This window comes from Cohnella terricola, from assembly GCF_007786475.1.
Lineage (GTDB): Bacteria > Bacillota > Bacilli > Paenibacillales > Paenibacillaceae > Cohnella > Cohnella terricola.
In genome coordinates this window covers 166,055-396,740 of sequence record NZ_VNJJ01000003.1, presented here as the reverse complement: position 1 = coordinate 396,740, position 230,686 = coordinate 166,055, and the positions used below count along the sequence as shown (strand labels likewise).

The window sequence follows — 230,686 nt, the reverse complement described above, 5'->3', positions numbered from 1 at the left end:
GTTGACAAGGAACAGTTGCTCGATCCGATTATGCAGTGGGCGAACGCCCGGACGCCCGGACGTTGGAGTCCGGAACAGCTCGCATCAAGGCTGGAGAGAAGGCACGCGAACGCATCGGCGGCTATCGTCCAGATCGTACCCGCGGAAGAGGATCTGCAGATCGATCGTACCCCGACATCGCCAGAATGGTTGTTAACTGCTCGCGGCAAGCTGCGGAGATTGGCTTCTCCCGTCACGGCCATTGCGCTGGCGGCGGTGTTCGCAATCGGTGTCGGGGGGACGATATTCTCGATGTCGTTGAATCGATCGGCCGCTCAAGATGAAGCCGCAGTTGTCGAACCGCCTGTTGTCGTCAGCATTCCGGAGCCTTCGCCTGATATCGGAATGCCTGATTTTCTCAAATATGCCGACATTGACGCGGCCTCCTTAATCGCTTATTTGAATAGCCGAGATTCCTTATTGGCGGACGAGCCTTATTTCGGGGCGATTATGGACAACGCCCGCAAATACGATATTCATCCGCTGCTTTTATTCGCGATTACCGGACAGGAACAAGGGTTCGTCCCCCGGACGGGCAAAGACGCCAAATTAATTGCCAACAATCCTTTTAACGTTGGACATAGCTGGATGGAGTACAACACCGATATCGACAATTCCACCGGTATTGCTTCCAGGCTGATCATCAAGCTTGCCCAGAGCCGCCCGGAAGGCCATGATCCGTTCGTATGGTTCAACAAAACGTATGCGGAAGATCCTTTGTGGTCGGAAGGGGTTCGCAAGATTTTCAATAAATTAAGCGGTTTGACCGCAAACGAGATAAAACGCTAAGCCCCCTGCACGGGTGGTCTTAGCGTTTTTTTTGCCGAGAGATAGCTTCTACCAAAAGTTGTTGAGCGCGATCAACACCAGAATAATGCCGCTGAACAGCGTACCGAATTGCCCTAACGTAAAAGGTCCCACGCGAACGTTGGCCGCTTTGCCGCCTATCCACACTCCGAACCATACAGTCAGGAAACTTCCGAGCGCGGCGGTCAAGGATATCGAAAACGGCGACAATCCGAGAAGCCCTGCGCTTAACCCGTTGGTCAACGCATTCGCGGACAAGGCCGCTCCCAGAATTATGGCTTCGACAATGCCGATGTCTTGCGATCCGTCCAGATCGACGCTCTCCGGGTTTCGCAAAACCCCGGCCAGGCCTTTGGAAGCTTGGGGAGCAGCAGCTACAGATCGTTGTCTTGGAGCCGCGAGCAAAATGATTCGAACTCCGATGACCAGTAATATGATCGTGCTGAGAAAGACGGGAAGCAAGCCCGGAAGCACGGAAGACAGCCACTTCCCAAAGACGATGCCCCCGTAACTGAATAGAAGACAAACAGCCGCGATGATCAAATTTGCCGAGGTCCCTATTTTGATCCCCCGGATACCGTAGGAGATACCTACGCCAAGATTATCGAGACTGGACGATATCGCGAATCCCAAGATCAACAACCATAACATCTATCGACACCTCATCGTGATGGTTTTGCTTATAACGTATGAAGTGTTGAGAAAACCGTGTCAGTCCCATAAAAATACTCAACAGATATCATCCGGGCAACTGCGCGGACAAAATAAATTTATCAACGTGATCGCATATTCTGTATTATGAGAAATGCAGAGGAGGGGAGTCGGGTGGAAACGTTCGAGTCGTCGCGGAAAAGGTCAATCGGAGAGTTAATTAAAGATCATATACAGAAGAATTCGCTATCGATGCGAAAGCTCGCCAATCTCTGCGGCATCGACGTCGCGACCGTCTCCCGCATCGTCAATGGCAAGCAGCAACCTAAGCTTTATCATTTGCAGTTGTTTTCGCGGCATTTGAACATTCCATTGGATAAGCTGATCGAAACTTCGGGGGAAGAGGCTGAGGTTGGGCGGTCGGAAGGCGATGATAGGATGTTCGATGCATTGGATAAAATGCTGGAAACTTTCGGCGATGACCGCTGGGCCGATTCCCGATCGACGAGAGCGCGTATCGAACAGGAGCTGGCCAAGTGCGAACAATATGCGAAAACCGAAGAAGGGCATCGATTGATTCGTCAGGAATTCGATGCCAAGATCGCCCAATTAAACGGAGCAGGGCCTTTTATCGAGCGATTGAAAAGAATGTACGGCCGATACTGCGACAATAGTGCCACGGAAGACGAACGGGCGTTGCTTGGAAGCGCACTGCTCTATTTTATCTTATCGGTCGATATCATTCCCGATTATATATTTCCGATCGGTTACGTGGATGACGCGATCGCCGTGAATATCGTCACGAGCCGATTGAATGCGCAGGGACATTCGGCCTGACGTGGATATGAAAAGCCGGGCAGCTGCACGCAGCTAGCCCGGCTTATTGTCGGTTATCGGAAAAAGGTTCATTTTAACCGGATTCTTTCATCAGGTTCTCGTCGAGATAACGATGAATGGCCGGCGGTACTTGAGGAAGCTCGCTTAACGTTAGCAATGCTCCGCTCGGCTTGGCGTCGATAGGAATGACGTTATACGTCCATTCGGTTTCTTTCTTCAGGTAGACGGCGTTAATGCCGCAATTCAGGGCGGGAACAACGTCGGTCCGTATTGAATTGCCGATCATCCACGTATTCGCGCGGTCGAATCGTCCGCTCTCGAGAATTTGCTCCAGAGCATCGGTATTTTTATGCTGTCTGATGTAGATCCGATCCTCAAAATATCGCTGCAGCTGCATGCTTTCGATTTTCCGCGATTGGATCGCGGCATCTCCGCCGGTATATAGATGAAGCTCGTGGCCTTGCTCGGCTAGAAACTCCAACGTCTCGTCCATCAGCGGATAAGGTTCCACTTCCATCTCGTACACGCTGTTGCCAAGTTTCCATAAGGCATCCTCTTCCAATGGGGAGCCGGGGCGTCCGGTTGAGTGTTGATAGAAGCGGTACGTGTCGATGAGCGATTGCGGGAAATGCTCGCTTTGGAAACCGACCACGTGAACGCCGGCGATATCGATCTCGATTTGTTTGGCCGCGACTTCGTCTCGGGAGACGCCGCGTGGGCCGAACCAAGAAACCATGAGATCGGCGAAGCGATCTAGCACATGGTGGAAATACTTATGGCAATAGACTAACGTGTCGTCCAGATCGAAAAGTATCGATTGGTTCATCTTGTTCTCTGCTCCTAACTTCCATGCGAATCCGACAACGATCCGATAAAGAAGGACAATCAATCACGCATGTCGGCTTGCTGCACTTTTTATGTCTTTTTTTCATTATGGCGCGTGAAAACGGGTTTGTAAATGCGCGGAAATAGGAAAAATATAAAGAAACCCTTCGTTGCCGAAGGGTAAGAGAGTTGGAGGTGAGAGCATATGGCGAAAACGAATAGCCAAAGAACGGGCGAACAAGGCGCCCACTCCCGATCCAAAGAGCAAGAAGAGAACGTCCAAATCAACAAAATGAAACGGTATCCCCCGAGCTTAAACGGAATTAACAAAAACCTGCCATGAAGAGCAATAAGCCCAGGGATGGTTCTATGCGTACTTTGTGATCTTCTCGGCTAAATCCCGCTTAATGAGCCGTATGCGTTGCCGGACATAGAAGTCGTAACTGCCCCCGCTCAGCTCGCGGGGGCTTAATGTATTGCCCGTGTCATTATCCGTGATGACGAGTTTCCCGTCGCCGTAAAATTTGAAAGTTAAGTCTCGAGACGGTCTGGAGCCTCTGGGAGGTTCCAAGTAACGGAGATGTTCGCAATTCACCATCCATTATCCCACCTATAGAAACATAATTTAGAACACATGTTCTTGTTTTGATTATAGCAAACATTTGTTCGTATGGCAAGGGATGGCATAATGCCTTACACTAAGGTTTATATTGGACTGAAGGGGCAGGGCAGCGATGATCGTAATTTCTGGATTAACACGTAAAATACCTGATGGAAAAACGATATTGGATAACGTAAACGCTCGCTTGGAACCCGGCACGTTCATTGCGGTCGTCGGTTCGAGCGGGAGCGGCAAGTCGGCTCTGCTTAAAGCGCTCGCGCTGAAGGAAGCATGGACTTCCGGCGAATATAAAGTGGACGGCAAAGATTTGATGCAAGCCGGATTTATGGACAAGATGCGTTTCCGGAGACAGGTTGCTTATTTGGAGCAGAAACCGATTCTGTACGAGAAGAAGTCGGCACTTAAGAACGTTCTGATCGGTGCCGCGGAGCAAACTCCGATCTGGCGAAGGTTAACCGGTATGGTACGCAGCGACGATCATATGGGTGCGATGGATATGCTGGAGCATGTCGGATTGATGGAGAGGGCGCAGCAGCCTGTCGAGAAGATGAGCGGAGGCGAACGTCAACGGATCGCGATCGCGCGGTCGTTGGTGCATGGCGCAAGGCTCGTGCTCGCGGACGAGCCGGTATCCGGACTAGATCCGCATACTTCGGAAGAGATGATGGGAACGCTGAAGAAGCTGTGCCATGAGAAAGGAACGACAATCGTTGCCGCGCTGCACCGCACGGAATTGGCGGAGAAATTCGCCGATGAGATCTGGGGGATGCAGGACGGCCGACTGATTATCGATATCAAGGGAAGAAGGTTAACCGCTTCCGAGAAGCTTAGGCTGACTTAGGCGAAGAAGCCGCCTCTTGCGAAGCGGCGTCTACGGCATGCATGAACGGCGATCGATCGGCGCGCGAAGCGCCAAGCGGATCAAGTGGAAGGATCGGTATTGTTGCCGGGATTCGAGTCGTTTGCCAATTCATGCAGGGAAGAGATTTTACCGTGCGGCTGCCGGTTTTGTTTTCGGCTTTTCCACGCGCTTTCTCTCCGGCGTTTGGACGTAGTCATCCCTTTTCCACCTTTCGTCAGTTGATGCTTGCCTTATTATCGTGGCGATCGCCGAGCAACCTTATTCACTTGCGAGGCGGGGACCGAAAGAATCGAACAACTCGCCCCGCGCCGTGACTAATCATGGGAATAGCTCGAAAGAATCGAACAACTCGCGTCGTACCTGGACTAATCATGGGAATAGCTCGAAAGAATCGAACAACTCGCGTCGTACCTGGACTAATCATGGAAATAGCTCGAAAGAATCGAACAACTCGCGTCGTACCTGGACTAATCATGGAAATAGCTCGAAAGAATCGAACAACTCGCGCCGTACCTGGACTAATTATGGGAATAGCTCGAAAGAATCGAACAACTCGCGTCGTGCCGTGACTAATCACGGGAATAGCTCGAAAGAATCGAACAACTCGCGTCGTGCCGTGACTAATCACGGGAATAGCTCGAAAGAATCGAACAACTCGCGTCGTGCCTGGACTAATCATGGGAATAGCTCGAAAGAATCGAACAACTCGCGATGTGACGAATCTAACCATTAATCTCTTGCGTCGTTAAATTAAGGAAAGTCCATTTCGAAAAGGAAAGCGGAGTGCCCATTTGGGGCGCTCCGTTTTTTAGTGTCGGCGGAAAGCTGAACTTTCGGACGGGGAGTAAGCACCTTTCAAGGAACAAAACGCGGCAAATAGACAACTAAAAGCAATGCGCTCGCATCGCTTTCATATACTGGAATTGGGGAGGGGATAGAAGATGAACACGGCTCAGCGTTTGGGTTACGGTAAAGACGAGAAACTGCTGATTGTCAACGCGGACGACTTCGGGCTATGCGACAGCGCGAACGAGACCATCGTCGGATTGCTCTCGGAGCAAGTCATCAGCTCCACGACGATCATGATGAATTGCTCTTGGTCCGCGGACGCAGCCAAGCGGATTCGGCTCACCGTCCCGAGCGCGGACGTCGGCGTTCACTGGACGTTAACGAGCGAATGGCCCGGTTATAAATGGGGACCGCTATGCCGATCCCGGCCGATAAGCACGTTAACCGTCGCAGGCGGTTGGTTTCCGGCGACCGTCGGCGAGTTGGAGCGGCGGGCCGATCCCGAAGAGGTGCGGCACGAGCTGATCGCTCAGACGGAAGCCGCGATCGCTTCCGGCTTGACGCTCACCCATGCGGACAATCATATGGGAAGCTTATATGGCTTTCATACCGGTCAAGACTTGCTATCGATCGTATTCGACATTTGCGCACGTTACGGGTTGCCATTCAGACTGCCCCGCAAGCTGGTTCCCGTCGGAGGGAGGACGATTCCGTCGGAATTGGACGAACGCGCGCGAAAGCGGGTACGCCAAGCCGACGATCGCGGTATCGTACTTCCGGATTACGTCTCAGGTCCGGAATACGGCCTGAACGAAGGGGGGACTTACGAGTCGGTCAAAGAGGAAGGGATTCGGCTGATCCGCAATCTGCTCCCGGGCGTGACGGAATGGATCTCCCATCCGGCGCGGGCGACGGCTGAGCTTCGCGCATTTCACGGCCAACCGGACAAAAGGCAGATGGAGGCCGCGTTCTGGAGGGATAAAGAGATCAGATCGATCTTGGCTGCCGAACGGGTACGATTGATCGGGTGGAAGGATCTTCAACGCTTGCAGGCGAGTTTATCCGCGTGAAAAGGCAACATTTGCCGGATTTTCACAATCGAGGCAGGATTTCTTGATTAAATCACGAAATAATTAATGTTTGTATATTGTAAATTTTCTGAATGTTCCTTCACATGACGCGAAAGGGGATTGCAGAAAAACATGGTAATGTTGCCCAAGGTTAACGAGCTCGGTTTTTTTGAAATTCGGCTAGAATCGATAGGCGGATTAGGCGCGAATCTGGCTGGCAAGATGCTTGCGGAAGCTGGAGTGATGGGTGCCGGATTAAACGGCGTAAGCTTCAGCTCTTACGGGTCGGAGAAAAAGGGCTCCGCGGTTAAAGCCCATATCCGGTTCTGCGACATCGACACGCGGATTCGGGATACGTCGCCGGTGGAACGGCCGCACGTGATCGGCGTGTTCCATGAGAACCTGTCGAAGACGATCAACGTCATCTCCGGTATGCACGAGGACAGCATCGTGCTGGTCAACTCGCGCAAGACGCCGGAGCAGCTCAAGAGCCAATTGAAGTTGAAAGCCGGCATTATTGCCGTCGTCGACGCGACGGGCATCGCGCTGCAGGAGAACAATCGGGTCAACATGGCCATGATCGGCGGCCTGTTCCGGCTCTGCGATTTCCTGGATGCGGAATTCATGAAGGGCGTCATTCGCAAGTCTTTGGAGAAAAAATACCCTGCAGCCGTCCAACCGGCGCTCGACACGTTCCAGCGCGGATACGACGAAGTAAAATTCCAGACGTTCCTGCTGGATGAGGGGGACGCGATGCCGAGTTTTGTCCGGATGGACACGCCGGTACTTGGATACGAGACGCAGCCGCTCGGCGGGCTCATCACGAATCCGGGCAACAGCATCCTGAAGGATCTAAGCATCTCGCGAGCAGGCAAAATGCCTCACTTCGCCGACGACAAGTGCATACACTGCGCAGCGTGCGACAACGTCTGTCCCGATTTCTGCTTCGTCTGGGAGGAACAGCCGGATAAGAAGGGACGACCGCAAATGTTCCTGCAAGGTATCGATTACCAGTATTGCAAAGGCTGTCTGAAATGCGTGCAAGCATGCCCGACGGAAGCGCTCTCTTCCGAATTGGAGGAAGACGGCTACGCGGACGAACACCGCGTGGCTCACAAGTTCCATTTGGCCATTTAAAAGAGATAGCGACGCGAGCATATTCATCGAGAACCCGATAGGAAGGTGGAGTCTGACATGTCGATCGACATTCGCAAAGAAACGGTTAAGCAAGGCACCGTGGAGCAAAGAATCGTCTACGAATCAGGCAACGAGATGGCCGCATACGCCGCACACCAGATCAACTATCACATCATGGGTTACTTTCCGATATCGCCTTCTACGGAAGTCGCGCAATTTCTAGATTTAATGAAAGCGAACGGACAGCACGACATCGTGCTCATCCCGGCGGACGGCGAACATGGCTCCGCAGGGGTATGTTACGGGGCATCGGCGGCCGGAGGGCGCGTGTTTAACGCGACGTCCGCGAACGGATACCTGTATATGCTCGAGCAAATGCCCGTCCAGTCGGGCACTCGTTTCCCGATGGTCCTGAATCTCGTGTGCCGTTCCGTGTCCGGACCGCTCGACATTCACGGGGACCATTCGGATCTCTACTTCGCGCTGAATACGGGTTGGCCGATCGTGCTTTGCCGCGATCCGCAAGCCGTGTACGATATGAACATCATCGCGCTGAAGCTGGCCGAGGATCCGGAAGTCCGGCTGCCGGTCATCGTCGCCTCCGACGGTTATTTTACAAGCCATCAAAAACGCCGGGTCATGACGTTCACGCATCGGGAGGACGTGCAGAAATTCGTCGGCGAGCATCCGCCGGAAGGATTCCAGCATGTGCTGGACCGCGAGAATCCGATTACGGTCGGTCCGTATATGAACGAACCGGATTATATCAATAACTGCTATCAGCAAAGCATGGCGATGTACCGCGCCGAAGACGTCTTCGATCGCATCCAGCAAGAATACGCCGAGTTAACCGGCAGGGAATATCCGATTCTGGAGCTTTATCGGATGGATGACGCGGAAGTCGCCGTGTTCCTGCTCAACTCTTCGGCGGAGATTATCAAGGATGTCGTCGATCAGTTGCGCGCGCAAGGGATCAAAGCGGGAGCGATCTCGCCCAATATCATTCGGCCGTTCCCGGCCAAACGGATCGCCGACGCGTTGAAGAACGTCAAGGCGCTCACGGTTGGCGACCGCGCCGATTCATACGGTGGTCACGGCGGGAATATGGTGATGGAAGTGCGCGCCGCGCTTCAGCAATACGGCAACTCCACGACGATGGTCATCAGCCGGATTTACGGTCTCGGAGGCAAAGATTTCTACGCTGAGGACGGCTTGAAAATGTTCGAATTCGCGATTGATGCGATGAACAAAGGAATCGTGGAGAAACCGTTCGATTACCACGGCGTCACGGCGGGAGATCCTTCCAAAGCGCCTAAGCGAGTTCTTGAACCGATGAAATATGAGGATTTGAAGACGGGGCTAATTACGGTTACGCCTGACGAAGTGACGGGCAAAGTTAACGTGCGCATACCGCCGCTTCGTTCACTGACGAAGAAACCGAAGCGGATCGCTCCCGGCCACGGGGCTTGCCCGGGCTGCGGCATTTTCTCGGGACTTGAGCTGTTCTTCAAAGGCATCGAAGGGGACATCGTCGCGCTCTTCCATACCGGCTGCGCGATGGTCGTCACGACGGGGTATCCATATTCCGCCCACAAAGCGACGTACATTCACAATTTGTTCCAGAACGGAGCGGCGACGCTGTCGGGCGTCGTTGAAATGTTCCACGAGCGCAAGCGCAGGGGAGAGCTTGATCAATACGGACTGAAGGACGACTTCACGTTCGTCATGATTACGGGAGACGGCGGCATGGACATCGGCATGGGGCCAGCTATCGGCGCTGCGCTTCGCAATCATAAGATGATCATTCTTGAATACGACAACGAAGGTTATATGAACACGGGCGCTCAGCTTTCCTATTCGACGCCGATGGGTCACCGGACTTCGACATCCAACGTCGGCAAGTTCCAAGGAGGCAAGGTGTTCCATCATAAGGACACCGCGCAGATTATGGCCGCCACGAACATTCCTTACGTATTTACGGGCAGCGAAGCGAACCCGCAAGACCTTGTTCGCAAAGGCGCCAAAGCGCAATGGTATGCGCAGAATGTCGGCATGGTATACGGCAAAATTCTTATTACATGTCCACTGAACTGGCTGTCCGAGGACAAAGACGGTTCCGACATTATCGATCAAGCTGTGAATAGCTGCTTCTTCCCGCTGTACGAAGTCGAGCGCGGCGTCACGACGATTACGTACAATCCGGAGGAGAAGGGAAAAAGGGTTCCCGTCGGCGATTGGCTGAAGATGATGGGCAAGACGAAACATTTGAACAAGCCGGAGTATGCGGAGACGCTGCGGGAATTCGAAGGCGAGATCGAACGGCGTTGGAACATGCTGAAGGCCAAACACGAGAATCCGTATCTGTAAGTAAGTCGGAGGTGAGGTGCGATGCCGTTCACATTAAAGCATTCGGCCACCGGGACGCTGCTCTCCTGCGTACAGAGAAACGGTTATAAGCTGGATTACTACGGAGTAGTGCTATGGGACAATGAGCCGGAGCAGCACGAAGTCGCGGAAGCGTTGGCGGAAGCCGGCATCTCACCCGCGGACGAAGCCGGTAGGCTTGAGGCTTGGGAGGCATTAAAGCTGTCGGAACACGAAGCGAAGATGGCCAACGTCAAGCTGCGCAACGACCCGCGCAGAGTCGTCCGAGTCCAGGACGGAGTGCTCGAAGCGAAATCGGTGAGTCCATAAACGATAAATCCAGCAAGCGCCCTCGGAGCGAGTTCCGGGGGCGCTTGCTTTAGGTTTCGTCATCGATATGGAGCAATCTTTTGAACATCCGATAAGGTTGGAATTTTTTCTTGTACAGCGTACTTGCGAAGACGACGATCAGCTCGAGTTCGGGCACAACGAAAATATACTGCCCGCCGTAGCCGATCGCAAAGTAGATCGCGGGAAAAATCGGCTTGTCGTCTCGCGCCATAACCCACCAATGAAAACCGTAAGAGCCGATATGGTCATACGTGTGTCGATAGGCGGTCGTGCTTGCATCGATCCAAGCTTCGGAGACGACCCGGGCGCCGTTACATGTTCCTCGATCCAGCATCAGGCGTCCGATCCGCGTAAGATCAGGCGCGCGAAGTTCGAGCCCAAAACCGCCGATGACGATGCCGTTCGGATCCGAGCGCCAGCTATACTTCTCGATTCCGAGCGGTTGGAACAGATGACGCTCCGCGTATTCCGCGGCCGTCAGCCCGGTCGATCGCTGCAGGATCGCGCTGAGCATATGGGAGCTGCCGGAATCGTAAATCATTCGCTGACCGGGTGCATACTTCATGGGCCGGGAGAGGACGTACGCGATCCAATCCGGACTGTCGATCATTGGAGTCGGAAGCCCGTGCCAATCCCCCATCTCCTGCCAATCCCATCCGGGCGTCATCGCGAGCAGGTGCTCGATTGTGACATCTTCTTTATCCGAATAGCGAGCTTCGGGGAAAAAGTCGGAAATCGGCGTGTTCAAACTCGGATACTCACCCCGATCAAGCGCAATGCCGACAAGAATTGAGAGGACGCTTTTCGTAATTGAATTGATCCTGTGTAGACTATCTGTAGAATAGTCGTTTCGAACATGCGTCAACACGGTGCGGCCTTGGTGCACGATCTCGCAGTAGTCGATTCTCGTTGCGGCAGCTTCGCGAGCCAGCCGATCGAGGTCCTCCTCCCGTAGCATGAGGGGAACATCAGTCATTTTGCACACTCCTATGGATGACAGAACATTTTATTGCGAATCGTTTCGTATATTATCTCAAAGTCGATCTCTAATAAGTCACAATGTCCGCTCAGCTGCAATTAAGCCTCCGGCAATAGAGATAAATCTTTGCGTCCATTCACGGAAATCAGCTCGGCGATTTTCTGCAAACGAAGCACCTCGTTGGGCTTTAGCTCGCGCTGAAAGTAGCCGTATAGATAGGCAGCTTCGAGAAACGATAAACCCGGATAACAGACGACCTGTTGATGGGAATAGGGATTATCGAGTAAAATCTGCCACTCGCCTTCGCGCTTATCCTCCGGTATGGCGGCGAGCACCTCGTTCTTACAGGCGAAGATCAGCTCGAATTCATCCCAGATGCCGCTCCAAGACGGGCTTAAGCGCTGAGGTTCGGGAAACAACTCCCGCGCTCTCGCCAGCTTGCGTTGATAGTGGGGGATTCGGTCTTCGGAGTAAATCTTCAACCCGTCGCGAAAATCCTCGATCCATTCGTAGAAGGCGGAATATCCCCCGCTGTTGATCTTCGCGATTAGCGATTGCTCCAATTCCTCAGACTCGGCTCGCATAAACTGATGGAAAACAGACTCCGACATTTCCGTCAACCCCTTAGCGACAATATATGGAAAACGACATCAATAATTATACCTTAAGCAAGCCTTCATTCAAAGAACGGCGACAGCAGTTTAGGCTTGTGTTATAATGTAAAACAATGCGCTAAGCGTGGGAAGCTTTATGGGAGGGAAATGCAGAGATGAGTCGGCGTTTTGTCATCGAGGCCGTCATGATCGCCATTTACGGACAACTGCTTCAGCCGAAACGTCCTGTCGAATACAGGATTCCGTATACTTCGGTCATGGAGCTCTACGATATGAAAGACAGCCCCGAACCGGTAATGCCGGAAGCGGAGGACGACGCGTACGTAAAAGCGAAAATCGGAGAAATGATCGCTTATTTCGAAGATTCGTTTAATAAAAAGAAAATCGAGCGGGCGCTGATGGCCCCGTGGAGAGAAAGTCCGCCACTGCCGATCAACGAGAACGTTTCGTTGATTATCGTGAACGCGGCGGAGAACATGCAGTACGGCGAAGCATTCGATCCGATCGAAACGGAAATCATCCTGATGTCGCTTCGTTTGCAATGCCCGGTACTGACCGATCAGATTGAGTTTCAGGATAAAGTCGTGCAAAACTCCGTTCCGGTGCAACTGTTCGATATCGACGATTTCGAGTACGCTGTCGAAGATGGCACAGTGCCTAAGGAAGAGTTCACGGAATAAAAAAGCTGCCGAGTGTCTCGGCAGCTTTTGCGTCAGTTGGAGGGGGACTCATGCCAATTTTTCATTCATTCGCCCGCTGGATGGCCGTAAGGCTGCACAGAGAGGGGAAGGCGCAGCAATCGATCCGATGGTACGAACGATGGGGCGTTAAAAGGATGTCCTGGGATGAACGGGTCGATTACGCCGGATATTTGCACGAAAACGGAAATACGGGGCGAGCGGTGGATGTGCTGACAGAGTTGCTTAGGCAGCATCGGTATCCGAATGCCTACGAAAGACGAGCTCATATCTATAATGAACTAGGCCAGGAAGAGGCTGCGATCGCGGATTTGAACGCGGCAATCGAGCTAGACCCGGAGCCTTACCTTTTCTGGTATACAAGAGCGATCTCCCACAATAACCGAGGGGAGCTTGAGGAAGCGGCGAGGGATTTCAAAGAAGCGCTCAAGAGGCGGGAAGACGCCAAATCTTCTACGTATTACGAGTTAGGCAACGTCTATATGAAAATGGAGAGGTTCGAAGAAGCGGAGTCGTGTTACCAAAACGCAGCCGCGGATCCGTCTAAGGCGATTCCCCATTATTATTATCGGCAAGCCCAAGCTTTGGAACAGCTAGAGCGAATGGAAGAAGCGCTTATCGTATTGGAGAAGGCGATCCGATTGCATGAGGAATGGCGAATCCTCAAGGATCGCGGGGCAGGGAAGATCAAAGAAAGAACGAGATATTCCCTCGCGGCGATCGCCACTTTCATTCAAGGGGCGGAGGAAGAATACGGCTTTCAATTCCATGAATCCAAACTATGTGAAACGATGGGCAACCTCAGCAAAGCGCTCGAGGCGATCGACCGCGCGTTGCTGACTTACCCGAATGCCGCTGATCTTGAGCTTCGCAAAGGTTACTTGCTGCGGCAAATGAATCGTTACGAGGAAGCGGCGGAGATGTTGAATCGGATCATAGCGACGAATCCGTCTTGGCTTCCACCGTATATGGAGCTCGTCGCCGTGTATCGTGCGCAGGGAAAATCCGAGGAAACGGTTCACGTGTTGCTTGAAGCCAAAAGCCGTTATCCCGATCACCCGGTCGTCCGGTTCTGGCTCGCCGATGCATACCGCGAAGCAGATCAGCCGGATAAGGCTCGGCAAGAGAGCGAGGAGCTTACCAGGCTCGAGCCTGACGATCCTCTGAATTGGAAGCAGCGCGCGGAAATTCTGATCGACGCGGAGCGTTATCGGGAAGCCGACGAGGCGTATACGAGAGCGCTGCAACTAGAAGAAACGGCCGATTTCTACATGCGACGGAGCTTCTCGCGCTTCATGGAAGATCGTTATGAGGAAGCCATGATGGATATTCAAGCCGCAGTAAATCTGGATGAGAGTTTGCTAAAAGACGGGAAGACCGCTTATGCGCTAGGTGAACTGTATATGGGGATGCAAAACTGGCAGCTCGCGGATGCCGAATATTCCCGGGCGCTCGCGCTGGAGCCGGATAATCCCCAGATTTACGACCGCCGTTCGCGATGCCGAATGGCGGCGGAGCGTCTGACGGACGCACTCGAAGACTGTAACAGAGGTCTTCAGTTGACCGGAATGAATCCGCGTCTGATCTGGCTAAGAGGACTCATTCACTATCGCCTCGAAGAACTGGAGGGCGCATTGTTGGATTTGACGACTTATACGGAAATCGTACCCGACGATTCGCAAGGTTATTACAATCTAGGGTTGGTCTACAAACAACTAGACCGCTGCGACGACGCTGTTACGGCGTTCACGAAAGTGCTTGAGATCAATCCTTTCGATGCGCAAGCCTACCTGGAAAGAGCGTCTCTGTGGTACCATCATTTCTTCGACCGGATTCGCGCGACGGACGATCTCGCCCAGTGGCTGCTGTATGCCGAAGGCGCATCCGGTCAAGGAGACCGTTTCGAATTGCTTAACGACGTAAGGGGATTCGATGACGAAATGAGGGAGCGGGCAAAAGAGCAGTTCCTCCGGGTATACGGCAGCAGCCGGTATTTGTCGTAAGGTGTACTAGTTGGTGCGAACGCCTCCCTATGGTAAAATCAGGATGGCAATAGCACGGGACCGATGGTGAAGGAGAGACTCTCATGAAATATAGGACATTAGGCAAAACAGGGTTAAAAATATCGGTTGTTGGCGTAGGTACTTGGCAGTTCGGCGGCGAATGGGGCCGGACGTACGAGCAGCGGGAAGCGAACGAAATTATCGGGCGCGCGAAGGAACTCGGCATCAATCTGATCGACACGGCGGAATGTTACGGCGACCACGTGTCGGAGTCGCTGGTTGGAGAAGCCATTCGCGGCGAACGGGACAAATGGATCGTAGCGACGAAGTTCGGCCACCATTTCCATCGCAACTTCGAAAGAACGGTCAATTACGATCCGGAAGACGTCGTACGCCAGTTGGAAAGCTCGCTGCGCGCGCTCAAGACGGACTATATCGATCTGTACCAATTCCATTCCGGTCCAGACGACTCCTTCGATCGCGAGGAACTATGGGAGACGCTGAACAAGCAGGTTCAGGCCGGTAAAATCCGTCATTTGGGCATTTCGATCGGCTCCAACGAGAATATCTACCAAACTTCCCGCGCGACGGACGTGAACGCCGAAACGATTCAAGTCGTATATAACCGGTTGGATCGTAATCCGGAGAAGGAAGTGTTCCCTTCCTGCATGGAACAAAATCTCGGCGTGCTTGCTCGCGTGCCGCTTGCCAGCGGTTTGCTCAGCGGCAAGTATAAGCCGGGAACGACGTTCGCTTCCGACGATGTGCGCTCGCGGAGAGAGGCGGAGCAGCTATGGCGTCAGATGGAGGAAGTCGAGGCGATTCGCCGGGAAGAAGTACCGCAAGGGACGGACATGGCGGCTTGGGCGCTTGCTTGGTGCTTGAACAATCCCGTAGTGACCTGTGTCATTCCGGGATGCAAAGACGCGAAGCAGGTAGAGTCGAACGCCGCCGCCGTCGAGCTCGTAAAGGCCGGACATCCGCAGGACGTATAAACCGAGCCGAAGCTTGATTTTTTCGCGAAACCTCTCCGCGATCGCCGGGGAGGTTTTTGTACTTTCGGGTTTACCCGCAACAGCAAGAGAAGGAGCAACGAAAATGGACAAAACGATACCCGTATACGTGTTGACCGGTTTTCTCGGAAGCGGCAAGACGACTTTGCTGAACCGGATTTTGGACGAAGCCAAGACAAGCAAGCGCAAAGTGGCCGTTCTCCTGAACGAGGTCGGGGATGCGAACGTCGAAGGGCAGCTATTCGGGAAGGACGTGCCGATGGCAGAGATGCTCGGGGGCTGCATTTGCTGTTCGATCCGGGCCGATCTGGGCATGGAACTCATGAAGCTTGCGCAAGAGCATCGGCCGGATGCGATCTGGATCGAGTCGACCGGAATCGCCCGGCCTTTGGAGATTATTGACGCCGTTACGGAAGCGTCGTTGTACGAGAGGCTCGAGCTGAAGGGCGTCGTTGCCTTAGCCGACGGACGACATTTGCTTGACCGGGTACGGATCGGGGCGGGCAAAACGTATAAGCTGATGAAAGAGCAGCTTGCCGCGGCGGATATCGTCGTATTGAACAAGACCGATCTGATCGGCGAGGCCGATCGCGAGGAGCTGGAACAACTGCTGCGCGATTGGAATCCGAATGCCCGGTTGGTCTCCGCGGTTCAAGCGCAAATCGAACTGAACGCTATCTACGGATTGGAAGATTCGATCGCCGTCAAAGAGCATGTCCATGGAGAGCATTGTTCCCCCGATTGCAAGCATTCTCATGACCACGGTGATCATGTCCATGCCGATCATGACCACGTTCATGCTTTGACGTATTATTTGCCTGGCCCAATAGACAGCGAGGAATTCGAAAGCTTCGTAAGCCGTCTCCCCGAAGACGTCTATCGGGCGAAAGGAATTGTGACGTTCCGGGATACGGCCAGCCGTTTCCTGTTTCAGTACGCCTATCGGGAGAGCGACTATATGCGGATAACGCCGCAGAAAACCGTCCACGACGTTGTCGTGTTCATCGGAGAGGGCTTCTCGCGACATGATTTGATTCGGCAATTGGAGCATTTGACCCATCAAAAAAAGGGAGGTACTTATTCGTGAAGTATGTGCGCGTGGAAACCGATGAACAACTGAAAATGGCTTTTGACGTTCGCGTGGAAGTATTCGTCAAGGAGCAGGGAGTGCCCCGGGACATGGAGCTGGACGAGTATGACGAATCTCCTACGGCCTGTAACCATTATATCGTGGAAGAGGGGGGCAAACCGATTGCCGCCGGAAGATTCAAGACATTCGAGCCTGGCGTCGCTAAGATGCAGCGCATCGCGGTTCTGAGGTCCTATCGCGGATCAGGCATCGGGAAGTTCCTCTTGCAAGCTATGGAGGAGGAAGCCAGACGTCTGGGATACCGGGAGTCGGTGCTCGATGCGCAATGCTCCGCCGAAGCCTTTTACCTCAAATTGGGATACGTAACTGAATCGGAGGAGCCTTTCCTGGACGCCGGAATTGAGCATGTTCGCATGAGAAAGGTCCTTTAAGTGCTTCAAAATCGCATTCAATGGGTTTATTTGCGTTTTATTCTAAGAAACTAGCAACCTTTCTCCGATTTAGGCGTAATATATATGGTCTATTAAACGGGATCTATACATCACGAAAGAGATTAGAAGGAGCAGAATATGAAGAAGAAGTTGCTGTTGTTGGTTCTTACCGCCACGCTGATGTTGCCGGCTCAGCTTCCGGCGTCGGCAGAAGGCGCGAACGGTGTTGAAAAACTGGTACTTATCCCAAATTCGCCGCAAATGATTCATAACGATAAAACGGTAACCGCCCCACAGCCCTTAACCGCGGTAAAAGGCGTTACCTACGTAGCCGCAAGATCGTTCATGAACGAAATTTACGGTAAGATCGAGTACAACTCCAAGAGCAAACAGTACACGCTGAAGAGCGGGAAAGACGTGCTCGTTCTGCAAGAAGGCAAAACGAACTATAGCCTTAACGGAAAAGCGAAAAATTACGCATCCGGCGCGCCTTTCGCGGTAAAAGGGACTTTAATGATTCCCGTACGTGTAGTGGCCGACAGCTTCGGCATTTCGGTTAGATCGGTAGAGAATGAGAATACGGTCGAACTGACCTGGTCTACGTCTCCGATCGCCAAGTTCTCCGTATCGGATTTGAATCCTTACGCGGAACAAACGGAAGTTAAGTATAAGGACGAGTCCTTCCATCCACGTGGATTAAAGATTATCGAGGAGCGCTGGGAGAATAACAACGCGATCTTCGACGAGTCCGGAACGTATACGGTCACCCATTGGGTCAAGGATGAGAACGGAACATGGAGCGAACCGTACTCGGTCGTCGTAACGGTCAAACCGCCTAACCAGCCGCCAGTCGCCTACTTCAACACGGAAAAAGAAACGTACAAGATGGGCGAATTCATCAAGTACGAGGATCTCAGCACAGACGACGAGGACCAGATCGCCAGCCGGGTATGGACTGGCAATGAACGGGGCTTTTTCGAACCGGGCGAGAAGACTGTAACGCTGAAAGTGACCGACTCGCACGGGTTGGTCGGGGAGTATACGAAGACGATCACGATTCTGGACGAAACGTTGTATACGAAGGAAGAGTTTAACCTTCTATACACGAACGTAGGAGAGAAATTCGACATTAACGGGCCGGCCGTCCTGCAGCTTCAGAAGATCAATTATAACATCAACGACCGTCCGCAAACGCTGATTCGCGCGAACAGCCCGGAGACGATTCTCGAAGAGGGTATCTATTACGAGGATAATGTTACTGGCAACGTCCGCTTCCTGCTGCACAATCTGAACGGGCGCTCGACTCCGGTCAAGAGCTATGTGATTGTGACGAATCAAAATGCCGAACCGGTTACCGTGAGAATGGGCGCGAAGGGAATCGGCGGACCCAATATTTACGTGTCGACGGTAGGCCGCGCAGTGACGGGTAGATTCTTGGAATCTTTGCTGAATCCTAAGTACTCCTACCTCCAAGTTCCGGCGGGTGAAAGCCGGTTGCTATTCCCGGAATATAGCGACAAAGCCATGAAACCAGGGGATGTCTACTCCATGTTCGCGGACGTACAGATTTCCGGAGGCGATCTCGATTTCAAAGTCGTCGTCGCGGACGCCAATCGGGATGTGATGAGCTACTTGCCGTACGCAAAAGTTCTGCCGAGTCACGACATACATATTCGCGGAACGTTCGAGAACGCCAACCGGATCATGTACGTGAACCAGACGATCGGCGACGTGAAAAGCCGGATGGTTCTGGCCGACAATATTGAGGATACGCGCTTGTCCGGTATCGACAAAACGACGGGAACTCCTGTGCTGAATGCGGGCAATTACGGAGTCGTGTATACGATCCAGCTCGGTTATGTGCTGCCGAATACCGCGATCGTCGTAAACCCGCGGGGCGGACATTACGCAGGTGCCTTCACGGTGAACGGCAAAGTTGTCTATACGACCAACGACAGCATTCTGCGGAATCCGAACGAGGTCGGTGTGCTTTACAAGACAGGGGACAGCGCAGAGGCGGTTACGATCACCTTTACGCCTGCGAATGGCAGTATGCTGCCTATCAATCTACTGTTCTTGCCAATGCCTACTCACTAGAATCATAGAAATAAAGCCGTTTCCGCTCGCGAGAGCGTGCAAGCGGCTTTTTTACATCTCTATTATTGACATTGATAATCATTATCAATTAAACTGATGGTAATTGGCGAAAGGAGTTGGATAGACGGATGCGGTTATCGACAAATCCAGGCGGACTCGCCTTTCATTTTTCTTCGGTCAAGAGACTATCGGATGACGAATTAGTCGCGGCTCCGCTAGGTCAGGGGATCGTCTATAAAAAGCAAATGGCGGAGGAATGGGTCGAGATCAACGAAGGGTTGGCCGACAAAACCCATATCAATCGGCTGCAAGTCTACGACGATCAATTATACGCATGTTCCAACAAAGGGTTATTCATGTGCGACGAAGGAAAATGGAGTCCTGCGGGCATATCGATCGGATGTTATCAATATCGGGAGTACGGCGAGATCGGTATCGCAGCTACGGTGTGCGGCCTATGGTATGCGGAAGACGAGGAATGGCGCCTGATGATGCGTTCCGACGTGACCGTTTACGATTTCATGTACTTGCCGCAATATGTCGTGCTCGGAACGAATGAAGGTATGGCGATTTTGGACAGGCTCACGATGAGCTGGATGAACGAGAGGACGGAGTCGGCCGTAACGAGCTTAACCGTCCACCACGGCACGATCATCGGCGCCACGGAGAACGGTTTGCTGTTAGCGGGCAATCGAAGAGGCGGATTCGACCGTTATCGGATGGGCAATGCGTTTATCTTTTCGATCGTATCTCGTAATCGGCAAGTATTCGCTTGTACCGATCGGGGCTTGTACCGGATCGACGTCATCGGTGGGAGAATTGCATTAACGGCATTAAAAATCGGTTGCCAGGTAACGGACGTCGATATGGATGAAGATTTCTATTACATAGCGACGTTATTCGACGGCGTTCAGCGCATGGCGCGGTAAACGGCAGTTATGCGGTGTAGGGGAACGTAACGCGAAACGTACTGCCCTCCCCTAAGCGGCTTTCTGCGCTGATCTTTCCTCCAAGCCATTCGACAAGCGCAAGCGTAATCGACAGGCCTAGTCCGGCCCCGCCGTATTTTCGCGTGCGGGAAAGGTCTATGCGATAGAATCGTTCGAATAGCTTCGGCAAATGCTCCTCCGCGATTCCTTCTCCGTTGTCGGCGACCGCAATTTCGACGCCTTGGTCGTCCTTCGCGACGGAAATGCGTATCCGGCCTTCGCGCGCATCGGTATGCTGTACCGCGTTCTGGAACAGATTGAGGACGATCTGCTTGATTTTGTCGGGGTCGAGCTGCAATTCGGGAACTTGTCGCAGATCCAACGACACTTCGCGACTCTGGGCCAATAGTTTCAATTGCGGCTCCATCTCCTGCACGATGCGCGAGAGATCACAAGTCGCAAGCCGAGCTTCTGGAGCGCGATCAAGCTTGGCGAGTTGGAGCAGATCATTCACAAGTTTGTTGATTCGCTCGGATTCTCCGCGCATGCTTCGCAACGCTCTGTCAAGTTGAACGGGATCGGAAGCTGCACCCCGAAGCAGCACCTCGAGGAAACCATAGATAGAAGTAAGCGGCGTTCGTAATTCGTGCGAAGCGTCCGAGACGAAACGCCGCATCCGCTCTTTGCCTTCTTGCTCCGCCCGGAACGAAGTTTCGAGACGCTCAAGCATGCGGTTAAACGAATGGGACAAGCGATCGATCTCCATTGGCTGCGTCGGCTCCGGCAGTCTTTCGTTTAATTTCCCGGAATCGATACGTTCGACGGTGGCGACCATTCGGGAGAGCGGTGTTAACGTTCGGCGGATCGCGGGAAGGAAGACGAGCAGTCCGGCGATCAGCGCCGCTAGCGCGAGCGCGAGATACAGCATGAATTGCCGAATCAATTCGGCGCGAAGCGGTTTAGTATTCATGCTGACCTGTACGACGCCGACCGTTCCTTGGAAGGACCGAACGGATTGAAGCACGACAAGCTGTTCGCCTCCGGCGCCCGTACGCACAACTTTGTATATACCCCTGTCTTTGCGCTGCCGCGCAAAAGCCTCGGCGTACTCTTGCTCGTTCAGGCGCGGCACAGACTCAGCGGTTTCGGCGTTCATCGTCGACAGGACGGTAAACGCTCCTTGTTTATCGTAGAAAGCGACGGAGGAAGACGGGAAGAAAATAAACGCGTCCCCGGATACCCTGCGCAGAGGCGAATGCAATCGGCCCCATAGTTCTCCGGGAACCGATTGAATTTGCCTTTGAATGCTCGCGGCCCGATTCTGGTAAATAAAACGTTCCATGAAGTAGTACTGAAAGAGTCCGATAACGACGAGCAGCACCGCGAGAATCAGTAATATACGAGATAACAGCTGATAGCGAAGCGAACGGGGAAAAAGCACGCGGCGAACGCTACCGAACAAGGCATGCGCTTTGCTCATGATAAATCCACCCGATAACCCGCGCCTCTGATCGTTCGGATGACCCGATGCTCCCGGTCTTGAAGCTTGTCGCGAAGAGAGCGAATGTACACCTCGACGATATTTTCCTCCCCTCCAAAATCGTACCCCCACACCGTATCGAGTATCGCGCTTTTGCTCAGCACGTGATCATGATGAAGGACAAGATGTTTCAGCAGCTCGAACTCGGTCGGCGACAGATCCAAAACGCGCTGGGCGTAACGAAACTCTTTGCGCGCCGAATCGATGGCGAACGGTCCGATCGATACTTCCTCCAGCAGATGGGGGAACTGGTTGCGAACTCTCGCCTGGATTCTTGCGAGAAGCTCGTCGAAGCTGAACGGCTTGGGCATATAATCATCCGCGCCGATCGTTAATCCCCTGACGCGGTCCTCAACATCTTCCTTGGCGGTCAGCATGATGACTGCAACGTGCCTGGCGTCTTTCAGCGTTCGGCATACCTCGAACCCGTCCATACCCGGCATCATGACGTCCAAGATGACGACATGCGGAACGAAGATCCCGGCCAGAGAGATCGCCTCCGGGCCGTCTTGGGCGGTCGCGACCTGGTAACCTTCGTTCGAAAGGCCGAGTTCAAGAAACTGCAATATATTTGGTTCGTCGTCCACGAGCATGACTTTAATTCCTTTTCCCTGTAGAGCCAAGACCATTCCTCCAACTTCATCGCGCATGTTATTTCCATTATGAGCGATGTTGCTTAACTTTGGCTGAGAGAAAGCTGAAAGAACGCTGAAAACGGTGTTCAGAAAACATTCAGCGGGGACTCATCTACGACTAAGGTTCGCCTTGCATAATAGGCGCAAGATCTTATAAAGCGAAGGTGAACATGTCGGATGAAGAAAAGAATCATAGGGTCCGCGATCGCAGTGATCGTGATCGCGGCTGGAGCGTGGGCGGCGTTCCATTTTTTCAATAAGAAGGACACTCAGCTCACCCCAAGCTTGAACACGACTCCGGTTCGCAAGGGCACGATCGAAGTCAAAGTAAGCGGAACGGGGAGTATACAGCCATCCGACCGGGAGAAGATCAAAGCAAGCAAGGCGGGAACAGTGCTTAAAGCGCCGTTTAAAGAAGGAGATACGGTCAAGAAGGGCGATATTCTCGTCTCCTACGAAGAAGACGATGTTTCCTCACAGATTCGCAGCAAGGAAATCGATTTGAAAAAAAAGCAGCTCGATCTGAACGACCTGCAGACGAGGTTCAAACAAGCGCCGGACGATGAAACCCGCGAATCGCTGGCTCTGAACATTCAAAAACAGCAGTTGGATATCGAGAGCACGAAAGAGGATATCGCTAATCTCAAGACGAGCAAGAGCATTGACCCGATCGTGGCGCCGATTAGCGGTTTGCTGACGACGTTTACAGTCAAACCGGGCGATACGCTGAATCCGAACGCGGAGCTCGGGGAGATCGTGGACTATTCGCAAATGAAGATGGTCGTCGGCATCGACGAGCTCGATATCTCGAAGGTGCAGAAGGATCTGGAAGCAGAAATTCTAGTCGAAGCGTTGCCGAACGAGAAATTCACCGGCAAGGTCGTCTCTATCGCGGATGAAGGCACGACGAGCAACGGCGTCGCATCATTCGACGTGACGATCGCGCTTGCGGAGGCGAAGAATCTTAAGGTCGGCATGTCGGCCGAAGCCAGCATCATGACGGCGAAGAAAGAGGACGTTTTGTACGTGCCGGTCGAAGCGGTTCAGTCTGCGCAAGGGAAGTATTTCGTGCTCGTTCCTTCCACGACGGGGCAAAGCGGACAAGCCGCGCAAGACGGACAGACAGGTCGGAGTGGGCAATCCGGGCAAGGCCAGCAAGGTCAATGGGGGCAAAGAGGTCAAGGCGGACCCGGCGGCATGCCGGAGAACTTCCAGAACATGACCGAAGAAGAGCGGGCGGCCATGCGCGAGCAATTCATGTCCGGCCGCGGAGGTCCGGGAACCGGAAATACGGCAAATTCCGGGACGACGAACGCCACGACGACGACAAGGGTCGAGGTGGAAGTCGGCATTAACAACGAAAACAGCATTGAGATCGTATCCGGACTTAAAGCAGGCGATATGGTCGTCCTTCCGACCGTCAAGAGCAGCAGTTCGAGCATGAACATGCCGGGCGGATTAGGGATCGGCGGTGCAGGAGGTTTTCCCAGCGGTGGAGGCGGGGCGTTCCAAGGCGGCGGGACCGTACGCCAATTCACCAACAGCGGCGGCGCGAGGATGGGCGGTGGGCGTTAATGGCAAGCAAACCGACAACCGACGAGCTGATCCGGATCAAGCAATTAAGCAAAAACTACCGTATGGGCGGAGAAACGCTTAAAGCGCTCGACGACGTAACGCTGACCGTACGGCAAGGGGACTTCCTGGCGATTATCGGCCCGTCCGGTTCGGGGAAATCGACGCTGATGAACGTAATCGGATGCCTGGATACGCCAAGTTCGGGCGAATATTGGCTCGACGGAGAAGAGATCAGCAAGCTTAGAGACAACAAACTCGCGGAAATTCGCAACCGTAAAATCGGCTTCATTTTTCAAGGTTTTAATCTGCTGTCGAAATTGACTGCCATCGAGAACGTGGAGCTGCCTTTGATCTACCGGGGCGTCCCGTCTAAGCTGCGAAAGCAGCAAGCGATCGAGGCGTTGCGGAAGGTCGGGTTGGAGGATCGGATCCATCACCGCCCGGTCGAGCTGTCCGGGGGCCAGCAGCAGCGCGTCGCGATTGCCCGCGCGCTGGCCGGGAATCCGCCTATCCTTCTGGCGGATGAGCCGACGGGGGCGCTGGATACAAAGACGGGCAAGGAGGTCATGGGTTTCATTAAAGAGCTGAACGCGTTGGGACATACGATCGTATTGATCACGCATGACCTTGCCGTCTCCGAGCAAGCGAAACGAGTCGTCCGGATCAAGGACGGCAGGTTAGACGAAGAGGAGGGACGGGCGGGATGAATTTCTTGCAAGCGTTCAAAATGGCGATCAAGAGCATTTTGTCCAACAAGCTCAGATCCCTTCTCACCATGCTAGGTATCATTATCGGGGTTACGGCGGTCATCGCGCTCGTCGCTCTCGGACAAGGTGCGACGAAGTCGGTAACCGAGCAGGTGCAAAGCCTCGGCACGAACCTGCTCACCGTCAATATTACGGGGCGCGGCACGACAAGCACGATGAAAGCAAACGAAGCGGTTGCGCTAGGCGAGACAGTTAATGGCATTAAGTATATTGCGCCGGTCACGACATCGAACTCTAACGTCAAATACGGCACGACGAGCAAAACCGTCAGCGTGGTCGGGACGAACGCCGACTACGCGATGATCAAGGATTACAAAGTCGCATCGGGACGTTTTCTCGCGCAGATCGACCTGGACGTGTACCAGAAGATCGCCGTTCTCGGCTCGACGACGGCGACCGATCTGTTCGGATTCGCGGATCCGCTTGGGGAGTACGTCCTCATCCAGGGGACGAGATATAAAGTTGTCGGGGTGTTGGAGGAAAAGGGAAGTTCGGCTATGGGATCTAATGACGAAGTCGTCTTGATTCCCGAAACTTCCGCGGAACGATTGTTCAAATCCAAAGGCGTGCGGACGATCTACGTGCAATCAGAGACGGCCGAGCAGACGGATTCCGTCGTTACGGGTTTGGAAAAACAGTTAAGCGATCACTTCAGAGGAAACACGGATAGTTATCGCGTGTTTAATCAAAGCGACGCGCTCTCCGCGTTGTCATCCGTGTCGGCTACGCTAACGCTGGCTCTTGCCGGCATCGCCGGAATATCCCTGCTGGTCGGCGGCATCGGCATCATGAACATCATGCTCGTCTCCGTCACGGAAAGAACGCGGGAGATTGGCATTCGGAAAGCGATTGGCGCCAAGAAGCGAGACATCCTCACCCAGTTCCTGATCGAGTCGATGATGCTCAGCGGACTGGGCGGGGTGCTCGGTATAGGGATCGGCATCGGTGCGGCGAAAGGGGCGTCGACTGCCTTTGGGATGGACATCGAGTTTTCCGCGAACATCATTCTGATCTCGTTTTTCTTCTCGGTGGCGATCGGCGTACTGTTCGGAATGTTCCCGGCTAACAAGGCGGCGAAACTAAAGCCGATCGATGCGCTTCGTTCCGAATAAATCAAGAGATGAATCACTATGTTTAAGACCAGGAAAGGAGGGGAACCGAATGGGAGTCATTCCGGCCTACGAGGCATTGGTCGCTCCGCATCTCGAAGATCTGAGGAAGTATTGCATGTTTTTAACGAGGTCGAAATGGGACTCGGAAGATCTGTTTCAGGAGACACTGCTCAAATCCTTGATCTTTTTCATGCATACTGAGCCTTACGTCGAGGTTAAGGCGTTCTTGGTTCGGGTCGCAAGAAATCTATGGATCGACGATTGCCGGAAAAAACAGCGTAGAAGATTGGCGGTCTTCGAGCAACCGAGGACATATTACGCCGACAGCGATTACGTAGAGGTCAGGGGAGCGATCGAATGGCTGGCCGAAAGGTTCCCTAGACGCAATATCGAGATGTGGCTGTTGTTCAACTATTTCGGCTATTCGATGCAAGAAATCGCCCAAGCGACGAACTGCACGGTATCGGCAGTCAAATCGATTCTGTTCCGGACGCGCGAGATGCTTCGTCACCGCCATGAATTGCCGGAGCGGCGCAAAATTGCCCATCTGGACGTGGAAAGATGGTCCAGAGCAATTATTCAGGACCGACCGCAGGGCATTTTGTCCAAGGGATAAACATAACGGGAACCCGATGCCAATTCTCTCCGTATTAAGAAGTGGATATTGCAACGGAGGGGTACCGATATGGCAGCAAACGTCTTGATTGTCGACGACGATCCGGATATCGTCGAATTGATTCGTTTTTATTTATCCCGGGAAGGATTCGACGTCGCGACTGCCAGCCATGGCCGCGAAGCGATGGGGCTTGCCGAGAATGGCAGAACAGATCTGGCCATAATCGATATCATGATGCCGAACATGGATGGTTGGGAACTATGCCGGAGTTTGAAGAACGAATATCCGGATTTGCCAATTTTATTCGTGACGGCCAAGGGAGAAACCAACCATAAGCTGAAAGGTTTCCAACTCGGAGGAGACGATTACCTGGTGAAGCCGTTCGACCCGCTCGAGCTCGTCGCGCGGGTCAAATCGCTGTTAAGGCGTTACCGGATTCAGTCGCTGATGAAAGTACAGATCGGCAACGTGATGCTCGACAAGCACCGTTACGAAGCGGTAATGCCATCTTCCGCCATTCCGATGCCGCTAAGGGAGTTCGATTTATTGTTCAAGCTGGCGAGTTTTCCCGGACAGATTTTTACGCGCAACGATCTGATCGTGCAAGTATGGGGAGCGGATTTCGAAGGGGACGATCGTACGGTCGACGTCCATATCAAGCGGCTCAGGGACCGCTTCCCGGAATCGGAATGCGGATTCGCCATCGAGACAAAACGGGGACTCGGCTACAAGCTTGAGGTGCTGGGATGATCAAGTCTCTATACGTCAGAGTCGTGTTGTTCTACATGGCTGCCGTCCTAGTCGGAATAATAAGTACATATTTTTTGACCCTGCTAATGATTTCGTCACTGGGTGACCGGTACGTCGCGCGATTGCAGAACGAATTATTGGAAGACGGCCGGAGCATCCAGGAGCTCTATCGGAAATTCGGAATCGAACGAGCGGATGACGAATTGAAGGAAGGCCGGCTTTCAGGGAAATACGAGATTAAGCTGTACGATGGCGATGGAAAAATGATCGGTAAGGAGGAGGACAAGCGGGCAGGACTTTTTACCCTTTCGGGGGAAGTCGTACACTCCGTTCTGAATGGGGAAACGTTCAAGAACTTTGAGTTGTCCCCGACCGAATTCGTCGTAGGTTTGCCCTACGAAGAAGCCGGAAAGCGTTACGCGCTCTTCATAGAATTGTCGGAGCAGAGGGTTGAATCGTTCGGGAGCTTGCTGCTCATCCTCGCGTTCGCGATTAATCTAATCGTCGGCGCGCTGATGATTCTGATCGCCGCGCGGTATCTCGTCAAGCCGTTGCTTGGCATGAAGTCCGCCGCGGAAAGAATGGCTAAAGGCGAGTTCGACATCGAGCTGAAGTGGGCCAAGCGTAAGGACGAGCTTGGACGGCTCGCCCATAGCTTTAACGAAATGGCGAGCCAGATGAGCGAGCTCGAAACGATGCGGCAGAATTTCGTGTCCAACGTATCCCACGAGATTCAATCGCCGCTGACGTCGATCTCCGGTTTTTCCAAAGCGCTTCAGCAGAGCGGAGTGGCGGAAGAGGATCGGATTCGTTACTTAAGCATTATTCAAAACGAAAGCGAGCGGTTATCGCGCTTGAGCGACAATCTGCTTAAGCTGGCTTCCCTGGATACGAGCAACCATCCTTTCGAACCGCGCGATTACGAATTGGACGAGCAGTTACGCAAGGCGGTCGTCGCCTGCGAGCCGCAATGGACGGCCAAATCGTTAGAATGGGATCTTCGGCTTCCGAAGACGATGATACGTGGAGACGAGGATCAGTTAAATCAAGTATGGGTCAATCTGATCGGCAACAGCATTAAGTTTACGCCCGACGGCGGCAGAATTTCCCTGAGCATCATGAAGTATACCGAGCATGTGGAGGTCGTTTTGTCGGATACCGGGATCGGCATTCCAATAGGGGAACGGGTGAAAGTGTTCGAGAGATTTTATAAAGCCGACCATTCTCGCAATAAAATGAAATCCGGCAGCGGACTCGGACTCGCGATCGTCAAAAAAATCGTTATAAAGCATCGAGGGGATGTCGTGCTGAAAGGAAATTCGAATGGAGGAACGACCGTTATCGTCTCGCTGCCTTTTCAAACCAAATTCCAAGAACCTTGACCCGTTGCGGTCCGGGGTTCTTTCTATGTTATAATGTGCTAATAATCTGCTAGAGAAAGTAGGGAATATTCCGCTCAGATGAAAGCTCAACCACGAATGGTCGCGTATATTGCTATGTTGCTCACCGTCTACACCGGTATTAATTTTTATCTCGGATGGCATGCCTTGGAATGGTTCGATGCTGTCGGCTTCCCGTATCGCCCTTGGGTATTCTGGCTCATTCTGGGTTTGTTGGCTTATGGCTATCTTCTAGGACGAGTTAAGTTGCCGCAGGCACTTAAGCCTATCGGCCGATTGCTGAAGGTCATCGGATCGTACTACATTTTCGTGATGGAAGCGGGTTTTATACTATTCGTTCTCGCCGATCTGGTACGATTATTCGTGTGGTTGTTCGGCGGCGATACAGTAAATTATGCGTCGTATTCGGGAGGAATCGTTCTGGGGCTGCTTGCGATTCTGCTCGCGGTCGGTTCGCGAAATGCGTGGAGTCCAGTCATTCGGGAATATGATTTGAACATCGACAAGCCTTCCGTCGGGGTGAAAAAAGAGTGGAAAGTCGCGGTCGCTTCCGATATCCATCTAGGCAACGTGGTCGGACGCAAGCATTTACGCCGTCTGGTCGGGCGGATGAATGCGATGAACCCCGACTTGATCCTGCTGCCTGGGGACGTCATCGACGATTCGATCGAGCCGTTCATACGCAATCGAATGGGAGAATTGCTCGGCCAGCTCAGAGCCGCGCACGGCGTGTATGCGGTGCTCGGCAACCACGAATACTACGGCGGTCATATCGAGCGATACGTCGCGGAGATGAACAAGCTTGGCATCCGCGTACTGCAGGACGAAGTCGCGGAGATCGACGGCGCGCTTTACGTGGCCGGACGGAAAGACAAGACTGCGGAAGCCGCGGGCTCGAACGGGAGAATTGCCGTAGGCGAGCTGATACGAGAATTGGATCATAGCAAACCTATACTTTTGATGGATCATCAGCCGACGAAATTCGCGGAAGCCGCCGAGGCAGGCGCGGACGTCATGCTCAGCGGACATACGCATCGGGGGCAGTTCGCGCCGAACCATCTGTTCACGAGAAGACTGTTCGAACTCGATTGGGGTTATATGCGCAAAGGGGCGATGCACGTCGTCGTCTCCTCGGGCTTCGGTACTTGGGGACCGCCAATCCGGATCGGGAGCCGCAGCGAGATCATTTTCATTCGAATCAAATTGAACTAGAAGATAGAACTGATGGCATAATTAAAGAAAACTTCGTGCAAAAGCCTTGCCACATCATCCTAATGCAGATGATGTAGCAGGGTTTTTGTTTATTATGATGCATATATAGCATATGTGTTGCTATATGAGAAAATATTATCATTATATTGTGTCATATATATTTATATGATATACAATATATGAGTGGTTATGATCAATGGAGGGTACGATATGGAGAGAGAATTGGCACTGGAAATCGTTCGCGTCACGGAATTGGCGGCGCTCGCATCCGCTCCGTGGATGGGGCGCGGAGACAAGATTAACGCCGACGGGGCGGCGACGTCTGCGATGAGAGCGATGTTCGACTCGATCTCGGTCAAAGGGACGGTCGTGATCGGCGAAGGCGAGATGGACGAGGCACCGATGCTTTACATCGGCGAGCAGGTCGGCAGCATGAACGGTCCGGAAGTCGACGTTGCCGTCGATCCGCTCGAGGGAACGGAGATCGTCGCCAGAGGCCTGAACAATGCGATGTCCGTCATCGCTATCGCGGGTAAAGGCAACTTGCTGCACGCGCCGGATATGTACATGGAGAAGCTGGCCGTCGGGCCGCAGCTTGTCGGCAGGCTGAGTTTGACCGATCCGTTGGAAATCACTTTGAGGAAAGCCGCGGACATCTTGAACAAAAACGTATCCGAACTGACCGTTATGATTCTCGATCGCGTTCGGCACGAGACGACGATTAAGACGCTGCGCAAGGTCGGTGTGCGGATCAAATTTCTGACGGACGGGGATGTGGCGGGTGCGATGGCTCCGGCGTTTCCAGAAGCGGGCATCGACCTGTACGTCGGTTCGGGAGGAGCGCCGGAAGGCGTGCTGGCCGCGGCCGCGTTGAAATGCCTGGGAGGCGAGATACAGGGCCGCTTGATGCCGTCGGACGCCAACGAATACGCGCGCTGCGTGCAGATGGGCATCGAGGATCCGTATCAAGTGCTCACGATGGAAGATATGATCGGGTCGGAAGACGTCATTTTCGCGGCGACGGGCGTCACTCCGGGCGAGTTTCTTGGAGGCGTGCGATATTTGCCGGACGAACGCGCAGAGACGCATTCGATCGTCATGCGCGCCAAGACGAGAACGATCCGTTTTATTAAAGCTTTGCATTATTTGCCGAACAAAAAATTTATCACGTCCTAATCCGATGTAAGAAGGTCATTTATTGGCCTTCTTTTTTGTTTGTGTTTGATTTTAAAGTATTCAAAAACAAACGGGTGTGTTAAGATGGAAACAAATCGAAACAAACAAACACAACCGGAGGTTATCCCATGGTACAAAGTTTATGGCAATCATCGAAAGCATCTGAACAACAATCCGGCCTTGATCAACTTGTCTACCGTTCCAACATCATCGGCACGGATCGTCGGGTTTGCAATTATGGCGGCGGCAACACGTCCTCGAAGACGATCGTGCAGGATTTTCGCGGCCGCGACGTTGAAGTTATGTACGTAAAAGGCAGCGGCTCCGACTTAGCAACGATGAAAGCGGGCAATTTCACAGGCCTTCGCATGGACGACATTCGTCCGCTTTTCGAGAAATCCGATATGTCCGACGAAGATATGGTCGCTTACCTGGTGAATTGCATGATCGATTCCAAACATCCGCGCGCTTCGATCGAAACGCTGCTTCACGCATTCCTTCCATTCAAACATGTCGACCACACGCACCCGGATTCGATCATCAGCTTGTGTTGCGCGGACAATGGCAAGGAACTCGCCAAAGAAATTTTCGGCGACCGTTTTGTATGGGTTCCTTACATCCGTCCGGGCTTTAAGCTGTCCAAGATGATCGCCGAAGGCGTGCTGAACAATCCGAAAGCCGAGCTCGTGTTGATGGAGAAACACGGCCTCGTCACTTGGGGTGAAACGTCCGAAGCCTGTTATGCGCAAACGATCAAAATCATCACGGAAGCGGAAGACTTCATCGAAGCCCGCATCAACGATGCGAAATTGTTCGGCGGCGTGAAACATCCAACGCTGGAGCCCGAAGTTCGCAAGAGCATCGCGGCGCAAGTCATGCCGACGATTCGCGGCGCAGTGAGCGACGCCAAGAAAATGATCCTGTCGTTCGACGACGCGGACGACGTGCTGCAATTCGTCGCTGGTCACGATTCCGCGAAGCTGTCCCAAGTTGGCGCGGCTTGCCCGGATCACCTCGTACACACGAAAGTCGTTCCGCTGTTCATCGATTGGACGCCGAACGTGGATGACGTCGAAGGCCTGATCGCGAAGCTGAAAGAAGGCGTCGCTGCCTACAAAGAAATGTATACGGCTTACTTCGAGCGCAACAAGAACGAAGGCGACGTTATGTTTGAAGCGGCTCCTCGCGTTATCTTGATCCCAGGCGTCGGTATGATCAACACCGGTAAGAGCTGGGCAATGTCGCAGGTAAGCGGCGCGTTGTATCACCGCGCGATCGCTGTCATGAGAGGCGCGACGGCGCTGGGCAACTTCGTATCGCTGTCGGAGAACGAATCCTACAACGTTGAATATTGGCCGCTCGAGCTTTATAAGCTGTCCCTTGCTCCGCCGGAAGCCGAATTCTCCCGCCAAATCGCGTTCATTACGGGCGGCGCGGGCGGTATCGGCAGCGAAACGGCGCGCAGGTTCGTCTCGGAAGGCGCTCACGTTGTGCTAGCCGATCTTAACCAGGAAGGCGCGCAGAAGGTTGCCGACGAGATCAATGCGAAGTGGGGCGAACATCGCGCTCTTGCGGTGAAGATGGACGTGACGATCGAAGAGATGGTGCAAGCGGCATACGCCGAGACGGCCCTGAACTACGGCGGCGTCGACATCATCGTCAATAACGCCGGCTTGGCGACTTCCAGCCCGTTCGACGAAACGTCCCTGAAAGAATGGAACTTGAACATGAACGTGCTCGGAACGGGATATTTCCTCGTCGCCCGCGAAGCGTTCAAACTCATGAAAGTGCAAGCGATCGGCGGCAACATGGTGTTCATCGGCTCCAAGAACTCCGTGTACGCCGGGAAGAACGCGACGGCATATAGCTCGGTCAAAGCGCTCGAAGCGCATCTGGCGCGCTGCATCGCGGCGGAAGGCGGAGAGTTCGGCATTCGTGTCAACACGATTCTGCCTGACGCGATTCTTCAAGGCTCTGCGATTTGGAACGGCAGCTGGCGGAACGAACGCGCGGCGGCTTACGGAATCGAGCCGGATCAATTGGAAGAGTATTACCGCAAGCGCACGACGCTGCTCGTCAACATTTTCCCGAGAGACATCGCCGAAGGCATCGCGTTCTTCGCGTCTTCCAAATCTGCTAAGACGACAGGCTGCATGTTGACAATCGACGGCGGCGTGCCAGCGGCATTCACACGATAATCGCTACGGAGGGATCGTTCATGCATAGACCGCGAGGGGAGAAGATCTGGTTCATTCCAGACGGCTACATTCCCGAGACAAGCTCCGGACAACTGATAAGCCATGAGTCGATTTGCGTATTAAATACCGCTTCCGAGGACGCGTTGCTGAAAATCACGATCTTCTTCGAAGAGCGCGATCCGCTGGAAGAGATGATGGTCGTTGTCGGAGCAAGACGGACGAAGCATATTCGAACGAGCTCATTGCATAAGGAAGGGACGCCGATTCCGGTCGGCGTTCCTTATGCGATCGAGCTTGAAAGCGATATCCCGGTCGTCGTACAATACAGCAGGCTCGATTCGACCCAGGCCGAGAATACGTTAATGTCGGTAATCGCTTACCCGATAAAATAAGTACCAACAAGAGGAGGCACGCACATGCAACAGCAAATCGCAAGCAACTACGAAGCGGCGAAACAACTATACGCCAACCACGGAATCGACGTTGATCAAGTATTGGAGCGTTTGGCGCAGATCAAGATTTCGATGCACTGCTGGCAAGGAGATGACGTTCGCGGATTTCTGAATAAAGATCAGGATTTGACCGGAGGCATCTCGGTAACGGGTAATTATCCGGGGGCGGCGAAAACACCAGACGAGCTGCGTGCGGACCTGGAAAAAGCGTTTTCGCTCATTCCCGGCAAACATAAAGTGAATCTACATGCGATTTACGCCGATACGGATGATAAGGTGGAACTTGACCGGCTCGAGCCGAAGCATTTTCAGAAGTGGGTCGATTGGGCTAAAGAGCAAGGACTCGGAGTGGATTTTAACCCGACCTGCTTCTCTCACGAGAAATCCAAAGACGGCTTTACACTGAGCCATCCGGACCCGGAGATCCGCCGTTTCTGGATCGACCACTGCAAAGCGTCGCGGAAGATCGGAGCTTACTTCGGCGAACAGCTCGGCCAGACTTGCGTCACGAACGTATGGGTTCCCGATGGATTCAAAGACGTTCCCGTCGACCGTCTGTCGCCGCGTCAACGACTCAAAGACTCGCTTGACGAAGTATTCGCTGAAGAACTGAACCCGGCGTTTAACCTGGACGCCGTCGAGAGCAAGCTGTTCGGACTGGGCTCCGAAGCGTACGTCGTCGGTTCTCATGAGTTTTACATGGGATACGGTATACAGAACGACAAACTGATCTGTCTGGATGCGGGACATTTCCATCCGACGGAAGTGATTTCGAACAAGTTGAGCTCTTTGTCCTTGTTTACGAACGGTATTCTGCTGCACGTCAGCCGTCCGATGCGCTGGGACAGCGACCACGTCGTGACGCTCGACGACGAGCTGATCGACATCGGCCGCGAGCTTGTCCGCGGTGATTTGCTCGGCAAGACACATATCGGCCTCGATTTCTTCGACGCGAGTATCAACCGCGTAGCTGCATGGGTCATCGGCACACGCAACACGATCAAAGCGCTGCTGCGTGCCATGCTCGATCCGATCGAAACGCTCAAGAATGCTGAACTTGAAGGCGACTATACGACCCGTCTCGCCTTGACGGAGGAGTTCAAGTCGTATCCGTTTGGTGCCGTATGGGACTACTACTGCGAGAAAATGGGCGTTCCCGTGCGCGAAGAATGGCTGTCCGAAGTAAAAGCATACGAGAAAGAAGTGCTGCTGAAACGCGGCGTTTAACCTCATATAAGGGTGATATGATAATGTCAAACGTTCTCGCGTTTGATCTGGGAGCGAGCAGCGGTCGAGCGTTGCTCGGCCGGCTTGTGGGCGGCAAGATTGAGGTGGAGGAGCTTCACCGTTTCCCCAACGACCCGGTTCAGGTGGGGGACCGCCTGCATTGGGATATTTTGCGTCTGTACCACGAGATCAAGCAAGGTTTGCTGAAAGCCAAACATCATGGGATCGAGTTGCAGAGCATGGCGATCGATTCCTGGGCGGTCGATTTCGGCTTTATTGGGAAAAACGGCGAGCTTGTCGGCAACCCGTACCATTACCGGGATCGTCATACGGATGGGGCAATGGAAAGCTTGTTCGCGGAAATTCCGCCTTCGGTTATTTTTGCCCGAACCGGCATTCAATTTTTGCCGTTTAATACGATCTATCAGCTGTATGCGCTAAAGCAAGCGAAGTCGCCGCTACTGAATGAAGGCAATCGTTTTCTGATGATTCCGGATTTGCTCCGTTATTTCCTGACCGGTCAAATCCATAACGAATTTACCAACGCGACGACGACGCAGCTATACAATCCGATCGAGAAATCGTGGGATGCGGAACTGCTTCGGATGCTCGAGTTGCCGAAGTCGTGGTTCGGGGACGTGCTACAGCCCGGGGCGAAAGCGGGAAATCTGCAAGCTTCTGTCTGCGAGGAGCTCGGCATCGGATCGATTCCGGTTTACGCCGTAGCGGAGCACGATACAGGCTCGGCCGTCGCTGCCGTTCCCGCAACGGAGGGATCGTTCGCGTATCTCAGCTGCGGCACTTGGTCGCTGATGGGTACGGAAGTCGACAAACCCGTCTTGCACGATCTAGCGCAGAAGCTGAACTTCACGAACGAAGGCGGAGTCGCGGATACTTACCGGCTGCTCAAAAATATTATGGGCCTCTGGGTTCTCCAAGAATGCAGGCGAGAGTGGGATCGAGAAGGAAAATCGTATTCCTTTCCCGAATTGGTACAGATGGCGGGAGCGGCCAAGCCGTTCGCTTCGTTCATCGATCCGGACGACTCCGAGTTTCTACCTCCCGGAGATATGCCGTCCCGAATCGCGGATTACTGCCGCAAGACGGGACAAGAGCCGCCGAAGACGGTCGGTGAGTTCGTTCGTTGCATTCTCGAAAGCCTGGCGTTAAAATACCGTTACGTGTTCGAATTGACGGAACGGCTATCTGTCCAACGCTTTAACGGCCTCCACATGGTCGGCGGCGGCATTCAGAACGAACTGCTGTGCCAATGGACAGCTAACGCTATCGGTAAGCCGGTTTTGGCCGGGCCTTCCGAAGGCAGCGCGATCGGTAACCTAGCCGTGCAATGGATCGCGCAAGGCGAGTTCGCCGATATATGGGAAGCTCGCCGGGTGATTCGAGAGTCTTTCCCGATCAAGATTTACGAGCCGGAAGAACGGGACGATTGGGGAAGGGCATACGATCGTTTCCGGATACTGACGGGCCTTGCGGAATAAATTCGGTTTTTGAAAAGAGGGTACACATGCTAGTTGCGGAGCGTTATGAGAAAATCGTAAGCCTGGTCAACGAGAGAGGGAGCATTCGGGTATCCGAGCTGAGCGAGCTGTGCCAGGTCACGGAGGAGACGATCCGCCGCGATCTGGACCGGCTTGAGCGAGCGGGACGCTTGCGCCGTTCCCATGGCGGGGCGGTTAATGTCAAAGATTCGGCGCTGCAGCCGGAGATTCCTTACGCCGTGCGCGAGATAACGAACGCGGACGAGAAGAAGCGAATCGCGCTCGAAGCAATTAAGCGGATCGAACCGAAGGATCGCATCCTCTTGGATGCCAGCTCGACTGCTTGGTATATGGCCTCCGACGTTCCGGATATCACTCTGACCGTGCTTACCAATTCGATTAAGGTCGCTACGGAGCTTAGCATTAAAGAGAAAATCGAAGTGATCTCTACCGGCGGCATTCTTGCGCAGCGCTCGCTCTCCTTCGTCGGTCCGCTGGCAGAACGCTCCTTGGACGCATATCATGTCGACAAAGTGTTTCTGTCGTGCAAAGGCGTCCATCTGGAACGCGGCATCAGCGAGTCCAACGAGTTGCAGGCGCGCATCAAGCAGCGGATGATCGGCATGGCGGACGAGGTCATCCTTCTTGCGGATTCAAGCAAGATCGGCGTGCAAGCGTTCACCCACGTGGCGGATTTGTCTGAAGTCGATACGTTGATTACCGACAAGCGCATGCCGCAAGAAACGATCGAGCGGCTGGAGGACAAAGGGATAACCGTCATTACGGTATAAAGATTACGTTTCTTAGGAAAATGTCTTCGCATCCATTGCGTGATCGAAGGCATTTTCCATTGGCAACTTGTCTGATAACCTGATATGATTGGAATATATTTCGAGAGGGGTGCGGTATGAAAGTCTCCTTATTCATTACTTGTTTAAGCGATGCCATCTATCCAAGAGTCGGGGAAGCGATGGTCCGATTGCTCGCGAGATACGGCGTGACGCTTGAGTTTCCGACCGTTCAGACATGTTGCGGACAACCGGCGTTCAATAGCGGATACTGGAAAGAAGCGAGGGCGACCGCGAAGACGATTATCGACGCTTTCGAGGATAGCGATTTCGTGATCTCTCCGTCCGGGTCGTGTACGGGAATGATCCATCACTACCCCAAGCTGTTCGAAGATGATCCGGCAATGCTGGAGAGAGCGCTTGCACTGCAAAGCAAATCTTTCGAATTCACGCAGTTTCTTGTAAACGTGCTAGGCGTTACGGATGTCGGCGCGTCATTCCCGCATAAGGTGACTTATCATCCGTCTTGCCACGGTAGCCGATTGCTAGGCGTGAAAGAAGAACCGATGGCGCTGATGAGCAAAGTAAAAGGGCTCGAATTCGTTCCGCTGCCGCATGCGGAAGATTGCTGCGGGTTCGGCGGTACGTTCGCCGTTAAGATGTCCGACATTTCTGGCGCGATGGTTACTGAAAAGAGCGACCATGTCAAAGAAACGGAAGCGGAAGTATTGGTCGGACTCGATATGGCCTGCCTGATGAATATCGGGGGCAATTTGCGTTATCGCAACGAACCAGTCCGAGTGATGCACTTGGCGGAGCTTCTATACGAGGGAGTGAAGTAGGATGAGCCATGGACCTGGTACAGCCGGAGGAGCGACGGTGAAGGAACGCGCGGACCTGGCGCTTAACAACGAATTTCTGCGTAAAGCCGTCAAGTTCACGACGGAAAGGCTAAAGAACGGCAAGCTGAAGGCAATGGAAGAACACGGCAACTGGGAAGAGTGGCGCGAGCGGGGCAGGCAAATCCGGCTTCACACGATCGCTCATCTCGATTATTATTTGAACATGTTCGTCGAGAACGCCCGCGCGAACGGTGTTCATGTTCACTTCGCGGAAACCGCGCAGGAAGCGGTGGATATTTCTCTTTCGATCGCGGAGAGGAAAAGCGCCAAATCCGTCGTCAAATCAAAATCGATGGTTTCGGAAGAACTTCATCTAAATCACGCACTCGAATCAATCGGCGTTGAAGCGATCGAGACGGATTTGGGCGAATACATTATTCAATTGGCTGGGGAAGTCCCGTCGCATATTATCATTCCTGCGATCCATAAGAATCGTTTTCAGATCGCGGATCTCCTCTCCGAGGATGCGGGAGAGAAACTTGAAGCGGATACGAAGATTTTGGCCGGATACGTCCGTAGAAGACTACGCGCCAAGTTTCTCGAAGCCGACATCGGCATGACCGGTTGCAACTTCGCGATTGCCGAGACCGGCTCGATGGTGCTGTTCGAGAACGAAGGCAATGCGCGTATGGTAACGACGTTGCCGAAGACCCAAATTACGCTTATGGGCATGGAACGGATCATTCCTTCTTGGGCGGACCTTGAAGTGATGGCGACGCTGCTTCCGCGGTCGGCAACTGGCCAGAAGCTGACGATGTATATGTCGGGTATTACAGGTCCGCGCCGGGCAGAGGATGCCGACGGCCCGGATGAAATGCATATTATCATCGTCGATAACGGACGCTCGCTTCAACTCGGCGATCCGGAATTCCAAGAGCTGCTCAACTGTATCCGTTGCGGCGCTTGCCTCAATGCGTGCCCGGTCTATCGTCACATTGGGGGCCACGCTTATGGCGGAACTTACAGCGGTCCGATCGGCGCCGTCTTGACGCCATCCCTGCAGAAGAACATCGCCGAATGGGACGATATCGCCAACGCGTCCAGTCTATGCGGAGCTTGTTATGAAGCCTGCCCGGTCAAAATACCGTTGCACGATATGCTCGTCTATCTAAGAAGACGCAAAGTCGAGGCGGGCTACGGCAACAAGATTGAAAACGCCGGAATGAAAGGGTTCGCGACGCTGTTGTCGAAGTCTGGACGGTTTAATACAGTGATCAAACTCGGCAAGATCGGTCAGAAATTCATCTCGCGGGGCGGCGAAATCCGTTTGAAAGTCGGACCTTTGGCGGGCTGGAATACGTACAGGGTCACACCGACGCTGCCGAAAAAGTCGTTCCGTCAGCAATGGGGAACGCTGGACGCCGAAATCCGAAACGGCTTACAAGAGATGTCTCCAGACATCAAGAAGCGGATGGAGCATGCGATCAAAGATCGCGCGAAAGGCGGAGGGCATGGACATGGACACAACTAAAACGCATGAAGAATGGTTGCGCGAGATGGAAGAAAAATCTCGCGCGAAGCAGAAAACTTTTATCGGCGGCATCTCCTCCAAGCTAAGACGACCGATGGTCGACGATGCTCCTCCACATCCGTTTCGTGGTTCCCCCGATTTCTGGAACGCATACGAGTGGAACGAACAGGAACGCATCAACCGGTTTACGGATAACTTCGTCAGCGTTGGAGGACATGTCCAACGGCTCGAGACGATGGAAGAAGTTCGCGGCTTCATAACGGACAAAGCCAACGAACTAAGCGCGAAATACATCGTTCGCCAGAACGAACCGGAACTTGCGGGTTTGAATTTAGAGGATGAACTTCCCGACGCGCGAATTTCGGTGTGGAACACCGATCCCGAGCAGCATTGGAAGGCGCGTTCCGCGGAAGCCGATATCGGCGTCGTCATGGTCGATTACGCGGCGGCCTATACGAGTTCGATGGTCGTGCTTTCGTCCAAGGACAAAGGACGTTCTGTCAGCCTGCTGCCGACCGTCCTGATAGCCATTATCCCGGTCGAGCGTATCAAGACAAGACTCGGAGAGGTGATGGTACAATTCGATGAGAGCGGTCGCGCTAACTTGCCGGCAGGTATCCATTTCATTTCCGGACCTAGCCGATCATCAGACATTGAGAACGACTTGACGATCGGTGTACATGGCCCCGGTGTCGTGTACGCCCTAATCGTCGGTTAATTTGGAGGATTCATCGTTTATGGAAATGACTCGGTTAACGAAACGAAACCACTATGAGGAAATCAAAGACCAACTGATGCGGATGATTCTGGACGGCAAGCTGAAAGTCGGCGACAAACTTCCGTCCACGAAGGAAATGTCCGAATCGTTCGGAGTAGGGCGGTCTACGACCCGAGAAGCGCTTAGCGCTCTGAAGGCGATGGGCCTCATCGAGATTCGTCAAGGCGGCGGTTGCCGGGTCATCCATAATGTGCCGACGGAGATCGTAGTGCCCGAATTGGACTCCATCCGTATGAATCGGAGCGTGCTACTGGAACTGCTCGAAGCGAGGCAGTCGCTTGAAGTGTCCAATGCCGCCGTTGCCGCCGCGAAACGGACGGAAGCAGATCTTGCAGAGATTCGGACGTTGATCGAAGCGATGGAGAATTCCATTGGCCACGACTTGGAAGGGGAGCGCACGGACCTCCTTTTCCATCTCACATTGGCGAAGGCTACTCATAACTCCATCATGGTCCGCCTGTTCGAATCGATTGCTAATCAGCTAGAGACGGCGATCCGGGAAGTACGCAGAGTCGAGATATACGCCAACCGGCAAGTCGCCGAACGTCTCTATCTCGAGCACTCAGCCATCTTCGACGCCGTGCTCCGCCAAGATTCCGATCTCGCCGCCCAAACCATGAAACAGCACCTCCAACACGTCGAGAATATCCTGACCAAATACATCTGAACTAGCGGCTCCAAGCGGCAAGTGAGCCTACCCGATTAACTCATTGGCTCTGGGCTCGCTATCCCCGTCACTCAGATGTGAACCATTCCGTCGCGCCACAATAGCAACTCCACTTTATTCCTCTGACGCTATCCCCGCCGCTCAGAAATGAGTAGATCAGCAGCACAACTACACTCTCACGCACTACCAGCCCAATTTCACTCTGTCGGCAACGCCTTCGCTCAGGAGAATGAAACACGTTCATCGTGAACGGTTCCTCAAATCTCTAACCCTCTGTAGGTATCCCCTTAGCTCAGGCGAAAGAGTACGATCATTGTGTGCTATGCACCATTTTCTATCCCTTTGCCGGCATCCCCTTCGTTCAGGCGAACTATACGTATTGCGCTATGCACTGCTTCCTTCTCTCTGCCGGTATCCCATTCACTCAGAAAAAGTAGCTGCCAGAATGTATCTCTTTCCTTCGTAGTCACTTCTGCCTTTAGTTCGATTTTACTTCACCTTAACCTCGTCTCTATTTCGCTTCCAGGTATCCCGATTACTCAGGTAAAAAGAATGCATGGAATGCCCTCATGAAAAGACCAAATCATGCAAAGAAACTCTGTGAGACTTCAACGTTAAGATCGGGTAAATCTTATGGCAAGAAATAACCATGTCAAATAAAGTAGATCGTAGTCAGTAAATTAATAATACAAAAGCTTAACTAACCACTGGAACGGCTGTGCGTGCAACGCGAGTTGGTCGGATGGATCGTGCAGAAGATTGGGTCAGAGCCGAATAAGTAATACGCTTGGATATGGTGCAATCCGAAATCAGTTGTTCGAATAGAGTGCTCGAAATTCGATTGTACACATAACAAAACTGGTCTAGGTAGCGTTGTAGATGCTTCGGCCCAATACCGCGGTACACTCTGGCGATCCACCAGGTGACTTTGTGGCCCATGCTAGCTAGCGCATTGTTTCTATTTTTACCATACCTTCTAGTAATAATGGTTTGAGGCGCGGATTGCGGGTCTACATGATCGCGAATAAATGGAAACGGATCGGGAAAGTCGTAGTTGTTCTTCAGCGGCGTTTTGGATTGGAGTTTAACGATGATGGGCTTCAGTTGCTCGTTCTCGTTGCCGGAGGCGCCGATTAGAAGCGGTTGTTCTTGCCTATGCCATTCAAAAGACCCAGTATAGCGACGGCTGTAAACCGTATCGGAGATGCGTACGATGCCCGTGAGGAGTCTTTTCGACTCGGCTTGAACCATTGCGTGCCGAATTTTATGTCCGATCAGCCAAGCGGTCTTGTAGGTAACGCCGATGGCCTCGGCAAGCTGAACCGCATTCACGCCAAAAGGCTGCGTATGGAGGTAAATCGCTTGAAACCAAAGATGCAATGGCGTGCGGCTGCCCTCCATAATCGTACCTACGATAAGAGAAGTTTGAGAGCGGCAAGAACGGCATTCGTAGAGAGGCAATCTGCGTGTGGAAATGAGATAAAAATGGGTGTGCCGGCAGTGCGGGCAACGAAAACCTTCCGGCCATTTTAGATTGAACAAGATGCCAAAGCAGTCTTCTTCCCGAGTAAATTGTGCGCAAAACGAATTATATTTTTCATCGGAACCGAGCAAATTCATGGAGAAAACTCCTTTCGGCGTAAAAAAAAGGAACATTTGTTCTTATTTCATTATACCAAACATACGTTCCTATCAAAAGATAAAAATGGACAATTTGATAAAAAAACCTGAAAAGTCGACGTTCTGAACGAAGGGGATACCGACAGAGGAAATTAAGAGGAGGATGGGTCTGTGGAAGAAACAGGGGCAGAACTGAGCGGAGGGGATAATGACGTAGGGGATTGAAAAAGTGGATGGAGTTAATGGCAGAAACAGAGTAGCGGTACTGAGTGTTGGGGATACCGACGGAGGGGATTGAAGGGCGGACGCCGTCAATGGCAGATACAGAGGAGCGCTACTGAGCGGAGGGGATACTGACGAAGAGGATCGAAAGGAGGAGCTCATTCATAGATGATACTATTCGGGAGGATTAGGCTGGTGAATTCGGTAACATTTTGGAAATAAATCCGTTTATACATTTAGAAGTCAGACGAGGGAAGTGGTTCCGGAGGTGTTGGGGGTGGGAAATTCGGTGTGGATACAAGCGCGGGTGCTATTGCTGTTGCCGGTACTAGTACTGGCGGCTTGCACGTTGATTGTCTCTTGCGATATAAAGGGGAGCAGCGGCGAACAGACGATAGCGGAGGGGGCGAAACTCGAGAAGGCGGCTGACGGGACGGCGACCAGGCAGGTGAAATGGATCTACATGTCCCCGCCGATACCTTCGCAAACCGTGAATACGGCGTATGCGGATCAGAATCCAGAATTGGCGTCGCGGTTGCTCGAATGGATTGACCAAGCAAAGAACATCGACGGACAAGGATTGACGCCGCCGCTTCATGAGCGGAGCATGGCGATCGAGATCGTGTATGAGAACCGCACGATTCAGGAGGTTCGCCCAGCTTGGAATTGCACGTACGTAAATACGGGTGCGGAATGCAGAGCCGTCGAGGGGAAAGTATGGATTAGCGATTCAGATGGAAATGAAACGTTCGCCGATTCCGAACCGTTGTTCGAGTTCGTACAGAACGACTATAAGTCGTGGATGCCGGGGGTAACACCTTTTCGGTTTCCGGAGTTGATCCGTCTGAACGAGACGTTTCAAATTCAGGGACACGGTTCTTTAATGGAGAAAATGGTTGCGACGCTTTCCCTTAAGGATGAAGTTGTATGGAAAAGCGCCGCAGTAGCAGTCGATCATGGCGACTATGAAATAATGGGAATTTTAGATTCTAAGAAATATCCGGCGGGGGAGTATGAGATCAATATTACAGGCGTACCGTTTGAAGGTTTCGAAGACGTCATCGGCAGCGGAAGCATAGGAACATACGTAATAGTTACGGAGTAATTGATTGAGATGGCATGCAGCAATTGTTGTTTCAGCTTATCTTTTAACTAAGCATTCGCCGAACATCACTGCTAGATGGCGGCCGATTCCGGCTTTCGCGCTTTTCTTTCGTATACTCTCGTTTCCGTGCCGTATCCTGTATCAGCCGTTCCCATTCCACTTGGCGCGATTTCGATAAATTCCTCATGTCATGATAATGATTCAGCATTTGTTATCCACTCCTTGCTAACTCTTCTGGTATTTATTATGCTGAATGAAAAAGAGGAAAAAAAGTGAACGGTTTTTATATTCCATTTCCCCTTTTGAACGTAACAGCCGATTATGCGAAGGAGTGAAAGCATTGTCGACGTCGGTTGAAAGATATTTAATGTTATTAAACACTATAGGCAATCAAACCGAAATCGGCGTACAGATCGAAACGACGACGGAAGAAATCTCGAAGCTATTATTTTGCACCGCTCGCAACGCCAAAATGATTATCAAGCGGCTGACGGAAGAAAAATGGATCGAGTGGCATTCCGGGAGAGGTCGGGGCAATGTTTCGCGGATCGTTTTCTTGGTGGAAAAGGAACCTTTTTTGATAGAGAAGGCACGAGAGACAGCCGATAAAGGAGAGTATAAACAAGCGTTCGAAATGCTTCGCACGTTCGGCGCGGGAGCTGCGACGGTCGACCGATTCATGTTATGGCTGAACGATCATTTCGGTTACCAGTCAGAGGGTGCGAGCGGAAGCGAAACGTTGGATACGCTGCGGTTTCCGGTCTATTATCGCATATGGACATTGGATCCTTCGAAGGTGTACTACGCATTCGATGCGCACATGATTAAACAGCTTTACGATCGATTGGTGGAATACGACGCGTCTACCGGTATGCTAAAACCGGGATTGGCCCACTTTTGGGAATCGAATGAGGACGGATCGGAATGGACGTTTTACTTAAGAAAAGGGATCCGATTCCACCATGGCAGAGAACTGCAGGCAGAAGACGTACGGTATACAATTGAGCGAATGAGAGGTGCTAAGCCCTCCAGTTGGCTGGTCCGTTCGGTCCGGGAAGTCGTTTGCCTGGGAGACCGCTGCGTACGAATTATGTTAGAGCGGCCAAATACCATTTTTCCGCGGTTCGCTAGTTCAGCGGGCATGTCGATATTGCCAAGGGATTTGCTGCAGGAAGATGATGAGCAATTCTGGAAAAAGCCGATCGGTACGGGACCATTCCGCATCGTTGGCTTGTCGGGAGACAGCTGCGAAATGGTCGCGAACACGGAATATTATCAAGGAAGAGCGCATCTCGATCGAGTCGTGATCGCGTTTATGCCTGAAGAAACCGCCGTTATGTCTGAGAACGCCACATGGAAGCAACTGCTCTATATCCAGAAGCCCGCGGATCCAAGCGAAAGCTCGTCATGGCACAAGATGGAGTCGCTGTGCCGCGGAAGCATGCTGCTGACTTGGAATTCGAGAAAACAAGGCCCTCAGAGCTCGATAGATTTTCGAAGAGCATTCGGGCTATTCCTTAATCGCAAGAAAATGATCCGCGAATTGGGGGAGGATCGGGTCTATCCCGCAAGAGGGTTTCGCCCCACGGAACAAACGCCTTATTTGAACGAGGACTTGGATGAGGAAGAGGCCAGGCGGCTGTTGCGAAAATCGGGGTATAACGGAGAAGAATTGCTCCTATGCACGTACGGAGCGCATGAATCGGACGCTAGGTGGATCGAAAAGCGCTGCGCCGAATTCGGCGTGAACGCTAAAGTTCTCATCGAGACGCATGGTTCGGTCCGCAAACGAGACATTTTTCCCGAAGTTGATTGTATACTGTTTTGTCTTGTATTTGCAGTCGAAGACGTATGCGAAATCGAGAATTATGAGCAGACCGGAAATTTATTGAAAGAGATGCTTCGGCCGGATGTCCACGAATGGGTCACGCAACAAATCAATCACGCGTTGGCTTGCCAAGATCCCGGAAAACGGCGCGAGCTATTGGACGGAATCGAAAATCGATTGCGCGACGAGGCGCATGTCACTTTTATCCTGCACAAAAAAATGAACACTTACGTCCACCCGGCGGTAAAAGGTGTCGGCTTTAACTCTCTCGGATGGATCGATTTCAAGGATATATGGCTGGAAAACCGCACTATGATTTATTCCGCGCAATCCCTATAATAAGATCAACATCGACTTTTAGGAGAGAGGATTGTTTCGATGAATTTTGCCAGCAGGCTCGTACAAAAAGTGAAAGACCGTTTCGTTCAACATAAGCTTAAACATTTCTCGGACAAGCTGAAGTCGATCAGCCAAATTAATATGCAAGATTTGAACGATGAGCGGCTGAAGGCCGAAGCGTTGAAGCTGAAGATGAGGGTGCAGGAAGGCGAATCCCTGGACGAGGTTCTCGTCGAGGCGTTTGCGATCGCCGGCGAAGCGGCGAGCCGCGTGCTCGGCATGCGGCCGTTTGATGTTCAGATGATGGCCGCCGCCGCGCTGCATGAAGGCAACATGGTCGAGATGCATACGGGAGAAGGCAAGACGCTCGCGGCGGTCATGCCCGCCTACTTGAACGCGCTGCAAGGCAAAGGCGTGCACGTGCTGACGTTTAACGATTATTTGGCCGGACGGGATGCCGAGTGGATGGGTCCCGTCTATCGGTTCCTAGGGCTAACCGTTGCCTCGGTTAAGGAAGGAATGACGATCGAAGAACGGCAAAACGCTTATGCGGCCGACATTACTTACGTCACGGCGAAGCAAGCCGGCTTCGACTATTTGCGCGATACGATCGCGATGAAAACTAGCGATATCGTGCATCGACCGTTTCATTACGCAATCGTGGATGAAGCCGATTCTTTGTTAATTGACGAGGCGCGTGTTCCGCTCGTCATCGCCGGCGAGGTCGCGTCTTCGGGGAATGACGGAAGCCGGATGGCACAGATCGCCAAGGAACTTGCGCTCGGCGAAGATTACGATTTCGACGAGAATAAGCGTAACGTATTTCTGACCGAAGCCGGCTCGGAAAAGGCGGAGCGCTTATTGCGAACGGGCAATCTCTATGAAGCCCGAAACAGCCATCTATTAACGGCATTAAATTGTGCGATTCATGCGGAATCGCTGCTCAAAAGAGACGTCGATTACGTCATTCGCGACGGCAAACTGGAGATTATCGATCCATACACGGGGCGGGTCGCGCAGAACCGGCACTGGCCAGACGGCCTTCAAGCTGCCGTTGAGGCGAAGGAAGGCATCGAGACGAAGTCTTCGGGCAAAATTCTGGGCACGATAACGCTGCAGCATTTGCTTAGCCTATATCCGAAAATTAGCGGCATGACCGCGACGGCCCAGGATTCCGCGGACGAGTTCGAGGAAACGTACAACTTGAACGTCGTCGAAATTCCGCCGAATCGTCCGAATATCCGGATCGATCACGATAGCCGGATTTATACACACAAGGAAGCGAAACTAAATGCGCTCGTGAAAGAAATCGCGGAAGTTCACGCGACGAGGCGCCCGATTCTCATCGGGACGAGCAGCGTGGAAGAGTCCGACCAACTTGCCGAAGAGCTGAAAAAGGCGAAAGTACCGTGCCATGTGCTAAACGCGAAAAACGACGAGAAAGAAGCGGAGATCATCGCGAAAGCGGGCGAACTCGGCGCGGTTACGGTTTCGACGAATATGGCGGGGCGCGGTGTCGATATCCGTCTGGGAGGCGGCGATCCGAGACAAGCCGACCAGGTTGCCGAGCTTGGCGGACTGTACGTCATCGGAACGCATATGAACGAAAGCGCGCGGATCGATAATCAGCTTAGGGGACGTTCCGGAAGGCAAGGAGACCCGGGCTCATCCCGATTCTACGTCTGCCTGGAAGACGAACTGATCAACCGGTTCGGCATCGAGAAGGCGATTCCGGCTGCGTATCGGACAAACAAACAGGACGAAGAACTGTCCGCGTCGGTGTTTCATAAGAAAATGGAGCACATTCAGCGGATCGTCATGGGCCAAAATTTCGAAATGCGCAAGACGCTGAACAAATATTCGGACATGGTCGAAGAGCAGCGCAGAATTCATCATGAGCAGCGTGAAGCGGTGCTGTGGAACGACGATACGATGAGCGCCGCGGAAAAGCATGTGAGGCTTTACTATATGGATCGCAGTTGGTCCGATCATCTGGCGTATGTGTCCTATATCCGCGAAGGCATCCATCTGGAAAGCCTTGCAAACCGGAATCCGGCGGATGAATTCCATCATCGGATCATCCACGCTTTCGAACAATTGCCCGACAAAATAGAGCAGGATACGGCGAAGGCGCTGAGCAAGCTGAATACAGCGGGTACGGCGGATGAGATCGATTGGGAGAAGGAAGGGCTCAAAGCACCGTCCAGAACGTGGACCTATCTCATACAAGATCAATTCGTGGAAAAGAAAGCGAACATCTTCAACTTTTAATAAGAATCTCCGGGAAAGAGGTCGTCGCATGAACGTCAGGAAAATGAGATTATACGATACAGAGAACGTCCATTCCGGAGAGGATCGCGACGAATACGAGAAGGATTACGCGAGATTGATTCAATCTCCCGCTTTTCGCAGATTGCAAGGGAAGTCGCAAGTGTTTGGCGCGGGTTCCGGCGATTATTACCGGACAAGGCTGACGCATTCCCTGGAAGTGTCGCAAATCGCCAGGGAAGTCGCCAGACGCTTGGGAAAGCAGTATGCTTTCCTTGAGCGCAAAGAGCATCCCGGCCTCATGATCGATCCCGAAGTCGTGGAATGCGCTTCGCTCGCGCATGATCTCGGACACCCTCCATTCGGGCACAAAGGGGAAGAAGTGCTCAATCGGCTGTTGCAAGAAGAGCACGGATTGAAATACGAAGGCAACGCGCAAAATTTCCGGCTTCTGATGTTTCTGGAGAAACGTGCGGGCAGCGACAGCGGACTTGACTTGACGGCATCCGTGTTGCTGGCGATTAACAAGTATCCTTTTTGCATCGACGATCCCGGCAGGCAGAAAGGCGTATACCGCAAAGAATGGGAAGGCATCGATTTCCTCCGCCGGACTTGGGAAATGCCGGAAGGCTGCGCGACGCTAGAAGCTCAGCTCATGGATCTAAGTGACGACATCGCCTATTCGACGCACGATCTGGAGGACGGCATTCGCGCAGGCAAAATCCCGATGGACAGAGGATTCTTCGAAGACGATCGCGTCGTCGCGCACGTGCTGCAAGAGATCACGGAGGATCCCAGCTATTCCGCCGAAGATTGGAAAGGCATCGATCAAGCCGCAATGGTGAAGCAAGTCCTGATCCGGTTTTACGAGCAATGGGAGACGATCTACGCGGAATGCGATCGCGAGCCTTCGCGCACCCGTAGGGAGATGAAAGCGCGCTGGGTGCGTACGTTCGCGAGCGAGGTCGGCATCCTTGACGATCCGGGAAGTGGATGGAAAAAAGTTACGCTCGTACGGGATGGCCAGCAAGATTGGGAGCTTCTACGCACGATTGAAATATTAAAGAAACTGGCCTGGGTGACGCTGATCAAGGATTTCCGGGTTCAGCGTTTGCACAAGCGCAGTGAAGTCATGATCGAGCGCTTGTGGGGGAGTTTCAAGCATTACGAATCCGGGCGTTTGATCATTCCGCCGGATTGGCTGGAAAGCTATGAAGCCCAGAAAGACAAGTGGTCTTGGGAGAGGTTGGCCGCCGACTACATCTCCGGCATGACGGACGCCTACGCTGAGAAGGTGTATGCCGAATTTTACGCTAGCCGCTCTGGCTCCATCTACGAAAGGGATTAATCATAAATCCGGATACCTGGTAAAATGGTACTTGACCCTGACATTGATGTCAGGGTTTATACTAGGTTCGTATCCGACCTGCAAGGGGGAAACGAAATGAAAATCGGCGAATTATCCGCGCGAACCGGCGTCAGTATCCGTTCGCTTCGGTATTACGAGAAGATGCAACTGCTGACGCCGGTACGAGGAGATAACGGTTACAGAGAGTTCTCCCCCTTGGCGGAAGAGCAAGTACGAACGATCCGGCTTTACTTGGCGCTTGGCCTCTCGACGGAGCAGATCGCCAGTTTCCTGCACTGCGTACTTAAGAACAAGGAAGCGTTCTGCGAAGAGGTTCTGCCCGTCTACGAGCGAAAGCTTGCCGAGATCGACGGTCAAATCCGAGAGCTTAGCCAGATCCGATCGAATTTGCTGGACCGCATCCGGTCGATACGGGAAGAAACTAACCTGGTATCGGGAGGAAATAACGATGATGGTCACGTTTAACGATGACACTTTCCAGGAAAGCATCCGGGAAAAGGGATTGACGCTGGTCGATTTCGGCGCCGTATGGTGCCCGCCATGCAAAACGCTGAAGCCGATTCTCGAAGAGCTCGGAGAAGAGCAGGGCGAGAAGCTTGCGGTGATCGAAGTCGATTGCGACGAATCGCCGGAGACGGCATCGCGATTCGGCGTGATGTCGATGCCGACGGTGCTGCTGTTCCATAACGGCGAGCCCGTGGAGAAGCTGATCGGGCTGCGCCCGAAATCGGCGTACGAAAATCTGCTGGCGAAATACGTTTAACGATGTTAATTAAATCTGGAGCTGCCCGAAAGTCGTTGAGGGGCGGCTCTTTTTTTTGACGAAACGGAAGGAATAGGTAATAATGGTTGCAACGAGAAGACGGAAGGGGCGGGAGAGAGATGGCGATCCAATCGAGATTTGCGAAGAATGGGGAAGTCGCAGTGCATTATTTGATCTCGCACGAAGAATCATCTTCAGTCCCTCTGCTGATCTGCCCCGGCTTGTCCGAGACGGCGGAAGAGTATGCGGATCTCATGGCTTATTTATCCCCCCGAAAGTGTATCGCGCTCTCCTTCCGGGGACGAGGACAAAGCGGAACGCCGGAGAGCGGATACGATCTCGAGCATCATGTCGCAGACATTCGCGCCGTCGTAGATCATGCTGATCTGAACCGGTTCCACCTCTACGCGAATTCCCGAGGCGTGTCGTACGCTATAGGCTACTCCGAGAAATACCCGTCAGGCATCATGTCGATGATCATGCAAGATTATCCGGCAGAGCACAAGGCGATGGCGACCGAATGGCCGGAAGAGTATATTTTGCAATACTTGGTGCCTTTCTCCAGACAACGAAACATCAGGCCGGAGGCCGTCAGAGGAATTGGCAAAGAATCCACGCCGATCCGTTTTGGCAAGAAGACGAACAAAAGGCTCCTTGTACTGCGGGGTAGACTCGAGGATAGCCTATTGAACGACGAAGAGCTAAAGTGCTATAGCCAATTGAGCGACGATTTGCGGGCGGTTACTTTCGAACGCTCCGGCCACGATATCCGCAATACGGAGAAATCGCTGTTGTATCGTACGATCGGAGATTTTATTCAACTCACCTGACCGGGGCGGATCGCGAACGTATTAATCAACACGGCTACGACCAAACTCCCAGCCGAGACATAGAACAGTGCGGACATCGATCCCTTCATGAGTAAGGCGCTGACTGGGGGACCGGCGGCCACTCCGATAAACCGCATGCTGCTATACAGCGAGGTGACCGTGCCTCGCTGTTTTTTGTCTATGCCTTCCGTGATCAACGCGTCAAGACTCGGCAATGCCGCTCCGATCCCCGAGGAACCGACGGCAAGCATTAATACAACCCACCAGGTTTGATCCCGCCTGACGATTGCGAGAAGGAGCAACGCGGCAAACGCAAGCCCCAAACCGACAAGGCTGGTCCATTTCATCGTGCGTTTGTTACGTCCGATCCATTTGCCGCTTAAAAAGGAAACCAAACATAAGCCGGCCAAAGGAATAGCCAGCACCAACCCCTTTATCAGCGGCTTAACGCCACGCGTCTCCAAAGACTCCGACAGAAAAAACAAACTCCCGAACACAACGAACATGCTGATGCCGCCGATCGCGAAGATGCCGGACAACCATTTGCCTTTCGCCCGGAATATTGTTCCGATTGACTTGATGAATTCGCCGAGACCAGTCTTGTCTGCATCTTCTTCGTTTTGAGAAGAGGGGGATTTCACGAAAAACAGGACGAGTAAGAATGAGATCAGGCTAAACACAGGAATGGCATAAAATGGCGCATACCAAGTCCAGATCGCGAACGCCGCACCCAGTATCGGGCTGACGACTTTGCCGAACGTATTCGCGGTTTCAACGAGTCCCAAGCCCGCACTGACGTCTTCTTCCTTTTTGAATAAGTCGCCGACCAGAGGCAGCACGACGGGAAAACATCCGGCCGAGCCGAGTCCCTGAACGAGTCTCGCCGCCATGATGTATCCGTATGCGTGCTCAGAGCCGATCGTGGCGACGATGCCCGCTCCCGCGCCGGCCGCGGATACGATCAGGAGCGAAGGAAGAATAACCGCTTTACGGCTGAACCTATCCGACAAGTATCCGGCAATCGGAATGAATAAGATCGCTACGGCCGCGTAAGCCGTAATGATCAGACTGGCCTGCAGGGGAGTAATTCTAAGCGCTTTTTGCATCGCGGGCAGAACGGGTATAAGCATCGAATTGGCTAACGTCATCGATAACGGAATCGACGAGATGGAGAGAATATCCCATTTTTTTCGAGCTTCCATAGCGGTCCTCCCGGATAGATCTTACGGATTGCTAAATAGTATTTTCAACAAACCGGGGAGTTAAACTCCACTTCTCCGCTCGGAAAACAAAATTTTATGGCGAAATGACCGGGTAGAGGTAACCTTTGTTGGCGAAGGAAGCTCTGCCCGTTTCCTCGGATACGACAAGAACGATGGCGTCGCTCATCTCGGATAATCCGACGGCGGCCCGATGTCGCGTGCCCGTGATGCCGTTTCCCTGAGCAGAAGTCAAAGGCAGAATGTTCTTCGCGGAGACGATCTGATTGGCTCTGATCAGGACGGCTCCGTCATGCAGCGGGCTCCCGGGATAGAAAATCGATTCGAGCAGCGAATGGGTCACTGGAGCGCCGATCGGAATACCGGTCTGCAGCAACGAATCGAGAGGATCGCTTCTCTCCACGGCGATCAACGCCCCGTGCCTTCTGTCGGACAAGCTTTGGATCGTTAGCGATAAGTCCGAATAACGTTCGATGAATGGGGAGAGATAACAGTTCAAATAAAAGGTTGCGGCGCTGGTTTCGATACGGAGGAAGTCTTTTTTAATGTTCTCGAACTCTCCGAGGAGACATTGATCTTCGTTGTCCAATATGTTGCAAATCTTGTCCAGCTTAGAGATCATTTGCTGAATATCATCCTTGATGATTTTTTTCATGGGCGAGAAATCGCAATTCGTGGAAGACGTTGGCATCTCGGATCACCGCTCCTTGATCAACATACTCCGAATTAGCATGCAGTGGAAGGCGCGAATGTATGCAACCTCCTAGGAAAAGCCGTATAATTGGGGGAAACGAAGAAATACGTACGCCTTGGAGGAACGGCACATGCAGATGACTTATGAGATCGTTCATGCGACAAGAGATGATCTGGAAACGATTGTCGATATTTACAACTCCACGATCCCCAGCCGGATGGTCACTGCGGATTTGGAACCCGTGACGGTCGAAAGCAGGGAGAACTGGTTTTATGAACATTCCGAGCAGTCTCGTCCGTTGTGGGTAATGAAAGCGGAAGGCCGAATAATTGCTTGGCTAAGCTTCTCCAGCTTTCATAGCAGGGCAGCTTACGATGCGACGGCCGAGATCAGCATTTATATCTCTCCGGTAAACCGCTCCCAAGGAATCGGGTCTATTTTTCTGCGGAAGGCGATCGAAGAATGCCCGCGTTTGAACATCCGCAATATCGTCGCTCTTGTGTTCGGCCATAACGAACCGAGTATAGCGCTGCTGCGCAAATTCGGCTTCGAGCAATGGGGCTTGCTTCCAGGGGTGGCTACGCTCGACGGCGTCGATCGGGACTTGGTATTGATGGGTCTGAAGGTGCAGGTTTAAAATAAACGGACCGCTTCGCAAGCCCATGCTTGTTCAGCGGTCCGTATATCTTTTTAGAACACTTTGGTCGTCCACGATTCGCAATTCCATACGTCCGTCGCGACGTCGCGGTAAAACTCCGGTTCGTGGCTAATCAGCAAAATGCTGCCTTTGTACGCTTTGAGCGCGCGTTTCAATTCGTCCTTCGCATCGACGTCCAGATGGTTCGTCGGCTCGTCGAGCACAAGTACGTTCGTATCCTTGTTTATGAGGATGCACAAGCGAACTTTTGCTTTCTCGCCGCCGCTGAGGACGGCAACTTTGCTTTCGATGTGTTTCGTCGTTAATCCGCACTTCGCCAGCGCGGCGCGTACTTCGAATTGAGTCATGGAAGGGAAATGCTTCCACACCGCTTCGATGCACGTCTCATCTTCGATCGATTTGATCTCCTGTTCGAAGTAGCCGACAAACAGGTTTTCGCCTTGCTTTGCTGTTCCTGATAACGAAGGGAGTTCGCCGATCAGGCTTCGCAACAGCGTCGTTTTCCCGATGCCGTTGGCGCCGACGATGGCGATCTTCTGGCCGCGTTCCATCAGAAGGTCGATGGGGCGGCAGAGAGGCTCTTCGTAGCCGATCACCAGATTTTTCGCTTCAAAGATAAGTCTTCCGGACGTTCGTGCTTCCTTGAAATGAAATTCCGGTTTCGGCTTTTCTCTGGCAAGCTCGATGACCTCCATGTTGTCGAGCTTCTTCTGACGAGACATCGCCATGTTGCGAGTCGATACGCGAGCTTTGTTGCGGGCTACGAAATCTTTGAGATCCTCGATCTCCTGCTGCTGGCGCTTATACGCGGATTCGAGCTGCTGTTTCTTCGCCTCATGCAGTTGGACGAAGTTATCGTAATCTCCAACGTAGCGGTTGAGCTCCTGGTTGCCCATATGATAAATGAGGTTGATCACGCTATTCAAGAAAGGAATGTCGTGAGAGACGAGGATAAAGGCGTTCTCGTACTCCTGCAAGTATCTCTTCAACCACTCGATATGCTGCTCATCCAAGTAGTTGGTCGGTTCGTCCAAGAGCAGGATGTCCGGTTTCTCCAGCAATAGCTTCGCAAGCAGCACCTTTGTCCGTTGCCCGCCGCTCAGATCGTGAACGTCCCGATCCAGGCCGATATCGCCCAAACCGAGCCCGCGGGCGATCTCCTCGACTTTGGCGTCGATCAAATAGAAATCGTTGTTCGTTAGAATGTCTTGGATCGTCCCGACTTCTTCAAGCAATTGCTCCAGCTCTTCGGGCGACACTGAACCCATCTTCTCGTACATCCCGTTCATCTCCGTCTCGAGATCAACGAGATAACGGAACGCCCCGCGCAGCACGTCGCGAATCGTCATCCCCTTCTGCAAGACGGAATGTTGATCCAAATATCCGACGCGAACCTTCTTCGCCCATTCAACCTTGCCCGCGTCCGGTTCCAGACTGCCCGTAATAATGTTCATGAACGTCGATTTGCCTTCGCCGTTCGCGCCAACAAGTCCGACATGCTCGCCTTTGAGCAGGCGGAAGGATACATCGTTGAATATAGCACGGTCGCCGAATCCGTGAGATAAATTTTTAACCGTTAGAATGCTCATAATCAGACACCTTTTTCTATATATCGATAAACACACTAAAATTTATTATAATCGTATAAGGACGTAAAACTCAACGATTTCAATAGATGCGCATTCAAATGTTATAATAGGATGAGAATCGATTAAGGAGACCTAACCTGGAATGAAAATATATACGTACGGACTTCGACAAGGAGGCTACAGCTTGAAACCCAAGATGCTGCTGTTTATTCTCGCGATATCAGTCATGCTCACGGGATGCAGAGGGAAATCCGCGACCGGAACCGAAACCGCGAATTCTTCGCCCGCGATCGCCTCGAAGTCGGAACAGTCGCCGCCCTCAGCAACTTCCATGCCTCATGATCCTTCAGCGCAGCTTGATATGAGTAAGTTGTCCGACTTGTTTGCCTTTGCGGACGGGGAAGGGAAGAAATTAATTACGCTCGCGCGGCAGCCGGAGGAAGCTCACGCCGCCGAGAAAGAGATGCAGCTCTATAATCTGGCGATCGGCGATAACGGCAACGTGCTGAACATACGTTACGCGAAGCACCAATCCCGGACGGAACTGGATAACGGCAGACAATCCGCGCATAACTTCAGCAACCTTGAGGGTGATATTTACGACGTCGTCGACGGTGTGGCCAAGCCCGACGCAAGTTATTATTTGGTCAGCGACGAGCAGTTCGACGTCCGCTCTTTAATTCCATTAGAGGAAATGGAAGTTCAGGATATTCCGGCCGATGTCGCCCAAGCGATCGTCAAAGTGAAGGGACGGGCAATCGAACGCGGCTGGCTTCTCGCGAAAACCGATGAAGGCCAGCAGGTCTCCGTCGTTCAATTCAAAAGGTGGGGAGACCAAATGCTGGCTAGTCTCGTTCTCTCGGACGGCGACGAGTTGACGTTCATGGACTATCCCGCCCAGTACGACGCCAATTCCACTTGGCGGGTGGACGATCAATCGGAGCTTAATTCACGCATGTTCTCGATCTTGTTCGCCGCCAGAACCTCGGACGGGATCGCGCTCGGATTCAAGTGGACGGGAGCAGAAGGAGAAAATATTTCAATCCTGAAGCAGTCAGGGAATCGTTTCGAGGAATCGGGTATCGTCTCAGGCCGTTATCAATCGCCTATTTGAGGTGCGGAAGGTATAATCAGATAAGATGAGATAAGACATGCGACCATTGCCCGACGGGCGAAAGGCCATGTTTAGGAGGTTTGGATTTGAGCCGGTATTGGAGCGAATTAACAGCTTCCCTGGTTCCGTATGTACCCGGGGAGCAACCGAAGGATCAAAAGTATATTAAACTAAACACGAACGAGAATCCTTATCCGCCATCCCCGAAAGCGATCGAGGCGATTCGCTCCGCGGCAGGTGCCGATCTGCGTCTGTATCCAGATCCGTCATGCGATGCATTGAGAGAGACGATCGCCGCATATTTCGAGTTGACGAGCGAGCATATCTTCGTTGGAAACGGATCGGATGAAATATTGGCATTCGCGTTTCCTGCTTTTTTCAGCGCATCCAGACCGATTCTATTTCCCGATATTACCTATACGTTCTACCCGGTGTATGCCCAATTATACGGTCTAGCGTTCGAGACGGTTCCGACCGACGAACAGTTTCGGATTCAGGCCCGCGATTACAACGTTCCGAACGGGGGAATCGTTCTTCCGAATCCCAATGCGCCGACGGCCAGATATTTACTCATTGATGAAATTCAAGAAATTCTGGAGACGAACAAAGATCAGGTTGTCATCGTCGACGAGGCATATATCGATTTCGGAGGAGAATCGGCCGTACGGTTCGTGAAGGAGTATCCGAACTTGCTCGTCGTTCAGACGCTATCGAAGTCGCGGTCGCTAGCCGGTCTTCGCGTAGGCATGGCGATGGGCCATCCGGATCTGATCGAAGGGTTGAACCGGGTTAAAAATTCTTTCAATTCTTATACGTTGGACCGTCTGGCGATGGCGGGAGCGATCGCCGCGATAGAAGACAGGGCGTATTTCGAAGAAACGACGCGCAAGGTAACGGCGACGAGGGACCGGACGGTAGAAGCAATCAAGCCGCTTGGTTTCGAAACGATCGAATCGAAAGCGAATTTTATTTTCATCAAACATTTGCATAGATCCGCTAAAGAACTATTCGCTGCATTGAGAGATAAGGGCATTCTAGTACGTTATTTCAACAAGCCGAGGATCGACCAATATTTGCGTGTGAGCATCGGCACGGACGAAGAGATGGACACGTTCATCGAAGCGTTGCGTGAGATCATCGACGGCGATTAAGTAAGGAAGACAACGGAAAGAAGGTGTCCCAGAAGTCATTGGCTGAGGGACACCCTCATCATACTACTTGTCGATTAATATTTTGTGGGGATGTGTCTCTTTACGGTTGCTGTTGTGGTCGTGAAAATCTGAATTGGTAAACTCGTTGCAAGGAGTTTTCACGCCCACAAGAGGCAAACGCTTCGCTCCTTCAAGAGACACATGCCCCTTTTTATCATCGTCAATTCGTCAAAATCCGCATCATAACACAAAAAGAAACCGTTCTTTAGTAAAATGGAAGTGCGACCCGCCATTTTCGAAAGGAACGGTTTCTTTGTACATTCAATATACCATGGACCAACTTTACCTGCCCATAGACTTGGAGGAAGACATTCCTCAAAATCACCTCGTGCGTATTGTTAACACCGCTGTAAACCAACTTAGCGACAGCATCTTTGCTGCCGCTTATCCCGGTGGCGGACGAGACAGCTATCACCCTAAGATGCTTACCAAGATCATCATTTATGCCTAAGAACCAAGCTAGTCAAAGACTCAGAAGTGAAGAAGGCTATGCTCTGTCCGTAAGGCGCATGATTGAGCCGGAGCCCGTGTTTGGCGCTTTGAAGAACAACCGTGGGTTTAAAAGATTTCTGCTTCGAGGCTTTCCCAAAGTAAGCCTCGAGGTCGGGTGGCTTTCCCTAGCCCACAATCTACACAAGAAAGCCAGTATAGACGCAAAAAACCGAGGAGCTAAGCGAAAACAAACCGCTTTGCTCCTCAATTTCTAATAAATATCATCCTATTTACTGCTGAGAGTGTTCTATAGGTTGCTTTTTGGGACACCCACTTTCCGTTGCGAAGAGGCAAGGGGGAGCGTCATCCTTTCAGAAACTTATACCCAACGCCCCATACAGTTTTGATAAATTGCGGTTCTTTCGGATTTTTCTCCAGTTTACGCCGTAGGTTGGTCACGTGAACATCGATGGCTCTGTCGTTAACGAATGAATCGATGCCGCGCACCGCGTTAATCAATTCTTCCCGAGTGAATACGCGATTCGGATGCTGGTAGAAAAGCTTCATAATCTCGTATTCGGAAAAAGTCGTTTCGATATGTACGCCATCGAGCACGATCGTTCTGCGTTCAAGATCGAGTGCAAGTCCGTGTTGATCGTCCATGGAGGATGGAGCGGAGCCGGATAGTTGCGAAACGGCGATCGGCTGTGCGACGGGAGACAGGCTGCTCGTTCTTCTAAGCACGGCTTCCATCCGAACTTTGAGCTCCTGCATGCTGAACGGCTTAACCAGGTAGTCGTCGGCGCCATAGCTGATCGCTTGAATCCGCGCGGTCACGGACGGCTTCATGGAGATGACGATGATCGGCACTGCAGTGAGCTGCCGGAATTCGGCGCACAGCTCCGTGCCGCTCGCATCCGGCAGCATCAGATCTAGCAACATAATATCGGGAAGAAAGTCGCACAGCGCAGATTTGCCTTCACGCGCGGTTTCAACTCTGCGTACTTCAAAATTTTCTTCGGCAAGGTATAGGGTGAGCATTTCACCAATGATAGGATCGTCTTCGATAACAAGCACTCTAGTCAACGTCATATCACACCCTTTTGAATTGTTAGGAATGCTCATATTTAGCTAACATTTTACTTGTAAATCTATTATATAATGTCGATCCTCGTTCGTCTAACCCCTTTTTTGCCGAAGGAGATTCGCGATCGCCTCCAATCCCGATTCCAGCGCCTGAAAAAGGTTTTCCTCCGCTTCCTTCGATTCTTGAACGTTTTTTAGGTCTATCTCCAGCGCCGCTGCGGCTTCCTGAATCGCAATTGCGCCAAGGTGACCGGCTGCTCCGCCAAGAGAGTGGACAAGGCGGGTCGCGGCTTCGCGATTGCCCTCGTCCAGGAACCGTACTAGACGACTCCGCGTTTGGGAGTGCTGCTGCAGGAACTTGTCCAACAGTTGCAGATACACCTTGCTCTTGCCGCCCAGCCGTTGAAGAGCGAGCGGGATGTCCAGCCCTGCGAATTCAGGCCATTGTTCGTGCATATGACCGGAGATATCAATCGCGCGGGCGGGCGGAAGACTAGGGAGATGTTTGCGAAGAACGGCAAACAACACTTCCGGGTCGATCGGTTTCGTGATGATATCGTTCATGCCCGCCTCTTTGCACCGGGTATGCATGTCTTCCGTCACATCGGCTGTCAGAGCGATAATCGGCAATTGATCCGCGGTATACCGTTCGCGAATGAAGGCTGTCGCTTCGATGCCGTCCATATCCGGCATATGCAAGTCCATCAGAATTAAATCCGGCGCTACCGGCTCCGACATGGCGCGAGCGACCGCTTCCGATCCGCTTTCCATCATTTCCGCTTCGAAGCCGTATGCGCTCAGCAATTGGTTGACGACCAAGCGGTTTACAATTTGGTCATCGACGACCCATATTCGCGAATGGAGTTCTGTTAATACGGGGATTGACCGATACGTATCCGATATCCGAGACCTTGTCGAATTCGCCCCGATTCCCGACTTGGACGAGCTCGATTCGCTGACGACTTGCAACGCCTGTTGAATCTGGAGCGAAGATGAAGGCTTGACGAGTACGGCGTCCGGCTTGATCGCGTCCGGAAGCATCTGCAAGGCGTCACGGCCTAATAAAGTCGTTGAAGAGATCGATTTGATTCCATACGCATCGAGCGCTGTCTTCCATTCCGTCCACGTTTCCTCCCCGTGCATGTCTCCCGTTTCCATATCGATGATGACGACATCCCACTCGGACTCACCTAGAAGAACTTTCGTTTGCTCCCAGGAGGTTAAAGCGACCGTCTCGCAGCCGAACGAGGAGAGTAGAATACGCCAGTGTTCGGCAACCCGATTCTGATCTTCAAGAACGATGACCTTCAGTCCGGGAAATTGCGGCTTTACTGAAGCCGAAACCCGATGAGCGATCGGCAAAACCAGATCGAAGCTGAAGGCGCTGCCGACATGGTATTCGCTTTCCACGGCAATCGTTCCGCCCATTCGATTCACAAGCGTGTGCGAGATAACAAGTCCGAGACCGGTACCTCCATATTTGCGGCTTGTTTTCTCATCGGCTTGCACGAACGGCTTAAACAGCTTGTCGCGCTGCTCTTCTGTCATTCCGATGCCGGTGTCCCTGACGCGGAATTGCAGATGCGCACGATCGTCTTTCACCGCAAGTAAGATGATCTCAAGTTCAATCAGTCCTATATTCGTGAACTTGATTGCATTGCTGCCCAAATTCAGCAATATCTGTTCGAGACGGGTCGGATCGCCGATCAGCCATTCCGGGATTTGCGGATCCGCGTGAATCGTAAAATCGACCGGTTTAGGACCGAGCAGCACGGAGAACATACCGGCCAGCCTTTGTAAAAGTTCTTCCAGACGGAATGGCGCCTCTTCAAGCTCCAGCTTGTCGGCTTCGAGCTTGGAGAAATCCAGGATGTCGTTCAATATTCTCAGCAAATTGTGAGAGGAATCCGCGATCTGGCGCAAATAATCCGCCTGAATCTCGGTCAATTCCGAACGGCGAAGAAGATGGGTAAGGCCAATAATTCCATTCAGCGGCGTTCGGATTTCATGACTCATCCTGGCCAGGAACGAACTCTTCGCTTCGTTTGCTCGGACTGCCGCTTCTTTGGCTTGAAGCAGAAGCTTCTGGGTTTCCTTCTGCTCGGATATATCTCTGACGATGGTGGAATAGAAGATTTCCCGATCGTCTTTGCTTCGATGGGCGACGACGGTTATGGAAGCTGCCTGAACGATGCCGGCCGCATTGATCAAATCGATCTCGCTTTGCCAATAGCCGTGCTGCCGCGCTTCGGATAATCCTTCGGCGAACTCTGCCGTCAGTGGAAGTCCCATATACTGATTCAATTGATTGTTCAGCTCGTTCAGCGTCGATATTCCTAGAAAGGCATGCCCGGCCCGGTTAAGATAAAAAATATTTCCGTGCATATCGAAGGAAGCGATCATGTCGTGCGCGCTTTCCGTGATTTCGAGAAGCCGCGTATTCATCGCCGTCGCTTGTTTGATTTCGCTGATATCTCTTGCGATCAGAACGTATCCTTTGATCGTGCCGTCGGGATGGCGAATGATACTCGTGTTCAAGGAGACGAGCATCCGTACGCCGTGACGATCGATCCAGGTCCACTCCCAGTTCGGCAGAAAGTCTTTGCGCGCCAGTAGGAACAGCACGGATTCGTCCGAATCTATCGGAATCTCCAGCTTTTTCGAATAGAACGCGGCGCGTTCGCGAATCTGCTCCCGATCATGCCAGAGGAGCAGCGTTTTTCTTCCGATGATTTCTTGCTCGTCGTAACCGAGCATTTGCTCTGCCCGCTGATTGAAGGAAGTGATGGAAAACTCGGCATCCGTCACGATCATCGCGTATTGATTGTGGCGGATAAATGCTTGGAAAGGCTCGAAAAGCTCTTGCAAATTGTCGATCATGCCGTTTACGGAATCGGCTAACGCCCCCAACTCGTCACTGCTGCGAATTTGCAGCGGTTGCGGATAGAAGTTGCCCGCGGCGACCTTCTGGGTCACCTCGACGACTTGTTTTAAACGGTTAATAATCGAGCGATGGGTCATGAAATAGAAGACGGCGCCAAGAACGATCTCCGTAAGCGCGATCAGAACCATATTCAGCCAAACGGAATGCCTCAGAGGCGCCTCGAATTCGTTCTTTGCAACCGAGTAAACGGCAAACCAATTCAAACCCGGCAATTTGGCGTAAAATAATTTCTGCGTCTGGCCGAACAGGCGATATTCTCCGTAGCCTTTCTCGCGGGTGTGTAATTGTTCGATTAATTCGCGCGCATGCGGTTCGTCTTCGGCGTAATTCCTTTTCAGAATGAGCGAGACGTCCGCATCGTACAGGACGTTCGTATCCCGATCGACCAGCGTAATCGAGCTCGTCTTGAAATGATCGTAACGGAGCCGCAATTGCTCCCTGAAAATCCGAGGGGAATCGAGCGCTACTCCGATGACGCCGAGAGGGCGGTTCTCTGAGTCATAATAAGGGACCATAACCCAAAATACGGGATAGTCCTGGGAATCCAGCATCATATCCGAGAAGGCTCCGATACCGAAAATTGCTTTCTGAAAAGCTTGCATCCCGCCTACGGTCAGAATCGTTCCGTCGGTTAACGTCATGCGACCATCGGATCCGGCGATGCCGATTTGCTTTACCGGCAAATTCGTCTTGGGTGCTTCGCGCTTGAGGAATGCCAATTGTTCGTTCAACGTTCCGATCCGATCCGGGAACGATCGGCTGAGAAGTTCGACCTCTTTGATCCGCATCGATAGCATCGCATTCAGATTGCTGACCGTGCTTTCCAGATTCGTCATACTGATCTGAATGAGCTGATCGTTCAATTGACGATTCGAAGTTTTGTAATTAATGAAGTTCATTGCTGCAAACGTAAGCATGTTGAAGAGGATTATCGCGATTACGATTTTCAAGCGCAGCGACCGGAACATGGGCCTGGACACCCCCGATTAAGTTAAAGCATTATTAGGCAAATTCATACAAAACAAATACGACTTGCCTAAATCTGCTAATACTTTGTTTCTATCATAGCGAAAGAAAGCAAAATTCGACAGGCCTAATATCGGAAGGAGAGTCTGGCCGGTGCTGCTTAAAGAATCGGAATGGCAAGTCGTTAGCACGGACAATGCCAAAGAAGTGAAGTTTTGCGAGGCGTTCGGGGATCGATACCATTTTACGGCAAGCGAAAAAGAGGTCATGCGCTTAGGCATGCTGATCGGATTAAATGACGAAGAGATCATCTCCGTCATGCGGATTTCAACTCGGACATTGAACAATCTCATAGCATGCATGATCGGGAAAACAAGAACGCATTCGCTGCGAGAAATTCAAGCTTTATTTCTTCGTTATATTCTGCAGAAGCTTCCGAATTAAGATTCGGAAGCTTCTTTTGGCTTGGAATCGGAATGAATCGGCATCACGACCGTAAACGCCGCTCCCGAAGACGAGCGGTTAGCCGCGAACACTTCGCCGCCGTGCATCTCGACGATCTTTTTGACGATCGACAAGCCTAGACCGCTACCGCCGTTCGCGCGGTTCCGGGCTTTGTCTTCCTTATAGAACCGCTCGAAGAGATGGGGAAGGGCTTCGGCGGAAATCCCTTTTCCCGTGTCCGCCACGACGATGCGCAGCCGATCGTCTTTCTTCGCCAAAGTTACTGTGATCGTTCCGCCCTCGGGCGTGAACTTAATGCTGTTATGCAGAAGATTAACCCACACTTGGCTCATCAGATCTTCGTCCGCGACGATCGCGAATTCAGGGAGATCGACGTCCATCTCGATGTTTTTGTCGAGCCAAAGCGGTTCGCACGATAGAATTATCCGGCGAATCTGCCTGTCGAGCCTGTAGGATTTCGGTTCGAACGGATGATGGTTGGATTCGAGGGACGTCAGCTTGAGCAGATTGTCGCTTAACCGGGAAAGCCGTTTGCTCTCCGTCTCGATAATGTCCAAATAATGGTTGCGGGTGTCGAGATCGAGATCGTCGTTTTTCATCGCGCGAGCGAAACCGGTAATCGACGTCAGAGGCGACTGGAATTCGTGCGAAACATTGGATATGAACTCCTGCCGCATTTGTTCCATCTGCCGCAGCTCGGAAGCCATTTCGTTAAAGCTTGTGACAAGCGGGGTGAACTGACCCGTAAAGCGCGGGTTCGGCTGCAGATTAATATTGAAATCCCCTTTGGCCAGCTGCTTCATCGCGTTGATCAACTGCATGAACCACTCCATCTGACGGCGAACGGGCGCGAAGAAGATCCTGAACAGGTTAACCCCGACAAAAAGGACCACAATCGTCAATTCGACGGTCAAATAGTCGCGCAGCAGCGTATTCGCGTATTGCGGAAACCAAGTTCCATAAATCAAATGCGTAATCCAGTAGGAGAGCATCCATCCGGCCGCAAGGGATACGTGAATAATCAAGATGAAAAGGTAGATCCATTTGCGCGGCGGTTTGAAAGGTTCGTGAAGTTCATCCATTCGCCGCCTGTGTTCCCTATTCTCGCGGTAGACTTTCAGCCAGTCGCTTCGTTGCTGTTCCGTAAATCCCGGCCGGCGTTGCGGACGACGTCCGCCGCCCCTCATTCCGTTACCTCCAGACGGTAGCCGAGACCGCGAATCGTCGCGATCTTGAAGCCGTACCGTCCATCGGGGAATTTCTCCCGAAGCCGCTTGATATGCACGTCTACGGTTCGTTCGTCCCCTTCGTAATCGTATCCCCAGATTTGCTCGATCAACTGCTCACGGGAGAACGTCTTGCCGGGATAACTGGCCATCTTGAACAGCAGCTCGAATTCTTTCATAGGAAGGGTGAGAGAGCCGTCCTCGACCTGCAGCGAGTAAGTTTGCCGGTTGAGCTGGATGCTCCCGATGGTTACGATCTGCGAGACGGAGATGCGATAGCGCTTCAATAGTGCCTTCACCCTGGCGACGAGTTCCACGGGTTCGAACGGCTTGACCATGTAATCGTCGGTGCCAAGCTGGAACCCCTTGAGTTTTTGGGCCGTTTCGCCTTTGGCGGTCAACATGAGCAGCGGCATATCGTAATGCTCGCGCAATTCACTGCACAACTCCCAGCCGTCCATATGCGGCATCATGATATCCAATATGACGAGATCCACGGACACGGATTCGAGCACTTCCAGCGCATGGGCGCCGTGATCCGCCGTTACAACTTCGAAACCTTCTTGTTTGAGGAACACTTGAACGAGCTCGCGAATATTGGGATCGTCGTCGACGACGAGTATTTTGGTCACGGGGTTCGACTCCTTTCATCCATTTATCTCGATGGTACGGAACCTAGCTTCATTATGCGGATAACGCTCGGTAATTTCCACTATACCGAATGATCCTATTTTGACTTGGAAGTATGAACTGAATATGAACGGCGAACATGATCCGCTTCTTTCGGCATGATACAATAGAAGCATAGAGCGGAGGGGGCTATCATGGCAAAGCAATGGATGAATAACGAACGCCTTACGGGGCAGATCGCGTTTCTCGTAGAGATCGACAAGCTGAAAACCGTACTGCGCCAGACGTTCCTCATAGACGGAAGCAGACGCGAGAATTCGGCCGAGCATAGTTGGCATGTATCGCTTATGGCGGTACTCATGGCCGAGCATGCCGACAATCCGGCATTAGACCTAAGCCGCGTCGTTCGAATGCTTCTGCTGCACGATCTCGTGGAGATCGACGCGGGCGACACGTTCGCCTACGATACGCTTGGCTACAAGGATAAGGAAGAGCGAGAAAAAGCCGCTGCCCGCAGGTTGTTCGGCATGCTGCCGCCGGATCAGCGCGAGGAGTGGACGGCGCTATGGCGCGAGTTCGAAGATGGGGAGACGCCCGAGGCGAAATACGCAGCCGCGCTCGATCGGCTTCAGCCCGTCATCCATAATCATTACACGGGCGGCGTGAGTTGGAGGAAGAACGGTATCGTGAAGTCTCAGGTGCTAAGAAGGCTCCAGCCCGTCCGGGAAGTTTCGGAGACGCTGTGGCAATTCGCGTCGGACTTGTTGGACCAATCGGTCGAGCAAGGCATTCTGTTGAACGATCCGAACACGGAGGGGGAATAAGCGATGCCGCGCCAAATAGGCCAATCGGTTATGTTAAGAGAATATAGGCGGGACGATCTTCCGTGGATTCGCCAATGGGTGAACGATCCGAACATCGTCGGCCACCTATCCGATATTTTCTTGTATCCCCATGCGCTTGAATCTACGGAAGCTTTCTTGGAGGCGATGCTCGAGGGCAATCCGGACAGCAGAGGTTTCGTCATCGCGGACACGGCGACGGAGACATATATCGGTCAAGTCAACCTGGACTCCATTGATTGGAAGAACAGGGTCGGACGGATCGGCATCGTCATCGGATCGACCGAGCATATGGGCCGCGGGTACGGTACGGAGGCGATGAAGCTGCTCATCGATTTCGCGTTCAGTGAAATGAATTTGAATCGGCTCGAGCTTGAAGTGTACGATTTTAACGAGCGGGCGATCCGCAGTTATTTGAAATGCGGCTTCAAAGAAGAGGGCAGATTGCGCGAACGGATCTACAAAAACGGGCGTTATCGGGACGTCCTGCAGATGGGACTGCTGAAGTCCGATTGGAAAACCGAACGCGCCGAGAAGTTGGTTTAGTCCCTTGGACGGTTACGCCAGTCGAACCGTTCTGTTATAATTCTCCTAATCTATGAAAATAAACTAGGAGATTTCGAGATGAACAAATGGGGAAAAACGGTTGTCGCATTGCTGATCGGGATGTCGGTCGCAGGGGGAGCGTCGGCGAATGCCGCGAATGCAGCGCCGTCCGCTGAAGATATTAAAGTCGTACTGGACGATGTGCCGATTACGTTAGGCGCAGCTCCGGTCGTTCAGAATAACGTGACGATGGTTCCGTTTCGATCGCTTGCAGGTGCGCTGGGCATTCAAGTTAGGTGGGACGCCAAAACGAAGTCGGTATTCGCGCAAGGGATAGTCGACGGTGCGGAGAGAAAGGTCGTGCTGCGGCTAGGGCAGAAGGCCGCGGAGGTAGACGGGCAATCCGTCGAGATGCTCGCCGCCCCTCTGATCGTCAACGAGCAGGTACTTATCCCGCTGAATTTCTTCGGTACGCAATTCGGTTCGAAGGTCGGCTGGAACAGTGCGACGAAGACGGTATCGATCGTCTCAGCGAAGAAAAAAATGCATTTAAGGGCATTCTACGCGCTAGGGTCGTTCGCTCAGCGAGCTAGAATCGCTTCGATGGATTCTGTCGCTTTCGGGTGGGCAAGGATCAACCAGAACGGCGAGCTTACGTTGCAAGGCGACGACTATTATTGGCCGGCCGCCGCGGGAGAGACGACGCCTGAATCGCTCGTCAGGGACACCGTAGCCCAGGGAGCGGACTCTTACTTGATGGTGTACGCGGTGGACGGCAAAGGCGAACTGACGAAAATGCTCGGAGACGAACAACTGCGGAGCGCTTCTATCGACGGGATCGTGGAATTGGCGACAGATAAAGGGTTTTCCGGCGTTCTGCTCGACTTCGAAGGTTTGGGGCTCAAGCTCGATCCGGTCGCCCAGCAGAAACTGTTGAACGATTACGTCGCAATGTTGGATCGCAAGCTGAAAGCGCTCGGCATTAAGTTATCCTTGGCCGTGCCTCCTCCGAACGGCTATTACAAAGGTTACGATTACAAGACATTAGCATCCTATGCAGATGATCTTGTTCTAATGGCGTACGATTACAATCCGAAAGGAACGCCGGATCATACACCGGAGCCGAATGCCAAGGTAGACGAAGCGATTGCGGCACTGATCAAGATCGGCGTTCCTGCGGACAAGCTGATTCTGGGAATCAGTCTTTGGAACGAAACGACTGCTACCGTGGACGACAAGCTGGGGCTCGCCAAGCGTTACGGGCTGAAAGGCGCGTCGTTCTGGCGTTTGACTTTCTACGGAGACGATTTCGCGAAGGCCATTGATAGAGTTGTAGAGAAAGCGGGAGAATAACACTTGCCTTTCGATCACACATTGCTTCATTACTTTCCGGACGGCCGGTGGGACATCGAGGAAGGGTTATCGGGATGGAACAACACAACCCGATTCGTGAGAGCGGGCGGCCGAAAATGGGTTCTCCGGATATACGAAACGCATCGGGATATCGATAAGATCCGTTACGAGCACGAGATTCTGGAAGCTCTCGGAGCGGCCGAACCGAGCTATCGTGTTCCTCGCCCGGCGAAATTCGGCGGAGGGAACACGATAGCTCGGTTAACGGACGGTACCGATCGGCTGGCTTGCGTCTTCTCCTACATCGAAGGCAGAAGGCCTGAGGAAGGAGAAGAGCGGACCGCTGTAGCGCTAGGAGCAGCCGTAAGTGAACTGATGAGAGACTTGTCGGCGCTCAAAATATCATCTTCGCCGGTCTATCGACCTTATTACGAGTTGGAATCCGCTTATCCGCATTGTTCGTCGGAACGAGTCGGCGAATTTTGTTCATCTCCCCCACCGGAATTCGCGGGCGAAGCTGTAGCTTTGCAAGCAATTGGAGAAGCGTATCGCGAGTTCCGTGGACATTTGCCCAATTTCCGCTCCTTGCCGCACCAATTGATCCATGGCGACTTGAACGATTCGAATATTTTGGTCGAAGGAGAAGGCGACACATATCGTGTCGGCGCGATCCTCGACTTCGAGTTCTGCACGTGGGATCTAAGAGCGATGGAACTCGCCGTCATCGTCTCTGGATACTTGGACCGAGACAACGCGATAGACCTGATCGAACGTTTTCTGTGCGGAATGGGCGGGCATATCCAACTGGAAGCAAGCGAGATCGAAGCGGTTCCGCTGCTCGTGAGGCTGAGATTGCTCGACGTATTCCTTCACTTTCTGAATCGTTATTTCGACGGAGTGGACCAAGAGCCCACACTGAAAGAGCAAATTCGTTCGGTTTATCGCGGGTTGCAGAGTCTGGAGAACGTAAGCGACCAGTTAGAGCGCGTTATCCGGCGGCACTTAGGGGGAGAATGACAGCGCAGTTCAGATGAGACACCTTCGGGGTTTCTTCTTCGCGTTACTTTGCATTGTGATGCCGAGAGTGTTAGAGTGTAAAGTAAACCCTACTGTATAAGTGGGAATTATATGCGGAGGGATTGTCTTGTCCAAAATTGCGAAAAACTTAACCGAATTGATCGGAAATACGCCTTTGCTGGAGATTGCGAATTTCGCGAGTCTGAATGGGGCAGGAGCGCGGCTGATCGCCAAGCTCGAGTACTTTAACCCTGCCGGGAGCGTCAAAGATCGAATCGGCTTCGCCATGATCAAAGACGCGGAGGAAAAAGGGCTGTTAAATAAGGATTCCGTGATCGTCGAACCGACAAGCGGGAACACGGGCGTCGGTTTGGCGTTCGCTGCCGCTGCGCTCGGATATAAGCTTATCATTACGCTGCCGGAGAGCTTCAGCATCGAACGGCGCAAGCTGCTCATCGCGCTTGGCGCCGAACTGGTTCTTACGCCCGCGAACGAAGGCATGGCTGGAGCGATCCGGAAAGCGGACGAGATCGCCGCGGACAATCCGAACGCCTATGTTCCGCAGCAGTTCAACAATCCGGCCAATCCGGCGATTCACCGGAAGACGACAGCGGAAGAAATCTGGCGGGACACGGACGGGAAGGTTGATATTTTCGTCGCCGGCGTTGGCAGCGGCGGTACGATCGCCGGCGTCGGCAGAGCGTTGAAGGAGAAAAACGAGTCGGTCAGAGTGATCGCGGTCGAACCGAGCGATTCTCCTGTTCTGTCCGGCGGCAGCAAAGGGCTCCATAAGATTCAAGGGATCGGAGCGGGATTCGTGCCAGGTAACTACGATCCTTCGGTCGTCGACGAAGTTTATCCGGTGAGTAATGAAGACGCGTTCGAGACGACTCGGCAATTGGCCCGTAGCGAAGGTTTGCTGGTCGGCATCTCCTCCGGCGCGGCCGCGTACGCGGCATTGCAATTGTCGAGAAAACCGGAAAACAAAGGCAAGAACATCGTCGTCATTCTGCCGGACACGGGCGAAAGATATTTGACGTCAGGGCTGTTCCCGGAAAGCTAACATGCGCTTCATAATACAAACAACGCCGTCCCCGATATCGGGGACGGCGTTTTGTTATGCGACTTAGTTCGAAGTCGAGAGCACGGGTTTACCCCATTTCGTCGCCCAGTTGTCCATCTCATTGAGAACGGTTTTGAATTCGATCCCGCTTTCCGTTAAAGAGTATTCCACGGTTACGGGAACGGTAGGAAACACTTCCCTGTTCACGACGCCGGCCTTCTCCAGCATGCGCAGCGTATCGGTCAGCGACTGGGTGGTGATGACTTTGGTGCTCCTCTGCAATTGTTTGAACCTCATCGGCCCGTTAGACAATTCAGCCATGACTGGAAAAGCCCACTTGGAGCTAAGAATGATCAATGCGTTGCAGATATTAGGGAACGCCTGCGTATTCTGGATCGGTTCCATCTCGATCACCTACTATCAAAATTATAGTTGGTCAATTCATTTGGATAACATCAAAAACATTTGCCTCCTTACATTATGATAGTGTCGCCAATATAATGTCAATTAACGGATCCGTTAGACGAATATAGGCAGTTCGAAAGGATGATCTAGATGAAAAAAATCGGTGTGCTTCTGCTCGCGGTCGGCGCGTTCGTAATGGGTTCGGCGGAATTGATCGTGGGAGGAATCCTGAACGTGATTTCGGACGATCTAAATATTTCGGTATCACTCGCGGGACAACTGATTACCGCATTTTCTTTAGCTTTCGCCATTGGTACTCCGATTATCGTTTCACTTACTTCCCGGGTGAAACGCAAATCGTTGGTTCTCTATTCGCTAGCGGTTTTCTTACTCGGCAATCTAACGACTTACTTAAGCACGGACTTTAGATTGCTCCTTTTGTCGCGGGTTCTCGTCGGCCTGGGAGCAGGCGTCTATACGGTCGTCGCTTTCGGCTCCGCCGCGAAGCTGGTGTCCCGGGATCAGGTCGGGAGGGCGATTAGCGCCATCGTACTGGCGATCAGTTTGTCCATGGTTATCGGCAATCCATTGGGGATCGCCGTCGCCCAATTATGGGACTGGAGGGCGATATTCGCCGGACTTAGCGGTTTGGCACTTATCATTTTAATATTGATTATGAAGAAGATGCCCGAGGTAGAAGGCGATTCTCCCGTCCCGTTTTTCCGCCAATTCGCCGTTCTTAAAAACCTTGTTATTGCCTTAGGATTTATCTTTTCATTTTTTTTCACCACGAGCGCTTCGATCATAAACAGTTATATCGCGCCCTATATACAGAACACGCTTCGTTTAGATACGGCCGAGCTCGGGTGTATGATGCTGGCGTTGGGGCTGTTCAGCGTTATCGGTTCACGAGCCGGGGGGGCATGGACGGACCGATGGGGAGCGCCGCGCTCGATTTATGCAGGATTGTCGCTGTTTCTCGCAACTTCGGCTCTCCTGCCATTCATGAGCGGGTCTACAATGGCAGGTTTACTCTTCCTGCTCGTTTGGATGTTCGCGATGGCGACGAGTATTCCCGCGATTCAAACTTATTTTATCGGTCTGGCCCCGGACAACTCGAACCTCGTACTTGGAATGAACATGTCTATTTTACACTTAGGAGTGGCGATCGGAGCGGGAATCGGGGGAGTAGCGGTTGATGCGCTTTCTACGGTCGAATATCATCCATGGCTGTCGAGTGTGTCGGCTGCGATCAGCTTGGTAGTGGCCGCGTTTTCCATCAGAAAAAGCCGGGAAGAGGGCCGACAAACACCCACCTCTCCGGCTTCCCTTTAAGCTGCGCTCATATGTCCGCGCCTTAATCGCAAGTACGTGTATCCGCACACGATTGAGAGAATAACGATAATCGACATGCCCCAATAAATGTTGCTGTAAGCATGAGTCAGCGTATAATGCTTCTGCCAGCCCAAGGCGCTCGCCGTCATCGCCACGCCGAATGCTCCGCTGAAAAACTGCAATAGCTGAAACAGCCCCAACCCAGACCCGATTTGTTTCGGTTCCAGTATTCTGGACATTTCATTGGAGATGCTGCTCGTCAAAAAAGTAAAACCGATGCTAAGCAGTATATAGATAAACAAAATGGCGGTATAGCCCGAGCCGACGAACAGCGCGAACAAGATAACGGAGGTTAACAAGAGTAGGGGGACATACCGGATAATGGTGTCGTTGCCCCTCAAATCGATAACGCTCCCCACTTTCCGAGACACGATCATCGCAAGCAGCGAACCGGGGAAAATGATCAGACCGGCTTCGATCGCGCTCAAACCGTAATAGCGTACAAGAACTTGTGGAAGCAAGAACAGCGTGGAGAAGCTGCACAAATAGGCAGCAATGCCGACCGCGCCTAACATCAGATAGGTACGGTTGCCAAATAAGGCGGGCAGGACGAAAGGTTCGGCCGCCTTCCGTATTCTTACTGCGAACAGCAGCAACGAAACGATTCCGGCTACGAGCGCGATCCAAGATTGACTCGTCAGAAAAAGTAGTAAACCCGTCGTACCGATTCCCGCGAACAGAGCACCTGGAATGTCGAAAGAGCCTTTAGTAGGCGTTTCTTTCGGAATAAGAGCAGCGAACAACGGCACGAGCAGCAAAGTGATGGCCGTTACGATAAACAAGTAATGCCAGCCCCAATACTCCACGATCGCTCCTCCGGCGACGGGGCCAAGGCCCAGTCCGAGTGATACCGCCGACATAACGGCGGCCATCGCTTTGCCCCGGCGTTCGACCGGCACGTAGCGGGAGATCAGCACGAGCGATAGAGCAGGAATAGAGCCTGCGCCCGAAGCCTGAATCAGGCGAACGAGTAGAACGGCAAGGAAGCTGTTGCTGAAATACCCGGCGATCGCCGCCAAGCTTAACGAAAAGATGCCGATCAGGAAAAGCCTTCTCAATGGGATGAAATCCGAAAGGCGGCTATACGTAATGGATGAAATCGCGAAGACGATGGAATATCCGGTTACGATCCAAGAAGCGGAGGAAGCGGAAAGTCCGAACGCTTCGGAGACTTCGGGCAAAGCGAGATTAAACATCATCGTGTTCATGATGACGAGAACGACGGACACGCCCAAAATCAAGGAGACCAAACCTTCCTTCATGACAGGTCGTTCCTCCTGAACCTCGGGTAAATCGTGTAACGAAGTGGACATTATGGTTTCCCTCACTTTTCTATTTCTAAAGTTCGAATATAATCGAACAATAGAAATATAGCATGGCATATGCTAAAATGCAATTAGAAGTTCACGTAAGGAGGATAAGACGAACGATGAAGATGCTGCATCATCCCGACAAAGTTGATATCCAATTATCCTCGGTTCTTTATGCTTTGAGCGACCCCGTACGTTTGTATATCGTCTCCGAGCTCCGCAGGGAAGGAGAACAGTCTTGCGGAATGATCGACGTACCCGTCGTCAAATCCACGTTATCGCATCACTCCCGGACACTCCGAGAAGCCGGCGTTATTCATGTTCGGGTGCAAGGGACTCAGCGAATGTTGTCTCTGCGTACAGCGGATCTGGAAGACAGGTTTCCCGGATTGTTGAATTCCGTGTTGGACGCGTACGAACGATCCGGAGAGCGAATTGCAATGATTCCGGCTGAAGAATAGGAAGTACCCGCACAGAAAATCGCAAAAATCGCGGTTTTATTTATTAATGACATTAAGTTATATCCCGTTTTGAAACCATTTACAAAACAGAATTCATATATTACTATATTTATGTGGGAAATAAATCCAAATAATTAACCGCCTTTATCATCAGGAGGCGGTTTTCTTTTGGTCAAGTGAATTGCATGAATGGACAGGGGGAAGCCGTCTTGTTTCAATATCGCGATGCCGTCTACGAAGACTTCCCGTTGATCGCCTCATTCCCGCTCAACGAAGATGAAGCCTATTACATGTTTCCAAGCGGGTCGTATCCGCTGGATGTGGAACAACTCCGTCTTAAAGCGGAGGAACGCAAAAGCTTAACGGTCGTCACGGATGCAGGGGAAGTCGTCGGTTACGGCAATCTCTACGATGTGAATCCTGGGGAAGACTGCTGGATCGGAAACGTCATTCTTCGACCTTCCAGCAGAGGAACGGGAGCGGCGAGTTATTTGATCCAGACGCTGATCAATCGGGCGGCCGAGGAACATCGGGTCAAGACGGTTCGTCTGGTTTGCCATAATACGAATACCCGAGCGTTGATCTTTTATTCGAATCTCGGATTCAAGCCGTACGATGTCAGGCTGCCCGAAGGAGCCGCGGCGCGTAAAATCGTCGGAATACGCATGAGTATCCCCGTAGAAGGGCAGGTGACTCTGTGATGCGTACATTAATGATTAGCGATATCCATGGCTGTCAGGAGCCATTTGATCGGCTGCTCCAAGAAATCGGTTACGATTCGGCACGCGATCAACTTGTACTATTGGGAGATTACATAGATCGGGGGCCACGGAGCAAAGAAGTCGTCGAACGGGTGATGGAGCTAGTCGATCGTCACGGCGCAGTCGCGCTGCGAGGTAATCATGATCAGCGGTTGGTCGATCTCATTCGCAAGGATGAAGCTCATATTCGTAAAAAATTCATGGAACACGGCGGCAGACAAACAATCAACAGTTACTTCGATGTCTTAAGCGCGGAGATGAATGAAGAAGCGTTGCTGAAGGCTGTAGATTTCATAAAAGCGAATTACGGACATCATATCGAATTTCTTGAGAGCTTGCCTTATTACTACGAAGACGACAGCCATATTTGTGTCCATGCGGGACTGAACCCGTTATACTCCGAGTGGAAGAAGCAGCCTGCACACGACTTCATGTATATAAAGAACGATTTTATTCGAAATAAGACTAACGTGAACAAGAAAGTGGTATTCGGACATACGAGAGCTGTTGAAATTCACGGAAAATCAGACATTTGGTTTCAAGACGATAAAATCGGCATCGACGGAGGCTGCGCTTACGGCATGCAACTGAACTGTCTGATCTTCGAAGACGGCGCTTATACGACGCGGGCGATTCTCAATCACGGTAGTACAGTGGGTACCTGAAACGTAAGTTAGGAGACGCCTTGGGTTTGAAACTGGATCGCGGGCAAAGAAGAGCAGAAAATAACCAAGCGGCTTAATCGCCTTAGGCGATTAAGCCGCTTGGTTATTTATTCGGGTGGATCATCAACTCGGGACGCACGATCGAGTCGAATTGTTCTTCCGTAAGCAAACCGCTTTCCAAGGCGGCCTCTTTCAACGTCAAACCTTTGCGATGGGCGGTCTTGGCAATTACAGCCGCGTTCTCATAGCCGATATGAGGATTAAGCGCGGTAACTAGCATCAGCGAGCGGTCAAGATGTCCGCGGATAACGGCGATGTTCGCTTCGATCCCGATGGCGCAATGGTCGTTCCAGGAATGGATCGCATCGGACAATAATCGCGCCGATTGCAGGAAATTGAAGATAATGACCGGCTTAAACACGTTCAACTCGAAGTTTCCCTGGCTCGCGGCGATTCCGATTGTCGCGTCGTTGCCCATCACTTGGGCGACGACCATCGTCAACGCTTCCGATTGCGTCGGATTCACCTTGCCCGGCATAATCGAGCTTCCGGGCTCGTTGGCGGGAATCGTAATCTCGCCGATCCCGCTGCGCGGACCGCTGGCAAGCCATCTGACGTCATTGGCAATCTTCATGAGATCGGCGGCCAGAGCCTTTAACGCACCGTGAACATGGACAAGCTCGTCGTGGCTCGTCAGCGCATGGAATTTGTTCGCGGCGGACCGAAACGTCTTGCCGCTTAGCTCGGAAAGACTCACCGCCACTTTAGAACCGAAGAGCGGGTGGGCGTTAATTCCCGTACCGACAGCGGTTCCTCCTATGGCAAGCTCCTGTAAATATACCAAGCTGTCCTTAATCATTGCTTCTGATTTGTCCAGCATCCGCACCCAACCGCTCATCTCTTGCCCGAGTGTAAGCGGGGTAGCGTCCTGCAAATGCGTCCGCCCGATTTTGATGACGTCCTCGAAAACCCGACTCTTGTCCTCTAATGTCTTCTTCAGTTTACGAATCGCGGGAAGGACCCGATCTTCGACGGCGATCAAAGCAGCGATATGCATGGCGGTCGGAAAGGTGTCGTTGGAGCTTTGCGACATATTCACGTCGTCGTTCGGATGAACCTTTCGATCGCTTCCACTTGTGGCGAGCAGTTGGTTGGCGCGGCGGGCGATCACCTCGTTTACGTTCATATTCGACTGCGTGCCGCTGCCGGTCTGCCAGACAGCCAGAGGGAAGTGATCGTCCCACTTGCCCTGCAGCACCTCGTTCGCGGCTTCCACGATCGCACCGGCTTTATCCGCGTCCAATTTACCCAGCTCCTCGTTCACAAGCGCGGCGCTTTTCTTCAGCAGCGCAAATACGCGGATGAGCTCAAGCGGCATTATTTCCGTTCCGATCCGGAAGTTGTCCAAGCTTCGCTGCGTCTGCGCGCCCCACAGCTTATCCGAGGGGACTTGAACTTCTCCCAGCGAGTCTTTCTCGATTCGATATTCCATAACGCGCCTCCAATCATATTGGGGAAGAGAGCATTTGGAAATAGCTTTATTCTAATGCTTTAAAATTAAACACAATTCGTTCAACAAAATCGATTAATCACATTAACTAAATCTTGATTTCAATTGCGATACATAATAAAAATTATGTAAACTTAAATGACCCAAAGAAGGCAATCCCGCCGCTGTAACGGTCTGTGAGACTGTTATATCACCCAAAGTGTGTAATCTCGCTGTTGTAACGGTCTGTGAGACCGTTATATCACTCAAAGTGGGCAAACACACCGTTGTAACGGTCTGTGAGACTGTTATATCACCCAAAGTGTGTAATCCCGCTGTTGTAACGGTCTGTGAGACCGTTATATCACCCAAAGTAGGCAATCCCGCCGCTGTAACGGTCTGTGAGACCGTTGTATTACCCAAAGTAGGCAACCCCGCCACTGTAACGGTCTGGGAGACCGTTACAGTCGACGGCAATCGTGCTATTGCTCTTCTTGACGTCGGTCGATCGCTTCGGCCATCGTCTTATCGGTCAGATGGGCGTAAATCTGCGTCGTCTCGGGCGACGCGTGCCCGAGTTGCTCCTGCGTTTTGTAGAGGTCGTTGCTTAAGTAATAATCGGTAGCGAAAGAGTGTCTCAGTTTATGTACGGAGAGGTAGGGCTTGCCGAAACGTTTGGCGTACTTGATGACCATTTCCTGAATGGCCCGCTTTGTCATTCGGGATCCTTCTTTTTTGCCATTGGCAATGGCCAGGAACATCGCTTTCTCCCTCTTGGGAGTTTTGTACCTCGTATCCCGCTGTCCCAAATAGTCCTCGAGATCGGGAATGGCATCTTGGCGGAAGTAGACGGGCGTCTTAAACGTGTCATCGTTTTTACCTTTGCGGAAGACGTACAGAAGTCGCTTCTTGATATCGATGTCGTCCAGGTTCAGGTTCACGACCTCCGACACCCGCAATCCGGAATTCAGGATCAGGCTGACGATGCAGCAATCACGGATCCGGTTCAGATCATGGGCGTACAGCGCTTGCTTGTTCGTCGCCACGTCGTGGGCGTAGTCTTGTTTAATATAGTTAATAAATTCGATAATTTCCTGTTCCTGCAGCAGTTTCCCTTCCAGTTTCGCCGCGGTGTCTTTCGGCTTATGCGTACGTTTAACCGACACTTTGGCCATTACGTTACGTTTCAGCAGCGGGTAAAATTCATCGTCCTCGGCGATCTGGCTGAGGTAGTGGAACAATGAGCGAAGAGAGCTCAGCTTGCGGGAGATTGTCGTTCTCGTATTCGCGCTGTCTTTTTTCGTAGCAAGAAACATTCGAAAATGATCCACGCTGTCCATGTGCAGACGTTCAAGATCCTGGAGCGGAACATCGCCCATCTTGCCAGCGGAGGTTAACCCTTCGGCCATCAGCCACGACAAAAAAATCTCGTAATCCCTGACGTACTCCAGCAGAGAGGAGGGAGAGAGATCGGGCAGCTTGTAGTTGATGAATTTATCTACGTACCACGGCATCGCCGGAATGCGGCGTTCGAGTTCTTCGCGGTCTTTGCGCTTTTGCAAGTTCATGTCATCACCTCATTCTGGTTAATTTTACTGTATAATCGCTTCGTTTGACAGACGGAGTTTGATACAATAAGGTCATTAGGCTCAAGGGCCAATTACACAAAAGATAACATAACAAATATTATGTAAACTAATTGGGGATTACAGAATGATTAATGTCATTAACTACGAGCATCATATCGAACAAGAAGCTTTGTCTTTTATTCGCCAATTCTATGAAGAAACCGGTCGTGCTACCCAAGAATGCGAGGAAAGAACGACAGAGGTCGTTGCGGCATTGCGTGAAACGGGTACATACATCCATACGCCGGAGGAGTTGGCGTACGGGGCAAAAGTCGCATGGCGCAATAACGCCAAATGCATCGGTCGCCTGTTCTGGGAGTCTCTGGAAGTGATCGACGAACGGTGCGCGGACACTGAGGAAGCGATCGCGGACGCGTTAATCCGGCATATCGACTATGCGACGAACGAAGGCCGCATTCGGCCTACGATTACGGTGTTCGCACCGCAGAATCCGGACGGAAGCAGCATCCGGATCTGGAATCACCAATTGATCCGTTATGCGGGATACCGGAAGCAAGACGGAATAGTCGGCGATCCCGCTTCCGTTGATTTTACGGAAGAAGCTATGAAACTAGGTTGGAGAGGGCAAGGAACGAAATACGACGTATTGCCTCTGGTCATTCAGATGTTCGAACGCGCGCCGAAATGGTTTACCGTCCCCGAAAACTGCATCAAAGAAGTTCCGTTAGTGCACCCCGAAATCGCGGGCTTTGCCGATTTGAACTTAAAGTGGTACGCGGTGCCGATCTTGTCGGATATGGCTCTCGAAATCGGAGGGATCAGGTATTCGGCGGCGCCGTTTAACGGTTGGTACATGGGAACGGAGATCGGAGCGCGCAACTTGGCGGATTCGGACCGATACGACGAACTTCCGGCGATCGCAGATCTGCTCGGCTTAGACCGCTCGACGAATACGACGTTATGGAAAGATCGGGTGCTGCTGGAGTTGAATACGTCCGTTATTCATTCCTATAAGACTTCGGGAGTCAGCATCGTCGATCATCATACCGCGGCCGATCAATTCATGCGCTTCATGAAGCGCGAGCAAGAGCAAGGACGCGACGTGAACGCGAGATGGTCGTGGCTGATACCGCCGATGTCGCCTGCAGCGACGCCGGTCTGGCATCATAGCGAATTAAAGGAAAATCGCGTCCGGCCCGATTACGTGACTCAGGAACGACCCTATTAAATGAATACGAAGGAGAGAACTCCAATGGCTATCGTACAAGTGACTATCGTGCCTCTTGGCACGGGATCGACGAGCGTCGGCGAGTACGTCGCTGACGTATTGCGGGTACTGGAAGCATATGGCGAACGAGTTAAGTACGAACTGACGCCGATGAGCACGATTATCGAAGGAGAGCTTGACGACTTGCTCGATGTCGTGCGGAGGATGCATGAAGTGCCATTCGCCAAAGGCGCGATGCGGGTATCGACGTCGCTTACGATCGATGACCGAAGGGATGTTAAAGGTACGATGGAACAGAAGCTACGCTCGGTCGAGGAGAAGCTGAAGTTGTAGGCCGCCCCGTATTCCGGGAACTTACTTAAATGAAAGGTTGATGCAGTTGCATCGCATCATGATTTGTGAGGATGATCCGAAGCTCTCGTCGATTCTAAAGTCGAATCTTGAGAAGTATGGCTTCGATACAGGTGTCGTCGAGAACTTCGATCGCGTGCTTGATTATTTCCAAAGCTATGATCCCCATCTCGTCCTGATGGACGTCAATCTGCCTAAATTCGACGGCTTCTATTGGTGCAGACAGATCCGCTCGGTCTCCACATGCCAGATCTTGTTTATCTCTGCCCGCTCCGGGGAAATGGATCAAGTGATGGCTCTGGAGTACGGAGGGGACGATTACATCACGAAGCCTTTTCATATGGAAGTCGTCATGGCAAAAATCCGCAGCCAGCTCAGGCGAGCATTCGGCGAATACGCCCCGCAAACGGAAGAAAGAATCGTGAAGCTGTCCGGCTTGCAGCTATTTCCGGAAAGGCTTGAATTGGAGCTGCGAGGCACCTCCAGTCCGCTGACGAAGAAGGAAGCCGTGCTGCTAGAAATGCTGATGCATCAATCTCCACGTGTCGTTAGTCGCGAAGCTATGCTGGAGAAGTTATGGGACGATCAAGCTTTCGTTGACGAAAATACGCTTAACGTGAATATTGCCCGATTGCGCAAGAAATTACAGGAGTTCGGCATCGACGAAGGGCTTGAAACCGTTCGAGGCGCGGGTTACCGAATGATACCCGTATGGGAGGAGTAACGCCCGGATGAGACTTTTCCTGCGAGAACATCTGCCGCTTATGATCCTGCAAACCGTCTTGTTGCTCATGGTGCTGCTCGTCTACTGGTTGGACGGGTATCGCAATCTGCGAACCGGACTTTATTCCGTTTTTCTGGGTATCGTATGTGTTATCGGCTATTTGATCTTTCGATATGTTACGCATCAGTCATTATATCGCCGGTTGACGGAGCCGTTAAATACGTTGGACGATTCCATACACGGGATCGGGGCCGCACCGCTGTCCGAAGCGGTCGATACAATGCTGAAAGCGCAATACAGTCATTACCAGAACGAGCTTAAGCAAGCTGAGAAATCCCGCAACGACCATCTGGTCTTCATGAACCAATGGGTTCATCAGATGAAGACGCCGCTGTCTGTCATTCGACTGACGATGGAGGAAGAGAACGACTCGCGCGCTGCGAGCGTACTGGAGGAGACGGATCGGATGGAAAGGGGGCTGGAGACCGTTCTATATGCGGCTCGGCTCGAAACCTTCGATCGCGATTTCCAAGTCGGGTCGATCTCTCTGAAGGTGGTCGCGGAGCAGGCGATTCACGATCATAAAAGATATTTTATCGGCAGCAAAGTGTATCCCGAGCTTATCGCAGACGCTTCGCTCTATGTCGAGAGCGACGAGAAATGGCTCGGTTTCATGGTTGGCCAGCTTGTCACCAATGCGATCAAATATTCCGCGGATTCCCATCAGAAGGTAACGTTTAAGGCTTACGCCAGAGGAAGTGAAGCCGTTCTGGAAATCCGTGACCGCGGAATCGGAATTCCCCAGGCCGACCTCAAACGCGTGTTCCAGCCTTTCTTCACCGGAGACAACGGTCGCAAATTCCGAGAGTCGACCGGGATGGGGCTATATTTCGTACGGGAAATCGCCGCTAGGCTCGGCCATCGAATCGAGTTGGAGTCCGAAGTCGGTTTCGGCACGATCGTCAGAATCGTTTTTTCGTCATACCTTACAAAGATGTAATGGAGATGAAAGGGAAATCGATAGGGCCAGCTCCGCTCCCCCGCTACAATGAAATCAGAAGTTCGATTGCATGGAGGAGAGGGAGAATCATGACTGAAATGTTAAGCGTGCGCCAATTAAACAAAATATACGGAGGTAAAGTGCCTTCGCGGGCGCTGACGGACATCAATCTGTCGATCGGGGACGGAGAATTCGTCGGGATCATGGGTCCGTCCGGTAGCGGTAAAACGACTCTGCTAAATCTGGTTGCGGCGATCGACGCGCCCACGACGGGCGAGGTGCTCATTAATGGGAAGAACCCGCACAAGCTGAAGAAAAGCGAACTAGCGCGCTTCCGGCGGCGGGAGCTTGGATTCGTATTCCAGGATTTTAACTTGCTCAACACGCTGACGGTAGAGGAGAACATCGTTCTGCCGCTTACGCTCGAAGGCGAACGCGTAAGAACGATGGAAGAGAAAGTTACCGAGATCGCGAAGAAGCTGGGCATCGAATCGATTCTGAAGAAGCGCACGTACGAGATCTCGGGGGGACAGGCGCAGAGGACAGCGATCGCCCGCGCGATGATCCATTCGCCGAAGTTTCTGTTCGCGGACGAGCCTACGGGCAATCTCGACTCGAAATCGGCCAAAGATGTCATGGAAATTCTGACGGCAATCAACCGGTCCGAACGGACGGCGATGATGCTCGTCACTCACGACGCCGTGGCCGCGAGTTACTGCCACCGGGTCATTTTCATCAAGGACGGCCAATTGTTCAACGAGATCCATTGCGGGGATAGCCGGCAGGCGTTCTTCCAGAAAATCATCGACGTGCTGTCGTTGCTGGGAGGGAACGCGCATGACCTTTCGACAATTCGCGTTTAACAACGTTCTGCGCAATAAGCGCACGTATGCGGCTTATTTTCTGAGCAGCGCGTTCTCCGTCATGGTCTTCTTCGTATACGCCATATTCGCATTTCATCCCGATATCGCAGGCGGCAAGTTCAACCCGAATATCGCGACGGGCTTGCACTTCGCGGAAGGCTTGATCTACGTCTTCTCGTTTTTCTTCGTCCTTTATTCCATGAGTGCGTTCCTGAAAACAAGAAAAAAGGAATTCGGGCTGATGGTCATGCTCGGAATGACGAATACGCAGCTCAGATTGATGGTGTTCCTCGAGAATGTATTGATCGGCTTTGGCGCGACGATCTCGGGCATCGGTCTGGGACTAATTCTAGCGAAGGTCATGCTCCTCTCGGCTGAGAATCTGCTGGACTTGGAAGAAACGCTGCCGTTTTATTTGCCAGGCAAAGCTCTTGCACTGACGTTCGCGGCGTTCTTGGTGCTATTCGTCGTCATTTCGATGTTTACGGTCGTCATTCTAAGGGGCCACAAACTCATCGATCTGATTAAAGGCAGCGCCATGCCGAAAAAGGAGCCGAAGTCTTCGCTCCTGCTGTCCATTTTCTCAGCATTGCTGCTTGGCGCCGGATACGCGATCGCGCTTAGCGTCAAGGGGACAATGGTGGTCGTCGCCATGATTCCGGTTACCATGATGGTCATCGTCGGTACTTATTTCTTGTTCACGCAGCTTAGCGTTTACGCGATCAACAAAAGCCGCAACAAGCGCTCGTTCTTTTGGCGCAAGACGAACATGTTGTTCCTGTCCGACTTGGCCTATCGGATGAAGGATAATGCGAGGACGTTCTTTATGGTGTCGATTCTATCGACGGTGGCGTTCGCGGCGATCGGTTCGCTGGTCGGGTTCAAAACAATGAGCACGAATTTGCTGCTGAAAGAGAATCTGTTCGCGCTAGAGTACACTTCCTACAGCGGGCCTGACGCGCAAGCGAAGCGGGACGTTGAAACGATCCAGAACGCTCTTCAAGCTGATAACTTCGACTATCGGATGCTCCAATCGGTCATGATCGAGCAGAAAGCGGATAATTCCGACAAGTCGATATTTATCGTTAAAGCTTCTGAATTCAACGAAATCGCTGCAGCCGCAGGAGAACAGCCCGTCCAGTTGAAGGACGGCGAATCGATGCTGATCTATTACATGAACGAGTTAATGGGCAAAAATGCGACCAATGCGTACCCGGTAAGCCTTGCAGGGAATGGAATCGAGCTGAAGCCCGTCGGCAGCCAATCTTCGCATGCGTATCCGATGTACACGGATTATTATGTCGTTGCAGACGAGTTATACGGAAAGCTGGCGCAAGCGGATATGAAAACGCGAGCGTTCTATTTGTTCGACGTGCCGAACCTGAAAGCAACGAAAAACGTCGGGAAAACGCTCGACGAGAAATTCGCGAAAGGTGACAATCGTTTCATGTCGGTCGCTTACAACTTGTCGATTATGAATCAAGCGTACGGTGTCGTCTTCTTCATCGGCCTGTTCATTGGAGCGGTATTTTTCGTTGCTTCCGGAAGCTTCCTCTATTTCCGCCTCTACGCGGATATGCCGGACGACAAACGCAAGTTCTCGGCGATCACGAAGCTGGGTCTGACCGACCGAGAGTTGTCCGGAATTCTAACGAAACAACTGTTAATTCTGTTCTTCGTACCGATTGCGGTAGCCTTCGTGCACGGTGCGGTCGCATTAACTTCCATGCAGAATATGTTCGGCTATTCGCTGATGAAAACTTCTCTGACGGTTCTTGGAACGTTCGTGCTAATCCAGTTGATCTATTTCTTATCGATCCGCGTCCGTTATATTAAACAAGTTCGGGCGTGATCTTAAAAGGTCCATATGACAAATCGAGCACTCGCGATCATGAAGACGACGCGAGTGCTCTTTTTTCATCTTGGAAGCCTATTGTTGTCCATTGCCCGTCATCTCCGCATAGCTCTTTTGGCAAACCATGTTCGAGATACGGGGCACGTTAACGATGTCGCCCGCCTGTAATTGATTCGGATTGGTCAGGTGCGTATTGGCTTCTTCCAAAATGGAGGAAGGCATGTTGTACTGATGTCCGATAGATGGCTCAATTGGTTACGAATTCGTCAAAAGAGATGCTAAAAGCAATTCAAATAATACGGACAAATCGTCATGTATATAAATAGGTTATGGCGTATACGAAGGAGGGGGACAAGATCGATCATTCAATCGGAAAAAGTGTTCCCAGAAAGGAAACAGGGGAGAAGGTCGCCGGTTTAGCCCGATATGTTCAAGACTCCTCGAGATCGGGACTTTTGCATGCCCGATTAGCCGTAAGCCCTCATGCTCACGCCCGAATTAAATCGATGGATACTTCGGAAGCTTTGAAAGTACAAGGGGTACTAGCAGTCTTAACCAGTCAGCATTATCCAGTATTGTCCGGATCGCCATTAGCGGACCGGCCAATGCTCGCGATCGACAAAGTGAGATATTTCGGCGAACCGATCGCCCTTGTCGTCGCGGAGAAGGAATACATAGCGGAAATGGCGGCTCTTCGCATTAAAGCGGATTATGAGCCTTTACCGGTCGTCCATTCCCCCAGCGAAGCCTTACGCAAAGATTCTCCCCTCATTCATGAACATCTTGCCAAGTATAAGAAGCATGAACAAGTTTACCCGGAGCCGGGGACGAACATTGCGAACCGTACCCGAATACGAAAAGGGAATATGGAGGAAGGATGGAATAAGAGCGAGATTACCGTTGAAGTCCAAGTAACAATGCCACAATCGGACCACGCCGCGATAGAAACGCGTTGCAGTACTGCCGAAATTATGCCCAGCGGAAAAACGATCATACATTCCACCTCTCAGTCTCCATATATAATCCGGATGGCGATCAGTCAATCGTTTCATATTCCGCTTCATCAGGTCATCGTTCATACCCCATTAGTCGGAGGGAGCTTCGGCGGCAAGTCCGCCATTTATACGGAGTTGCTTGCCTTTATCGCTTCTAGCGCCGTTGGCGGAAGAGCCGTAAGATTGGTCCTTCCCAGAGAGCAGGATATGGTCTCCGCGCCGGTTCATATTGGATTGGATGCCCGAATCAAGCTGGGCTGTACTCGCGAAGGAAAAATTGCGGCCACGGAAATCTTACATCTATTCGACGGCGGGGCTTATTCGGATCGCGGGGCGGTTATGAGCCGAGCTGGGGCTACCGATTGCACGGGGCCATATCGGATCGATAACGTTCAATGTGACTCCTTATGCGTGTATACAAACCATCCCTATTCGACTTCATTTCGAGGATTCGGCCATCCGGAACTGACATTTGCGATGGAGAGAGCGATCGATTTAATGGCGGCTCGAGTGGGCATGGATCCTTTGGAATTTCGCTTTCATAATGCCATAGGCCCGGGAGATACGTCTCCGACGCAAACAGATCTGAATAAAAGCAATTTAGGGGATCTGCCTATGTGCATTGCAAAACTTAAAGAAATCATCTATTGGGATTCGCGACCCCAAGTACAAACAAGCGGTCATCTCGTCAAAGCGACAGGGGTCAGCTGTTTTTGGAAAAATTCGAACACGCCGTTAAATGCCGGAGCGGGAGCCGTCGTTATTTTTAATTCGGACGGGAGCGTTAATCTGCTATGCGGCGCGGTGGAGATCGGTCAAGGCACAAGAACGGCGCTGACTCAAATCTTGGCCGAACGGCTTGGCATGGAAGAGCGGAGGATTCATATCTCTACGGACGTCGATACCGAAACCGATCCATGGCTTTGGAAAACAGTGGCGAGCCGAAGCACTTTGCTGTCCGGCAACGCCGTTCTAAAGGCCGCTGATGATGCGATTGAGCAGCTCAAAAACATGGCTTCGATCATTTTGGAACGCACACCGGACGAGCTGGCCGTCGGAGGGGGAAGAGTCTTCGTAATCGAGCACCCCGGTATCGGAATCGAGATTGCCCAAATCGTCGACGGATACAAGGACTCGACAGGAAATATGATCGGTGGGCAAGTAATCGGCCGCGGAAGCTATACGATGCCCGATCTAACCTTATTGGACCCCGAAACCGGTAAGGGGAAAACCGGACCGGAGTGGACGGTGGGGGCTCAGGCGGTCGAAGTGGAAGTGAATAAGAGAGACTACTCCTATCGAATCGTGAAAGCGGCAACGGTTATGGATGCGGGCAAAGTGATCAATCCCGAAATGGCCCGAAGCCAAATTACTGGCGCCATGAGTATGGGCCTCGGACTCGCGAGCAGGGAAGCCTTTCTGTTTGATCCTAACGGAGCCGTATTAGACTTGCAATTTCGAACCTATAAACTGATGCGCTACGGAGAACAGCCCGAGTATTCGGTCGAGTTTGTCGAGACGCCTCATTTGGAAGCGCCTTACGGCTTGCGCGGAATAGGCGAGCATGGCCTGATCGGCATGCCGGCCGCACTGGCGAACGGCCTATCGGCCGCGACCGGTGCGAGCCTTAATCGATTGCCGTTGACGCCGGAATCGATCTGGAGAACGGTTCATGATTCCGTTTGACTTCGAATATTACAAACCGTCATCCGTGCGGGAAGCCGTGTTATGGTTTCAGCAGTTGCAAGTGCAACGAAAAAATCCAATGTATTTCTCCGGCGGGACGGAGATCATCACATGGGCTCGAAGGAACTCCATCCAGCCGGGTGCCGTCATCGACTTGAAAGCGATCCCGGAGTGCGGTGTCATTGGTTTTCATCAAGACCGGTTGATTCTCGGTTCCTGCGTTTCGTTGTCCGTTCTATCCTCCGCGAACCCGTTCCCGCTGCTTAGTGTAACGGCTCTAGGAGTCGCCGACCAAACGGCGCGAAATCAAATTACGCTCGGAGGGAATATTTGCGGCAAAATCCATTTCAGGGAAACCGTTCTTCCGTTGCTCATGTCCGACAGTCGTGTGATTTTGGCGGGGGAAAAAGGCGCGAGAGAGGTTTCTATTCATGAGGTTTTCTTGCATCAAATCAAGTTGGAAAAAGGCGAATTTATCGTTCAGATCCTGATCGAACGCGAATATCTATCTTTGCCGTTCTTTCATGTGAAAAAAAGGCAAATCGGCAACGTCGGCTATCCTCTTGTTACGATGGCCGCTCTTAAGAAAGACGAGCGGACTCGTACGGCATACAGCGGTGTTTGCGTATTCCCATTTCGATCCATCGAGATCGACCAGGCACTGAATGACGCGACGATCCCCTTGACGAACAGGATCGAACAAGCGATCGGCAAGTTGCCTGCCCCGGTTGTGACCAACGAAGAAGGATCCGCCGCCTATCGGGAATACGTGCTTAAACAAACGATGGCAGAAGCCGTGATTACTTTGGAGGGTAGGTGAACGATGCCGACTACCGAACCGGTTTATTATTCGTTGACATGTTACGTGAACGGCGAGCGGCAAACCCTTCGCGTAAGAGCGGCGAATACGCTATTGCACGTACTTCGGGAAGATCTCGGATTAACGGGTTGCAAACCCGGATGCGAAAATGGCGATTGCGGCGCATGCACGATATTGGTGAACGGGCTGCCTATCAAATCTTGCCTTATGCTTGCGGTGGAAGCCGAGGGTCTACAGATGACGACGATCGAAGGTTTGAGGAATTCGCCAGTCTTGTCCGTTTTCGCACGCAAGCAAGCCTTCCAATGCGGATACTGCACGCCGGGTTTTATCGTGAATTGTCATGGTTTGTTGTCCGCTCATCCAGACGCGAATGTAGAGACGATTCGGTTCTGGCTCGAATCCAACATTTGTAGATGTACGTCCTACGAAGAAATCCACGAAGCGGTACAGGCTGTATTTTGTGCCGAAGAAAGATGCAAAGCCGTCATCCTTCGGGAGTTAAGGAGGGGCAGATATGGAAGAAATCCATCTTATTCTGAAAACCATACAACAGACCGATGAGCGAAGCGTGCTTGCGACAATCATACATGTGGAAGGAAGCGCCTACCGCAAAGAAGGGACATCCATGTTGTTTCTTGAAAACGGAACTCAGATCGGGGTTCTCAGCGCGGGGTGTCTGGAATCGGATCTCGCTGCCCGCGTACCGGAATTATTGGCTTCAGGCGATTCACGCGTGTTTGCATACGATATGGATTCTCCGGACCCGCTGTCCTGGGGGGAGTCTCCTGGATGCGGCGGGGTAATCCATGTGGCAATGGAACCCGTTGACGCTAAGCTACTGAAACATTTAACCACGTTAAAAAACGAGTTGGATCGTGGATCCCGGGTTGTCCACTTCAAAAAGATCAGCCCGGATCGTACTGTTAGCGACTACGGATTTGCGCACGATCTGCTTGAAATGACGGCACCTTTCAAGGATGTACGGAGGAGCGGGATACACGATGTGCCTTCGATCCGGTCGGAAGTATTTTTTCATACTTACATTCCCGTTCCTCGCTTAATGGTTTTCGGCGCAACACCCGATGCCAGACCGCTGGTGTCGTTTGCGGCGGCGACCGGTTTTCACGTTACCGTCTTCGATTGGAGACCTGAATTGTGCCGACAGGAGTATTTTCCGGACGCGATTGCTTTGATTCTGGGTCAGCCGGAAAAATGGACGGACATGACTTCATTTACTCCAGACGATTATGCCGTCGTGATGACCCATCATTTCGAAAAGGACCGGCAACTGATTCGCTTGCTTCGCGAGCGGCCGTTTCGTTACCTCGGCATACTGGGATCGAAAAAACGTACGGAACGTTTGCTAAACGGCGAGCCCGTTCCCGGGCATATTCGTTATCCCGTAGGAATTGCGATCGGCGCGGAAGGGCCGACGGAAATCGCGGTGAGCATTGTTGCGGATTTAATCTACACTTATCGAAAAAACAATACGCGTAAAACTGTTGACCATGCATCGAACTAATTCCGTAGGCGGCATCTACTTGGCGGCGGGCCAAAGCACGCGTATGGGAACGAATAAGCTCCGGCTCCCTCTCGGTTCTAAGCGTTTGGGCAATTATGCGTTAGCCGCTGCCTTAAACTCGCAACTGGAACATGTATGGGTCATAACTGGCGAGGAAGAAGCGGATTGGATAGACAGCGCATTTTACCGGGAACCGGTCAAACGGAAATGGTCCGTCGTTTCCTGCCCTGAAGCCCGTTCAGGACAATCACGATCGCTGAAGTGCGGCGTAGAGGCCGCAATGTCAACGGATTTGAGTGCCGTCATGATTTTGTTAGCGGACCAACCCTGCGTTTCTTCGATGATGATAGACGAATTGCTGGGGCATTATTATGCCGGTCAAGATGAGCGCAATATCGATTACGCAGCCGCGAGCTTTAATGGCTTGGCAAGACCGCCTGTCATTTTCGATCGCCGAATGTTTCCCGAGCTTCTGCGTTTGCAAGGCGATCAGGGCGCTAGATATCTGATCCGAGAAGGGGGATCGGGTGCTCACGTCGACTTCGCGAACCCGGACTATTTTAGGGATGTTGATACGATGGAAGACTATAGTTCGCTGTTAAGGACCTCATTATGGAAATCTTGAACGATTTGTTCAGCATTCGTATACAGGGCAAGCCGGAATTGATTGTTCGCTAAATGAGAAGGCGCTTTAATGCCCAGGGCGGACACACGGGCTCCAAGATCGCTAGCCGCAGGACTCCTCCATTCCTTCACAAGCTCCGCTATCATATTCAGATGACCGCTCCAGTTCCGTTGATCTTCTATCGTAAAAGAGCCGCTTGCCGACCATTTCGTAAATACCCGGATCATATCCGTTAGATTCGCATAGCCTAGCCGAAGCTTGTCCAATTGTTTTTTTAATTGGTTCAAAGTATTGCGTTTTTTGCGGGCGAAGGGATGGTGAATTAAGCTTTGATCGGCTTTTTCAGTTTCAATGGTCGCTTGATGAAGCTTTTGAAATAACGTTTGCAATTCCGCTTGCATGCCTCGGTCTCCGTCAGGGGAACAACCGTTCTCCACCCAGGATGCGGCGAGATTAAATAGTTGGATTAAACGGTCGGCAAAATGCATGATCTTGTCTTTGGCTGTGGCGACGGAATCGGGAGGGAGCAAGATCATCTGGATCACAACGGCGACGACGGCCCCGATAACGGTATCGCGTATCCGATCGAACGAATAGGTCGGCATCTTGTTTTGAAAGTACATCACGAATAAAATGCTAAGCGCGACTTGGATCAGGATCGCGTGATCCAATTTCAGCAGTTTCGCGACAAGTCCCGCGGCGAATAGAAGGAGAGCGATACTCCATGCGTTCAATCCAACGTAAGGTGCTATCCAAGCCGTAAAAAGAACGCCTGCAATCGTACCGAGGACGCGCTGCCAAGCAAATTGCAAGGACTCGTTAACCGTGGCATGAATCGACAAGATGACTGTCAGTGGAGCTAAATAAGGATGCTTGGAACCGGCCCATTCCGCGATTTGCCAGGACAGAGCCGCAGCTAGAGGGATTTTCCATACGACGGCGCTTTGATAGATGAACGCTATCATTTTATTTTTCACTTCGATTGTCCTTTCAAGATTTTCATGATCCGGTGCGAAATATTATTCCATGATCGGAGTTCTTTTATAACGGGAACCCTTTACCCCCTTGAGGAATGCGATTCTAGATTCTCTCATATAGTGAAATAACATCGACTTGTCCTCGACTGCGTTCGTTTGCCCAAATTCGAATTTCCGATAGGGGGCTCCGATTTCTTGGAACATGTAGCCATTGTAGGCATAGGTACGGCCGTTCCGGCTTATGGCCTTGATCAAGAAGACGCGTCCCGCCGTTTGTCCGATGCATTGGCGAGCAGTCCGGATAACGCCAGGTGGGCACAGCGAATATTCGGCCATAGCGGGGTGGATCGAAGGTATACTTGCGATCCTCGGTTATTGGAACCTGCGGCAAGCTGCTGTTATTTACCCTCTGGTGCAGATACAGGCGTTCCAACGACGGAAGAACGCATGGCGATCTACCAACGTGAGGCCGTCGTATTGGCGGCGGAAGCGGCCCGTAAGGCACTTGCGGATAGCAAGAGCCGGCCGGGAGACATCACGCATTTGATCGCGGTAAGCTGCACGGGGATGTTCCTTCCGGGACTTGACGCGGAATTGATCGATCCGCTGGATCTTCGTCCCGACGTTCGGCGAATTCCGCTGACGTTCATGGGGTGCGCCGCTGGTCTGACCGCGATACGGCAAGCGGAAGAGATCGTTCGAAACAGCCCGTCGTCCAAAGTGCTCGTCGTTGCTGTTGAATTGTGCACCTTACATATTCAGCCTTCATTCGAACGGGAACAACTCTTCGCCGCCGCTTTTTTCGGCGACGGCGCATCGGCTTGCGTCATCGGGAAGCCGGACCCCGCAGACGAGGGCAACTTCGGCTTGCGCAAGACGCAGGCGCTGCTGCTGCCAAATACATCGGACAAAATGAGATGGACGATCGGGAATTACGGCTTCCGCCTGTTTCTTTCTCCGGAAATCCCGCGGTTGATCGCAAGAGAAGTCCCCGAAGCTTTACAGTTGTTCTGGGGCTGCGAAGAAATGCCGGAATTATGGGCGATCCATCCCGGAGGCCGGGGGATCATCGATGCGCTATCCGCGGCATTTGGACTCGAAGATTCGCAAACGGAAGCCAGCAGATCCGTTCTACGCCGTTATGGCAACATGTCCTCGGCAACGATATTGTTCGTGTTAGCGGAAATCAGAGAAAGACAGCTTGAGAAAAACGAAGGGATGAAAGAAGGAATCGCCGTGGCCTTCGGACCCGGCATGACAGCCGAAATGATTCGTTTTACCTTTCATCCATGAACCCGGTCCGAGGTCTTCGGCAACGTTCGACCGAGCCGGAATATATGGACGACTTCTCAGTAGGCGGTGAATCGCTCCTGGAAGCGTTCCGGCATTTAAGCAGGCTGAATCGAATATTCGGAGCCCAGAATCCAATACTTTATGGCATTAAATATTTATGGAAACATGCGGGCAAACCGAAGGACTTCACCATCTTGGACATCGGCTCCGGTTCGGGTGACATCAATCTCTCGGTGTTAAAATGGGCGGACAAAAGAGGCGTGAAGCTGAAAATCGTTCTAACCGACGTGACGGAGGAAGCGCGCACGGAAGCGGAACGTCTGTTCCGCACTGATTCGCGAGTTGATTTCGTGCGTCAGGATTTGTTCCGTCCGACCGAGCTTCGGGCGGATATCGTGACCGCTTCGCAATTCGTTCATCACTTTCCTTCGGGCCAACTGCCGTCAATCGTTAACCGAATGCTGTCTCTCTCGAGAATCGGGGTCGTTATCAACGATATTCATCGGCATTGGATTCCGTGGACGGCGGTCTGGATCGCCACGCGAATCGTATCGCGGAATCCGTATATCCGGCACGACGGACCGCTTTCCGTAGCACGCGGGTTTCGAGGAGAAGATTTCCGCCGTCTCTCGCGGCAGCTTGGAAACACGGACATGACATACCGTTGGAGGCCTCTATTTCGTTACGCCGTGATCGTTCCAAAGAGACGGGAGGCCGAGTTTGATGAAAACGGAATATGATGCGGTCGTCATTGGAGCGGGTGTGGCCGGAAGCAGCATGGCGTATGCGCTTGCCCGAAAAGGGTGGGATGTCGCCCTGATCGAGAAAAGCAAATTTCCTCGTCATAAAGCTTGCGGGGAATTTCTGTCCCCGGAATCCATCGGGACGTTGCAAGAGCTTGGATTGGCCGAAGCCGTGAATTCCCTTCGGCCATCTCAGATTATCAAAGCTCGTCTTCATACGGAACGCGGCATATCTCTAGAAATTCCGTTATCCGGCATCGCCCGAGGGGTCAGTCGGCACGCATTGGACGCCCGCTTGCTGTGGTCTGCACAGGAGAAAGGCGTTCGCGCATATACCGGAACCGTAACGGCAGTGAATGAGGTTTCGAACGGACATGCGATCGAGTTTTCTTCGAAAGAAGGGAGAACGAGACTGCATTCGCGGGCCGTGATCGCGGCATGGGGAAGAAACTCCTTGCGTGGCTATCGCGAGGTGAAAAGTAGGCCCACGCGGCGGGTGTATATGGGGATCAAATCTCACTATGTCGGATCGGACTCGGACCCTGTAGTCGATCTTTATTTTTTTCAAGGGGGCTATGTCGGTATCGCCCCGATCGAGGGAGAACGTTTGAACGTGGCGGCGCTGCTCACTCCGGACTTGTTCCCGCGCGACGGTTCGGATGTGCTTCGTCGAATCATGGAAAGCGCCGCAGCCAGAATTCCGGTTCTTCGAAGCAGATTGGAACAGGCGATCGAAGTACCCGGAACCCGCGCGACCGTATATCCGGTCGAGATTCGTCCCGAGCCGAGAGGATGGAACGGGATTCCGTGCATCGGCGACGCGGCTGCAGTCATTCCTCCGTTCTGCGGGGACGGCATGTCCATGGCGCTGCGTTCCGTGCGGCTATGCGCTCCGCTGGCCGATTCCTACTTACGCGGCAAATGCACATACGAGGAATGGAAAAAAGCCTATTCCGAACTGCTCAAACAGCAGTTCTCCGGCGCGCTCAAATGGGGAAGTCTGCTGGAAAGCTTGCTCGCGAATCCGTCTATGACGTCCTGGTTGTTCCGAATGGGGGCGATTTTGCCCGGCGCGGCGAAGAGGCTGGTTCAAGCGACCCGATTGCGATAGTGAATGCGGAAGGGGAGGCTGCCAATGAAGAGACGGGTGGCGGTTACGGGAATGGGGTGTATAACCCCGATCGGGCTGAATAAGGAGATCACTTGGCGCAACGCGATAAACGGCGTATCCGGCATCCGGAGGATAGCGGACGCGCGGACGGAGGATTTGCCGGTCAAGCTCGCCGCGGAAGTCGCCGATTTCGAGCCGCGAGACTGGATGGAAGCGAAGGAAGCGAGAAGATCGGACCGCTTCATCCAATTCGCGCTTGCCGCAGCAGATGAAGCGGTTCGCGACAGCGGCTTGACTCTCGGCGTCAACGCGGACCCGCTCCGCACAGGCGTATGGATCGGCAGCGGAGTCGGCGGTATCCACACGTTCGAATCCGGAATGCGCGAGGCGATTCAGGATGGTTACGAGCGGGTCTCGCCGTTTGCTCTAACCATGTACCTCCCTAACATGGCGGCAAGTCGTGTCGCTATCCGGTTCGGAGCCAGAGGAATTACGGGGTGCACGACCGCGGCGTGCGCATCCGGATCTCAGTCGATCGGAGAAGCGTTCAAAGCCATCCAGAGAGGCGACGCCGAGATCATGATCGCCGGAGGAGCGGAAGCTCCGATATGCAAGATCGGATTGGCTTCCTTCTCGGCGATGAGAGCTTTATCACAGCAGACCGACCCCGCGAACGGTTGCCGCCCGTTCGATCGGCGGCGCGACGGATTCATCATGGGAGAAGGTGCCGGTATACTCGTCCTGGAAGCGTGGGATCACGCCAAGGCCCGGGGAGCGGACATCTACGCCGAATTGCTTGGGTACGGCTCCTGCGGAGAAGGTTACCACATCGCGGCACCTCGCCCGGACGGAAGCGATTGGGCGAGGGCGATGACACTCGCGTTAGAGGATGCTTCTCTCACTCCGGGAAACATTCAATATATCAACGCGCATGGGACAAGCACGGTCTTGAACGACTTGACGGAAACAAGAGCCATAAAGTCGGCATTCGGTTCCCGTGCTTACGATCTCGGTATCAGCTCGACGAAGTCGATGACGGGGCACCTTCTGGGCGCGTCAGGCGCTGCGGAGGCGGTATTATCCGTTCTTGCGCTGAGGGACGGAATCATCCCGCCCACGATCCATTGCGAAGAGACGGACTGTGAACTGGATCTGGATTATACGCCGAATGAGGCCAAGCGAGGGGCACTTCAAGCTGTTATGTCCAATACTTTTGCATTTGGCGGCCATAATGCCGTTTTGATATTCGGGCAAGCCGAGCGGTTCAGAGCATGATCTTCCGCAGATTGACGTCCTTATCGATTAGGCATTCCTCATGGGTCATCGCTTTATGGCTGCTCGTTACGGCGATTTCCGTCCCGTTCGCCGTGCGTTTACCAAGCGTGCTCGGCGATCACGGGCTTACGACCGACGGGCAGTACGCTCAAGTTCAGAAGATGTTGGACAGGGAGTTTCAAATGCCGGACGAGCCGATTGTTCTCGTGTTCGAGAACGTGAAGAGCTTGCCGCACATCGATTTTCAATCGTCCGTCTCCGACGTCTTGGTGCGAATAGGGAGAATCGGCGGCGTGACGATCTCTTCACCGCCGGTAGGCTCGCCGAGGAAGGTGCGCGCAGAATATGTGCCTGCCGTCGTCTCCGTTCTTCCCGGTTCTTCCGGCGATAAGAAAAAGGCGTTAGATCGAATACGAGAAGAGATTTCGGATGCGAGCGGCATCGAGGTCCGAATGACCGGAAAGCCGGTTGTCCAAGAGGACGTAAACCGGTTGAGCGGGAAAGATCTGGCCGCAGCGGAAAGGATCGGCCTGCCGGTCGCTTTCGTATTATTGACTTATGCGCTAGGTGGGGTTGTGCCTGCCATGATTCCCCTTGCGGCCGGCGGTATATCAGTGCTCATGGCGATGGGCGTCATGTACGGGATCGGCTATTATGGCGGACTGTCCTTGTCTGTCTTCGTATACAATGTCATTCCGATGGTGGGCATGGCCGTATGCATCGACTTTGCCCTGCTGATGGTAAGCCGGTATCGCGAAGAAAGCCAACGATTGAGCGTATCCCAAGCCATCATGGCAACGATGGCGACCTCCGGAAGAACGGTCGCGGTATCTGCGGCATGCGTCATTCTGGCGCTGATCGGAACGTTCTATATCCGCATGCCCATTTTCAATTCGGTCGCTCTGGGTACGCTGGCGGTGATCGCGATCTCGCTGCTTGTTAATCTGACCTTCGTTCCGGCTCTTCTATTTGTTTGGAGACAACGTTTCGTTTCTCACCGTACTCGTCGCAGCATTCCTGGTGGAGGAACGAAGTTCTGGCGCGGTTTCGTTGCCACGATGATGAAACGGCCTCTGACAGCGGCCTTTCTTGCGATACTATTACTCACAATCTGCATCTATCCGATTCATTCGATGCAAGTCGGCGTGCCTGGCCCCGAATCGCTGCCGAAAGAGCGGGAAGCGCGACAGGCAGCCGAAGCCGTATCGGACAAGCTTCAAACGAATCGCTTTTCGCAAGCGTTTGTCATCGTAGAAAGCAATCGGGCGACGCGCATCCGGAGCGATCTCGAGCAAGATCCCGCGGTTCTTCGAATTGAATCGGCAAAATCGAATATGGACAATGGGCATTTGCTTCTGACGGTATGGTTGCGGGGGAAAGAGAGCTCGAAGGAAGCCATGAATTGGGTACGTGAGCATACCCTTCGCTATGCCGCCTTCGGAGCGTTAATCGGAGGGGAACCGAAATATCATCAGGAAGTGCATGAAGAAATTCAGTCCCGCATGAAATACGTCCTCTTATTCGTTATCGTCTCCAACTTTATTGTCTTGGCCGCCGCTTTCCGTTCGCTCCTGATCCCGCTAAAAGCGATAGCGATGATTTTGATCGGGATCGGCGCCAGTTACGGCATCTTGTCGTGGCTCTTCCAAGAGGGGAGATTCGGGCTGGAGCCTACCGATATCGCGATCATGATTCCCGTCTTTATTTTTGGATTGGCGTTTGGAATCAGCATGGATTACGGCATTTTCCTGCTGTCGAGAATATATGAGAGATATCGGGAGACGGGGGATCATGAACAGGCTATCCGGGAAGGAATGGCGAGTTCGGGCAAGATCATCGTATCCGCGGCGACGATCATGATCGCCGTGACGGCACCGTTCGCTCTTGCCGGCGTCTCGGGGGTCAAGCAGCTCGGCATCGGTATCGCGACGGCTTTGTTCCTGGACGCGACGATCATCCGGATGGTACTCGTGCCGTCTCTGATGAAATATTTCGGGAAATGGAATTGGTGGCTGCCATTCATGGGAAACTAACCTAATGATCGGTAACCAAATGGCACGATAAAGGAGCAACACGATGAAACAGCTTCCCCAATTTCCCCAGTCCTATTGGACGGCGTCGGTTGAGCTTCCGGAATTTCCTCGATTGCAATCGGATATCGAAGCCGATGTCGTGATCGTCGGCGCGGGGATCACCGGCATTACCGCGGGATATTTGCTTTCCAAAGCGGGAGTTAAGACGGCCATTCTAGAGGCTGGACGCATCCTGAACGGAACCACGGGGCATACGACCGCGAAAATAACGGCCCAGCACGATGTGATCTACGACGAGTTGATTCAACACTTCGGCGAAGATCAAGCGCGTTTGTACTACGAAGCGAACCGGGATGCTCTGAATTTTATCCGCAATACGGTCGCTTCGGAGAATATCTCTTGCGGTCTCGAGAACGAGCATGCCTACATTTACGCCCAATCGGATCACGGAATTACGCAATTGACCAACGAACGCCGAGCGTACGAGAAGCTGGGAATTCCCGGAGACTTAACCGATCGAATCGATCTGCCGATCTCGATCAAAAGTGCATTGGTCATGCGCGACCAAGCGCAATTCCATCCGTTAAAGTATTTAATGGCATTAATTGACCGCGTCGTTCGCACCGAGTCGCAAATTTTCGAGAACACGACCGTCATGAAAGTAGAAGAAGGCGACAGGCCCGTCGTTGTTACGGAAGATGGTCATCGCGTTCGGTGCAGGCATGTGATAAGCGCTTCCCATTTTCCTTTTCTTGACTGGAAAGGATTTTATTTCGCCCGTATGCATGCCGAGCGTTCCTATGTGCTCGGGGTTCGGATCGAAGGGGAATATGGCGGTGGGATGTACATTAGCGCCGACGATCCGAAACGTTCGATCCGAGTCGCTCGCGAAGGGGACTCGCCATTGATTCTGATCGGCGGCCAAGGGCACAAAGCGGGACAAAGCGCATGCACGTTCGATCATTACTTGGCGCTCGAGGCATTCGCCGATTACATGTACCGAGTTAAGGATATCCCTTATCGCTGGTCGACCCAGGATCTGGTGACCCTGGATAAACTCCCTTACGTTGGACGGATCAATGCACGTACGGATAACATTTTCGTCGCTACGGGATACAGAAAATGGGGGATGACGAACGGTACAGCCGCCGCGCATCTGCTTACGAATCTGGTATTGGGCGCGGAGGACCGTTACCGCGAGTTATTCGACCCCTCGAGATTGCATGCGGACCCGGATATCAAAAGCTTTATTACGAGTAACGCGGATGTTGCCAAACAACTGGTTGTCGGTAAACTGGAGATGGTCTATCGAAGTCCGGATAGCTTAAACGAGAACGAAGGAGCTCTTGTGCGCGTGAACGGCAAGCGGGCCGGCGCGTATCGGGATCCCGAAGGCGTTCTCCATCTCGTCGACACGACTTGCACCCATTTGGGATGTGAGACGAACTGGAACGATGGCGACCGGACATGGGATTGTCCCTGCCACGGATCACGGTTCTCCTATACTGGGGAAGTCATAGAAGGACCGGCCAAAGAGCCGCTTGCCCGGCTTGAACCAGCAGGTAAAGCATAAGAGAAATGAAGAGAGACGCCCCTGTGGGCGCCTTTTTTCGATTATGCAATCGACGGCGGCATGTTATCATAATAATCATCAGCAACCTGCCGGATCAATCGTCAAGTCGATGGATAAGGCGGCAAATACGGAGACCCGTTTGGATGGTATCATCGAATGAGATCGAAAGGCATTTTTCGAGAAACGATTCGATGAGCCGACCGAGGGGGGACTGGACATGAACAATTGGATGAACGATACGTATCGCAAGCTGCATCTGGACAACCATCAACCGGAATGGATGGGCGGCGTGGCCGCGGCGATAACGGAAGAGGAAGCGAAGCGACAGGCAACGATGCTAAAGGAAGCGGGAGTTCAGGCGGTAGAAGTGTTTGCATACGATCACTACGGACATACGTTTTATCCGTCGGACATCGCCGTGACGCATCCGCACCTGGAGAACGACTATACCGGGCGTATGGTGCGAGCGCTGAAGGAAGCAGGTATCCGAACGATACTCTATATGAACGTATTTTCCAGTGTCCATATGCGCCGTCTGCACCCGGAATGGCTGCGCGTGGCAGAGGACGGTACGTTTCCGCGCGGAGCTTGGCTGTCGCAGGATGCTTCGCATATTTGCATCTCCTCAGATTTTCTGGAACGCTTCTATATCCCGCTCGTACAGGAGGCGGTGAGCAAACATCAGCCCGACGCCGTATGGTTTGACGGGGGGAGTTGGCTGGTCGAACAACCCTGCTATTGCGAGAACTGCCGGAAGCTGTACCGGGAGCAGCTCGGTGCAGACCTGCCGAAAGGGCCGATGCCAGAGCCGGACCGCGAATTGGATTCGCCCGAGTGGGTGCAGTGGCGGTTATGGCGCAGAGGCATGATCGCGCCGTACATCGCACAAGTGACTTCGGCTGTAAAAGCGCTATCTCCGGACACGCTTGTGGCGGATAACAATTCGGGCAAATACTTTATGGGCTTCCCGCTTACAGAGAAGGGAAGGTTCGTCCGCTGGCTGACGCCGCGCGAATTGGGCGTGGATTGGCTTTCGTGCGATCCGGTTCATTTCGGAGCAAACCACGAGGTGATCTTCAGTCGCGAAGGGCGCTACCAGTCAACGACAGGCCTGCCGTTCGACTATATGAACGAGCGATTCCACGGTTGGGGAGAGTGGCAGATGCGCTCGCCGACAGATTGGAAGCTGGAGATGGCGACGAAGCTCGCGGTCGGGGCTAAGTGCTTCTTCGCGGATAATCCTTACGTTGACGGAAGCTTGGAACCGGCTGTCTATAAGGATCTAAAGGATGTTTACGCGTTCGTGCAAGAGCGGGAGACCTATTCGCGAGGAACGCAAGCGGTTCCGGAGGTCGCAATCCTGGCCAGCCTGCCTTCGCAATTGTTAGGACCGACGGCCGGGGCTGAGTGGGGCCGCGACAGCGGATGGGGCGAGGTGTCGAGAGCGCGCCCCGATCGCGTCGACGGCGCTTCCATGCTATTGACGGAGGCGGGCATCCAACATCTCATCTATGACGAGGCGACGCTGAGAGAACAGCTCCACAGGCAAGCGCTTGTGATCGTAGCCGATCAGTGTCTGATGGAGGCGGAGACGATCTCGGCGTTGGAGCGTTATGTCGCGGACGGAGGACGGGTAATCGTGACGGGACGCTCCGGTTTGTGGAGCGAAAGCGGGGAAAGGCGCGCGGACGACTTGTTCGCGGCGCTGCTCGGCGTCAAACGAACGGGCGTCCAGCCCGCGCCGATCCACTATTGGGAAGCGGAAGGAAGATTGCGTTCGAGCATGCCTTACGGGGAAGTGAAGCTGCAGGTGTGGGGAGAGGCGATGCAGCTTGAGACTGGAGATGACGTCGAAACGCTGGCGGAGCTAATCGCGCCGAACGAGCATGTCTGGCGTCCCGGAGGCGGACGAGCCCGCGCCGATTGGCAGAATTACACGACGGTCGGCGCTGCACCCGCAGGAGACCGGGCGGTCGCTCCGTCGATCACGGCGCGAAATTATGGACTAGGCCGGGTAATTTACATGAACGGCGAGCCGTTCGCGCTGTACTACTTGGAAGGACATCGGTTAACGCGGGAATGGCTGTTCGCTTGCCTGGAGGATCTATATCCATCGAGTAAACGCATGCTCTCGGCGCGCAAGCCGTATCACGTAGAGCTTGCCGTGCACGAGCGCCGAAACGGACGAACGCACGAGCTCTTCGTGCACGTGCTGAACTACTTCGCGCAGAAACGATCCGGTTATCTGATCCACAACGAGCAGATTCCGCCGATCGACGACATCGAATTGACGATTCGCCCACCTTGCAAGCCGTCCGCTATCTTTTTGCAGCCGGAAGGCGCCGATCTTGAATGGACGTGGGACGGAGAGCGGGCAACGATCTCGCTGCCACGGTTACAATTGCACTCGATTGTGCAGATCGTCGTAGAAGACGATAACGCGAGTTCGGAAGCCAAATAATTGAACATCAAATAACCAAAATAATGAATTGTCCGATCAGCAACCGAGTTATAAAATGCATTACTACGCAAATCGCGACGATTTCAGAGCGATTTCAGAGAATAAAGCGGGGGATGACATGACCTACTGGACGAAGACCGATAGGGAAGGCTACGAAGCATGGATAAGCGAGACGTCCAAACTGTCCGTTACGATCATTCCCACGCTCGGCTCCAAGATGGTCTCCTTGTTGAACAAGGAGACCGGTCGTGAATGGCTGTGGCGCAGCGACAAGCCTCTAGGCAATCAAGGTTACGGATCGGCGTTCGGCGACGGCGACGAGTCCGGTTGGGACGAGATGTTCCCAGGCATTAACGTCTGCGCATATCCGGACGAGCCTTGGCGGGGACGGATCGTGCCGGACCATGGCGAAGTATGGTCGCTGCCTTGGCAGGCTCAAGCGGACAACGGCACGCTTCGCTGCAACGTACAGGGACGGGAGTTTCCTTATACGCTGGACAAAGCCGTCTCTTTCATAGCGGACGACACGCTGCGAATCGAGTACACGGTGACGAATCTTTCCGATTATCCGTTCTCGTTCCTATGGGCTGCACATCCGCTGCTGCGAGCCGAGGCAGGAATGAAGCTGCGCGTTCCGGACGGACTGAAGACGATCGCCATGTCTTATTCGGCGCAGACGAGGCTCGGCAACTTTGGCGCGAAGCACCGTTGGCCGATTCCAGACTTGAGTCTCTTTCGGACCGAGAGCACGCGGGATCATGGCGCGCCTATCGACCTGAGTGTCTTGGAACCGAATGAGGGCCGGTACGCGGAAAAATATTATTTTGCGGACGAGCTCGCTGAAGGCTGGGCGGAACTGTGCGATCCGGTCACTGACGAAGCGATTACATTCCGATTTCCTACGGAGCAAGTGCCGTATCTGGCCGTCTGGGCGAATTACGGGGGCTATGCCGGCCATTATCACTTCGCGATCGAGCCGGCGACAGGGACGATGGATGATCTTGCCTTCGCAATGAGCGAGAATCGGACGTCGGTCATTGCGCCCGGCGGGATGTATCGCTGGTATCTGGAAACTTGTGTACGTTGAGAAAGGACCGCAGCGATGAAACTCATCAAATGGCTATTCATTAACCGAAGCATCCGAACGAAGATTCTCTGGAGCAGCGTGCTCATCTCCCTCGTCCCGATGCTCGTGCTGTCAATCCTATTCTATGAGTCGAGCACGAAATCGCTGGAACGGACGATGTATCGAAGCGCCGATCAGAACGCTCAGTACGTAGCGGGCTATTTGAATCAATATTTCCGCGACCTGTCGTCCTCAGCGCTGCAAGTATATGGATTCTCGCACGTGATGAACTTGATGGAGCACGGCCGGAGCGTGACAGACGAAGACTTTTTCAATACGAAGGAATCTCTGAAAAATTACTATACGCTCGTATCGAACAAAAACAAGGATAGCGTCATCAAGATTATGATCTTCGGCAAGAACAACCAACTTAGGGACTACTGGTCGCGAGCCGCCAGCTACGACTCGATCCCCTTCGATGAGAGCATTCCCCATTATGGGGACATGCTCGATTTGCCGTTCCGGGAATCTCTTGCTTTCACTTATGCGGATGCGATGCTTCACCGGGATTTTTTTGTTTTTGCGATTACGATCTACGATCCTTTCTACCGCAGCAAGATCGGAACGCTCGTATTCTATATTCAGAAGAAAGAGCTTGGCAAGATCATCGAGGCGAACAATAAGGCTCCGAACGTCATCGTGCTGCGCAATTCCCGCGGAGAGACGTTCTACAATACGAACGACACATACGCCGACATCATTCCAACTCTTGACGAACCCGATTCGCACTTGAAAAACAAGCCGAAGGCGATCCAGTTCGTCCAACGCAAAAATTTGCTCGTAGGCACTTCCTATCTCGACAACGGCAACTTGTCGCTGACGATCGTCTATCCGAACGAAGAGCTTGCGCGGCACGGCATCAATACGTTGCTGATCGCCATCGGCGCACTGGTCTTCGCGTTAGTGTCCATCTCCTTGCTTTCGCTGCTAGCGCAGCAATACATTACGCGTCCGATCAAGCAACTAGGCAACGCAATGAAGACCGTGCGACACGGCAACTTCCATGTTACTTTGAATCAACCGAACCGGTACCGCGACGATATATCGGAGCTGACCCGAAGCTTTAACTATATGACGGAGACAATCCGCGAGTTGATCGAGCAGCGTTACCAAATGCAGCTCCGGAACAAGGAAGCGCAATTGCTCGCGCTGCAGATGCAGATCAACCCACACTTTCTGTACAATACGTTGCAGACGATCGGCGGCAAAGCGGTGCTGATCGGAGATTACGACATTCCCGAGATGTGCAGATCACTTGGAGAACTGTTCCGCTACAGCTTCTACGAAGGCAATACAGAATCGACGATTGGCCAGGAGCTTGCGCACGTCAGCAACTATTTGTACATCCAACAGTTCCGATTCGAAGATTCGCTGCAGATCGAGTTCGACGTTCCGGAGGAGTTAATGGACACGCCGATCGTTCGCTTCGTCATGCAGCCGATTATCGAAAATGCCGTCGTTCACGCGCTTGGCGGTCCAGACGATCTCCAATTGCTCATTCGCGTTCGTGCAGAGACGGATGACGGGGCGGTCGTGCTTTCCATTCGAGATAACGGTCCGGGCATCGCTTACGTGAAGCTTGAAGCACTGCGCAGCGGCTTGGAGTTAAAGTCGTTAGAAGTATTCTCGGGCGTCTCGATCGGTTTGAAGAACGTTCATGAGCGCATTCGTCTCGCCTATGGCGATCCGTACGGGCTGGAAATCGACAGCTGTCCGGGAGAAGGCACGGACATACGCATCCGGATTCCATACAGAAAGCGGGGAGAGTTGCTTGCTTAAAGTGATGGTCGTCGATGATGAATCTTGGGGTCGCAAGTCGGTTAGCAAAATGATCGCCGAACTGCGGCTTGACGTCGAAGTCGTCTCGGAAGCCCGCAACGGGGCGGAAGCGATGGCGCTTATACCGGTCAGCCAACCGCATATTATCGTGACGGATATGAACATGCCGGTCATGAACGGTCAACAGTTCCTTGAACAGCTGTACCATCGGTACAATCACATTAAAGTGATCGTGATCAGCGGCCATACACAATTCGAATTCATGAAGGCCGCCGTCACGTACCAAGCGTGCGAATACGTACTGAAGCCGGTGTCGCTCGCGGATTTGAAAAGCGCGATGATCAAGGCAATGGAGGCGAGCCGAAGCCATCTGAGCATCGAACAGAGGCAGCAATTCGCGAGCGAGATGCGTAAGCTGCAAACCGAAGCCTTTCTTCAAAATGTGACGGGGCGACGGATCGCGAACGCTGCGGACATTGTATACCGTTCCGCGGAGCTGCTCTCGGATCTCCTGCCGGGCCGCTACCGTCTCGTCGTGTGCATGCTGCGCAGGTTCCGGGAGCTGGCGGAAACGAAGTTCCACGGCAATGCCGATCTGCTTATGTTCAGCGTTGAAAATATGATGAACGAAGTGACGCGAGAAGCACCGTTATACGTGTACAAGTCGGACGACAGGATGCGGCTTTGTTTGCTTCTTCCCGAATCGTTCGCCAGCGGTGAAGCAATCCGGCAGTTGCTGCAGCCGTTCCACGCCGCGGTCAACGGAATGTTAGACCTTCACGTCGTCGCCGGGCTGAGTTCTCTACGCGATAGTCTAGAGCAGTTGCCCGAAGCCTTCGCCGAGGCGAACGAACTGCTTCGCGGCAATCTGCTGCAAGGAACGGACCTCGCGATCTACGCGGCGGATTCAGGAAAGCCGTTGAATTGCGCGGAAGTGTTCAGCGGATTTGATGCGAAGCTGTTGCATCAGGCGATCGCTGCGGGCCAAGCGTCCGCCGCGCGCAGGCTACTCGATGAGTTCGCGCGCAAGGCCGAAGCTGCTCGGTCTCTAACGATCCAGGGAGCTCAGAAGGAGCTCCGCAAGCTCGTCTCCGCCGCCGGCAGCCATTGGGAATCGATCGCTGCGGCCAGTACGCTCTTATCCGATCAACGGGCGATTGACGGCATTATGAGCGTGGAGGCGCTGCTTAACTACACCTCGCAGCTCTCGACGGCTATCGAGAGACATATCGTTGAAACAACGGCTCCGGGTGCCGCGAATCCGATATCCGAGATTGCCGCCTATTTGGACGAGCATTATTTCGAGGATATAGGCTTAATAGATATCGCGACCCGCTACCATATGGACCCCAGCTATTTGAGCAAACAATTCAAGTCTGTGACAGGGGAGAATTTCATCGAATACGTTACGCGGAAACGAATGGAGAAGGCATGCGATCTGCTGCGCGAATCGAACCGTAAAATCAATGATATATCCGAGCTCGTCGGGTACGAGAACCAGCGCTATTTCAGCCAAGTGTTCAAGAAGTTCACCGGGCAGACGCCCTCAGAATACCGAGAGTTGCAGCCCATCGTGTTCCCCAATGCAAAAAATTGAACATCGCATCCCCAATTTATTTAATTCCTGAAGCATCCGGAGATCGGTAATATGAACTTCAGGACGAGAACGCTCGATCCGGCAAATCAAACAAAGGGGAAATGGATATGAACAAGAAGCTTGGCTTCGGGATGAGTATCGCGTTGTTGACCTTGCTCCTGTCCGCGTGCGGCGGCAACGATAAGAACGCGGCTAGTTCGACGACATCGGCACCTGAATCTGAAAACCCAGCGACGGAGTCGGCAAGCGCTCCGACGTCGGAAGATTCGAAACCGGTTACAATCTCGTTCATGCACTTCAAGAGCGACGTGACGGACGGAGTCGCCAAAATCATTGAGCAGTTCGAATTGGAAAACCCGAATATCAAAGTTGACGTGCAGCCGGTCAAGTACGACGATTACGACACGCTGCTGAAGACGAAGCTGGCGAGCGGGGACATCGTCGACGTGTTCACCCTCAACGCAGGCAGCACAACGAAGCTTTACCATAACGGTGGTTATCTGGAAGACCTGACGGATCAGGAGTTCATGAAGAATTTCGATCCGGGCGTGCTCGCCGAACAGGCGACCGACGGCAGGAACTACATTATGCCGCTGAACGCCGGCCCGATCGCGGTGTTCTATAACAAGAAGATTTTCGCCGATCTCGGACTCGATATACCGACCACGTACGACGCTCTGATGGAGAGCGCGCAAAAGATCAAAGATGCTGGCAAGACTCCGTTCGCGCTTGGATGGAAGGATGGTTGGACACTCGGCATGTGGCTGAGCCGAGACTTTCCGAGCAATACCGTGCTTGTTGAGAAGCAGGTGGATTTCTTCGATAAACTGGAGAAGGGGGAGGCGAAGTTTGCCGACAACCCGGCGGCGAAGACGTCCATCTCGCACGCGCTCGACCTGTTCAGATACGGCAACAAAGACCAACTCGGCGTCGACTACAACGGCGCGGTAGACCTGTTCGCCCGCGAAGAAGCCGCCATGATGTATGTGGGAACTTGGCCTCTCGCCGATATTCAGAAGAAAAATCCGGAGCTGTTCGATAGCGGAATGGGCTATTTCCCGTATCCGTTCAGCAACGATCCGATTCTGAACAAGCTGGAATTCAATCCGGACGCATCCTTGGCAGTCAACAGCAAATCCGAGAATAAGGCAGCCGCGTTCAAGTTTCTCGCCTTCATGTCCAGCAAAGCCGGAGGCGATGCATGGGTCGAAAACGCGAAGACGCTCAGCTACGTCAAGGGCGCATCGTCGGACATCGCACCTGCGATAACCGAGCTTCAGCCGTATTTTAACGACGGTCGACTGTACAATTCGCAAGTGTTCATCACGACCACAATCGATTGGAACACGCAGTTCACCCAATATGTACAGAAGGTGCTCTTCAACAAGTCGTCTGCGGACGACATCATCATGGACCTGGACGCTTGGGTCGCCAAAAACCACAAATAACTCGAGGCTTGACGACCGAACGGCATAGGCGAAGCCTATGCCGTTCCTGCTGAGAAGGGAGAGGAACCGATGAAAAGTTTGGGATCGATGATCCGGCGCGAGATGTGGTATATCTTGTTCCTCGTTCCGGGCGTACTGTTGTTTGCATTCACCGTCATCACGCCGTTTCTCCAAGGGGTTCGCTACTCCTTCACGAATTGGGACGGCATATCCCGCAAGCTGACTTATATCGGATGGGACAACTACGTAAATGCGTTCCAAGATCCCGTTGTGTTGACGGTTCTTGGCAATACGTTTAAATATGCGATTATTCTTACGATTGTTGTTAATGTCATTTCGGTATTGCTGGCGTTGCTGCTGGACAGTTATTTGCCGCTTCGTAACCTGTTCCGCACCATCTTCTTCTTACCGGGAATCATCTCGGTCGTGCTCGCGGGCTTTATCTGGAGCTACAATTACAGCCAAGGCGTTCCAAAGCTGCTGTCGTATTTCGGTCTTGATGTGACCAGTCCGCTCGGCAATCCCGACCAAGCATTGATCGGCTTGATCATCGTCGCGGTCTGGCAGGGTGTCGGCACTCCGATGATCATCTATCTCGCCGGCTTGCAGAACATTCCGGCTGAATTGATGGAGAGCGCCCGCATCGACGGAGCGGGTCCGGTCCGCATCTTCCGCAGCGTGACGCTGCCGCTGCTGGCGCCTTCAGTGACAATTAACATGCTGCTTGTTCTGACCGGTGCGCTCAAGGTGTTTGATCTGGTGTTCGTGACGACGAACGGAGGGCCAGCCTTTGCGACGGAAGTCATCGCGACGTTCATTTACAAGAACGCTTTCTCGTCGTATAAAGCCGGATATGGCATGGCTTTGTCGATGATTTTCTTCGTTATTCTCGTAATCGTGACCATCGTGCAAGTGTCGTTCTTCAGAAAGCGGGAGGTGGAAGTGTGATGAAAATGACGCGTTGGCTCGTGTTCGCTGCGGTGTCGATCGCCGCCGTTGTCTTCCTTTTCCCTCTATATGTCGCACTGCTAATGGCGCTGAAGTCGACCAAACAAACGTTCGAGTCCTTCTATGCGCTGCCTTCAAGCCTGAATTTGACCAATTTTGTTCAGGCTTGGCAAACTTCGAATTACCCTTCCGCGTTTCTGAACAGCGTCATCGTGACGGTTATTTCGGTCGTGCTCATTGTTATCGTATCGGGGCTGAGTGGATATGCGATCGCGCGCGGCAACAAGCCGTTGTATACTTTCTTTTATATCCTGTTTTTAACCGGTATGATGGTACCGTTCCAAGTTATGATGCTCCCGCTGTACCAACTCGGCAAATCGTTTGATCTGTTGAACAATTATTGGGGGATCGCGCTCATCTACGGCGGCTTCGGCATACAGACGGGCGTGCTGTTCTATACCGGTTTCGTTCGCAGCATCTCGCGCGAGATCGAAGAGGCAGCTCGAATCGACGGCTGTTCCACGCCGGGCATTTTCGTACGGATCATTATGCCGCTGCTCAAGCCGGTAACTGCGACAGTACTCGTGCTCAACGTGCTCTACATTTGGAATGACTTTTTGCTACCGCTTCTATTCTTGCAGAATAAGGGTTACCGGACAATTCCGCTTCAGCAGTATTTCTTCTTCGGACAATACAGCAGCGATTTGAATCTCGCTTTTGCGTATGCGATCATGGGACTGATTCCGATCGTCGCGTTCTTCTTGTTCATGCAACGCTTCATCGTGAAAGGAATTGCCGCGGGAGCGGTTAAAGGTTGACAAAACGGACTACAGGGGGGCCGGCTATGGCTATCAGGCATTGGGAAAAGGATCGTCTCTTCGAGCTGCGAACGCGAGGAACGTCGTACGTATTCGGCGTGAACGAGAAAGGAACGCTGCAGCATCTGTATTGGGGCGAGCCTATTGAAGCTCCGGAATGCGCCTTCCTGCTCAAGGGGAGGCATCACAGCTCGTTTGACGCCGACATCGACAGGGAGACTGAGGAATTCGGCGGTTGGGGCGGCAGCCACTATGCGGAACCTGGTCTGAAGGCCACATTCGCAGACGGCGTCCGCGATCTGAAGCTGGTCTATATCGGATATGCGCAATCGGACGGCGACCTGTTGACGGTCTCGCTCGCGGATACGCATTACTCCTTACGAATCGACGTTCATTATAAGGTTTCGGAGGATCATGACATCATAGAGCGGTCGATCACGATCAACAACGGCGAGCCGCAACCCGTCAGAATAGAGCAGGCGATGGCCGCCGTATGGTCGGTGTCAGGTCTGGCGGAATACAGAATGACGCACGTGTCGGGGCGATGGGCGGGCGAGTATCAGTTGCGCTCGACGTTGCTCACCGAGGGCAAAAAAACGATCGAATCGCGCAGGGGGTTTACCGGACCGCATGCCAACCCATGGTTCGCGATCGACGACGGCCGCGCGGACGAGACGAATGGCCGCGTATGGTTCGGTGCGCTTGGCTGGAGCGGTAACTGGAAGATTGTCGCTGAGAAGTCGACGTTCGGTCATGTCCGCATCGTTGGCGGGATCAATGACTTTGATGGTGCATTCGAGCTTGCTCCGGGCGAATCGTATACTTCACCTGTTTTCGTCGGCGGATTTACGGTGCAAGGCTACGGTGAGATGAGTCGTATGCTGCATCGATATGAACGGGACGCCGTGCTGCCGACGCGCGCCTTGCGTAAAGTGCTCTACAACTCGTGGGAAGCGACAGAGTTCGACGTGCGCGCCGATGAGCAGATCAAGCTGGCTCGCCGTGCGGCCACGCTTGGCGTGGAACGGTTTGTCATCGATGACGGCTGGTTTGGCGCTCGCAACAGCGATCGCGCGGGTTTAGGCGATTGGAGAGTCAACCCGGACAAGTTCCCGGACGGACTGGAGGCGCTCATAGACGAAGTTCGATCGCTCGGCATGGAGTTCGGATTATGGGTCGAGCCCGAATCGGTCAACCCCGACAGCGATCTGTACCGGAAACATCCGGAATGGATTTACCGGTTCCCGACGCGTGAAGGGACGCAATTGCGCAATCAGTACTTGCTCAACCTCGGACTGCCCGAGGTGAAGGCGTTCGTGCTTGGCTTTATGACGGAGCTGTTATCGGCTTACGATATCAAATTCATCAAATGGGATATGAACCGTACGGTTACGGAGCCAGGCGCGGACGACCCCGGATTTCCGATCTGGCAGCGACATGTTAATCATCTATACGAGATTTGGGAAGAACTACGGCGCCGATTCCCGGACGTCGAGTTCGAGACGTGCGCGGGCGGCGGAGGCAGAATCGATCTCGGTATTCTTCGTTACGCGGATCAGGCGTGGATCAGTGACAATACCGATGCGCGCGATCGCCTAGCCATCCAAGAGGGCTTCTCTTACGTATATAGCCCTTCAGTCATGATGTGCTGGGTAACGGCGTCCCCGAACGGTTTCAACGGTCGCCGATTGCCCCTGTCGTACCGATTCCATAGCGCGATGATGGGTGGTCTCGGTATAGGGGCCGACATTGGTGTATGGACGGACGAAGAGATGGAGGAAGCGCGCGGTTACGTGGCGCTGTACAAGGAGATTCGCCATATCGTACTGCAAGGCGATCTATTCCGGCTTGAGCCGCTTGGACGCTCGAATCTGGCTGCCTACCAGTACACTAGCGCGGATACGCACGAAGCGGTTGTATTCGCGTTCCAAGATTCGCAGCATTTCGGCGGGGAAGAAAGATTGATTCGCTTGAGAGGCCTCGATCCCGATGCCGCATACGAGGTGAGCCTTGACGGCGGTGAGCCGATCGTCCGCCATGGCTCGACACTGATGCGTCTGGGTTATCCGCTTACTCTACGCGGGGATTACGGAAGCTGGTTGCTACGGTTGAAACGCGCGTAAGCGGCGTTACCCTTTTGGCGTGCTGCGATAGTCCGACGGAGAGACGCCCATGCGTTTCTTGAAAAGGCGAGAGAAATAATAGGGGTCGGCGATGCCGACCGCGGCAGCGATTTCTTTGACGGAGAGGCCGGTCAGGCTAAGTAGCTGACCGGCTTTTTGCATTTTCATGCGCAAATAATATTCGATCGGCGAGAAACCCGTCTCCTGGTTGAACAAATGGATGAGATGCTGCTTGGACAAGCCGGTATACGCGGCCACTTCCGGTAACGTCGCGTTGCCGTCAAGCCGGTCGTTCAAATACCGGATCGCGCGTTCGAGATCGGCTTCCCGCTTTTTGTCGCGCGCCGTGCCTCCCGCGCCTAATCCGATCCGGCCAAGCAACTGTCCGATCGTCTGCGAAATATGCGTCTGCACGGGCATCGAATACGGCTTGTCCGTCAGCAGAGCGTAACATCGCTCGAAGCTGTCGGTCCATTCCTGCCATATGCTCGGCGGCAGCCGAACGTGACTTGCGTCGAGCCCATACAATCGCACAAAATCCGCGACATGCTCGCCTTGCAAATGAAACCAGTAGATGCTCCAAGGATCTTCCGCAGCAGCACCGTAACGGTGAGCCGTTGCCGCCGGAATGACGACGAGATCGCCCGGACGAACGGGGGTGATGCGCCCTTCTTGTTCGATCCAGCCTTCGCCGGCCAGGCAGTTGATGAAAATATGGCTGTCGCTGCCTTCCGGACGTTCGCGGTAATGGTTTGCCGCATGCGGAAAAAAGCCGATGTCGCTGACGAACAGTCCGCGCGTTAACGGGTGGCGGCTAAGCTCCTCGCATAGGTAAGCGGGAAGCACGATTAGCTTTTCTTCGGGAAATCCCTCGGGAATTCGGATGGGATCTGACGCCATAAGGTACACCTCATATTTTCAGAAAATCGTTCATTCAATTCCTGTTTTATCCGATATTTGTGTAAAGATGAAAAACATAATATCCGAATATAATCCATTATAAACCGAATTCCGTCGATTGGCCCTAACTATTTTTCAGCGTACATTAGAGATGTACAACAATCGATAAGGAGTGATATCGCATGTCCGTAAAGATCAAGGAACAGCTGGTGGACATTCCGACATACGGCATCGGGGAACCGGATCGAAATCCGATGTTTTTGGAGAAGAGGGTATATCAGGGAAGCACAGGCAAAGTATATCCGCATCCGGTCGTCGACAAGATTATGGATGACAAGCAAAATCAAACTTACCGAGTCGTCGTGCTTGAGAACGAATATTTGCGCGTTGAGATCATGCCGGAGCTTGGCGGTCGCATTTACAGGGCGTTGGACAAGACGAACGACTATGACTTCGTCTATTACAATAAAGTCATCAAACCCGCACTAGTTGGACTTGCCGGTCCTTGGATATCCGGGGGCATCGAGTTTAACTGGCCACAGCACCATCGGCCCAACACGTATGGTCCGGTTGAATACCGATCGACCAACAACGACGATGGCAGCACGACAGTATGGGTAAGCGAAATCGATCGCATGTATGGCACGAAGGTAACGACGGGATTCACGCTCTACCCGGACAAGGCGTATTTGGAAATTTCGGCGCAGATGTACAACCGCACGGCGGTGCCGCAGACGTTCCTCTGGTGGGCGAATCCAGCCGTCGCCGTCAACGATCATACGCAATCGGTATTTCCGCCGGACGTCACTGCCGTATTCGACCATGGGAAACGCGACGTATCTCGATTTCCGATCGCGACTGGCACCTATTACAAGCACGACTATTCGGCTGGCGTCGATATTTCGCGCTATCGCAACATTCCGGTGCCAACCTCGTACATGGCATACAAGTCGGATTTCAATTTTGTCGGCGGCTACGATCACGGGGTGCAGGCCGGTCTGCTGCACGTTGCGAATCACCACGTCTCTCCTGGCAAGAAGCAGTGGACGTGGGGCAACGGCGAGTTTGGCCAAGCATGGGACCGCAATCTGACTGACGAGGACGGTCCGTACATTGAACTAATGACCGGCGTCTACACGGATAATCAGCCGGATTTCACCTGGCTTGCGCCATACGAGGAAAAATCGTTTAAGCAATACTTCATGCCATACAAGGACATCGGAGTCGTCAAAAACGCATCGATCGATGCCGCGGTTAACCTGGAAGTGGACGAAGGGGCGCGGCAAGCGACAGTTATGGCATATGCGACAAGCAAATTTGCGGACGCGGTAGTAGAACTGCGCGGACGGAAACGGGTTTACTTGCAGACGGTCGTTGAGTTATCGCCGACGTCAACGTTCAAGTCGATCGTACCTCTGGACGAGGAAGACCGCGCGCACGATTTGACGGTGATTGTACGCGATCGAGAAGGACGCACGCTAATTGCTTATCGTCCAGCGAAGCCGTCCATCGAGCAAGTGCCGGAAGCCGCGAAGCCGTTGCCGGAGCCTGCGGAACTGCGGACGAACGAGCAGTTGTACTTGGCGGGATTGCATTTGGAGCAGTACCGGCATGCGACATTCGAGCCCGAAGCGTATTATTTGGAAGGTTTGAAACGCGATCCGTCGGACATCCGACTTAACGTTGCGTACGGCACGTTGCTGCTGCGCAGAGGATTGTTCGCCGATGCGGAACTTTGCTTCCGCGCCGCAGTGAAGTCGCTGACTTGGCGCAACCCGAATCCATACGACAGCGAAGCGCTGTATCAGCTTGGTGTCTCACTTAAGCTGCAGGACCGGATGGAGGAAGCATTCACCGCGTTTTACAAGGCAACTTGGTCGGCATCGTGGCAGGACGCGGGTTACTTCTCGCTGGCGCGTATCGCTAGCGGACGCGGGGACAATGAGGAAGCGCTCGAGTTGGTCGAACTCGCTCTTATTCGCAATACGCGCAACTACAAGGCACGTCATCTGCGCGCCGCGCTGCTGCGCAAGCTTGGTCGGTTAACGGAAACGCTCGCTTACATCGAAGAAACGATCGGGCTCGATGCCATGGATTTCGGCTCGGCTTGGGAACGGAGACTGGTCCTGGCAGCTCTTGGCGAACGGTCGCGTGAGGAAGAAGCCGAACTGGAACTGTCGCGGTTGATGAGGAACGATGAGCATAACTATATGAATCTGGCCGCGGACTACGCGGAAGCGGGCTTATATAATGAAGCGATCGGTGTGTTAACGCATCTGGTGCAGCAAGGGGCGGATCTTCCGATGGTGCATTATGCGCTCGGCTACTTGCACGAGCGGGCCGGCGATCCGGAGCGGGCTGTGTATTTCCGGGCCAAAGGAAGCGCGGCGAAACCGGACTATTGCTTCCCGAATACGCTGTTCGATCTGCTCGCGTTGGAAAGCGCGATTCGCGCGGACGAAAACGACGGGTACGCGCATTACTATCTGGGCAACTTGCTGTATGACAAACGGCGCCACCCGGAGGCGATCGCCCACTGGGAGAAGGCGCGCACGGTTTGCGACGGCTTCGCTACTGTGCATCGGAATTTGGCGCTGGCTTATTATAACAAGCTGGGAGACGCCGAAGCGGCACTAAACTCGCTTGAGACTGCATTTTCCTGTGAACAAAAAGACGCCCGCGTCTTGTATGAACTGGATCAACTCTATAAGAAGCTTGGCTATTCGGCCGTGCGTAGATTAGCGAAGCTAGAGGATCATCTCGAACTGGTCGGAATTCGTGACGATCTGTACCTTGAACGCGTAACGTTGCTGAATGCGCTCGGAAGACATGAGGAAGCAGCCGCCGCGCTTTCCTCCCGGAAGTTCCATCCGTGGGAAGGCGGAGAAGGGAAGACGACGGGGCAATACGTATTGTCTCGCGTCGAATGGGCGAAACGCGTGATGGAGGAAGGGCGATTCGAGAAGGCGGCTGCCCTGCTGCGCGAGGCGCTCGTATATCCGGAGAACCTGAGCGAGGGTAAGCTGGCTGGCGCGCAGGAGAATAATATCTATTATTACTTGGGATGCGCGTATTTAGGAATGAATGAACCTGAGGAAGCACAGAGGCACTTCGCTATTGCGTCGCAAGGGTTGGAGGAGCCGACAAGCGCGATGTATTACAATGATCAGCCGCCGGATATGATTTTCTATCAAGGCATGGCATGGCAGAAGCTTGGCAACGACATTGAAGCGCGCCGCCGTTTCAATAAACTGATCGAATACGGGGAGAAACATCTGCGCGACAACATCAAGTTCGATTACTTTGCCGTGTCTCTTCCGGACTTCCTCGTATTCGAGGATGATATGAACAAGCGCAACGAGATCCATTGCCGGTACATGATGGGACTGGGCTGGATCGGGCGTGGCCGCTACGAACAGGCGAAGGAGCAATTGGACGCCGCATTGGCGCTGGAAGCGAACCATCAAGGTGCTGCGACGCATCGCCGGATGTGCGAATAGGCGTGAGCCGGGGAGAAGAAATCGTATCCCCGGCTTCTTTCTTATTGTCGAAGCTTTAGCGGCTTCATGCGGAATTCCCTTGGGCTTACTCCATAATAGGAGCTGAAATGACGGGTGAACGGATGTATGGAAGGATAGCCAAGCTTCTCGGCGATCACGGTAACGCTGGCATCGCTCTCCTGCAGCAGTTGAGCTGCTCGACGCATGAGCTGCTTATGCTGGTACGCCTTGGGCGTGAGTCCGGTCTCGCGCAGGAACAGCTCGTGAAAATAGGTTCGCTTAAGGCCGCAGCTTTGCCACCAATCGGCGACAGGCTCCCGCAATTCCGGGTTGGAGTCGAGCTTGGCGAGCAGCCGGACGATACGATAATCGCTCGGCTGTGGCGTATGAATGGCGTTGTACCATCCGAGCATCCAGGAAAAGAATAGAGAGTTCACTGCTTCCGTTCGGTAAAGGCTTATTTCTTCAAACTGCTTTACGATCGTCTGGAACAAGTCGAAAAGCAGAGGGTACGTCTGCAACGAAGAGACGCTAGGCAATGCATCGAGCTCGGAGCAAGGCATAACAGGCGTGCCGGTATGCGATTCATACCGTTCTGGATAGCGGTAAAATATTCGGTTCAGCGAACGCGGTCGCTCTTGTTCCCACAGGTCGAAATACAGATTAAACGACGTCAGAGGCTGACGGGGAGAGATGTGGAACGCGTGGGGCTGCCCTGGTCGCAAGAAGACGATCGTTCTTCTGTTGATCGGATAGCGTTTGCCGTCGACCTCCATCTCGCCAGGACCATCCGGAAATAGATGAATCGCATAGACATTGCAAGTGCGTAGTTTTTCGTTCGAGCTTCCGTCGTAAAGATACGTCATACAATCTCCGACATAGGGGGTCATGTTCGTTAGCTTGTCCATATGATACCTCCTGCGCAGTCTATCAGATACGAATGAAGACCGGATGAATTAATAAATAAGTGGATAGATCGTTAAATACGAAATCTGATTAGAATGATACTATGAAAGCGATTTTATGGGAAGCGTTACTCGTTTAGATTTGCGGATTTTTTATATCATTGCGAAAGAAGGCGACGAACCACATGAAGCTCTTCTACGACAGTCCGGCAAAAGGATGGACGCAAGGATTACCAATCGGAAACGGCAGTCTCGGTGCCATGGTGCAGTCGGACACGAAATCGGAGATTTGGACGATAACGGAGTCGACGTATTGGTCGGGCAACCGTGAACGCACGCCGAGCCGGTCCGATGGCAAGCGAATTCTGGATCAGATTAGGGAGAGGTTCTTCGAGGGCGATTATCAAGAAGGGGAGCGACTCGTATCAGAGCTGCTGCAGCCGAACAAGGGGAATTTCGGCACGAATATGCAGATGTGCGACGTGCGCATCGTATTCGATCACCTCGGGGAGCAAATAAATCGGGAGCTGGATCTGGAGAACGCGGTCGTGCGCGTTACGTATTTTGCGAACGGATGCCACTATGAGCGGGAGACGTTCGCATCGCATCCGGACGGTGTTATCGTATCCCGTATTCGGGTGAAAGATAGCCGACGGTTGTCGTTCGAGTTAGATGTCGCCGCGAGTACGGAGGCGTTTGTCGTCACCGCGTCGGATAGCGGTGATAGCTTGAATTTCACGAGCAAGGCGATCGAAACGATTCACAGCAACGGCGAATGCGGCGTTGAGATGAGCGGATTGGCGCGTATCGAAGTTCGTGGGGGCACAATTCGAGCCGAGATGGGAAAATTGATCGTTCGCGATGCGGATGAGGCTTATATCATACTGTCCGTATCGACGGACTATGGACGTGGAGGAAACGAGTGGAAGGACGAGCCGGCTCAGCGAGTCGCGAAGGCGGCTGCGCTCGGATTCGAAAGCTTGCGAGAGGCGCATATCGAGGATTACCGCCGTCTGTTCGCAAGGGTGGCGTTAGACCTCGGCGCGTCGGCAGACGACAGGGAGAACCTCCCTTTGGATCGCCGCCTGGCGATGATGCGAGACGAAGGTGGCGCCGCCTACCTCAAGGATACTCAACTATTCGCGCTTTTCTATCAATTCGGGCGATACTTGACGATCGCTGGATCGCGCGAGGATTCACGGCTTCCGATGCATCTGCAGGGAATATGGAACGACGGAGAAGCGAACCGGATGGCGTGGAGCTGCGATTACCATCTGGACGTTAACACGGAAATGAACTATTACCTTACGGAGACCTCCAATCTGGCAGAGTCTCATGAGCCGCTGTTAACTTTCTTGGAGCGGTTAGCCGAGGATGGGCGTACGGCGGCAAAAGATTTTTATGGCTGCGATGGTTGGGTTGCGCATGTATTCACGAACGCTTGGGGTTTCACGGCGCCGGGCTGGCACTATTCGTGGGGGCTTAACGTGACTGGCGGGCTCTGGTTGGCCATGCAGCTCATCGATCGTTACGAATTTGGTTGCGAAGATGCATACTTAAGATATCGGGCCTATCCGGTGCTGAGAGCCGCAGCCGTATTTTACCTCGATTACATGACTCTTCATCCGAAGAACGGATATTTAGTGACCGGACCATCGAACTCTCCGGAAAACAGCTTTATCCCAGTTAATGAACCGAATATGTCCCGCACGATGTCGATGGGTCCGACGATGGATACGATGCTTGTCAGGCGGCTCTTCATTTTCTCCATTGAGGCGTCCGAGAAGTTGGGCGTGGACACGGAGCTTAGGGAACGCATGATCGATGCGCTCGCTAAGCTACCGCCACTTGCGATCGGGCGACAAGGTCAGTTGCAGGAATGGCTAGAAGACCATGAAGAGGCACAGCCGGATCATCGGCATCTGTCGCATCTGTATGGACTATATCCAGGCAACGAAATCACGCCCGATCTCACGCCTGAACTTGCCGCTGCTGTATGTAAGACGTTGGATAATCGCCAGAACGCTTCGGAACTAGAGGATGTTGAATTTACGCTGGCATTGTTCGCTGCCGGCCGCGCCCGCTTACGGGACGGAGACGAAGCGCGCAAGCAACTCGCCTACTTAATCGGGGAACTGTGCTTCGACAATTTGATGACGTTCTCCAAGCCCGGAATCGCTGGAGCGGAGACGTATATCTTCGTAGCCGACGGCAATTTCGGCGGGTCGGCGGCAATCGGCGAAATGCTGCTCCAAAGCCATGCGGGAGAAATTCATTTGTTGCCGGCAATGCCAGCTAGTTGGCATACGGGCCGTTATTCCGGTCTGCGGGCAAGAGGCAATGTCGAAGTTTCCGTAGAATGGAAAGACGGACGCCTAATAGAGACATCGGTGTATGCGATGTCTCCGATTAGGACTCATCTTCGTTATGCGGACAAAACAATTCCATTGGTGATGGCTGCAGGCGATCGATTGACGTTTGATGGAGAATTAGAGGTAAAGCATATTCATTAACCCGTAAACTCCTGAACCCATTCTCCGTTATAATAAGCGATGCCAATGTGAGTATAACTGTTATTCATGATATTGGCTTTATGCCCAGGGCTGTTCATCCAATCGTGCATGACCTGGGTGGGGGAGGGTTGTCCATTTGCAATATTTTCTCCAGCCGAATTATACGTAATTCCGTATTCCTTCATCATATCGAAGGGGGAACCATGCGTCGGGGAGTTATGATCGAAATATTTGTTGTTAAACATATCCTGAGCCTTGGCCATCGCCATTTTCGACAACTTGTCATCCATGCTCAGAGCGCTTAGACCGGCTTTGGATCTTTCCTGATTGACTAAATCCAGCACCTGGCTCGCGAATTGCGATGAATCACCTGTCGGAGTTTGTCCAGCTGTGCCAGCAGGGGGTTGTCCAATGTCGTTCGGGATTGAAGGTTTAGGCGTAGTTTGGCCTGCTGGGTTTGCCGGATTGGCAGGGTTTGCTGGTTGAACTGGAGGCGCTATTGCCGGATTCCTGTTTTGACCTGGAGCCGCGGGATTTCCGATAATATTCAATAAATCTCCAACAACATCGTTCGGGGTTCCATTCGTCGAGTAAGTTTTGTAGGAATTCCCATTCCTTGTCGTCGAGGTGGACGATGCCTGGGTAATCACTCGTTTAGGTGCAACGGTATGGGGTGGAGTAAGCACTTTTGTTTGGTGATAGGGTACTTGTTGGGGCGTTATTCCATTAGGAGCAGCATTGTTATTGGACATACAACCTGTCAACGCCAACAATAAAGCTGAAACCACGTACTTTTTCACTAGGAAACCTCCTGGGAGCATTCAATTGTATGTTCTCTATAGATTTCCTTCAGCATTCATATTTATTCGAGGGATCAGCAGGACTTTCCGAACTCAATGACCGCATCGCGTCCTCCCCAAAATGGTAAAATGAACTTATCATGACACTAACGATAGGTGAGGAGGCAGCTAATATGGACTTGGGATTGAAGGATAAGATTGCGCTTATTACCGGCGGAAGCAAAGGCATTGGGCTGGAGACGGCGATTACACTGGCGTCGGAAGGTGCCAAGGTGGCGATCGTCGCCCGGAATCTGGAGTCGCTCCAGACTGCAGCGAAGCGTATACGAGAGGAGACCGGGGCTGAAGCGTTGATCCTCTCTGCAGATGTCTCAGTTGAGCAAGAGGCGCGCGGCGCGGTGGAAAAAGCGGTGCGGCATTTCGGCGGACTAGACATTCTGGTCAACAATGCCGGGACGTCGGCGGCGAAGCCGTTCGAAGAGGTCACGAGCGAGAGTTGGCATAGTGACCTCGATCTGAAGCTGCTGGGGCCGGTGAATACCTCCAAGGCCGCAGTGCTTCATCTACGCCAACGCGGAGGCGGTGCGATTCTGAATGTGACGGCGATTAAAGGCAAGGCGCCTTCCGCTTCGTCTCTGCCTACATCGGTCAGCCGGGCGGCGGGACTGGCGCTTACGAAGGCAATGAGCAAGGATCTGGCCGCTGACAATATCCGAGTCAATGCAGTGTGCATCGGCCTGATCCGCAGCGACCAGATCGAGCGCAATTGGAAGGCGGTTGCACCGGAGCAGAGCTGGGAGGAGTTTGCTAGAAATCCTCGTCACGGGATTCCGATGGGTCGGATTGGCCAGACGGAGGAAGCTGCCAAAGTCATCACCTTCCTAGTCTCGGAGGCGGCGTCGTATGTAACGGGAACGGCCGTAAATATTGACGGTGGTTCATCTCCAGTGTTGTAAAGAATCAGAAGTACCACAAAAAGGTTGGGTCAGAATCGACTTCTGCTCAACCTTTTTTCTATATTCCTTGACAGGAATATTCCTATTCATTTATATTTGAGTCGCAGGATGAAAGATATCCTGGTTAAAGGAGATGATTAAAATAAGATTTGCTTGAATTTGCAGATCTAAAAAAAGCCATAACGTGATTGAATAAATTTTTGCGCTAGACCCGAAAATGATTCCAATAAGGAGTGTTTAAGATAATGATTAACAAAATTGGCCAAGTGATGTTGTATGTAAATAACCAAGAAGCGTCCAGAGATTTCTGGACAGAGAAACTCGGGTTCGAGGTCATCGCGGATGAAACCAACGGACCGATGAGATGGATCGAAGTCGCTCCTAAGGGTGCAGCTACGAGTATTGTTCTTCATAGCAAAGAACTCGTTGCCAAGATGAACCCTGGTATGAATCTCGGTACACCATCAATTATGTATTTCACGGATAATTTCGATGCATTGTACAGTGATCTGAAGAATAAAAATGTCAAGCTTGGTGACATTGTGGAAATTCCTTCTGGACGAGTCTTTAACTTCGCAGATGAAGAAGATAATTATTTTGCCGTAGCGGAAAAGAAATAAGGGAGGGTCGTCGATAAAAGCCGAAGAAGCCGCGGCAAGCGCGGCTTCTTCAACCTTTCATCACTATTGCACTCGGATCAGATTCCACTTCTGGGCGTCGGTGCCATTGTCCGTCCAGATTTGCACGTTCGTGCCGTTGTCCGTGCCCGCAGAGGCGACGTCCAGCGCTTTGCCGCTGTTCGGGTTGATAAGCTTGTAAGTGCCGTCCGCGTTCCGGGTGATATTCCATGTCTGCGCGGCATTGCCCGAGTCCGTCCAGACCTGCACGTTTGTCCCGTTAGCCGTTCCGATTCCCTCAACGTCGAGCGCGAGGGTGCTATTCACGTTAATCAATTTGTAGGTACCGTTCGCGTTGCGGTAGATCGTCCATTTCTGAGCGCCGGTGCCATTGTCTGTCCAGATTTGAACGTTCGTGCCGTTCGCCGTTCCGGCGCCCGAGACGTCCAAGGCTTTACCGCTTTTCGGATTGATCAATTTGTACGTGCCGCCGGATACGATATCGCCAGGCGGATTCGCGACATCTTGATAAACTCTGACGTAATCGACGTACATTTTGGACGGGAACGGGGTCGAGGCGTTCGGAGAGCCCGGCCAATTGCCGCCCACCGCCATGTTGAGCAGTAAAAAATGCTCCTTATGGAACTCTTCTGTCGAATTGATATTGTTCGCGATATTGGCTTCCCGGAACTGGACGCCGTCTACGAACCATTTGATCGCGCTTGGCGTCCATTCGATGGAATAGACGTGGTATTGGGTCACGTCGAACGATTGGCTGGGTCCGCCGTACGAGACGTGACCGTTGGCATCCCAATGGATAAATCCGTACGTGTTGTTTTCATTATTGACGTGTTCCATAATGTCGATCTCGCCGCTTCTGGGCCAATTTACCGTTGCGATGTCCGCGCCGAGCGTCCAGAACGCAGGCCAGAGTCCCTGTCCATTCGGCAGCTTGATTCTCGCTTCGATCCTTCCGTATTTGAAGCTCTTTTTTCCTTGGGTTTTCAAGCGGGCCGAAGTGTAATTCATTCCCCCGTAGGATTCCCGCTTCGCCTCGATCACGAGATTGCCGTTCTCGATCCGGGCGTTATCCGAGCGGTTCGTGTAATATTGCAGTTCATTGTTGCCCCAGCCTCCGCTGCCTGTACCGATTTCAAATGCCCAGTTGTTGGTGTTGATAGTAGGCCCGTCGAATTCGTCGCTCCATACGAGCGTATAAGCCGCGTTAGCCTTGGGAGCAGGGAACAATGCCACCACGAGCGCTGCGAATAGAAGAATGAAGTACGTCTGCTTGCTTTTGATCAATCGAATCATCATAAATCCCTCCTAGGTAATTTGGTTTTCAAACGATCTACCCGATTGCACGCCATTCTTATCCGGATTCGCCTCCTTCAGAAGAGAATAATAAAGCGCTTACATTAATAGTTTATCATGAACTAGAGCATTCTAAAAATAGTGATTAATTCCTATTTTAAACAGTTTATACAGGATGTTATACGCTGTGGATTATCGAAAGGGCACCAGGAGCCGTGAAACGATTGAATAACGAAACGGGAAAAGGCTTCCCGGATCGTCATCGATCGGTTGGAACAGAGAACTCGACACGGCAATTTACATGGAAAGCTTGAATATGATCTTTGGATTCTTTCGATAAATCTGATAAGCACTGATCGACATGTGGGTGAATAAACAACTACGGAAGAATTTATTAGTCTTGATTTAATCCAATCAAATTGATGCCTATAGTAAAGAGATAAATACAAAGGTTCTTGAAAAGTAAATTCCATAAAGTTATGGGCGCAAAAGCAACAATTGTGCAGCGACACAAATTTAGTCTATATTGCTTTGCTTTAAAATAGCTATTTTTAGAATTAAATGGACTATATTTACGTCATAAATTTTACGACATAAATATAGTCCGATTATATAATTGCGACAGAAATATGGTCACTTTCTCTTCTATGATAGGTTGTAATTCCCTCAGTATAACTTTCTAACTTCTTGGTGCCCATAACATGATGGACACACCGACTTTGCAAATAAAAGCACCTATGCAATCATGCATATCCAGTTCTTCTTACCAATATGTACTTTAGACCAGTCATGTCCGCCATTATTTGGTCACAAATGAATGAAATCAGTCAGATATGTAAACAATAATAAAGTCCGCTAAAGGAGAGATAACCAAAATGAAAAAAATAACACTAATTTTATTTCTATTGATGGGAACTAGTATATTCGATTCATCTAGTAATTTAGTCGCTGCAAAACCGATTAAAAGTGATTACCAACAGGATCTTATATTTACTTTAATAAATCCATCTATTTTTAATGCACTAGTTGGGTTTTATGGAACTCCGAAAACTTATGATTTAACTGAATCGAAAATACTTGAAATTGAACGTATTGGCAGTGGATTTAACTTTAGAGTAAAAGTATTAATAGAAACCTATACCGGACCACATAATCCGCCATATGGGCATGAAAAAATAACAATGCAAGTAAATTTGACCTCAGTGTTAATTGAAAAATTTGAGCATACTCAAAGTGATTGAATAAACAATTTGAAAAAAATTAGGAGTTGTCCTAAAAGTCTTCGCATGGTAAGAACGTCCCACCTTTCATGCAAAGGACCTCAATTTCCACTACAAAGTGGGTTATTAATAAATTTATGAGCATTTGTTTGTTGAATCACTTCTATAACTGGGTCAAGATAGCATCCAGAAGAGTATCGACTGGAGAGATTAGGTATTTACCATTTCAATACCAAAACATTCCGTTTGCAATATTAAAAGTGCCACACACAATAAATTCGAAGAGATGGAATTTCATGTATGGATGAAGAAAGGTCAATTATCTATTAGCGATTTGAAGTTGCCATGCCCATACGATAGTGTCAAGAAACGAAGAAATTATTAAGGCTATGATAACAATGATGATGAGGAAAATTCGTGCCAGCTTCGTCAAACGTTTGTTGTGATCAGTAATGAATTAGACTATATTTGTGTTGCAAATACGAAATGGGAATATATTTGTGTCGTGAAATAGACCAAGTTTATGTCGCTCGACACTAAGCGCGTAGTTTAACCAGATTATTAATAGTGACATCTTCACAAAACCCGTATTTTATACATATGTCTATAAAGCGACTGAGATGCCTTGTGTGAATTCTTCTGCTACATAATTGTCGGGTGTCAAGAATTTGTACCGATAAATGTCAAGAATCTGTACCGATTATCTTAGTCCCCCTGTGCCGTTTAAACTGTGTTGTGTTCGCCACATGCTTTTTCTGTACTTAAAATAAAACAAGACGCTCTATTTTGGCGTCTTGTTTTATTTAGATGTACCCCGAGAAAATATTAGCATCACTATTGGTATGTCTGTGACGGCGTTTCTTGACTGTATCAAACGGACATGAGTATTTTAGTTTGCTTAGATCGTTTTCAATCCACCAATGCATCTCAACTGAATTTTGGGATTTACTTTTGTCCGGGACTCGAATTAAGTAGTATGGTAAATCCTTATATTTGTATTGCGGGGGCAGCATATGATAGAAATATACATGTCCCTTATTAATATGCCGCTCTTCCCCTGCAAACTTCAACCAATTATAAAAATGGTTCACGATCAAAAGGTATAACACATGATTTACTACCCATTTTGTTGCTGAGAGACATCTAAACTTAACAGGCACCTCCTCTCGCTCATTTTTGTAATCATTTAGTCTCTCCCACTCAAGCAAAACATGATTCATCTCGTCATAGTCGATTTTAGAAATCGTGTTAAGGTAATTGTATTCGAGCTTAGTATTCACGATTCGATAACTATCAACATCTTGAAAACGATATAATCCTTCAATATGTTTTCTCCAGTGAACATATGCATAAGCATATGGACATATTGGTTCTACATCAACATCAAAATTAAAAAACCTCTTGATGCAGGACTTATGCTTTCTCAAAACCGTTTTCAATAGATGCGAGCTGACCGCATTATAAGTTAACTTTGTACTATCATATATTTCGGTAAATACCTTCTTTTCAAGTTTATCTTTAATTCTATATCGGTCATCGTAGTGCTTAATGGACATTACTTCAGCGTACTCATTTGATAAATTTTCTTGCGACATCACTTTAGGGTTAGCTGTTGCTGTATGTGCGTTTAAGTTGTGCTTTGTGTTATTATTTGGATCAATTATGCTCAACAAATATTTCATTAGATTTGGTTTTGTTTCTGGATCGATCCGTTTGGGAAGAATAAAGGAATTTAATACCTCCCTTTCAACCGACACGAGGGAAAGCCATTTTATTATTGTCTGATCAACTGGTACCGGCTTATATTTGTTCCATAATAAGCAATAATTTTCTTTCGTGTTCATAAAAGTATGGCCGCAGCTGCATTCAAATCCTTTTGTTTTATCACTTAGATTGTACTTAATAGCCATATTGCAACCAGGACAGTAGTTAAGTAACTTTTCATTTGGATGAAACGGACAATAATGCACAAGTTTAAATTGATGAAACAAGCTGTGGTACCCATATTTCAAGCACTTCTTACAATAATAAAGATTGTCTCTTAGCGTCGGCTGACTTAGGATGTGAATGGTTTTTTTCTGTGTAGCAATTATTAGTTTGAAGTCCACTCCAAATACATCCGATAACTTTTCATCGGATAGTTGATTCATATTGCTCAGCTCAGTTACCCATTCGGAAGGATAAATGGGTTTCGAAAGCTTTGCTGAAATAGCTTCACCACCAAACGTTGTGAGGATATCTTTCATGTTAGCTGTGTTTGCGTATTTAAACTTCTCAAATATGCTCCATTCAGATTCATATGGTTTTAACCACGATGAATCCCAGGAATACTGAAGTGCCGGTTTATTGCTTTCCATATGTATCACTCAGTCCTTTGTTCTTTGAATACTCATCAAACCCAGACTGCAGTATTGATTTAATAATTAACTCTTCGATGTGTTGAATGCTTAATGGCTGCCTATATTGACTGAAAAAATAGGTGAGTGAGATCATCAAATAGTTCATTGGTAGTTCTAAATCCCGTTGATGTTGTTTCCATATTGCTAAAAACATTGTATAAATCACTTGCATAGTTTCAGCTGGAAATGAATTAACATCTTCCCCTTGTAATATTGCTAACCGTTTGAAAAGAAGTGTAAATTCACTCACATCCTTTAGTCCGATAAAGCGGTGAGTGTTATCTTTTATATATCCAATATTCTCTAATTGGTTAGGACGGATGAAATGGATAATTTTTGTTACTTCCATTCCACCAATCATAATCAGCGAAACAGTAATTCTAGATTTTTGAATCTCTCCAATTGCTTCGTTAAGCCAGAGCAGTGAAGTACGTTCCAGTTTGTGAGTACCGTCAATAAAAAGAACGATTTGTTTACGTACTGTCATTGTTCCCTTATAAATTAAAAACCTTATGAAACGTTCTCGACCACGATTGTCTCTAGAGTAGGCTGTTAAAGCATGTCCGACATCTAAAAGAAATTCACCCCAAAAAGCTCCTTCATTATTTGTAGCTGATGTACGAGTCAATAATGTGAAGATGGGCAAATTACCTTGGTATTCTTGATTTAGATTTTGAACCACATAATTTAACGCACAGGTTTTACCCGCGAAATTATTCCCGTATACCCGTCCGCCTTCCATAGCTGCTATCCATTCTTTACACTGCTCTAATAGATCTTCAATAGACTGTGTTGGCAAGATGAGACTGGATGAAGTAAAGGTATCCTCTTTCTTAAAAATCACTTCCTTCCCCATAACAAGTCCTCTTCCTTCCTCACGCTAAGGCCATATAGATTTCTGATTCTATATATCCAGAAGATTTAATGGCTTCTCTCCAGTGGTTAACTGTAAGCCAATTAGCAGCTTCACCATTTGCTCCATATGTTTTGAAGGCGTTCTCAACGGTGTAGGCCAAGTACTCCATTGGAATTTCTATGCTATTAGAAAGCCCATGTTCTTTGCGAATTTCCTTGAATAGTTCAAAAACCTCGGTGGCACTATTCTCAAGACGGTCTCCTTGTTCAAAGGCTTCTTGAAAGTAGTACCGAGTGTAGCTCCAGCCGCTATTCTCCGGATATTCTGATACTTGGTCATAACACTTAAACAGAAACCGGATATCATCTTTAGATCTGATTCCAAAGAATTCGTGTTCATGGGTCATAAACCGGCCGATAATTTGTGCCTTTTTCTGTTCTAGAAAGTAGGTTCGACGCGAAAGTAATTCTGGTTGGCCAATACAAATTACAGTCATACTTATTTTCATGCGGTCGAGTTCATTATAAATGTCCATCAACCAGTTATAGTGATATTCGGTTAGCCGGTGAGCCTCATCAATAATCAGAATGACTCGTCTAAGTCTAGACTTCTCTCCGTGTTCCATTAAAAGATTCACAATTTGTCTACGTAACTCAGTCGGCTTACGTTTAATCGGGTCCGGTAGATGGAAATCATTCAAGATGTCCTTGAAGAATTTTTCTTCGCTTGGAACACGATACAAATTGCTGTTTGTAATAAAAATTGGGATCGGTGCCCCCAGTTTATTGGGCAAATAGTTAAGCGCGTATTCAACTGCCTTACTCTTTCCGATTCGAGGACGACCGTAAACAATCATTCCAGGCATTCGGTTAGCAACGATTTTTATCATGCTTTCCATTAGTCGAAGGACCTCCCTGGTAGGAACAATATAGTGTCCTTGTTCGATCGGATGTGTCCCCGGGGTAACATTGGGTCTATTCATGTCAATACTCCTTGCTAATACGTAATGGTTTTAAGATCCTTTAAGATCTCATCATAGTCATCAGACTTAATATCTTTCGCAACTTTCACTTGAGTTCTGGCCCGTTCAAGAGCTTCGTTTCTAACCATCAATTCCGGATCTGTGTCTTGTTCTTTTTTGTTAGTTTTCTTCCGAGCGACTTCTTGAACATTCTTGACCTTATTGACGTCTCGTTTCTTACCGATTTTCGCTTGACTCAATAGAAACTCTGTGTAAATAAAGATCGGGTCGTCCCAGTATGTAAAATGCAACAATCTTCGTGTCACCAATTTATTGATTGCCTGCCTTATCTGAAGGGTATGTGAAGTTAATGACCATTTACCTGCAGCTGAAAGATATCCTAGCTCACTGCCATCTGGAAGAAAGGCTTTAATTACACGAATATCGTCTACATTTACGTGTAAAGTTACCTCTGTACCAATGAGGTGAGCCGAGTTCGCTAATCGTTCATTGCGGTACTCCACTCCTTCATATTGAATATAGGGGCGTTTTCCGGAGGCGATTGACCCTCTGATGGTTCGTTTCATTGCCGTTTGCATAAATAGCATCTCCGATTGTTTAATCTTATCTAGTTTTCGTGGGGTCATTCCCTTTTCCATACGCTTTTGTAATAACTCAAGCGGGCGCTGATTATAGATGCCGCCATGTGGTGTGCCGTTATAGTTCGAAATCAAAACATCAACCAATTCGAGTAAATGTTCATAAGTGATCTGATAGTTAATCGCTCTTTGTTCAGGTTCATTTCTACGTGGATCTTTTGGCCCGCTACCGGTGGTGTTCGGTAGTCGATGGAACCCGCTCTCTTCCAGGCTTTGAAAAAACCTTTCGATTAAACTTCTTCTCATTGGCATGTCCACTGGTCCAAAATTTAATGAGCAGTGAAGCAGATTACTCAATCGATCTTTCACCATATTCGCTGTATGAGACATCGCATTATCGAAACAAATAACATCCCACACTGCCCACTCAAGCTCCGGAAACTTCTCTGATGGATAGCCCCCAGGACTCTGATAATGTAACCCATCGATAGTCAGCACTTTTTTTGATGTGGGATCACACAATTTCGAATACAAATCATGACATCACTAGCGTTGTATTCCTTATTTAGGCTTACCGAATATCCAAGAACATTTCGTGTGGCGACGTCAATAACCGTTAATATCCAGAATCGCTCTAGTATCCTAAGTACTTCATCACCTTCTGGCGTCAACAATTTGACGCCGAAAATGGCATCGATACGATGAGCATCGAATTGGACCTTTTGGAGTGGTGTAATCGTTGCGGGGCGATTTTGCTGCCCTATCCCACTATTCCAAGCTTTTTGTTCCGCATCGTGTCCATAACGCGTTGCAGATCTCCCAAAGTGTTGCTTTGATAATTTCTCCAAATAACGGTAGAGCGCTCTAATTCCTAGTCTTTCAGTGTTAAACGGATATTCATTTAGTGGAATGTTTTTTGCCCGGCATGCTTCAATAAACTTTTTATGTATGTGTAAAGGCCTCATAATCGGTTCTAATGAACGACGATTTCTGCCAAAGTAAAGATCCGATATCATGTTTTTAATCTCCGGATATTTCTCCAGCAACTGATTGAATTCTCCGGATTTTCGATCAGTGTTCTTCTTGTTATTAAGAACATTAAGCTGGTACGTTTTAATGGTTTTATTGGGGATCAATGCTCGAAATCCATATGGGATACCGTGCTCGTCTAATGTTAAACAACGTTGAATTAGTCGGTATTAATTACGACTGGTAATACCGGTTTGGTCTTGGATATCCTTCTGAGTCATTCGCCCTAGAGAATACATTAAGACGGCTTCTTTTCGTTTTATGTAGGTTTCTCTCTGGGCTTCTGAGAGAGACATTTCATCTACCGAAGGCCAGATCTCAAGGTTTACTTGATCAGGCAACAATGAAGAATTTGCAATCACTTTTAATCGGCTCAAATCCGATTCACCTCCGATTGGGTACTCCAGATCACATTATTGATATTGGATTCTATTTTCCCTTCATAAAACAGCCAGAAACAAGCTCTTAATACATCAGATACTGACATGTCGTGAAAATGGTTTACAAATAGAGTTTCGATGGTTTGTTTCTTTTTCGTAATTTGCTTAAGTACTTTGTCAAGGAAGAAAGGCCTCTCCCTCCCCCTTATTTCCGATAAGACTTTTAAGCGATTTTCTAAGTTAATGAAACTGTTGCGTATCGTTTTATCCGTAATAACGGAATATCCAAATCCATTTTCTTGACACCATTGAGATTGTGCGTTTATTTGCCTCGTTGTTCTTTGAATATTTCTGTGATGAGGTTGAAGTTCAGATTCATATTTCACTTCGATGAAATACTGGGAGTTGTCTTCATAGCAGATCCACATATCGAAGATACTGCTGTGCAGTTTCTCTTCCCACACAAAACTAATTTCGAGCGGTTGCTCACAATAGATTTTGACGTGTGGATTTGTTTCAACTAGGAGCCAATGATCGAATTCTAAATCGCTGTAAAGGACGACTTCCCGCATTCCGACTTTGGGCCCTTTTGCTGACCAATAATTGTTCCCATACTTTTTACTTCGAGGCATGACGATTGGTTCGTATCTTATATCCATCGAAATAATCACCCTAATTGAAACTTATTTCCATATTCTAAGTTTATAAACATTATCAAATGAAAAATATGTATCTCTTAACTTCTTAGCGATTGCTTATAGATTGATAGAGAGTTGGAAATAATGGTAAGGATATCTCTTGGGAGGGGATAAAAATGAATAACGAGGATCTATATGTTCAAATCGGGATAAGTATCAGATCAGCCAGAAAAGCAAACAAGATCACACAAGAACAGCTTGGAGACTTACTCAGTATTTCAAGAGCTTCCTTATCAAATATTGAACGTGGTCGTCATCGAATACAGATTCACGTTTTGTACGAAATTGCAGAAAATATGGATATGAGCATAACAGATTTTCTGGCTGCACAATCCCAGGGACAAGGAGCAAAAAAGATAATCAATTAAGCAAAAATCATTTTTTCTTTGGTTTTTTACGTCGCTTAGTCATCTTAAACAACTGATCCTTTAAATTCTGAAGAGCTTTATAATATGCCTGCTGAATTTCGACTTGAAATTCAACAGGTTTTGTTATGGATAAGGCAACTTCAAGAATAATGACAATAACTTCGTCAGTTCTTTCCAGGTTGATTAGAACCGGAACCAACCACTCTCCTTCTTTTCTGGCTTTAGAAAACCATGCTTCTTTCATCATTAAAGGACTTGAATATACTTTCCCATTAATAAGTAAACCATTTCCAGATACTCGAGCCATTGAAAGTACAATACGTTCTTCCATAATCTCTCCCTCCTACTAATATTATTGTCAGATTTATAGAAAATGATACATATAATAATCAATACATATTTTGATCATTATCTATGTATGTATCATAAAAACTCCATTGATTACACTACAAAAGAGGTGTAGGATCAATGGACAAAAACGTACTACGTGCTGTTGGCCAGAGATTAAGGGATATTAGAAAACAAACAGGCCTTTCACAAGAAGAACTTGGTGAGAAAGCGGGCTTTCATTTTTCATACATTGGTGGTGTTGAACGTGGGGAAAAAAACATTTCTCTTCTTAACCTCCAAAAGATTGCCGATGCGCTTGAAGTCCATATTTATGATTTCTTCCAGTACACTTCATATAAAAAAAGTGGGAATAGTGAAAAGTCTGTTCTGATTGATGAGCTAACAAATAAGCTTATTTCTCTAAAGACAAGTGATTTAAAGAAAGTTAACTTATTACTAGATGAATTGTTTAACTAGAAGCAGCCTCCGTTGAAGGCTGCTTCTAGTTTTTTCATGAAACAATAAACGGACTTTTCGATCCATTCTATTTCGAAAGGATGGCTTTTCAATCAATATGATCATAGTTTGCCTTACCCAGCTCAGCATTACTGCATGTTTCAATATAAATAATAAAGAATAAAGACACAGGCAACCTAGGAAATAGGCGACCTGTGTCTTATTTTAGCTTTTGTGCTTGATAAATTCCTTCATCTGGCCTAATTGAATGAGGTGGTAATTACAATCGTTTACCGTAAAGACAAATGTCATCTATTGATCTCATTGCTCTTCAAAACCAATAAGCCTGGTGATTTAAGTTCATTGCTCTTAAGACAAGTGATTTAAAGAAAATAAAGTTATAATTAAATGAATTATTTATCTGAAACAACCTCCATTAAAGGTTGCTTCGAAACAACAAACGGACTACAACCAGATAGTTCATAGTCCGTTCTCCATCGATCGTTCCCCATTTCATATCAGAACGATTTTGGCGATTTTTTTCGTATGTAAGCAGTTCGGAAACGGTAACGCAACGGTACCCTTTTTCCATAAGTCCAGGCAAAATCTCTTTTAGAGCTTGTACAGTCTGAAAAGTTCCTCTAGACTGGTCGTGAAACAAAATGATATCTCCGGGATGTACATTCTTGAGTACTTTGTTAACAATGTTTTGCACTCCAGGCTTACTCCAATCTCGAGTTTCCTGATCCCATGACCAATTGACAATACGGAGATGTTCCTTCATCGCCGCTGCTTTAACCGAGGTACTGAGATAACCTCCGGGTGGCCTAAAAAATATCGGCCGCTTTCCGGTCACGCGAAAAATAGCCTCTTGCGTTTTATTAATTTCCTCAATCAACTGTTCTGTAGACATTTTTCGATAATTGAAGTGGGTAAACGTATGATTACCCAATTCGTGACCGTCCGAGTCTTCACGGAGAATTAAGTCAGGGTAATTTTCTACGCGCCATCCCACAACAAAAAAGGTTGCTTTTGCTTGATATTGACTTAATAAATCCAAAATTCGTGGCGTATATTTCGTACCGGGGCCGTCGTCAAATGTTAATGCAACGACTTTTTCATCCGTGCTTACCCTTCCTATAATGGCTTCACTGTTATCATGAAAGGTTGTAGTCCCGGCTGAAGCCGCGCACCATGCGGCTAAATGCAACGTACCGAATGCAAGGAACAAACATCGTAAAACAAGTTTGAAGATCCCCTCTCCGATCTCCTTCTTCATCAGTTGTCTCTTACTGCAGGAAGTTTAATGCATGTGGTTTTAGGACAATATTGCTTTGATCCGTTCCAAATTCCCCAAATACAATTCATGCATTTTTTCGGCTGCTTCGGCCTAACATCCATAAACAAACCATTCATCCGCCTTTCGTGAAGATTACCAGTTAGATTATGTCCAAATTGGACGTATCTATGTGCCAACGGTTGTGTTCGGTAAAACAGTCCTAAAGGATGAAAAAAAAACAGGCTACCGCTACTTGTAACTGGCAGCCTGTTCTACGAATAACGCATAAAAGGGTGACTTGACTGTGGTATCCTCTTTCAAAAACCATTAAAACGAATCTGGGATTTTATAATTAGAAGGAAGAGCCGCTTTGATTCGTTTCCATATGTGATCGTCAACGATCAAATCCGGGCGTGCGGAGGATATCAAGAAAAGGCTGCGGTAGAAATCCGCCGTCATCGGCAACAACATACGCATAGATTCCGGATTCGGAAGTACATAATCGTCGGGCAATGATTCGGTCACTTTCCTCCATACTCTTAGATCATAGAATGAGATACCCGGCATATCGGAGTATGTTTTGAGTATTAACCTGCTATCATGCAACGGAGCGTTCTTCTCGTTATTCTCTTTCCATTTTCCAGGAATGTTCACGCCGGCGGCCGATTCGCTCGCCATCATGGAATGATCTGTCTCGGGAGGTGTTTGGATAACAAGTTTCAGGGCGACTAGCCTCCTCCGGATGTACCGAAACAGACGAGTCGCCGATGCGCCAAGTTTAATTCTCCATTTGAGCGGGTTAGGCATTTGCGTTGCTTCTCCTCTCTTCAATGGCGCTTTTATACGTACCGATGATGTTGTTCGTCAGCTTGTCGAGAGACCAATGGGACATCGCCCAATGCTTGGCATTATCCCCCAGTTTATTTCGAAGTAATCGATCCGACAACAGCCTCTCCAAGCCCCTGTACAGCTTATCCGCGTTTCCTACGGGCACCAGCAAGCCGGTTACTCCATCTTTGATCATTTCTGGCAATCCCCCGGCATCGCTCGCAATAATCGCCTTTGCCGCGAGCTGGGCTTCGATAACGGCTAAAGACTGGTTTTCTATCAGGCTAGGCTGCACGAATATATCAACTTGTGTCAATAGGCTCGGGATATCATCCCTTTTGTCCATGAACACGACATCGTCTTGCAATCCCAGCAATTTTGCTTGAATACGCAGATCCGTTTTTCGATTCCCTTCCCCGATAATCCAGCAAACCCATTTATCGCGCTTTTTCTTCAATTTCCCCAGCGCTTCTATCAGAACATCCAAGCCTTTTAGCTGTACGATACGACCCGCATACAGGATGACTTTTTTGCCTTCAGGACGCTTCATCGTGGGCTTCTCCGCCATCCTTTGCAAGAACGTATGAATATCGTATCCGTAATGATATTTTTTGATTTTATTCTCGTCGACATGAAAATCATCCGTTAAGTTCTTCCTCATCCAATCGTTAGCCACGATCGTGACTTCCGCCGAAGAAGCGCCGGTATGTTCCAATCGGTCGAAATATTCCCGTGCTAACTGCGATGTCGGAGACTTATGGATCGTTTTGAGTTGAAGCCGGATATCGTGAGCGACGCATCCGTGAAGGGTGGCGACGAGAGCGGTTCGCGCAGGCCTGATTCGGTTGATGCAAGCGGTGGATATGACGTCTTGCGTATGAATCACGTCGTATGATTCCAACCCGAGATACGCGACTGCCAGCTCATAGGCATAACGACGAAATTCCGTATATTTGACGAGGGCGTTTTTATGGATGGCGGGGTAAAGCGATTCGTTAAGCATCGTTTGTAGCATCGGAAGAAGCTTATTCGTCTGAATTCGTTGATTTTTATTGACGATGTAGACGAAACTACCAGCCTCGTCGCCGTATCCAAGATAATCCACCTCATGCCCGAGAGATCGAAGTTTTTCTCCGAGCTGCAGCATAACCGACCATACGCCTCCCAAATGAGGGACGTACCAATAGGTTGCAAGCAATATTTTCATATTTTCAACTCCTTGTTATTCCCTCGGGTATTCGTTCAGAAAACCGCCTTCTGTCAACATCTGTTTAATCTCGGATTTGGTCATTAGCTGCTCGTCGGCAAATAAGGCTTCCGGTTGCGCTCGGGCAACAGAAGCGTAATGCCGACTTAACTCCGGTATCTCTTTCGTCGGGAGCACAACCAAGTAACGCTCGTTTAAGAGTACTGCATGACGTGCTTCGTACGGCGACAGAAGCGCTTCGCGGAGTTTTTCTCCGGGTCTGCTGCCGATGACGTTAATCTCGGCGTCCTTCCCGCCTTTCGCTTCGATCAGGACTTCGGCCATATCCATGATTCGGCAAGATGGCATCAGTAAAACGAATATTTCTCCGCCTTTACCTTCATTGGCTGCCGTCAACAACAGTTCAGTCGCCATTCGAGGAGTCATGAAATACCGAATCATACCCTTATCGGTAATGCTGATTTGACGCTTGTTGTTTAATTGATCGATAAATAGGTTCAGAACGCTGCCGCTGGATCCGAGAATATTGCCGCCTCTTACATTGATGAACCGCGTGTTTGCTTTTAGCATATTTGCATAGACGATCAGCTTTTCCCCAATGGCTTTCGTCATGCCGTAGAAATTGACGGGGTCGGCCGCTTTGTCCGTGGAGATGTTCACGACCTTCTTAACCCCTTTTTCAATCGCGGCTTCTATGATGTTTTGCGTTCCGATCACGTTCGTTTTTAAGGCTTCGTACGGTTGTTCTTCGCAGATCGGAACGTGCTTAAGAGCCGCTAGATGGAAGATATAGTCGACGCCTTCGCAAGCAGCGACTACGGCGTCCCGATCCCGTATGTCGCCGATGCAGAAGTTAATCCTCGAATCCGTCATTTCTCTTCTCATCTTCACCTGACTGGATTCGTTGCGCGAGAATACGATGATTTCTTTGGGGTTCTGGAGCAACAATTGTTTGACAAGCTCCTGACCCCATGAACCTGTACCGCCTGTAACCATGATGACTGAGTCCTGGAACATTCCGTCCCCTCCTGATGTTTAGTCTCTGGTATGAACGCCTTGAAGCAACCTAGTCCAAAGGTGATTGTTGTCGGTCCATTTGTTAGCAGCCGGCAACTGGACGGAACATACTCTTTTCAATGGCCAGTTATCCTCCACCAGCCTGTCGACATTCGTATGGTTCACGATCAGTACCCGAAAATCGTATCGAACTAAATCGTACAGCACGTCTTGAAGCTCGGCTGCATCCTCCAGATCGCCTTCGGTGCGCACGAACAGCATTTTTTTGCTGGTGGCGGCCTTATGCAGAAAGCGTCTGATTCGCCGATCGAATTTTTCCTTCACTTCCGGGTATCCGCTCAATAGGGTCAAGGAGTTATTCCCGACATCGAAATCGTGATTGGATACCATATTGTAAAAGTCGTCCGCCACGCATATTTTATCTTCGCCTGCATAACCGATAATTCTTAAATTGGAAGGATTCATAAACTCCTCAAACCGATACCTCAACAGGCGATTCACGTCGTGCAGTTGGGGAGAAGCCATCCAGTCCAGTACCCCGGAGAAAGGTCTAAGTTTATTCTGTTTCAATTGAATGGAAGCAAGACAAAGATCCCCTAAACTGTAGATCGTGTCATATGTTCCTTTAATCTCTTGAAGCTTCAACGCTCACACCTCCTTGGCTATCAAATTCTCTCTTTGTAAAAGCGTATGTGTCGCTCAATCCGGCAGTCAGTTCGACGCTTGGCTGCCACAATAGCTGGCGGGATATTTTCCGATTACTCAAACAACTATGTTTGATGTCACCTATGTTCGAAGTCGTATGGAGGATCTCGAGCGAGCCGCCGTGAATCCGGGTCAGCATGGCAACCAATTGATTGATCGACGTTTTTCTTGACGTGCTTACGTGGTAGATTTCCTGGTCGCCCCTCACAATGGCAGCCATAAGGGCCCGAACGACGTCCTTCACATAAATGAAATCTCTTGTTTGGTTCCCGTCGCCGTGTACGAACAGCGTCTTATTTTCGTGGATGTGTTTCAAAAAAACGGCGATTACCCCTCCTTCCCCTTTAGCTGTTTGCCTAGGCCCGAAAACGTTACTGAATCGTAATATGGTATAAGGAATGCCATAGAGCTGATGATAGAGCCGAATGTAAGCTTCGGAGGCCGCTTTCGATGAACCGTAGTAGGAGATCGGCGCGATTTTCTCTTTTTCTGAAACCTTCCTCTTAAGGACGTTTCCATACACCGCCGAAGACGAGGCGAAAATCATTTTACGGACGTTGGCTTTCCGGCAAGCTTCGAGAACGTTAATCGTTCCGCCAATATTGACGTCCGCATCGTATTGCGGATCGACTAACGATTTTTGAACGTCCGTCTGGGCTGCCAAATGAAAGACGACATTAGGCTTGTACCCCACAATATGCTGCATCGCTTCATTACTGCCGATATCTACATACTGAATCGAAGCAAGCGGGTGAAGATGACGCAGATGTCCAGACGCCATGTTGTCGAGCACCAAAACCTGAATGCCGAGGGTCACGAGGTGATCGACAAGATGGGAACCGATGAAACCGGCTCCTCCTGTTACGATAGCTTTCATTGTCACTCTCCTGTTTTTTGGTATCGTATGTTGCACTCTAGCTATCAGCATCCGATATATGCCTTAACATATTAAAAAGGGCGAGTTTCTATCGCCTCTTTTCTTAGTGCGACTGTGAGGACTTATAGTAGGAAAAATATTATTATTCAATACTATAATGAACAAAAAAAAGGAGCTGCCTTCATGGCAACTCACTCTATCATACCCGTTAGTTTAATCAATTCATTTCATGGAATCCGCAATTTTAATTAAATCGTTAACTGTAAATTTTTTCTTCAAGTATTTCTTATTACCGATTGCCACAGTGTAGTGCATTCCTTCTTTATGAAATCTTATTTCATAACCTAAGTCGAACTTTGATCTATATAGAACTTTTGTTCCATCTTTTAATGTATGAAGTTGATTGTTTTTTCCTTGATACCTCTCCAACCCCAAAGTTACAGGTTTGATGTGTATCTGAAGAAAACTGTTAATATACTCGTTTCGGTATCGCAATACCAATCGCTCATGTTCATATTCAATATGTCCACTAAAATGGGTAATTTTGAACGGAAATTCTGATGGCATTAATACTTCTCGTTGATACAAATTTTGATAATCTTTGATAAGCCTTAATTCGTCCATTAAAGGATTCGCACCATCAAAAACCGTTCTTATTCTTGTGATTTTATTGTCTTCAACCGTCAGTTCCCAAATAAGTGCGAGTCGTTCACCGCCTAGTTCTTCATCCCAGAAATTCGCCAACATAACCATTACATGATTCATTGGCGATCTGACTAATTGATAACTCTTTTTCGGACTATTTTCTCTAATTTCAGGTAGTTTGACTCCATTAGCCAAACACGTTTGGGCTAAAATTTTATCGTTCTTCCAAACAGCTTGTGCAAATTTTGCTGTAACATCAGATTTGTCATGAGCCTCTGCATTTTCATCGGAGAAAAAGAGACCTGTAAACACCGTAAGAAATAAAATCAACCTTTTTATGTGCATTTTCATCACCCATGGTTACTTTATCCACATCTACGGGTACGTATGTACTGCCTTCAATTCTGGATACTTTTCCATGTTAACCTGCTCGTTAACGAAATAACGGCTGCTCCGCAGTAGCCGTTCAAGTATCATTCCCCGTTACCTCAAGAGATCTTGGTAGTTTAGGGGAAAATCAGTCTTATTTGGACCTTTAAGATGTTCAAATTTCTTAAGTTCAACTCCAGCCGGTGAAATCCGATATGTAGATATATCTTCACCGACGGGGATATGAGGGCCAACTATTGGATGCACAAATAGCTCCAAGTCCCTCTTGTCTCACGAAGAATTAAGTCTTCATCTAACAATGGGGCTGAAGCAAAGGATCGTTGCCCGGAGAGCCCTAAAGTCCAAAAAAAATTCCGCGACGACGCGGAATCTTATAAAAAGTGATCAACTGCTAGCGTTGTTTACGTTCTTGCGTGTGCATCATCCGTAAATAAATATCTGATACAATACAACCCACTAATTCCGACCAAAATATAAACGATGCGGCTTAACCATGAGGATTCACGATGAAAATCGCCTCCGAACAATGCGGTGACTAGGTCCCATTCAAACAAACCAACGAGGAGCCAATTCAGTGCCCCGACAACCACTAGCGCCAATGCAACTTTACCCATATTTCACCACCCTTTGTGGTCATTATCCTACAATTGATAATATGCGTCTCTTTTCCGATAGCCATACCTAGGAAGGCTTAATTACGTCACGCAATTCGAGGTGATTTGTGGTGCAGACTAACAATTCGAATAACCCGCTAGCATTAGGCTAAGCGAGTTATAAGATTTAATCGACCCGATGACCGTTCGTTAAACTGTAACAGTTTCTGGTCTCTTGACAAGTAATGGAGGCGGAACTAGCCAACCTTTATCCTTAAGCATTTTAAGGGTCTTACCACCAAGCACCGTTTTGGCGGCAGCATATTTTGCAAATAATGCTCCAATATCTTCACGTATACACATGGCCATTGCTTGAGTGCAAGCAACAAGACCCACGGCTGTGTCTGCAGATATCGCGGTAGCAATTTCCAGATCGGCTAAACGAGCACCCGCAGGAATATCTTCGAGATTGGCTTTAGGTCTGTCAGCCATTATTGGAGCAGGAGCGATACCATTCGCATTAAGTATCTCATCCAGTTCCTTTACTTCTTGTTTTGCTTGATCAATGTAGTCTTCAATTAAATTCCTTAGGTCCTTGTCACCGGTATGGTTTAAATATGCTTGATAAAAAGAAATTGCTGCTTTAGCTGTAGTAGAAGCTGTCCATACACTGGATACTTCACCGAAATGCATTGGTTCATCTTTTGGGTTACCGCTTAGAATTCCCACGAAAAAGTTGCCCCCTTAGTTGTAGAATCTAACGTATTTTGTCCATCATTCAACCCCTTATCCCATGATGCACGATTACTTATTCAACCAGATGAAGTCAGAAGCACTTGGCGGAAAATTCGGGAAATGCGAACCAAGAATTTGGAGTGGGAATAAACCATGCTGCCCTCTTGCTGAATAGGCTGCCGGTAATGTCAGTAGCCTTATGTCTTTGTGATATCGTTCTCCGTTAGTTCAGTCACCTTTCCCATTCTTAATAATGTGCTTCCAATTGGTGGGCAACTTAAAATACACCGACGCACTATGACCTTACGTTGCACAGTCGGCAATGGGACAATGTTCTTGACTCCACTATCTGTTCGAACCCTTCTTCATTCCGACTGGATTCTACAAAAGAAAGGCAACATGAAAGCAGGGCTAATCAAGCCTTGATTAAATGATCTATGTAGGTGACTTTGTGTCATACGACACACCTGACTATATCCTAACCTGTTGAGATTTGGGAATCGGTACACATTCTTGGCATCAAGCGGCAATCGGTATACATTCTTGACACAAAATTTTGTCAAGAATGTATACCGATAAAAAGAAAAACCCACGATTTACGCGGGTTGGAATCAGTACATATTCTTGACATCCGACAGATGATGTCTTCCAGTAGTCTCACATTCGCACGCACCACAAACCACATCATTGGCCTCTTATATCTAATACCACAATTATCCACTTTGTAAATATTATTTGCAAACCTAAGTTGAGTTGCTGGGGTGTCCACTGTACAAATAAATCTGCACCTCCAGTGTTGCATTAGGAGGTGCAGATTTATTACTTTGATTGCTTTAATCTTTTCATTAGGTTAAAAGCTAAGAAGACAACACTCGTACAGAGCAAAAATATTCTTTCTAGTTTGAGGTTTATATCGGTATTGCTTTCGCCGTTGTTTTCACTATAAAAAATATATTTGTTGTAAAACAAATGATATTCAATATTGTAAGAACGGCCAGAAGCATTCATAACGATTGTACCGCTAGTAACATCAACCATCCAAGAAGCAAATAAGTAAGTAAGTAATAGCACCAATGTTACTACAATTTTTTTAAGCATTTGTCCAAACTATAGCCCCATTCTTAATGTATTTCATTAACCCAGCATTTAACTTGCTTTTAGTTTCAGTGACAAGGGCATTATTTGAATCATCAGAACTGGACGGATAGGCACTCCAAATATTTCTACCTACCGAATTATTCCATAAGTCCATTTCATTTGCAAGTGCAGTGCCCGGATTGTAATCTTCATGAATATCAGCTACTTTTTTTGCTTGGCTAGTCCCGATATCTCTTGACATTAATACATTCCAATAGGCATGTCTAAATGCGTCTTGTTTACCATCCTCTACTCCAGTGTAACCTGAAGTCCCTGCTTTTTCGAATGCTGTGTCTGCGCAAGATTTTGCGGTGTATGCGTCAATTGGACCAACTGCCAAGATTGCAGCAGCCATCTCTCCTACCGTTGTTAGGAAGCTACCGACATACGCAGCAAACGGTTGAATAGGTTCAGGTAAATCTAGTGCGGCCAATTCAGCCATTCTTGCCCAAGCTTGTTCGTCCGTAGTAATCAATCCTTGCTCTACTTCCTCAACCATCTGCAAATGAACTGCCATGCCATACTGTTCTAAATCTTCTTGAGAAGGAATAGAGGTAGCAACTTGTGTTGTTACAGGATTAGCATATAGCACCAGTGGAACCGAAAAGCATCGCCGTTAACGCAAGTGTTGCAACCCAAATGTTTTTTTCATAATAAATCCCTCCCAAAATATTAGAATGGATAATAGTCGGCCGACGTATTATTGTGAAAAAGTATCCGCTTTTGCGAATATATTCGTTACCTGTATATTACATTTTTAATTTTTAATTGGAAAGGTCCGCGAGAACTAGGACAAATAATCATTAATTGTCGTTTAATGAATAAATGTCTTGAGAAAATAAAGTATTAGACTGGATGTGTTGAACCCACGCGGTTTTTCGAATTACAAAACCGTCAGTTTTAGACTGACCCAAAAAACGAAACAGCAGCAGCCATGGACTAGAAAATAAAGTCCTAGACTGCTGCTGTTTTATTGAACTATCGTTCCCCGTTAGCGCAACGACTTACTCTGTTGAATTTTCGTATTCCTCAACATAAAGCGGCATCAGAGAAGGCGGATCGTACCTTATCGCGGCTTTTAAACGATAAAATGGTGCCGATAGCCATAGCCGCAACGAAATAATGAGCCTAATCCGACAGTGCCCAGCAACACTCAAATCGCAAGCCGGATGTCCGACGCTCAGATCGCCCCAATCAATGATGCCGGAAACGATCCCGTTCTCATTCACAAGCATATTTTTGAAATGAAGATCGCCATGTAGCAGTGCATTCACCGCCAAGACACGGTCCTTTTGCAGCCTGCTAATATACGCTTCAATCACACCGGACTCCTCCGGCGACAAGTGTTCAACCACCTTCGATTGAAAGCCCTCCAATTTGACTTTGCGCGATGCTATGTCCGTCAAGTTTCGATGATCTTGCTGAACTCCGCACTTCAGCGCCGCCTGCACCGGAAACTCATGCAATCCCCGCAAAAATTTCGTCAGCGTCTCTGCCGATAAAGCCCGGCGTTCTTCCGTCAAACCGATGGGGAAATCTCCTGGCACGTAGGCATAGCCAAGAAATGGTGCCGGGTATTCGTCACTTGCTTCGCCATAAAACAACGGTTTCGGATAGGGGATGGTCATATATTCCTCCAGCTTCGGCAGCAGCCTCCCTTCCATACGAATCGAGCCAACTGCAATCGTTCTTCTTGGAAACCGGAACACGTACTCGTCACCGATGAGAAAAACCGTATTGTCCCAGCCCCAGCCCATTCGCTCGTTCCTCACGTTATTTAGATGTTTATATTCCCTGGAAGTTACGATAACTGCCCGTTAGCTTAATGAAATATCGGGAATCGGTACATATTCTTGGCATCAAGCGGCAATCGGTATATATTCTTGACACGGTTTTTTGTCAAGAATATATACCGATAAAAAGAAAAACCCGTGATTTACGCGGGCTTGAATCGGTACACATTCATGACATCCGACAGCACTTCTGCGGAATTCAATGCAAGTTCTTGTCCTAAGTCGAGAAACGATGCAAGTTCTTGTCTTGAAGAAAAGACAAGAACTTGCATCGTTAAAACAAAAACTCCGCGCATGGCGCAGAGTATAATGAATGTATGTTCTTGTCCCCCGACAATTGTTGTTATTTAAGGAGTAGTTGTTTACAAGTTGCTGGGCTATCAGCATCCTCCCAGCCACAATACAGCGTAATGAACCTTACAAACCTCTCCCTATTTCCCTAAAATATTACTTTCTCTCTTGCAGCAGAGCAGTAAAAAGGAGCGAAAAATCGCCCCTTCTGTTCCCGCATGCGCTTTGGTTACCGAATTTGATGGCAAAAAGCCTCTTCTGTCCAGATTGCGATTTATACCATGGTGAGATCTTGCGAATAAGCGAGCATTCGTGAGAAAACTGCATTGTACCGAGGGAGCTTAAAGAACTACATTAGTACTGCATGGCTAAACGTTGTTCGATCATTTCTTTAAACGCCGATATTCTTTAGGTGTCCTATTATAGTGTTTTTTAAAAGACTGAATGAAGTGATTAACATGATTGAAACCCACTCTACTGGCTACTTCGGTTATTGTGAATTCAGTAGCGTTTAATAACTCGGCACTTTTTTTGATTCGATATTTAATTAAATAGTCATAAGGAGTCGTATGAAGTGTTTTCTTAAAACTTCGAGTGCACTCAGAAACACTAAGATGTGCAGCATCAGCTATTTCTTGTAGAGATAGGTTATAAACATAGTTCTGATGGATATAACTAATCATCAATTGAATTCGTTCTTGCTGCTGTTTTATGTGTTTGGGCGATTCCACGGTAGCCAAGGAATTATTTCTTATCATGGTCAACCATAACTGAACGGTCATAATAGAAACCTCGTATTCCCAGCCCCAGTATTTTTTAACGTTGAACTTATCCTTTAAACTCAAGAGGATCCCCAACATAGTACTTTGCCATTCTGTCTCAGGTCTTATTATTAGTGATAAAAATAAAGAGTTAGTATAAGGAAGTACATAATTTTTTTCCATATGACTGTCTGAATAAAAAGAAAGTAATTTCTCCGGAAAATTAAAGCTTACATATTCACTATTTTTAGTAACTTGCTTAGATACGTGTAATACTCCCTTATTTATAAAAATTGCATGTCCAGCTTCTAGCTCATGAGTTACACCATTGACTTGCATAACAATCTTTCCTTCGGTTACCAAAGTAAACTGGAGTTCTTCATGCCAGTGTAATTCATTAAAGCCTCTACCCTCTGGGATACAGTTTAAAGAGGTTACGGTATACATAGCATAAGGAAAAGAAGTATCGGGATAATGATTAATCTCGTGTAGTTTATTAACCAAATATATCCCCCTTTCAAACATGACGATATAACTATATCTTTAAGAGATATTCTTACAGAATTAAATAAATAAAGATGATATTATTATATCCTGTTAGGTGTTCAATAATACAGTCTGCATAGAAACTAAACATAAAAGAAGGAATTACCCATGAAATTAAATAAATCAAATGTGGTAGTCAATCCGTATATCTTGCTAATTATCAGTGTTCTTGCTATTGCCATATCATCAATTATGATTAAATCATCACATACTCCTCCGTCCGTTGCAGGAATGTATAGATTATATATAACTGTATTAATCATGCTTCCTTTTGTGTCTTGGAAAAAACTTAGATTTACAAGATTAACAAAGTGTGACTGGAGCCTTATTTTATCGGCCGGATTTTTTCTTGGATTACATTTTTTATTTTGGATGGAATCTTTATCTTACACATCGGTAGCAAGTTCGATGGTTATTTTAACTCTACAACCGCTGTTCGTAATGATTGGATCCTATTTTATTTTCAAGGAACGAGTAAACAAACTAATGGTAGTAAGCATGATAACTGCCGTATTCGGTTCTATCATAATAGCTTGGGGAGATATAGGTGTCTCAAGAGAAGCACTGATCGGGGATGGACTTTCATTATTGGGGACTGTCTCGATTGCTGCTTATATGCTAGCAGGACAAAAAGTGAGCCATAAAATACCAGCTAATGTATACAGCGTTATTGTTTTTTTCATTGGTGGTAGCGTCATGCTGATATACAGCCTAATGAACAATTCTTCTTTTACAGATTATGGTTCGTCTGACTGGATGTACTTCTTATTACTTGCCTTAATTCCAACTATATTTGGACATTTTATATTTAATCTGTTGCTAAAATCAATCGGTGCAACTACTGTTTCTGTTGGCGTTATCGGAGAGCCTGTGCTTGCAATAATCCTTGCATACTTTATCTTGGGAGAAGCTGTCGCTGCTTCTCAAATCATTGGAGGATTATTAACAATAGTGGGAATGGGAGTTTATTTTGGAGCTAAGTCTAAATGAATACTCTTACACATATTAATAAACAGAAGGCAACCTGATAATTGGCTGCCTTCTGTTTCTATCACCATACTAACCTCCCGTTAACGTAATAACGGCTGCTCACAGCAGCCGTTTATGTATCTTTCCTCGTTAACTTAATGATTAATTTGACTCGTCCTTATAATGAAAATGTTCGTGGTGAATAGCATCCATTCCAACTAACTTTCCACTCTTTTTATGGAAATAAGAAAAGTCTTTATTTATCGGCATCCGAAGTAGCTGATAATTATTATCTCGTGGCATGGCTTCAATTTGACTAATAGCTAATGCTCGTGATGTATATAGTGCAACTGGAAAGAAATTAGGGAATGGCTTTGAACTATCTGCTACAAATATCCCCCAAACAAATGTATCATTCATTGTCCCTGTCCACCTTACTTATTCAATAGTTAAACTAATGTACTCTTGTTCCTAAGTGCAATTCTTCGGAGTATCCTAATAGGTACTTTTGAAAAAAAACCATAGTTTGTCCAATACTCAATTTTATCTACAATTGCTTTTGTATTCCTGGGGCTTTCATTAAAATGTAATGATTGGATAGTCCGCTTCTACCAATTTAACAATACTTAGATGACCATCTGTTTCGGATAGAGCAGATACTCCATCGTCCGTTAGATGAACGCCCCGCTCAGTACTCAGCACATCAATTCCGGAATCTTGATAGTCGTCATTGCTCCACGTTTCTGCTCATCATTAATATGAGTATAAATCATCGTTGTTTCAATCGACGCATGACCAAGAAGCTCCTTAACGACCCGAATGTCGACGTTATTCTTTAACAACATCGTTGCAAAAGAATGTCTGAGCTTATGGCAAGATAGCTTCAGATCGGCCAAGTGTGGATTATCCTCTTTCAAAGCAATAAAGACTTGCGTAGCGATGTTCTGGATTTGCCGAATTGACAGCCTTCTTCCCTTCTGTGAAACGAATAGAGCGTCCTCACGATTGCTATAGGGTTGGATCCTGTAGCTTTCTACCTGCGTTAAATGCTTTATGAGCAGCTCGGGCAGCGGAATCTCGTTCCATTTTCTCCCCTTACCGAGTACCTCCAGTATGCCTCTGGAGTTCTTGAAATTCGACAGATTTAGGCGATGAACCTCGCCTACACGCAGACCGCAATAACTCATCAATAGAAAAATAGCTATATTTCGGTCGCGATAACGTCCCTTCACATAAGAAAGCGCCTTCTCCAGATCATCTTCTTCCAAATATACGGGAACTCTATTTCTATCCGTTTTTGACTTTTTTACTTCCATTGCGGGATTTTTGGTTGCAAGTTCGAAATCGATTAATGCCGTGTAGAACGATCGGATTGCGGACAACGTACGATTTCTTGTTTTGTCCCCTGCCGTATCTTGTTTGCATACTAAGAACGCTACGACGTTCATTTTTCCCGCTTGCTGCACCGGCATTTCATTTAACGAGATTAAATAGTCAACGACTTCTCGCAAATATTCTTTCTTCGTTGTCTCCGTATAGCCGGATTGCTTCATCCAGATCTTAAAAGCTTCAAGCGGCTGAGAATAGGACTCGCTTATAAGGTCATTTCTAGGCAATGTAATCCCTCAAGTCATTCATCGTTGTCTCTCATTTCTAGGTGCAATATTCTTCCAGAATACATTTTGAATCTTATCAAATTTAACGAGGATAAGTAGCATGGCTTGCTTTTTCGATCGATTACAAGCGAAAGTGCGCAAAATACGTGTTTTGCGCACTTATTATAGCATGAATTGCTAGGCTGTGACGCAGATCGTATTAAGTTCTTCTTGTTTCTGGGATTCGTACCGATAGCATCGATCGCGGCGCAAGTAGAGAAAAGCGGCGGCTTTGAATTTTATTTCAAAACCGCCGCAATGCCTTAGCGCATATTCTTATTCCGTCGTACAAGAAATGGTTTACATCATCCATAAGATGTGCAGGATCTCTCTTAAGATGAACTGTTTCCGGGTTAATCCCCGCAGATTTTAATTTAGATTTGGCTTGTTGCAGCTGTTCCAAACTCGCTTTCTCCATTTCGGTATCGGGCTATTTCAATGGGCATCGAGGAGTTTGTTCGTTATTTCAGCTTTATCAATGGTCACCATAATTTTGTCAAAAATATTTATCATCCTTTCCGTGGCAGCTCGTAACTATATCGGCTACCTACAAAACGGTTTTTTGCTGCTCCTATACCGACTAAAAAGAGCAAGACCGCAGCGCCAAGCAGAATGAAAAGTGGCAGGTTCCAACTATTTGTCGCATCATGCAGATATCCTATAAGAGCAGGACCGACTGCGGCAAAAAGATATCCAATCGATTGCGCCATGCCAGACAGTTTCGCTGCTTGATGCGCATTTTCAGTACGTAACCCGAAAAACATCATGGACAAACTAAAGGCGAAGCCTCCACCAATTCCGAGCATGATGATCCACAACAGAATCATATTGGAGCTTCCGTAAAGAAGTCCAATTGTTCCCGTCAAAAGCAAAATGGTTGTAATGACCACTAGCAACCGTTGGCTAGACATGCGCCCAGCAATAACGGGGACAATAAAGGCAAATGGAAGCATAACTAACTGCATGATCGAGAGGTACCATCCTGATTGGTTTGGATCAATTCCTTGTTGCTTTAAAATTTCAGGCAACCATGCGATCAGCACATAGAATACCATGGACTGTATACCCATAAACAAGGTTACTTGCCAGGCAATGAGGGATTGCCAAACATTTACATCGTTGCTGGCCATTTGTTGACTCGTCGTGGTTGTTTGCTTCGTTTGATTTCTTAATTGGGGTAACCAACAGAGGATCGATACAAAGCTTAGAATCCCCCAAATTCCCAATGCTCCCTGCCATTTTAGACCTGCATTCACAGCTAGAGGCACACTGATTCCCGATGCGATTGCTCCACATAAACTCATTGAAATGGAGTAAACACCTGTCATGGAGCCAATTTTATTTGGGAAATCCCTTTTGATTATACTTGGCAATAATACATTACATACGGCAATTGCAAATCCAAGAATTGCTGTCCCAATAAACAGATTAGCTGCGCCAGATAAAGAACGTATTACAATACCTACAGTCAGAAAGAGTAAGGCGATCATTATGATTCGTTCAACCCCATACCTTTGTCCTAATTTTGGTACTAGAGGCGATAATAAAGCAAATGCAAGCAAGGGTACCGTTGTGATCAGGCCTGCTAATGTATTTGAAATATGAACGTCATCCCTTATTTGACTCACTAAAGGACTGACTGATGTTAAGGGAGTACGTAAATTAGCTGCAATAACAATAATGCCGAGAATGATCAGCCCTATAGAGGATGGTACGGCTTTATTTTTTTGTTTGTTCGGCATTCTTAATTTCTCCTTCCTGAAGTCTTACGTATTATTTGCTTCCTGCTGATTGAAAAAAATCGATACATCCGCGCGAATAAATAAAGTATATTATAGTATATAATTATTATCAATAAGCACTTTATAATATACTTTCGTTCATCTAAAAACAAAAATACAACTCTGAAATTCCCGTCATGGAATTCAGAGTTGTATTTAATAAGTGGAATTTTCGACTTTAGAAATCGTACTTTAAGGATATATGGAGCACTGTTTCGCTATCCGTATGATTGGTATAAGAATGAGGACAATCTGCACGAAAACTGATCGTATCATATTGATTCAAAGTGTAAATCTCTCCATTGACTTGAATTTCAATGGAACCAGTCATGACTGTCGCAATTTCAGTTGTATTCACATGATGACCTTCAGGCTGATACGAGCTATTTGGCTGTAAGTAAGCCCGACACATTTCAATATCGTTACTTTTAAAGACTGGTTCAATGATCCAATTTTTTTGATCATTAGAAAACCGCAGTCCTTCACCTGCTCGATACAAACTAGCAGAGTCTTCTGATTTGAACAAAGCCAATAGCGGTAAAGATATACCTTTTGAAATTTTCCATATCATCGCCAAAGTTGGATTTGTCTCGCCACGTTCGATATTCCCCAGAGTAAGTTTGCTTACGCCCGTTAATTCCGATAAGTCGTCTAAGCTCATGCTTTTTTCTTTTCTGTACTTTTTCAAAGCACCGCCGATTTGTAATACAATTTGTTTTGATTCATCGATTTCATCCATTGATATTCTCCTCAACAAAACAGTTATAGCTAGTATATTATTTATCTAGATTCTTTTCCATATGAGTAGTATTTGATGGTGGACTACACTCCTATGAAAAAATTCATCTAACCGTCCGGTAAACGAGGCCTATGGCTCCGGAATCAAATGTCTTGTTTTCGATAAGTTTAAGATTGATCTTCTCCTTGAGACCTTGGAATAACGGCAACCCGCTGCCGATCAGGACGGGAGAAACCGTAATTTTATACTCATCTATTAAATCAAGCTGCATAAGGTAGTGTGCGAACCTGGGACTGCCGAGGATGACTATATCCTTGCCTGGCTGCTGTTTGAGGTTCTTGATCTCTTCCTCGACATCTTCTTTCACCAGTCTGGAATTGTTCCATTCGACTTTCTCCAGCGTTGTGGAAAAAACGATTTTGGATGTCTTTTCGATCCACTCTGCATGATTCCGTTCATGCTGCGAAGCTGATGGGTTCGAAGGCACAGATGGCCAGTAATTGTGCATCATCTGATATGTCCCACGTCCCCAAATGACAGTGTCGGCAGTACTCAGAATTTCTTTCGCGTGTTTCTCCAATTCAGCATTGTAGGAAACCCAGCCAATATCCATTTCACCGTTCGGCCCTTCTACAAAACTGTCAAGCGATGCGTGCAGAAATAAAACGAGTTTTCTCATGTTCGTTTCTCCTCCGATTTCGAATTTATTTTGTTCGATTTTTTTGGCCGTAAGCCTGCGTTTCATCCTGCTGTTATGTACATAATAAATCATTACGTTACGTAAGATTCAAGTGGAAATCCGACGCAGCAAATCATCTTTTGACTTTATGTTCATTCTTTCGAATTACTCAAGTAAATTTTAAATTGACTAAACGCTCTTCCAATATCATTCGCAGCTCATCGGGAATCCGATCAAACACGACCCCTTTTCCCAAAAACAAAAGCCAATCCGCATAATACGCGAGCATCTCAACATGGGTCACATCCAGCTGAACATTGAATATCCCGCTCGACTGAAACATCCCAGTAAAGGACAAAGTAATCCCCGGCGGGTGCATACGCTTAAAGCGTTGAATCCCAGTCGCATCAAGCTTCACAACAAGATTGGACTCACGTGCACGATGCCGTTTTTTGCTTAAAATCTCTTGCTCAGTCCACTTCATCTCCTGCTCAGAAATTGCCGAATCCCGCAGCATCACAACAGGCAAATATCGAAACTCATCCGTGTCGAAATCATAAACCTCCACTAGCCACTGAGCGTTCGAGTTAAAAATATGCAGCAGATAAACGTCCAACAACTGTGGCCATCCAAGACTCTCTTCAAAAGTCACGCGTAAATGCTTATCCCGGACTGCAAGAGAAATCAACTGGTTCAACTCTGCAGGCGCAGCATCATCGAGCTCCAACAGGTTCGGATTGGCAGGATTTGTATTTTCGAAAAGTAAAATATGATTCAGCTCGATCAGCTCGTCTTGCTGGGTTTGCGAAGCGATGCCAATAAGTTTTTCGGTGATTGAGCGTCGGTTTTGCAAATAAGGCAACTGCGAATTTTTCGAGGCGATAAAGCTGATAAATATCGCCTTCAGCTCATCGGGCGTGAATCGGGCGGCGGGCAGATAATGATTTTGCAAGACATGGTAGCCTCCACCCCGCCCAAGCTCTGTCGTCAACGGAAAACCCATAGTCTGAATCTCGTTAATGTCGCGGATCGCCGTCGCGCGGGATATGTTGAACTCTCGTTGAATCTCGGCAATCGTAAAATGCGCACGGTTATTGATGTAGCGCATAATTAGGTTCACTCGTTCTGTTTTCTTCATGATTTTATTGTATCAAAAGTGAAGAAATAGTATCAACTTTTGATACATTCAGCAAATAGAATCAAGCTTGTAAAGAATAATTTCTCAAAGGAGAGAACAAAATGTCTAACTACTCCATCAAAACAATTTCGGAAAACTACAAAATGACAGCTTTCGGTGTTACATTCGATGACTTCAACGACTGGGCTGGCAATGCAGCAAAAACCGCGGCGAAAAAAGCCGAAATCACTGAAAACGGCAAACTTGCTGAACTTCTCGCGCTGGCTGACGGGCAAGAATATCAATTCAACTACGTTATCGACGGCAAGCCTTGGCGAGGTTTCGGCGTGATGGGTGAATTCGACGTGGAAGCCGCTGTCGTCATCGACTTCCACGCTGGCGACTACCTTGTCGTGCCAGGCGCAGGCACTGACAAGGACCGCCTTGCTGACGAAATCACAGGCAAAGTTTTCGGCGGCATGTTGCAAGAAATCACAGACTACAAATACGTTGGACCCGGTAATTCAACATTCGTCAAACCAGCTGAAAACGGTGAATTCTATGGCGAAATGTGGCTTCGTGTTAAAAAAATCGAAAGCTAATCCCGGTCGAATTCTATAGAGCTCGATGAAAGGAGTACTCAAATGGCAGATTACACCCTTGAATACAAAAAATCATTCACATTGACTGCATATGGTTTCTCAATCCGGTCGAATTTTCAAGATATGACGGCTTTGCAAAATGAAAAAGCTGAGTTTTGGGGCAGGCTCAAAGCTGACGGACGGTTCGCCAAGCTCAAAGACGTCGCAAAAGACGATCGTGAATGGTCAGTCAACGAGGTATATCAAGGAAAACCGTGGAATTATTTCGCTGTAGAAACTGGTAAATCAGTATCTGACGCCACGCGCATCATCGAGTTTCCAGAGAGCGAATACATCGTGATTTCAGGAAATGGCGATAAGGAAACTTTGTTTGATCAGTTGACTTACCGTGCTTTTAGTGAAGTCTTGTCCCAAATCACCGATTATGCGTATATCGGCGGTCCAAACGCGACTTATCGCAAAGATAACGGTGACGGCACTTTCTACGGCGAATTTTGGGTGCCTGTGGCTAAAAAATAAGGGGTTTTTCCTCCGCCAATCGGTATATATTCTTGCATAATTTTGTGTCAAGGATATATACCGATAAAATAAAATAACCGTTCAATAGATCCAGTTTTTTGCTCCAGAAGCATCATCCGAATCATCAGATAGCCTCGTAATACTTTCAAGATCCTGCCAAGTGACGTTTCGATATTTCCGTTTCTTAAGTACCGACAGCGTTCCATTCAGCTCGAGTATCGCGAACTCGACCTGCTCGAGTTCGAAAATTCCCTCCCCTCTTAGGCTTTGCATTAATGCTTCCTTTGAGTATTTGTACTTCTTCATCTCCTCCTGTAACAGTACTCCTTCCTTAATAATCACAGTCGGTTTTCCAGAAATAGCGGTGTCGGCCTTCTTGCTGTATAACGATATTCTCATCAGCACATACCCGATTACACTGATGACGAACATGCTCAAAATGAAATTCATCAAACTGATCTTGAGATTGAATGCCATATTTCCGCCGATCGTCCCGATCATCATCGCAAGCACGAACAAATGGTACGAGCTTTGCGAAATCAGGCGCATGCCGATCAACCTCGTGTATAACCATAGCCATAAATAGGCAAGGATCGTTCTTAATATAATCTCTAGGGATTCGTTCAAGTTGTAATTAGGGCTCCTTCGTTTTTCTTGTTGTGAGCTGAAGATTTATAAAAATTCCACGTTTTACCACTATTATTTGTATGGAGATGTTGTTTTATCCACGGGCCAGGCGACTTTGCCATATTTATCGGCTCCTCTAACTTCTATAAAACAAAAACTCCGCGCAGTGCGCGGAGTCTAATCAATGTATGTTCTTGTCCTTCTAAACCTTCGCCGCTTCGCGATTGAAATACTAAATTGTTTTTCTCAACCTTCCAAGTTGCTTCGTAAAAAGACCATTCGTTAGGTCTTTAAGTCATTTTTGTACATTTCTAATTTCAATACGTAGATGCTCGATTCGAGGTTATAAATACCGAGTATATCAGGCGTAACATCAAATGAATCCATGTCATCCACGATATCAGTCCGTCCACCAGACGCCAAAAGAACCCCCCAATTCGCATGAGACTTACCATCGGCAGTGATATTAACGTCGCTCATATCGGCGGCTAATACGGTAACACTTGCACCGGGATAACAGACAAAAACACTGTATTCCCAGGGATTACCTCCGTCATCATTCATGCTTTCGGTTCGAGCTTCGTAGACATTTGTTACTTCAAGTTTAAGTCCGCCATAATTATAAGTTTTAGTTTCTCCGTTTTGTGTCGGACTTGGTATCTGAGAAGGTCTTTGAGGTAACGTTGAAGTCGGTGTTGAACTCGAGTCAGTGCTGCTGTTCATAGTTTCAGTAGGTACATTGTTGTTATTGCAGCCGACTAGAAACATCAACATAGTGATTGTCATGAGTATTTCCAAAGCACGTAGCATTTGATTGGAATTGTACATTATAGATTTTTCCTTCCCCAAACGATGGTAATTTGATGATTCTTATCAGCATAATTTTTCCTTCCACTATTTAAAACGTAAATATTTGGAGATTGTTGCGTTATCCTGTCAGTTCCACAAGCTCAGACTTTGAAAGTTTCATATACCGCCTTCTAACGCGTTCTATATCTCGGTCTTCCTTTTAACGGTCCAGTGTACTTTTCGGACATGCCCATTCCCCCGCCTCTTCGCGAAATCGTCAATTGGCCTGCTCTCTCTATTTGGACTGGCTGTGCCGAATGAACGCTAAGCCTCGAACTGATTTCATTCTAACCAGGCAAAGCATCATGCCCCCGCAGACTTACTGACTTACTGCTGGGGCATTGTTTTTGGCTCAAACTAATATTATTAATCGATAACATAATCTATGGTGAGCCACGAACTGCCGGAGGAGGAGAGTCATAATGCCGAGAATGGTTTACATGATGACCAATAGGGAGACTTCCAATGAAGTCATTGCTTTTTACCGGGACACGAACGGTATGCTTACCTTTATGGGTTCATATCCGACGTATGGGAAAGGTACGGGTACAAGGAAAGTTTCAGATGTAACAGCAAACGACGGCATCGATCCACTGGTGTCACAAGGCTCCTTAACTTTGTCCCGTGATGCCCGTCGCTTATTTGCTGTTAATGCAGGCAGCAATAGTATCAGTAGTTTTACCGTTGCCGATAGCGGAGGACTGGTTCTAGCCGATGTGAAGCCATCGGGAGGTGTTCTGCCAAACAGCGTAGATATATTCGGTAACCTTCTATATGTTTCAAATGTAGGTAATGCCGCCAGTCAATCCGCATCCAATATCGCTGGTTTTCGCGTAGAAGATAACGGACGTCTTATACCTATTCCAGGAGCCGTCCACTACCTAAGTACGATCAGTGCTCAGCCGGCGCAGGTTTTATTCACTCCTAATGGCAGTAAGATCGTCGTATCCGAGTTTACTACAGACCGTCTCAGTATTTTCCATGTTAATAAAAATGGTAATGTTACAGGACCAATCATTAATGATTCTAATGGTACAAGGCCGTTAGGTTGTTACTTCCTATCCTCGGGAATCCTTTTAGTTACGGAGGTCGCTTCTAGCGCGCTGTCATCATACTCAATGAGCGAAAACGGCATTCTGAATGTGATCAGTGGCTCTGTACCGAACGGCCAGAAGACAGCATGTTGGGTTACGACTACGAGGAATGATCGGTTTGCATATACCTCTAATACCTTAAGCGGCACAATATCCACCTACAATATAGATAACAGCGGACAGCTAACGGTACTTGGGCATATTACGAGCACACCAGTTGGAGTATCTACAGGTATACCCATAGATGCTGGAGTCAGTAAAGATGGTCTCAATTTGTATATCCTAAACGGCAATCAAGGCACCGTCTCAGTATTTAAAATCAAGGATGATGGTGGTTTAGTCAATTTACAGGTTGCTGCTTCGGCCCACTATCCGTATTTCGGATCACAAGGTTTAGCTGTTCTTTGATTCTAATCATCCACCACGGGGATCTCTTAATCTTCATGCTCGAGCATGTGGCAATGCCAAGCAATTAAGTTTTCTGGGAACATTTTTTAGGCATCCGAATAAGTTAACAACAAATTCTAACGGAGATAACGATTATGTTACCTATACCCGAGAAACTCATCCATTATTGCGGGAGGTTATTTTCTAAATGTATAGCGGGTTGAACGGATATCATAGTCAACATCCCTTTATTTCTCCGATGTTAGATAAAATTTTGGAGCAGTGGACTGGGGAACCCAAAAAAAACAGTTTATTTGTTAATCAACAAATATGGTTTACCGAATGACGCAAGCTGGACAAAAATTACTTGGTATAATAACGCTCCTTGGAAACGAACAGTTGTTCATCTTCATACAGTACCTCATAACACTCCGACCCCTCATCTTGATTATTTAGCACAAACCATTGATTATAAAGTACCGTTTCAATTTTTTGATGACTTAGCAAAGTTTGATGGTAGTTTATACCCAGACCGAACTGCTGGTGAAGCTACGGCTAAATGTGATCAAGAAGCGGCAAATTTTATGGCTTTGAACTTGATGAACGACATCATTACTGGCAAGAGAACCGTAGAAGATGCACGCCATGCTGCAGTTGAAATTGAAAAAGCTTTTCGACTAAAAGGACTATCGACATCTTACACAACAGGATTCCTATTCCAAAAACAATTTCATACTGCTGATCCCGATGTCGCCTATTTCTAACCCTGCCCCCCCCCTTTATTACTCATCACTCCGCCTCCGGCTTGAACCAGCCTATATAAGACCGCCGGACGGTGTAATATTGATCTATGAAGACACAAGCCATGAGACAGTAGTTCGCTCTTTCCAGGTAACGAAGATCCAACCATCTGATTTTGATTCCGTCAGGATGGGTTATTTTCTGAACCGCCAAATACGGACTGAAATTCTTCAATATCTTTACAGCATCCGTTTGCTCCGAGCACTTGATGTAGTGGTCGCCAGCACTGCCTAAGTTGATCGGAGACTGCCAAATGATGTTCCCGTAATGCCAAACTCCTGCTTGAACGGCATCATGTCGAACAAGTACAATCGACCAGTTAAATAGGGAAAATGTCGGAAAAATCAGTACCTGACTCGACGAATGCGTTGATTCCAACTGTTTTTTGATCCTTGTCCTGTAATAAAACCGAATTCCAATGTATGCTACGCTTCCTGCATAAAGCAAAGTAAAAGGAAAACCGGTTTCCAACCCTTGATACAACCAGATTAAAGCGTATACGGCATGAGCCGACCACAGAACGGGATCGAACAACGGTAACACATGATATCCCTTCCTATCCGTTCGAAATGGGTAGGCGATCTGTGTGCCGTAACTATTCAACAGGTCAAGCGCAATGTGAAAAAGATATCCCGCGGATACCGAAAGCCATAATAAAAGAAAAGGGGTATTTATCCAACATACGCTCAGCAAACCGGTTACGAGCAGACTCCATAAAGGAAAAAGATAAATCGAATGGCTTGCTCCTCTGTGGTATCGCAAATAGAGTTCCGGCTTAAGCCTTGTTATCACATCCAAATCCGGCGCCAGTGATCCGACGATGCATGATACCATGATAGGCAACATGAATTCATGATGATTTGAAATTTCCGGAATTCCGGTTAAAAGCCCGGCTAATGTACTTCCTATCGTTAAATGACTGATGCTGTCCAATTCTCCACCTCCGGCAATACGATTTTGATTTCGTACATCATATTAGCGAAGAGTTCTTAGTGTATGGACACCTTTGCTTAATGGATCTTGCCGCATGATTCAACGCATCCAGGGTGCCGTTCTTAACATTCAGCCAAGTACTCAAAACAAAGAGCCGCCCATTAGGCAGCTCCTTAGAACTCTTACCAAAATTCATGGATCAAATTCCACATCCGTCTACGATCGCAAGGATTCCCAGGATCTACACGGCAATTCATCAGCCACTGGGCTGCGTTCTCTCTTTGTTCGGGTGTGACCGGCACCCCCATACAATCGGATAACTGATCAATCATGCTGCAGCACTTACCGTAGTCTCTTAAATCTTCAAGTCGATGGGATCTAAGAATTCCGCAAACACGGTTGAAATGCCGAGGGTGCATGAATTTGTACCTGAACGTTCTCATTAATTGCGGGTCAAGATAAGCCATAATTCTTCCAATTTCTCCTTTCGTACAGATCGTTTTTCTCACCATTAGAAGCTTTTTTGGGGTTAGTGGCGGGATAGTTTAGCATATGAGATCGTTCAGAAAGGGTACAGGGCTAATTTCTCGTAAAAGTGAATTGGGTTATACTCAATAGCCTTTGTATTTCGTCCAATAATGACTCAAGGTGAGCAAGGGCCAAATATGGGGATAACTGTGATAATGAATATAGAAATGCCCGGGCAGCCCGGCACCGGTTGGGTACGATGATCGTTTGCTTTCCTGACTGTTCCATTCCATTAAGTTGGCCAGTCCTTTATTGATCTCTTCAGTTGGCTGATCATGGACGGCAATGAGGGTATCGAGTGCCCAGGCCGTGTGAACCACCGTAGAATATTGAGCAGGAATATAATTTTTGTGTATATCGCTCTTGCAAGACTCGCCCCACCCACCGTCCAATTGCCTGATCTTTAACAGCCAGTCAATCGCATGTTGAATGGTCGGATGATCGGCAGACATTCCAACTGCTCTCAACCCGGTGACAGCGGCCCATGTACCATAGATGAAAGAAATTCCCCACCGGCCATACCATGATCCATCGTTTTTTTGATTTTTGATAAGCCAATATACACTGTCTTGAACCCCGGGATGAGTCATTGTCATCTTTAAGTGACTGCCCAAAAATTCAAGGGTACGACCTGTTACATCTGCTGCAGAAGGATCTACAGCCGTATCGGCAAAGTTCTGTATACAGAATTGGCGAGTCATGGATGGGACGCTGTTCTTTTCAAAGGCTGCCCAGCCCCCATCGTCATTTTGCATTCCTAACAACCAGTTAATTCCTGTTCTCAATGCCTCCCGATAGTCGATTTGGTGGTCAGCAAACCGCGTAAGCGCCCGCAAAACGGCCTGCGTATCATCCACATCCGGATTTGCGGTGCTGCTTTCAGAAAATCCCCATCCTCCTGAGAGGCGATTAAGAGTGTTCCTTCCCTCCTCCCTCAGTTCCCCTTGCTGAAGAGCGAGTAAATATTGAGCAGCATTCTGAATCGCCGGATCTTCTGTCGTTAATCCCGCTTCCTGTAAAGAATGGCAGATCAGCGCCGTGTCCCATACCGTAGAAGGAGAGTTCTGAATATGGGCCTCGTTGTTTATTTGGTATCCAAAAGAGGTTAACCCCTGAATGGCATGCTGAATAACAGGAGAATCATGTTGGTAGCCGAGAGACAGAAGAGCATAAATCATGAAGAAGGTGGCGCTCGCATAACTGCCGAGAGTGCCGTCCTGTTCTATATTTTGAAGCATGTAGCGCTCCGCTTTCTTAATTGCTGCCTTAGAGATAGGATTAGTTGGCCGGCTTTTCTGTAACCAACGACCCTTTCTATCCAGTCTCCTGTGTTTACGAGTTACAAATAAATGAGTAATGTCCGGTGCAGATGGCTTCCTAAGCGAGAATTTCATGTGGCAAAGAATCAATATGGGGGCAAAATGAGTGCGAACATAGGAACTCCATCTGTAAAAGCTAAAGGGGATAAACTTAGGCAAATGCAATAAAAATAGCGGAATCGGATAAAAGGCCGGCCATGGATAGAGATGATTTAAAGCCAGCATGAACTTGGTAGAAATATGAGCATTCTCGACTCCGCCGTTACGAAGGATAAAGGCTTCCGCCAATTGCATATGGCGGTCATGTCGATCCGAATAACCAGAAAGCAGCAGCCCTGTATAAGCCTCGATCGTAGAAGAGAGATGACCTTCGTCATCGTCGAACTGCTTCCATGCTCCATTCGCTGCCTGTTTGTTCAGCAAGCGCTGACCCAGCAATGGAATAAGCTCTTTGTGTGGGCTGTTAAGGGTGCTTAAGAGAATCATCATATAGGCGTCTGTTACTGGTCCTGCTTCAAAACAATACCTCCAAGAACCGTCCGCATGTTGTTCCGTCCTCAGTCGACTGATGCATCGTTCAATTTCTGCTTGTACTTCCTCCAGTATTTGCATATTTTACACCCCGAAACAGGCGGTTCACACCTTATTTGGCTCATACTATGTACGGTGTGATACTTTGGTAGAGGTTTTCACCCTATCAGACAGAATTTCAATCATTTGCCTATATGAGCATTTGCTGTTGGGGAGAATCTATATTGAAATAAAAATAATGTAAATATGCGAATTAATGATTGGGATTTCGATGGTGAAAAAATCAGGTATTCAGGCAAAAAAAATCGACGATCATAAACATCGGCGAATTAGGATATATTTTCAAATGATGCAAGGGGCCAGTTACAGGGAGGAGTTTCTTTTTAAAAATAAATTAGATGGGATCCATGAAATGCTGAGCGGACTGAAGAATATGCCGAAGTGTACAGAAGATTGAAGAAAACACCTTCCGACTTTTTTGAAACATTGTTCATTCCTTCATTTATGAAGAAGTTCACAGTCTTCACATCATTTAAGGAAATGTTAGACGCCGGGGGATTTGAAGTCAACTGTCAGGAAGACTTTCAAAACATCCCCAACGACTTGTTTAACGAACACATAGCAAATCATACTTTCTTCGACGACTGGCAAGAGATGTTGGACACGGCCAAACAGGAGTATGTCGCCCGAAACTTAATTTCTAGGTATTAGGTTTGCAACTGCGCCCCTAGCATCTATCCCACCCAAACTCTACTTCCTACTTAGTGCATCCATTGCCTTCTGAAAAAATTCAGCTAGTACGTATCGATTGCCGCATTCCAGTAATCGACGCCAGCCGCTTTATCTATCCGTTCTTGGGTAATAGGAATACCCAGGATGTTTGACTATATATGATTTTTCCTTTCGCAATGCGTTCATTAATTCCGGTCCTACACTAAGGTTACTCTGTACGATTTGATGAGGTGTAAGCGCCATCCACTGAATAAGCGAAACATCTTCAAAGCGGTCACTCTTAAATATCTCCATAACCCAAAGGCTTGTATCACCGGTATTCTGAATATAGTGACCGTTTGCTAACGGTACATATCCTACATCCCCAGCTCGATAATCGAAAGTACGAGCAGTGCCATTGGGTGCAAATACCGTCATACGCGCCGTACCTGAGATATAATATTGCCACTCATCATTTTTGGGATGCCAGTGCATTTCTCTCATCGCGCCAGGTTTGATTTCCAACAACGATGCGGCAATTTGAGTGGAAATCGGAAAGTTGGAAGAATCGACTATACGCACAGTCCCGCCCGGAGTTACAATCGGCTTTTGTGCGAGCAGTCGATGTGTAAAGGATAATGGTATCGTACCTTGCGGGTCTGCTACCTGCTGACTTTCGATTGGACCGGGCACGGTTCCCTGATAGATGTATAGCTGATGATTCGGGATATGAGAAAAAGAGCTTGTTGGAACACCGAAATTCGCCGATAGTACATCCTTTGGCGTATGTGCGAACCAATCTGAGATAGATAAAGTATTGAGGTCAGAAAACTTACCGTCAGGGAAGACGAGCAAAAACTCGCTACCTTCTTCCAACCCTTGAATAGAATGCGGAATTCCGGGAGGGAAGTACCACAAGTCGCCTACACCTACGTCGGCAATATAGTTCCTACCGTTCTGGTCAACTGAAGTAATGCGCGCTCGCCCCACAAGCATGATAGCCCATTCCGCTTGCTGATGCCAGTGTAACTCACGCACGCCACCCGGAGTTAAAGCCATATTCACCCCGGCAATCGTGGTTGCTATCGGCAGCTCTCTAATCGTCACTTCCCGCGACCAACCGCCATGATTTAACTGCATATGAGCGTCGGAGAAAGAGAACTTCATATTGGGCAACGAACCAGCATCGGTGGCAGGCGAAACTAGCATGTCAGGGTTCTCAATGTCTCGTATAACGTCCCGTGGTCCCAAATCGTACCAACCAGCACCATCATTCCTTATCGGCTGCGGTATATTTCCATTCCGTGTTTCATTTTCCATAATAATTTACACCCCTCGCTCGAAACACTTCATATATCATTACTGGGTAAGTGCCCAATATAAGTTATGAATGGAATTAGGATTTGGAGATATGTCCACCTTTTTTATGCTGCCAACAAACTTGCAGATTGCGCCGATTCGCAGTGAAACTGAACCAAATAATGAAACTAGCTGTCAGAAAATGATACTTGAATTTCAACATTACAGATTAAAAACTTGGCACAGAAAAAAGACGCCTTCGTTTCATCTTGAAACGAAAGCGTGTATCTTCAATCTGAGACTAAGCGTAACAATCGCATTAGCCTATATCATACTTGTGTACCGAACTTACGATTGGGTATAGGCCAAAGCCTTGTCTACTAGTTCGTTCAGTTACTTGGAAATTGAATTCATGCCCCTTAACATACGAAAGCTCTTGAGCGCATCACGCTTCAAGTACATGAGGATGGCCACAAAGATCAAGACAACAAATGGCACCATGGCTTCCCCAACGAGGCCTGCTACGAGGTTCGTCACAGTCGCACCGATCAAGATGACTAGCATGACAGCGATCGAAACAACTGCCGCCTTCTGACTGCGGTAGCCGGCGAGAAGAACCAGCGCTGCCAGCGCTTCGAAAGCACCGACGGTGTAGATCAAAGCGGCCGGCGTTCCCAGATTGTCGGTGAACATCTCCTTGATTTGATCGGCGCTAGAGAAGATTTTAGTAGCACCAGCAAACAGAAAATCCAGCACTAATAATCCTTGCAGAATGCGTGATACCCATTTCATTGATTAAGATCTCCTTTGATTGAGGGGTTGATGTCAATGCCAATTTCATCACATCAAAAGTAGTTTTTTATAAGGTACATCAATTGGGACAATCTGTATTGTACGAATCGGAATACTCATGGAATTCCAGATCTAATATGTGTAAAGACCATGAGGATAATTATGGGATATAAAAAAAGCCCCCGCCAATCTTAATAAGAATGACGGAGGTAGTTGTTTAGATGAAATCCCGGCAGCCTCTTCAAAAGAAGAAAAATGGAAAAAATGGATCAAAAAACTCAAAACGTTCAAATGGTTCAAAACGTTCGAATCGGTCGAATCGGTCGAAACGATTGAATCCAAACGGGGAAAAGGCTTTAGTACGCACAGGTTTTGATGGTTTACGCATTTTAGTGCTTATACGGACATTCTTTCGATTACGATTTTTTTTCGGAACTGCCATAGGGACACCTCCTTCCTACTACTTCCAGGTTCATGCATTGTGATTGATATCATACGGTCAGTTTATGCAAGGATAAGCGTAAGAGCAGTGCATTTATACCTATCGATCCATAATCCGCATTTGTAATAGATTTAACAGCCCTGGGACATCTCTCCTCGTCATATTACAAAAAAAAAGCCCAATGGAATCGGCGATCTACCGGTTCGCTTGGGCTTTTCGGAGCTATGTTCGGTTTCTGGTTTAGAAATTACCATTTTCATTCTTATCTTTTTTATCTTTCTTGTTTTTCTTATCTTTCTTGTCCTTCTTGTCTTTCTTATCTTTGTCTTTCTTATCTTTTTTATCTTGCTTATCTTTTTTATCTTTGTCTTTCTTATCTTTCTTATCTTTTTTATCTTGCTTATCGTTCTTATCTTTCTTGCCTATCGTGGGCTGCTTAAACTCTGATACCGGAACACCCTTTAAGGCCAATGACATCATCTCTTTGAAGATTAAAGCCGGATATTGACCACCTGATGTCGTTAAATAATGCTTACTGTCCGTATTGTCGTAGCCAAGCCAAACCGCCCCTACCAATTCCGGCGTATAACCGACAAACCAAACGTCTTTGGCACCGCCGGTAATCCCTGCGAACTGTTTGTTCTGCGGAAGCTGCGTCGTACCCGTCTTGCCCGCCACCGGACGATTCATTGCCGCGTTCTTTCCTGTTCCTTCTCGGACAACGTCGCGCAACAGTTCAGTCATTGCATGTGCATTCTCCGGTGACATAACGGTAACCGATTGATGCTCGGCTTCAGCTAGCACTCGTCCATCTGTCGTCGTGATTTTGGTAATCGTATGAGCCGGAAACTCAACCCCTAGATTAGGAAAGACACTGTAGCCTTGCGCCATCTGAAGAGGAGATACCCCTTGGGACAGTCCGCCCAGCGCCAAACTCAGATTATTATCTTCTGCACCAAGCGGAATGCCGAGCTTCTCAACAAACGATTTTCCGGTTTTCAGTCCAATTTCGTTCAATAACCAGACCGCAGGAATATTCCTCGACTGGATAACCGCATCTCGAAGCGATACCTGCCCCAAAGTTCGGTGATCCGAATTTTTAGGCTTATAGCCATTAATGTCTAGTGGACCATCATACAGCATCGATTTTGCATCATATCCCATTTCCAGTGCAGGTGCGTAGACCATCAGCGGTTTGAATGCCGAACCGGGTTGTCTCATAAGTTGTGTGGCGTGATTGAAACCACGAAAAACATGTTCTCCCCGTTGCCCTACGATCCCGCGAACGCCTCCTGTAGACGGGTCTAGGATGACTGCTCCGCTCTGAACGAGCTGATCGGGCGCACTTACAGGGAACAGAGAGTCATTGCGGTACGTTTCTTCCATCGCACTCTGAACGACGGGATCCAGCTCTGTGTAGATGAGAAGATTTCCTGCTAACAACTGGCGTTCAGTAAATCCATATAATTCAATGGCTTCATCGATCACTTCATCTGTATATGAAGCATATTGACCTAGCAAATAATTAGTCTGATCCGAAGGAGCTTCCTTAAGTACTTTAACGGGCTCAACTATCGCTTGGTTATACTCTTCATTCGATATGAAACCATCATCTCGCATTAAACTGAGTACAAGATCCCTCCGCTCCAACGCGAGTTCCTTATTCTTAAGCGGAGAATAACGACTGGGAGCTTTCGGTAATGCGGCTAATAAGGCGGATTCGGACAACGTCAAGTCCTTCGTGTCTTTGCCGAAATACCGCTTAGCGGCTCTCTGTATCCCCCATTGACCTTCACCGAAGTAAATTTGATTCAAATACATTTCGAGAATCTGGTCTTTATTATAAGAAGATTCGATTTTGAGGGCATAGGCCGCTTCCGTCAGCTTGCGCGAGAACGTTTTATCACCGGTCAAAAATACGTTTTTGGCGAGTTGTTGGGTTATCGTGCTACCGCCCTGCGCTGCGCCGCCTTCCTTCAAATTGCGGAACGCAGCTCGAATAATGCCTAAAACGTCCACTCCGGTATGATCGAAATATCGCTTATCTTCGACCGCGACGATCGCTTGCTGCATATGTAACGGAATTTGGTCGAGCGATACGGATTCGATTTTGACGGAAACCATCTGGGAGCTGGGCTCACCATTCTTATCTAGCAATTGAGTTGGCGCTAATATTGGAACAACCAACTTTTCAATATCAAGTGAATGTATCCAATAGGCTCCTATAGCCGCCAGCGACACAAACCCGAGAAGGATTCCGATGATCAAAATCCGAAACCGCATCAATAATTTATAGAACCCAGAGCGACCAGACATTGTCGAGTCTCTACGAATGTTTTCTTGTTCTTTGACTAAATTCTGCTCTTTCATATCAGACTCCTTATGCGGTAAACCGTATCATTAAACCCAAATTAGATAGCTGTTAGGTATATAATAATGGGAAAAATTCTACTTGAAGTCAAATGAAGATTCTACCAAATGGACGATCATCTTCAACGTTGAAGAGCACGTCGAATAAATAAAGCGCCTGCCTGTTACCTACAAAATGAAAACCCGCGATTTACGCGGGTCTTTATCGCTACCTATCATGCCGGTTGACTCGTTATGGTTAAATACCTGCAGACTTGATTTCGCCGACTACGCGTTCTACCTTTTCGTGATTTCATCCATTAATAAGTACGTTGTTGAGGTGTCATCGCCTTACAGAGCGTTCAACTCGATTTCAAATCCTAAATCTTCAATGATTTGATGATCAGCCGACACTTCTTGACCAACCGTCGTTAAATAATCGCCAACAAACAATGAGTTTGCAGCGTATAAAGACATGGGTTGCAGTGTTCTGAGATTTACCTCGCGGCCGCCAGCTACGCGGATTTCTTTAGAAGGACAAACCAGTCGGAATAAGGCTAGTACCTTTAGGGCTTTTATCGAAGGGGTGCGACCTGCATGCTCTAAAGGAGTTCCCGGTATCGCGTTTAAGAAATTGATCGGGATCGAATCTACATCGAGTTCGCGGAGAGCAAAAGCCATTTCAACGATTTCTTGATGTGTCTCGCCCATGCCGATAATAACGCCGGAGCAAGGAGACATGCCGTGTATCTTTACCTTCTCTACGGTTTCAACTCGCTGATCATAAGTATGGGTCGTGGTTATGGAAGGGTAATTGGCTTTACTAGTATTCAAGTTGTGGTTATACCGATGAACACCGGCTTCGGCAAGTCGTTCGGCTTGATCTTCCTTGAGAATGCCCAGGCATGCGCAAATTTTCAGCGGCATCGTCTCCCGAATTTCTTTAACCGCGTCAACTACTTGATTAAGTTCTTTATCCGTAGGTCCTTTCCCGGCTGCTACGATACAATAAGTTCCGGCCTTGCGAGCCATCGCTTCGCGTGCACCTGCAAGCAGCGTTTCTTTATCGAGCAAAGTATATTTACTGACCGGCGCCGTCGAAACGATCGATTGCGAACAATAACCGCAGTCCTCAGGACAAAGGCCGCTTTTTGCATTAATGATCATGTTCAGCTTCACTTTTTTGCCGTAGAAATGTCTTCTCACCATAAATGCCGCATTCATGATCGAAAGTACTTCATCGTCGTCAGCTTCGAGCACTGCAAGTCCTTCCTGTAAAGTTAGATGTTCTCCGCTCAATGCTTTCTCGGCAAGAGATTGCCAATTTTTATCTATTATATTAGTTTTCAAATTAATCTTCCTCCCATGGTTCGAATTGCTACAGCGTATCGTGATAAGGTGGAATCGCACCGACGCATACAGCCCCGATTGTATCCCCGTGGTACGTTTTAATGTTCTCCATCCACTTTTAATTGTTAACCTAATTTTTAATTTTAGGTTAACAATTAGTTATTTTATCAAATCAATACTTCGATGTAAACAGAGGCGACTTGTATTTGAGGTTCGGGACTCGTCAGAGGAAGGTTGGAATCGCAAGCAATCCTATCAGTTGTTGAAGAGATTCGGGATGCACCAGATCGCCCTGAGCTAGAATTCGTATTCGTTTGTCGCTTTTTGGGATAAAGTTAGTTAAATGAAAACGGCAGCTGTCAGCACATCTTTGCGTCGGCGCGATTCTTAGTGAGTCGGCATAGGCAGAAAGAGTAAATTGATAGGCAACATGCTCCCGTTGGCAGGCGTAAACGTGATCGTCACCGTCTCCACGCTATCCCCTGTCTTATAGAGCATGCACACTTCATTCGGATTGTTCAGAATACTCGTGTTCGTCGCATAAACGGTTTTATTGTTCACATTGAACGCGCCGGCGTAATGTCCCCCGCGAGGGTTTATCCCGATAGCCGTGTGTGGCTGCACTTTACCGAGTTGGATCGTATATACAACGCCATAGTTACCCACGTTGAGAACAGGAGTCCCAGTCGTTTTGTCAATTCCAGAAAGCCTCGTATCCACGAAATTGTCAGCGAGCACCATCCTGCTCTTCACGTCGCCGATCGTCTGATTCACGTACATGACTCGGTTCGCATTCTCAAAAGTTCCTCGAATGTGTTTCTCGTGGCTCGGTAATACTCGCAAAGTTGGCAGAGCAGACGTCAGATCGCGGTCGGCGTTGATCGCGATGACTTTGAAGTCAAGATAATTACTCAATTGGGCGTCCGCGAACATGGAGTAGACGTCTCCTTCTTCTAAGATTTTACTGCTGTATTCTTGGAAAATGAGACGACTCTCACCGGCCGGAATTTGCAAATAAGAGTATTTCGGGTTCAGTAGAGATTCCAGAAACCTTCCGGTAACCGCTTTGCCCACGGTAGAGACGATCCGGTTCGGACCCGCCATGCCCACCGCGCCCAATCGGACGTTTACGGGATCGGCATTGTTGTTCGTAAGGAGTATGTATATTTTCATTGGCGTGGAACGACCGTTCCGATTATGAAGCATAAACCGGACGTTCCCGTTTACGTTATCTTCGTAATAGATGCCTTCCTCAAGCATGGTCTCCGGGCTGTTGGCGCGAATTAGAGTCTGCTCTCGGTCATTGATGGTATACGCCATCATCGGTAATTGCAGCACGGAAGGTCCGTTAATATCGAACTTCTCGCCGATCTCCATATACTTGAGATCGAATTCTTCTTTTGTGTACAACGTTTCGTCCAAAATCATGATCGTTTTGGAGAATTCACCGACCTCTCCATGCGAGTCGGTTACCGTTAACGTAACGGTCTGCTGTCCCGGCACGAAGAAACCGCGGGCATTGTTCTTCCATGCGGCACTGATGATCTGATTCTCGTCATCAGTACTTTGATCGATGTAAGAGATCAACTCTCCCATCCTGTAGATGTCTTTGTCTGTCGCAAAGGAAGCAATCGGAGGTTGATTCGGAGGATGGACCGTAATAGAGACCGTGTAAGGATCGCTCCACGTGCCTCTCTCGTCTTTCACCCAATGGGTAACGGAATATGTGCCGGCCTCATCGAAGATCGCGTCGTTGTTCTCCCAACGTTCTTCCACGATCGCCAACCCGCCCGGATGGTAGGCTTCATTTTTGTATTTAACCTCGGTCTGGGTCGCGTAAGGATTCGTATCGGATACGGAGAATTTCGCGATCGGCGCGTTGGACCATGTCAATACGATCTTCTTCTCCGACGGAAACGACTTTAACGTCATTCCGAAGACTGAAGCTACGGTGCGTATGGGAATCATTAACGTACCTTTGATCGTGTACGGTGCGCCAGTCATTGTCTTCGAAGCTCCGTTAACCGAATACGCGGATTTGCCCGCTTGCATTTTCAGGACGTCTTTCCTGCTGATCAGAGTGTACTGCCTGGTCTTCGCGTCGTAAGCGATCGTGCCGAGTATTGCATTCATGAACGAACTCGCCGCGACGTATGTCACACCTTTGACCGTTGTAAGCGGCTGAGCCGCCGTAAAAGAGTTGTCGTTGTACCACATTTGCGTGGAATTTTGAACTAAAACGATTTTTGCTAGGCCTGTCGACGTTTCCTGAGCAAAAGACGAAGGCGAGTGAAATAATACCATTAGGAGTGAGGATAATAATAGAAGCGGAAAATTCCTTTTCATAGGTTACTCCTTCTATGCTTTTATTGGCGTGCTGTCTCACTTGCCATATGTAATAACGTCAATAAAAGGCAAATGTTTCACAAAATGTTCCTATATAATGAAATTTATTACTAAATCGATATTTAAATGCCATATAACTGAACAGGCTGCCGATTATGCCGGCAGCCTTGCGTTTTTGTAATAATAGTACCCGTTATCGTAAGACCACTATCACAAACTCTACTGATATTTCGTTACTTAGCCTTTAATAGGTTGGCTCGGGAACGGCACTAACCCTTCCTTGGGATTGAACGATGATCATGCCATCTTCACGTTGAGTAGGACCGAATACTCTCCCCGGCATTTGCAGCACAAACGCTCTCTTCGCCGTAATTAAATCTTTCGCCTCCAGCCGGCCATCAGAGTAAGCAATATATAACCCATTTTCGAATGTGTCGAATCGGGCGATAGAGGCCCTTGGAGCTCCCGCAGAGCCATAGTATACGACCGACTTATTGACAAGCTTCGAGCCCGTTATGTTAACTCCATCCGTAAATAATATTCTGTCCGCGTCAGGGCCTCCCGCCCAGTAGTTTTTATAAGAACTGTCCGATCGATAAGAATCTCTCGTGACTTTAGTGGGATCCGCGTCCAACGGATAGGCATAGACAATTCCCGATGCGAATATATACACGCGCCCGGATTCGATCCAGGCTTTGCCGTTTTCTTTGAATTCGACTGTTTTTACAACTTTTCCAGTCAACAGATCGATCGTGTTTAAGGTCGTCTTTTCAAGCTGACTCATCAGGTTTGAAGTTTGTTGCACGAGAATCTGATTTTCATTGACAACTAACGGGCTGCTTTCGTTGAATGCTTCCCAGGCAAGATGACCGTTGCTTTCGTCGAAAGATAGAAGAGTGTCATAGGTGTAAGCACCTGAAAACACCGTACTCACAAGTATTTTCCCGTTAGCGAAAGCAATGTCCTTGAGATCGAATTCATAAGGATAATCGTCCGTCCAAAGTAACGCTCCTGATTTCAAATCAAACGCCCGAACATGCCCGTTATAGACGTACGCCTTGTCCCCATTTACGAATAACCCGACGATACCCGATGTCTTGACATTCGTCGTCCACTTCATCTTCCCGTTCACTGCATCGATGGCATGCAATATCCCGTCTTCGGAAACGGCATATACACCCCCAGCGTGGTACGCAATGGGTGAAACAAGTTTCGACCCGTATGTCCATAATGTCTCACCCGTTTTCGCGCTTATCGCGAGCATATGACCATTTTGGAAGATGTAAACTTGGTTTGCCCCAGTTGCGACCGTTCCCGCATTAATTGTATCCAGATCCTTCGGAACATCTATAGCGACACTCCATTTCGGTTTGACGGTAGCGGTCGTATCGGGGGGCGTCCAGTTCATCCCTTTAAATGACGAATGCGGCGCCTCAGCGAAAACAGACCGAGTCAGAGCCCAGAAAAAGGCTATTACCAACGTAATCAAAAGAATAGGTTTAGTGAGACGGATACTCATGAGATCAACCTTCCACCAATTTTTTACCATATAGTAGATAGACGTACATTCTCTTGAAAAGTTTCCGCCGAAACCCGCTGTTTTTTATTGCCGCACTGCCTCCTGGTATAATCCAGATCGTTAATATCGATAATCGATCATTGGTTGAGTTGTGACATACCGCCTTTGGAATAACGGTCACCCGATGCGACTCCGACGGGGGCGACTTCGTCAAGCCTAGCCAACTCTTCCTTCGACAGAACGATATCCGCCGCGGCTACATTTTCCTCCAGATTCGCAATCCGTCGGGTGCCTGGGATCGGGACGCCACCCTGTGCGATGGTCCAAGCCAATGCTAATTGGGAGGGCTTAACTCCCTTCTCTTTAGCGATGAGGCTGATCGCCTCGACGATACGCATGTTGGTCTCTAAGTTCTTTCCGCTTAGCCGAGGGTCATAGTTACGGAAGTCGGTAGGGTCGAGCTGGTCGGCCTTAAATTGACCGGTCAGGAACCCACGTCCTAGCGGCGAGTAAGGAACAAAACCAATGCCCAACTCGCGCACCGTCTCATACACGCCGTTTGACTCCACACCGCGCTCGAACAGGGAATACTCGGTCTGGACGGCAGTGATAGGGTGAACAGCGTGTGCACGGCGGATTGTGCCGGCTGCTGCCTCGGACAGACCGATGTGACCAATCTTACCGTCAGTGACCAGTTTGCTCATCGCCGTAATGGTTTTCTCGATCGGTACCTTTGGATCGATGCGGTGAAGATAAACGAGGTCGATGTAATCCGTCTTCAACCGGCGAAGTGACCCCTCGATTGCCCTGATGATGTTCTCTGGACTACCGTCTACGACAGCAGTGCCGTCGACGACTTTGGGCTTGCCGTCATCAGTGAAGCCAATTCCGACCTTGGTCGCGATGACTACACGGTCACGAATGCTTGCGAATGCGCGTCCAAGCAACTCTTCGTTGTGAAACGGACCATAAACCTCTGCCGTGTCGAAAAAAGTGATGCCGAGTTCGATTGCACGACGAAGCGTAGCCAAGCTCTCCTCGTCGTTACTCGGGCCATACATTTTACTCATTCCCATGCAGCCCAAGCCTTCTACGCTCACTTTTAAACCCTGTGTACCTAATTCGACTGTTTTCATTATAGTCTTCCTCCATCTATACAAAGTTTTATCGCTTCTAATTTCAATTCTTCAACCGATAGCGCAGCCATAATCCACTATTCTCAAGTTGTTCTACTTTTTCTAAAGTAAACTCGACCTCAGGTCGAAATGGATTGTCGCCATATTCAAAAAGCGAGACTGCGTTGTTAGTCCCTTCTACCATTGGAACTAGGATCAAACTTAATTCATCCACTAAACCTGCACTTAGGAACGAACCATTGATATATCCTCCGCCTTCGAGCATAAATTCGGTGATGTTAAAGTATCGGCTGATTTTATCAAGCGCGAGTTTTAAATCTAACCTATCGGTTTTTCCCGCAAATATATAGGAAACTCCAATTGCCCGAAGATGTTCTAAATATGGATTGCTTACATTTTCGCTTAACACCGTGATGATATGTTGATCTGGGCGCTCTTCATATTCTTCTTCACTTATCGAGCTTCGATTCCACCCTAGTTTACCTGATGGATCAATGGCAATTGCGAATGCTGCAGCATTTTTATCTGCAATAAAGTCTTCACGAGAAACATCAGCATTCGAATAATTTGATAAATCCACTTGCTCTCCATTTGTAAAGTGTTTTTCAAAAGTGACTCGTCCACAAATCCATGCTTTAGGCTTATACTTTTGATGGATATTTTCATACTCTTGTCCAAAGTACTCTGCGCTTGGAGTTTCTAAGTAGTTCCCTTCAACTTTTCCATCTAATGAAGTTGCCATATGACAGATCACTTTGTACTGTCGCATTGATCGTCTCCTATTCTAAAGTTTTTGACATATACATTGATGCGATACCGCACATCTGTATATAATATAAAATGAGAACAGATTGTCAGCAACGATCAAATGCATGCTATTTGTGCCTTATCGCACAAGCGGATTAAGATTGTGCAGTTAATTTAAGAAAGTATGGTGACTACCCTAATGTCAACGATGGATAGAAGAATACTGAAATCTCAAGAAGCAATAAAAAGCTCTTTTATTGAACTTATGCTTGAAAAAAATTTCGATAAAATTACGATTCAGGAAATTTCCGATAAGGCCAATGTCGGGCGAAGAACTTTCTATGACAACTACATGGATAAATATGATCTTCTGGATAAGATAACCGAAGAACATATCAACGAACTGAAGAGACGCTGCGAAGCCGCATCTCATTTGACTTTTAAAGATGCGAATATCACTGTATTTGAATACCTTAAAAGTAATGATTCATTCTTTTCAACGATGTTAGGAAGCAGCGGCGCTCCTTCTTTTCGCAGTCTCTTCCTTGAGTTTGTCATTGAAGAATTACAGGGGGAGGTAGATACAACGCAAGGAATAAATAAAGGATTAAGCAAAGATGTGATTCTAAAATTTCTAGGAACAGCGATCGTTGGAATGATGGAAACGTATTTCACGAAAGAACTACCAGAACCGCCTCATGTGATAGCGGAACAAGTGGGGATTTTGCTGGATAGGAATCTTTAACTATAGGATTGGCTTAAATGAACTGAACTATCCTGCCGTTTAACGAATTACAACTGTGCGAAGACCGGATAGGCATGCATACAGTCAAGTGGTTAATCGCCTACATAGTATAGGATACGCTTGCATGCAAAATCATGAATATCTTCTGCCAGGAGTGATGATATGGCCCATATGGAAAATAAAGGACCCATGAGACAAGCGCCGCAGTCTCCTCCTCCCACATTCATCCCGCCGAAACCCGCTGTTTCTTATATCGTAGATTGCTTGCACCAATACACCTATGTTTGGCTTAGGTCTGGCGAGAACTTCTGGTTTTATCCGACATCTGTCGATATGGACGGCGTTGCAGGGTATAGATGGAGCGGATCATACTGGTACTTTTATGGTATCGATCCACGATTCATCGATGCCTCATCATGTCCTCCGATTCCTACCCTTTACTGAGCATTAAAAACAGAGTGCGATGGTTCTGTTCACCACCGCACTCTGTTAGTGAAATACTTCACATCTTCTATTACTTTGCTGCCACTGGCCGGGCTACCCGACCGCCGCCTAGTTTAAACACAAGAATACCGCCGACAATGACGAGCACGCCGATCAACTGCTTGAATGTAAAAGGAACCTGCGTCAGCCCTAACCAACCGAGCGAATCCCATAACAGCGCAAACGCAAGCTGCGAGGTGAGAACGATCGAGACGGCATACATGGGGCCAAGCCGCTTAATCCCCTGTACCATGCACACAACCACCCCAACGCCTATCAAACCGCTGAACCAGTACCAAGTCTGCATGGTCTGCAACGCAAACAGCTGCTTCCCTTCGATAAGAAACCCGATCGTCATGGAAGCCAGAAATCCCAATCCTAATACCAGTGTAGTCGTTGCCCAAGTTCCTGCCCGTTCATTTAACTTGCTGTTGAAAATATTTTGCAAGCCGACCAGCGATCCCGCCAGAAGTGCCAATAAAATGCCTAAAACCATGATCTCTCCTCTTCCTTTTGTTGATGCATGCGTAAATATGACTCGACTTCAAAATCTAATTTAGAACCGTAGGATTGCCACGCCGGCGATCATCATCGCGATGCCGATGTATTGCGGCAGCCCCATCTTCGTCTTGGCCACCCCGAACCATCCGTTCCGATCGACGAGAAAGGTCAAGCCCAACTGGGCAATCAGCACAAAAGCGATCGTTAACGTAACCCCGATGTGCTGAATCGACGTGACGTTGCTGGAAATGACGATAGCCGCGAAAGCGCCGCCCGTCAAATAGATCGGCTTCACTTCTTTAAACTTTTGCCATTTGCCATCTAGGACAAACAGCAAGATCAACAAAGCCGCCGTGAACCCGGTAAACTGGGTGATCGTCGCTGCCTGCCAGGTGCCGATATCTTGGCCGATTCGAGCATTCGCTACACCCTGCAATGTAATAAAGGCCCCGGCTAGAAACGCAAATAAAATCCCAATCATGTTCCCACTCCCCAATAAAACTCTTTTCTTTCATTAAAAAATAAAACCGGCCCTATTGGGAAGGACATATGTCCTTTAAGCTCCATGAATGAAATAACTATATGAATAGTTCTCTTTTAAGTCCGATAATTGAAAATGTAGTTGCACTATATTCTTTGTCCCCAGAAATTTTAATTATTTTGTTAAAACCATTATTGTTCCAAAAGCGAAGCCCTTTCCAGTTCTTTAAATGGACACCTAACCCCATTGATTTCCATCCCGATTTCATACATTCATCGCAGATGGATTGGATAGCTTCTTGACCGAAGGAGCTTCCCTGAGTTTCTCTATCAATTAAAAAAATACTTATCCAAACTGTTTCATTATCCGGATAACCATGATATAAATCAAAAAATCCGATTATCTTCCCATCTTTGTTTTGAATAACCATAAAATAATAATTAGCGATGTGAGCATTTTTAATTGGAGGCAGATCACCATTAATCATACAATTTTCTATATATCCTTCCGGGAATCCCTCCCCCTCTAGATCAATTTTATCTTGCCATGAAGCACAAATCCGATTCAAATCTTCAATATCTTCAGTTACAGCCCTACGGATGTTAAGGCTATTCGTGTTCCAACTTTCGGAAATTTTCATTTTTTTACCTCCAGATGTGGGGGATCGCACCGTTTTGTAAAAGCTGAATTGCAATAATCAGATTGCACCTTCATAATTGGGGAAAAAGTAGGATTCAAGGAGCAGACATTAGAATGATAACTCGCGAAAAACTCGAACATAATCAGATTTGGGTTTATGTTGCTACATTAGTTGTAGCTGCCGGCCTCGGATTATTTTACCCTGAACTTATGACAACGTTTGATCATCACATACTCATCTCAATTGTGATCTCGATCTTGATGTTTGGAATGTTTACTCAGATTCCTTTTATGTCTATAAAAGAAGCATTCGGAAATCGACGGTTTATCTGGGCAATTCTAACCACAAATTATATCGCCGTGCCAATTGTCGTCTGGTTGCTTTCTCAATTTTTACCCCAACAATCACCTGTTTTACTTGGTGTGTATCTTGTTTTATTGACGCCCTGTATAGACTATGTCATCGTATTCACTCATCTTGGCCGTGGAAATGAGAAATTGATGCTCCTATCGACGCCTATTCTGTTTGTGACACAAATGCTGCTATTGCCAATATATTTATGGATTTTCATGGGTAAGATGGCGTCAGAAATCGTAAGTCCAGGCCCATTTGTTGAAGCATTCCTTATCATCATCGTTTTACCGCTTCTGCTGGCTATCGTCTTACAATTTGTATCGAGGAAAAATCGTAATGGCGGTCAACTACTATTAGAAGTATCCGCATGGATTCCTGTCCCGTTGATGGCACTTACCCTCTTTGTTGTTGTATCATCTCAAATTGGGAAGCTAACCGATTACTGGGGAATTCTAATTAAAGTGATTCCTGTTTATATCACATTCATGCTCTTAATGCCATTAATTACCCGTTATATCGTAAAATGGTTTCGACTAGACATCAAATCGGGTCGAGCTGTTATTTTTAGTGCGGGGACGCGTAACTCCCTTGTGGTCCTTCCCCTCGCCTTAGCTTTGCCTGACAATTGGAGTACACTAGTTGCAGCTATTATTGTAACACAAACGATTGTTGAGCTTGCGGGAGAACTCATTTATGTACGTCTTATTCCTAATGTGATTTTACGAGACAAAGTGAATGAAGCAAGCTCTGAATAAACTTGCATCGATAAAACATAAAAACCGCGCTAGGCGCGGCCTCTAAAGATTTAGAACGTATTATATACATTTTCACATTCTTCCGCAGTCGGTTCATAAAAACAGTGCTTCTTCCATCGTCCTGCGAACGGCTGATCATACCAAGTTGGCGGACAGGGTCCGGGATTTTCGAACGTTCCTGGCCTGAAATACCAAAGGGAGAATTTGGCTGGCCAATTCCGCTCCCCATTCACAGAACGTTGCGCAAGACGGCGTTCCCTATCTCTTGCGCCTTGATAGAACATGCCATGTTGCAATGCTTCGAACGCATGCGCCTGATAGATCATTTGGGGAATTGTCCGGAGTCCTTTAAAATCGGAGCAATTCGCTCTTACCCGGTTAATGCCAACATTTCCAACAAGGAGCATGCCCTGCTCGCCTTCAGTCTCAGCTTCAGCTCGAAGCAACCTTGCCAGCATATCGATATCCTGTTTTCTGGCTTTTACGACTGCCATTGGCTCACCTCTTTTGCTTTCTAGACTCATCATATTGTAGGCGAAGCGGATGTGTTACTCTAACAAAACATTACAGTTGTCTTTTGCTCTACTTCTTATTCATCATTTTTAAGTTCAAATAAGTCCGATTAATGTTCCCCCAACCGCCCCTGTGATCACGACAACCCAGGGCGGCAACTTCCAAAAGATAAGCATCAAAAACAGAATCGAAGCCAACGCGAAATCCGCTGGAGCTAAAATAGCCGTTATCCATAACGGGTTATACAAAGCAGCTAACAAGATGCCGACAACCGCTGCATTTATCCCGACTAGCGCCCCCTGTACTTTAGGACTTTTTCGCAAGGAATTCCAAAAGGGTAGCGATCCAACGATTAAAAGAAAAGCAGGCAGAAATATAGCCGTGGTAGCAACCAAAGTTCCTTTAACCCCGTTAATCATCGCGCCTAAATATCCAGCAAAAGTGAATAACGGTCCCGGCACGGCTTGTGCTGCACCGTACCCGGCCAAAAAGTCCGCTTTGCTAATCCAGCCCGTCGGTACGACTTCCCGTTCAAGCAATGGAAGAACGACATGTCCACCGCCAAAAACTAGCGAACCCGCCCTATAGAAGCTATCGAACAAGGGTAACCAGCCTGAAACACCAAATTGTCGCAACAAAGGCAATACGATCAAAAGACCAAAGAATAGCGACAAACAGATGATGGCAAAGCTGCGACTAATCGGAATGGACAGATTCGGCGCGGCTGGAATGGCCGTTTTTCTGTATAAAATGACTCCGACTATACCCGCGAGCACGATAATCAGCACCTGACTAACCGCTGTCTGCCACAAAAGAGTAGCGGACGTTGCAATAATAGCGATTGTCGCCCTGTTTCGGTCAGGAGTCAGCTTTTGTCCCATGCCAACAATGGCTTGAGCGACAATGGCCACAGCGACGATCTTAAGTCCGTGGATCCAGCCTGCGCTACCGATATCAAATCCCTGTAAAAGAAAAGCGAACAGAACCAGCGCGATCACCGATGGCAGCGTAAAGCCGAGCCAAGCAATCAGCCCGCCGAGCAACCCGCCACGAATGACGCCAATTCCAATTCCGACTTGACTGCTTGCCGGCCCAGGCAAAAACTGACACAGCGCGACCAGATCGGCATAACTTCGTTCGTCCATCCATTTGCGGCGGCGTATGTATTCATGATGAAAATAACCAAGATGAGCAATGGGGCCGCCGAACGAGGTAAACCCCAGTTTGGTCGATACAAATAATACTTCAAGAAGAACCTTAAGCTTGCTTTTAGGTACATGCTCTATTGCAGTTCCATTGCTATCCACGATCAAATACTCCTTTACGGATCGACGAGGTGAATATCGTTTTCGATAGTTGCACCTGTTATTATACGAAAAATTTATTAACGCCATTTAAAATCACTTTACTTGAATCAAGAATCCCAACCGGCGATGGTTGGGATTCTCTTTATTACTTGCTATTAGGAACGAAATAAAGGCTAACGCTATATCGACTATCCTCACTTAATTTGATTAACATGCCATAGTCCGGGAAAATATAAGAGAGCATTTGCAATCGGATGTTTTGCGCGTTCACTGGTAAGATGTATTTGTCAGGGTCCAATTGAATATCGAATGAAATGGCTTTCCCTTTTCCATAGAGTCTGCTCCATTCCTCCTTCAATACATAACCACGATCTACGCCTTCATTCCGTATTGGCATACCATCCATAACATTTACAACCGCAAGGCGACCATCAATAAAATTGAGGCTGAAGTTGTTATAAACATTTATGTCATGACTACTTATAAAGTACGTGTTGTACCCGTTCAGTTTATCTTCTTCACTTACTCTGTTCCATTTCCCTTCCGTTAAAGTGAATATGTTAAACATGATGTTATGATCTTTGGAAAAAATGTATTGACCATCAAAATGGTTTTTCACTTCATCTTCTGTTATATCGGGAGTGAAAAAATAAATAGAATGATTATTCGTAAAGGCGGCTGCGAATCCAAGATGTTCTGTTAATTCGGCTAGCGGCACATAGACCGTTCCTTTAAAGGTTATTGATTTCTTTTTATCCGCTTGAACCGTATGCGTCCCGCGCGATACTTGCCAGCCGTTCGCATTGTCAACGACTGTTGCACCTGCGGCTGCGGCAAATTCCCGGAGTGGAACGTACCATTCCGATTTGATATCACTGGTTGCCATACGGAAGGGACCTTGCCCGGAATAAGTCATCGGTTTTCCGTCAATTACGATTGCGAATGGGTCCTCCGGGTTCAGCAGTTCGCTGTAATTTCCATCGTAAGCAAACTTGCTCTTACTAAAAGTAAAATAACCACTAGGTCTCGGCATATGAGATTCAAGTGTAGTTATTCCGCTTGGGATGTGTAGGTATCGTTTAAGAGGCTTTTCAGAATAAAAACTTATGTTTACGATCTCATCTGTTACCCACTCATAATTATTCTCGACTTCATATTTTTCAAGCGGAGGCAGCTTGTATAGCACTTTAACCGTCGCCAAGTCGACTACGGTAGTCGTAAATTTCTTTACTGCTTTTTTCGTCTTGGGATCGATCTCCTTCTCCGAAAAGATCATGTACTTGTTATTTGGGGAGAAGCTTATGCTTGGTTGGTAGTACCCGTTCCCTGAGCTAATTGGTACGATCTTGTTTCCTTTATAATACCCAATCATCCTATTTTTCGTAGATGGATCCGTATACGAGACATACTTAATCGCTCCTACTTGTTTAACCCAGTGTATACCCGGATTCTCCTTGGGCTGGTGCAGCTCCACTTTGCGCCCATCTGCAAAAAGCTCATACACTTTTGCATGATACGGAATGCGCGTAGCAGTGTCTGTCACAATAAACAATGAATCAATTTCTTTTGGAGTTGTCTGAGCCTTTGTAAACTCTTGTATAATCATTGAATTGGAGGCCGGCTCCCGGTCAAATTTACCATTATTTATTTTATGCCACGAGCTTGGCCGAGGTTGATTGGCTACTTTGGCGATTTCACGATTCGTTTCCAGCGAAAAGACGACAATCGTCTTGAGGGACAACGAATCATTGTTCAGCTTATCCGCAGGCGTAAACGTATATCCTTTGAAGTCCGGATACAGTCTGACGCTATACTTACTAGTGCTTGTAAACTTATTAACAACGGACAGCTTGCGTGTGGCTAGATTAAATTCCATCACTCGGAACTCTACCGCACCAGGCTTTTTTCCGGATACAAGCATTTGATGTTGATCTATCCATACGGAGACGGTTCCTTTTTTCAATTGAATGATATTCCCTTCTTGCCTGCCTCCTGTATCCAGATTTTTGGCCGCACTGCTATAGTTAAGTTCCGTATCCTCATCGATCGCAATGGCATATTGAGGTTGTGGAAGACGCTCCTCATTGAATTTTCCGGTTGAATAATCATAAGTATTAACAAAAACCGTTGGAATCGCTAAAGTATGCTCATTGTTAAGTAGGTATTCATAGGTTATTGTTGTGCTGATTTTCGTATCCCGCTCCCGCGCTTCCGCTTCATGAGCAAATACGTGCAGGAAGATTACACCAAATACGAGTGAGAGTAGATTTTTCACGATAAAAGAATAGCGATTTGATTTACGTACGTCGTGACAAATCTGATTAGCTGCCATCATTTATGAACCTCCATGAAGTAAATTAGTTTCATGTTACATTGCGAGGGAATTTTTATCAATGTTTGGCAAAGCTTTCATGTTGGGGGCAGAACATACGTTTGCTTTCGAGACAAGACTGTGGTATCATTCTTCCGAAACCATTCGATTAGGAGTGAGTCCGTTGCCGTTAAACCCTTATTTGAATTTTGACGGAAATACCCGAGAAGTCGTTCAGTTTTACGCGCAGACGTTCGGACTCGAGGAACCGCACATGCAGACTTTCGGGTCGATGCATTCCGAAGCGGAACTGCCGCCGGGAGCGGCAGACCGGATTATGCACACGTTCCTGAACATCGGCGGTAGCACTCTGATGTTTTCCGACACGTTCCCTGGGATGCCCTTCCAGCATGGCGTCAACAACTTTTCGCTCGCGCTCGTGCTGAGCGACGAGAATGCACTTCGTGACGCTTTCGGCAAGCTGAAAGAAGGCGGAACGGTTCTTATGGAACTACAGGAAGTGCCTTGGAGCAAAGTGTACGGCAGTCTGACGGACAAATACGGCGTTTCTTGGCAGTTCAGCATGGAGAGCTGAGCTCACCTCGGCAGCATTCGCCCTTAACAGCGCAAGCCACGTCCAATCGGACGTGGCTTGATTTATCTGCTCAATTACCGAACGTGCAGCAATAAATACCTCGTATGCTTATCCCAGCCAAGATCAAACGGAACGCGGAATCTATCCGTCGTATGGCAATTGACGAGCGGATAGCCATTATCGTCAAAACCGACGATAACCGCGAAATGATCCACGTCTCCTTTTTTTAATTCGTATGCGATCAGATCCCCAGGCTGCAGATCCCTGATGCTGCCCTGCGGATGCCCTTCCTTCGGTTTCATGATATGATCGAATACTCCGCTGTCCACCAGTCGAGCATATCCGGAGTACAACAGGTAATTTTTGAGACCGTCGGTTCGGACCCATGCAGCGCTTCCTCCCGCCAGGCTCGCAAACCACCTGCCGCTCATCGGTAATCCTCCGCCCTCTTCAGGGTCGCCGAGTACCTGCGATACGAAATTTGTGCAGTCTCCGCCTATGCCTGTATAATCTCTATATTTGGGATTATATCGATTATTGTTGCCCGCTCCCCAAGCTAAGCCTGCGTATTTATTCGCATACTGAACAGCCTTTATGCGGTCATATTTGATTTTCGATGATGTTCCGGTTGTAAGGTGGTCAGCTTCATCCCGTAAGGAGTGTTCTTCACCGATTTCAGGAAATTGATGTTCATGGTTGGCAATCAATTGGGGATTTTCATCTAGCGGATCCAAGTACCATTCACGGAGGATATGCCACTTGTTGTTATCCGTTTGAACCAGAGTAACGATATGGCGCGTTCCAAGGCCAAAGGTTTGAGGTTGTAAAATCTTATTTAAGTAATAGTATTCAAGCTTCTCGCGATGAACCAAAACAACATTTGCCGTATTTTTTGTAACTTTCTGCCGTACAATTCGAACTTCGCTTTTACTGTCAGTAAATTTTATATTCCTTTTGCTGGCCCACGCCGACAGGTACCGGTGCCGGTTAAGCTCATGCTGTCGTGCGATTCTGCTTGATTTTTCCGATATATTATAGTAATTATCCAGAATATCCGGTTTCCCATGTACGAGAAATTGCGTTCGGTCCTGAAAGACCTGGTTCAGAAATAACGATATTTCTTGGCTTTCGGTAGATGCCGCTTTTCCTCCGCCATTCATCGGTAAAATGGCGATAAGCGATACAAGGACGGCCTGGTACCACATAAGTATGTAAAAACTCCTTCCTTAAAGCTTTAACATTTGGAGCGGGACCCCCATTTTCCCCGATTATTGTAATCTCTCCATGCTGATTTTATGCAACGACATTGCGTAATGCCATTCCGAATTAGTCGAAGATGGAATACGTTCCTCCATCCCTGCCACAGCGCATTTTAAAATACAGTCCGAAAAATACGCCATACATCAGCATACCTGGCAGCCAGGCTATCCAACGAAAACGAGTATCTCCAGCCAGATCAAATACAGAATGAAGGCCAAATACGGCGAAAACGGCCAGTACAAAAACGGACGTATCCTGAACAATCGACAGCGATCGTGCCCAAGCAAATCTAAATATTCTCAGATGGAACAGGTTCCATAATACCGCAATCAATTCCATAGAGATAATGGCAATGGAAATGCCTGCATATCCGAAACCGGGGATCGCCACGCAAATATAAATAAGGACTGCATTAATCGCAATCCCGAGCATTAATCCTATAAATGGAGGCGATTTGTGGTTTTTGGCCCATAATAAACTGGTTGAAATCTCTCGAATGCCGACAAGTAATGGCAGTATCGCCAGATACCGAACAGGTAGGATAGCTTCTGTTGAACCGAAGATGATCATGGATAACTCCGGAGCAAATATATAAAGAAATGTACCGGAAGACAACCCCCATATCCATCCTATTTTGAAGGCGGCGAGTAATCGACGGCGAAAAAAATCAATACGGCCGGCTTGCCAATCTTCGGCCATTCGTATCGTTATCGTATGGGATAACGCTGCCGTGAAGATGGTAGGTACGTATGCTAGCACAACAGCCATTCCGGTCATTACGCCATATATTTCGATCGCCTCGGCTGCGGAATAGCCGGCTGCATGTAACCGCTTCGGAATGAGGATCATATCGGTAAAATCCGATACAGGTATAAGCAACCGGGTTACGGTAATGGCCATCGATGTTTTTAACAAAGCCATAAATGCGGGAGCAAGTCGGGTATTGCCGGACAAAGTTATTGGTTCATGTTCCCGAGCATCTCGAACGACAACGGCGAGGAACATGATGGCGAATATCGCTCCGATAGGTGTGCCAACGATACTCCCTCCTACAGCTGTCGCAATGCTTCCGGTTAATAAAACCGGAACTACCACGATGAGAGCGGCAACACGGACGAATTGTTCCAAGATTTCAGACCATGCAATCGATCGAAACCTTTCCAGCCCCTGTATATAACCTCTTGCCAGGCTAAGTATCGGTACGATTATTAACGCTGGCGCCAAACAACGAATAGCGAACCCCAGATTAGGATACCCAAGCACATTAGCAATTTCGTTTGAAAATCGAAATGCACACAAGCAAATGATCAATGTCATTAGGGCCAATATCGCGGACACCCATTTGAATAATCGCCATCCGGTTCTAGCATCACGGGCTGTCGTTAATGCAAGGGCAGTTGGTAAGCCTCCTGGGATAATGGCCAGTAGCAATCCATAGAACGAATAAGCCGCCTGATACAAACCTACCCCTTCAGCTCCAATCCATCGCGTCAATGCAACGCGACCAATCAAGCCCATTATTTTGACAAAAAACATCGCATTAAATCGGAATAAAGCCGGCTTCAAGTACCCCACCCCATTACCTTCTACCTGCGACACTTGTCCATTCATATGACAATATTGCGCCTTATATGTAAGGGGTACCGAAGCAATTTGATACAATAATTTATCCGATCCCTATCATTAACATCCTTCCGAATCCGGCTTCGAAAGTTTCGTCATGTAAAGCCAACGATAACATGCATAAACGATTATCAGGAAAAGCGCATAAATAATCAGCGGTCACATCATACCGGAAGCGTTCGAAGACAGCCTGTCTCCCATGATGGCATATAGAACCATCACTGGGAATTTCCCCATTACCGTAGCAATGAAAAAGCTGCCGAAGCTAATACGGCTGATTGCAGCGGCTGCATTGATCGTTGGAGCCGGGACAAAAGGAATAAGACGGGCCGTTATCACTGCAAGGAACGCATTGCGTTCTAATAATAAGATGAAATGGTCAATCCGTTTGAACTTCGTTACGAACTGCCGCCCCTGTTTCTGGAACAATACCCGAACGGCAAAGAATTGAAGAGAGCTTGCTATCGTAGTAGTCGCTACATTAATCAGCGTACCCCAAACTGGACCATATTGAGCCCCCATGATCCCGGCTACAATTCCGAATGGAACGGCAGGTACTGCGGCTAGCAAAATTGCAACTCCAATCATCCAAGGAAGACGTTCCATGTCGCCATTTGCCAACCACGTAAGTATTGGTTGTTTATAAGTTACGATAGCCGCAATTCCAGCCACGTAAAGTAGAAGGATTATCCCTTTTTTTATCATTGCAACTTCCCCCATACTGCTATTTTAAAGGATATCCTTAAAAACGGAACTACTTCTTGAATAGTTCTTCTGCGGAAATATCCTCCTCTTAACTTTGACTTGCCGCCGATTGTATGCCTGCCGTCTCCCAAAGCTTGATAGGGACATACAATGACAAGTACATCGTTCGTCTTTTTGTCATTATGGAGGTGCCTTCCTTGAAGATCGTCATTTTGGCTGGGGGCAAAGGAACTCGTTCTTGGCCGCGAAGCAACGACGACTTGCCCAAGCAGTTCCTGCCGTTTCTATCTAAGCAAACCTTGATTCAAGAGACGGTGAACCGATTCCGGGATTTCGTTCCTGCTTCTCGCCTCTTTATCGCATTGCCCCGGCATTATTTGCCTTTGTTGAAAGAACAGTTGCCTGATTTTCCGCCGAATCAGCTGATCGTTGAGCCCATGCAGAAGGATACTGCCGCTTGCATCGCACTGACCGTCTTTCATTTTCTTCAAATCATGGACGACGAACCGGTAGCGTTCGTCCCTTCCGATCAATTTATAGCCGACAAAGAGGCCTTCCTTGCGGCCGTCTCAGCAGCGGCGGATGTCGCAATGTTGCCCGATGCCATCGTAACGCTAGGCGTCCGACCGGACCGAGCCGAGACCGGCTTCGGATATTTGCTCACCGCGCCCGACTCGGATGCCGGCGAGGCAAGCTCGGTAAGCGGGATACGCCGTGTCGCCCGCTTCTTGGAGAAACCGGACGAAGAGAAAGCCCGACAATTCATGAATGAGCCCGACATCTTCTGGAACAGCGGTATCCTGATCTGCCGCCCAGAGAACATGGCCCGCTGCATTCAATCCTTCGAACCGGCTATTTGGAACCTCCTGTCGCAAAACCCGTCGAACCCGGATACCGCATACGCCGGTATGCCGCGGCTTTCCATCGATTATGCCGTTTTGGAGAAAGCAAAGACCATCTACTGCTTACCGGTAAATTGCGGATGGGACGATATCGGATCCTGGGGCTCGTTGCTGCGTCATCTGCCGTCGGATCCGAACGGGAACGTCACCCATGGTGAGGTCGATCTAATGAAGGCGGCCGGAAATCTCGTGTTCGTGGATAATAAGAAGGCGGTCATTATCGGAGTTAATGACCTTATCGTCGCTTCTACTCTCAACGGATTGCTCATCTGCCCTAAATCCGAGGAACCGCGGTTGAAAAAATGGCTGTCGGCGGCAAAGTAAGGGGTCGACAAGTCCAACCCAAAACGATCAACATGGCATATTCTGATGAGAAACGGCTAAGAAAAGGAGCGGATTCGCGATTGTCCTCGAACTCGGATATCATCATCGACGTCGTCATTCCGGCTATTGACAAAGATTTGGGCACGCTTCCCTATGTGATTGACAGCGTAAGAAAATATGTGCGGCATCCGATCAGCCGGATTTTCGTCGTGTCCCCGAACAGTCCCAACATCAAAGCCGTCTGCCATCGCAAAAATTGTGTCTTCATTCATGAAAGCAAGGTTATTCCCCTACGAAAAAATCAGATCTCGTATCGTTCCAAAAGATGGGAGAGATCCGGCTGGTTATACCAGCAGCTTTTGAAACTCGGCAGCAGTTCCATTGCGCAACAGCGGCACTTCTTGGTTATCGACGCCGATACCGTGCTGATCCGACCGCACCGGTTCTACGTCGACGGCAAGCAACTGTTCTATTGCCGAAGCTGGAGCCAGCCAGAGTATTTCGTCACCTACCGTAAGTTGCTCGGAAAAAAAGCCTCGCGTCCCCGTTCTTTCGTGACGCACTACATGATGTTCGACAAAACGAAGCTGAGGTCGCTCAAGAACAAAATCGAAGCGAGAAACGGAACGAAGTGGTACAAAGCCATCCTAAAAAGCGTTGACCGTAAAAAGCAGTTTGGTTTTTCCGAATATGAGACTTACGGAAATTACGTCTATTCCGCTGGCCCCGGGAAAGTCCGACTCAAAAGCGCGCTTAACAAAAGTCTCTCGACCAGCCCGTCCGCTCTGTCGGGTGCTGCCATCAGCAAGTTGGCCCAGCGCTATCGCTCTCTGTCTTTTCACAAAAGAAAGGGTTACACCCGAAGAGTAAAATAGCCGCATAAGCCATACGCGGAACAAGCTGGCCTCATTCCCGAAGATGAAGCCAGCTTTTGTTTATCGGATTATTTCATTTCCGCAACTTGTTTCAAAGCGGCTCCGGCTCTGTTCCACGAGTATTTTTTCATATCCATGCGGCCCTTCAAGCCCTTTTTTTTGCATAATTCGGGACGCCGATATGCCAAACTCATCTTGCCTTTTAAGCTAGACAAGATCGGCTCTGCCCACCGTTGCCCCTTCCCCGAGAATAAAGAACGAAACTTTCGAGCGATCGTGTGCCTGCTGTTCATGCCGCTTTGCGGGTTTTTCAGTTTATATTTTACGAGAAAAGAGTTTCCGTCATTTAGATAATCCATTTGCCCGCCCCACCCGGTAGCAATGACGGGCACCCCGCTGGACAGCGACTCTAGAAACGGCATCCCTACTCCCTCTCCTCTAGTAGGGAGAACGAATACGTTGCCCAGCGTATAGATGCCCTTGAGCTGATTGGGGCTCATAAATTGGGTAATGACGACAATCGGCGCGGTTTTCTTATTGATTCCGAGCCTTTTCCGATAGTTCGCGATTCGATTTCGAATCCACTGTCCGGTCTCGTGCCGCGCATACCCGTTCGTTTTGATGACGAGCAGCACTTTATCAGCCGCCGAAAATTGCTCCCAGTAAGCCCTCAGCAGTGCTTCGGGATTTTTACGGTGTTGAAAGCCAAATATAGAAACGAAGACAAAACGCCCCTTGGCAATGGGGAGATGATATTTTTTATTTCCGGGTTTATACTTATCGACATGGACTCCGTGAGGGACTTTAAATATGGGGATTTTGACGCCGCTTTTACTCAAAGCGGTTTTATTATGGGTGGTCGGTACGCATACTGCGTCGAACTTGTTGATTTTCGAGACCCAACCCCGAGGAATACGGGTCGTTTCCCAAACCGTATTTAAGATAATGCGATCAAACTGTTTACGTTCTCGTTCCATATTCAATATTGAGGGCAATTGATGATAAATAAGCACTTTTCTTTTTTTCACGGTGCTTTTCGAGGGGCTGCCGCCCACTTTGACGTTTACACCTTGTCTCCTTAAAGCAGATACATATTCCCTGCTTGAGATTCCAAGCCCCGTGGAACGTTTTACGGGCCCTCTCCAAACAACCTGTATGTTGGTCACAGCACCGCATCCTTTGGTTTAGTCACATTTTATACGTCCATAGAATATTCGGAAACGATATAGATGTTACTGTACTAAAAATAAAACAAGACGCTCATCATTTGCGTCTTGTCTTATCAAATTATTAAATACAATCCGTAATCATCAGCTTAAGCGCTAATTGCTGCAAGCCGGCCAAATAATCCTGTCTCCAATTGCTTATCATTAGCTTTGGTAAATGTTCTTGGGGGATGTATGCCGAGCTTTTATCCGCGATCCTAGTCAGTAGTGCTTCGTCTATCTCATCATCACAGAAAATGACTGCCCTAGGGTTGAGAATGGCGACGAACGTGGCAATTAATCGTGAGACTGCATTGATCTGATGATCTCCAGCCAATACCATACGAAGATTGCGCCCTTCTAATTGTATCGATTGCTGAAAAGAATGATTGCCGTACTGAGGAACGAAAGCAATCTCACCCGAGAAAAACGTTCTGCCTCGTACGACCTCTCCATTTATCATTATTCCGGAACCCGGCCCAATTTTACCGAAATTCAGATATACCAGTGTGTCGTTCTCAATCTCGAAGTTAGAAGCAAATCCAAACACCGATGCATTCATATCATTTTCGACCACGACCGGCACTTGGAATCGGGTTTCAAATTCCCCTTTCAAATCATAGTTAAGGAAATGCAGATGGGTTGGGATCAAGATGATTTTACCATTGTTAACTACGCCAGGCACTCCGATCGCAATAGAGCGAAGTTTTGGATATCTCTCGATAATCGTTTCAACAATGTCTGCCAGCTGTTGCACACCCTGTTGTATTACGCCTGGGTTCTTCCCCTGCTCTTTGACCTCCCCGATACAATTAAATATCGAATAATAGGTTTCGTTATTGTCGACGTAAATAGCTAGTCCCAACATGTATTCCGGATCATCCCGCGCGAATACGAGAAATTAAAGGCTCCCTTCGCAGTGCACGACTTACCATTCAACCTGATCAACGCGTTTGTCTTTGTAATAATATTCCCTATCTCGTTCCGTAATTTCACGAAGCACCTTACAAGGGTTTCCAACAGCAATTACATTTGCGGGTATGTCCTTAGTAACCACGCTTCCGGCTCCAATCACGCTTCCCTTTCCGATCGTAACCCCTGGGACGATGATTACGCCGCTTCCTATCCAAACGTCATCCTCGATCACGACTGGTAACGCGAACATTCCACCCTCTCTACGCACGTCGGGGTGTACGGGATGATTCGTAACTGCAATAGTCACATTAGGTCCGAACATGACATAGTTTCCAATTGTTACTTTATAGTCGTCAACGACCGTGAGATTAAAGTTAATGTAAACATTGCTGCCTATTGTCGTATTTGAACCATATGCCATTCGAATCGGAGGTTCCATCCATACATTCTCGCCCACGCTTTCAAAAAGCTCATTCATTAACTTAAGACGTTGTTCGAGATTATCTGGGTGAAGACGATTTATTTCATAACATAAAGCTTTACCGCGTTGACGAGCTTTTGCTAATTCTGCCGCTTCCTCCGGGTAGTTATGGTCGTGATCGGTAAACAATTGAATGCTCGCCATGCGTTCTCTGATATTCAACGGTTATTCCTCCCTAGTTCATTCAAATCGCTTGAGAAAGATCCCTCGTAATATTATTAAGCCACTTATATTTGTGGTAGCGAATTAATGCGATAGGCCACTTCATAACTTCATCCAAACAGATGATTGCGAATAAAGCTATCGGGGGGAATTGCCATACAAATGCGCTTAAATATCCTAATGGTAATATGATGCCCCACATGACGATCGTGTCGCACCAAAATCCAAACTTGGAATCGCCCCCCGCAACGAATATTCCCCCGATCGTTGTGGAATTTATAGATTTCGGAATACAGTAATAAGCACAAATAAACAACATTCCAGTCAGATAGCTCTGCGCTTGCTCATTCAAGCTTACAAATTGGTACACTAAAGGTTTAATGAACAATATGGTGACGCCTGCGAGGACACCGAATACCATGGCATACATTTTCATTTTACTGCCGGCTCTTTTGGCCATCTCGATCTCGCCATTGCCAAGATACTTACCTATGAGTACGGAACCCCCGCTCGCTATCCCCCCGCATAAGACAATAGCTAGATTTTTTATCACCGAGGCGACTGAGTTCGCAGCAACCATATCCGAATTGACATGTCCTATAATCGCAGCAGTTGCAGTCAGAGCGCCTCCCCAAACGAGGTAATTTCCTTGGACGGGTAGCGTGTACTTTAAGAAATCCTTTTGTAAATTTCGATTAATCGTATCCCGCAAAGGAAATTTAAACTTTACATCTCCCCTAACCGAATGAGCAATGCAACATATGAACTCTATCACGCGTGCAAGAACAGTCGATAAGGCAACAGCCACTATAGCCTTTTGGGGATTATCGGGATAAAGAACAAAAATACAAAATGCATTTAGAACGATATTTATGAGGAGCGACATGGAGCTTATCCACGCACTGGCGCGCGCATTTTCCATACTTCTGATCACGCTGAAGTACATCTGTGAAATTCCGCCGACTAAATAAGAGAACGAGAGAACTTGCAGGAAGCTCGAGCCATATTGTATTAACTCTCCATCATGAGTGAAAATCTTCATTAGCATGTCGGGCATAATCATAGAAATCGCGAAAAAAACAAATGATACAACACTAGAAAACATACATCCGATATTAAAAACGCGTTCAATTGTCTTTAGATCGTTTTTACCCCAATATTGCGCGGTTAGAATACCTGCTCCTGTGGCCAATCCCATATAAAATAAGGTTAATACAAATGTGATCTGACCAGCCAAAGATGCAGAAGACATCGCAGACTGACTAATGAAACCTAACATGATTACATCTACCGTAACAGCTAACGCTGAGATGAGGTTCTGTAAAGCAATAGGTATAACCAAGATGAACAATTGACGATTGAAGCTTCTATCGAATGGAGTAGCAGATTTAATATGGCTTAACATGCTCTCCCCCTTTCCAATCTATATTGATAATATTAAAATAGTTCATTATTTTATTTCATACCATCAAAATCGGCTATAATAATATCAAAATCGTATGAAATGGCGAGGTGTAACAAGTTGCAGCTGGATGTGTTTTCCGATTTATCCGAACGATTGAATTATAATTTGAAGAACCTCCAATTGTACGTACAACAAGGGGCGTTGACCCCCTTTGACAAACTCGCCGAGGCATGTCATTGGCATCCTGACGTGGAATTCATTTCTGTGCTAGACGGATATATGAATTTTTTTGTTAATGGCGAAACGGTTCATTTAGACAAAGGAAATGGAATTTTCGTTAATAGTAATCGAATGCATCATGGTTATTCTTACGATATGACTGATTGTAAATATATTGTGGTTTGCATTAATCCTTCACTCCTTGGAAATGACCACTGGATTGGCAAACAATATTGGGAAGATAAATTTGGTCCAAAAACAGAGGACTACATCGTACTAACAGATCATGAATGTTGGCACAGGGATGCTCTCATAAGCCTAAACAAAATATACGACGAAATGCACAGTGAAAAACGCAATCCGCTCCGATTACTATCGATGGCAGTAGGTTTATGTGCAAATATTGGGGATCATATAGAAGAGAAGAATGAACAAACGACGATTGATCAAGCATGGATTTATGTTTGGAAAATGACTGCTTTCATACATGGCAATTATGAAAATAAAATAACCCTTCAAGATATTGCTGCAGCCGGGTCAGTAAGCAGAAGTCAATGTTGCATGCTTTTCAGTAAATATATTGGTCGATCGCCCAACGCTTATCTAATAAGTTACCGAATCCAAAAAAGCTGTGAGATGTTGCTCGAAACCGATCGCTCGGTCAGTGAGATCGCTTTATCCTGTGGTTTTCAAAGTGCAAGCTATTATTCATTTGTATTTCGCAAGGAAACAGGCATAGTCCCGCATCAATACCGAAAATTATAGGAATGACTTGGATTAAATTCAGGCCGAGTACGAACAAAAGCCTTTGCGGACGCTCGATCCGCAAAGGCTTTGTCATTCAAGATGTTTAAGGAGAAGGATTAAAATTTTGCAGCCCGTAGCCGTACGGGAATAGCGGATTGCCATAAGTCGTCGGAACCGGCTGGTTATTGTTGATATAGTTGCGTATTTCAGCCCGCTGCGCTTCCGTCGCGCCCAGGTCATAAGGCAGATCCCATTTTTCCAGTTGGTTGGTCACGCTGTCCGTGCCGACCTGGTCGACTGATCGTGGAAGCTGGAACGGCAGCTTGCCTTTAGGCAAATAATCGCCGAACAGCAGTTGGGCTGTCGCCAGTCCGCCTCCGTTCCCCGGTCGATAGACGACCACGACAGCGGCGCATTTGTTCAAAATGTCGGTCAGGACGTAAGGTCTCGGCATCACGACAACTGCGATGACGGGAATGCCTCTGTTATAAAATTTGTCGATTTGCGCGACCTGGTCGGCAGGCAGCGTAACTTGCTTGTCGGGCCACTCCGTCCCGTGCGTATAGCTTTTCTCGCCGATGACGACTACGGCTGCTTTGGCTTGGGTGGCGTCGTTCAACACGACGTTGACGCCCGTACCTGCTCTGTCCTTGATGCCTTGGAAATACGATTTGGCCGCGGGATTGTCGTGATAGATCGATTGCCAGATGACGTTGGCGATGTTGTCGTTGGCCATGTCGTCGCTAGTCGCGCGAGGCCCGGCTACGACGATCGTATCGCCGCTGTTGGCTTTCAGCGGCAGCACGCCGTTGTTTTTCAGCAGCGTCAGTGACTGGCGCGCCGCCTCAGTGACGATATTATTGCTCTCCGTGTTGTGCCAGATCGTCGTCGGATAGTCCGGGTCTCCGTACGGATTCTCGAACATGCCAAGCCGGAATTTCAAATCGAGCACCCTGCGGACAGCCTCGTTGATGCGCGGCCAACCGACGGCGGCGATAAGCGCATTAAAATCGGTGCCCGATGCCACCGCGCCGCCCATGACGTCGCTGCCAGCGCCGATGCTTTTGACCGAGATGTCGGTGGACGAAGCGAGCCAGTCGGTCATGACGACTCCTTTGAAGCCGATAACATCGCGCAAGTAATCCAGCGTCGGCTTGCTTGTTCCCGCGCCGTTATTCGCCGGATCAAGGAACGGGGATCCTCCGTAGCCGGGCATAACGGTACCCATGTTGGCATCCATCGCGGCGTACCACGGCTTCATGTGCCACTTGATCGTCACCCCGTCGTACACGATCGACTGTTCGCCGCCGCCGCCCTGGCTTGGCCAGTGCTTGACGGTGATCATCATTGATTTTGGGTTAACCTCTGGCCCTCCTTGCAAGCCGGCGATCAGGGCCCGCATCATTGCGGCAGAAAAGTCGGCGTTCTCCCCTGTCCCTTCCTGAAAGCGAGGATACAGCACCTTCGTATTGACTTCCGCGATCGGCGAGAGGGAGCCGGTGAAGCCCCACGCCTTATGCTCGCGGCGCTGGAGATCGCCGACTTGCCAGATCAGGTTCAGGTTGCGAGTCGCCGACAGGCCGAGCTCCGTTGGGTACACCGTTTTCCAGCCATGCACTTTGTCGCCGGTAAAGGCGATTGGGATGCCGAGCCGCTGCTCGGCGGCAACCTTCTTCTGCGCGTCCGTAATGAATCCGGTTACGCCGTACGAGAATACGTAGCCAGCCATCGTATTCAAGCCGTCGAGGGACTCGGGCGAGAAGAACAGTTGATTCAGCTTCTCCTCGTTCGTCATGCGCGACATCAGATCGTTCAGCCGCACCTCGATTGGGTTATGCCAGTCTTCGTAAGGCTCGATCGTGCCGTTCTTGTTCAAATCGCGGCTGCCATTGATGATGTTGATGCCGTCCGCGACCTGCTCAATGTACGGCATATACACGCTGAATTGGCCGATGTTGGACTGGCTGCGCCCGCCGCCTCCTTCTACCGCGATGACGTACCATTTGTACGTCCACCGGTCGACAAGAGACGGAGAGACGTACGTTGTGCCTGTCGTTTCGCCAACCTTCGTGTAGCGGTCAAGCAAGTTGCCGGACGCGTTCCAATCGTAATCGTTCCGAGTCACGTTCACCCATACTTCGTACTTGGCGGTACCCGCCTTCGCTTGCCACGATAGCGTTGGCGTGCGGGTCGACGTAATCATCTGGCCGTTCGTCGGCGCGAGCACGGAGAACGCCGAGATCGAATACGTCGCTGAAGCCGGGGCGGAATCCGTCATGCCGGCTTTGATCGCGATCGCCTTGATCGTCGTCGTCGCTGTCACATTGATCGGGCCGGCATACGTCGCCGACGCGGCGGTCGGCATCGAGCCGTCCGTCGTATACTTGATCGTCGCGCCTGCCGTCGCGGTCGAAATGGTCACGCTTTGCGGCGTCGTATACGAACCTCCTGCCGGCGAGAACGTAGGCGCCGCGACCTGCGGCGGCAACGGCGTCGACTGGCCGTACACTTCGAATTCCCACAGCGAGTGGCCATAAGCCGTATTGCGCGAAGTGGCGTATATTCTTACGTACCGTCCGTTCACTGGCGCGAACTGCGGCTCTTCGACATTCCCCCCGCCATTCGTCTGGGTGTAAATGTCGTTCCAGCTCGTCGCATTATCGGACACTTGAATTTTGTACGCTTTGGAGCTGGCCGTCTCCCAAGTCAGTTTCACTCGCTCGATCGCCTTGACCGAACCGAGATCGACGTAGATCCATTGAGGATCGGAGAACTCGGACTCCCAGCGCGTCTGCGCGTTGCCATCCGTCGCCGCCGTCGCCACGTTGCCGTTGATCGATGACGATGCGAATGTCGGCCTGTTCAGAGCCATGTTGGGCGACGTCACGACCGGATCGGTAATGTCCACGGCGATCGCCGTGTTCGCATGCACGGTGAATGTCAGCGGATTGCCCTGGATCGGGCTGCCATTCGGCGCGGTCGTCTTGAACAGTACCTGTTTTTGTTCGACCATATAGTTGACGCCGATCGTCACTGTCGTGCCGGCATTGTAGCGCAACGTATGGTTGACGGTTGTGTTTTGCGATTTCAACGTCGTCTTCTGATCCAGATCGGCCGGCGTCAATCCCATCTCCAAATATTGGGCGTAGGGACCGGTTACCGGAATCGTTACTGCGACGGGCGCGGCCGTAATCGTATAGGCAGCCGTGGAGACGGCGGAATCCGTCATGCCAGCCTTCGTCGCGATCGCCTTCACCGTCGTCGTGGCGGCGACGGTGATCGGACCCGTGTACGTGGCCGAAGCCGCCGTGGGTGTCGAGCCGTCTGCCGTGTACTTAATCGTAGCGCCGGCCGTCGCGCTCGTGATCGTTACGTTTTGCGCGGTCGCGTACGTACCGGCCGCAGGCGTGAACGTCGGCGCCGCAACTTGCTGTTGCGGTGTGCCCGATCCATATACTTCGAAGTCCCATAAGGAGTACCCATAAGCCGTGCCGCGCTGCGTGCCGTAGACGCGAACGTAACGGGCGCTCTTCGCAGAGAACGTCACATCTTCCACTCCGCCGCCACCGGTCGTCGTCGTATAGACGTTCTCCCAACCGTTGCCGTCGGTCGATACCTGGATCTGGTACGACTTGGCGTATGCCGCCTCCCAGTTCAGCTTCACGCGGCTGACCGTTTGAACCGAGCCGAGGTCGACCGATATCCATTGCGGGTCGGCGAACAGCGACGACCAGCGAGTGGCGCTATTGCCGTCCACCGCGTTCGACGCAGCATACGCCCCCTCCGTCGATGACGCCGTCGCCGGCTTGTTCAGCGCCAGGTTGGACGATACCGGTGCAGTATCCGAAGTAATGCTCAGCCAGTTCAGGTTCCACCCGTTCGTGACCGCATAGACGCGGAGCGTCTGGGCGCCCGCGGCCAAGTTCGCGGTCGTGGACACTGTCTGCCACGTCTGATAACCTCCGGTGTTCGGCAGCGTCACAGAGGCGAGAATTGTGCCTCCCTTTTGAAGCTGGAGCTGCGTATTGGTATACGGACTGGATACGCGGAAATCGATGTTATACGTACCAGCGACCGGCACGTTGACGTTGTAATCCATCCAATCTCCGGCATCGATATAGGCGACATTCAGTCCACCTTCCGAGCAAACTTCTGTCTGCACGCCGTTCATCGCGACGTAGTTCTCCGCTTCAATCTTTCCCGGATCTCCGGGAGCGGCTTGCGAAGGCGCCAGCCCCACGAAGGGGCTTGCTATCAACGCTAGGGCGAGCAGCCCTTGCAGCGCTTTTCGATTGAACATGACGATTCCTCCCATTCGTCATTCATTTATCATCCATTCGCATCTCAATCATTGCATCCATCCGTTGTCTGTCTTCTTCTAAGCGCCGGAAGCAACGCTTCCGCGCTGTATGCTGCGCGAAAGCGTTGTCATACCGCCTGCAAACCTGACCCGCATTCGGGCCGTTATCGCCCGCTTAGTTCGAGAAGCGGAACTTCTCGTTCGCGCCGATGGACGTCGCGCTTGCCGTCAGCGATGTCGTTCCGTTCGCGGTTACGTATTTGCCGTTGGCGACGCACAAGAGCGAGACGGTGCCGTCGGCGTTGACGACTTTCGTGAACGTCTCGGACGGTCCGAACGTTTCCTGGTTCGCAATCAATTGGCCGTTGCCGCCCGCACCAGCACTTGCGAACTTGTAGTTCATAAGAGCGCGAAGCGCGATTTTGCCGCCACCTGCATCGACGACTTCGAACTTCTCCCATGTGCTGGCCGTCGTCCTGTTGGCGGTCAGCAGGCTGCCGTTGAAATTGTCGGCGCAGACGTATTGGCCGTTAGCCGCTTGCATGGTGGTGATCGTGCGTGCCGGTAGCGGCGGGTAAACACCGCCTTCGCGCTGGTAGACGCGCACGTAGTCGATCATGTACTTTTGTGGGAAGACGGTCGAAGCGTTCGGCGCGCCGGGCCAATCGCCGCCTACGGCAAGGTTCAGTAATAGAAAGAAGTTATGGTCGAAAACCCACTGTCTGCCGGACAGGTCATCGATCGTGCGCGTTTGGAACAGCTGCCCGTCGAAGTACCACCGGACGATGTTCGGCTCCCATTCGATTCCGTACGTATGGAAGTCGTTGCTGAAGCCCGGCGCATAACTACGAGACGCGCCGATGCCGCCAGCTCCGTTGTAGTCCGGACCGTGAAGAGTGCCGTACACGGTGGTCGGTGTTTGTCCGACGAATTCCATAATGTCGATTTCGCCGCTGTTCGGCCAGTTAACAGTGTCGATATTATCGCCGAGCATCCAGAAGGCGGGCCAGATGCCTTGGCCTTGCGGCAGCTTCGCCCTCATCTCGACTTTGCCGTACGTGAAGCTGTACTTGCCCTGTGTCTTAATCCGGCCGGACGTGTAATTGCGGTTGCCGAAGTTTTCTTGCTGCGCCTTGATCACGAGGAACCGGTTGTTCGCATCCGCCGGATCTTGCTCCATATAGACGTTAGCCGTGCGGTCGGTATAATATTGCAGCTCATTGTTGCCGAATCCGCCGCCGCCCACCTCATACGTCCACTTAGACAAGTCGACACCGGAGCCTGCCGCACCGTTGAACTCATCGCTCCATACGAGCTTCCACGAGCCAGGCTGCGTACCGGTGTTGATCGTGTACGCTGCGGTCGAGACAGCGGAATCCGTCATGCCGACCTTCGTCGCGATCGCCTTCACCGTCTTCGATGTTGCGACGTTGATCGGACCCGTGTACGTGGCCGAAGCCGCCGTGGGCGTCGAGCCGTCCGTCGTGTACTTAATCGTCGCGCCGGTTGTCGTGCTCGTGATCGTTACGTTCTGCGCGGTCGCGTACGTACCGGCCGCTGGCGTGAACGTCGGCGCCGCAACTTGCTGTTGCGGTGTGCCCGATCCATATACTTCGAAGTCCCATAACGAGTAGCCGTAAACCGTGCCGCGCTGCGTGCCGTAGACACGGACGTACCGGGCGTTCTTCGCCGTGAACGTCACATCCTTGACTCCGCCGCCACCGGTCGTCGTCGTATAGACGTTCTCCCATCCGTTGCCGTCGGTCGATACCTGAATCTGGTACGACTTGGCGTATGCCGCCTCCCAGTTCAGCTTTACGCGGCTGACCGTTTGAACCGATCCGAGGTCGACCGATATCCATTGCGGGTCGGAGAACAGCGATGACCAGCGAGTGGCGCTATTGCCGTCCACTGCGTTCGCCGCAACATACGCCGCCTCCGTCGATGACGCCGTCGCCGGCTTGTTCAGCGCCAGGTTGGACGTTACCGGCGCAGCGTCCGACGTAATGCTCAGCCAGTTCAGGTTCCACCCGTTCGTGACCGCATAGACACGGAGCGTCTGGGCGCCCGCGGCCAAGTTCGCGGTCGTGGACACCGTCTGCCACGTCTGATAACCTCCGGTGTTCGGCAGCGTCACAGAGGCGAGAGTTGCGCCTCCCTTTTGAAGCTGGAGCTGCGTATTGGCATACGGACTGGATACGCGGAAATCGATTTTATACGTACCAGCGACCGGCACATTGACGTTATAATCCATCCAATCTCCGGCATCGATATAGGCGACATTCAGTCCACCTTCTGAGCAAACTTCTGTCTGCACGCCGTTCATCGCGACGTAGTTCTCCGCTTCAATCTTTCCCGGATCGCCGGGTGCGGCTTGCGAAGGCGCTAGCCCCACGAAGGGGCTAGCTATCAAAGCGAGGGCGAACAGCCCTTGGAGCGCTTTTCTTTTGAACATGACGATTCCTCCTATTCGTCGTTCATTTATCTTCCATTCGCATCGGACTTACCAGCCGATCGTTACGATCAATGCGGTCGGGTCGTTATGCTCCAGGTAAGCCGCCTGGTTGTACACGTCATCGTAGCAGAACCCGTAGGACAGGCCATCGATGCTGTGATCGTGCCAGAACTTCGAGTAGAAGTTGCTCGGCGCCGATTTGTAATAATAGTTCGGGTCGGTCCAGTGAGCTGGATCACCGTATACGCCCCTGTTCAACGCCGCGCAATCCTGCGGATTGGATGCCGCACCAATGCCGAGAAGAACGTCCTGGGTCGTCGGCTTTGGTCCCGGCTTGTTCCACACTTGGTTCACGTAACTATCGAAGTAGTTGCCGTACGGACCGCTCGCCTTGAATCCACCCTTCGCGGGAGCGACGATCCGATATGGCGCCTGTACGAGAGTCTTGAACTCCGCGGGCACTTCGTTCTGATACGCGGCGAACAGCGCGTCGCGCGTCTCTGTCTCCCCGACCGTCCGGTCATAGCCGTCCGCGCATATGAGTCGATGCGTAATCGGGAAGCCGAAGGCGTCGACGCGTGTTGTGTTGCCGTGATATCCGCCAGCGTCGAGCGTGAATTCAATGAAATCCCAGATGATGTCGTTGTTCGGATCAGTCGGATTGTTGATGTCGGGGCCGGCGTAGCCATCGTTGTACACTTTGATGTACATCGGCGAACCGACGCTCAGGAACATCCGACCCGACGAGATGGCCGGCGTCGAGACGATCGGCACGTCGCTCAGCTTGTGATAGATGTTCGCGTAGTTGTTGCCGTTTTTCGTCAGATGGCCCGGCGCGTCGTTCAACGCGGTCGATGTCGGAACAAGATTTCCGTTAGCGTCCAGGTAGCTGAGGCGGTTGTTGGAGTCGAGACCCAGCACCGCCCAATAGATTTGATTGTCGGCGAAGTGACCTCTCGTCCCGTTCCGGATTTGGAAATCCATGACGCCGGTACCGGCCGATATTTTGTACGTCGCGCTGGCGACATCAGAGTCAGCCATACCGGCTTTTACCGCGATCGCTTTGACCGTCGTCGTGGACGAGACATTAATCGGTCCCGTATACGTCGGGGAAGATGCCGTAGGCGTCGCGCCGTTCGTCGTGTACTTGATCGTCGCGCCTGCCGTTGTCGTAGCGAGGGTGACGTTTTGCGCCGTCGCGTACGTTCCGCCCGCCGGCGCAAACGTCGGCGTCGCGACTTTCGGCGTCGGCGAACCAGCCGTAAACTGGATCCAATTCAAATTGAATCCGCCCGTCGCGGCGAGCAGCGTTAACGTTTGGGCGCCAGCGCTCAGGTTCAACGTGCCGGTGACAGTCGTCCAGGTTTGCCAGCCTCCTGTGTTAGGCACCGACGCCGTATTCAAGACGTTCGCACCGTTTTTCAGTTGAATCTGCCCACCCGCGTTGGGGCTTGCCACGCGGTACTGCACGGTGTACACGCCTGCCGAGGCTACGTTCACGTTATAGCTGAGCGTATCGCCGGTGTCGATCCAGCCGACGTTCAGGCCGCCTTCCGAGCAGGGCTCCGTAGCAATACCGGACATGGCGTCGTAGTTTTCCGCCTCGATTTTGCCGGGGATGGCCTTGCCCGCGGGCGCACTAATCGTGTACGCAGCGGTCGCGATTGGCGAATCCGCCAAGCCTGATTTAATCGCGATCGCTTTGATCGTGGTCGTCACGGACACGTTGACAGCGCCCGTATACGTGGCCGATGCCGAAGTAGGCGTCGAGCCATCTGTTGTATACTTGATCGCTGCTCCCTGTGTCGTGCTCGCGATCGTCACGCTTTGAGGCGTCGCATACGTCCCCGCCGCTGGCGTAAAGGTCGGCGCAGATGCTTGTCCGCCCGTCCCTCCTCCTTGCGACGTAATGTTGATCCAGTTCAAGTTCCAGCCATTCGTGACCGCGTAGACGCGAAGCGTCTGCACGCCGGCCGTCAGGTTCACCGTCGCGGACGCCGTCTGCCAGTTTTGCCAGCCGCCCGTGTTGGGCACCGTTACGGTCGCCAGTGCGGAGCCGCCTTTTTGCAACTGCAGCTTGGTCGCCGTGTACGGGCTGGACAACCTGAACTCAACCGTGTACGCACCGGAAGTCGGGACGTTCACCGCATAGTCCATCCAGTCACCGGCATCCACGTAAGCCACGTTCAAGCCGCCCTCCGAGCAGGGCTCCGTTTGGATGCCACTCATCGCCACGTAACTTTCTGCCTCGATTTTCCCCGGATCCCCAGGCGCCGCCACGGCAGGCGTTGATGTGGCGAACCCTCCCGCCAATAGGAACAGCGCCAATAATAATAGAAAACTTCTTTTAACGATCATCCTCATCATTCCCTTCGCTCTTGCCCAAAGCGGGGAACTTTCAACGCGAAGCCGTCTCGTTCCCGCTATTGAGCGGAATTCATGCAGACGCTTGCAGATTGTTTACATTATTCTCCTCCGGTCTATTAGGTAATCGCTTACATTTTGGTGAAGCAGACATTCGCAATCATAGGCATCCCTCCATTGCGACTGTAATATATTACTAATTCGATCCTACTGCTGGAATTCACAAAAATCTAGTACCTTTTTTCGGGTGGTAGTGACGAAATTTCGGATTTCATAGAATCCGAAAATGACAAAGCCCTGATGCGAAAACCCGTTGCCGGGTGTCATCAGGGCTTGCTTGCAGGTCAATGAGGTTGGGCAATTGAGTCTGCTTTAGCTTTCATCTGAATTCTTATTGCCGCAGCGACTTGAGCGCTTGGCTCCAGGTGATCACTTGGCCAAGCATATTGTTGACCGACGCTTCCTGCTTCGGGTCTGGCTTCAGGACACTAAAGTTCTCGAAGTCGTGGAACAACGACAGCGAGACTTGCGCCTGCACGTCCGCCATCTTCAATTCGCCGGCGATCTGACGCAAATGTTCGACCGCTCTCGTCCCTCCTGCGCTGCCATAACTAACAAAGCCAGCCGCCTTATCGTTCCACTCCCGATACAAGTAATCGATGGCGTTTTTCAGCGCTCCCGACGTAGAGTGATTATATTCCGGCGTGACGAACACGTACCCGTCAAAGCGCTCGATCTCAGCAGCCCAAGCGTTCGTATGCTCGTGCTTGTAATTGCCCATTGCCGGCGGCAGTGGTTCGTCGAAAACGGGGAGATTAAACGCCTCGATATCCACCAGCTCGAATTCAGCATCGTTTCGCTTAGAAGCAATTCCATGAACCCAGCGAGCGACCTCCTCGGCCTTGCGGCCCGGACGCGTACTTCCAATAATGATACCGATCTTGATCATCGTATAATTCCCTCCAAATTTTCATTTTATTTTAATTTTAATTTTATTAAATTTAAGATAATGGATGCTATTTTTTAGCTGAATGCTTGAGCCGATATGCCCAACTTTTTCAAAAGTGTAATTGTCATCTGCTTTTCTTCGATCGTAAGATCTTTCATCATCGATTGGATGATTTCGGCATGAGCCGGAAAGAGAGCTTCTATTAGCTTGGTTCCTTCGGCAGTTATTTCGGCATAAGTAATACGTCGGTCCTCCGGGCAAGCAACTCGCTTCAAATAGCCTTTCGACTCCAGTTTGTCAATCGTATAAGTAATTCCACCGCTCGTTACTAGGATCTTCTCACCAATTTGCTGCAGGGGAAATCTGCCCTTATGATGCAGCAGTTCCAGTACAATGAATTCATTTTCGGATAACCCATTCTTTTTCATACTCTTCACAGCACGATCCGCAATCACTTTATAGGCTTTAGAAAGGACTACTAGAATTTTTAATGAAAGCTCCCGATCATCCATCTTCTCACCCCATTCCCTTAAAATTAAACATATTAAATTTAAGATAATTGAATTGTATTCCCTATCTCATGAAATTGCAATAGTCGGGCTAACTCTTGTCGAGATTTCGGATGAATGTGGAAACGTTACCCAAACAACAGGCTCCTTGGGGGTTGTTTACCTCACATCCGCAACGATTCGCTTGAACTTGTTCACGAATGTGTTCTGTTGGAAGTTGTTTTTCTTGAACCGCATTTATTAATCGTTCTCTCGTCCATCCAAAACAATAGCAGACAGAAACATCCATAGAATCGTCTTTCTGAAACACTGACACTTTGAGAGCATCTTTATCATAGGTCTGTAAACCGCTATAATAAACCACTTCACATGATGAATTGGAACAAAAGGAGTATGACAATTCGGGTTGAATCGTTTCTAACGATGTCGGTTTTAGCATCGCTTTGAGAGTAATAAGTTGAATGTTTTTGCCCTTTTGATGGCAAACTGGGCATTGGTTAAGAGTTGTAGGTTTCTCGGTTGGAGTTTGGCAACAGCTTTCCATTTCTAATCACTCCTTCGTCTCAATGATTTAATATATTGTCTTCCAGTACGGCGAACTTATCGCCGTATTCTTTAATGATATGGACTTCTCCCCAGGAGCAAAGCGCATCCAGAATTGGTTTGAGGCTCCACCCGTATTCACTCAGCTCGTATTCGACCTTGGGTGGCACTTGATGATACGTAATCCGGTTGACGATCCCGTCCGCTTCCAACTCTCTCAACTGCTGGGTCAGCATCTTTTGTGTAATGCTGGGCATGATACGCTTGAGATCGCTTGTTCGCTTCTTTCCACGCGTCAAGTGACAGAGAATCACGCATTTCCATTTTCCACCGATAACTTCCAATGTCGCTTCCACCGAAATATTATACTTCTTATTCGTTCCTGTGTTCATGTGGAGCCCTCCACTCACTATAGGCACATTATAGTACCTACCGTACTTAAAAGTGCGTACTAGTCAAAAATACTCGTTCTTCTCATAATAGCATCTATCGGCCGATGAATACCACGTATAGAGGTGAGATAACATGCAATTGGATCAAAAAAGGAGTATGCTCGCGCTTCTGGCTCTGGCCATCAGTGCCTATGCGATCGGAACAACCGAGTTTATCAGCGTGGGGCTGTTGCCCCTGATCGCCGAAAACCTTCATATATCGGTCACAACGGCAGGACTGACCGTGACGCTGTATGCGCTCGGCGTTACCTTCGGAGCTCCCGTGCTGACCTCACTCACCACGAGAATGTCCCGTAAGTCGCTGCTAATCGCAATAATGGTCGTTTTTATCGCTAGCAACAGTCTGGCGGCGGCATCCGGAAGCATCGGCATTCTGTTGACAGCCCGCGTGTTATCCGCATTGTCGCACGGCGTATTTATGTCGATCGCATCGACCATCGCCGCCGACCTCGTACCGGAGAATAAACGGGCTAGCGCGATCTCCATGATGTTCTCAGGCTTGACGGTCGCTATCGTGACCGGTGTTCCGCTCGGTACTTGGATCGGCCAGCAGATGGGATGGCGGGCGGCCTTCGTCGCCATTGCCGTCATCGGCCTTGTCGCGTTGATCGCCAATCTGATCTTGATCCCCTCTTCGCTGCGTAAGGGCGTTCCGACCCCGGTTCGCGATCAGGTGAAGCTGGTGACGAACGGCAGGCTGTTGCTTGCGTTCGCCATCACGGCTCTCGGGTATGGAGGCACCTTTGTCGTATTTACTTATTTATCCCCATTGCTGCATGAGATAACCGGGTTTGCCGAAAGCACGGTAGCGATCATCCTGCTGATTTATGGCGTTGCGATTGCCATCGGCAATGTTATTGGGGGAAAGGTGGCCAACCGCCGACCGCTCAAGGCTTTGTTCCTTATGTTCATCTTGCAGGCGATTGTGCTGCTGGTGTTGATGCTAACCGCGCCATTTAAGGCAGCCGGGTTGATCACGATTTTTTTCATGGGCCTGCTGGCATTCATGAACGTTCCCGGGCTGCAGATATATGTCGTTATGCTGGCCGAACGTTTCGCGCCGGGAGCTAAGGATGTCGCTTCCGCCGTCAACATCGCCGCGTTTAATGCGGGCATTGCCATTGGAGCCTATCTAGGTGGCGTGATCACCGATTCGATGGGATTGATTCATACGACCTGGATCGGCGCCGTCATGGTCTTGGCCGCGGTTCTGCTGACTGGCTGGAGCATGGCGTTGGAACGCAAGGCCGAGCCGGTTCGGGCCATACAGCCGAAACCTGCCAGGCCTTGACTGTCTGACTCAAGTATTTACATCTATCATTTCACTTACTGGAGGTTTTATCTATGACTACGCATCTGCAAGCAACTACATCTCTAAACAACGGAAAGGCTATGCCTTGGTTCGGAATCGGCGTATTCAAAGTCGCGGAAGGCTCCGAGCTCGTGGACGCGATCAAAACGGCTGTCGCCCATGGTTATCGCAGCATCGACACGGCGGCTATCTATGACAACGAGCGCAGCGTAGGTCAGGGTATCCGCGAAGCCCTGCAAGAAACGGGACTCTCCCGTGAAGACCTATTCGTCACTTCCAAGGTATGGAACGCCGATCTCGGCTACGAAACGACACTTGCCGCATATGAGACCAGCTTGGAGAAGCTAGGACTGGAATATCTCGATCTATACCTCATTCACTGGCCAGTGTCCGGCAAATACAAGGAAGCTTGGCGTGCGCTCGAAGCGCTGTACAAGGCCGGATGCGTTAAAGCGATCGGCGTCAGCAACTTCCAGATTCATCACCTGGAGGACCTGATGAAAGATGCAGAGATCAAGCCGATGGTGAATCAGGTCGAGCTCCATCCGCGGCTCAGCCAGCAAGCGTTGCGCGACTTCTGTGCACGGCACGACATTCAGATCGAGGCATGGTCGCCTCTGATGCAGGGCCAACTGCTGGACAACCAGGTGCTTCAGGAAATCGGCACCCGTCACGGCAAGTCGGTCGCCCAAGTCATTCTGCGATGGGATCTGCAGCACGGCATCGTGACGATTCCTAAGTCGACGAAAGCTGCCCGAATTATCGAGAACGCTACGGTATTCGATTTCGAGCTGACGAACGATGAGATGGCCCGCATCGATGCGCTGAACGAGAACCTGCGAGTTGGGCCGGATCCTGACAATTTCGACTTCTAAGCATGGGACAGACATATAAGAACACAAGCTCCTTCTGAGGGAGCTTGTGTTCTTATATGTCTGTTATTTTAATCCCCTTCCCTCTTCTGTATGTCGCTTTCTTGAAAACACTCTTCCCAAGACAGGCAATCACAATTCACGCTGTTCGCCAAAATCGTTTTCATACGGGTCATTTGCTGGATCTTGGCTTCGAGCTCCTCTTGTTTCTTCAATGCCATGAGCCTCCATCTCTCGGAGGGAGCGATTTGCGAGTCAAATCCATCGAGCAACTGTTTGATTTCTTGAATTTGAAACCCTGCGCTTTGCGCGAGCTTTATCGTATCTATCCGCCCTAAAATATCATCTTCATAAACTCGTTTGCCATTCAAGCGCCGAGGCGGCTGAAGCAATCCGATCTGTTCATAATAACGTAGAGCCGATGTCGTTGTACCGCTCTTTTCCGCGACTTCTCCTATGGATAGCATGGGAGTTCCCCCTTGACTTCAAGTTAACTTGAAGTGATATGCTTTTCCACAGCATACAATATCCATCAATTTGGGACAACTTAGGGGAGGATTCATGATCACTGCATTAGGCATTTTTATCGTTACATTGGTTTTTGTGATTTGGCAGCCTCGCGGACTTAACATCGGCTGGTCTGCATGCGCTGGCGCTATCCTGGCATTGATCTTCGGGGTTGTCAGTTTGAATGATGTCTGGGATGTGACGCGGATCGTATGGAATGCAACACTCGCATTCGTTGCGGTGATTCTGATCTCGTTGATCTTGGATGAAATCGGCTTTTTTGAATGGGCTGCTCTTCATATGGCGCGAATTGCCAAAGGCAACGGCAATCTGATGTTTATTTACGTCATATTGCTGGGTGCAGCAGTTGCGGCATTTTTCGCGAACGATGGAGCAGCGCTTATCCTGACACCGATCGTGTTAGCTATGGTTAGGGCGTTGAAACTCGATGAAAGAATGATATTGCCTTTCATTATGGCCAGTGGATTCATTTCGGATACCGCATCTCTTCCGCTCGTCGTTAGCAATCTGGTCAACATCGTGTCCGCGGATTTTTTCGAGATCGGTTTCCTCGAATATGCTGGCCGCATGATCGTTCCGACAATCTTCTCGATTGGAGCAAGCTTACTGGTACTGTATCTGATGTTTAGAAAGAGCATTCCAAAGCAATATGATCTTGCTCAACTAAAGCAGCCTAGGGAAGCCATTAAGGATATGCGGTTATTCCGAATTTCATGGATAATTTTAGCTGTTTTATTAATCGCGTATCTGACGAGTGAATTTATAAACGTCCCCGTATCCATCATCGCGGGCGTTGCCGCAATCCTCTTTCTCATATTGGCTAGACAAAGCAAAGGGATTCATACCTGGAATCTTGTAAAGGGAGCTCCGTGGGCAGTAGTCGTCTTCTCGATCGGGATGTACGTGGTGGTGTATGGATTACGCAATGTTGGACTTACAGATGAGCTCGGCAGACTTTTCGCTTGGGTTGGAGATCAGGGTTTGTTCGTGGCTTCGGTCGGATCCGGGTTTATCGCGGCCATTCTCTCTTCGATCATGAACAATATGCCGACGGTGATGATCGATGCGCTCGCGATTCATGGCACCAATGCCGATGGGATCATTCGAGAAGCCTTCATTTACGCTAATGTAATTGGTTCAGATCTCGGGCCGAAAATTACGCCAATCGGTTCTTTAGCTACCCTGTTGTGGTTGCATGTGCTTTCTTCCAAAGGTGTCAAGATCGGTTGGGGGTATTACTTCAAGATCGGAATCGTTCTGACCGTCCCTGTCCTTTTTATCACGCTAACCAGCCTTTACGTCTGGCTAAAGCTTATCAATTAACCTCATTAATTAAGGAGAAAATGACGATGACAAAACCGCTTGTATACTTTCTTTGCACCGGCAATTCCTGCAGAAGTCAAATGGCTGACGGTTTTTTGAATACGCTTGGGGGTCATCTTTACGAAGTGAAAAGCGCTGGTCTTGAGGCGCACGGACTTAATCCTCGTGCCGTTAAAGTCATGGCAGAGGACGGGGTTGATATTTCTACGAATACCTCCGATGTCATTGATCCGGAGATTCTGAATCGAGCCACTTATGTGATTACGTTGTGCGGTCATGCCGACGAACATTGTCCGGTGATCTCCAATCCCAATGTGATCAAATGGCATTGGGGGTTCGACGACCCGGCGAAAGCGACCGGAACGGAAGACGAAATCATGACTCAGTTCCATGCAGTACGCGATGCCATTAAGGCACGCGTAGAGCAGTTTGTTCAAGAGGGTAAATAAGGATAGAACGCGATAATAAAAAGGGAGTGCCTATTGGCATTCCCTTTTCAATCCGCGGATCATTCGCAATACTTCTAACAATATCACGCTCATACTCAGCCAAACTCCGCCGAAAACGTAGCCGGCCGCCACGTCGCTCGGATATTGTAGTTGCAGAAACACCAGGCAGATCCCGACTGAAAAGCAGACGGTTATCACTCCGATTAAGGCGATGAATCGTACCGCGTAGTTACCGTAATGACGAAAGATCAAATACGCGGCAAATCCGTATATCGTCAAGGCAAGCATAGTTTGTTGGCTAGGAAAGGTCAACACGGTAAATCCGCCGCTCGGTCCTTCGCGATGAAACCAAATTCGTAGAAGCTCATTTAACCCCTTGCCGGCAAGCGTGACAACGACTAAGATAGTCAGTTCGAGAGTTCGGTCTATTCCTTTGAGAGCGATCCAAATGCCTGTAATGACGATAATCGGGATAAAGTAGGAATAGGAGCCTAATAAAGCGATATTGTTCATGATCCCAGTCCAACTCTGGTCGAAAATTTGTTGAACGATAAATACCGTTACCTCATCGAATGCAGTTAATTCGTGCGCAAGGAAATCTTGGATTAAGCCGATAAGCAGCGAGGTAAATAACACGAAAAAGGCGAATGCCGCAACCACGATGAACTTTACTTTTCCCATCGAATGAAATCTTGTGACTCCCTTTTCCAAGAAGCCGTCGAAAGCCGCTTTCAGTTCATCTTTCTTTTTGCGGTACACATATATGCAAAGGTAAATACAGAACATGATTACCCCTGCGATGATCAAATACCGATTAATGGCGTGGTGGTAGCTTTCCCACTTCGGTCCAAGTAATCTGCCTAGGGAAATAAAAATGCTCACCCAAAGAACGGCCCCAGTAAACGCGAAGGCAGCATATTTACGAAACGGTAGTCTTGTAATCCCGGAAAATAACCCTGTCATATGGCGTACGCCGGGAATAAAGTAAGCAACCAACAACAACTTGTTCCCATATCGCGAGTACCAACGAGAAACATGATGCAGTTTCTCCGGTCCGAAATGAAAACGACGGCCGTATTTTTCGAAAAATGGCGTGCCAAGCCGAAATCCAATCCAATAGGAGATCGTCATGCCGATACACGAACCTAAACCCGCTGCCACAATGCATAATATCCAGTTCAGTTGCCCTTGATATACGATGAGCCCAGCGTACGTCATGATGAATTCTCCCGGAAGCGGTAAAGCGATCAATTCAAGCATAAGGGCAAAGAACAGAACCCAGTATCCATATTGTACAAGTAAATGAGTGAAATAATCCGTAATGAAGCTCAAATCCCCATCACCTCCCTGTTGTTTTTTCCTGTTTACCTTGAATCCATTCGTAGAGTATCCTAGCAAATAAAAGAGCCCTCCTTTGCAGAGGGCCCTATTCTAGATATAAACTCGTCGCTGCCATCGCAGATCCCGTTTTATTTTATTCTAATGACGACCTTCCCTTTGGCGCTTCCGCCTTCTAGGTAACGAAACGCTTCTCCTGCATCCTTGAAACTATAAACTTTATCAATAATAGGCTTAATGCGACCTGCTTCAATAAATTCCTTGATTATTTTCAATTGCGTTCCGCTCGGTTTCATAAATAGATAATGATATTTCGCTTGGCTTTTCTTCTCATGAGCCGTGATCTTCCGGCTTACGATGGACAAGATTGTCGTTTTGATCCAACCCAATTGTTGCTCTTTCCCGAATCTTGCGTTTGGCATGCCGGAAATGGATACGATCTGTCCGTTTGGCTTCAGTATCCGGAATGATTTTTCCAAGGCTGCTCCCCCTAAAGTATCATAAACAGCGTCATATCCGGTAAGCAGTTCTTCGAAATTCTCTTTTCTGTAATTAACGACCAGATCGGCACCTAGCGATTTGACCAACTCATAACCTTTATCGCTTGCTGTCGTGGCGACATAGGCTCCCATCAATTTGGCCAGTTGAATGGCGAAGGTTCCAACGCCGCCTGCGCCTGCGTGAATCAAGATTTTTTGGTATTTTTGAAGATTCAAAATATCCGAAAAAGCTTGGTAAGTCGTAAGTCCAACCAGAGGTATGGATGCTGCTTCTTCGAAACTTAGATTGTTGGGCTTTAGCGCAATATCTTCCTCATGAACGGCAATAAATTCGGCTAACGTGCCGATCCGATCTTTGCGGGGTCTTCCGTAAACTTCATCTCCGGGTTTAAATGCACTCACCCGTTCGCCAACTTTGACTACTATCCCGGAAAAATCATTTCCTAAGATAAGAGGAAATTTGTAATTCAACAGGAATCTGACTTTCCCTTCTTTGATTTTATAATCAATAGGATTTAAGCTGGCTGCATGAATTTCCACCAGTACATCATGTTCTCCGATATGTGGCATTGGCCGGTCTGCCAATATTAACGGTACATTTTTTCCATATTTCTCAATGATCATGGCTTTCATTATAAGATCTCTCCCATTATGTCTATTAGTTTAAACTTATAAACCAATTATGCAAAAATATTCACACAAGTCTTTGGTTACTTACTGAGATCCATTGCATTCAGCTTCGATGGCAGCAATTAATGTTTTGAGTTGTTCAAGCGGTTTTCGGACAGTCAGCACATAATAATTTTCCACGCCTTTTTTTTCGGACTTAATAAAACCAGATAGCCTCAACACCTTCAAATGATGGGAGATGGCCGGTCTGGACAATTTCATATGGCCCGATATCGTATTCACATTCAGTCCCGATTTGTGCTGTGCCAGCAACATAATAATGGCTTGACGGTTTTCATCGGTCAACACATCCAGCAAAGGGATGCTGTCTCTAAATTGTTGCAGAACATCCTCTAATGGCTTGCTCATATAGGCCCCTCATTACGTTCATTCGTTTAATCGCTTAAACATAATTATATTCATTCGTTTAATAAAATCAAGTGTTGTCTTTGTGCTTAGTGCTCCCGCCATGTGAAAAACCAAGCATATACGATTGCTCGGTTTTTCGGCTTTTTCATTTATTTTGCTCAATTCATATTGGATATTCCTTTTTTCATCATGTCTTCATTCATTGCACCTAAGTAAACTTCACGAATAATTCCTTGCGAATCAATCATTAGGGATGTTGGATAAGCATAAACGAGATATTTACCGGAGACATTCCCATCTGTATCCATCACAACAGGAAATGTAAGCTTGAAGTCTTCAACAAATTTCTGCACATCGCCGCTGCTTTTCTCTGAACTCGTTACATTGACGGCAAGTACGACGACTTCATCGCTATTTTTAGAATAGATTTTCTCCATATGCGGCATCTCTGCTCTACAAGGCGGGCACCAAGTCGCCCAAAAATTTAATATCACTTTCTTGCCGATGAAATCTGAAAGTTCAACTTCTTCTCCCTCTAGATTCAGTAATTTAAAGTTCGGTGCTCGATTTCCTTTCTTAATGCCAATTTCAATGCCATCCGTCTGTTGAGGTTGAGTTGTCGTTGCGCTCTGCCCTTTATTGCTTTGGCTATAGTCGTACAAACCCCAACCAACAACCAGTAATAAAATTAGAATGGCTATACTATTTTTTTTCATACCACACCTCTTTTAATACGAAATTGGGACAAATTGCGATAACCACGCGCTAATCCTTTGCAACTGCCCGGTGAAGACGAGCAGGCCCATGCCAATCAATATCCAACCATTCATCTTTGATAGCAGCGGAAGCCAACGATTTATTTTTTTCAAGATCCCCAATGAATAAGTAAGCATTACGGATAAAATAAGAAATGGAACGCCCAGCCCAATCGAGTACACTAACAGCAAAAACATTCCGCTATATAGTGTATCCGCCGAGCCGGCAAGCAGCAGAATAGAGGATAAAGCCAATCCGACGCATGGCGTCCATCCCGAACCAAAGGCTAGCCCCAAAATAAACGAACTGGCATTTCCCTTCTTCGTATGGTTAACGCTCACCCATTTTTTATCTAGCATTAAGAACCGAAGCGTTAAGATCCCCGCCATTTGCAACCCAAAAACAATAATGAGCAAACCGCTGATTTTCTCTATCAACATTCGATTAGCGGCAAAAAATTGACCAATCAAGCTTGCCGACGCCCCCATCGCAACAAAAACGACGCTGAAGCCCAGAATAAAGCTGATAGATCGAATGATCAGTATTTTTTTGTCTACATTAATTTTATTGTTTTGAACGAGAGAACCCGTTAAATGCGACACATATGCTGGGATTAGCGGAAAAACGCAAGGCGAGAGAAAAGAAAGAATTCCAGCAGTTAGAGCGATGACGATAGTCGGGCTTTCCAATTCAATAAACCTCCTTGCTCTTTTTGTGATCCAGTTTCTTGCTTAGTCTTAATGCAACGATAAAAATGACGATATAGATCACTTGTTCTTTAGTAAAACCGATAATAAATAACGTTTTGTCCTTCATAACAAAATAAATACTGGCCATCCCAAGGCTGTACCACATCCAGAATTGACCCAATTTATGCATTTCGATGGAAGCTTTATGATTTGCATATAGGCAAATAGCAAGTACACTATTGAAAATGATATGAAGCACATGAAACAGCATATTCGAAGTATCCATGGTTAAATGCAAGAGATGATAGATACCGCTGCCCGCAATCCAACCCGCACTTGCAAGATCCAGATTCATTGCGACGGAAGTGCGATCTTTGCGCGTACGCATCCATACGTATAATAGAGAAACCAGTAATGCCAATGCGATGCCCGAATCTCCTCCATCAAAATAAAGCAGCGACATCGGTTGTTGTATGACAGAAACCGGATCCCAAATCATTAAGCTTAGTTTCCAAGTCAAAAATCCAAGCACCATGGCACGAGAATATTTCTCGGCAACCGTTCCTTCTATGTCGAGCCTAAGCACTCGAATTCTTATGGCCAAAAAGGCGGCAAAGGCTGAAAGGATGAACATGAGCAGGTCAAAATTCAAAAGAAATGGGCCTAGCTGAACAGCATTCAATTTTTCACCTCCGTCTCTTCAAATCAAATCGTATCATCACATTTTTAAGATTCTTTAAAGTTATTGTGAAATGGGGATGGTAAACCAGAAAGCGTATTCGTTCCCTTTCGGGGTTAGGCCTATCCTTCCTCCATGCTGCTGCACAATTTCTTTTGCAATGGCAAGCCCTAGCCCGGAACCTCCTGTACCACGTTGCCTAGAAGAATCAACCCGGTATAGCCGTTCGAAAACAAAAGGGATTTTTTCGGGTGGAATGAATTGGCCGGCATTGGTAATCGTAATGCAATATTCTTTCCCAACCCTAACGCCTGTAATATGGATCCATCCGCCATGGTCATACTGTACTGCGTTTTGCAGTAAATTAGTGACGACCTGTCTTAAGCCAACTTCATCCCCTTGCACCAATGCTGGACTGACCTCGATTTCAACTTTGATCTTCAACTTCCTCAATTCCAATTCAAAGCTTTGATGGATGGTTTGTACAATCGCGTACATGTCTACCTTCTGCCACTGTGGTTTTACGAATCTTCTATTTTCCCAAACGGCAAGCTGGTGCAATTGTTCCACTAATTTGGATAAGTGCAACGATTCATCATGCAAAGAACGATAAAGTTCGATATCGCCTTGAATCACTCCGGCACTCAGCGCCTCCAAATATCCATTGAGATTACTCAAGGGTGTTCGCAATTCGTGCGAGATATTGCTAAACATCATCTTTCTGCTCTCTTCCGTTTGACTTAGCGTAAGGATCATTTGATTAAAGTGGCTGCTTAACTGGCCAGTCTCATCTTCCGAGGTAACTAGAATAGGCTCCGGGTACTTTCCCTCGCTCATCATTCGGGTTGATTTCATTAATTTATGAAGCGGAATCTGAATTCTACGCATGAGCAAATAATAAATAATTGCCGCCACCAATAGTGCGATCAGACTTGCCCGCAATAAATAGAAATGCATCGTTTGATTGAAAATATGCTGTTTTTCCAGGTCGACAAAGTTATATTGATTTACCAGCAGACAAGCAAAATCTTTTACTGAAACTCCGACGATCCATATCACGATCCCGATCACGATTCCATTGATCATCATGATTTTCCAGACGATGCTCTTCTTCCAAAACCACAGACGCTTTAACTTTGAAAACGGCATAACGATCCTCCCAATTCCTTTGTCCCCATAAATTCCCTCAAAAAACAAGAGAACTGCCAGACGGCAGTCAAGTGTTGTTGTTCACGTATTTAATAGATCACTAAAAAGTTACGAATCGATATCCCATGCCTCTAACTGTTTCAATACATTCTGAAGAGCATCCTGCTTCGCTTATTTTCTCTCGAAGTTTGCTGACATGTACATCGATGGTTCTATCAATGACTAGCTTTTCGTTATTCGGATAAAGATCCTCCAGAATCTGTTCCCGACTTAAAATCTGATTAGGATGCTTCATTAAAAAATGCAGCAGACGAAATTCATGCTTCGTCAGGGGCAATTGCATACCATTGTATTTGGCTTCCCCTCGCTGCGGCTTTACGGTGAGTCCCCGATAACTAATTTTACTGCAACGGTTATCGGTTCTCCTCAGAATTGTCTCCACACGCACAACCAATTCTTGTGGGCTAAAAGGTTTGGTCACATAATCATCCGCACCAAGTCGAAGACCGTTAATCCGCTCCTGCTCATCCACTTTGGCCGTAAGCATGATGATGGGCACATCGCTCTTGCATTCGCCACGAATACGCTGGCATAGAACTTCTCCGCTTTGTCTGGGCATCATGAGATCCATAATAATAAAACATGGATCATACGTTTCAAACTTGCGTTGCCCTTCATACCCGTCTTCGGCCTCGATGACTTCAAACCCCGACTTCTCGAGATAAATTTTGATCAAATTCCGTATCTTCCGATCATCCTCAACAACTAGAACGGTCTTTCCTCTTTGCTCCATTTCCCGTTTTCAAACCCTCCATAGATCAGCTCGCCACCGGCTGATTTGACGTTTTATCGAATCGGGAGTCATGCCTTCTTTAACCGCACGCTCACAGAGTGGAAGGAACTCATCGTCTTCCGCAAACCGCAGCGCGATCGCTTGGCCCAGATGCAGTTTGGCATCAATAGGCTTGCCGGTCAACTGTAAGTGCCTGGAATTCACTTCACTCCAGATCATTCGATCCTGAAGCTTTAACGCATACATCCGCGTGAGTATTCCAAGAATAATAATACTTAATGCTGTTAACAAAAATAAGATAGAAGGCAATGTCCCCTTACTCGCAATTATATTTATAACAGCAAGAATAAACAAAATCATGGCTAGCGGCATCAAAATATAGTGTTGCAACGGCGTAATTTTTTTATGATTTAAATAGTTTTGAGTGTGATTGCTTTTCATAGCGATCCCCCTTAGCATTGTGCATTCATAGCGCTCATCATACTGCCTGATTGTTAAGAAATGTTTAAGCAGCGATAATTATTATCCAAAGCTCGCGGCTAGACTTAATAAAAACTTTAAAATTGATGATTATCTTTAAAAAACGTAGTCACTATATGATGTTGGATCTAGAAGGGAGTAATCTAAATGAAAAAAATCACTTCAAAATCTGAATTTAATGAAGCGATTAAGAACTCAGAACTTACAGTTGCCGTGTTTAAAGCGGACTGGTGCGTGGATTGTACATTTATAAATCCTTTCATGCCTGAATGTGAATAAATTACGTAAATCTCAAAATGAGATCGAACAGTTCTTGCAGCAGGCCATTGAGGCTAAACAATCTCTTGTCTGAAGCACTGTCAATTTTCAGCAAAAAACAACCCAGTACTGTGCCAGTACTGGGTTTGTTGTGTATGCTTCTATTACTCCGCCACGGGTATCAAATAACCGTAGTTTTCTTCGTCCATCTGCGCGATCGGGATGAATCGGATAGATGCGCTATTGATGCAATAACGTTTCCCTCCTCGATCTTCGGGTCCGTCGTCGAACACGTGACCGAGATGAATGTCGCCCGCCCGGCTTCGCACCTCCGTTCGAACTAACCCGAAGCTTGTATCTTCATGGTATCTGACAACATCCGGGATGATCGGCTGAGTGAAGCTCGGCCACCCGCATCCGGAATCGTACTTATCCCGACTGGAGAATAAAGGCTCTCCGGTCGCAACATCCACATAAATCCCGGGTGCATCATTATCCCAGTACTCATTGGTGAATGCGCGTTCCGTATCATTGTTGACGGCCACCGCATACTGGGCTTCCGTTAGCCGTTGCTTCAATTCTTCATCGGTCGGTCGCGGATATTGCGATGGGTCGATCACAATCTCCTGTTCATCCAGAATACTGAGATCGATGTGGCAATAACCGTTCGGGTTTTTCTCCAAATAATCTTGATGATACTCCTCTGCCAAATAATAATTCTGCAAAGGTTTTACCTCGGTGACAATCGGCTTGGTGTACTTCTCTTGCTCCTGGGCCACGGCTTGTTGAACGACCTCGGCATCCTCGGCATCGGTATAGTATATCCCTGTTCGATACTGGATACCTTGGTCATTCCCTTGCTTATTCACGCTGGTGGGGTCGATTACCCGGAAGTAATCGGCAAGCAGCTTCTGTAGGGTGACATGTTTCGGATCGTACTTCACGTGAACGGTCTCTGCGAAGCCGCGCTTACCCCGGATCACATCTTTATAAGTCGGGTTCTCGCCCTCTCCATTCGCATAACCTGAGGTTACATCATACACACCGTAAATGCGGGACATGTACGCCTCCACGCCCCAGAAGCAGCCGCCAGCCAGGTAGATGTCGCGCAACTCGGATTCGGGAATCTGAACTTTCTTGTCCGATAGGGCCGTCGTTATTCCCGTTGCTTCCTGTCTGGTTTGCTCAGCGCTGATACGTCCGCAGGCGGACAGTACCAGGATCATGGCGACCAGGAATAAGCCTAACTTAACGTTTCTCATGACCATCGCGTCCTCCCTCACGTTATTTCCTTGAAGGTCTCCACGATCATGTCATTGGAAGCATGACCGGGGGATGATTTGACCAAAATGCCGTCCGAGCCGATATAGTAGGAACTCGGATATCCTCTTAATCCGTATTTCTTCGCCCACACCCCACCCTCGTCCAACAACACGGTAATATTGTCATAGGACCGATTGGTGAACCATTCGATAAAATCGTTCGCAGATTTCTCTCCCTTATAGTTCGGCGTGACAATCGTAACCACTTGGAAACCGTTGTCTTGACCGGCCAGCGTATTCAAGTCCTCCAGCCCCGCCAGACAGATCGAGCACCAGGAGGCCCAATATTTCACGTAAACCTTCTGGCCCTTGAAGTCCGCAAGCTGGACTTGATTGCCATTCAGATCGCTTAAGGAAAACGAAGGAGCGGTCTCTCCCTTATTCGTCTTTCCGCTGCTTGTCATGGATGCCTCTTCCGTTGCGGAACCTTGCATCGTTTCCTTGATGCCGCAGGCGGACAGAACCGGTAACAAAACTACGGCTGCCAGCGCATATTTGATGAGTTGTTTTGAGATCTTCATGTTACATCCCCCCTAGCCATTTACTGAAACCACACGACGATCGCATTGAGCCGATCCGTCATAAGCACAATTCCCATCAGGATGAAAATGCAGCCGGATATCGCCTTGATCATACCCATGAATTTATACAACCGTTTGATCCGTGCAAGAATAAAATCCGAAAATACAGAAATCAGCAAAAAGGGAATCGCCAACCCCAGCGTATAGATGAGCATCAGGAAACCGCCGTAAGCTGGCGAGCCCTCGCCGGCTGCGATACTGAGAATGGCCGCCAACACCGGACCGATGCACGGTGTCCATCCAAAGCTGAAGGTCAGCCCGAGCAGAAAAGCGCCAATAAATCCCCCCTTGTTGATGCGATCGCTGGAAATCTTCCTTTCTCGTTCTAGCCAAGAAAGCTTGACCCATCCCGTCTGATATATGCCGAATATTACGACGACAGCTCCGCATACCGCGATGAATCGAGAGCTTGTGATCACGGTGCCGATCGTCCCGGAGCCAAAACCGAGAAAGATGAAAACCGTAGATAACCCAAGGACAAACAACACTGTCCTTATGATCAATACTGGCCGGAGACGAATGGAACCGGAATCGGCCGGTCCCAGGTTCGCGCTGGTTCCCGACAAGAAGGCAATATATACGGGAAGCAGCGGCAAAATACATGGTGCAAAAAACGATAACAGCCCTGCGGCAAATACGCCGAAGAGGAATAAAAGATCGCCTGTCAATTTATTCGCCACCTGTTTACTTTTTTTCCTCTCATCACCATTATCACACTCCAATAGTTTATGTTGCAAAAGTAGAGTAAGCGAAACTGCTTACGATTCTCTATGCAAAGTATTACGAATGTATTAAGTACGAAAACAAAAAAAGGTTCCTGCTCTGCCAGAAAAAGCAGATCAGAAACCCGTCATAAGGTGGAAAAGGAAAATCAATACCCCATATCCTTTAATATTTTGGATAACGTTCTCAGACGTTCCCCGATCAGTTCATCGTCGTCGCTCAAAGCTTGTTTGAATAACTTTATATCTTCGTTAATTCGCTCATTGTCCGTACATATAGCCACGGTCATTGCATCCCCTTGCAAACCAACCCTGTCGATGACGGGCTGTTGCGGGTCATATAAATTCTCATAACGATAGGCATCGCGAAAATGCTCCAGCGACCGGCAAATCAGAATGGATAAATCAAGAACGCGATGGAGTGGCAGTTCCTCCGATTGTCTTGACCATTTTTCTCCCGTATATCTCCATACTTTGGCTGAAATATCGACCTTCCCTCTATCGTTCCATTGAGCCAAGCCTAATGATAGGCCTTTTGCATCCGTGTTTTGGGCGAGACGGCCGTCAATTTGGTCATAGTTCTCCGACACAACTACAGGTTTATGCTTCAAGGTAGTAGGTATTTTCAATTGAGTTCCCTCTTTTCGTTTACCTATTTACTAAATTACTAATCGGCGGTTACATCTTATCCTGAATTTCACCGTCAGTCAATCTTTGGAGGCTTATTATATCCTTTGTCCCCATAGGGTTGAAGCTTTTCTAACCACGGCTTTAAGATCTGCTTTCGTTCCCAACGCATATCGGTCACCTTGTCTGTTTCCTTCTGCTCCAGCACCTCATATGAGAACGCATCGGCTCCGAGTTCTTTCCAATCCTTCTGCAGTTCAGCGTTCGCGAATCTCCCTGAGTCCAGTTGCATTCGAAGGGTAAACCACTTGTTTTTCAAGTTAGGATAGCTGTCGATGTAGATTTTGCCGTTTACATTGTTTTTGATTTGGGCGACGCCCATATAAATCTTGATCTGCTTGAATTCCTCAAGCAACTCCTTGCGCTTATTCATATCCATATCTTTCACTCCTTAACGTTATTAACAAGAGGAAGCAGCAAAATCGCACCGACCATAATTAAAATACCGCTCGCCGCATAAATCGCCAACAGAGAAAATGATTCCTTCAAGTAGCCGGTTATGAACATGCCCGACACCATCATCCCCATAAAAACAGGCATAATCGCTCCGGATACCCGGCCAATAAAGGCCCCTTCCGTGTTCCGCACGATTAGTGCCTGGATTCCGCCTTGAATACAAGGGTAAAACAAACCACTGATCACCAAAAGAACGATTGTCAGCCAAATCATCGTAGATGCGCCTATTCCAATCGTACAAACAGCGGTAACAAGCAAGCCGATCAAGAGCAATAGCTGCGGCTTCACCTTTTTGGCTATCCCCATTATGGCAGCCCCACCTACCAACATAGCTGCCCCATTAGCCATAACTAACCATTGCAAAAATTGCTTGTTCTGTCCCAATTTCTCGATAACTAGGAAAATTTGCAGCGGCTGAGTCAGCCCCGACGCCAATCCGACAGCCGCGAAAGTCAAGCTTAGCGTTCTTAAGGATTGATTGGACCCGATATACCGCAGTCCGGCAGCCAATTCCTTCATAAAGCCGCCTGAACCGCCGGATCTTGCCTCCTCCGCGTCTCGGGGAAGCGACGATAAAATAAATGATGACCCTAGAAACAGAACTGCCGTGAGGATCAAAGAGACGCTAATGCCAAACTGAAGGAAAATAAACGTACCGACAACCGGACCGAGAACCGTAAAGACAGCGACAACCGTTTGGGACATCGCCATCACGCCCTGAAGTTGTTCGCCCGGCACATGCCGCTTGTACAGCTTCATCGCCGACGGTTGAGAAAATTGAGACAGACTAGCGGATACAAAAGATCCGACGAGAAGGGCAATCCAGCTCCCGTTCATGACGGCAAGCAGCACGGCCACAACGGACAAGGAAGACAACAGATCGCTCCATACCATCGTCCGCTTCGGCCGCCATCGGTCGGCAAAGGTCCCTCCTATGAGGCCGAATAGAAAGATCGGAGCAAATTCCGCAACCGAAATCAGCGATACATAAACCGCATTATTATTCGTCAATTCGGTCACATAAAGGAGGACGGCATAATTTCTGATCCAAATCCCCAACTGCAACATCACTCGGGAAAGGATAATCGTTCGAACATAACGGTTGGAAAACATTTCACTTCCTCATTTCATTTACTAATTTACAAAATTACTAAATTACTAAATTAGTATATATCGGTTTCTCTTTGCCAGTCAATCTGATTTTTTTGGGATCAAAATAAAAAATCCGCGATAATCGCGGATTTCATTCGATATGTATGAGCCTCACTAAGCTGTAGCTCGGCTCTCGTTCACGGTTTATTTCTCAACGGCTTTTTCAAAATATACGATTCCGCTTAATCGGATGTGATGCGTTTTTCCATCCACTACAAGCGCTACGTGATCTATGAATACATCAGCCAAAGTTCCTATCAATTTGCCGACAGTTGTCGTGATGCTAACCATTAATCCTTTGTGTTGAATCAAATGCTCGGTAAATTTGGGTTCCACCGCTGTCGTGTACATCACGTTTTTCGGCAATAACTGAGACTCATTGCGCTGTACATGTTCATTTCGATAAAATTGCGGAGCTAGGAACGAGGCATAGGCTTGCGGATAGCCATAGTATGCATATCCATTCATATATTGCATGCTCCTTTGTCGTAAATTGAAAAACACATCTACAACATATGGAAAATGCCTATACGGCGTTCCAATTTCATGATATTACTTGAAACTCATATGGCTGCTATGTCCGGGAGATAGCTTGGCTTGCGGGTCGATATACACTTTCGCGTTATTAATCGCCGTAGGCGCCTCTCCGAAGCCAACGGCGATTAGCTTCAATTTTCCAGGATAGGTGGTAATATCGCCGGCGGCGAATATTCCTGGGATGTTCGTCTGCATTTTAGAATCCACCCGAATAGACCCTTGTTGAATATCCAACCCCCACTCTGTGACCGGACCTAGCGTTGAGACAAATCCATAATTGATGATCAGAGAATCGCAGGGCACGATTTGTTCTTCCCCGGTCCTGTTGTTCGCGATCGTAATTTCGTTCAACCAGGCTTCTCCATGAATCGTCCTAACTTCCATTGAAGTCAGAACGTTCACGCTGGATTTCATAAGTTTCTCTACGCTATGCTCGTGCGCTCTGAACTTCTCCCTTCGATGAATAAGAGTGACGCGTTTTGCGACACCTTCTAACATAAGCGACCAATCGACCGCGGAGTCTCCGCCTCCGCACACGACGACTTCTTTCCCAGCGAAACCCTGTAGATCGCCTATGAAGTAATGAAGTCCTTTTCCTATGTATGCAGCCGCTTCGGGAAGTTCCAACTGGCGCGGCTCGAAAGCGCCGACGCCTCCTGCAATAATAATGGAGCGTGCGTAATAGACTCCTTTATCCGTGATCACCTTAAATCGGCGTTCCTCCTCTTTAATCACTTGCTGAACTTTCTCTTCCAGCCGAACCTGAACCTCGAATGCATTCATTTGTTGTTCCAAGCGATCTACAAGTTCTTGTGCTGTTACGTTCGGAAATCCCGCTACGTCGAATATGTGTTTTTCCGGATACAGAGCTGCCAACTGCCCTCCCAGTTGAGGCATACTGTCGAAGATCATCGCGCTTGCTTTCCGCATGCCCGCATAGAAACCGGCGAACATGCCGCTCGGTCCTCCTCCGATGATAATCATATCAATCATGTCGATCACCTTTCATCTCTAGCTGTTTAGTATACATAATAGTATAATATGTATATGATAAATGTAATTCATATTCTCATAAGCGTCAAGCATACGGATGGTTAATGCCATTAATCGTTCTTTATATCCACGTGAATTCTGCCATCGCTTTGCAATTCAGCATAGAAAACGCAGTTGATGCAGCGATCGAGCCGAAGGTGATCCCGGTAATGTAATTGAATAATGTGATATGACTGATTTGTTTTTTTCCAAGAAATCGAGTCAAAATCAACAAAAATACAAATGAAGCGATCGTTCGAATGGCGATTTCTACATCAACTACCCCCAGTTAGAGGGAGTTTCTCCAGAATTGATGTTTTTATTCTTATCGCGTCCCTTTATACGCCGTACTTCTGCTTAATGAGTAACCATTTCATATCTTCATTCTTATTTAGTCGCGTTCGTTCTATCGCATTCAAATCGAGTACACCTATGGGAGACTTAGGCAATACGTCGATCTTCTTAATCGTTTCATAGCGGACTGCGCTTAGTTCATCGATCAACGTATTCCATTTCTTATCTCCAAGCATCACGCGCTTGTCCGCGAATAATCTAGCGATCGCAGCACGATTTTCTTCTAACGTCCAAAGCATAACCCAACTCCCTTTCTTTGACGAACAATTCGATTGGAAGGACACGGCAATCTGCGTGGGGTTTTTGATTCGAGTGTAGTCATTAAAACAATAAACGCAACACCATGATAGATATAATCCCGACCACTACAGTTCCTAATAAGCTGCGTGTCAATAAAGCCGTAACGAAAGTCGGAAATGCAGCGAATAGCTCGAAGTTATTTTGTAAGGGAATAAGCTCTCCATCTCGCATAAATATTTCTTGCCCGACCAAGGCCGCCATGACTGAGATTGGAACATACTTCAACCAACGCGTTCCCCATTCGGGTAGCTGTATGCGGCTGAGAACAATAAGCGGAAGCACTCTTGGTAAGAATGTAACAACAGCTGCCCCAATAATAATCAATAGAATTGGCCACCTTACTTCCATTTTTCCACCACCATTCCTATTGACGAAGCCATAATTGTAGCCAGTATGACACCTACACTCGCGGATGACAACCAAGTTACGCCTACAACGATGACAACGGCGCTTATTGCAACTACAACATCTACGGCAATTTTCGCCCGGCTCACCATCAGCAGAACCAGAAGGCCGATGAACATGGCTGGCAATGCAAAATCCAAACCTAATTTATGAGGATCTTTAATCCATTGTCCGAAAAAAGCTCCAGCTATATTGGCTATGATCCAATTTAAATAAGCTGTTATATTTAGACCATGCATCCATTTTTCACTGATCGATTTCTTATTCGCTGTTTGATTCATGGCAACGCCGAATGTCTCATCCGTGAGTAAAGAACCTATCAAAATGTTCTTGAAGGGAGTAAGATGACGAAAATAAGGCGATAAGGCCGCACTAAGTAAAAGATGGCGAAGATTAACAAAGAAAATCGTAAAAATAATAGCAGTAGCCGAGCCGTTCGCTGCAATCATCCCGGCAAAGATAAATTGAGCCGATCCAGCATAGACAAGTAAGCTCAATAGGGTGATTTCGGCTATGCTTAGTCCTGAAGTTTTTCCGACTACGCCTGCGGCAAATCCGATACTCAAGTAACCCAATAACGTAGGAATGCAGTCTTTGACACCCTGAAAGTAACTCTCATCGCTTTTTTCAACCTCGTGTCTTTTTATGCGGAAATTCTCTTGCATCGTTCTCCTCTTTCTCTTATTCCTAATTCGTTTACTAGAACTAGTAAAAACAGATCACTTGAGGAGCACAAACTCCTATGAAGTGACCTGTTTTATTGATGATTACTTCAAATATCTTCCCGTAATCGACTGCTGCTCATGAATAATCTGCGAAGGCGTGCCTTCGAACACCACTTGGCCGCCCTTGCTCCCTCCGTCCGGCCCCATATCGATGATCCAATCCGCTTGGCTGATCACATCAAGGTTGTGTTCGATGACGATCACCGTATTGCCGGCATCCACGAGGCGGTTCATGATTGCTAGAAGATGACCGATATCCGACATATGCAGGCCGGTCGTCGGCTCGTCCATGACGTAGATGCTGCCCTTCTTATGCAGCTCGCTCGCCAGCTTGATGCGCTGGCATTCCCCGCCCGAAAGCGTGCTGAGCGGCTGGCCGAGGGTAATATAATTCAGCCCCACATCGCTCATGGCCTGGAGCTTGCGCACGACTTCTTTTAGCTGGAAAAAGTCCAATGCCTGCTCTACAGTCATCTCCAGTACTTCCGCAATCGATTTGCCGTTCAGCTTGTATTCAAGAACCTCTTCCTTAAACCGTTTACCACCGCATACTTCACATGGCAGTTTCACGCTATCAAGGTATCCAATGTCCGTATACACGACGCCCAAACCTTGGCAGTTCTCGCACGCCCCCTTGGAGTTGAAGCTGAACAAGCCTTGGTTCACCTTGTTCGCGGAAGCAAACGCCTTGCGCACATCATCCATGATGCCCGTATAGGTCGCGGGGTTCGAGCGTGTCGACACGCCTACAGCCGATTGGTCGATGACGATCGCATCCGGATGCTGGCCCAGGAATACATCGTTAATCAGCGTACTCTTGCCGGAACCGGCGACGCCCGTAACTAAGGTCAGCACTCCGGTTGGAATATCAACGCTTACGTTGCGGAGATTGTGCAATGTGGCCTCTTTGATGGGAAGCTTGCCTGTCGGCTGTCTGCAATCGTTTTTGAGTTGGAGCGGACGCTTCATATGGGTGCCTGTCAGCGTACCAGACTCTAGCAGACCTTGGAAAGTTCCTTCAAATACGATCGTACCGCCATGACTGCCGGCATGTGGTCCGACATCAACGACATGGTCCGCCACCTTGATCACATCGGGATCATGCTCGACGACGATAACGGTGTTGCCCTTGTCGCGCAACTTCTTCAACAATTCATTTAACCGGTGGACATCGCGAGGGTGCAGGCCAACGCTAGGCTCATCGAAAATATAAGTGACATCTACCAGGCTACCGCTCAAGTGCTTGACCATCTTGACGCGCTGCGATTCGCCGCCGGACAAAGTATCCGTCTCACGGTCCAACGTCAAGTAGTCAAGTCCGATATCCACCAGATGCTGCAACCGTTCCGACAGCGCATTAACGACCGGCGCGGCGATCGCGTCGTCAATCTCCCGAATGACGCGAATGAGCTGTCCGACCTCCATGGCGGACAACTCCGCAATGTTGTGTCCATTGATCCTGCAATTGAGCGCGGCTTGTCCCAGTCTCGCGCCATGACAGCTGGAGCAGGTCCCCTCGGTGATAAACGGCGCGACAGTTTGTTGCGTGCGCTCGGACTTCGTTTTCAGATCCTGCTTGATGTATTTATTGGTAAACTTCTCGATAACGCCTTCCACCGTGATGTTAATCATCTTTCCGCCGAATTGCGTCGCCACTTTCCTTGCTTTGCCGTAAAGCAGCTGTTCCAGTTCCTCATCCGAATATTCGCTCAGCTTCTTGGCTGGATCGTATGGCCCCGACTGCACGAGCATCGACCAATCTAAGCTGTCCACCGTATACCCCGGCAGCATGATTGCCCCTTCATTCAACGACTTCGACTTGTCCACCGCCTTGCTCATGTCCACGCCCAGCCTGCGGCCAATCCCGTTGCACTCCGGACACATGCCTTGCGGATCGTTAAAGGAAAACATGTTTACCGGTCCGACATGGGGCTGACCCGCCCGGGAGAAGAGAAGACGGAGAATGGGAGAGATATCGGTGATCGTGCCCATCGTGGAATGGGAGCCGCCGCCCAGCCGATTCTGATCCACGATAACGGCCATGCTCAGGTTCTCAAGCGCGTCTGCATCCGGTTGCGGAAATCGTGGCAGAAAAGTACGGACGAACATGCTGAAGTTCTCGTTCAGCAGACGCTGGGATTCAGCGGCGATCGTATCGAACACGATCGATGACTTGCCGGAACCGGATACTCCGGTGAAGATCGTAATCTTCCGCTTCGGAATGCGCAAGGATACATTCTTGAGATTGTTTTCCCTTGCACCCGAGATGACAATATATTCTTGATTCGATTCGTTCATGCTTAACATCCTTCCGATAAGCGATTCTACTTGATATTCACATTGTACCATTTGTCCTAATCAGACATTTGGTGGATCGATATGAAGGTCCTGATCCGGCGCGGTAATGTCCCAGCGGGTAAACGTTACCTCAAAGCTCTCGCGGGTGGGCGAGCAAGAATAAGGACCGGCTTGATTACCTGTCGGGTATGGAAACCGCGCAACCCGAATCGTCCGCCACGCATGGTGTTTACTCCGAGCTCGAATAATCACGGCATCCTTAATAATCGAAGCGCGCACGGTAACTTCTTCTCCCGCCCATTCCGGTACAGCCGCAAGCGACCAATCGGAATAACCATCCGTAACAACCGCGGCAAGCTGGGGAATGCCATCGTTGATTTCTATGCCCGTTTTAATCCATTGTCCCGGACCATGATATAACAGCAGGCCTGCCTGATCGTACAACTCCTTAAAGGAACCTAGATGAAAAGATACTTCGACTGCCGTGTTGCAATCCCAATCTGCTAGCAATGCCGGCCCGTTTTCGAATTCAAAGCCATACAGTGTCTTTTTCCAGAAATCTCCGCCCTTCTCGGGCATAACCTTAAGTGCCTCGCCTTCCTCACGGGAAGACTGCGGGAGATTGAGCCATACTCCTTCCTTCCAGTCCATTCTCTTTCTGCTCTGCTGTGTCATCGCTATGACCTCCTAAAATATTTGCTGCTCCGAAATAGAATAAATGTTGAACCTTCACTAATCAAGCGATATTCTGAGCTTGCTATCCATTACATTTCCCTCCCGCATTTACATTCATTTTTCTATAGGTTCCTTCTCCACTGATAAAATATGAAACAGGCCTATCTTAATGCGATTTGCATAAATTAGGCCTGTTATAATTAAAGTATAGCGTTTTATAAGAAATATAAATATTTCTTATTATAATAAGTTGGGAACTCTTCAATTGAAATAAAATCAATTCCTACTAATTTTGCTTTTTCCAATTCATGCTTAAACTCTTCACTACAAAATAAAAAACTGTTCAGATGTGCACCGCTTAAGGTGAATACCTCTTTATTCATTGCTGATTCTATTAATTTTATTTCTTCATACTTATTTATTAATAGTCCGTTTTTGTTGATGACATCTTCTAATGTTTTCCCCTGTTTAATTTGGAATACAGACGTTTGATAATCCACCCATTTCTCCTTATGATAAGGAAACAAATTATAGTATTGTTTCTCTGTAATCTTCTTACCTTTCCACGAAATAGTCTCCAAAGGAACTAACTGATACCCCTCCATGGATGAATATCTATTAAATAGCTTCAAGAATTCAGTAGAAATTATAAAACCTTGAAAATCAGCAAAATAGTCAAAAAGCAATAATCTTTCTTTACAAACTAGATACAATTTATCTGGAAATTCAGCCTTTCCTGTACCTTGACTTTTAACCCATTTATAATCCATGCCCGGCATTGGTTTCTTCTCATTAAACTCCTCTGCTAATACGGATTTCATAAAAATAGGAACTCCTCTACCGCTTTTCCCTTCCATAGCATATATTTGCTTTCTATTCGTGATAGTTTTTACCCCCTCTATTTAGCATTTTAGTACAATATCATTACCTAAAATTCACCGATAGTTACCTCTGCTTCCTGTGCCAACCGCTTGATTTCACTCATATCTTCTATAGGTACAACAATCAAAACGTAACAGTCACTATCTATATCCAAATAGGTCAGAGCGAGATTGACTTCGCTTAATTTGTTAGCAACGATTTGGAAGAATTGATCAGACGGCATATCGCTGTAGTCTTCATCTTCAAACTCTTCCCAATCTATTAGCGATATTTTCTTTCTGTGCAATAATATATCAACTACGTCGCAAACATAGATTCCTGTCGCCTTCCAATCGACTTCAAAGGCCAATTTATGTTCAATCAATACATCAACTAGAGAGATCCAAGCCAATTCCTCCACCGGCTCATCGATGCCTCTTTCTTCAAGACGATCTTGATATTTCTCCATATATAGGTCTGGATGTTCGACGGCTAAAGTAACATCTTCAAGTACGATTGCTTTCGAATCATAGGATAACTTTTCGCTTAGCAGAAGAAATGCGGATTTATTCATGATATTCTCATCCTCACAATTTATCGTATTATACGTTGCCAATCAGGTACCTTTTCATTCCGAAGTACGTATTGCAGGATCTCATCCGTTTCTGGATTGTACCCTGGACTGCTAGTTGGGATATTTGCTAATGCTGTTTGAAGTAAGGGATGTTCAATGTTTGGCGTTTCTAAGCCTTCCTTTTCCCTAACTAATTTGATGCAGTAATAATCATACGGAATATGGTCAAACAACAAAATTTCATTATTTTTCTCCGGTGTATCACTCGCACTATAAATATGGAATTCACACACTTCATAGAGCAATTCGGCTAATTGATCTGTTTGATACCAATTCTTCATTAGTCTTTGATAGATGTGATCTTCCGGCAATATATCGAATAATGGAGGCATCTCGCCTGTTTTCCATTTATAATACAGGCATGTCATAAATACGTGATGGGTTTTTTCTTCAGAGTAATACTCCCGATCCTTAGACAACATATTACTTGCATAGAGATATATTAATTCAGCAATCTCCTGATGATCCCACAGTAATGATAAACCGATAAGCCCTCCAAGTTCTCTTGCACTGACCTCTTTACTAGCCGGCACACTCTTGATGGCTTGTATGAGCCAAAAAACTTCTTGCTCTATCAGTTCCCAGGCCGCTTCCCCATTTAATATTTTAGTTTTTGCATTTTGTTCAAGATGAACACCTATAGCATTTCTGAGACACAGTACCAAATCGTTTTTATCTTTATTTTGTATCTTCTCATCAATATCATTTTTTATTTCATCTAATATTTCTTGAACCTGTTCCTCCGAGATCACGTGCTTTTTATATTTTCTAAGTGCTCTATTAAAATATTTTAAGTTCATCGTGTGATCCATTCAGATTATCACTCCTCATATAAATTAATATTCCATTATCAGTGCTACCTAAAATTCACCTATAGTTACCTCTGCTTGCTGTGCCAACCGCTTAATTTCACTCATATCCGCCGTAGGTACAACAATCAAAACATAGCTGTCACTACCAATATCCATATGAGCCAGAGCGAGATTGGCTGATCTTAATTTCTTAGCGACCTCAACGAGAAATTGATCAGATGGCATCTTATTAAAGCTTTCATCTTCTAGCTCTTCCCAATCTACTATAGGTAATTTTTTCCTATCTAATAATCCCTCCACTACATCACAAACGTAGATTCCTGTCTCTTTCCAATCGATTTCAAAGGCAAGATCATTTTCGATTAATAAATTAACCAAAGCGATCCAGATCATCTCCTTATTAGGCTCCTCTATGCCTCTTTCTTCGAGACGATCTTTGTTGTTCACATAATAATCGGTTGGCTGGTCTACAGCTGATGTAATCTCTTCTCGGATGATCGCTTCTATATCGTGGGATAACTTTTGGCTAAGCTGCAAGAATGCTGATTTGTTCATGCTACCCATCCTCTTCCATAAGTTTAGTAAAAGATATCTGATCCTTCACCATACTCTTCTTTTATTTGCGCCATAATCTCTTCAATAGTAAACCGTTTCTTCTCTTTAATTGTCCGTTCTATAAGTTGAAATCTGACGTCAAACTTCTCATCATAGCCTGTTGGCAAAATGGGGTATGTAGCCATGGGTGTATGGAACAGCTCATGCTTAATCTCAGGGATATCTAATCCTAATTTTTTTCTTACCTTAAACACGTTGAGAAGTTCCATAGGAACAAGACCATACGATATAAACTCTTCCTTCTCTCGTGTGCTTCCTGTTAAACTTAGTCCGTTTAAGTGGTGTTCGCATAAAATATTCCAATAGTCTTGCTCGATCTCCTGAAATGAGTTGTCCCATTCATCTACAATTCTTTGATAGATCCCCAGGCCCTTTCCGTATTGCATTACTTTTTCTCTCACAGGATTATCCATGCCCCATTTT

The 230,686-nt window shown here is 49.1% G+C and carries 213 protein-coding genes and 3 pseudogenes (1 of these 216 only partly in view); 102 read left to right on the top strand and 114 right to left on the bottom strand.

Translation table 11 applies throughout. From position 1 onward, the window contains the following. Positions 1–828, top strand: partial view of a hypothetical protein gene (locus FPZ45_RS07475; protein WP_144699971.1) — the 3' portion only. It extends 273 nt beyond the left edge of the window; the window shows 828 of its 1,101 coding nt (coding positions 274–1,101); the start codon falls outside the window, past its left edge; its stop codon occupies positions 826–828. 48 nt (positions 829–876) lie between these two features. Here FPZ45_RS07475 and ytaF read toward each other — a convergent pair whose 3' ends face one another. Next, entirely contained in the window at positions 877–1,497 is a 621-nt protein-coding gene (ytaF, locus tag FPZ45_RS07470; protein ID WP_144699970.1) for a sporulation membrane protein YtaF, read from the bottom strand. Between the two features lie 174 nt (positions 1,498–1,671). Between ytaF and FPZ45_RS07465 the strand changes: the two genes are divergently transcribed. Continuing rightward, a complete protein-coding gene (locus FPZ45_RS07465) occupies positions 1,672–2,334 on the top strand; it encodes a DUF1232 domain-containing protein (protein ID WP_246120355.1) in 663 nt (220 codons plus the stop codon). A 73-nt stretch (positions 2,335–2,407) separates the two neighbouring features. On the opposite strand, the gene FPZ45_RS07460 is transcribed toward FPZ45_RS07465, so the two are convergent. Continuing rightward, the gene (locus tag FPZ45_RS07460) at positions 2,408–3,160 is read right to left on the bottom strand and encodes an HAD family hydrolase (protein WP_144699968.1); all 753 of its coding nucleotides are present in this window, start codon (positions 3,158–3,160) and stop codon (positions 2,408–2,410) included. A gap of 204 nt (positions 3,161–3,364) precedes the next feature. On the opposite strand from FPZ45_RS07460, the gene FPZ45_RS25245 reads away from it, so the two are divergent. Continuing rightward, on the top strand, positions 3,365–3,502 hold the full coding sequence (locus FPZ45_RS25245) for a hypothetical protein (RefSeq protein WP_186438272.1): 138 nt from the start codon (positions 3,365–3,367) through the stop codon (positions 3,500–3,502). Between the two features lie 24 nt (positions 3,503–3,526). Here FPZ45_RS25245 and FPZ45_RS07455 read toward each other — a convergent pair whose 3' ends face one another. Beyond that, positions 3,527–3,757 (bottom strand): hypothetical protein, encoded by a 231-nt coding sequence (locus tag FPZ45_RS07455; RefSeq protein WP_144699967.1) that lies wholly within the window; start codon positions 3,755–3,757, stop codon positions 3,527–3,529. A gap of 136 nt (positions 3,758–3,893) precedes the next feature. Here FPZ45_RS07455 and FPZ45_RS07450 point away from each other — a divergent pair, with 136 nt between their 5' ends. Beyond that, positions 3,894–4,622: a phosphonate ABC transporter ATP-binding protein gene (locus FPZ45_RS07450; RefSeq protein WP_144699966.1), complete on the top strand. Its 729-nt coding sequence runs from the start codon at positions 3,894–3,896 to the stop codon at positions 4,620–4,622. 80 nt (positions 4,623–4,702) lie between these two features. On the opposite strand, the gene FPZ45_RS25240 is transcribed toward FPZ45_RS07450, so the two are convergent. Beyond that, positions 4,703–4,840, bottom strand: a complete 138-nt coding sequence (locus FPZ45_RS25240; protein WP_186438271.1) for a DUF6254 family protein — start codon at positions 4,838–4,840, stop codon at positions 4,703–4,705. A gap of 744 nt (positions 4,841–5,584) precedes the next feature. On the opposite strand from FPZ45_RS25240, the gene FPZ45_RS07445 reads away from it, so the two are divergent. From FPZ45_RS07445 to FPZ45_RS07430, 4 genes are all read left to right on the top strand, one after another. Then, positions 5,585–6,502 (top strand): polysaccharide deacetylase family protein, encoded by a 918-nt coding sequence (locus FPZ45_RS07445; protein ID WP_144699965.1) that lies wholly within the window; start codon positions 5,585–5,587, stop codon positions 6,500–6,502. Positions 6,503–6,634: 132 nt separating this feature from the next. After that, positions 6,635–7,639, top strand: coding sequence for a 2-oxoacid:acceptor oxidoreductase family protein (locus FPZ45_RS07440; protein WP_144699964.1), 1,005 nt, complete (start codon positions 6,635–6,637; stop codon positions 7,637–7,639). 57 nt (positions 7,640–7,696) lie between these two features. Then, entirely contained in the window at positions 7,697–10,006 is a 2,310-nt protein-coding gene (locus FPZ45_RS07435) for a thiamine pyrophosphate-dependent enzyme (RefSeq protein WP_144699963.1), read from the top strand. A 21-nt stretch (positions 10,007–10,027) separates the two neighbouring features. Then, the gene (locus FPZ45_RS07430; RefSeq protein ID WP_144699962.1) at positions 10,028–10,333 is read left to right on the top strand and encodes a hypothetical protein; all 306 of its coding nucleotides are present in this window, start codon (positions 10,028–10,030) and stop codon (positions 10,331–10,333) included. A 49-nt stretch (positions 10,334–10,382) separates the two neighbouring features. Here the strand turns inward: FPZ45_RS07430 and FPZ45_RS07425 are convergent, their stop codons facing one another. Together FPZ45_RS07425 and FPZ45_RS07420 are read right to left on the bottom strand one after the other, a co-directional pair. Continuing rightward, positions 10,383–11,330, bottom strand: a complete 948-nt coding sequence (locus FPZ45_RS07425) for a serine hydrolase domain-containing protein (protein ID WP_144699961.1) — start codon at positions 11,328–11,330, stop codon at positions 10,383–10,385. Between the two features lie 101 nt (positions 11,331–11,431). Further along, entirely contained in the window at positions 11,432–11,944 is a 513-nt protein-coding gene (locus FPZ45_RS07420) for a hypothetical protein (protein ID WP_144699960.1), read from the bottom strand. 158 nt (positions 11,945–12,102) lie between these two features. On the opposite strand from FPZ45_RS07420, the gene FPZ45_RS07415 reads away from it, so the two are divergent. The 7 genes from FPZ45_RS07415 to FPZ45_RS07385 all read left to right on the top strand — a co-directional run bounded on the left by FPZ45_RS07415 (position 12,103) and on the right by FPZ45_RS07385 (position 20,208). Then, complete coding sequence (locus FPZ45_RS07415) at positions 12,103–12,627, top strand: ADP-heptose synthase (RefSeq protein WP_144699959.1); 525 nt, start codon at positions 12,103–12,105, stop codon at positions 12,625–12,627. A 50-nt stretch (positions 12,628–12,677) separates the two neighbouring features. After that, positions 12,678–14,648, top strand: coding sequence for a tetratricopeptide repeat protein (locus FPZ45_RS07410; RefSeq protein ID WP_144699958.1), 1,971 nt, complete (start codon positions 12,678–12,680; stop codon positions 14,646–14,648). Positions 14,649–14,731: 83 nt separating this feature from the next. Beyond that, positions 14,732–15,643 carry an aldo/keto reductase gene (locus FPZ45_RS07405; RefSeq protein WP_144699957.1) on the top strand — a complete coding sequence of 304 codons (912 nt, stop codon included), beginning with the start codon at positions 14,732–14,734 and terminating at the stop codon, positions 15,641–15,643. A 103-nt stretch (positions 15,644–15,746) separates the two neighbouring features. After that, a complete protein-coding gene (locus tag FPZ45_RS07400; RefSeq protein WP_144699956.1) occupies positions 15,747–16,748 on the top strand; it encodes a CobW family GTP-binding protein in 1,002 nt (333 codons plus the stop codon). A gap of 35 nt (positions 16,749–16,783) precedes the next feature. Next, a complete protein-coding gene (locus FPZ45_RS07395) occupies positions 16,784–17,182 on the top strand; it encodes a GNAT family N-acetyltransferase (protein WP_144700092.1) in 399 nt (132 codons plus the stop codon). Between the two features lie 138 nt (positions 17,183–17,320). Further along, positions 17,321–19,279, top strand: a complete 1,959-nt coding sequence (locus tag FPZ45_RS07390) for a copper amine oxidase N-terminal domain-containing protein (RefSeq protein WP_144699954.1) — start codon at positions 17,321–17,323, stop codon at positions 19,277–19,279. A 128-nt stretch (positions 19,280–19,407) separates the two neighbouring features. After that, the gene (locus tag FPZ45_RS07385; RefSeq protein ID WP_144699952.1) at positions 19,408–20,208 is read left to right on the top strand and encodes a hypothetical protein; all 801 of its coding nucleotides are present in this window, start codon (positions 19,408–19,410) and stop codon (positions 20,206–20,208) included. A 7-nt stretch (positions 20,209–20,215) separates the two neighbouring features. On the opposite strand, the gene FPZ45_RS07380 is transcribed toward FPZ45_RS07385, so the two are convergent. Beyond that, positions 20,216–21,688, bottom strand: coding sequence for a sensor histidine kinase (locus FPZ45_RS07380; protein WP_144699950.1), 1,473 nt, complete (start codon positions 21,686–21,688; stop codon positions 20,216–20,218). Then, a complete protein-coding gene (locus FPZ45_RS07375) occupies positions 21,685–22,377 on the bottom strand; it encodes a response regulator transcription factor (RefSeq protein ID WP_144699948.1) in 693 nt (230 codons plus the stop codon). Before FPZ45_RS07375 ends, FPZ45_RS07380 begins: the two co-directional genes overlap by 4 nt. A 183-nt stretch (positions 22,378–22,560) precedes the next feature. Here FPZ45_RS07375 and FPZ45_RS07370 point away from each other — a divergent pair, with 183 nt between their 5' ends. The 17 genes from FPZ45_RS07370 to FPZ45_RS07290 all read left to right on the top strand — a co-directional run bounded on the left by FPZ45_RS07370 (position 22,561) and on the right by FPZ45_RS07290 (position 40,973). Next, entirely contained in the window at positions 22,561–23,958 is a 1,398-nt protein-coding gene (locus tag FPZ45_RS07370; protein WP_144699946.1) for an efflux RND transporter periplasmic adaptor subunit, read from the top strand. Continuing rightward, positions 23,958–24,665, top strand: a complete 708-nt coding sequence (locus tag FPZ45_RS07365) for an ABC transporter ATP-binding protein (RefSeq protein WP_144699944.1) — start codon at positions 23,958–23,960, stop codon at positions 24,663–24,665. Before FPZ45_RS07370 ends, FPZ45_RS07365 begins: the two co-directional genes overlap by 1 nt. Next, a complete protein-coding gene (locus tag FPZ45_RS07360; protein WP_144699943.1) occupies positions 24,662–25,837 on the top strand; it encodes an ABC transporter permease in 1,176 nt (391 codons plus the stop codon). Before FPZ45_RS07365 ends, FPZ45_RS07360 begins: the two co-directional genes overlap by 4 nt. Positions 25,838–25,886: 49 nt before the next feature. Continuing rightward, entirely contained in the window at positions 25,887–26,453 is a 567-nt protein-coding gene (locus FPZ45_RS07355; protein WP_186438270.1) for an RNA polymerase sigma factor, read from the top strand. 69 nt (positions 26,454–26,522) lie between these two features. After that, positions 26,523–27,203, top strand: a complete 681-nt coding sequence (locus tag FPZ45_RS07350) for a response regulator transcription factor (protein WP_144699939.1) — start codon at positions 26,523–26,525, stop codon at positions 27,201–27,203. Continuing rightward, positions 27,200–28,585, top strand: coding sequence for a sensor histidine kinase (locus FPZ45_RS07345; protein ID WP_144699937.1), 1,386 nt, complete (start codon positions 27,200–27,202; stop codon positions 28,583–28,585). The genes FPZ45_RS07350 and FPZ45_RS07345 overlap by 4 nt, the downstream gene beginning before the upstream one ends. A 78-nt stretch (positions 28,586–28,663) precedes the next feature. Further along, positions 28,664–29,815 carry a metallophosphoesterase gene (locus FPZ45_RS07340; protein WP_144699935.1) on the top strand — a complete coding sequence of 384 codons (1,152 nt, stop codon included), beginning with the start codon at positions 28,664–28,666 and terminating at the stop codon, positions 29,813–29,815. Between the two features lie 210 nt (positions 29,816–30,025). Then, positions 30,026–30,991 (top strand): class II fructose-bisphosphatase, encoded by a 966-nt coding sequence (glpX, locus tag FPZ45_RS07335; RefSeq protein ID WP_144699933.1) that lies wholly within the window; start codon positions 30,026–30,028, stop codon positions 30,989–30,991. A 128-nt stretch (positions 30,992–31,119) separates the two neighbouring features. Next, a complete protein-coding gene (locus FPZ45_RS07330) occupies positions 31,120–33,189 on the top strand; it encodes a bifunctional aldolase/short-chain dehydrogenase (protein WP_144699931.1) in 2,070 nt (689 codons plus the stop codon). A 20-nt stretch (positions 33,190–33,209) separates the two neighbouring features. Then, positions 33,210–33,581, top strand: a complete 372-nt coding sequence (locus tag FPZ45_RS07325) for a sensory rhodopsin transducer (protein WP_144699929.1) — start codon at positions 33,210–33,212, stop codon at positions 33,579–33,581. Between the two features lie 24 nt (positions 33,582–33,605). Further along, positions 33,606–34,868, top strand: a complete 1,263-nt coding sequence (gene rhaA, locus FPZ45_RS07320) for an L-rhamnose isomerase (RefSeq protein ID WP_144699927.1) — start codon at positions 33,606–33,608, stop codon at positions 34,866–34,868. Between the two features lie 23 nt (positions 34,869–34,891). Next, positions 34,892–36,367: a rhamnulokinase gene (locus tag FPZ45_RS07315; protein WP_144699926.1), complete on the top strand. Its 1,476-nt coding sequence runs from the start codon at positions 34,892–34,894 to the stop codon at positions 36,365–36,367. Between the two features lie 26 nt (positions 36,368–36,393). Next, the gene (locus tag FPZ45_RS07310) at positions 36,394–37,158 is read left to right on the top strand and encodes a DeoR/GlpR family DNA-binding transcription regulator (protein ID WP_144699924.1); all 765 of its coding nucleotides are present in this window, start codon (positions 36,394–36,396) and stop codon (positions 37,156–37,158) included. 116 nt (positions 37,159–37,274) lie between these two features. Then, entirely contained in the window at positions 37,275–37,997 is a 723-nt protein-coding gene (locus FPZ45_RS07305) for a (Fe-S)-binding protein (protein ID WP_144699921.1), read from the top strand. Between the two features lies 1 nt (position 37,998). Beyond that, a complete protein-coding gene (locus tag FPZ45_RS07300) occupies positions 37,999–39,528 on the top strand; it encodes a LutB/LldF family L-lactate oxidation iron-sulfur protein (RefSeq protein WP_144699919.1) in 1,530 nt (509 codons plus the stop codon). Then, positions 39,515–40,246, top strand: a complete 732-nt coding sequence (locus FPZ45_RS07295; RefSeq protein ID WP_144699917.1) for a LutC/YkgG family protein — start codon at positions 39,515–39,517, stop codon at positions 40,244–40,246. The genes FPZ45_RS07300 and FPZ45_RS07295 overlap by 14 nt, the downstream gene beginning before the upstream one ends. Positions 40,247–40,265: 19 nt before the next feature. Beyond that, entirely contained in the window at positions 40,266–40,973 is a 708-nt protein-coding gene (locus tag FPZ45_RS07290) for a FadR/GntR family transcriptional regulator (RefSeq protein ID WP_144699915.1), read from the top strand. Positions 40,974–41,669: 696 nt separating this feature from the next. Here the strand turns inward: FPZ45_RS07290 and FPZ45_RS07285 are convergent. Further along, complete coding sequence (locus FPZ45_RS07285; protein WP_144699913.1) at positions 41,670–42,593, bottom strand: transposase; 924 nt, start codon at positions 42,591–42,593, stop codon at positions 41,670–41,672. A 499-nt stretch (positions 42,594–43,092) separates the two neighbouring features. On the opposite strand from FPZ45_RS07285, the gene FPZ45_RS07280 reads away from it, so the two are divergent. The 7 genes from FPZ45_RS07280 (at position 43,093) to FPZ45_RS07250 (ending at position 51,317) form a co-directional block, all read left to right on the top strand. Beyond that, positions 43,093–43,920 carry a hypothetical protein gene (locus tag FPZ45_RS07280; protein WP_144699911.1) on the top strand — a complete coding sequence of 276 codons (828 nt, stop codon included), beginning with the start codon at positions 43,093–43,095 and terminating at the stop codon, positions 43,918–43,920. Positions 43,921–44,260: 340 nt separating this feature from the next. Continuing rightward, positions 44,261–46,087, top strand: coding sequence for an SgrR family transcriptional regulator (locus FPZ45_RS07275; protein ID WP_186438269.1), 1,827 nt, complete (start codon positions 44,261–44,263; stop codon positions 46,085–46,087). Positions 46,088–46,126: 39 nt separating this feature from the next. Further along, positions 46,127–48,358 (top strand): preprotein translocase subunit SecA, encoded by a 2,232-nt coding sequence (locus FPZ45_RS07270; RefSeq protein ID WP_144699907.1) that lies wholly within the window; start codon positions 46,127–46,129, stop codon positions 48,356–48,358. A 28-nt stretch (positions 48,359–48,386) separates the two neighbouring features. Beyond that, on the top strand, positions 48,387–49,703 hold the full coding sequence (locus FPZ45_RS07265) for a deoxyguanosinetriphosphate triphosphohydrolase family protein (protein WP_144699905.1): 1,317 nt from the start codon (positions 48,387–48,389) through the stop codon (positions 49,701–49,703). Positions 49,704–49,799: 96 nt separating this feature from the next. After that, positions 49,800–50,189, top strand: coding sequence for a MerR family transcriptional regulator (locus FPZ45_RS07260; protein WP_144699903.1), 390 nt, complete (start codon positions 49,800–49,802; stop codon positions 50,187–50,189). Then, complete coding sequence (gene trxA / locus FPZ45_RS07255) at positions 50,173–50,487, top strand: thioredoxin (protein WP_144699901.1); 315 nt, start codon at positions 50,173–50,175, stop codon at positions 50,485–50,487. Before FPZ45_RS07260 ends, trxA begins: the two co-directional genes overlap by 17 nt. Positions 50,488–50,606: 119 nt before the next feature. After that, a complete protein-coding gene (locus FPZ45_RS07250; RefSeq protein ID WP_144699899.1) occupies positions 50,607–51,317 on the top strand; it encodes an alpha/beta fold hydrolase in 711 nt (236 codons plus the stop codon). Here FPZ45_RS07250 and FPZ45_RS07245 read toward each other — a convergent pair. Together FPZ45_RS07245 and cdaS are read right to left on the bottom strand one after the other, a co-directional pair. Beyond that, the gene (locus tag FPZ45_RS07245; RefSeq protein WP_144699897.1) at positions 51,305–52,519 is read right to left on the bottom strand and encodes an MFS transporter; all 1,215 of its coding nucleotides are present in this window, start codon (positions 52,517–52,519) and stop codon (positions 51,305–51,307) included. The two genes, FPZ45_RS07250 and FPZ45_RS07245, sit on opposite strands and share 13 nt — an antisense overlap. 94 nt (positions 52,520–52,613) lie before the next feature. Next, complete coding sequence (cdaS, locus tag FPZ45_RS07240) at positions 52,614–53,228, bottom strand: sporulation-specific diadenylate cyclase CdaS (protein ID WP_144699895.1); 615 nt, start codon at positions 53,226–53,228, stop codon at positions 52,614–52,616. A gap of 133 nt (positions 53,229–53,361) precedes the next feature. Here cdaS and FPZ45_RS07235 point away from each other — a divergent pair, with 133 nt between their 5' ends. After that, positions 53,362–53,868: a GNAT family N-acetyltransferase gene (locus FPZ45_RS07235; RefSeq protein ID WP_144699893.1), complete on the top strand. Its 507-nt coding sequence runs from the start codon at positions 53,362–53,364 to the stop codon at positions 53,866–53,868. 53 nt (positions 53,869–53,921) lie between these two features. On the opposite strand, the gene FPZ45_RS07230 is transcribed toward FPZ45_RS07235, so the two are convergent. Next, complete coding sequence (locus FPZ45_RS07230; protein WP_144699891.1) at positions 53,922–55,478, bottom strand: ABC-F family ATP-binding cassette domain-containing protein; 1,557 nt, start codon at positions 55,476–55,478, stop codon at positions 53,922–53,924. 184 nt (positions 55,479–55,662) lie between these two features. Here FPZ45_RS07230 and FPZ45_RS07225 point away from each other — a divergent pair, with 184 nt between their 5' ends. The 4 genes and pseudogenes from FPZ45_RS07225 to FPZ45_RS26005 form a co-directional block, all read left to right on the top strand. Then, complete coding sequence (locus tag FPZ45_RS07225) at positions 55,663–56,592, top strand: hypothetical protein (protein WP_144699889.1); 930 nt, start codon at positions 55,663–55,665, stop codon at positions 56,590–56,592. A gap of 86 nt (positions 56,593–56,678) precedes the next feature. Further along, complete coding sequence (hisC, locus tag FPZ45_RS07220; protein ID WP_144699887.1) at positions 56,679–57,743, top strand: histidinol-phosphate transaminase; 1,065 nt, start codon at positions 56,679–56,681, stop codon at positions 57,741–57,743. A gap of 313 nt (positions 57,744–58,056) precedes the next feature. Beyond that, positions 58,057–58,251, top strand: a pseudogene (locus FPZ45_RS07215) (transposase); the annotation flags it as partial. A gap of 1 nt (position 58,252) precedes the next feature. Further along, positions 58,253–58,510 (top strand): annotated as a pseudogene (locus tag FPZ45_RS26005) (transposase); the annotation flags it as partial. Positions 58,511–58,598: 88 nt separating this feature from the next. On the opposite strand, the gene FPZ45_RS07205 reads toward FPZ45_RS26005, so the two are convergent. Both FPZ45_RS07205 and FPZ45_RS07200 read right to left on the bottom strand, forming a co-directional pair. Further along, complete coding sequence (locus FPZ45_RS07205) at positions 58,599–59,321, bottom strand: response regulator transcription factor (RefSeq protein WP_144700091.1); 723 nt, start codon at positions 59,319–59,321, stop codon at positions 58,599–58,601. Between the two features lie 93 nt (positions 59,322–59,414). After that, on the bottom strand, positions 59,415–63,233 hold the full coding sequence (locus FPZ45_RS07200) for a response regulator (protein ID WP_144699883.1): 3,819 nt from the start codon (positions 63,231–63,233) through the stop codon (positions 59,415–59,417). A gap of 151 nt (positions 63,234–63,384) precedes the next feature. Between FPZ45_RS07200 and FPZ45_RS07195 the strand changes: the two genes are divergently transcribed. Then, positions 63,385–63,675, top strand: coding sequence for a helix-turn-helix domain-containing protein (locus FPZ45_RS07195; RefSeq protein ID WP_144699881.1), 291 nt, complete (start codon positions 63,385–63,387; stop codon positions 63,673–63,675). Here FPZ45_RS07195 and FPZ45_RS07190 read toward each other — a convergent pair. Beyond that, complete coding sequence (locus FPZ45_RS07190) at positions 63,672–64,883, bottom strand: sensor histidine kinase (protein ID WP_246120353.1); 1,212 nt, start codon at positions 64,881–64,883, stop codon at positions 63,672–63,674. The two genes, FPZ45_RS07195 and FPZ45_RS07190, sit on opposite strands and share 4 nt — an antisense overlap. Further along, on the bottom strand, positions 64,880–65,554 hold the full coding sequence (locus FPZ45_RS07185) for a response regulator transcription factor (RefSeq protein ID WP_144699879.1): 675 nt from the start codon (positions 65,552–65,554) through the stop codon (positions 64,880–64,882). Before FPZ45_RS07185 ends, FPZ45_RS07190 begins: the two co-directional genes overlap by 4 nt. Before the next feature lie 192 nt (positions 65,555–65,746). Here FPZ45_RS07185 and FPZ45_RS07180 point away from each other — a divergent pair, with 192 nt between their 5' ends. From FPZ45_RS07180 to cysK, 5 genes are all read left to right on the top strand, one after another. Continuing rightward, positions 65,747–66,376, top strand: coding sequence for an HD domain-containing protein (locus FPZ45_RS07180; protein WP_246120352.1), 630 nt, complete (start codon positions 65,747–65,749; stop codon positions 66,374–66,376). Positions 66,377–66,379: 3 nt separating this feature from the next. After that, positions 66,380–66,940, top strand: a complete 561-nt coding sequence (locus FPZ45_RS07175) for a GNAT family N-acetyltransferase (RefSeq protein ID WP_144699877.1) — start codon at positions 66,380–66,382, stop codon at positions 66,938–66,940. 78 nt (positions 66,941–67,018) lie between these two features. Next, positions 67,019–68,293 carry a stalk domain-containing protein gene (locus tag FPZ45_RS07170; protein ID WP_144699875.1) on the top strand — a complete coding sequence of 425 codons (1,275 nt, stop codon included), beginning with the start codon at positions 67,019–67,021 and terminating at the stop codon, positions 68,291–68,293. 3 nt (positions 68,294–68,296) lie between these two features. Further along, complete coding sequence (locus FPZ45_RS07165) at positions 68,297–69,310, top strand: phosphotransferase (protein WP_144699873.1); 1,014 nt, start codon at positions 68,297–68,299, stop codon at positions 69,308–69,310. Positions 69,311–69,437: 127 nt separating this feature from the next. Then, complete coding sequence (gene cysK / locus FPZ45_RS07160) at positions 69,438–70,373, top strand: cysteine synthase A (protein ID WP_144699871.1); 936 nt, start codon at positions 69,438–69,440, stop codon at positions 70,371–70,373. Positions 70,374–70,436: 63 nt separating this feature from the next. Here the strand turns inward: cysK and FPZ45_RS07155 are convergent, their stop codons facing one another. Then, positions 70,437–70,778: a winged helix-turn-helix transcriptional regulator gene (locus FPZ45_RS07155; protein ID WP_144699869.1), complete on the bottom strand. Its 342-nt coding sequence runs from the start codon at positions 70,776–70,778 to the stop codon at positions 70,437–70,439. 150 nt (positions 70,779–70,928) lie between these two features. On the opposite strand from FPZ45_RS07155, the gene FPZ45_RS07150 reads away from it, so the two are divergent. Next, complete coding sequence (locus FPZ45_RS07150; protein ID WP_144699867.1) at positions 70,929–72,113, top strand: MFS transporter; 1,185 nt, start codon at positions 70,929–70,931, stop codon at positions 72,111–72,113. Here the strand turns inward: FPZ45_RS07150 and FPZ45_RS07145 are convergent. Continuing rightward, the gene (locus FPZ45_RS07145) at positions 72,110–73,435 is read right to left on the bottom strand and encodes an MFS transporter (protein ID WP_246120351.1); all 1,326 of its coding nucleotides are present in this window, start codon (positions 73,433–73,435) and stop codon (positions 72,110–72,112) included. The genes FPZ45_RS07150 and FPZ45_RS07145 overlap by 4 nt on opposite strands. 167 nt (positions 73,436–73,602) lie before the next feature. On the opposite strand from FPZ45_RS07145, the gene FPZ45_RS07140 reads away from it, so the two are divergent. The 3 genes from FPZ45_RS07140 (at position 73,603) to FPZ45_RS07130 (ending at position 75,370) form a co-directional block, all read left to right on the top strand. Further along, complete coding sequence (locus FPZ45_RS07140; RefSeq protein ID WP_144699863.1) at positions 73,603–73,944, top strand: ArsR/SmtB family transcription factor; 342 nt, start codon at positions 73,603–73,605, stop codon at positions 73,942–73,944. Between the two features lie 209 nt (positions 73,945–74,153). After that, entirely contained in the window at positions 74,154–74,645 is a 492-nt protein-coding gene (locus FPZ45_RS07135; RefSeq protein WP_186438268.1) for a GNAT family N-acetyltransferase, read from the top strand. Next, positions 74,645–75,370 carry a metallophosphoesterase family protein gene (locus FPZ45_RS07130; RefSeq protein WP_342780026.1) on the top strand — a complete coding sequence of 242 codons (726 nt, stop codon included), beginning with the start codon at positions 74,645–74,647 and terminating at the stop codon, positions 75,368–75,370. The genes FPZ45_RS07135 and FPZ45_RS07130 overlap by 1 nt, the downstream gene beginning before the upstream one ends. A 103-nt stretch (positions 75,371–75,473) precedes the next feature. Here FPZ45_RS07130 and fumC read toward each other — a convergent pair whose 3' ends face one another. Together fumC and xerS are read right to left on the bottom strand one after the other, a co-directional pair. Continuing rightward, entirely contained in the window at positions 75,474–76,862 is a 1,389-nt protein-coding gene (fumC, locus tag FPZ45_RS07125; protein ID WP_144699857.1) for a class II fumarate hydratase, read from the bottom strand. Positions 76,863–77,341: 479 nt separating this feature from the next. Further along, positions 77,342–78,427 carry a tyrosine recombinase XerS gene (gene xerS / locus FPZ45_RS07120; RefSeq protein WP_144699855.1) on the bottom strand — a complete coding sequence of 362 codons (1,086 nt, stop codon included), beginning with the start codon at positions 78,425–78,427 and terminating at the stop codon, positions 77,342–77,344. Positions 78,428–78,572: 145 nt separating this feature from the next. On the opposite strand from xerS, the gene FPZ45_RS07115 reads away from it, so the two are divergent. The 6 genes from FPZ45_RS07115 to FPZ45_RS07090 all read left to right on the top strand — a co-directional run bounded on the left by FPZ45_RS07115 (position 78,573) and on the right by FPZ45_RS07090 (position 84,466). Continuing rightward, entirely contained in the window at positions 78,573–79,676 is a 1,104-nt protein-coding gene (locus tag FPZ45_RS07115; RefSeq protein ID WP_144699853.1) for a nitric oxide synthase oxygenase, read from the top strand. 24 nt (positions 79,677–79,700) lie between these two features. Beyond that, positions 79,701–80,009, top strand: coding sequence for an MTH1187 family thiamine-binding protein (locus tag FPZ45_RS07110; RefSeq protein ID WP_144699851.1), 309 nt, complete (start codon positions 79,701–79,703; stop codon positions 80,007–80,009). A 46-nt stretch (positions 80,010–80,055) separates the two neighbouring features. Beyond that, on the top strand, positions 80,056–80,751 hold the full coding sequence (locus tag FPZ45_RS07105; protein WP_186438267.1) for a response regulator transcription factor: 696 nt from the start codon (positions 80,056–80,058) through the stop codon (positions 80,749–80,751). A gap of 7 nt (positions 80,752–80,758) precedes the next feature. Continuing rightward, on the top strand, positions 80,759–81,751 hold the full coding sequence (locus FPZ45_RS07100) for a sensor histidine kinase (protein WP_144699849.1): 993 nt from the start codon (positions 80,759–80,761) through the stop codon (positions 81,749–81,751). A gap of 98 nt (positions 81,752–81,849) precedes the next feature. Then, positions 81,850–82,614: an ABC transporter ATP-binding protein gene (locus FPZ45_RS07095; protein WP_144700087.1), complete on the top strand. Its 765-nt coding sequence runs from the start codon at positions 81,850–81,852 to the stop codon at positions 82,612–82,614. Then, positions 82,589–84,466 carry an FtsX-like permease family protein gene (locus tag FPZ45_RS07090; RefSeq protein WP_144699847.1) on the top strand — a complete coding sequence of 626 codons (1,878 nt, stop codon included), beginning with the start codon at positions 82,589–82,591 and terminating at the stop codon, positions 84,464–84,466. Before FPZ45_RS07095 ends, FPZ45_RS07090 begins: the two co-directional genes overlap by 26 nt. Before the next feature lie 78 nt (positions 84,467–84,544). Here FPZ45_RS07090 and FPZ45_RS07085 read toward each other — a convergent pair whose 3' ends face one another. Then, entirely contained in the window at positions 84,545–84,691 is a 147-nt protein-coding gene (locus FPZ45_RS07085) for a hypothetical protein (RefSeq protein ID WP_246120350.1), read from the bottom strand. A 107-nt stretch (positions 84,692–84,798) separates the two neighbouring features. Here FPZ45_RS07085 and FPZ45_RS07080 point away from each other — a divergent pair, with 107 nt between their 5' ends. From FPZ45_RS07080 to FPZ45_RS07060, 5 genes are read left to right on the top strand one after another with little or no spacing between them, the layout of a single operon-like run. Next, the gene (locus FPZ45_RS07080; RefSeq protein ID WP_144699845.1) at positions 84,799–87,150 is read left to right on the top strand and encodes a xanthine dehydrogenase family protein molybdopterin-binding subunit; all 2,352 of its coding nucleotides are present in this window, start codon (positions 84,799–84,801) and stop codon (positions 87,148–87,150) included. Further along, complete coding sequence (locus FPZ45_RS07075; protein WP_144699843.1) at positions 87,137–87,970, top strand: FAD binding domain-containing protein; 834 nt, start codon at positions 87,137–87,139, stop codon at positions 87,968–87,970. The genes FPZ45_RS07080 and FPZ45_RS07075 overlap by 14 nt, the downstream gene beginning before the upstream one ends. 3 nt (positions 87,971–87,973) lie before the next feature. Then, complete coding sequence (locus FPZ45_RS07070) at positions 87,974–88,534, top strand: (2Fe-2S)-binding protein (protein ID WP_144699841.1); 561 nt, start codon at positions 87,974–87,976, stop codon at positions 88,532–88,534. After that, positions 88,488–89,495, top strand: coding sequence for an XdhC family protein (locus FPZ45_RS07065; protein ID WP_144699839.1), 1,008 nt, complete (start codon positions 88,488–88,490; stop codon positions 89,493–89,495). The genes FPZ45_RS07070 and FPZ45_RS07065 overlap by 47 nt, the downstream gene beginning before the upstream one ends. Before the next feature lie 19 nt (positions 89,496–89,514). Beyond that, positions 89,515–90,120, top strand: coding sequence for a nucleotidyltransferase family protein (locus tag FPZ45_RS07060; RefSeq protein WP_246120349.1), 606 nt, complete (start codon positions 89,515–89,517; stop codon positions 90,118–90,120). On the opposite strand, the gene FPZ45_RS07055 is transcribed toward FPZ45_RS07060, so the two are convergent. Next, positions 90,081–91,097: an FUSC family protein gene (locus FPZ45_RS07055; RefSeq protein WP_246120348.1), complete on the bottom strand. Its 1,017-nt coding sequence runs from the start codon at positions 91,095–91,097 to the stop codon at positions 90,081–90,083. The genes FPZ45_RS07060 and FPZ45_RS07055 overlap by 40 nt on opposite strands. A 195-nt stretch (positions 91,098–91,292) precedes the next feature. On the opposite strand from FPZ45_RS07055, the gene FPZ45_RS07050 reads away from it, so the two are divergent. From FPZ45_RS07050 to FPZ45_RS06985, 14 genes are all read left to right on the top strand, one after another. Next, the gene (locus tag FPZ45_RS07050) at positions 91,293–92,390 is read left to right on the top strand and encodes a type III polyketide synthase (RefSeq protein ID WP_144699835.1); all 1,098 of its coding nucleotides are present in this window, start codon (positions 91,293–91,295) and stop codon (positions 92,388–92,390) included. A gap of 44 nt (positions 92,391–92,434) precedes the next feature. After that, on the top strand, positions 92,435–93,130 hold the full coding sequence (locus FPZ45_RS07045) for a methyltransferase domain-containing protein (RefSeq protein ID WP_425456970.1): 696 nt from the start codon (positions 92,435–92,437) through the stop codon (positions 93,128–93,130). Beyond that, positions 93,114–94,244 carry an NAD(P)/FAD-dependent oxidoreductase gene (locus tag FPZ45_RS07040; RefSeq protein WP_144699831.1) on the top strand — a complete coding sequence of 377 codons (1,131 nt, stop codon included), beginning with the start codon at positions 93,114–93,116 and terminating at the stop codon, positions 94,242–94,244. The genes FPZ45_RS07045 and FPZ45_RS07040 overlap by 17 nt, the downstream gene beginning before the upstream one ends. Positions 94,245–94,268: 24 nt before the next feature. After that, entirely contained in the window at positions 94,269–95,519 is a 1,251-nt protein-coding gene (gene fabF / locus FPZ45_RS07035; RefSeq protein ID WP_144699829.1) for a beta-ketoacyl-ACP synthase II, read from the top strand. Next, positions 95,516–97,552, top strand: coding sequence for an MMPL family transporter (locus FPZ45_RS07030; protein ID WP_144699827.1), 2,037 nt, complete (start codon positions 95,516–95,518; stop codon positions 97,550–97,552). The genes fabF and FPZ45_RS07030 overlap by 4 nt, the downstream gene beginning before the upstream one ends. A gap of 43 nt (positions 97,553–97,595) precedes the next feature. Further along, positions 97,596–99,125: an FAD-dependent oxidoreductase gene (locus FPZ45_RS07025; RefSeq protein WP_144699825.1), complete on the top strand. Its 1,530-nt coding sequence runs from the start codon at positions 97,596–97,598 to the stop codon at positions 99,123–99,125. A gap of 217 nt (positions 99,126–99,342) precedes the next feature. Continuing rightward, positions 99,343–101,586: an alpha-L-fucosidase gene (locus FPZ45_RS07020; protein WP_144699823.1), complete on the top strand. Its 2,244-nt coding sequence runs from the start codon at positions 99,343–99,345 to the stop codon at positions 101,584–101,586. Between the two features lie 118 nt (positions 101,587–101,704). Continuing rightward, entirely contained in the window at positions 101,705–102,673 is a 969-nt protein-coding gene (locus FPZ45_RS07015; protein WP_144699821.1) for an aldose epimerase family protein, read from the top strand. Positions 102,674–102,688: 15 nt separating this feature from the next. Then, on the top strand, positions 102,689–104,491 hold the full coding sequence (locus FPZ45_RS07010) for a sensor histidine kinase (RefSeq protein ID WP_144699819.1): 1,803 nt from the start codon (positions 102,689–102,691) through the stop codon (positions 104,489–104,491). Between the two features lies 1 nt (position 104,492). After that, entirely contained in the window at positions 104,493–106,088 is a 1,596-nt protein-coding gene (locus FPZ45_RS07005) for a response regulator transcription factor (protein WP_246120369.1), read from the top strand. A gap of 107 nt (positions 106,089–106,195) precedes the next feature. Continuing rightward, positions 106,196–107,536, top strand: coding sequence for an ABC transporter substrate-binding protein (locus tag FPZ45_RS07000; RefSeq protein WP_144699815.1), 1,341 nt, complete (start codon positions 106,196–106,198; stop codon positions 107,534–107,536). Between the two features lie 69 nt (positions 107,537–107,605). Next, a complete protein-coding gene (locus tag FPZ45_RS06995; protein ID WP_144699813.1) occupies positions 107,606–108,484 on the top strand; it encodes a carbohydrate ABC transporter permease in 879 nt (292 codons plus the stop codon). Beyond that, complete coding sequence (locus tag FPZ45_RS06990; protein WP_144700085.1) at positions 108,484–109,302, top strand: carbohydrate ABC transporter permease; 819 nt, start codon at positions 108,484–108,486, stop codon at positions 109,300–109,302. Before FPZ45_RS06995 ends, FPZ45_RS06990 begins: the two co-directional genes overlap by 1 nt. Before the next feature lie 26 nt (positions 109,303–109,328). Continuing rightward, a complete protein-coding gene (locus tag FPZ45_RS06985) occupies positions 109,329–111,425 on the top strand; it encodes an alpha-galactosidase (protein WP_144699811.1) in 2,097 nt (698 codons plus the stop codon). A gap of 6 nt (positions 111,426–111,431) precedes the next feature. Here FPZ45_RS06985 and FPZ45_RS06980 read toward each other — a convergent pair whose 3' ends face one another. Then, positions 111,432–112,325: a helix-turn-helix domain-containing protein gene (locus FPZ45_RS06980; RefSeq protein ID WP_144699809.1), complete on the bottom strand. Its 894-nt coding sequence runs from the start codon at positions 112,323–112,325 to the stop codon at positions 111,432–111,434. A 182-nt stretch (positions 112,326–112,507) separates the two neighbouring features. Here FPZ45_RS06980 and FPZ45_RS06975 point away from each other — a divergent pair, with 182 nt between their 5' ends. Next, entirely contained in the window at positions 112,508–115,825 is a 3,318-nt protein-coding gene (locus tag FPZ45_RS06975) for a DUF5107 domain-containing protein (RefSeq protein ID WP_144699807.1), read from the top strand. Between the two features lie 41 nt (positions 115,826–115,866). On the opposite strand, the gene FPZ45_RS06970 is transcribed toward FPZ45_RS06975, so the two are convergent. Beyond that, positions 115,867–116,733 carry a helix-turn-helix transcriptional regulator gene (locus FPZ45_RS06970; RefSeq protein ID WP_144699805.1) on the bottom strand — a complete coding sequence of 289 codons (867 nt, stop codon included), beginning with the start codon at positions 116,731–116,733 and terminating at the stop codon, positions 115,867–115,869. Between the two features lie 182 nt (positions 116,734–116,915). Between FPZ45_RS06970 and FPZ45_RS06965 the strand changes: the two genes are divergently transcribed. Continuing rightward, a complete protein-coding gene (locus tag FPZ45_RS06965; RefSeq protein ID WP_144699803.1) occupies positions 116,916–119,243 on the top strand; it encodes a glycoside hydrolase family 95 protein in 2,328 nt (775 codons plus the stop codon). On the opposite strand, the gene FPZ45_RS25675 is transcribed toward FPZ45_RS06965, so the two are convergent. Next, entirely contained in the window at positions 119,240–120,043 is an 804-nt protein-coding gene (locus tag FPZ45_RS25675; RefSeq protein ID WP_246120347.1) for a CAP domain-containing protein, read from the bottom strand. The genes FPZ45_RS06965 and FPZ45_RS25675 overlap by 4 nt on opposite strands. Positions 120,044–120,216: 173 nt before the next feature. Between FPZ45_RS25675 and FPZ45_RS06955 the strand changes: the two genes are divergently transcribed. Together FPZ45_RS06955 and FPZ45_RS06950 are read left to right on the top strand one after the other, a co-directional pair. Beyond that, entirely contained in the window at positions 120,217–120,999 is a 783-nt protein-coding gene (locus tag FPZ45_RS06955; protein WP_144699801.1) for an SDR family NAD(P)-dependent oxidoreductase, read from the top strand. 245 nt (positions 121,000–121,244) lie between these two features. Continuing rightward, on the top strand, positions 121,245–121,619 hold the full coding sequence (locus FPZ45_RS06950; protein WP_144699799.1) for a VOC family protein: 375 nt from the start codon (positions 121,245–121,247) through the stop codon (positions 121,617–121,619). Between the two features lie 63 nt (positions 121,620–121,682). On the opposite strand, the gene FPZ45_RS06945 is transcribed toward FPZ45_RS06950, so the two are convergent. Then, complete coding sequence (locus tag FPZ45_RS06945; RefSeq protein WP_425456964.1) at positions 121,683–122,933, bottom strand: RICIN domain-containing protein; 1,251 nt, start codon at positions 122,931–122,933, stop codon at positions 121,683–121,685. Between the two features lie 872 nt (positions 122,934–123,805). Between FPZ45_RS06945 and FPZ45_RS06935 the strand changes: the two genes are divergently transcribed. Next, positions 123,806–124,171 carry a DUF3888 domain-containing protein gene (locus FPZ45_RS06935; RefSeq protein ID WP_144699797.1) on the top strand — a complete coding sequence of 122 codons (366 nt, stop codon included), beginning with the start codon at positions 123,806–123,808 and terminating at the stop codon, positions 124,169–124,171. A 782-nt stretch (positions 124,172–124,953) separates the two neighbouring features. Here the strand turns inward: FPZ45_RS06935 and FPZ45_RS06930 are convergent. The 7 genes from FPZ45_RS06930 to FPZ45_RS06900 all read right to left on the bottom strand — a co-directional run bounded on the left by FPZ45_RS06930 (position 124,954) and on the right by FPZ45_RS06900 (position 131,033). Further along, positions 124,954–126,507: a TniQ family protein gene (locus tag FPZ45_RS06930; RefSeq protein ID WP_144699795.1), complete on the bottom strand. Its 1,554-nt coding sequence runs from the start codon at positions 126,505–126,507 to the stop codon at positions 124,954–124,956. Next, complete coding sequence (locus tag FPZ45_RS06925) at positions 126,494–127,405, bottom strand: hypothetical protein (RefSeq protein WP_144699793.1); 912 nt, start codon at positions 127,403–127,405, stop codon at positions 126,494–126,496. Before FPZ45_RS06925 ends, FPZ45_RS06930 begins: the two co-directional genes overlap by 14 nt. A 19-nt stretch (positions 127,406–127,424) precedes the next feature. Further along, positions 127,425–128,387 carry an AAA family ATPase gene (locus tag FPZ45_RS06920; protein ID WP_144699791.1) on the bottom strand — a complete coding sequence of 321 codons (963 nt, stop codon included), beginning with the start codon at positions 128,385–128,387 and terminating at the stop codon, positions 127,425–127,427. 14 nt (positions 128,388–128,401) lie between these two features. Next, positions 128,402–129,385 carry a hypothetical protein gene (locus tag FPZ45_RS06915; RefSeq protein ID WP_144699789.1) on the bottom strand — a complete coding sequence of 328 codons (984 nt, stop codon included), beginning with the start codon at positions 129,383–129,385 and terminating at the stop codon, positions 128,402–128,404. Between the two features lie 71 nt (positions 129,386–129,456). Beyond that, positions 129,457–130,011: a hypothetical protein gene (locus FPZ45_RS06910; RefSeq protein ID WP_144699787.1), complete on the bottom strand. Its 555-nt coding sequence runs from the start codon at positions 130,009–130,011 to the stop codon at positions 129,457–129,459. A 153-nt stretch (positions 130,012–130,164) separates the two neighbouring features. Continuing rightward, positions 130,165–130,371, bottom strand: a complete 207-nt coding sequence (locus FPZ45_RS06905) for a hypothetical protein (RefSeq protein ID WP_144699785.1) — start codon at positions 130,369–130,371, stop codon at positions 130,165–130,167. Next, a complete protein-coding gene (locus FPZ45_RS06900) occupies positions 130,368–131,033 on the bottom strand; it encodes a TnsA endonuclease N-terminal domain-containing protein (protein WP_144699783.1) in 666 nt (221 codons plus the stop codon). The genes FPZ45_RS06905 and FPZ45_RS06900 overlap by 4 nt, the downstream gene beginning before the upstream one ends. A 155-nt stretch (positions 131,034–131,188) precedes the next feature. Here FPZ45_RS06900 and FPZ45_RS06895 point away from each other — a divergent pair, with 155 nt between their 5' ends. Next, positions 131,189–131,440: a helix-turn-helix domain-containing protein gene (locus FPZ45_RS06895; RefSeq protein ID WP_144699781.1), complete on the top strand. Its 252-nt coding sequence runs from the start codon at positions 131,189–131,191 to the stop codon at positions 131,438–131,440. Positions 131,441–131,447: 7 nt separating this feature from the next. Here FPZ45_RS06895 and FPZ45_RS06890 read toward each other — a convergent pair whose 3' ends face one another. Next, entirely contained in the window at positions 131,448–131,771 is a 324-nt protein-coding gene (locus FPZ45_RS06890; protein ID WP_144699779.1) for a hypothetical protein, read from the bottom strand. Between the two features lie 137 nt (positions 131,772–131,908). On the opposite strand from FPZ45_RS06890, the gene FPZ45_RS06885 reads away from it, so the two are divergent. After that, positions 131,909–132,247 (top strand): helix-turn-helix domain-containing protein, encoded by a 339-nt coding sequence (locus FPZ45_RS06885; RefSeq protein ID WP_144699777.1) that lies wholly within the window; start codon positions 131,909–131,911, stop codon positions 132,245–132,247. A 415-nt stretch (positions 132,248–132,662) separates the two neighbouring features. Here the strand turns inward: FPZ45_RS06885 and FPZ45_RS06880 are convergent, their stop codons facing one another. The 12 genes from FPZ45_RS06880 to FPZ45_RS06820 form a co-directional block, all read right to left on the bottom strand. Next, positions 132,663–133,505, bottom strand: coding sequence for a polysaccharide deacetylase family protein (locus tag FPZ45_RS06880; protein WP_144699775.1), 843 nt, complete (start codon positions 133,503–133,505; stop codon positions 132,663–132,665). A gap of 327 nt (positions 133,506–133,832) precedes the next feature. Next, positions 133,833–134,312 carry a hypothetical protein gene (locus tag FPZ45_RS06875; protein WP_144699773.1) on the bottom strand — a complete coding sequence of 160 codons (480 nt, stop codon included), beginning with the start codon at positions 134,310–134,312 and terminating at the stop codon, positions 133,833–133,835. Beyond that, on the bottom strand, positions 134,305–135,540 hold the full coding sequence (locus FPZ45_RS06870; RefSeq protein WP_144699771.1) for a glycosyltransferase family 4 protein: 1,236 nt from the start codon (positions 135,538–135,540) through the stop codon (positions 134,305–134,307). The genes FPZ45_RS06875 and FPZ45_RS06870 overlap by 8 nt, the downstream gene beginning before the upstream one ends. A 15-nt stretch (positions 135,541–135,555) precedes the next feature. Further along, the gene (locus FPZ45_RS06865) at positions 135,556–136,557 is read right to left on the bottom strand and encodes an SDR family NAD(P)-dependent oxidoreductase (RefSeq protein WP_144699769.1); all 1,002 of its coding nucleotides are present in this window, start codon (positions 136,555–136,557) and stop codon (positions 135,556–135,558) included. Positions 136,558–136,575: 18 nt separating this feature from the next. Beyond that, on the bottom strand, positions 136,576–137,202 hold the full coding sequence (locus FPZ45_RS06860; protein WP_144699767.1) for a DUF1796 family putative cysteine peptidase: 627 nt from the start codon (positions 137,200–137,202) through the stop codon (positions 136,576–136,578). Beyond that, positions 137,183–138,139 (bottom strand): NAD-dependent epimerase/dehydratase family protein, encoded by a 957-nt coding sequence (locus FPZ45_RS06855; RefSeq protein ID WP_144699765.1) that lies wholly within the window; start codon positions 138,137–138,139, stop codon positions 137,183–137,185. Before FPZ45_RS06855 ends, FPZ45_RS06860 begins: the two co-directional genes overlap by 20 nt. Positions 138,140–138,361: 222 nt before the next feature. After that, complete coding sequence (locus FPZ45_RS06850) at positions 138,362–139,138, bottom strand: hypothetical protein (protein ID WP_144699763.1); 777 nt, start codon at positions 139,136–139,138, stop codon at positions 138,362–138,364. A gap of 437 nt (positions 139,139–139,575) precedes the next feature. Then, complete coding sequence (locus tag FPZ45_RS06840) at positions 139,576–139,788, bottom strand: DUF378 domain-containing protein (protein WP_144699759.1); 213 nt, start codon at positions 139,786–139,788, stop codon at positions 139,576–139,578. A 189-nt stretch (positions 139,789–139,977) separates the two neighbouring features. After that, positions 139,978–140,496: a DUF3231 family protein gene (locus FPZ45_RS06835; protein WP_144699757.1), complete on the bottom strand. Its 519-nt coding sequence runs from the start codon at positions 140,494–140,496 to the stop codon at positions 139,978–139,980. A gap of 1,096 nt (positions 140,497–141,592) precedes the next feature. Beyond that, the gene (locus FPZ45_RS06830) at positions 141,593–142,156 is read right to left on the bottom strand and encodes a DUF6973 domain-containing protein (RefSeq protein WP_144699755.1); all 564 of its coding nucleotides are present in this window, start codon (positions 142,154–142,156) and stop codon (positions 141,593–141,595) included. A 487-nt stretch (positions 142,157–142,643) separates the two neighbouring features. Continuing rightward, on the bottom strand, positions 142,644–143,396 hold the full coding sequence (locus FPZ45_RS06825) for a phosphotransferase (protein ID WP_144699753.1): 753 nt from the start codon (positions 143,394–143,396) through the stop codon (positions 142,644–142,646). Positions 143,397–144,106: 710 nt separating this feature from the next. After that, the gene (locus FPZ45_RS06820) at positions 144,107–144,988 is read right to left on the bottom strand and encodes an AraC family transcriptional regulator (RefSeq protein ID WP_144699751.1); all 882 of its coding nucleotides are present in this window, start codon (positions 144,986–144,988) and stop codon (positions 144,107–144,109) included. A 150-nt stretch (positions 144,989–145,138) separates the two neighbouring features. Here FPZ45_RS06820 and FPZ45_RS06815 point away from each other — a divergent pair, with 150 nt between their 5' ends. Continuing rightward, a complete protein-coding gene (locus tag FPZ45_RS06815) occupies positions 145,139–146,020 on the top strand; it encodes a DMT family transporter (protein WP_144699749.1) in 882 nt (293 codons plus the stop codon). Positions 146,021–146,161: 141 nt separating this feature from the next. Here FPZ45_RS06815 and FPZ45_RS06810 read toward each other — a convergent pair whose 3' ends face one another. The 6 genes from FPZ45_RS06810 to FPZ45_RS06785 all read right to left on the bottom strand — a co-directional run bounded on the left by FPZ45_RS06810 (position 146,162) and on the right by FPZ45_RS06785 (position 151,991). Then, positions 146,162–146,419 (bottom strand): hypothetical protein, encoded by a 258-nt coding sequence (locus FPZ45_RS06810; protein ID WP_144699747.1) that lies wholly within the window; start codon positions 146,417–146,419, stop codon positions 146,162–146,164. A gap of 275 nt (positions 146,420–146,694) precedes the next feature. After that, on the bottom strand, positions 146,695–147,615 hold the full coding sequence (locus FPZ45_RS06805) for a tyrosine-type recombinase/integrase (protein ID WP_144699745.1): 921 nt from the start codon (positions 147,613–147,615) through the stop codon (positions 146,695–146,697). A gap of 548 nt (positions 147,616–148,163) precedes the next feature. Then, on the bottom strand, positions 148,164–149,396 hold the full coding sequence (locus FPZ45_RS06800; protein WP_144699743.1) for a CynX/NimT family MFS transporter: 1,233 nt from the start codon (positions 149,394–149,396) through the stop codon (positions 148,164–148,166). A gap of 217 nt (positions 149,397–149,613) precedes the next feature. Continuing rightward, positions 149,614–150,174, bottom strand: coding sequence for a helix-turn-helix domain-containing protein (locus tag FPZ45_RS06795; protein ID WP_144699741.1), 561 nt, complete (start codon positions 150,172–150,174; stop codon positions 149,614–149,616). 103 nt (positions 150,175–150,277) lie between these two features. Continuing rightward, the gene (locus FPZ45_RS06790) at positions 150,278–150,853 is read right to left on the bottom strand and encodes a dihydrofolate reductase family protein (protein WP_144699739.1); all 576 of its coding nucleotides are present in this window, start codon (positions 150,851–150,853) and stop codon (positions 150,278–150,280) included. Positions 150,854–151,022: 169 nt separating this feature from the next. Then, positions 151,023–151,991 carry a helix-turn-helix transcriptional regulator gene (locus tag FPZ45_RS06785; RefSeq protein ID WP_281284885.1) on the bottom strand — a complete coding sequence of 323 codons (969 nt, stop codon included), beginning with the start codon at positions 151,989–151,991 and terminating at the stop codon, positions 151,023–151,025. A 101-nt stretch (positions 151,992–152,092) separates the two neighbouring features. Between FPZ45_RS06785 and FPZ45_RS06780 the strand changes: the two genes are divergently transcribed. Continuing rightward, on the top strand, positions 152,093–152,572 hold the full coding sequence (locus FPZ45_RS06780) for a hypothetical protein (RefSeq protein WP_144699735.1): 480 nt from the start codon (positions 152,093–152,095) through the stop codon (positions 152,570–152,572). A gap of 42 nt (positions 152,573–152,614) precedes the next feature. Next, complete coding sequence (locus FPZ45_RS06775) at positions 152,615–153,091, top strand: GyrI-like domain-containing protein (RefSeq protein ID WP_144699733.1); 477 nt, start codon at positions 152,615–152,617, stop codon at positions 153,089–153,091. Between the two features lie 81 nt (positions 153,092–153,172). Here FPZ45_RS06775 and FPZ45_RS06770 read toward each other — a convergent pair whose 3' ends face one another. Continuing rightward, positions 153,173–153,718: a DUF421 domain-containing protein gene (locus FPZ45_RS06770; protein WP_144699731.1), complete on the bottom strand. Its 546-nt coding sequence runs from the start codon at positions 153,716–153,718 to the stop codon at positions 153,173–153,175. 282 nt (positions 153,719–154,000) lie between these two features. Further along, a complete protein-coding gene (locus FPZ45_RS06765; protein ID WP_144699729.1) occupies positions 154,001–154,546 on the bottom strand; it encodes a hypothetical protein in 546 nt (181 codons plus the stop codon). Between the two features lie 443 nt (positions 154,547–154,989). Here FPZ45_RS06765 and FPZ45_RS06760 point away from each other — a divergent pair, with 443 nt between their 5' ends. Both FPZ45_RS06760 and FPZ45_RS06755 read left to right on the top strand, forming a co-directional pair. Beyond that, positions 154,990–156,069, top strand: coding sequence for a lactonase family protein (locus FPZ45_RS06760; protein ID WP_144699728.1), 1,080 nt, complete (start codon positions 154,990–154,992; stop codon positions 156,067–156,069). Between the two features lie 293 nt (positions 156,070–156,362). Beyond that, on the top strand, positions 156,363–156,812 hold the full coding sequence (locus tag FPZ45_RS06755; RefSeq protein ID WP_246120346.1) for a hypothetical protein: 450 nt from the start codon (positions 156,363–156,365) through the stop codon (positions 156,810–156,812). Positions 156,813–156,837: 25 nt separating this feature from the next. Here FPZ45_RS06755 and FPZ45_RS06750 read toward each other — a convergent pair whose 3' ends face one another. The 11 genes from FPZ45_RS06750 to FPZ45_RS06700 all read right to left on the bottom strand — a co-directional run bounded on the left by FPZ45_RS06750 (position 156,838) and on the right by FPZ45_RS06700 (position 172,873). Continuing rightward, the gene (locus FPZ45_RS06750) at positions 156,838–157,782 is read right to left on the bottom strand and encodes a metal-dependent hydrolase (protein WP_186438263.1); all 945 of its coding nucleotides are present in this window, start codon (positions 157,780–157,782) and stop codon (positions 156,838–156,840) included. Between the two features lie 611 nt (positions 157,783–158,393). After that, positions 158,394–160,241 carry a terpene cyclase/mutase family protein gene (locus FPZ45_RS06745; RefSeq protein ID WP_144699724.1) on the bottom strand — a complete coding sequence of 616 codons (1,848 nt, stop codon included), beginning with the start codon at positions 160,239–160,241 and terminating at the stop codon, positions 158,394–158,396. Between the two features lie 759 nt (positions 160,242–161,000). Next, positions 161,001–162,191 carry an oxalate decarboxylase family bicupin gene (locus FPZ45_RS06740; protein ID WP_144699722.1) on the bottom strand — a complete coding sequence of 397 codons (1,191 nt, stop codon included), beginning with the start codon at positions 162,189–162,191 and terminating at the stop codon, positions 161,001–161,003. A gap of 372 nt (positions 162,192–162,563) precedes the next feature. Continuing rightward, positions 162,564–162,962, bottom strand: a complete 399-nt coding sequence (locus FPZ45_RS06735) for a DoxX family protein (RefSeq protein WP_144699720.1) — start codon at positions 162,960–162,962, stop codon at positions 162,564–162,566. A 241-nt stretch (positions 162,963–163,203) separates the two neighbouring features. Further along, positions 163,204–163,404, bottom strand: coding sequence for a hypothetical protein (locus FPZ45_RS06730; protein ID WP_144699718.1), 201 nt, complete (start codon positions 163,402–163,404; stop codon positions 163,204–163,206). Positions 163,405–163,644: 240 nt separating this feature from the next. Then, the gene (locus FPZ45_RS06725; RefSeq protein ID WP_144699716.1) at positions 163,645–165,774 is read right to left on the bottom strand and encodes a transglycosylase domain-containing protein; all 2,130 of its coding nucleotides are present in this window, start codon (positions 165,772–165,774) and stop codon (positions 163,645–163,647) included. A 330-nt stretch (positions 165,775–166,104) separates the two neighbouring features. Continuing rightward, positions 166,105–167,103: a biotin synthase BioB gene (gene bioB / locus FPZ45_RS06720; RefSeq protein WP_144699714.1), complete on the bottom strand. Its 999-nt coding sequence runs from the start codon at positions 167,101–167,103 to the stop codon at positions 166,105–166,107. 387 nt (positions 167,104–167,490) lie between these two features. Beyond that, on the bottom strand, positions 167,491–169,320 hold the full coding sequence (locus FPZ45_RS06715; protein WP_281284888.1) for a copper amine oxidase N-terminal domain-containing protein: 1,830 nt from the start codon (positions 169,318–169,320) through the stop codon (positions 167,491–167,493). A gap of 373 nt (positions 169,321–169,693) precedes the next feature. Next, complete coding sequence (locus tag FPZ45_RS06710) at positions 169,694–170,857, bottom strand: outer membrane protein assembly factor BamB family protein (RefSeq protein ID WP_186438261.1); 1,164 nt, start codon at positions 170,855–170,857, stop codon at positions 169,694–169,696. A gap of 248 nt (positions 170,858–171,105) precedes the next feature. Then, the gene (locus FPZ45_RS06705; protein WP_144699708.1) at positions 171,106–172,104 is read right to left on the bottom strand and encodes an aldo/keto reductase; all 999 of its coding nucleotides are present in this window, start codon (positions 172,102–172,104) and stop codon (positions 171,106–171,108) included. 43 nt (positions 172,105–172,147) lie between these two features. Further along, positions 172,148–172,873 carry a dihydrofolate reductase family protein gene (locus tag FPZ45_RS06700; RefSeq protein WP_144699706.1) on the bottom strand — a complete coding sequence of 242 codons (726 nt, stop codon included), beginning with the start codon at positions 172,871–172,873 and terminating at the stop codon, positions 172,148–172,150. Positions 172,874–173,050: 177 nt separating this feature from the next. Between FPZ45_RS06700 and FPZ45_RS06695 the strand changes: the two genes are divergently transcribed. Beyond that, positions 173,051–173,596, top strand: coding sequence for a TetR/AcrR family transcriptional regulator (locus FPZ45_RS06695; protein ID WP_144699704.1), 546 nt, complete (start codon positions 173,051–173,053; stop codon positions 173,594–173,596). Positions 173,597–174,110: 514 nt separating this feature from the next. Here the strand turns inward: FPZ45_RS06695 and FPZ45_RS06685 are convergent. The 3 genes from FPZ45_RS06685 to FPZ45_RS06675 form a co-directional block, all read right to left on the bottom strand. Then, complete coding sequence (locus FPZ45_RS06685; RefSeq protein ID WP_144699702.1) at positions 174,111–174,575, bottom strand: DMT family transporter; 465 nt, start codon at positions 174,573–174,575, stop codon at positions 174,111–174,113. A 60-nt stretch (positions 174,576–174,635) separates the two neighbouring features. Beyond that, positions 174,636–175,061, bottom strand: coding sequence for a DMT family transporter (locus FPZ45_RS06680; protein ID WP_144699700.1), 426 nt, complete (start codon positions 175,059–175,061; stop codon positions 174,636–174,638). Positions 175,062–175,158: 97 nt separating this feature from the next. Beyond that, on the bottom strand, positions 175,159–175,701 hold the full coding sequence (locus FPZ45_RS06675; RefSeq protein WP_144699698.1) for a GNAT family N-acetyltransferase: 543 nt from the start codon (positions 175,699–175,701) through the stop codon (positions 175,159–175,161). A gap of 113 nt (positions 175,702–175,814) precedes the next feature. Between FPZ45_RS06675 and FPZ45_RS06670 the strand changes: the two genes are divergently transcribed. After that, complete coding sequence (locus FPZ45_RS06670; protein WP_144699696.1) at positions 175,815–176,810, top strand: arsenic resistance protein; 996 nt, start codon at positions 175,815–175,817, stop codon at positions 176,808–176,810. 50 nt (positions 176,811–176,860) lie between these two features. Here FPZ45_RS06670 and FPZ45_RS06665 read toward each other — a convergent pair whose 3' ends face one another. The 3 genes from FPZ45_RS06665 to FPZ45_RS06655 all read right to left on the bottom strand — a co-directional run bounded on the left by FPZ45_RS06665 (position 176,861) and on the right by FPZ45_RS06655 (position 180,965). Next, positions 176,861–177,304 (bottom strand): cell wall hydrolase, encoded by a 444-nt coding sequence (locus FPZ45_RS06665; protein ID WP_144699694.1) that lies wholly within the window; start codon positions 177,302–177,304, stop codon positions 176,861–176,863. Between the two features lie 114 nt (positions 177,305–177,418). After that, positions 177,419–178,630, bottom strand: coding sequence for a chromate transporter (locus tag FPZ45_RS06660; protein WP_246120345.1), 1,212 nt, complete (start codon positions 178,628–178,630; stop codon positions 177,419–177,421). A 145-nt stretch (positions 178,631–178,775) separates the two neighbouring features. Further along, the gene (locus FPZ45_RS06655; RefSeq protein ID WP_144699690.1) at positions 178,776–180,965 is read right to left on the bottom strand and encodes a hypothetical protein; all 2,190 of its coding nucleotides are present in this window, start codon (positions 180,963–180,965) and stop codon (positions 178,776–178,778) included. Between the two features lie 160 nt (positions 180,966–181,125). On the opposite strand from FPZ45_RS06655, the gene FPZ45_RS06650 reads away from it, so the two are divergent. Then, positions 181,126–181,536 carry a VOC family protein gene (locus FPZ45_RS06650; protein WP_144700080.1) on the top strand — a complete coding sequence of 137 codons (411 nt, stop codon included), beginning with the start codon at positions 181,126–181,128 and terminating at the stop codon, positions 181,534–181,536. A gap of 74 nt (positions 181,537–181,610) precedes the next feature. Here FPZ45_RS06650 and FPZ45_RS06645 read toward each other — a convergent pair whose 3' ends face one another. The 3 genes from FPZ45_RS06645 to FPZ45_RS06635 form a co-directional block, all read right to left on the bottom strand. After that, entirely contained in the window at positions 181,611–182,741 is a 1,131-nt protein-coding gene (locus tag FPZ45_RS06645; protein WP_246120344.1) for an amidase domain-containing protein, read from the bottom strand. A 121-nt stretch (positions 182,742–182,862) separates the two neighbouring features. Further along, positions 182,863–184,407 (bottom strand): oligosaccharide flippase family protein, encoded by a 1,545-nt coding sequence (locus FPZ45_RS06640; RefSeq protein WP_144699688.1) that lies wholly within the window; start codon positions 184,405–184,407, stop codon positions 182,863–182,865. A gap of 171 nt (positions 184,408–184,578) precedes the next feature. After that, a complete protein-coding gene (locus FPZ45_RS06635; protein WP_186438260.1) occupies positions 184,579–185,124 on the bottom strand; it encodes a TVP38/TMEM64 family protein in 546 nt (181 codons plus the stop codon). A 197-nt stretch (positions 185,125–185,321) separates the two neighbouring features. Between FPZ45_RS06635 and FPZ45_RS06630 the strand changes: the two genes are divergently transcribed. Both FPZ45_RS06630 and FPZ45_RS06625 read left to right on the top strand, forming a co-directional pair. Next, positions 185,322–186,350: a mannose-1-phosphate guanylyltransferase gene (locus FPZ45_RS06630; protein WP_186438259.1), complete on the top strand. Its 1,029-nt coding sequence runs from the start codon at positions 185,322–185,324 to the stop codon at positions 186,348–186,350. 80 nt (positions 186,351–186,430) lie between these two features. Beyond that, positions 186,431–187,225 carry a DUF6492 family protein gene (locus tag FPZ45_RS06625; protein WP_144699682.1) on the top strand — a complete coding sequence of 265 codons (795 nt, stop codon included), beginning with the start codon at positions 186,431–186,433 and terminating at the stop codon, positions 187,223–187,225. Positions 187,226–187,293: 68 nt separating this feature from the next. Here the strand turns inward: FPZ45_RS06625 and FPZ45_RS06620 are convergent, their stop codons facing one another. The 4 genes from FPZ45_RS06620 to FPZ45_RS06605 form a co-directional block, all read right to left on the bottom strand. Continuing rightward, on the bottom strand, positions 187,294–188,202 hold the full coding sequence (locus FPZ45_RS06620) for a glycosyltransferase family 4 protein (protein WP_246120367.1): 909 nt from the start codon (positions 188,200–188,202) through the stop codon (positions 187,294–187,296). A gap of 313 nt (positions 188,203–188,515) precedes the next feature. Further along, entirely contained in the window at positions 188,516–189,298 is a 783-nt protein-coding gene (locus tag FPZ45_RS06615) for an ROK family protein (RefSeq protein ID WP_144699678.1), read from the bottom strand. 60 nt (positions 189,299–189,358) lie between these two features. Beyond that, positions 189,359–189,988 (bottom strand): sugar O-acetyltransferase, encoded by a 630-nt coding sequence (locus FPZ45_RS06610; protein WP_144699676.1) that lies wholly within the window; start codon positions 189,986–189,988, stop codon positions 189,359–189,361. Between the two features lie 22 nt (positions 189,989–190,010). After that, positions 190,011–191,393, bottom strand: coding sequence for an MATE family efflux transporter (locus FPZ45_RS06605; RefSeq protein WP_144699674.1), 1,383 nt, complete (start codon positions 191,391–191,393; stop codon positions 190,011–190,013). 117 nt (positions 191,394–191,510) lie between these two features. Between FPZ45_RS06605 and FPZ45_RS06600 the strand changes: the two genes are divergently transcribed. After that, positions 191,511–192,377, top strand: coding sequence for an AraC family transcriptional regulator (locus FPZ45_RS06600; protein WP_246120343.1), 867 nt, complete (start codon positions 191,511–191,513; stop codon positions 192,375–192,377). 85 nt (positions 192,378–192,462) lie between these two features. On the opposite strand, the gene FPZ45_RS06595 is transcribed toward FPZ45_RS06600, so the two are convergent. From FPZ45_RS06595 to FPZ45_RS06565, 7 genes are all read right to left on the bottom strand, one after another. After that, positions 192,463–196,659 carry a discoidin domain-containing protein gene (locus tag FPZ45_RS06595; RefSeq protein ID WP_186438258.1) on the bottom strand — a complete coding sequence of 1,399 codons (4,197 nt, stop codon included), beginning with the start codon at positions 196,657–196,659 and terminating at the stop codon, positions 192,463–192,465. A 175-nt stretch (positions 196,660–196,834) separates the two neighbouring features. After that, positions 196,835–199,114: a family 16 glycosylhydrolase gene (locus tag FPZ45_RS06590; protein WP_144699668.1), complete on the bottom strand. Its 2,280-nt coding sequence runs from the start codon at positions 199,112–199,114 to the stop codon at positions 196,835–196,837. Positions 199,115–199,162: 48 nt separating this feature from the next. After that, positions 199,163–201,472 carry a carbohydrate-binding protein gene (locus FPZ45_RS06585; RefSeq protein ID WP_186438257.1) on the bottom strand — a complete coding sequence of 770 codons (2,310 nt, stop codon included), beginning with the start codon at positions 201,470–201,472 and terminating at the stop codon, positions 199,163–199,165. Positions 201,473–201,869: 397 nt separating this feature from the next. Further along, positions 201,870–202,427, bottom strand: a complete 558-nt coding sequence (locus tag FPZ45_RS06580) for an NADPH-dependent FMN reductase (RefSeq protein WP_144699664.1) — start codon at positions 202,425–202,427, stop codon at positions 201,870–201,872. Positions 202,428–202,501: 74 nt separating this feature from the next. Beyond that, positions 202,502–202,939 (bottom strand): MarR family winged helix-turn-helix transcriptional regulator, encoded by a 438-nt coding sequence (locus tag FPZ45_RS06575; protein WP_144699662.1) that lies wholly within the window; start codon positions 202,937–202,939, stop codon positions 202,502–202,504. A gap of 88 nt (positions 202,940–203,027) precedes the next feature. Continuing rightward, the gene (locus FPZ45_RS06570) at positions 203,028–203,480 is read right to left on the bottom strand and encodes a putative iron-sulfur cluster-binding metallochaperone (protein ID WP_144699660.1); all 453 of its coding nucleotides are present in this window, start codon (positions 203,478–203,480) and stop codon (positions 203,028–203,030) included. A 19-nt stretch (positions 203,481–203,499) separates the two neighbouring features. Continuing rightward, positions 203,500–203,871 carry a winged helix-turn-helix transcriptional regulator gene (locus tag FPZ45_RS06565; RefSeq protein WP_144699658.1) on the bottom strand — a complete coding sequence of 124 codons (372 nt, stop codon included), beginning with the start codon at positions 203,869–203,871 and terminating at the stop codon, positions 203,500–203,502. Positions 203,872–204,004: 133 nt separating this feature from the next. On the opposite strand from FPZ45_RS06565, the gene FPZ45_RS06560 reads away from it, so the two are divergent. Both FPZ45_RS06560 and FPZ45_RS06555 read left to right on the top strand, forming a co-directional pair. Then, positions 204,005–205,222, top strand: a complete 1,218-nt coding sequence (locus tag FPZ45_RS06560) for an MFS transporter (RefSeq protein ID WP_144699656.1) — start codon at positions 204,005–204,007, stop codon at positions 205,220–205,222. A 53-nt stretch (positions 205,223–205,275) separates the two neighbouring features. Beyond that, positions 205,276–206,118 carry an aldo/keto reductase gene (locus tag FPZ45_RS06555; RefSeq protein ID WP_144699654.1) on the top strand — a complete coding sequence of 281 codons (843 nt, stop codon included), beginning with the start codon at positions 205,276–205,278 and terminating at the stop codon, positions 206,116–206,118. Positions 206,119–206,186: 68 nt separating this feature from the next. Here FPZ45_RS06555 and FPZ45_RS06550 read toward each other — a convergent pair whose 3' ends face one another. Next, complete coding sequence (locus tag FPZ45_RS06550) at positions 206,187–206,582, bottom strand: MerR family transcriptional regulator (protein ID WP_144699652.1); 396 nt, start codon at positions 206,580–206,582, stop codon at positions 206,187–206,189. Positions 206,583–206,676: 94 nt separating this feature from the next. On the opposite strand from FPZ45_RS06550, the gene FPZ45_RS06545 reads away from it, so the two are divergent. Both FPZ45_RS06545 and arsC read left to right on the top strand, forming a co-directional pair. Next, positions 206,677–207,966 (top strand): arsenic transporter, encoded by a 1,290-nt coding sequence (locus FPZ45_RS06545; RefSeq protein WP_144699650.1) that lies wholly within the window; start codon positions 206,677–206,679, stop codon positions 207,964–207,966. 26 nt (positions 207,967–207,992) lie between these two features. Then, positions 207,993–208,415: an arsenate reductase (thioredoxin) gene (gene arsC / locus FPZ45_RS06540; protein WP_186438256.1), complete on the top strand. Its 423-nt coding sequence runs from the start codon at positions 207,993–207,995 to the stop codon at positions 208,413–208,415. A gap of 30 nt (positions 208,416–208,445) precedes the next feature. Here the strand turns inward: arsC and FPZ45_RS06535 are convergent, their stop codons facing one another. The 9 genes from FPZ45_RS06535 to FPZ45_RS06495 form a co-directional block, all read right to left on the bottom strand. Further along, positions 208,446–209,747, bottom strand: coding sequence for a bifunctional DedA family/phosphatase PAP2 family protein (locus tag FPZ45_RS06535; protein WP_144699646.1), 1,302 nt, complete (start codon positions 209,745–209,747; stop codon positions 208,446–208,448). Between the two features lie 137 nt (positions 209,748–209,884). Continuing rightward, complete coding sequence (locus FPZ45_RS06530) at positions 209,885–210,886, bottom strand: NADP-dependent oxidoreductase (RefSeq protein WP_144699644.1); 1,002 nt, start codon at positions 210,884–210,886, stop codon at positions 209,885–209,887. 81 nt (positions 210,887–210,967) lie between these two features. Further along, on the bottom strand, positions 210,968–211,291 hold the full coding sequence (locus FPZ45_RS06525) for an ArsR/SmtB family transcription factor (RefSeq protein WP_144699642.1): 324 nt from the start codon (positions 211,289–211,291) through the stop codon (positions 210,968–210,970). A 158-nt stretch (positions 211,292–211,449) separates the two neighbouring features. Next, entirely contained in the window at positions 211,450–212,007 is a 558-nt protein-coding gene (locus FPZ45_RS06520) for a redoxin domain-containing protein (RefSeq protein WP_144699640.1), read from the bottom strand. 12 nt (positions 212,008–212,019) lie between these two features. After that, positions 212,020–212,736, bottom strand: coding sequence for a cytochrome c biogenesis CcdA family protein (locus FPZ45_RS06515; RefSeq protein WP_144699637.1), 717 nt, complete (start codon positions 212,734–212,736; stop codon positions 212,020–212,022). A 1-nt stretch (position 212,737) separates the two neighbouring features. Continuing rightward, entirely contained in the window at positions 212,738–213,418 is a 681-nt protein-coding gene (locus tag FPZ45_RS06510) for a hypothetical protein (RefSeq protein WP_144699635.1), read from the bottom strand. A gap of 60 nt (positions 213,419–213,478) precedes the next feature. Next, positions 213,479–214,564 (bottom strand): sensor histidine kinase, encoded by a 1,086-nt coding sequence (locus FPZ45_RS06505; protein ID WP_144699633.1) that lies wholly within the window; start codon positions 214,562–214,564, stop codon positions 213,479–213,481. 100 nt (positions 214,565–214,664) lie between these two features. Next, on the bottom strand, positions 214,665–215,357 hold the full coding sequence (locus FPZ45_RS06500; protein WP_144699631.1) for a response regulator transcription factor: 693 nt from the start codon (positions 215,355–215,357) through the stop codon (positions 214,665–214,667). Between the two features lie 9 nt (positions 215,358–215,366). Continuing rightward, on the bottom strand, positions 215,367–215,798 hold the full coding sequence (locus FPZ45_RS06495; RefSeq protein WP_144699629.1) for a DUF6526 family protein: 432 nt from the start codon (positions 215,796–215,798) through the stop codon (positions 215,367–215,369). A gap of 186 nt (positions 215,799–215,984) precedes the next feature. On the opposite strand from FPZ45_RS06495, the pseudogene FPZ45_RS26000 reads away from it, so the two are divergent. After that, positions 215,985–216,113, top strand: a pseudogene (locus FPZ45_RS26000) (thioredoxin domain-containing protein); the annotation flags it as partial. A gap of 146 nt (positions 216,114–216,259) precedes the next feature. Here the strand turns inward: FPZ45_RS26000 and msrB are convergent. The 19 genes from msrB to FPZ45_RS06400 all read right to left on the bottom strand — a co-directional run. After that, positions 216,260–217,357 (bottom strand): peptide-methionine (R)-S-oxide reductase MsrB, encoded by a 1,098-nt coding sequence (gene msrB, locus FPZ45_RS06485; RefSeq protein WP_144699627.1) that lies wholly within the window; start codon positions 217,355–217,357, stop codon positions 216,260–216,262. Positions 217,358–217,374: 17 nt separating this feature from the next. Further along, positions 217,375–217,938, bottom strand: coding sequence for a TlpA family protein disulfide reductase (locus tag FPZ45_RS06480; RefSeq protein WP_144699625.1), 564 nt, complete (start codon positions 217,936–217,938; stop codon positions 217,375–217,377). 20 nt (positions 217,939–217,958) lie between these two features. After that, a complete protein-coding gene (locus FPZ45_RS06475; RefSeq protein ID WP_144699623.1) occupies positions 217,959–218,666 on the bottom strand; it encodes a cytochrome c biogenesis CcdA family protein in 708 nt (235 codons plus the stop codon). A 203-nt stretch (positions 218,667–218,869) separates the two neighbouring features. Beyond that, positions 218,870–219,349 (bottom strand): DUF6530 family protein, encoded by a 480-nt coding sequence (locus FPZ45_RS06470; protein ID WP_144699621.1) that lies wholly within the window; start codon positions 219,347–219,349, stop codon positions 218,870–218,872. Positions 219,350–219,423: 74 nt separating this feature from the next. Then, positions 219,424–219,786, bottom strand: coding sequence for a GIY-YIG nuclease family protein (locus FPZ45_RS06465; RefSeq protein WP_144699620.1), 363 nt, complete (start codon positions 219,784–219,786; stop codon positions 219,424–219,426). Between the two features lie 5 nt (positions 219,787–219,791). After that, positions 219,792–220,976 carry an MFS transporter gene (locus tag FPZ45_RS06460; RefSeq protein ID WP_144699618.1) on the bottom strand — a complete coding sequence of 395 codons (1,185 nt, stop codon included), beginning with the start codon at positions 220,974–220,976 and terminating at the stop codon, positions 219,792–219,794. Between the two features lie 183 nt (positions 220,977–221,159). Further along, entirely contained in the window at positions 221,160–221,483 is a 324-nt protein-coding gene (locus FPZ45_RS06455; RefSeq protein WP_144699616.1) for a DUF2642 domain-containing protein, read from the bottom strand. Between the two features lie 84 nt (positions 221,484–221,567). Next, positions 221,568–222,545 carry an NAD(P)/FAD-dependent oxidoreductase gene (locus tag FPZ45_RS06450; protein ID WP_144699614.1) on the bottom strand — a complete coding sequence of 326 codons (978 nt, stop codon included), beginning with the start codon at positions 222,543–222,545 and terminating at the stop codon, positions 221,568–221,570. Between the two features lie 121 nt (positions 222,546–222,666). Beyond that, positions 222,667–222,846 carry a DUF421 domain-containing protein gene (locus FPZ45_RS25670; protein WP_425456992.1) on the bottom strand — a complete coding sequence of 60 codons (180 nt, stop codon included), beginning with the start codon at positions 222,844–222,846 and terminating at the stop codon, positions 222,667–222,669. A gap of 76 nt (positions 222,847–222,922) precedes the next feature. Then, the gene (locus tag FPZ45_RS06445) at positions 222,923–223,177 is read right to left on the bottom strand and encodes a hypothetical protein (RefSeq protein ID WP_144699612.1); all 255 of its coding nucleotides are present in this window, start codon (positions 223,175–223,177) and stop codon (positions 222,923–222,925) included. A gap of 82 nt (positions 223,178–223,259) precedes the next feature. Continuing rightward, complete coding sequence (locus tag FPZ45_RS06440) at positions 223,260–223,586, bottom strand: AzlD domain-containing protein (protein ID WP_144699610.1); 327 nt, start codon at positions 223,584–223,586, stop codon at positions 223,260–223,262. Beyond that, positions 223,577–224,308 (bottom strand): AzlC family ABC transporter permease, encoded by a 732-nt coding sequence (locus tag FPZ45_RS06435; RefSeq protein ID WP_144699608.1) that lies wholly within the window; start codon positions 224,306–224,308, stop codon positions 223,577–223,579. The genes FPZ45_RS06440 and FPZ45_RS06435 overlap by 10 nt, the downstream gene beginning before the upstream one ends. 102 nt (positions 224,309–224,410) lie before the next feature. Continuing rightward, positions 224,411–226,666 (bottom strand): ATP-binding cassette domain-containing protein, encoded by a 2,256-nt coding sequence (locus tag FPZ45_RS06430; protein ID WP_144699606.1) that lies wholly within the window; start codon positions 226,664–226,666, stop codon positions 224,411–224,413. A gap of 60 nt (positions 226,667–226,726) precedes the next feature. Then, complete coding sequence (locus FPZ45_RS06425) at positions 226,727–227,341, bottom strand: DUF1349 domain-containing protein (RefSeq protein WP_144699604.1); 615 nt, start codon at positions 227,339–227,341, stop codon at positions 226,727–226,729. 215 nt (positions 227,342–227,556) lie between these two features. Then, complete coding sequence (locus FPZ45_RS06420) at positions 227,557–228,198, bottom strand: Imm43 family immunity protein (protein ID WP_144699602.1); 642 nt, start codon at positions 228,196–228,198, stop codon at positions 227,557–227,559. Between the two features lie 71 nt (positions 228,199–228,269). Continuing rightward, positions 228,270–228,776 (bottom strand): DUF6630 family protein, encoded by a 507-nt coding sequence (locus tag FPZ45_RS06415; protein ID WP_144699600.1) that lies wholly within the window; start codon positions 228,774–228,776, stop codon positions 228,270–228,272. A 20-nt stretch (positions 228,777–228,796) separates the two neighbouring features. Beyond that, complete coding sequence (locus FPZ45_RS06410; protein ID WP_144699598.1) at positions 228,797–229,648, bottom strand: hypothetical protein; 852 nt, start codon at positions 229,646–229,648, stop codon at positions 228,797–228,799. Between the two features lie 48 nt (positions 229,649–229,696). Then, on the bottom strand, positions 229,697–230,203 hold the full coding sequence (locus tag FPZ45_RS06405; RefSeq protein ID WP_144699596.1) for a DUF6630 family protein: 507 nt from the start codon (positions 230,201–230,203) through the stop codon (positions 229,697–229,699). Positions 230,204–230,226: 23 nt separating this feature from the next. Beyond that, a partial coding sequence (locus tag FPZ45_RS06400) for a hypothetical protein (protein WP_222430762.1) occupies positions 230,227–230,686 on the bottom strand: 460 nt, incomplete at its 5' end.

What these genes read in the sequence shown, in the direction of transcription:
- ytaF (WP_144699970.1), bottom strand. Translation starts at nt 1,497, where the DNA reads ATGTTATGGTTGTTGATCTTGGGATTCGCGATATCGTCCAGTCTCGAT.
- FPZ45_RS07460 (WP_144699968.1), bottom strand. Translation starts at nt 3,160, where the DNA reads ATGAACCAATCGATACTTTTCGATCTGGACGACACGTTAGTCTATTGC.
- FPZ45_RS25245 (WP_186438272.1), top strand. Translation starts at nt 3,365, where the DNA reads ATGGCGAAAACGAATAGCCAAAGAACGGGCGAACAAGGCGCCCACTCC.
- FPZ45_RS07455 (WP_144699967.1), bottom strand. Translation starts at nt 3,757, where the DNA reads ATGGTGAATTGCGAACATCTCCGTTACTTGGAACCTCCCAGAGGCTCC.
- FPZ45_RS07450 (WP_144699966.1), top strand. Translation starts at nt 3,894, where the DNA reads ATGATCGTAATTTCTGGATTAACACGTAAAATACCTGATGGAAAAACG.
- FPZ45_RS25240 (WP_186438271.1), bottom strand. Translation starts at nt 4,840, where the DNA reads ATGACTACGTCCAAACGCCGGAGAGAAAGCGCGTGGAAAAGCCGAAAA.
- FPZ45_RS07445 (WP_144699965.1), top strand. Translation starts at nt 5,585, where the DNA reads ATGAACACGGCTCAGCGTTTGGGTTACGGTAAAGACGAGAAACTGCTG.
- FPZ45_RS07440 (WP_144699964.1), top strand. Translation starts at nt 6,635, where the DNA reads ATGGTAATGTTGCCCAAGGTTAACGAGCTCGGTTTTTTTGAAATTCGG.
- FPZ45_RS07435 (WP_144699963.1), top strand. Translation starts at nt 7,697, where the DNA reads ATGTCGATCGACATTCGCAAAGAAACGGTTAAGCAAGGCACCGTGGAG.
- FPZ45_RS07430 (WP_144699962.1), top strand. Translation starts at nt 10,028, where the DNA reads ATGCCGTTCACATTAAAGCATTCGGCCACCGGGACGCTGCTCTCCTGC.
- FPZ45_RS07425 (WP_144699961.1), bottom strand. Translation starts at nt 11,330, where the DNA reads ATGACTGATGTTCCCCTCATGCTACGGGAGGAGGACCTCGATCGGCTG.
- FPZ45_RS07420 (WP_144699960.1), bottom strand. Translation starts at nt 11,944, where the DNA reads ATGTCGGAGTCTGTTTTCCATCAGTTTATGCGAGCCGAGTCTGAGGAA.
- FPZ45_RS07415 (WP_144699959.1), top strand. Translation starts at nt 12,103, where the DNA reads ATGAGTCGGCGTTTTGTCATCGAGGCCGTCATGATCGCCATTTACGGA.
- FPZ45_RS07410 (WP_144699958.1), top strand. Translation starts at nt 12,678, where the DNA reads ATGCCAATTTTTCATTCATTCGCCCGCTGGATGGCCGTAAGGCTGCAC.
- FPZ45_RS07405 (WP_144699957.1), top strand. Translation starts at nt 14,732, where the DNA reads ATGAAATATAGGACATTAGGCAAAACAGGGTTAAAAATATCGGTTGTT.
- FPZ45_RS07400 (WP_144699956.1), top strand. Translation starts at nt 15,747, where the DNA reads ATGGACAAAACGATACCCGTATACGTGTTGACCGGTTTTCTCGGAAGC.
- FPZ45_RS07395 (WP_144700092.1), top strand. Translation starts at nt 16,784, where the DNA reads ATGGCTTTTGACGTTCGCGTGGAAGTATTCGTCAAGGAGCAGGGAGTG.
- FPZ45_RS07390 (WP_144699954.1), top strand. Translation starts at nt 17,321, where the DNA reads ATGAAGAAGAAGTTGCTGTTGTTGGTTCTTACCGCCACGCTGATGTTG.
- FPZ45_RS07385 (WP_144699952.1), top strand. Translation starts at nt 19,408, where the DNA reads ATGCGGTTATCGACAAATCCAGGCGGACTCGCCTTTCATTTTTCTTCG.
- FPZ45_RS07380 (WP_144699950.1), bottom strand. Translation starts at nt 21,688, where the DNA reads ATGAGCAAAGCGCATGCCTTGTTCGGTAGCGTTCGCCGCGTGCTTTTT.
- FPZ45_RS07375 (WP_144699948.1), bottom strand. Translation starts at nt 22,377, where the DNA reads ATGGTCTTGGCTCTACAGGGAAAAGGAATTAAAGTCATGCTCGTGGAC.
- FPZ45_RS07370 (WP_144699946.1), top strand. Translation starts at nt 22,561, where the DNA reads ATGAAGAAAAGAATCATAGGGTCCGCGATCGCAGTGATCGTGATCGCG.
- FPZ45_RS07365 (WP_144699944.1), top strand. Translation starts at nt 23,958, where the DNA reads ATGGCAAGCAAACCGACAACCGACGAGCTGATCCGGATCAAGCAATTA.
- FPZ45_RS07360 (WP_144699943.1), top strand. Translation starts at nt 24,662, where the DNA reads ATGAATTTCTTGCAAGCGTTCAAAATGGCGATCAAGAGCATTTTGTCC.
- FPZ45_RS07355 (WP_186438270.1), top strand. Translation starts at nt 25,887, where the DNA reads ATGGGAGTCATTCCGGCCTACGAGGCATTGGTCGCTCCGCATCTCGAA.
- FPZ45_RS07350 (WP_144699939.1), top strand. Translation starts at nt 26,523, where the DNA reads ATGGCAGCAAACGTCTTGATTGTCGACGACGATCCGGATATCGTCGAA.
- FPZ45_RS07345 (WP_144699937.1), top strand. Translation starts at nt 27,200, where the DNA reads ATGATCAAGTCTCTATACGTCAGAGTCGTGTTGTTCTACATGGCTGCC.
- FPZ45_RS07340 (WP_144699935.1), top strand. Translation starts at nt 28,664, where the DNA reads ATGAAAGCTCAACCACGAATGGTCGCGTATATTGCTATGTTGCTCACC.
- glpX (WP_144699933.1), top strand. Translation starts at nt 30,026, where the DNA reads ATGGAGAGAGAATTGGCACTGGAAATCGTTCGCGTCACGGAATTGGCG.
- FPZ45_RS07330 (WP_144699931.1), top strand. Translation starts at nt 31,120, where the DNA reads ATGGTACAAAGTTTATGGCAATCATCGAAAGCATCTGAACAACAATCC.
- FPZ45_RS07325 (WP_144699929.1), top strand. Translation starts at nt 33,210, where the DNA reads ATGCATAGACCGCGAGGGGAGAAGATCTGGTTCATTCCAGACGGCTAC.
- rhaA (WP_144699927.1), top strand. Translation starts at nt 33,606, where the DNA reads ATGCAACAGCAAATCGCAAGCAACTACGAAGCGGCGAAACAACTATAC.
- FPZ45_RS07315 (WP_144699926.1), top strand. Translation starts at nt 34,892, where the DNA reads ATGTCAAACGTTCTCGCGTTTGATCTGGGAGCGAGCAGCGGTCGAGCG.
- FPZ45_RS07310 (WP_144699924.1), top strand. Translation starts at nt 36,394, where the DNA reads ATGCTAGTTGCGGAGCGTTATGAGAAAATCGTAAGCCTGGTCAACGAG.
- FPZ45_RS07305 (WP_144699921.1), top strand. Translation starts at nt 37,275, where the DNA reads ATGAAAGTCTCCTTATTCATTACTTGTTTAAGCGATGCCATCTATCCA.
- FPZ45_RS07300 (WP_144699919.1), top strand. Translation starts at nt 37,999, where the DNA reads ATGAGCCATGGACCTGGTACAGCCGGAGGAGCGACGGTGAAGGAACGC.
- FPZ45_RS07295 (WP_144699917.1), top strand. Translation starts at nt 39,515, where the DNA reads ATGGACACAACTAAAACGCATGAAGAATGGTTGCGCGAGATGGAAGAA.
- FPZ45_RS07290 (WP_144699915.1), top strand. Translation starts at nt 40,266, where the DNA reads ATGGAAATGACTCGGTTAACGAAACGAAACCACTATGAGGAAATCAAA.
- FPZ45_RS07285 (WP_144699913.1), bottom strand. Translation starts at nt 42,593, where the DNA reads ATGAATTTGCTCGGTTCCGATGAAAAATATAATTCGTTTTGCGCACAA.
- FPZ45_RS07270 (WP_144699907.1), top strand. Translation starts at nt 46,127, where the DNA reads ATGAATTTTGCCAGCAGGCTCGTACAAAAAGTGAAAGACCGTTTCGTT.
- FPZ45_RS07265 (WP_144699905.1), top strand. Translation starts at nt 48,387, where the DNA reads ATGAACGTCAGGAAAATGAGATTATACGATACAGAGAACGTCCATTCC.
- FPZ45_RS07260 (WP_144699903.1), top strand. Translation starts at nt 49,800, where the DNA reads ATGAAAATCGGCGAATTATCCGCGCGAACCGGCGTCAGTATCCGTTCG.
- trxA (WP_144699901.1), top strand. Translation starts at nt 50,173, where the DNA reads ATGATGGTCACGTTTAACGATGACACTTTCCAGGAAAGCATCCGGGAA.
- FPZ45_RS07250 (WP_144699899.1), top strand. Translation starts at nt 50,607, where the DNA reads ATGGCGATCCAATCGAGATTTGCGAAGAATGGGGAAGTCGCAGTGCAT.
- FPZ45_RS07245 (WP_144699897.1), bottom strand. Translation starts at nt 52,519, where the DNA reads ATGGAAGCTCGAAAAAAATGGGATATTCTCTCCATCTCGTCGATTCCG.
- cdaS (WP_144699895.1), bottom strand. Translation starts at nt 53,228, where the DNA reads ATGCCAACGTCTTCCACGAATTGCGATTTCTCGCCCATGAAAAAAATC.
- FPZ45_RS07235 (WP_144699893.1), top strand. Translation starts at nt 53,362, where the DNA reads ATGCAGATGACTTATGAGATCGTTCATGCGACAAGAGATGATCTGGAA.
- FPZ45_RS07230 (WP_144699891.1), bottom strand. Translation starts at nt 55,478, where the DNA reads ATGAGCATTCTAACGGTTAAAAATTTATCTCACGGATTCGGCGACCGT.
- FPZ45_RS07200 (WP_144699883.1), bottom strand. Translation starts at nt 63,233, where the DNA reads ATGTTCCGGTCGCTGCGCTTGAAAATCGTAATCGCGATAATCCTCTTC.
- FPZ45_RS07190 (WP_246120353.1), bottom strand. Translation starts at nt 64,883, where the DNA reads ATGAGGGGCGGCGGACGTCGTCCGCAACGCCGGCCGGGATTTACGGAA.
- FPZ45_RS07180 (WP_246120352.1), top strand. Translation starts at nt 65,747, where the DNA reads ATGGCAAAGCAATGGATGAATAACGAACGCCTTACGGGGCAGATCGCG.
- FPZ45_RS07175 (WP_144699877.1), top strand. Translation starts at nt 66,380, where the DNA reads ATGCCGCGCCAAATAGGCCAATCGGTTATGTTAAGAGAATATAGGCGG.
- FPZ45_RS07170 (WP_144699875.1), top strand. Translation starts at nt 67,019, where the DNA reads ATGAACAAATGGGGAAAAACGGTTGTCGCATTGCTGATCGGGATGTCG.
- FPZ45_RS07155 (WP_144699869.1), bottom strand. Translation starts at nt 70,778, where the DNA reads ATGGAACCGATCCAGAATACGCAGGCGTTCCCTAATATCTGCAACGCA.
- FPZ45_RS07150 (WP_144699867.1), top strand. Translation starts at nt 70,929, where the DNA reads ATGAAAAAAATCGGTGTGCTTCTGCTCGCGGTCGGCGCGTTCGTAATG.
- FPZ45_RS07145 (WP_246120351.1), bottom strand. Translation starts at nt 73,435, where the DNA reads ATGAAGGAAGGTTTGGTCTCCTTGATTTTGGGCGTGTCCGTCGTTCTC.
- FPZ45_RS07140 (WP_144699863.1), top strand. Translation starts at nt 73,603, where the DNA reads ATGAAGATGCTGCATCATCCCGACAAAGTTGATATCCAATTATCCTCG.
- FPZ45_RS07130 (WP_342780026.1), top strand. Translation starts at nt 74,645, where the DNA reads ATGCGTACATTAATGATTAGCGATATCCATGGCTGTCAGGAGCCATTT.
- fumC (WP_144699857.1), bottom strand. Translation starts at nt 76,862, where the DNA reads ATGGAATATCGAATCGAGAAAGACTCGCTGGGAGAAGTTCAAGTCCCC.
- xerS (WP_144699855.1), bottom strand. Translation starts at nt 78,427, where the DNA reads ATGAACTTGCAAAAGCGCAAAGACCGCGAAGAACTCGAACGCCGCATT.
- FPZ45_RS07115 (WP_144699853.1), top strand. Translation starts at nt 78,573, where the DNA reads ATGATTAATGTCATTAACTACGAGCATCATATCGAACAAGAAGCTTTG.
- FPZ45_RS07110 (WP_144699851.1), top strand. Translation starts at nt 79,701, where the DNA reads ATGGCTATCGTACAAGTGACTATCGTGCCTCTTGGCACGGGATCGACG.
- FPZ45_RS07100 (WP_144699849.1), top strand. Translation starts at nt 80,759, where the DNA reads ATGAGACTTTTCCTGCGAGAACATCTGCCGCTTATGATCCTGCAAACC.
- FPZ45_RS07095 (WP_144700087.1), top strand. Translation starts at nt 81,850, where the DNA reads ATGTTAAGCGTGCGCCAATTAAACAAAATATACGGAGGTAAAGTGCCT.
- FPZ45_RS07090 (WP_144699847.1), top strand. Translation starts at nt 82,589, where the DNA reads ATGACCTTTCGACAATTCGCGTTTAACAACGTTCTGCGCAATAAGCGC.
- FPZ45_RS07085 (WP_246120350.1), bottom strand. Translation starts at nt 84,691, where the DNA reads ATGCCTTCCTCCATTTTGGAAGAAGCCAATACGCACCTGACCAATCCG.
- FPZ45_RS07080 (WP_144699845.1), top strand. Translation starts at nt 84,799, where the DNA reads ATGGCGTATACGAAGGAGGGGGACAAGATCGATCATTCAATCGGAAAA.
- FPZ45_RS07075 (WP_144699843.1), top strand. Translation starts at nt 87,137, where the DNA reads ATGATTCCGTTTGACTTCGAATATTACAAACCGTCATCCGTGCGGGAA.
- FPZ45_RS07070 (WP_144699841.1), top strand. Translation starts at nt 87,974, where the DNA reads ATGCCGACTACCGAACCGGTTTATTATTCGTTGACATGTTACGTGAAC.
- FPZ45_RS07065 (WP_144699839.1), top strand. Translation starts at nt 88,488, where the DNA reads ATGGAAGAAATCCATCTTATTCTGAAAACCATACAACAGACCGATGAG.
- FPZ45_RS07045 (WP_425456970.1), top strand. Translation starts at nt 92,435, where the DNA reads ATGGACGACTTCTCAGTAGGCGGTGAATCGCTCCTGGAAGCGTTCCGG.
- FPZ45_RS07040 (WP_144699831.1), top strand. Translation starts at nt 93,114, where the DNA reads ATGAAAACGGAATATGATGCGGTCGTCATTGGAGCGGGTGTGGCCGGA.
- fabF (WP_144699829.1), top strand. Translation starts at nt 94,269, where the DNA reads ATGAAGAGACGGGTGGCGGTTACGGGAATGGGGTGTATAACCCCGATC.
- FPZ45_RS07030 (WP_144699827.1), top strand. Translation starts at nt 95,516, where the DNA reads ATGATCTTCCGCAGATTGACGTCCTTATCGATTAGGCATTCCTCATGG.
- FPZ45_RS07025 (WP_144699825.1), top strand. Translation starts at nt 97,596, where the DNA reads ATGAAACAGCTTCCCCAATTTCCCCAGTCCTATTGGACGGCGTCGGTT.
- FPZ45_RS07020 (WP_144699823.1), top strand. Translation starts at nt 99,343, where the DNA reads ATGAACAATTGGATGAACGATACGTATCGCAAGCTGCATCTGGACAAC.
- FPZ45_RS07015 (WP_144699821.1), top strand. Translation starts at nt 101,705, where the DNA reads ATGACCTACTGGACGAAGACCGATAGGGAAGGCTACGAAGCATGGATA.
- FPZ45_RS07010 (WP_144699819.1), top strand. Translation starts at nt 102,689, where the DNA reads ATGAAACTCATCAAATGGCTATTCATTAACCGAAGCATCCGAACGAAG.
- FPZ45_RS07000 (WP_144699815.1), top strand. Translation starts at nt 106,196, where the DNA reads ATGAACAAGAAGCTTGGCTTCGGGATGAGTATCGCGTTGTTGACCTTG.
- FPZ45_RS06995 (WP_144699813.1), top strand. Translation starts at nt 107,606, where the DNA reads ATGAAAAGTTTGGGATCGATGATCCGGCGCGAGATGTGGTATATCTTG.
- FPZ45_RS06990 (WP_144700085.1), top strand. Translation starts at nt 108,484, where the DNA reads ATGAAAATGACGCGTTGGCTCGTGTTCGCTGCGGTGTCGATCGCCGCC.
- FPZ45_RS06985 (WP_144699811.1), top strand. Translation starts at nt 109,329, where the DNA reads ATGGCTATCAGGCATTGGGAAAAGGATCGTCTCTTCGAGCTGCGAACG.
- FPZ45_RS06980 (WP_144699809.1), bottom strand. Translation starts at nt 112,325, where the DNA reads ATGGCGTCAGATCCCATCCGAATTCCCGAGGGATTTCCCGAAGAAAAG.
- FPZ45_RS06975 (WP_144699807.1), top strand. Translation starts at nt 112,508, where the DNA reads ATGTCCGTAAAGATCAAGGAACAGCTGGTGGACATTCCGACATACGGC.
- FPZ45_RS06970 (WP_144699805.1), bottom strand. Translation starts at nt 116,733, where the DNA reads ATGGACAAGCTAACGAACATGACCCCCTATGTCGGAGATTGTATGACG.
- FPZ45_RS06965 (WP_144699803.1), top strand. Translation starts at nt 116,916, where the DNA reads ATGAAGCTCTTCTACGACAGTCCGGCAAAAGGATGGACGCAAGGATTA.
- FPZ45_RS06955 (WP_144699801.1), top strand. Translation starts at nt 120,217, where the DNA reads ATGGACTTGGGATTGAAGGATAAGATTGCGCTTATTACCGGCGGAAGC.
- FPZ45_RS06950 (WP_144699799.1), top strand. Translation starts at nt 121,245, where the DNA reads ATGATTAACAAAATTGGCCAAGTGATGTTGTATGTAAATAACCAAGAA.
- FPZ45_RS06945 (WP_425456964.1), bottom strand. Translation starts at nt 122,933, where the DNA reads ATGATGATTCGATTGATCAAAAGCAAGCAGACGTACTTCATTCTTCTA.
- FPZ45_RS06935 (WP_144699797.1), top strand. Translation starts at nt 123,806, where the DNA reads ATGAAAAAAATAACACTAATTTTATTTCTATTGATGGGAACTAGTATA.
- FPZ45_RS06930 (WP_144699795.1), bottom strand. Translation starts at nt 126,507, where the DNA reads ATGGAAAGCAATAAACCGGCACTTCAGTATTCCTGGGATTCATCGTGG.
- FPZ45_RS06925 (WP_144699793.1), bottom strand. Translation starts at nt 127,405, where the DNA reads ATGGGGAAGGAAGTGATTTTTAAGAAAGAGGATACCTTTACTTCATCC.
- FPZ45_RS06920 (WP_144699791.1), bottom strand. Translation starts at nt 128,387, where the DNA reads ATGAATAGACCCAATGTTACCCCGGGGACACATCCGATCGAACAAGGA.
- FPZ45_RS06900 (WP_144699783.1), bottom strand. Translation starts at nt 131,033, where the DNA reads ATGGATATAAGATACGAACCAATCGTCATGCCTCGAAGTAAAAAGTAT.
- FPZ45_RS06895 (WP_144699781.1), top strand. Translation starts at nt 131,189, where the DNA reads ATGAATAACGAGGATCTATATGTTCAAATCGGGATAAGTATCAGATCA.
- FPZ45_RS06890 (WP_144699779.1), bottom strand. Translation starts at nt 131,771, where the DNA reads ATGGAAGAACGTATTGTACTTTCAATGGCTCGAGTATCTGGAAATGGT.
- FPZ45_RS06885 (WP_144699777.1), top strand. Translation starts at nt 131,909, where the DNA reads ATGGACAAAAACGTACTACGTGCTGTTGGCCAGAGATTAAGGGATATT.
- FPZ45_RS06880 (WP_144699775.1), bottom strand. Translation starts at nt 133,505, where the DNA reads ATGAAGAAGGAGATCGGAGAGGGGATCTTCAAACTTGTTTTACGATGT.
- FPZ45_RS06875 (WP_144699773.1), bottom strand. Translation starts at nt 134,312, where the DNA reads ATGCCTAACCCGCTCAAATGGAGAATTAAACTTGGCGCATCGGCGACT.
- FPZ45_RS06870 (WP_144699771.1), bottom strand. Translation starts at nt 135,540, where the DNA reads ATGAAAATATTGCTTGCAACCTATTGGTACGTCCCTCATTTGGGAGGC.
- FPZ45_RS06865 (WP_144699769.1), bottom strand. Translation starts at nt 136,557, where the DNA reads ATGTTCCAGGACTCAGTCATCATGGTTACAGGCGGTACAGGTTCATGG.
- FPZ45_RS06855 (WP_144699765.1), bottom strand. Translation starts at nt 138,139, where the DNA reads ATGAAAGCTATCGTAACAGGAGGAGCCGGTTTCATCGGTTCCCATCTT.
- FPZ45_RS06840 (WP_144699759.1), bottom strand. Translation starts at nt 139,788, where the DNA reads ATGGGTAAAGTTGCATTGGCGCTAGTGGTTGTCGGGGCACTGAATTGG.
- FPZ45_RS06830 (WP_144699755.1), bottom strand. Translation starts at nt 142,156, where the DNA reads ATGGCAGTTCATTTGCAGATGGTTGAGGAAGTAGAGCAAGGATTGATT.
- FPZ45_RS06825 (WP_144699753.1), bottom strand. Translation starts at nt 143,396, where the DNA reads ATGGGCTGGGGCTGGGACAATACGGTTTTTCTCATCGGTGACGAGTAC.
- FPZ45_RS06815 (WP_144699749.1), top strand. Translation starts at nt 145,139, where the DNA reads ATGAAATTAAATAAATCAAATGTGGTAGTCAATCCGTATATCTTGCTA.
- FPZ45_RS06810 (WP_144699747.1), bottom strand. Translation starts at nt 146,419, where the DNA reads ATGAATGATACATTTGTTTGGGGGATATTTGTAGCAGATAGTTCAAAG.
- FPZ45_RS06800 (WP_144699743.1), bottom strand. Translation starts at nt 149,396, where the DNA reads ATGCCGAACAAACAAAAAAATAAAGCCGTACCATCCTCTATAGGGCTG.
- FPZ45_RS06795 (WP_144699741.1), bottom strand. Translation starts at nt 150,174, where the DNA reads ATGGATGAAATCGATGAATCAAAACAAATTGTATTACAAATCGGCGGT.
- FPZ45_RS06790 (WP_144699739.1), bottom strand. Translation starts at nt 150,853, where the DNA reads ATGAGAAAACTCGTTTTATTTCTGCACGCATCGCTTGACAGTTTTGTA.
- FPZ45_RS06785 (WP_281284885.1), bottom strand. Translation starts at nt 151,991, where the DNA reads ATGAAGAAAACAGAACGAGTGAACCTAATTATGCGCTACATCAATAAC.
- FPZ45_RS06780 (WP_144699735.1), top strand. Translation starts at nt 152,093, where the DNA reads ATGTCTAACTACTCCATCAAAACAATTTCGGAAAACTACAAAATGACA.
- FPZ45_RS06775 (WP_144699733.1), top strand. Translation starts at nt 152,615, where the DNA reads ATGGCAGATTACACCCTTGAATACAAAAAATCATTCACATTGACTGCA.
- FPZ45_RS06765 (WP_144699729.1), bottom strand. Translation starts at nt 154,546, where the DNA reads ATGTACAATTCCAATCAAATGCTACGTGCTTTGGAAATACTCATGACA.
- FPZ45_RS06760 (WP_144699728.1), top strand. Translation starts at nt 154,990, where the DNA reads ATGCCGAGAATGGTTTACATGATGACCAATAGGGAGACTTCCAATGAA.
- FPZ45_RS06745 (WP_144699724.1), bottom strand. Translation starts at nt 160,241, where the DNA reads ATGCAAATACTGGAGGAAGTACAAGCAGAAATTGAACGATGCATCAGT.
- FPZ45_RS06740 (WP_144699722.1), bottom strand. Translation starts at nt 162,191, where the DNA reads ATGGAAAATGAAACACGGAATGGAAATATACCGCAGCCGATAAGGAAT.
- FPZ45_RS06735 (WP_144699720.1), bottom strand. Translation starts at nt 162,962, where the DNA reads ATGAAATGGGTATCACGCATTCTGCAAGGATTATTAGTGCTGGATTTT.
- FPZ45_RS06730 (WP_144699718.1), bottom strand. Translation starts at nt 163,404, where the DNA reads ATGGCAGTTCCGAAAAAAAATCGTAATCGAAAGAATGTCCGTATAAGC.
- FPZ45_RS06725 (WP_144699716.1), bottom strand. Translation starts at nt 165,774, where the DNA reads ATGAAAGAGCAGAATTTAGTCAAAGAACAAGAAAACATTCGTAGAGAC.
- FPZ45_RS06715 (WP_281284888.1), bottom strand. Translation starts at nt 169,320, where the DNA reads ATGTGGTACAACGACAACTCTTTTACGGCGGCTCAGCCGCTTACAACG.
- FPZ45_RS06710 (WP_186438261.1), bottom strand. Translation starts at nt 170,857, where the DNA reads ATGAACTGGACGCCCCCCGATACGACCGCTACCGTCAAACCGAAATGG.
- FPZ45_RS06705 (WP_144699708.1), bottom strand. Translation starts at nt 172,104, where the DNA reads ATGAAAACAGTCGAATTAGGTACACAGGGTTTAAAAGTGAGCGTAGAA.
- FPZ45_RS06700 (WP_144699706.1), bottom strand. Translation starts at nt 172,873, where the DNA reads ATGCGACAGTACAAAGTGATCTGTCATATGGCAACTTCATTAGATGGA.
- FPZ45_RS06695 (WP_144699704.1), top strand. Translation starts at nt 173,051, where the DNA reads ATGTCAACGATGGATAGAAGAATACTGAAATCTCAAGAAGCAATAAAA.
- FPZ45_RS06685 (WP_144699702.1), bottom strand. Translation starts at nt 174,575, where the DNA reads ATGGTTTTAGGCATTTTATTGGCACTTCTGGCGGGATCGCTGGTCGGC.
- FPZ45_RS06680 (WP_144699700.1), bottom strand. Translation starts at nt 175,061, where the DNA reads ATGATTGGGATTTTATTTGCGTTTCTAGCCGGGGCCTTTATTACATTG.
- FPZ45_RS06675 (WP_144699698.1), bottom strand. Translation starts at nt 175,701, where the DNA reads ATGAAAATTTCCGAAAGTTGGAACACGAATAGCCTTAACATCCGTAGG.
- FPZ45_RS06670 (WP_144699696.1), top strand. Translation starts at nt 175,815, where the DNA reads ATGATAACTCGCGAAAAACTCGAACATAATCAGATTTGGGTTTATGTT.
- FPZ45_RS06665 (WP_144699694.1), bottom strand. Translation starts at nt 177,304, where the DNA reads ATGGCAGTCGTAAAAGCCAGAAAACAGGATATCGATATGCTGGCAAGG.
- FPZ45_RS06655 (WP_144699690.1), bottom strand. Translation starts at nt 180,965, where the DNA reads ATGATGGCAGCTAATCAGATTTGTCACGACGTACGTAAATCAAATCGC.
- FPZ45_RS06645 (WP_246120344.1), bottom strand. Translation starts at nt 182,741, where the DNA reads ATGTGGTACCAGGCCGTCCTTGTATCGCTTATCGCCATTTTACCGATG.
- FPZ45_RS06640 (WP_144699688.1), bottom strand. Translation starts at nt 184,407, where the DNA reads ATGAATGGACAAGTGTCGCAGGTAGAAGGTAATGGGGTGGGGTACTTG.
- FPZ45_RS06635 (WP_186438260.1), bottom strand. Translation starts at nt 185,124, where the DNA reads ATGATAAAAAAAGGGATAATCCTTCTACTTTACGTGGCTGGAATTGCG.
- FPZ45_RS06620 (WP_246120367.1), bottom strand. Translation starts at nt 188,202, where the DNA reads ATGGAACGAGAACGTAAACAGTTTGATCGCATTATCTTAAATACGGTT.
- FPZ45_RS06615 (WP_144699678.1), bottom strand. Translation starts at nt 189,298, where the DNA reads ATGTTGGGACTAGCTATTTACGTCGACAATAACGAAACCTATTATTCG.
- FPZ45_RS06605 (WP_144699674.1), bottom strand. Translation starts at nt 191,393, where the DNA reads ATGTTAAGCCATATTAAATCTGCTACTCCATTCGATAGAAGCTTCAAT.
- FPZ45_RS06595 (WP_186438258.1), bottom strand. Translation starts at nt 196,659, where the DNA reads ATGTTCAATCGAAAAGCGCTGCAAGGGCTGCTCGCCCTAGCGTTGATA.
- FPZ45_RS06590 (WP_144699668.1), bottom strand. Translation starts at nt 199,114, where the DNA reads ATGTTCAAAAGAAAAGCGCTCCAAGGGCTGTTCGCCCTCGCTTTGATA.
- FPZ45_RS06585 (WP_186438257.1), bottom strand. Translation starts at nt 201,472, where the DNA reads ATGATCGTTAAAAGAAGTTTTCTATTATTATTGGCGCTGTTCCTATTG.
- FPZ45_RS06580 (WP_144699664.1), bottom strand. Translation starts at nt 202,427, where the DNA reads ATGATCAAGATCGGTATCATTATTGGAAGTACGCGTCCGGGCCGCAAG.
- FPZ45_RS06575 (WP_144699662.1), bottom strand. Translation starts at nt 202,939, where the DNA reads ATGGATGATCGGGAGCTTTCATTAAAAATTCTAGTAGTCCTTTCTAAA.
- FPZ45_RS06570 (WP_144699660.1), bottom strand. Translation starts at nt 203,480, where the DNA reads ATGGAAAGCTGTTGCCAAACTCCAACCGAGAAACCTACAACTCTTAAC.
- FPZ45_RS06565 (WP_144699658.1), bottom strand. Translation starts at nt 203,871, where the DNA reads ATGAACACAGGAACGAATAAGAAGTATAATATTTCGGTGGAAGCGACA.
- FPZ45_RS06560 (WP_144699656.1), top strand. Translation starts at nt 204,005, where the DNA reads ATGCAATTGGATCAAAAAAGGAGTATGCTCGCGCTTCTGGCTCTGGCC.
- FPZ45_RS06555 (WP_144699654.1), top strand. Translation starts at nt 205,276, where the DNA reads ATGACTACGCATCTGCAAGCAACTACATCTCTAAACAACGGAAAGGCT.
- FPZ45_RS06550 (WP_144699652.1), bottom strand. Translation starts at nt 206,582, where the DNA reads ATGCTATCCATAGGAGAAGTCGCGGAAAAGAGCGGTACAACGACATCG.
- FPZ45_RS06545 (WP_144699650.1), top strand. Translation starts at nt 206,677, where the DNA reads ATGATCACTGCATTAGGCATTTTTATCGTTACATTGGTTTTTGTGATT.
- arsC (WP_186438256.1), top strand. Translation starts at nt 207,993, where the DNA reads ATGACAAAACCGCTTGTATACTTTCTTTGCACCGGCAATTCCTGCAGA.
- FPZ45_RS06530 (WP_144699644.1), bottom strand. Translation starts at nt 210,886, where the DNA reads ATGAAAGCCATGATCATTGAGAAATATGGAAAAAATGTACCGTTAATA.
- FPZ45_RS06525 (WP_144699642.1), bottom strand. Translation starts at nt 211,291, where the DNA reads ATGAGCAAGCCATTAGAGGATGTTCTGCAACAATTTAGAGACAGCATC.
- FPZ45_RS06520 (WP_144699640.1), bottom strand. Translation starts at nt 212,007, where the DNA reads ATGAAAAAAAATAGTATAGCCATTCTAATTTTATTACTGGTTGTTGGT.
- FPZ45_RS06505 (WP_144699633.1), bottom strand. Translation starts at nt 214,564, where the DNA reads ATGCCGTTTTCAAAGTTAAAGCGTCTGTGGTTTTGGAAGAAGAGCATC.
- FPZ45_RS06500 (WP_144699631.1), bottom strand. Translation starts at nt 215,357, where the DNA reads ATGGAGCAAAGAGGAAAGACCGTTCTAGTTGTTGAGGATGATCGGAAG.
- FPZ45_RS06495 (WP_144699629.1), bottom strand. Translation starts at nt 215,798, where the DNA reads ATGAAAAGCAATCACACTCAAAACTATTTAAATCATAAAAAAATTACG.
- msrB (WP_144699627.1), bottom strand. Translation starts at nt 217,357, where the DNA reads ATGAGAAACGTTAAGTTAGGCTTATTCCTGGTCGCCATGATCCTGGTA.
- FPZ45_RS06480 (WP_144699625.1), bottom strand. Translation starts at nt 217,938, where the DNA reads ATGAAGATCTCAAAACAACTCATCAAATATGCGCTGGCAGCCGTAGTT.
- FPZ45_RS06465 (WP_144699620.1), bottom strand. Translation starts at nt 219,786, where the DNA reads ATGGATATGAATAAGCGCAAGGAGTTGCTTGAGGAATTCAAGCAGATC.
- FPZ45_RS06460 (WP_144699618.1), bottom strand. Translation starts at nt 220,976, where the DNA reads ATGTTTTCCAACCGTTATGTTCGAACGATTATCCTTTCCCGAGTGATG.
- FPZ45_RS06455 (WP_144699616.1), bottom strand. Translation starts at nt 221,483, where the DNA reads ATGAATGGATATGCATACTATGGCTATCCGCAAGCCTATGCCTCGTTC.
- FPZ45_RS06450 (WP_144699614.1), bottom strand. Translation starts at nt 222,545, where the DNA reads ATGATTGATATGATTATCATCGGAGGAGGACCGAGCGGCATGTTCGCC.
- FPZ45_RS06445 (WP_144699612.1), bottom strand. Translation starts at nt 223,177, where the DNA reads ATGCTTTGGACGTTAGAAGAAAATCGTGCTGCGATCGCTAGATTATTC.
- FPZ45_RS06440 (WP_144699610.1), bottom strand. Translation starts at nt 223,586, where the DNA reads ATGGAAGTAAGGTGGCCAATTCTATTGATTATTATTGGGGCAGCTGTT.
- FPZ45_RS06435 (WP_144699608.1), bottom strand. Translation starts at nt 224,308, where the DNA reads ATGCAAGAGAATTTCCGCATAAAAAGACACGAGGTTGAAAAAAGCGAT.
- FPZ45_RS06430 (WP_144699606.1), bottom strand. Translation starts at nt 226,666, where the DNA reads ATGAACGAATCGAATCAAGAATATATTGTCATCTCGGGTGCAAGGGAA.
- FPZ45_RS06425 (WP_144699604.1), bottom strand. Translation starts at nt 227,341, where the DNA reads ATGACACAGCAGAGCAGAAAGAGAATGGACTGGAAGGAAGGAGTATGG.
- FPZ45_RS06420 (WP_144699602.1), bottom strand. Translation starts at nt 228,198, where the DNA reads ATGGAAGGGAAAAGCGGTAGAGGAGTTCCTATTTTTATGAAATCCGTA.
- FPZ45_RS06415 (WP_144699600.1), bottom strand. Translation starts at nt 228,776, where the DNA reads ATGAATAAATCCGCATTTCTTCTGCTAAGCGAAAAGTTATCCTATGAT.
- FPZ45_RS06410 (WP_144699598.1), bottom strand. Translation starts at nt 229,648, where the DNA reads ATGGATCACACGATGAACTTAAAATATTTTAATAGAGCACTTAGAAAA.
- FPZ45_RS06405 (WP_144699596.1), bottom strand. Translation starts at nt 230,203, where the DNA reads ATGAACAAATCAGCATTCTTGCAGCTTAGCCAAAAGTTATCCCACGAT.